The following is a 227,559-nucleotide window of genomic DNA, read 5'->3' as shown; positions in this document are numbered from 1 at the left end:
GTCCAAGCCATGTCGACCCCATTCCTAGCTAAGGCTCAGAATGGTGGTAGCACCCATAACCGGCAGGTTTCTGGTTCGAGTCCAGATGGGGGAGCATCTACCAGGGCAAACGTCATCGTTTGACCCTGGTTTTCTGCTTTTGGGGGCACCGCGTCACGGAAACGTCACGCTTTCATCGTTTCAGCTGCTCCAAAGTCTCCGTGAAGTCGGGGGCTTGAGTCGGTTGATCGATGTAGTGGCGGCGGGTTACCGCGTCGCCTGCGTGGCCGAGTTGTCGGGCCGCGTCCTCAGGGCTGTGCGCCGACGCGATCATCGTGGCTACGGTCTTGCGGAAAGTTTTGGCGGTGATCCACGCGAACTTCTCGCCTCGCGCCTGCTTCCACAGACGGTTGAAGTTGTTGGGGCTCCAGATGCCGCCGTCGCGGTTGGGGAAGACCAAGTCGAGATCGTTGGGAACCGCTTCGGATTGAACACGGCGCAGGGTGTCGACGACGAACGGTGGGATCAATACGGTCCGATAGCCCGAATCGGTCTTGGTTCGTGGCTGGCGGATCAGGCCCTTGCCTTTGAGGCGAACGATGGTGCCGGCGAAGGTGATTCGCGGAGGCTGTGATTCGAGGTCGACGTCGGACCAGCGGAGCGCCAGGGTTTCGCCTGGGCGTGGGCCGGTGCCGAGTTCGACGTCGACAACATCGAGGACTCGTTGGTTGCGCTTGGGGCCGTACGTATAGCCCGCCGATCCGTCGAGTGGAGCGCCATTGACCCAATCGGTGAGTTGAGCCCGCAACTGCGCAAGGGTCGCCATATCGGCAGAACGGGGCTTGCTGTGTTTGCGCGGCAGATCGGCGACCTCACGGACGGGGTTGCGATCTATCGCGTCATGACGAACGGCCATCCCCATCATTTCTGACAGGATGACTCGCTGACGACGCGCCTTCTCGCGGTGGCCGTTGAGCGCGATGCGCTTGATATGGGCGTCCAGGCGCGAGGTCGAGGCTTCCCAAATACACAGACCACCTAGCGATGATTTGATCTTGATCGCGGCAGGGCTGGCACGTTTGTCGGTCGAGACATCGATTTCTCGGCGGTAGAGATCCAGGGTCTGTGGCGTCACACCCTCCTGGAGGGCCTTCTCTGCGAGCCAGAGGTCGGCGAGTTCGGCGAGCTTCGTATCTCGGGTTATCAGCGTGCCGCGCGCGCCGGTGCGTTCTGCCAGCGCGCGGCGGAGCGCATCCTCGGCGAGGCCTTTCGTCGAGCCGAATCGGTGAACAACGCGAGTCGTCCCATCCTCATCGCGGTAGCGGGTCGCTGACCGCCAGCTGCCGTTGGGTTGCCGCTTGGAGCTGATCTTGCCGTATGTACCGATCGGCAGGGCGTGGCGAGGCATCGAGGTCTAAGCCTCCTGTTATTCGGGGCATGGGAAGGGGCGAGCGCTGACCAATTGCCGTGACAGCGCCCCTGACTGGGCATGCGTCACCCACAGACAGGCGCAACGGGGTTGTCGCCGACGTGGTGCGTGCAGTCAGTGGCCGACGCCGGGCGGTAACTCAGGCCGGTTAGTGTCGAGCTGCGCCTGCTCCCATCGCTGGACATCACGGAGTAGGTAGCGGCGGTACCGGCCGATCTTGGCGAACCGTGGTCCGCGATTGGCAGATGCCCATGTAGCCAACGTCTTTGGCGGAATCTTGAGTCTCGCGGCGACCTCGTCAGTGGTCAGCCATACCTCTTCGCTGGTCATTGGATCGCACCTCGCGCCTGTCCGTTCGGACTTACACAGCGCGGCCGGGATCGACACGGCCTATCAAGTGGGTAGCCCGCAGAGTACAGAGGGCGGGCAGGCTTGAGCGAGCCTTGCTGTTGATCGTTGTTCATCGGGCAACTTTCAGCTGGGCCCGATCAGCGGCTCTTCCACCTCCATGAAACCTCAAAAGGTGAGATTTCGCCACCCAAAGTGATGGCGTCAACTCTCCTCTCGATGTTCACCATGACCGAAAGAAGTAACCGCGAACGTGCTTTCAGCGGCTCTCCTCAGAACAACCCATTGACGATCCTCGATATGGTCCGGGCATCTCGAATTGTCAGTCGCTGGCATGCTGTCCGGCATCGAGGCCACCGGTCACCGGGTCGCGGTCGTCGAACTTAAATCCTGACCACGTGCGGCCAGCTTCCGGTCAAGTTGGCGAGCCCTGGCAATGGCTCAGTGTGCCGTTCCGACCGAGGCTGTGGTCCCTCGCATTTGGTCGTCTACTGTCCCTCGCGTTTGGGCGCCCCGGGCACAGGCAGGCAGAAAACTCCGCTTTGACATGCCGGTTCTGGGCTGTCGAAGGGCAGTGTCAGCGGTATGCCGCCACATGAGAGCAGCGTGCATCCGGCCGGGGCATATGGTCCTACGCCGAACGATGCCAGCAGGACATTGGGATCGAAGACACCGATCGGGTCGAGTTCCAGGTTCATGCTGGGGACGTAGGGGCCCGGGTCGGGCAGGTCGACGTCGGTGATCGCGCGGGCAAAGAGTCGAAGGAACTCCCGGTAGAGTTCACTGTTGGTGTTGACGGAAAGCAGCGTGCTCGGGTCTGGTGATACATCGCCGAGGACACCGTTCCAGGTGATCAGCAAGTTCAGACTCGGCACAACGAAATTTGTTTGGTGCAAGAAACCCACGGTTGCATAGGTATCGGGCGGCATCGGGTCGAACGCCGCAACATCGATCGTCTTTCGCGACGGCAATGTGACGCCCGTACAAGGAGTTTGATTGAGCCAGACAAGGAAGCCGTAGCAGGCGTTGGACTTCGACGGCTGCCGGTATTGGTCCAGGTAGGCGGCATCGACAACTCGCTTCCCGTTCCACTCACCGTTGTTGAGTAGAAGCAACCCGATCCGGGAGAAGTCGTTCGGCGGCAGGAACAGATACGCGAACCCGTAGGTATTGCCCGCACGGTCGCGCTTCCAGTAGTAGTCCTCGGCATCGATGCCCAGCGGGTCGAACAGGTACTGCTGTGCGAATCCCTGAAAATCTCGTCCGATCGCGTGCTGCACAACGTAGACAAGGAGGTCGGGTCCGCGCTGGGAGTACTCGAAAAATGTGCCCGGGGGGTGCTCAACCGGCAAGGCTAAAGCTTGTTGGGCGGTGTTCAGATCGGGAACCAGTCCGGTGAAAGCCTCGGCGAAAAGTGACTGCTTCAAACCCGATGATTGCGTCAACAAGTCGCGGATGGTGATCGCGCGATGCGCGGCGTCTCCTTCGCCTTCTGGTAGGTAGTCACCGATCGGTGCGTCCAGGCGTAGCAGGCCTTGTGTGACGGCGACACCGACGACCAACGCTGTCACCGCTTTGGTCGAACTCCACAGGTGCCATGCGACATTGCCGGTAGCAGAGTTCAGCGGTCCGGTACCTACGAGACAGTTGTTGCGGAAGATCTGGATGTTGGTCCGCATTCGCGACGATGCGAACGCGATCGCCTCGTCCATTGCTCGCTGGTCGATATCGACATCCGCAGGTGCGGCGGACTCGGCGGCGCCATCCCCTTCCGGCAGGGCGCATATTCGAGGCTCAGCGCTAGCTGGTGGGGTGTTGATCATTCCGAATCCCGCGAACAGCGTGACAATGCTCAGCAAGGTGATCGCGACATGGCGAAACCTCGATCGGCACCGTAAATCCATCTCGCACCACCTCGTTGTACTGCGATTTTGTTTACGTATCGATATAGGCCTACCACGATCGGTGCGGGTGATGGGGGAATTCGGGACGCGTAATCGCTGACCGGGACATCCCCCGGTCAGCGGTTAGCTCAGCTTCTTCGTGCCGATGGAAATCAGGCGGACGAGGCGACCTCGTGGGCCGAGGTGTGTGTGTTGCGGATTGCGACACGAGGTGTCGCGTCGAGCGTCGCGGTGAGATCGGTGCGCATCGTGGTCAGCCAGTCGAGAATGTAGTTCTGTCGGACTTTCCACGGCCGCCGGTCGCCCTGGCGGGGGAACTCGTTGATCGAGCGTTGGACGTAGCCTGCCGCCAAATCGAGCAGTGGGCGCTCATGAAGGCCGGGATCTGCCTTGGGTGCGATGGCGGCCAGCTCGTGCCGGTCCATGTGGTTGAGGACCTTGCAGACCAAGCGCGAGGTGAGGTCGCCACGCAGGGTCCACGAGGCGTTGGTGTAGCCGATGCACATGGCGAAGTTCGGCACTGCGCTGATCATCGCACCCTGCCATACGAATTGTGACTGCAGGTCAACAGCTCGGCCGTCGACTTTCAGCTGGACTCCGCCGAATGCCTTGAGCTGCAGACCTGTTGCGGTGACCACGATATCGGCCTCGAGCACACGGCCGGATCGAAGGCGGATACCTTCGGGAACGAAAGCATCGATGTGGTCGGTGACGACCTCGGCCGCTCCGCTCTTGATAGTTTTGAACAGGTCTGCGCTCGGGATGGCGCAAAGCCGTTGGTCCCACGGGTTATAGCTGGGAGTGAAGTGGTCCTCGACCAGCTGCGCATCGCCGAGAATGCGGGTGTTCATCTTGATGAGCAGTTCGCGTGCTCCCTCGGGCCGCCGACGGCAGTACTGATAGAAGGCGGTGCTGAAAAGGATGTTCTTGGTACGGATGATGCGATGCGCCATACCGGCGGGCAACATGGCGCGCAGTCGATCAGCGATCTTGTCCCGGCTGGGGACGGCGCTGATCCAGGTCGGTGAGCGCTGCAGCATCGTCACATGGGCGGCGTCTGTCGCCATGGATGGCACGAGGGTCACGGCCGTCGCGCCGCTGCCGATTACGACTACCCGCTTGCCGGTGTAGTCGAGGTGCTCGGGCCAGAACTGGGGGTGCACGATCGTGCCGGTGAAGGAATCGCAATCCGGAAATTGCGGGGCGTGGCCTCGGTCGTAGTCGTAGTAGCCCGCACACGAGTACAGGAAGGTGCAGGTCAGCGCAGAGGTGCTTGTTGTTCCATCCTCGCTGCGCCGTTCGACGGTCAATGTCCATAGGGCATCGGCGGTGGAGTAGTCCGCGGCGACGACCTTGGTGTTGTAGCGGACGTGTCGGTCGATGCCGAACTCGGTCGCGGTTTCCTCGATGTAGCGCAGGATATCGGGGCCGTCCGCGATGGACTTGGCCTCGCGCCAGGGCCGGAACGGGTATCCGAGGGTGAACATGTCCGAATCGGAGCGAATCCCGGGGTATCGGAACAGATCCCACGTTCCGCCCAGCGCACTACGGGCCTCGAGCACGGCATAGGACTTGGTCGGGCACTCGGTTTGCAGCCGGTATGCGGCACCCACACCGGACAAGCCTGCGCCGACGATCACCACATCGACATGCTCGGAGCTGGTGGCGGAACGCGGGTCGTCTGTCATAGCAACCAGTATTTGCCGTACACTGCTCGCAGTTCTTGATCTGAGACGACAAAAATTTGATACTGGGCGACATGCCGATGATTCGTTCCGCAGCGCTGCGCGGGTTCCGTGCCACCGTAGCCGAGCTCGGCGGCAACGCCGACGAGCTGGCCGAGCGGGCCGGGCTACCGCCGGTCGCACTCGATAGCGACGACATTCTCATCTCCGATCTCGTGGCCGCCCGGATACTCGAGTCGGCAGCACGCCTGCTGGACTGTCCAGATCTGGGATTGCGGGTTGCCGGCCGCCAGGACCTGGGAATGCTGGGACCGCTGTCTTTGGCGATCCGCAACGCCCCCACCGTCGCTGATGCGCTCGAATGTGCTTCTCGATACCTGTTTCTGCATGCCCAGGGAATGAGCATCGCGATGGAGGACGACCCGGACGGGGCGCGCGGTGTACTCGCCCTGAGATACGGGGTCTCGGCCGGCGGACGGGTCATCTCCGTGCAAGGCGTGGATCTTGGACTCGGCTTCCTCCACCGAACCATCGAGCTGCTGGTCGGCGGCCGGTACGGTCTGCGGTCGGTGGATCTGCCGTATCGACCCGTCGCCCCGATAGCCCGTTACGAGCGGTTCTTCGGAGCGCCGGTGCGCATTGCGCGTCCGGCCGCGAATTTGCGGGTACCGCGCAGCATCACAACCCTTCCCCTCTCCGGTGCGGACGAGAGTCTGATGCGGTTGGCAATGACCTTCCTGGCGGAACAGGCGCCGTCACACCCCGCGCTGCCGACCGGGACTCAGGTGCACGCGGCGTTGCAACAGTCGCTCGGCACCGCACCTGCGGAGATCGGCGTCGTCGCCAGGCTTCTCGCCGTGCATCCCCGCACGCTGCAACGCCGCCTCGCGGCTGAGGGCACGTCGTTTGCCGCCATTCTCGACGAAGTTCGTCGCAACCAAACCCACCGCTACCTGACCACCACCGACATGCCGATGAGTCAGATCGCGGCGCTGGTCGGGTTGAGCGAACAATCCACCCTGACCCGATGCTGCAGACGCTGGTGGGGTGCCACGCCGCGCGCAATCCGCCGCGGCGGTGCTGCGGCACCGTAACCGGGTGAAACTATCGGGCTGCTGATCAGAACCCAGCGCGGTGTCGCGCAAAGCGAAATTGTTGTCGTCTCACATCAAGTTCGCACGGATGTTGCCCAACAGACTGGCGGTCGAGCCAATTGTCGCGCCACTGTTGAAGGAGATCCGATGTCACTGTCCTCTTACAGGTTTACGGGGGCCACTGCGTTACTCACCGGTGCTGCGAGCGGTATGGGCGAGCAGATGGCATATGGGCTGGCTGCACGCGGCTGCAACCTGGTGCTGGTCGATAGGGACGCCGACCGCCTGGCTACAGTCGCCGAAGTGGTGCGGTTGGCCCGCCCCGACCTAGCGGTGGATACCTATGTCGTGGACCTCGCCGACCTCGACAGCCTGGAGGCAAAGGCCTCGGCGATCCTCGCCCGGCATCCGAGCATCACACTGTTGATCAACAATGCCGGTGTCGCCCTGGGCGGAAATTTCCGAGACCTCACGGCTGAGGAATTCCAGTGGGTTCAAGACATCAACTTCCGCGCCCCGGTCGCCTTGACACGCTTGCTGCTCCCGACCTTGCTCGCCACACCGGGAAGCCACATCGTCAATGTTTCGAGCCTGTTCGGCCTCATCGCACCGCCCGGCCAAACCGCCTACGCCGCCAGCAAATTCGCGCTGCGTGGCTTCAGTGAAGCGCTGCGCCACGAGCTCGCCGACCAAGGAGTCGGAGTCACCACGGTGCATCCCGGGGGGATCCGCACCAGGATCGCGGAGAGCGTCCGGATCGCCGACTCGGCTTCCGAAGAACAGACACGAGCGGGCAAAGCGGCATTCGCCAAACTCCTCACCTATCCCGCAGACAAGGCTGCTGAGCAGATCCTCGACGGCATCGCCCGCCGGAAACCACGCGTATTGATTGCATCGTCCGCCGTCACGGCCGATCTGATAGCCCGCCTATTTCCGACCTCGTACCTGACGGTGATGCAGCGACTGAGTCCCCGTGGTACGCGCAAACGCCGAGCGGCGGCTCTGCGATGAGTTGGCTCGCCGAACTTTACCGGAACGGGGAATCCACAAGGACGGACACGGAATGAAGATTCGGGGCGCGGTACTCGAACACAGTGGGCAGACTCGACCATACGCACGGTCCCGGCCACTCGTCATCGACGAACTCGACCTCGACCCACCCGGGCCGGGCGAGGTCCTTGTTCGTATCGAGGCCGCCGGTATCTGCCACTCCGACCTGTCAGTCGTCGACGGCAATCGTCGCCGCCCCCTTCCGATGCTGCTCGGGCACGAAGCCGCCGGGCGAGTCGAGCTCCTCGGATCCGACGTCGACGACATCGCGATCGGACAGCGGGTGGTCATGACCTTTCTCCCGCGATGTGGATATTGTCTCGCCTGTGGCACCAACGGGCGATTGCCCTGCTCCGCGGGTAGCGCAGCCAACAACGACGCCATCCTCCTCGGAGGTGGAGTACGCCTGCGTCGTGGCGGGAAGGCGATCAACCATCATCTCGGGATATCCGGATTCGCCACCCACACTGTGGTCGACCGACGCTCAGTAGTTCCCATCGGCGACGACATACCGCCTGACATCGCTGCGGTACTCGGTTGCGCGGTACTGACCGGCGGCGGCGCGGTGATCAATGCAGGCCGCCCGCAGCCGGGCGATGCAGTCATGGTCGTCGGGTTGGGTGGAGTGGGAATGGCGGCCCTGCTCACCGCAGTCGCGTTGGGCCACGGCGAGGTCATGGGTGTGGATCCGCTGCCCGACAAGCTCAGCCATGCACGCGCAGCCGGTGCCGCCGCTTGCACACCGCAAGAGGTGATCGAATCCGGGATCACCGCCGCCGTCGTCGTGGAGGCAGCAGGCAGTGCCCGCGCATTCGAGACCGCCGTGGCGGCGACCGCTCCAGGCGGGACGACCGTGACAGTCGGGCTGCCTGGACCCGAGATCCGCGCCACCATCGCGCCATTGGGTCTGGTCTCGGGAGCACGCACGATCACCGGAAGCTATCTCGGTTCGGCGGTGCCCGAACGTGACATCCCGATCTTCGCGCAGATGTGGCGCGACGGTGTACTCCCGGTCGAGCAGCTGATCACCTCACGTATTCGACTGTCCGAAATCAATTCAGCCATGGACGAGTTGGCCGACGGCAAAGCCGTTCGACAAATCATTGTCTTCGATCAAGATTGAGGCCCAGCAATTGAGCATCACAGCATCCACCATTCGTGACGTCGAGGCGCAGATGTACTACGGCGGGCAGTGGCGAGACGCACAGGGCGCCAGAACCTTTCAGGTCTTCGACCCTGCCACTGAGCTGCCCCTGGCCTCCGTGGCCGACGCAACGCCCGCCGACGCGCGCGCCGCTCTGAACTCCGCCGTCGTCGCCCAACGACACTGGGCTCGCACCGCACCTCGCACGCGATCAGAGATTCTGCGAAGAGCCTTCGAAGCCGTAACCGCCCGCGCGGAGGAATTCGCCTCACTCATCACTCTCGAGATGGGCAAACCGTTGGCCGAGGCGCGAGCCGAGGTCACCTACAGCGCAGAATTCCTGCGCTGGTTTGCCGAAGAAGCCGTGCGGGCCAATGGACGATTCGGCACCGCACCTGACGGCAAGACCCGACTGCTCGTCCACAAACACCCTGTCGGGCCAACGCTGTTGATCACCCCATGGAACTTCCCACTGGCGATGGCCACCCGCAAGATCGCACCCGCCGTCGCGTCCGGCTGCACCATGGTACTCAAACCCGCCGCGCTCACACCGCTGACTTCACTCCTGCTGACCAGAGTCCTCGCCGACGCCGGCCTTCCTCCAGGCGTGCTCAACGTGATTCCGACATCATCGGCGGCAGAGACTGTTTCGGCGATCATTACAGACCCTCGGCTGCGGAAACTGTCGTTCACGGGTTCCACTCAGGTCGGTCGCCGTCTTCTCTCCGACTCGGCGACACAAGTACTGCGGACCTCGATGGAGCTCGGCGGCAACGCACCGTTCCTTGTGTTCGACGACGCCGACATCGATGCCGCTGTCGAAGGCGCGATCGTCGCGAAACTACGCAACATGGGGCAGGCGTGCACCGCGGCCAACCGCTTTCTGGTGCACGATTCGGTGGCCGCGGAGTTCTCCGACAAACTCACCGAACGGATGGCTTCCCTTGTCGTCGGGCCGGGCTCCGACCCCACCACCCAGATCGGACCACTGATCGATGAGGGTTCTCGCCGCAAGGTGCACGACCTCGTGCTCGACGCTGTCGAGCGTGGTGCCGTCGTCCGAGTCGGCGGTGCGCCACTTCCTGGCCCCGGGCATTTCTATCCGCCGACCGTCCTAACCGACGTGGATCCCGGTTCCCGCCTGCTGCGCGAAGAAATTTTCGGACCCGTCGCACCGATCATCCGATTCGGTACCGAAGACGAGGCCATAGCAGCGGCGAACAGCACCGAGTACGGGCTGGCCGCCTACGCCTACACTCGCGACACTGCCCGTGGTCTTCGTCTGATGGAAGAGCTCGAGACCGGAATGCTCGGGCTCAACGTCGGTGTGGTGTCCAATCCCGCGGCACCGTTCGGAGGGGTTAAACAATCTGGTTTGGGCCGCGAGGGCGGATTCGAAGGCATCGAGGAATATCTGGAAATCAGGTACACCGCAGTGAGTGACCCTTACGCCTGAGAAAGATCCTTGACCGCGTGTACTTTTCACGCGGTCAAGGATCTGGCGTGCTGATGCGAGCCTGGCTTTCTACAGGGGTATCGCATCGTCACGTGACTGTAGGGTGATCGCGTGCGTGGTCCGTTGCACATGAACCAGCGCATCCCTGGCCGCGCCTATTCCTGTGCAGATGCCCGGCCGCGCGATGGCGCGACTGTCCGGCCACGCCGGACCGCTGGACTGCGCATTTCTGATCGTCAGATGTCGGTGACTGCCGTGTGGATGTCTTCGACTACCCGGATGATGTCTACGACCGCGATGATCTGTCCGAGTGTCGAGGAGGGCAGACCATCGACGGTTTGGACGAGACGGCGCAGTGAGCGATTGCTGAATTGCGCGACGATCTCAGCATCGCCGCGGTATCGAACCTTGTCGCCGTGAGGACCACGGCGTGCAGGTGGCATCTGAACTCCAATTCGCGCGCAGTGTTTCGAGCAGCCGGTCGTTCACCGCTGATGTCGAACATCACGGTTGCAGGCGAGCTGTTTCGGCCAGAAAGCGCATCCTCGGGAGCCGAGGCGAGGCGAGGCGAGCTCGGCTCCCGAGGATGTTGGAGGGCTGGTTGGAGATATAAGTCAGGGCAGCGAGGTGACGGTCAGGTCGCCGTCGGCGTACTGGGCGCGCAGCCGTTTCTTGTCGAACTTGCCGACGCTGGTCTTGGGTACCTCGGTGATGAAGGTCCAGCGTTCGGGCAGTTGCCATTTGGCGACTTTGTCGGCCAGGAAGTCGCGCAGCTCGGCTGCCTCGGCGGCGCCGGCCTCGGTCAGCACGATGGCGACCAGCGGCCGCTCGTCCCACTTCTCGTCCGGCACTCCGATGACTGCGGCCTCGGCGACGGCCGGGTGGCCCATCACCGCGTTCTCCAGATCCACCGAGGAGATCCACTCGCCACCGGACTTGATGACGTCCTTGGAACGGTCGACCAGGGTGAGATAGCCAGTGGGGCTGATCTTGCCGATGTCGCCGGTGCGCAGCCAGCCGTCGTCGAACTTGTCGGAGTCGATCGCGGCGCCATCGGGGGAATAGTAAGAGGCGGTGATCCACGGACCGCGAACTTCCAGCTCTCCTAGTGAATCGCCGTCGTTGGGCACGACGCTGCCATCGTCGCCGACCAGCCGTGCCTGCACACCGGCGGGGAATCGTCCTTGTGTATAACGAAATTCCCACTCCTGCTCGCCGGTGACACCCGCAGGCGGGTGCGCGACGCTGCCCAGCGGTGAGGTCTCGGTCATGCCCCATGCCTGCACTATTCGCAATCCGTGCTGCTCATGGAAGGCGCGCATCATCGAAGGCGGAACCGCCGACCCGCCCACCACCGCGGCGCGCAAGTGCGAGATGTCCTGCGGCCTGGCAGCCAGCCCGGCAAGTACCCCGCCCCAGATGGTTGGCACGGCCGCGGCGAAGGTCGGCTTCTGGTCTGCCATCATCTCCAGCAGCGGTCCCGGCTGCAAGAAGCGGTCGGGCATGAGCAGGTTCGTGCCCGCCATCAGCGCGGCATAGGGCAGGCCCCAGGCGTTCGCATGGAACAGGGGCACGATCGCCAGCACGTTGTCGGAACCGGTGCAGCCCATACCCATCGGCGAGGCGACCTGCATCGCGTGCAGCCAGTTGGAGCGGTGGGAGTACACCACGCCCTTCGGATCGCCGGTAGTGCCGGAGGTGTAACACATTGCGGCGGCGGACCGCTCATCGATCAGCGGGTAGTCGAAGATGTCGGGCTGGGTGGCGAGCAGTTCGGTATAGGAGTGCACCTGCACGCCGGCAGGTGCCTGCAACGCCTCGGCGTCGCCGTTGGCAACGATGACATGGCGAACCGTCTTCAGGTTCGGCAGATACTGGGCGAACATCGGCACCAACGAGCCGTCAACGATGACGACCTGGTCTTGGGCATGATTGGCCACGTATACCAGCTGCTCAGGAAACAAACGGATGTTGAGAGCATGGAGCACCGCGCCCATGGCAGGCACGGCGATGTAGCTGACCATGTGCTCGTTGTTGTTCCACATGAAGGTCGCGACCCGGTCGCCGATTCCGATTCCGAACCCGCGCAACGCGTTCGCCAGTTTTGCTGCCTCAGAACCCATCTCGCGGTACGTCATGGTGCGCACGCCGCTGCCGGTCCAAGTGGACACTGTGCTGTCGCCTTGGAAGGTCGAGGCGTACTTCAGTAGCGTCGCGAGTGAAAGTGGCTCGTCCTGCATGGTGCTCAACATCGGTGCGGTGTCTCCTCTAGCTATTGATCGCATTTCGTTGTCCTCGGTGCGGTGGGGTTGGTCAGCCGAATACCTGCGGTAGTTGATGGCTGGTTCGACTGGTGAACTGTGGTCGTCTCTTGCCGAGGAACGCGTCGACGCCTTCTTGGCCGTCGGCGATGCTGGTGTAGAACATCGCCAGCGAGTCGACCCGGTGGGCGTCGAGCGGATGCGGCTGTGCGCTGTTGCGGTACATCATGTGCCGGGCTAATGCGGTAGCGACCGGTGAGCGGTCAGTGGTGAACCTCTTGGCCAGCGCATACGCGGTATCCAACAGATCGGCCGCCGTGACGACCGTGCGAACCAGTCCGCTTTCGAAAGCGGTATCGGCGGTGAGGATTTCGGCCGCATAGGTCCATTCCAAGGCACGACTGATTCCGACGATGCGCGGCAGGAACCACGTGCTGCACGCTTCAGGAACGATGCCGAGCTTGCCGAAGACGAATCCGATGCGGGCATCATCGCTGGCTATTCGAATGTCCATGGGCAGGGTCATCGTCGCCCCGACTCCTATTGCGGCGCCGTTGATGGCTGCGATCACCGGTTTGGTGCACGCATAGATGGCTAGCGCCACGCGCCCGCCGGCATCACGCACACCCTGGTGGATCGGCGGATCGGTCAGCCGGTGGTGCATGTCTGTGGGTGTGGGCCGGGCTGTTTCATCCAGACCGAACACGTTGCCGCCGACCGACAGGTCCATGCCCGCGCAGAAGGCGCGTCCGGCGCCGGTCACCACGATCGCAGAGACTGCGTCGTCACGGCTGGCTTGCTCGAACGCGTCCACGAGCTCGTCGGCCATGCTCACGGTGAACGCGTTGAGTTGCTCGGGGCGGTCCAGCGTGATGGTCAAGATCGCGTCGTGTACCTGGTAGCGCAGGGTCTGGAAGGTCACCGGTTTGCTCCTGACTGGGCTGTGATCGGCCGACGTGGATATCGCGCGACCGGACCAGATCGTGTTCGCTATGCCATCCCCGTCTCACGAGACGGCGTCGATGGAGGAAGTCGGTCCTGCCGGGCATCTTTGCCAGCAGCACTCGACAAGCTGTAAGTCTGTGCAGCGTCGGCGGCCAGAACTTGCCTTTGCGCGACAACAATTTGATTTCATCCGACAGATTCGCTTCGTCCGCGACGCGCCCCTTCGCCTGCTGTGCGCACCAATTTGCAACATCTACTTGATTCGTTGCCACGTTTGCGAGTATGTTGCACTCATGAGTGGTCCGGGTCACAGCAAAGTGTCAGCCGAGCAGGCGGTCGCCGTCGCCAGGCGCAAGTTCCTCGAGGGCGACCGTTTGGATATGCAGAAACTCGCTGCTGAACTCGGGGTCGACCGAACAACACTGTTCCGTTGGGTCGGCAATCGCGACCATCTGCTCGCGACCGTGCTGTGGTCGCTCGCGGAGCCGACTCACCGCGCGGCGGTGGCAGCGACCACACGCACCGGTGCGGCCCGGATCGCAGACGCAACGGGCACGTTCGGTCAGGCACTTATCGACGCACCGTATTTCCGCAGGTTTCTCCGCAGCGAACCCGAACGCGCACTGCGCCTGCTCACGACCAAGGAAAGCCCGGTGTTGAACGAAATCGTCGACGCCGTCGAGCGCGTGGTGCAACAGGAGTTGGACCGTGGCCATCTCATTCACCCGATGTCGGCGCACGATCTGGCCTATCTCATCGCGCGGATCACCGAATCCTTCATCTACGCAGATCTCATCACCGGAGAAGACCCCGACGCAACGAAGGCAGCCATCGCGGTAGCAGCGTTGCTCGGCGACCCCACATATATCCCGAAGGGAACGTAGTCATGACCGTAAGCGGGCAATGTAGCCCCGAATTCGATGATCTCCGAACGGAGTTCGAGAAGAACATCGCCTCAGGTGAGGAGCTGGGTGCTTCAGTAGCCGTCGACATCGACGGCGAGGTCGTTGTCGACCTATGGGGAGGGTTCAGCGACAGCGAGCGGACCCGGCCATGGGAAGCCGACACCATCACCAACGTGTGGTCGTCGACGAAGACAGTTACGAGCCTGGCAGTACTGATGCTGGTAGACCGGCACCAGCTCGATGTCCGCGCCCCGGTCGCGGAGTACTGGCCCGAATTCGGCGCCAACGGCAAAGACCGTATCGAGCTTCGTCACCTTCTGTCCCATACTTCCGGTGTCGCCGGCTGGGAACCACCGTTCGCCCTGGACAATCTTTACGATTGGGATTCGGCGAGTTCGCACCTGGCAGCACAGAAGCCGTGGTGGGAGCCGGGGAGGTCCTCGGGCTACCACGCCCAGAACTACGGCCAACTGCTCGGCGAAGTTGTTCGCCGAGTCTCTGGGAAGTCCCTGGCACAGTTCGTCGCCGACGAAATCGCCGGGCCGCTGGACGCCGACTTCCAGATCGGTGCACACGAACTGGATTGGCCGCGCATCGCCGATGTGGTTCCGCCGCCGCCACTTCCGTTCGACCTCACCGCGCTTCCCGAGGGCAACCTCATGCGCAAGGCACTCGGGTCCCCACCACTTGATGCTGCCGCAGCGAACACCGCGTCCTGGCGGCGCGCAGATCTCGGCGCCTACAACGGCCACGGCAATGCACGCTCGCTCGCTCGCATCATGTCCGTGATCCCGTGCGGTGGGAGCGTTGACGGTGTCACGTTGCTGTCTCCGGCCACGATCGAGCTGATCTTCGAGGAACAGAGCAACGGCAGAGACCGCGTGCTCGGCGTCCCGCTACGCTTCGGCATCGGCTACGGCCTCCCCGAACCTCAAACCGTTCCCGCCATTCCCGACGGGCGAATCTGCTTCTGGGGTGGGTGGGGCGGATCGATGGTCGTCATGGACTTGGACCGCCGAATGACCATCACCTACATGATGAACAAGATGGGCCTCGGTCTCCTCGGTTCGCCGCGGAGCGAGGCGTACCTGCGCGCGGTCTATCAAGTAATCGACGCCTGATCAGCGCGCATACAACGCCCCGTTCAAAATCCGTGCGCGCCTTGCCATGGCTTGGTACGGCAACCGAACCGGCTGGCGCCCAGCGGTTCAGCGAGTTGCTGGTTGTTTCGTAGACGGCTCTGCAACTTTGATTCGATTCGACAGTGGGAGAAGACAATGCGAGATCTGGTCCAGGGACCGTTACGCTCCCTCGGCGAGTTCTTCTATCTGTCGCTCGACACCTTCCGCGGCATGGTGACATGGCCGTTTCAAGGCCGGGAATTTCTCGAACAGTGCTGGTTCATCGTGCGAGTGTCGTTGTTGCCGACGCTGTTCGTCGCGCTTCCCTTCACCGCATTGATCAGTTTCACGTTCAATATCCTTGCCGCGGAATTCGGGTCATCGGATATCGCAGGTGCCGGCGCCACGCTAGGGGCGGTGACCCAGGTCGGACCGGTCGTCACAGTGCTGGTCGTAGCCGGGGCAGGTGCGACCGCGATCTGTGCCGACCTCGGGTCGCGGACGATTCGCGAAGAAATCGACGCGCTCGAGGTGCTCGGCATCGACCCGGTTGTGCGGCTCGTTGCGCCGCGTGTGCTCGCCTCGACTGTGGTTGCGCTGCTGCTGAATGCGCTCGTGTGCGCGATCGGGATCGCGGGAAGCTTCTTCTTCTCGGTGTACTTCCAGAACGTCACACCCGGAGCGTTCGTCGATGGCATACCGCTGTTGACCGGACTGCCGGAGCTTGTGATCTCCGAAATCAAAGCCGGGATGTTCGGACTCATCGCCGCGCTCGTCGCGTGCTCACGCGGTCTCACCGTAAAGGGCGGCCCAAAGGGCGTCGGCCAGGCCGTGAACGAGACGGTTGTCTACGCGTTCATGGCCTTGTTCTTCGTAAATATCGCTCTCACGGCGATCGGTATCAAGATGACGGCGGGTAGCTGAATGACGTTGGCAGTACCTAGGTTCACGTCGCGACCGGCTCGCTTCGTGTTTCTCCGCGCGAAGTGGCTGAAACGGGCAGTCGACGAGATCGGCACGCAAGCGGTCTTCTATCGGAAAGCGATAGTCGAAATCCCACTCGCGCTGGTCCACTATCGCCGGGAAACACTACGGTTGATCGCCGAAGTCGCACTCGGTTCCGGCGCCTTGGCTGTGATCGGCGGCACCATCGTCATCGTCGGATTCTTGACGATGTCAGCCGGGGCTGTCGTTGCGCTGCAGGGCTATACAATACTGGGCGACATCGGTGTCGAGGCCTTGACCGGCTTCATCGCGGCGTATGTGAATGTGCGCGTCGCGGCACCGGTGATCGCCGGTGTCGGCCTCGCGGCGACTATCGGTGCCGGCGCTACAGCGCAGATCGGCGCAATGCGCATTTCGGAGGAGATCGACGCGCTGGAGGTGATCGGCGTGCGATCGGTTCCGTACCTGGCGTCCTCGCGGATTCTCGCCGGCATGGTGGCGATCGTCCCGGTGTACGGAGTGGCGCTCATCGCGTCGTTTCTGGCGAGCCGAACGGCGACGGTCGTCGTATACGGCCAATCGGGCGGGGTATACGACCACTACTTCTACACGTTCCTCGTACCCACGGACCTGCTGTGGTCCTTCTTGCAGGCGATTTTGATGGGGCTCGTCGTGATGCTCATTCACACCTATTTCGGCTACACCGCCAGCGGTGGGCCCGCGGGCGTGGGCGAGGCCGTCGGCCGAGCGGTTCGTTCGTCACTCGCTGCAGTGGTGTTCGTGACGCTGGCGGTGTCGCTGGCCGTGTACGGCACGTCCGGCAAGTTCAACTTCGCCGGATGATCAGGCGACTGCGGACGGGGCCGCGCGACCCCCACGTCACCACGGCAGGAATCCTCTTCACCGGCTGCGTCATTGTCGTCGCCGCGCTCGTCGTAGCCCAATTCCGCGGTGAGTTCATCGACAGCGTGAAGGTCGAGCTGCTTGCGCAACGATCCGGGTTGAACCTCGAAACGGGAGCCAGGGTGAAGCTCCTCGATGTACAGGTAGGCCGTGTCGGAAAGATCAGAGAAGAAGCGGGATACGTATCGATCGAGCTCGATCTCCTCCCCGAGCACGCGCATTCGATTCCGGTCAACGTCGGTGCCTCGATCGAAAGCACGACTGTCTTCGGTGCAAAGTACGTTTCACTGGATTTGCCGAAAAGACCAGCATCACAAGCGATTACGAGTGGTACGACGATCGACAACCGAGGTGTCACCCCTGAGATCAACACCCTGTTCGAACGGCTGACCACAGTATTGAAGGCCGTCGCGCCGGAAAACCTCAACGCGACGCTCACGGCGATCTCCGACGCCCTGCGCGGCCGAGGCAAGCAATTCGGTCACACCATCGATCAGGCTGACGCCTATCTCACCCAGTTGCGTCCGAGCTTGGACAATCTGCAGCGCGATCTGGCGGCAACGGCCGATGTAGCCACCGTCTACACAGACGCGGCACCGGACATTCTAGAGACTCTGCGGTCGTTGTCGACAACGGGAGACACTGTGGTGGACAACGCAGCTGGGCTCGACAGATTCTTCTTGGCAGCCATCGGAGTGGGACGGGCCGGCGGCGAGTTGCTCGAGGCGAACGGACAAGCCACCGAAGCGCTGTTGCGGTCGATCCGACCGACTACCGAACTGCTCGACGAGTACTCGCCGGGGCTGCCCTGCTTCTTCCAGGGGCTGGACAAAGCACGCGCCGACATCGAGTCCTTCGTCGGTGGCGCGGTTCCGGGAGTCAACATCAGTGCCACGCTGCTAGCCGGCGAAATGCCGTACCGCTACCCCCAGGACCTACCGAAGGTCGCTGCCAGCGGCGGTCCGCGGTGTGGCGAACTGCCCGTTCTCGACATCGCGAACGGACCGGCGAAATACCTCGCGACCGACACGGGAGTGAATCCGTACCTCCCCACGGATCGGCCGGCGCAGCTCAACGTCCTGGACTTCATGCTCTACGGCATCCCCGGGGGTACGCGATGAAGAACGCTGTGAAATTCGGCAGCTTCACGCTCGTCATGGTCATGGTTCTCGGGCTTCTCGTGTTGGTGCTCGGGCGAATTCGTCTCGACAGCAGGATCGACTATCGCGCCGAGTTCGCCGACGTGTCCGGGCTCGCCGAGGGCGATGTCGTCCGGGTAGCCGGTGTCGACGTAGGACGAGTGGGTGCCGTCGACTTGCGCGGGAGGGACGTGAACGTCGTGTTCGACATCGCTCGCGATATCCGGGTCACCCGTGATGCGCGCCTGACCGTGCGCTACTCGAACCTGCTCGGAGACCGCTATCTCGAGCTCGTCAACGGCGACCACCTCGACGAGCCGATGCAGGAGGGTGGCACCTTTCCGTTCGCCCAGACAAACCCTGCCCTCGATATCGATTCCCTGCTCGGTGGGCTGGCACCACTGACGCGTTCGCTGGAACCCGAACAGATCGATCGCTTGACCGGTGAGTTGATCCGTGTCCTGCAGGGACAAGGCGGGACGATCACCGGCATTCTGCAGGAGATCGCGATTCTCACCAGCACCCTCGCCGATCGTGACGCGCTGATCGGATCCGTTATCACCAACCTGGGTGCGGTACTCGGCACCGTCGGGAACGACAGCGGCGCGCTGTCCCGGGTGATCGACCATATGCAGCAACTGGTGTCGGCCCTGGCCGAACGGGGCACCCCGATCGCGGATGCGCTCGTGCACGTCGAGTCGGCTTCCACGACACTGGCCGATCTACTCATTGCCGACCGCCAGCCCATCCGAGATGACATTGCCCAGGCGAACCGCGCGGCAACACTTCTCGATGACGGCAGCGCACAGATCGAGGCCGTACTGACCGCCTTGCCGGAGGCTTACCAGCGGCTGACTCGGCTCGGCGCCTATGGCAGCTTTTTCAATTTCTATCTCTGCGCGGTGACGTTGAAGATCGACGGTCCTGCTGGCGCACCGATCGTCACGAAACTCGTGCAACAGAAACAAGGCAGGTGTGTGACACCGCAATGAGGCGATACGAGAACCGAAACGCAGCGCGGACAGGCGTCGTCGGCGGAATACTGATTCTGGCGACTGTCGCGACTGTCTCGAACTACGACCGACTACCTGTGCTCAACTCCGACAGCGAGATCCGGGCAATATTCGCCGATGCCGGCGGCCTGAAAACAGGCGATCGCGTCGAATTCTCCGGCGTGAACGTGGGCACCGTGCGCGACATCACGCTGCGCGGCACCGATGTCGAAGTGACGATGAGTGTCCGTCACGATCTCGCACTCGGCGCCACCCCCAGCGCGCAGGCAAGGACTCGGACTGCGCTCGGCAGCAAAGCTGTTGTGCTCACCCCCAGCTCTGACGATCGGCGATTCGACTACGCCTCAGCGATCCCGCTCGAGCGAACCCGGTCACCCTACGACCTGCCCACCGAACTCGGTAAGCTCGCCGACAACGTCGCCGGGATCGACACCGAGCAACTATCGGACGCTCTGCACACGACATCGGGTGTGCTCGAGCAATCCTCGCCAGAACTCGAGGCCGCACTCGACGGCGTCGCGCGTCTGTCGGAAAGCCTGGGCTCTCGGGATCAGGCACTGCGACACTTGTTCGCCGACGGGTCGAAAGTGACCGGCGTGCTGGCGGAGCGCAGCCGACAGATCAACACCCTCGTCGTCGACGGCAACCGCATCCTCGCCGAGCTCGATGCGCGGCGCACTGCGATCGGGAAGCTGTCGAACTCTCTGTCGGCGGTCGCACAGCAGATCAGTGGCCTCATCGCCGAGAACCGCGAACAACTCGCACCGACACTCACGCGGTTGAACAGCGTGCTCGACCTGCTCGAGCGGAACAAGAGTTCCATCGACGCCGCACTGCCCGGTCTCGTCAAATATATGGGGACACTCGGCGAATCTGTCGGCAGTGGACCGTTTTTCAGCGCCTATGTCGGAAATCTGATACCCGGCCAATTCATTCAGCCGTTCGTCGATGCCGCTCTGGGCGACGGTCGTGTGCCGCAACCGGAGGGGCCTCGATGAAGCAGAAGCGAAAGATGTTGGTGAGCAGTGCCATCACGGGAATTCTCGTCGCGCTGGCGGTTGTGAGCTATGTGATCGTACCGCGGATCACTGACAAGGCGATCGTCGCGTACTTTCCCGCGGCCGTCGGACTGTACCCGGGTGATGACGTACGCATACTCGGCGTGACGGTGGGTGTCGTGGACAGCATCGAACCTGAAGGTACCCGTGTCGCAGTGCATTTTATCCTGGACAAGCGGTGGAAGCTGCCAGCTGACGCGCAAGCCGTCGTCGTATCGCCGACACTTGTAACCGCCCGATTCGTGCAGCTCACACCGGCCTACGCCGGTGGACCCGAGCTGCCCGACGGCGGTTCGATTCCCGAAGAACGAACAGCCGTGCCGGTCGAGTGGGACAAGATCAAAGAACAGCTCACCCGCCTCGCGAAGCGATTGGGTCCACAGCCCGGTGAGCCGGGAAGTCTCGGTGAATTCGTCACCGACGCCGCGGGCACCATGCGCGGAAACGGTGCCACGTTCAATTCGACCCTGGCGAACCTCGCCCAGGCAACCACAACATTGTCCGACGGACGGACTGATCTCTTCGCCGCCGTAAGGAATCTGTCCGTGCTGGTGGACGCGCTCTCACAGAGTCACGCGCAAATCGTCGCATTCGGAGATCGGCTTGCGTCAGTATCAGAGCTCGTCGCGACAAGCGAGACGTCGTTGGGAGATGCCCTCGCCGACCTCGACCTCGCGGTCGCCGACCTACGGGCCTTCGTGGGGGAGAACAGAGCGGGAATCAGCGACACCGTCGACAAACTGGGCGGCGCCACGCAAGTACTCGTGGACCGGCGACGCGACCTCGAACAGGTCCTGCACGCGTCGCCGACCGTGCTCGCGAACCTCGAGAACATTTATCAACCCGCTCAGAACTCCCTGACAGGAGCGTTGGCGATGACGAACTTCGCCAACCCGGTCCAGTTCATCTGCTCGGCCATCGCTGCCGCCGGTGAGCAAGGCGCCGAGGAATCGACGAAGCTGTGCATCCACTACCTCGGACCATTGCTGAAGTCGCTCGCGTTCAACTATGCCCCGATCGGCGCCGTTGTCGGGGACTCGGTCGGCGCGCTTCCCGACCAGATCGAATACAGCGATCCGGCTCTCGAACAGGCTCCGCATTCGCCGGGCCCCTCCCCCGCGCCTGTCCAGGTTCCCGCACTGCCACCGTCGCTTCCCGGTTTGCCCGGCCTCATGCTGCCCACACTTCCGCTGCCAGGAGGACCACGATGAGCGCAGTTGCCCGCCTGGTGTGCGTCCTTTGTACGGCTTCGGTTCTCGCAGGGTGCGGGTGGACCGGGATCAACCAGTTTCCTCTACCTGGCTCTGTCGGCACCGGGGATGGTTCGTGGTCGATCGATATCGAGATGCCTGACGTTGCCACCCTCACCGAAAACGCGCGGGTACGCGTGAGTGATGTGACGGTGGGGACCGTCCGATCGATCAGAGTCGAAAACACACACGCTCTCGTGACGGTTTCCCTCGAGCCCGATGTCGAATTGTCCAATGGCACAACAGCCAAGATCGGTGCCACGAGTCTGCTCGGCTCGGCGCACCTGGAACTGCTGCCGCCCAAATCGAGTCCAGTCGCAGCGCTGTTGCATGACGGTGACCGCATCTCGATCGATAACGCCGACGCGTATCCCACGACCGAGCAAACACTGTCGACGCTGTCGTTCCTGCTCACCGGTGGCGGGGTCGGCAAACTCGCCGAGATCAACCGTGAAGTAGGCGAAGCCTTGTCCGGTCGCGAGGACACCGTGCGCAGCCTGCTCGACAATCTGCGCGATTTCACCGGTCGGCTCAACCAGCAGCGCGACGATATCGTGGCGGCGCTCGACGGACTCGACCGCTTCTCGACCATCGTCGCCAGCGATCGCGAAACCCTCGATCAGGCACTGCTGACGCTGGATCCCGCGTTGACCACGCTGGACGCGCAGCGTGAGGATCTCATCGGCGCAGTCGATGCCATCGGCCGATTCGCGCGTTCGGCCGACGCGCTCATCACCGCGAGCCGCGCGGACCTCGATGCCGACCTCCGGGCACTGGAACCGGCATTACGTGCGCTGGCAGACTCCGGACCGTCCTTGACGTCCTCGCTCTCATTGCTCGCGACCCTGCCGTTCCCGATGAACTCCTATCGCAACGCCGTGCAAGGCGACTTCGCGAATCTGTTCTTGAATCTGGATTTGACGACCGCCCGGCTCGACCGGGCGTTGCTGACCGGGACACCCGCGATGGGGCAGCTCGCCTCGCTCGGCGGCATCATCGGCCAGCTTCCGCCCCTCCCGCCGATCCAGGGCAATCCGCTCATCACGCCGCTGAACCTGGGGCAAACCCGTCCCACCGAACAAGGCGGTAATTGATGCTGCTCTCGCGACTCGTCAGATACCAGTTGATCGCCTTCGCTGTGATCACTGTCGTAGCCGTCGCCTGGATCGGAATGAAATACCTTCGTGTCCCAGCCATGCTCGGAATCGGCCGCCACACAGTAGAACTCGTGCTCCCTTCGGGCGGCGGACTATACGAGAAATCGAACGTCACCTACCGTGGCATCCAGGTCGGCGTCGTCGACAACCTCCGTGTCGACGACGGTTCCGTCGTCGTCACGATGTTCCTCGACGGTGCTGTCGACATCCCCAAGCACGACATCGTCGCCGAAGTGCACAGCCGATCGGCCATCGGCGAGCAGTACATCGAACTGCTGCCGCAAACCGACCCCGGCCCCTATCTACAGGACGGCGACACGATCGTCGGCGGCCGATTGCCCACCCCCACAGCGGAACTGATCGACACACTGGATCTCGCGCTGGCCGATGTTCCGCGTGATGATCTGCGTGCTCTCATCGACGAGAGCGGAACGGCGTTCCGCAACAGGGGCAACGATCTGCAGCAGATCATCGATGGGACAGGCGCATTCATCGATGAAGGATTGGCGAACATCGGCCCGACGCGGGCGCTGATCGACGGAGCGGGACCACTGCTCGACACCCAAGTAGCGAGCTCAGAGTCTATTCGCGCGTGGTCTGGCTACCTCGGTTCCATCACCCGAACGGTTGCCGACCGAGATGGCTCGTTACGCAGCCTGATCGACAACGGTGGCCCGGCGGGAGAGGCGGGCGCTGCCCTGTTCACCGAGATCGCGCCGACGCTTCCCAGGGCCCTCGCCAACCTCCATTCCATCGCCGATGTCCTGCGGATCTACAACCTCAGTGTCGAACAGATCCTCGTTATCTACCCGGCGGTCGCAGCAGCGATCCAGAGTGTGGCAGCCGGTTCGGAGCCGTCGATGGGCAACCTCGACTTCAACCTCAACCTCAACGTGCCGCCACCATGCACCACGGGTTTCCTTCCGCCCGATCAACGGCGTTCACCTGTGGACTCCGCCCCTATTCCGCTGCAAACACCCGCGTTCTGCGCTGTCCCGCAAGATGATCCAACGGTCGCTCGCGGCGCACGGAATCTGCCCTGCACCGAGAACCCAGGGCGGCGTGCACCGACAGTCGAGCAATGCAAAGACCCCGCCGGCTACGTCCCGCTCGGCGAGAACACCCCACTCGAGACGGGAGAGAAATGAGATGGCTGACCGTTTGACCGCCTTGCTGCATGCCTTGCGCCGCACCGACCGGCTGATTGCCGCGACCATCGGATTCGCGATCGTCGCGGCGGTATTCACCGGCCTCGCGGCGACGTCGCTGCGAGACCACCGCGCCATAGAGCGGGAGCGTATCGAGAACGCCGAGATTCTCGATGCCGCTAGGTCGGGAATACTCGCGATGATCTCGATCCGTGACGCCTCGGCGCCAGACGATGTCAAGAAGGTCCTCGACCAATCCACCGGCGCATTCAAAACGGACTTCGAGGCACGGTCGGCAGCATTCGTGTCGGTTGTGCAGCAAGCGAAAGTGGTCACTACCGGTGACGTAGTCGCTCAGGGCATCGAATCCAGGGACGACGAATCAGCGACCGTGCTGGTGTACGCGACCTCGTCGGTCACCAACGCCGCCGGCGCCGAGAACGAGACCAGAAGCTGGCGTCTCCGCGTGACGATGACCGACGATCACAACCGCTACAAGATGTCGAAAGTGGAGTTCGTGGCATGAAAATACCTGTGCTGAAACCTCTTCGAACACGGTCGCGAGCGTTACTCGTGCTGTGTGCGAGCGCTGCCCTCGTCGCGGTATCCGGCTGGGCCTATCTGGCGTTCGTGGTTACTCCGCGTGACGTGGCTACGGGATCGACGCAGCAGCAGTCTGCCGTCGACGCAGCCACCCATGCCGCGGTGGCGATTCTCAGCTACGGATCGGACACCGTCGACTCCGACCTCGAACACGCCAACGACCTGCTCACCGGAGCGTTCGCCGGGTACTACGGCACCTTCACACGCGACGTCGTTATCCCCGCGGCGAAGGAGAAAAAGATCGACACCTCGGCGACTGTGGTGGGGAAGGCGATCACCGAGTTCACCGAAGACCGCGCCGACGTCATGGTCTTCCTGAACCAGTCCACGACAACAGCCGACTCCGCAGAGCCGATCACTACGAGTACGACGGTCCGCATGGAGGTGGAACGCCACGGCAACGCGTGGCTGGTCTCGAAATTCGACCCGGCCTAAGTGGGAGTAGACGATGAATATCGATGTGGTAGATCCGATTCAACAGCTCGTGAAAGCGATCGCTTACCTGCTGATTCGAGGTCATCTGCCTGGCTGACCCTTGGCATTCGACCTCTGCCGACCTTCCTTCTCCCCTAATCCGAACAGGAGTGAACTGTTGACAACAACTCGCACCGCCATTGTCACGGGCGCGGCGCGCGGCATCGGGGCGGCAGTAGCCGTCAGGCTGGCCGGCGACGGCCACGCGGTTGCCATCGTCGATCTCGATGAGGCAGCCTGCAAACCCATCGTCGAAACGATCGAGCGAGCCGGAGGCACGGCAATCGCTGTCGGCGTCGACGTTTCCGATGAGCCCGGCGTCCAATCGGCTGTCGAGAGGGTTGCCGACGAACTGGGCCAGCCGACCATCTTGGTGAACAACGCCGGTGTCCTCCGAGACAACCTGCTGTACAAGATGACCACTGACGAATGGGACGTCGTGCTGAGCGTGCATCTGCGCGGCTCATTCCTCATGACACGTGCGGTACAGGCCTACATGACCACAGCACGCTGGGGTCGGATCGTGAACTTGTCCAGCACTTCTGCGCTTGGCAATCGAGGACAAGCGAACTACTCCGCAGCGAAGGCAGGCCTGCAGGGTTTCACCAAGACGCTTGCGCTGGAGCTGGGCAAGTTCGGTGTCACCGCAAACGCGATCGCACCGGGTTTCATCGAGACCGAGATGACCGCAGCGACCGCGGCACGCATTGGGATGTCGTTCGATGAGTTCAAACGCGCTGCCGCCGCGGAGATCCCAGTAGGCCGTACCGGCACGCCCGACGATATCGCGCACGCCGTTTCGTTCCTCACGAGCGAAGGCGCGGGATTCGTCTCGGGACAGGTGCTGTACGTGGCAGGAGGCCCACGGGGATGAGGTTTCTCGATGGCCTCAATGGGCTGCAGCAGGCCGAAGGTACCCATCTGGGGTATTCCGATTGGCATACCATCACCCAGGAGCAGATCGACAGTTTTGCTGACGCGACCGGCGACCACCAGTGGATTCACGTGGACGCTGACCGCGCGAAGGCCGGTCCGTTCGGCGGCACGATCGCACACGGCTACTTGACCCTGTCGCTTGTTCCGATGCTGACCTGGCAGGTCTACACCGTCGAGGGCATGCAGATGGGTGTCAACTACGGTGCCAACAAGATTCGGTTCCCGTCTCCGGTGCCGGTCGGTTCGGCAGTACGGGCAGGCATCGAGTTGGTCTCCGTATCTCAGGCAGATTCCGGATACCAGGTGGTCACACGGGTCACCGTCGAACGTGCGGGCAGCAGCAAGCCTGCCTGCGTAGTCGAAGCTGTCACCATGTTCGTGCCATAAGGGGCGGTGCGAAGAACGACGCGCGGACGCTGAGGATACCGCCTCGGCGGCGGCGACCACCTCCATCCACGAAAATGCCCAATAACTACTTCCATTGGCCACACCATGTTCGAGCATTTCACACCACAATTGACGGAGCCGGATGTCATCGTCCAGATCCACTGGTCAGATGTCGGGGGCGACTGCTTGGATCTGTTCTACGAGGCCTGCGTGAGCGCCGCGAGCCGGTTTGTGGCCGCTTTCAACGCCTCTCACACCAATGCCATCGCCACGATGTGCGCCGATACCGCCGCGCTGTTGCTGCCACGCCTTCCATGCGAACGAAACTGGGTGATTCCCTGACGACCGTGTCCGGTCCTGTCAATATCGACGGCATGGTCCGCGAGTGTCACGACGGCCCGCCTGCTCGCTGCTCACGGCGAGGGTATTCCAGACGAGCATCGATAGTTTCGATCCAAGAAAGGTGGTGGTCAACCGCCTGCCGGAACGGCGACCTCCCCCGACATCTGCGCCAGCCGATCCACGCCGGTCGCCTCGATTCGGAAACCACACAGAAAAGGCGAGCCACGTGGGTTTGAGCCACCCCGCAACGGGAACGATGAGAAGTCGACCATTTCACATCGGGGCCGAAGAGCAATTACGATTGCTAACAGGCATTCCCGAGCACAAACGAATAGGACCCATGATCATGGCGCGCAAGGTTGTTGTCACCCTTATCGACGATTTCGACGGCACCTCGGTCGCCGAAGATACCGTCAACTTCGAAATCGACGGCGCTGCTTACGAAATCGACCTGTCCGATACCAACGCGGCCAAGCTGCGCGATTCCTTCGACCAGTGGCTGCCCTACGCTCGCCGGGTCGGTCGCGCCAAGACCTCTAGCCGTCGATCGTCCGTGACGCCGACCACGGGCACGTCGGTTCGTCGCGACGATCTCGCCGCCATCCGGGCGTGGGCAGGCGAAAACGGCCACACCGTGTCCAGCCGCGGCAGGATCTCCGCCGAAGTCATCGCGGCCTATGACGCAGCATCTGCGTAAGCCAGACGAGCGATGGCCGGATACCCGGCGATCGCAATCAAGTCGGCGTCCGTCTGATGTGCAATGGAAGCGTCGGTCCCGTGAGGGTTTCGTGTTCGCCATCCCGCGCTGACGGGCAGTCTTCACCTGCGACCAATCTCGCTATCGTCGATACCCGCCCGCACCTGGCTTGTGTCCAGTCCATGCGGGCGGGTGAATACGGACATCCAACGCGGACCCCTGACGCACCAAACGAGTACAGCCATGCAGGGCGCAACAGGCAGGGCCAGCTCCCACATCAGCGCCTCACCGAGCCCGGAATCGGCACCTCGTACCGCGTCAAGGTCCCGCCACCCGAAGGGATTTCGCGGCGCACTCCGACTCCTGCGGCACAGATTCGCCGTAGCGTGGAGTCCAAGGGCGCGTCTCCGTGCTCACGAGTCTCGGCCACTTCGACAACCAACACGCGCGACTCCGCTGGTCGGATCAACCGCACCACCAACTGCTCACCGAGCATGTCGAGATTGCCGCTCCACCGTCGCTCGGCCGGGCCGACGATCGCCAGCATCAGCTCGTCGATCGTGTCTGCCAGAACGGCGAGCCCAGATCGGGTCAAGCACTCCTCGCAGTAGAAGCGCGCCATCTTCACGGCAGCACAGAACGGGCTGACCCGGAATTCACTGAGCACTCCAGTCGGTGAACCACCGGGACCAGGCCGACTCCCTATGCACGTCTGCCGCGCAGTCCCAACCGCAGGATCAATCCAGACCACTCGCGCATTCAGGTTCGCCGAAAAATGTTGCAGGATCACAGTTTCCGGTATCTCAAGGTCGGCGAGGTGATGCAGTGACGGGACCAACACGATTCCACCACCGGCTGCTTCGAGCGCTCCGATCAGTTGCCACAGCGCGGGCGCGGGGGTCGGGTAGGTATGCATTCGGTCGTACTCGTAGCCGTGCTCTCGCGCCAGGTCACGCACCTGTTCGGCAATATTCGCGTCGATCCGCTGGTCCAGGAACTCGCCCAGCGACCACAGCAGGCGAATCGGTGACTCGAACTCGACGAAGGTCCGACCGGCGAGGTCATCGCACCCATACCGCGACGCGATCTCGGCGATCCAGGTTTCGACAACCCGAATCCTGTTCCGCACCAATGGGCGTCGGTAATAGGCGAATACGGGTGCGTTCATCGTTTGGCTCCGAGGATCGCCCCGAGCACTGTCAACATCGGGGGCAGGGCCCCGCTGCGGGGTGGCGATTCCCATCGCCGGTAGCCGGACTGCTCGTCGCTCGGCGAGGGCAAGACCGCCCAGGTCGTATCGACGGCAATGTTGTTGAGCAGCAGCGTTCGACTGAGAGGTTCGATGTCGCAGTGACAGCCGGGCTTCGTCAGGAAAGTCGTTCTCGACGAACGAGGATGAGCGATGACCAGACCGTCGCCCAGCTGTGCGGTTGCGGACCTGCACATCGTCGCCGGGGCGATGACCGCCCCGATTCGACCGTCGAGACAGTGCACGATGATCCGATCGGTTCCGGGCGCGATCACCGCCGGGAGCCCTAGATCCTGCCGGTAGCGCAAGCAGCGGTCCACTGTTGTTTCGATCGCCGGGACCCGCAGTTGCGGCCCTCGACGTGATGCGAGCTGCATGCCCATCACCCCTGGTGTCGTCTACTGGACGTTTCGTCGAGCCACCCGTCCGACAGCCGGTTCGCGTCAGGCATGCGCGTTGCCACCTGACTCCTCTTCTCTCCCACCGACGTACGGAAAGATTGCACAACTGGACTATGCCACTAAATTACCTAGTGGCATAGTCCAGTTGCGCGAACAAGGAACATTTCCTGTAGAACAAGGAACATTTCCTGTAGAACAAGGAACATTTCCTGTAGATCGACCGAGAGTTAGACGGTGATCGGGTAGTCCTGACGGAACGCCCAACGGTCTTGCGGATAGACGGCCTCGTCGAACTCCACCGGAGTGCCGTCGGAGTCGAAGACGACGAGCCAATAGACCAGCACAGCAGACGGATTCGGCAGGCTGAGCGCCAGCCGCTCTTCGTCGTCCGCCAAACGCGCAGACACCTGGTCGCGAGCGAAGGCGCCGCGCAGGCCGAGCACCTCCACGAGATGGGGGACGGTGCCCCCTCGAAGCCGCTCGGCCACCAGCAGTTTCGGCGCAACCTCAGCCGTGGCTGCCGGGAACCAACTCGTCGAGAGCTCAGTCGGGCCGGTAGCTTCGTTGCTGATCACGCGTTGACGCTTCACAACGAGCTCACCCTCGCCGACACCCAATTGGGTGGCAACGTAGGCGGATGACTCAACTACGCCGACGAACGGGAACGCGACGCTCTCGGCATCGGAGTACATCGTCCCCATCGCCGCAGCCCGCTCATACCGCTCCCGCGCCCGCGGAGCCGCAGGATTCACATCTCGAACGAATGTGCCAGCACCCCGACGCGCCTCAACAAAACCCTGCTGCCGCAATGCCTGCAACGCTTTCGTCGCGGTCGGGCGAGCCACCCGCCACGTCGCAGCCAACTCGCGCTCGGAAGGAACCTCGGTCCCGGGCGGGAGGTCGCCACGTACGATCTGATCGCGCAGGTACCCAGCAATCTGCAGGTACTTAGGCAAGACCTCTTCGATTTCCGGCAACCCGCATCCTTCGTTGAGTACCATATGCCACTAGCCAGTGTACGGGTTACAGATAGGTCGACCACGCAACAATGACGACAATCGCGATCGCCGCAGGCGGAGGCGGCGACGCGGTCACCGCGGCCGTGCTCGCCCAGAAGATGCCGCACCTGCACATCGCGGCGATCATGAGCTACTCCTGGGACCGGCTAATCATCGATCCGACACCGGGCCCTCGAAGCTCCGCAGACTTCGACGGACTGGTCGATCACGGCGGAGTCTACGAAGTCACTCACACCGCAGGTCTACTCACGGGTGGGCAGTCCACGCTCCCCCGACTCACTCAACATATCGACCTGCCGATTCTGCTCATGGACATCAGCGCAGGCACGACAGGACTCGCCCTCCAAATCAGGAACGCTGCCGACGCACTCGATGCCACGGACCTGATCGTCGTCGACGTCGGCGGCGATATCGTGGCGCTCGGCCACGAGCGGGGCCTACGGAGTCCGTTGGCAGACTCGGTTGCCCTGGCCGCAGGGGTGATGTCTGGTCTCCCATCCCAGGTCCTGGTCGCCGGAGTCGGACTTGACGGTGAGCTTTCCATCAGCGAAGTCAGCGCCCGACTCACACACCTCGGCGCACAGGACGTGGCGGTCCTGACACCCACGGACGTCATTGGGTTCGAACCCATCTGGTCCTGGCACCCGTCAGAAGCGAACGGACTGCTCACCGCAGCCGTCCACGGCTGGCGCGGCACAGTAGAAACCCAACGGAACAGCGTCGTTCAACTCGTAGACGCCGTCACACACGTCTATCAGGTCAGCGCCGAAACTCTCGCGGAAAACTCGCTGGCAGCACTCGTCATGTCCTCAACCACACTGGTGGAGGTCGAGGAGTTGCTACGAAACCACCGCGGCTACAGCGACATAGACATCGAACGCAACCGTCTGACGAACCGATTCGCCGCGCGGACGCCCGGCCCAGAAGTGCTTGCCGAAATCGACCGATACGCAATAGATGCGGCCGATCGTGGCATCGATGCTCTGACCGTCCGCAGGGTACTCGAACTCGCTGAAGCGACCGACTTACCCGCGTCCGAGTCACTGCGCGAACTACTTTCGCGTGAGCGGCCTGACAGATTTCAGCCGCCGCTCTACGCGGTCCGCCTCGATGGCGATTGAGCAATTCTGTCGATATCGCCCCGGCGACCCCTCGCACGGTCAAATGCCAGAACAGTTATGGCATCGAACTACACACGCCAATCAGATCCGACCAGCTGACGAAGGCCGTCGGCGAACTGCTGATCACCACACGGATCGATGTAGATGTCATCGCCGCGGCGGGAGTAGAGATACCTGCCGTCGTCACGGACATCGAACCAGCTCACGAACCTCGGCGGCGATGGCCGCGAAGCCTGACAACCGTAGCTGATCTTGACATGCCCACTGCTGGTTCGGACCGCGGCCAACAACTCGCGCATACGGATCGATTCCCGACTCCGGCCCGAGGTCCAAGAGTCATTCGGATCCCGACCGTGCAGGCGCACCAAGCTTTCCACCATTCGACCAGCAGTGCCGGCCCCACAACTACCCGCCAAACGAGGCCACCATCCGAGCAACGATGTTGACCGAACCGACGTGAATCGACACATCACCTCCCCGCTCGGCAGTCGCGCCGGGATGCTGCACAACCGCGACCCCGATGTCGGACACGATCGCACCGTAAGCTCGGATCGGGGAACGACGGAGACCGATCACCTCAACTTTGGTGTCCGGTTCGAAGATCGTGCGCAGCACTGGGAATAGGTCCGCATCACCACGCACTGGTATCCGCGTCCGGAACGATGCCTCCAGCGCCTCCCACTCTGACTGATACTGGGTCGAGCTCAACACGCGCAGCGGCGCCGGGTACCTGTCAGCCCCGAATTCCTGTGCCACATAGATGAACTCATCTGCCGTAAAACGCCACTTCATCGAGGCTGCTCGCCCCGTTCTCTTGGTGTGGCACTCCAGTCATCTCGCGCGGGTCGGTCGGTAGCGAATGCTGCTGGACCAGACGACTCCTCCATCTCGTCGCGACGTACGGTTTCCCATTCGCCTTCCCGGGTCGGACCCTCATCGATGCCGAATACCGCTGGCGTTGCTGGCTCCCGCGGACCCAACAACTCATCAGTGTTGCGCTGGTTAATCATCCACTCCGGGACACCCTTGTGCTCACCGTCCTGATCGCCCTGCCGTCGACCGGCGCCTGCACCCCCCGGCATCCCGCCCATGCCCGGAGTTGCGCGCGCGCCCGCACCACCGGCAGACCCGCCGCCGACACCAACTGCACCGGGTACCGCTGGGCTGCCCGCAACGGCGCGGCCTGCAATCGGCACGCTGGCTCCCGATTGACCACCTGGTACTCCGGACCCCGACTGGCTGCCTGGAGCTCCGGAGCCGCCCGACGAGCCAGGATTTCCCGAACCTGGCACTCCCCCAGCACTGTTCGGCAAACCCGCACTGGGCGTGCCAGCCACCGCGCCGGTGTCAGCACCTGCCGCGGTCGTGCTGCCTTCGTCGGTGCTCGACGCGGACTCCTCCGTCCCATCGGTACCGCCACCGTTTGCGTCACCGTATGAAGAGCCTTCGCCGGCATTGACCCCCGCGTTCTCACCGCTCGGTTCATCAGCCTGATCCGCTTGTTCGGGTGCACCCACAGGCGACTGGTCTCCGGCGCTTTGCGGTGAACCCGAAGAAGATCCCGAATTCCCCAGGGTTCCTGGCACATTCGCGCTGTCGCCGGGTTCGGTGGGCGCGCCGAAGGTCGGTACGCCCTGCCCCGCTGGTTGGTAGTTCGGAACATAGTGATTCGTCATCGCCCAAACAGCTTCTTGGTGACTGTCACTGGCGGCCTGCTCCGATCCGACGAGGACCGCGGGATTCTCCAAGCCGGGAATAGTCGGCGAGGACGAGCTGGTGCCGGACGGCGGCACGGGCACCGATGCCTTCACCGCCTGCGCCGCGAGAGCGGCCGACTCTAGCCGCCACCCGACACCGTTCGCGATCTCCTGCATCCCCGTCATCTCCCCGACGTAGCGGTCGAGGGCCGTCAACATCGCATCGGCCGACGCGCCCTCCCACCCACTCGCCGCGGACTTACGGACCTTGCTGCTCAGGGCTATCGTTGCGAACTGCATCCCGGACCCGATCAGCTTCCACGTCTCTGCCGAAGCGTGTATCACGCCGGGCTGCATCTGCTGGGCGTGGTCGTAGATCTCTTGATGCGGACGGTTCTTGAAGTCCTCCATGTTGCGGATGTACTCGGGATCATGTGCGGCGTTCGCTGCTGATTGTGCGAGTTCCCCAGCCCGTTGCCTTGTGGTCGCTGCGCCTTGGTTCGCCGCGAGAACCTCCGGGGTCTGGCCTGTCAGGCCCGCGACAATGCCGTCGGTTGTCAGTCCTTCGCCCGTCACGTCAGTTCCCCGTACCTATGGATGGCTCCAATTCGGCAGCAACGTCAAGGATTCCGTCACACGGTCCTATACCCCGTGTGCGCCCGGAGGTGTTTACCCGCACGGTTATACCGAAGTATCCAACCGCAGTTTGGATATCGATCGAGCAGCCGTCTGGGTCGCCCTTTGTGGACTTGACGGCGGGGCGACCGTTGACGATCAAGTCCTCGATGTCACCGACGTACTTGGTGCGGACCTCATCCAGGGAGACGTTGCTGGACTCCAACACCAGCGTTGCGTCAGTTCCCTTCTTGAAGTTGCAAGCAAGGAAGGAATATTCCGCAATCATGTCTTTTCCGCGACGTCGCGATTGAGAATCGAATCCTGTCTTTTGAACTGCCGCATCGTCGACCCAGGTGCACGGATCGACCACAACCTTTGGTCGGTTGCTTGAACGAGTGTAGCTATTATCTTGCGATGGTGGCTGCAAGTTTGCCGCTGTCAGAGTTGGTCGCGGCGGGGCCGTGATCGTGGTTACCGGCGCAGATGCCGATGCCGACTTATCGACATCGGGCTCATTTTCACCAGCACATCCACTCAACGATGCTGCGATCAAGACCATCGAGACCGGAGCGAATCGCCGGATATCGAACATTCTCACTGTTCACCAACCTGTCGTGTGGACACGCGCAGCACAGCCGCGTTTGCGGCATCCACATCCTCCAGCAGGCCCGCAGCGCGATATACCGCCGCAGACATCTGGTGTGCGACTTGCTCCGCTCGGACAAGCGCTTCGTACCCCTGTAGCGCCTTGTTTTCGAAGCCTGACTGCAACTCCTTCGCCGATTCGAATCCCCCGAATCCCGATTGTCGCGCCTGATCCATTATTTGGTTTTGAAAATCAGTGAGCCGGCTTGCGTACCAGGCGAAGTGAGCAGCACATTCGCGCGCAGCTTCTTCGGTCAGGACGAATGTTCCCGATTCTGCGGCGGCGAAGAGTTGGTTGGCGTAAGCCGGGTCAGTGCTCATCTCAATTTCCAATCGCTGGGCTGGTCATGAGGTCGGTCGAACTGGCGAACCGACCTGCATGGCAGGCAGATGACACCCGAGGCTCGCCGAAATAGTGGTCACTGCAGCCTTTTCCGCCGTAGACTCCGAATTGAATACCGAAATCTTTGTGCCGTCATCCGGGTCAATCAGAGTTATTGCCGGAACATTCGGGTTGCGGTCCGATTGGGATGTCCGATCTGCAAAGTTCGATTCGAGGTGAAGCGGTTCCAATGCGGCACGGACTCGATCGTAGAACTCGGGCCATGCCTTCTCAGGCATAGGTGGCTGGCTGGTTGAATACGTCAACCCGCCGAGAACCCCATAGGTCCGATCAAACGGAGCGTCGCACTGCGAGGATGCGTGATAAACCGTGCGGGTTGTCCATACCGTCGATGGCGCCACGGTGGAGGCCACATCCTGGATTGTCTTCGAAATCACGATTACTTGTGCAGACCTCTCCTCGACTGTCGCGCGTTGCTGCAGAACGGTGGCCGCGGCAGCCGTATCGCCTTGGCTGGTTTGATCTGCACGGTAGGTGTCTTCGCCCCATGTCGCCCAGATCCACACACCGGATATCAGCGCGACGAAGAGTGCACAGGATCCTAGAACAACCCCTACCCCCAACAGAGCCTGTCGACCCATTCGGCTGTTTCGTTCCGGGCTCACCGTCCGCCCCCGTTCGGACTAATCGCATTCTGAGGCAGCCCAGCTACCACAGCGGCCAAGTTGTAACCGCTACGATGCAATTGCTTCGTGTCGCCGTCAACCCTGCCGTATTCCGAGTGGCCTTCGGCGCCCGTGTATGTGGTGCCGTTGATATTGATCTCTTCGGTGCTGAGGTGAGTTACCCATGGCATCTGATTCGGGCTTCGCCCAAAGGTGTTGAGGTTGCCCACCTTCTCGCCTCTTTCGGTCATCTCATACACGTGACCCGGCTTCACCCCAAGATCCTGCGCGGACTCCACCGCATCGTTCAACCCAGTCACGTTGGCAAGGCTGGGACCGTTGGCCAACTGCCAGTCACCTCCGAGGCCAGGTGAGCCGTAGAACACTACGTCATCGACAACACCAGCCTTTTCTTGCAAGGCAAGGCTCGTGGCCAATGATCCATATGAATGACCAAGTGCGGTGATGTGTGGGTCGGAGTTCTGGTTGGCTTCGTTCAGGCCCTCATAGAAGTTCGACAACGGCACCGCCGCCTCTTGCGCTCGATTCTGGAGCGCAACTTCCGGATAAGTTGAGTCCTTCTGCGGCGGGTCGTATCCCACCCAAGCGATCGTCGAGACCTTGGAACCGGGTTCACCCGCTCCGATGAGTTGCGACTGCGCTTGGTCCTGAAGTGCGCCCGCTTCGCCAACCATCGACCCCAGGGATTCACGCACATTGGAAGTCAGACCTGGAGTAGTCACCGAGATGTGGTCAGCTGTGTCCGGATCGCCGACGGCAACCGCCGCGCGAACCTGATCTCCGCTCGTGGTGTCGAGCATCAAGAGCTTGCGTGGTTGCTGTTCCGTGCCGCCGTCGAGCGTCTTCGTGACAGCCTTGACGTCGGCCAGCCTGTTTCTCGCTTCTTCGAGTTTCTGTCCGGTTGTGAACGATTCGGGTTTCGCGGCTGCCTGTGCGACCAGGCTTTGATACTCCCGCTCGAGGCGAACAGTTTCGGTAGCCAGGTAGTTCCGGTTGGCAGTATCGCGCGCAGCGGCTGGCAGTCCGTCCAGGCTGCCGATCGCCGAGGGCATGGTCTTGACCGCCTCCGTCTGCTGCTCGGGTGTCAGCGAGTCCCAGTACTTCCGATTCTCTTCGGCCGTGCCACCTTTCGGCGGTTGCGGAACGGAGACGGTAGCCTTCGGCGTGCTGCCGTTCTCGAACTTGGCATCGTCGGGCAGACCGGTGAACGCGGCCTTGATCGCGTTAGTCGCCACTGTGTCCACATCCGCAGCGTTCGCCAATGCCCGCTTCAACACCGCAGTACACGCATCCGCATCCGTCGTGAGCGCTGCGATAGCAGTGCTGTACCGGTCTGCGTCACCACCAACAGCGGAGTAGACCGCACGCTTGGTGATCTCGGTGATCTCGCAGGTGCCGTCAGGCTTAACCTCGAAATTTTTGGGCGCCGCCTCGGCATTGGTCTTCGCATTCGCTACCAGCGTCTTGGCGACCTGATAGTTCGAAGCGCTGAACGTGGCAGTCGTCTTACCCTTGTCCAGCGCGGTCAGCACGACCATCGACTGGGTGCGCACGGTCTCGAATCGGGTGCGCATCGCCTCGCCAGCGGCGCCCTTCCAGGACTCGCGCGAACTGTCGACCGCTCGCCACTGTTCGTCCATCTCGGTGCGGAGCTCGGTGGCTTGCCGGTTCCACTCGTTCGCAAGCGCGGTCAGCGACTCAGGTCGCCAGCTCAACACCTGCGCAACGGTCAAAGCCTTGGTCATTTGATCCCGCCGCCCACCTTGGTTATGCCGTCGGCGTTAGCTTGATCGCGTTGTTGGAAGGCGACTATCGCGGCAACCGTCAAACCACCCAACTCGGCCAACGCGGTGGCTGCGGACTGCATGGACTTATCGGCGGCACGCGCCGCGTTCTTGCACGCCTCAGCGATCTCGCCGCCAGGAAACGCATCCAGCACCCCGTCCGGCAGTGCACCGCCTTTGCCGATCACCTGACTGTCCTGGCCCGCGGTCCCCAACCCATCAGCCAGCACCCGCGCGGCAGCCGGGTCTAGGTCAAGATCATCGTAAGCGCCCACAGCAGTCCCCACCTCCTCGGCAAAACCCCTGGAAAGCGCCCCCCAGGTGCCGTCACTCAACCGTGATCATTCCGCCGCCACCTTATACTCTGGGTCAACGCGACGTCGAGGGGAGACACATCGTGAGCGACATCGATCCGCTGGCAGGAAACGTCAACCACCTGCACAATTCGCTGGCCACGCCATCGGCGTCAAGCCCCGACAGCCACCTCGTCCGACTTGAGGTGGGCCAGGACGGAACTATCCGCGACGTCCAACTGTCTGCCGCCGCCAAGGCCCTAGCGCCCGATGCACTCGTTACCGAGATCATCCGAGTTCACACAGCGGCCATCGAAGCGTCCCAGAAGGCGATCTCGGCCGCCATCGCCGCACTGGAGGCCGACCCGCGCCTCGCCGCGCTCACCGAACGCAAGGCCGACGCGCTCAACCAACCCGTCCCCGAAGTCCGGTCAGTACCGTCCACACCGACTCACACCCCCGCACCGGCCGCTCCCCCAGCCCCGCCACGGCCCACCCCTGCACCATCTCGACCAGTCGTGCCACCGGCGCCATCGCCTTACGCCCGCCCCGTCGCCCCAAGGGCTTCCGCACCAACTGCCCGAGTCGATAGCGCTCCACCATCCCCTCCACGTGCCGCCGAACAGCCTCGGACCCGAAGTCGTCAGCCGACGCAGGAGGAAGAAGAAGAGATGGACCGGTACTACAACCGGAAGAGCTGGTTAGAGCACTGAACCTCGATCACGTGTTGTTGTGTTGAGCGGCAACGGGTCTGAGGGCTGCGCCCTGCAATGTACTGTTCGGGGCGTGAGTGCTCGGGTCTCGATCTCGGGTTCGAAGGGGTGGTCGGCGGTGGGATCTGGACGTGCTGTGGTGCGGGGGCGCGGTGGCTTGCCGATAAACGCACAGCAGGAACAGTTCAGCGTGGCGTTCGTGCGGATGGTCGCGGCTGCGGCCGGCTGCTCGATCAAGCCTCATGACACGGACTACGACGGAGTCGACATAACGATCGCTTCATCAGTGGAGTACCAGACGATGTACTGCCCACAGATCGAGATGCAGCTCAAATGCACCACTCAGCACACCAGGCTGGGCGCGCACCATCTGTCTTGGACCCTCGCGCGAGACCCTTTCCTGAAACTGGTGAACCGCAAGCGATACACGCCCGCCCTATTGGGTGTGCTGCTGATTCCAGCGGATCCCGATCGGATGCTCGACTTGTCGGAGGAGAGGTTGATCTCTGAGAGTCGGATGTACTGGCAGTTCGCAACGGAACTGGGAGACATCGCCAACGGGAAGGCCAGCAAGACAGTACATCTACCGCGCACAAATCTGTTCGATGTCGAGGGGCTGCTTGAGATCATGAGAACGATTGGTGATCGAACTCCATGAGGGACGCTTCTCTTGGGGACGCATTCGACGACCTCGCCGCGATGTTCACCCCGGCGGAGGTGTCGCAGTATCTGGCCACACGCAACTGGGAACTCGAATCCCAGCAGCCAGGCATTAGCGAAGTGTGGTCGTTACCAGGGGACGCGGGGCCGACAGGTCGAGTCATGGTGCCGTTGGCAACCGACTACATCGATTTTCCTCGGCGTTTCCGGGACTCGATTCGTACACTCGCGGCGGTATACGACCTACACCCTTCTCTGTTGGCCGAACGGTTCACCGCACTCCGTTCCGACGTGTTGCTCGTACGCTTGGATCAAGAGACCACGCACGGCGAGATCCCGTTAGGACAAGCGGAATCGACGTTGAAAGCACTGGTCAAGATGATCAGAGTAGCGAGCGGCGGCAGCGGGCGAGGCCGGCCCTCGGCGCCGGAAAGAAGGCTCATCGAACAACACTTTCGCTTCGGCCACACCAAACCAGGCAGTTTCGTATTCAGTATCGTCTCGCCCGTCGCTGAAGCCGGGACCTCGGATACCGAATCGAACGTTCTCGGTCGCCGGGTGATGTCCAGACTGGCCGGGAGCATATCCCTGACGAGTCGCTTGGCCGAAGACTGGGACGAAACCGCTCGCTACACCGCGGTCGAACGAGGGCTCAGCTCCGCCTTCCTGGGTTCTATTCATGACCTGATCGAGCCGAACCAGGTACGCGCGCTGGCGTTCTCATTCGATTGGGCGGTCACCGTGGCGCGCCCGCCGGAAGCCATTTCCCACGTGACATTCGACGGCGACCTGAAGCAGACCGTCGAGCACATGCGGGCTGACATGCGTCAATCTGAGCAGTTACCTGCGGACTCCTCACCTGACGCGCGTGACGTCTATGCGGACTTCTCGACCGACGCGCGTGAAGTCACAGCGCCAGGTCACAGTGATGTTGCTCCCGGACGAGCGATGCCACGAGGCCACGTGGTCTTGGTCGGGCACGTACTAGCACTCGATCGGACAACGCCCGCCGGGAACCGAAGCGCCGCAGGCAGTATCGAACTGGAGACAGAGGTGGGGGGAGAGAGTAACTTTGTGCACGTCCCGCTGAAGCGCGCCGACTACCTGCTGGCTATCGATGCACATCGATACGAATTCCCGATCACGGTGACCGGCATCCTCGAGTACAGGGCCAGTGCCCTCTGGTTGACCGGAGAGGTCACTCTGGTGCGAAGTCTGCCCGGTACAGATCCAATCGACTGAACCATTCCTCAAGAGACGTTGGCCAACACGGATGCTCGTCCGCCTCTCCACGGAAGGCGGCCGCGTCAGGATGCGGGCTGGTTTGGTGCTGCCTTCTCCGGGATGGGCGGCGCGGCGACTACCAGACCGCGAGAAGCGTCGAACCCGTTGCCCGCCAACCCCCCAAGCAGCCCACGGTGTGCGAATCAAGTGCAGCAGAAGCACAGTCACCCTCGCAATCACCGAATCCTCTGCATCCTTCACGCAGACTGTCGTCGATATCTCTGATGCATCTGCTCGTGACCGTGGCCCAGGATCGCCGCTGATACAGGGTTCGCGGTGACTACCCTGCGAGGTGAATTCCACGATCTGCAGCTGTCAGACGCGGGACTCCGAACCCGTTGCATCTAATCGACCCCATGGTCGCGCGGATCGCCTGCAAGATCGTGTCCGGCTCCAGTCGGCAACGCCGAATCCCGCGTGCCGAGCGGTTGCGATGTCGTTCGGCGCGCTAAGTCGGTCGTCATCGGTGATTGTCAGGCCAGGACGGCTTTGACTGGAAGTATTGTGTCGCCTCGGGGGAGTCGTTGTAGTCGAGGAGGTTGCCGATCTTTTTGGCGAGTACTCGTCGGACTTCCTCGGGCGTTGCGAAGAAGAATTCGCGCCTGAGGTTGGCGTGGTTGAGTCGCTTGGGTCCGAATTCTTTGTGCAGTTCGTTCTCGAGCGTTACCGCGTCGTCGGAGAAATACACAGCGTGTACGTCGAAGGGGAACGGAACCGAAGCGCCGCCGAGTTCGCGGACTCGGTCGAGGGGTTCGAGTCGACGTGTCAGCCCGATCTTGACGACGTTGGGCCCGAAGGCGCCGATGTTGGAGATCACGTAGACGTATCCGGCGCGGATATTTGCGGCGCGGAAATCGTTTTGGGCGATGGCATCGGCGATGCGGGACAACTGGTCCTCTATCTCGCGCGTGTCTTGCCCCGCCTCTGTGAGGCGTTGCAGGACTGAGCGGTAGTGGGCGTGTTCCTTGTCGAGTCGCTCGCGTTCGGCGGCGAGTTCTTGTTCGACTTTGCGTTCCTCGCGCAGACGTTCGCGTTCCTCGCGCGCGACTTCGCGTTCTTCCTGAACCTTGATCATGTAGTCGGCGGTGAGTTCGAGTTCCTTGGTCCGCAACGCGTGGTAGGCGGGCGATACATGCATTTGTATTGCAGCGCCGAGCTTTTCGATGTCCGTTGCTGCTTTGTCCAGGCGTCGTTTGGCTGTGTCGAGATTGCCGGCGCGGATGGTACGGACGCAGTTCTCGGCCTCAGCGTTATAGGCACGCAGCATCAGCTTCGACAGGTCCGAGGTCAGTCGTCGCCCTTCTGCGAGGGAGTTGTTGAAGCTGAATTTATTGGCGACTACGACGGCAACACTGGTCTTGACCGCTTCGCGGATAGCCAGCCGGAGGTCGGTCAAGACCTGCTTGTAACTGTCAGCATTTTCCAGCGGGTGGTGGTACTCGTAGATTCCTACTTCTTGGAGAACCAGCGCGTCGTCGACCGTGATGACCCTCGGATCGCTCAACGGTTGCTGTGCAGGGGGCACGAGGACGGGGCGAGTGTTGAGCTGCGCGGTAAGCTCCTGGACTTTGTCCTGCAGTTCGGCGGATTCTCGTTCCTTGACGACCAGCATTTTCCGCAGTCCGATGATCTGTTCTTGTGGGTCGCTCATCCGCGTACTCCGTGGTTTGCCAAGGGCGCCAGCCCGTATGGATTCTTAGACATGGCGCCGGCCAGATGCGCCAGGGTGTCAGCAGGTTCCACGCGAGACAGGTCGATCGGCAAGAAATCCGCACGATCGGTTGCCAACCTGACGAGGTCGACTCGGGTGTCGTGTCCGGTAGCGCTATCGATCGCGTCGACGGCGACCGTCAGTGCAATGCTGTCGATGATCTCCTCACGATCGGCTTCGAACACCTCGTGTGCTGTGCGCAATGCGAGCCGGGCGACCGCGGATGTGTAGCGGCGCTTGCACTCTGCCGCCGGGAGCGGGCTCGCGGAGATTTCGTCGTTGGCTTTGTTGTAGCGGAATGCTTTCGTAGTCGGGAAGGTATCGGGATGGGGTGCCAGGACCGTGATGCGGAGTTCTCGGTTCTCGGCGTCGAAGGAATGTTCATGGGATACCTCGAAGGCTTCCGGGTAGACCGAGTTCGCCAAGACGATACCGACGTATTCGTCCATCGCAGCAGGGTCCTGTTGTCGCAGTCCTAAGATCACACTGTCCAGGCGATCGTTCGACTCGGAGACCTCTCGGTGACGTTGCGCGACAGTTTGCTCGTGTTGTCGGCGAGCCTCGGCCAACGCGACAAGGCGAGCGGATTCTGTCTCCTGCCAGCGCGTACGGATCTGCGCGTTGAGTTCGAAGGTCTGACCGAGAGCATGCTGCCAGCGCTGAGTAATGCTTGCGAATTCTCGCTGTGCTGCTTCTACCTGAGCGGCATATTTGCGGTTCCCACCCAGGGCGCCGGAGATACCTGTCGGGGGCGGTGGTGCCACGAAGATCGGGCGATCCGGTAGATCGTGGTAGCCGGGTGTCGGCGATGGGGTGAGCAGTTCGGGCCGGTCGAAGGCGATCTCACCCGGCGATTCGCGTAGTGACTCCAGGTCGACCCAGTCATCGACCTCGAGGGTTGCCGCGAGCAAGCTGTCGATCTCATCGTAGGTCGCGTTCAGGTGCGCGTTCTTCTCTACAACCTCGGCCTCACGGGCGGCGACATGGGCGGCCTTCGCAGCGCGTTCCGCGGCCACACGGTCGGCGGCTGACGCACGTTGAAATGCAGCGGAAGCACGTTGTCGCTCACGAGCGAACCGCTCCGCCTCCCGCGCGGCCGAGTTGTGGGCGCGCATCGCCGCGCGCTGCTGTTGAACCTGGCGCTGTTGCGCCAGCCGATTTTGGTGTTGCAGTTCAGCCAATAACCCCCTGCGCCGTGCCACCGAACTCCCCTCTATCTCCAGATCGAACATCACTGACAGACCACGCGCTGCAGATACTGTCGCCACAGCACCGACACCGTTACACGCCCACTGCGCAAGCACTTCGAGCAGCCTGTTGCCGAATCACACAAGACACAGACATGACCCAGCGCAGCATGGCCGCAATCTATCCACGGTAGTCGCAGCCACTGCGCGACCATGTTTTACAGCCGAAACGCCGTCTCGGCAGTAGCGACTGCTCAATGCATCTAAGCCAGGCCACCACGGGTACCTGAACCGCAGGGCGACAACAACTCCCACCGTTCGCTGCGACTCCCCCGACACCTCTTGGTCACCGCAGGTCACCGGCGAACTCCGAGACCAGGGCAAGCAAATCTCGGCCAACACAGTAGCCAAGATAATGGCCGCGACCGGTGTGGAGAGGTCGGTGGGTGCCTTTCAGTTCTGCACGCGGCACCCGGAACGTACCGCGACACGGGCCCATCGCGACCGTGAACATGCGGTGGCGAGGGTCTGGCACGGACCGAATCCATACTGCTGACGCTATTTGGCGCTGGAAAGACGACGACGAAACGTGTCAGACCCCGGCGTTAGCCTCCCACGGAGGGGAATCGTCGCCTGCTGCTACTTGGGCTCTCAAAGGAAAGAAACCACCACGTGTCATCACTGACCGAGCTTTTGGATCAACTGGACCCCAACAGTAGCGCCCACAGAGGTACTCAGTTCGAACGGATCTGCCAATGGTTCCTGACCCATGACCCCGCATACGCCCATGAGATCCAGCAGGTTTGGCTATGGGACGACTGGCCGGACAAGTGGGGAAGCGACGCTGGGATCGATCTGGTCGCCAAAGACCGCCAAGGCAAGTTGTGGGCGATCCAAGCCAAGGCATATGCCACAACCACCTCGATCACCAAACACGATATAGACACGTTCATCTCCGAGTCTGCCCGCTCGATCTTCTCGTTCCGGCTGCTCATTACGACAACCAACAAGATCGGTAGCACCGCCAAACGCACGCTCGAAGCCCAGGAGAAGCAATCCGCCGTCCTGCTCCGAGGAGACCTGGAGGCATCGCAAGTCGACTGGCCGACATCTCCATCACATCTGCACGGTCGGCCGTTGGTGCGCAAGCAGCCGCGCCCACATCAACGGTCAGCAATCGACGCGGTGTTGAAGGGCTTCCAGAGCGGAAGTGCCCTTGGCCAGTTGATCATGGCATGCGGCACGGGCAAGACCCTCACCGGTCTGTTCATCAACGACGAACTCGGAGCCGAGCGCACACTGGTACTGGTGCCCTCGCTGGCGTTGCTGGCGCAAACACTTCGCGAGTGGACCGCCAACAGCTCGACGGGGTTCGAATTCCTGCCCGTGTGCTCGGATCCAACGGTCGTCGACCGGGACTCAACCGCGGCAACGACCAGTGACCTCGGGTTCCCAGTCACGACCTCCCCCGCAGAGATCGCAGAGTTCCTAAGTGGTTCGGGGCGTCGGGTCGTCTTCGCCACCTACCAGTCGTCGGCGCAGATATCGACCGCGTTCGACCTCGAAGGTGTGCCAGCCTTCGACCTTGTTATCGCTGATGAAGCCCATCGCTGTGCTGGACGGACTTCCTCGGAGTTCGGCGCGATCCTCAATGCCGGGTTCATCGAAACGCGCCGCCGGTTGTTCATGACTGCCACTCCGCGCTTCTTCACCGGCAGCGTCGTCAAGGAAGCAACGGAAGCCGACTTCGAAATCGCTTCCATGGATGATCATTCCGCGTTCGGGCCGGTTTTCCACAGACTCGGGTTTGCCGAGGCCATTGCAAACGAGATGTTGACCGACTATCGAGTTGTCATCGTGGGTGTCGACGACGCGACCTACCGTGACTGGGCCGAACAGGGCCGCCTCGTGACGACCAACGGGAACGAGGTCACTGATGCCCGCACCTTGGCCGGCCAAATCGGTCTAGCGAAGGCGATGCACCGCTACGACTTGCGCCGAACGATCAGCTTCCACTCCCGAGTCAGTCGAGCGCGAGAGTTCGCGGCCGAGCTGCCTACGGTGGTCGACTGGATGCCTTCGGACCAGCGACCGCAGGGAAGGCTATGGGCTGAGCACGCCTCTGGCACGATGTCTACTGGCAAGCGCCATGCTCTGCTTCAACACGTGGCCAGCCTTCACGACTGCGACCGGGCACTGCTGGCGAACGCACGCTGCCTCACTGAAGGTATCGATGTTCCGGCCCTCGACGGTGTCGCGTTCATCGATCCCCGGCGATCTGAGGTCGACATCGTGCAGGCAGTCGGGCGCGCAATCCGACTCGCCACCGACAAGACCATCGGCACCATCGTCATTCCAGTGTTCGTTGACACCGGCCTCAGCCCGGAAACCGCCCTCAACGACTCCAGCTTCAAACCAGTCTGGGACGTTATCCAAGCACTCCGCTCCCACGACGACACTCTCGGCGAAACCCTCGATCAACTCCGACACAAACTCGGCCGAAGTGGCAACAGCGCCGTGCGGCTTCCCGGCAAGATCGTGCTCGATCTACCCGCGACTGTTGGCCACGATTTTGTGGACGCGTTCGACGTACGTCTCGTCGAACAAACAACCGCCACATGGGAGTTCTGGGTCGGTCTGCTCGAACGATTCATCGACCAGGAGGGACACGCGCTCGTTCCGGCGAACCACAAGATCGATGGCTTTGCCATCGGCTCCTGGGTCGCCGGCCAGCGACACAAACATGCCCGCGGTCGCCTGGATTCCGCACGCAAACAACAGCTCGATGCCGTCCCCGGCTGGGTCTGGGATGCCCTCACCGCGCAGTGGGAGGAGGGCTTTGCCCGACTGGTCGCCTATGTCGACGGGCACGGCCATGCTCGGGTGCCGCAGTCCTTCAGAGTGGATGGATACCGACTCGGATCTTGGGTGACGATCCAACGCGCTAGTCACGCCGAAGGCCGGAGCCAACCCGATCGGGAGGCGCGACTCGAAACCCTGCCAGAATGGTCGTGGGATCCTCGTTCTGACCGGTGGGAAGCGAGCTTCCGGCACATGGTGACCTACGTCGACGAGCACGGGCACGCCCGTGTTCCGAAGGATTACACCCTCGACGGATGCCGACTTGGTGGTTGGGCCCAAATCCAGCGCAGCAGGTACGCCACGTCCGCGCTCGCCCCAGCTCGAATCGAACGACTCCAAGCGTTGCCGGGTTGGTCTTGGAGCCCTGATGCGGATCAATGGGACAAGTTCTTCGGTTTGCTCGTGGCCTATGTCGAGGAGCATGGGAATGCGCGCGTCCCACAGGCTTACACGGTCGATGGCCATCGGCTCGGAAGTTGGCTCAGTAATCAGCGGCACCAACTCGCCAAGGGAACCCTCGCTGCAGGAAGGGCCGAACGGCTCCAAGCTCTCTCCGGCTGGACCGTGGTCGACCCTTGGGAGGAGTGGTTCGCCATGCTCGTGGCATACGCCGAGAAGCACGGGCACACTCGCGTCCCGAAGAATCACTCCGAACAGGACCTCCGCCTCGGCAACTGGGTCGCCAAGCAACGCGATAAGTACGCCGCCGCCGCTTTGTCAGCAGACAAGATCGAACGGTTGGAAGGCATGCCGGGCTGGGCCTGGGATCCCCACGCCGATCAGTGGGAGCAGAACTTCCTTGTACTCGAAGCGTATTCCCAGGAGAATGGGCACGCTCGCGTTCCGAAGTCGTTCGTCATCGACGGACATCGGTTGGGTCAATGGGTCGGGATACAGCGGGCAAGCTTCAGCAAAAGAACCCTTGCGCGTGACCGAGTGCAGCGGCTTCAAGCTCTTCCGTTGTGGTCTTGGGATCCGATCGCGGATCAGTGGGAGACAAGCTTCGCGCGGCTGACCGCCTATGTCCAGGAACACGGCCATGCCCGCGTCCTCAAATCGTATGCTGACCAATCAGGCTCCAATCTCGGGAGCTGGGTTGGAACCCAGCGCAGTCGATATGCCAAAGGCGCCATGGATGCCGAGCAGCAACGGCGGCTGGAGGCATTGCCCGGCTGGTGCTGGAATCAACTCGATGTCCAATGGGAGGCGGGCCACGCGCAGCTGGCTGCCTTTGTCGAGCACCACGGACACGCCCGCGTGCCCGTATCGTATGTTGACCCGACAGGCCACCGCCTCGGGCAGTGGTGCAAAGTTCAGCGCCGCGCGAAAACCAACGGAGGTCTCGACGCCGACCGGCAACAACGGTTGGAAGCCCTGCGCGGCTGGAGCTGGGATCTGGTCGCAGACCAGTGGGAGGCGGGTTTCGCGCAGCTCATTACCTTTGTCGAGGAGAACGGCCATGCCCGCGTGCCGGATGCGTTCAAGTCGGTCGACAGCTTCAGGCTCGGTCAATGGGTCGGAGTACAGCGCCGTGCGCAAACGACGGGAACACTAACTGCCGCCCGACAGTTTCGGTTGACCGCGTTGCCCGACTGGACGTGGAATCCAGTCGGTGACCAGTGGGAAAGCGGGTTCGCCCGGCTCGCTGGCTTTGTCGAGCAGCACGGCCACGCCCGCGTACCAGCGGACTGGAGCGTCGGCACGTTCCGGCTGGGGCAATGGGTTCTCACTCAACGTAGCAGGTACGCAAAGGGGCGCATCGCCGATCACCAAGTAAAGCGGCTCGAGGACTTGCTGGGATGGAGCTGGGACACACTCAATGACCAATGGGAGACAGGTCTCGCCCACCTCACCGATTTCGCCGCCCAGTACGGCCACGCCCTCGTCCCGCAAAACCATGTCGATGAGACCGGCTTCCACCTCGGGTCCTGGGTGGCAACGCAACGTAGTCGATACGCCAAAAGCGCCCTGGATCCTGAGCGGGCGACAAAGATCGAACAAGCTGCGCCTGATTGGAGCTGGCAACCCCACACCGATAGGTGGGAACAGGAATTCACTCGCCTCCTCGCGTATGTCGAGAAGAATGGCCACGCGCGCGTGCCCCGGGACTACGAAGTTGACGGTCACCGACTCGGAGAATGGTGCAAGAGGCAGCGCGACAGCCAATCCAGCGGCAACCTCACGAGTGATCGACTCGAACGGCTCAATGCTCTTGAGTGCTGGAGCTGGGATCCCAACGCTGACAGTTGGGAAGAAGGGTTCGTCAGACTACTCACCTTCGTCGAACAGCATGGCCATGCCCTCGTACCCAGGGATCTCGTCGTTGATGGCTACCGACTCGGATATTGGGCATCCAACCAACGTGCAGCCCGTTCCCGCGGCACCCTCTCCTCTGACCGGGTGAGTCGTATCGAGAAAGCCGTACCTCAGTGGAGTTGGATGGCACTCGACGATAGATGGGGTGCGAGCCTCACCAGCCTCCTCACCTATACAGCGGAGCATGGTCACGCGCGCGTACCTCAGTCGTATATCGACCAGACAGGTTTCCGCCTCGGCACCTGGGTGGCAACGCAGCGGGCGAGATTCTCTAAAGGTGCTCTCACTACCGACAGAGCAGAACGCCTCGAAGCCGTCACCGGCTGGGCATGGGACCCCCACGCTCACCAGTGGGAAACAAGCTTCGTCCGCCTCCTCGCCTACGTCGAGCAACACGGCCACGCCCTTGTCCCACAAAAGTATGTCGACCAGACAGGCTTCCGGCTCGGCGGTTGGGTCCTCACTCAACGCCGACGAAAGATCAAACGCGCAATTTCTGACGACCAGGCAGAACGGCTCGAAGCCCTGCCGGAGTGGACCTGGGATGCGGGACGGTGACATCCTTCGAACACCGAAGGCTGCTAGCAGAACGCGGTGCAAGTGGCCAGATGTCGGACGGCCAACGCCGAAATCCCGGCCCTCGCCCGCTACGGATTTCCGTCGCCGGGCAGCTGATGAAAATACTTGCGATCGGATGTCACCACGGGCGCTTGTGAGGAGACCTTCACCACGATGTTGACCCCGAGGTCGTAGAACTCCGTCCGTCGAGGGATGGCGCCGAGCGTCACGACGTCTTCCCTCGCGGCGAGTGTGACCGGTCCACCGGCCCTCGACCACGACCTTGCAGACGCAGGCGAGCCTGCAATCTCCTCAACAAACACGCCTGAATAGACTGTGAACAAAGTCAATGGCTAGACTTCGCCAGATGTGGGGATCTATGGCCACATGGTCTCTTCTCCGCCGAACCGGGCCGCAGGCCCTTACCCGATCCGGAGGATGTAGTGCGGCAGCCGAATGCGGTTCCTGTCACGCTGGCGGAAATAGCCCGGCTGGCTGGTGTCGGGCGAGCAGCTGTCAGCAATTGGCGACGCCGCCACGCGTCGTTTCCCACGCCAATCGGCGGATCCGACGTCAGTCCCCAATTCTCCCTAGTGGAGGTCGAGAGGTGGCTGCGCCAGCAGGGCAAGCTGGACGATATCGGCGAAGTCGAACGCTTGTGGCCCTATCTGGACAGTCTGGGCGATCGCGGTCAAGCGGGTCTTACCATCGCGGCGATGGCATTACGCCGCTCGAACCCGAGCATCCGCATGGCATCGGTGCCCGATTTCGAGCTTGGGCCCGATGCTGAACCACTTGTCCTGCAAGCGATGTCGGCAGCAGATTCCGAACAGTCCCCCGGCGAGACCTTCGACTACCTTCTCGGCCGCTGGCTCGACGTCCACGTCCGGCAGATCACCACGACACCGCGTCCCTTCGCCGAGCTGATCACGACCCTCGCCCTCGAGTGCCGGACAGAGAAGGCACCTACGAACTGGACCGTTCTGGATCCGGCTTGCGGCTCGGGCACCCTACTCGCGACCGCCGGCGCAGCTCTGAGCACCTCCGGCCCGCGTCTGGCCGGAACTGACATCGACCCCGTGCTCGCAGCAGTCGCAGCAGCCAGGCTCACAACCGAATTGACCGCCGTCGGGAACCTTGTCATAGATATCGCCGCCGGTGACAGCCTTCTCAGAGACCCACACCAGCAACTCTTTGCCGATCTAGTGCTGTGCTATCCGCCCTTCGGTACCCGCGACTGGGGGCACGACGTCCTCGCAACCGATCCGAAGTGGCGATTCGGGCTGCCACCGCGCGGTGAGTCGGAGCTGGCCTGGGTGCAGCACGTTCTCTCACGGCTCGCACCCGGCGGCACTGCGGTGGTCGTCATGCCACCATCTGTCGCCTCACGTAAGACCGGACGTCACATCCGAGGTTCCCTGATCCGATCGGGGGCGCTGCATGCCGTGGTCGCGTTACCTGCCGGTATAGCACCACCCCACAGTGTGGCGCTCCATGTGTGGGTGCTACGACAGCCGGACTCTGTCGCCAACGGCCACCATCAGGTACACCTCGTTGACGCGACGACGACAACACGTCCGGTCAATAGCGGCGACTGGGCTACGTTGACGACCTCCATCGTCGCCGGCATCACCAACTGGCCACGTCTGCCTGACTCGGCAGAGGGCGGTGTCGCTTGTCGAACCGTCTCCGCGGCCGACCTCATGTCGGACGATGTCGACCTGACACCGGCCCGCCATATTCCTTCACCACCCAGTAGTACTCTGTCGCATACGATTACAGCGTCCTGGTCGGAGGTCGCCGAGATGCTGTCAGGTCTGGAAGACTCACGACGAGCCCTGTCGTCCATAGATTGGCATCCGTCGTCCATGGTCGGGACTACGACGATCGGCGAGCTGATCCGGGCCGGTGTTCTCGACTTGCACACCGGGCAGGCATTTGACCTTGATGCTGTGCGGATCGGGGCCCGAGGCAAGGCAGATTTTCCGGTATTGACGGTGCCCGATCTGATGGCCAGCGGCGTCCCCTCGCGCTGGATTGCCGGTCACGATGCACGATCAGCCCAGCTAGTAGTGACGGAGCCGCACGACGTAGTGGTGGCGGGAGTGACCCGCGCCTTCTCCGCCTGGGTCGAAGAAGGGGAACCGACGGTGCTGGGACCGCAGCTATACGTGCTGCGCGTCGATCCGGAGGTACTCGACCCGTGGTTCCTCGCAGGGTGTCTGCGTGCACCGTCGAACGGGCGACAAGCTGGTACGCATACGTCGAGCTCAGCTCGGATCGACGTACGAAAGCTCCGTGTTCTGCAACTTTCCATCGGAGAACAACGGCGTTATGGTGCGATCTGCCGCCGTGTCGCCGACTTCGAGCGGTCTCTGGATAACTTAGCCGGACTCGGTACCTCCCTGATCGCCGAGATGAGTGACCGGCTGGCCGCCGGACTGCGCGATCAGTGAATCCCGAGCTCCCGCAGCACATCGTCGACTTGCGATCCGTAACGCAGCTCGCGCAGGTAGGTAACCAATTCCAACCACACCGCCCGCACCTCGCGTGCTTCCACAGCGGGCAACGCGACAATCGTCGGGTTCAGCTCAGCGATCAGGCGCAACGCCGGGCCGCCTTCCCCGAAGGCCAGGCCGCATTCCGCAGCCCTCAGCCGACAGATCGCAACGGTGATCCCGTCCCCGACGGTGGCGCTGCCAACTAGATCGTCCGCGATCTGCAGGTACAACTGCCATGCCCGCCCGCACTCACCGAGGATGCGAAGGCCTTCTGCCGCCAGGAACCGGGCACGGCGTGCTTCTTCCCGCCGCGGCCCCCATTCCTTCCGTATGGCCTCGGCCAGATCGGCCAACGATTCCAGCGCAGGTCCGGGATCTCCGATCGCGATTTCCTGCTCTGCGGCGTCACACACTTTGCGAACCTCGCTCCGCTTCAACCATGAGCTCACAGCTCTTGGTCGGAACGTAGCCGCCGTGCCCGAAACAGCGGAGCCACCGATCGGAAAGCGGAAGGGCAGAGTGGGGTCCGGATTCGGACGGGGCGCGGGTACCGGTGCCGACCCCGGCGTGGGCAGGAGCGGGGCCAGCACCTCGCGGATTTCCCCCATATCGGGTCGCTGGTCCGGCTGCTTCGCCAGCATCCGATGCACCAGGTCGTCGAGTTCGACCGGCACGTGCGGCACGTACTCCGTGAGCGATGGGGGTGCGCAATCGAGATGCTGGCCCGCCAGGCCCTGGCTGTCGCGGGCGAGAAAGGGCGTCCGCCCTGTGATCATCTCGAACACGATGCAACCGAGCGGGTAGCTGTCGGTGCGCGGCTCGACCGGATCTCCCCGGATCTGCTCAGGCGCCTGATAACCCGGACTGCCGAGGGTGCCACCCTGCACGGTGTAGCGGGTCGTACCGGAAGTCAGCGGCAGTGCGATGCCGAAGTCCAGGAGGAACACCCGTCCATCCTGGGAGATAACGATGTTCTGGGGCTTCAGATCCCGATGCACAACCGGTTTCTGGTGAGCCGAGTCGAGCGCCGCAGCCACTTCGGCCGCGATCGCGACTGCGTACCCCATCGGCAGCGGACGCCACCGGCCGAGGTAGTCGTGCAGCGAGCAACCATCGATGAACTGCATGACCAGATACGGAGTGCCACGGAAGCTTCCGTGATGCACGAGTTCCGGGATCGCCCGATGATGCATCGCCGCCAGGAGCTTGGCCTCGCGCTCGAATCGTGCGTAGACAACGTCGAGTTCATCGTCACGCCATTGCGTGTCCACCGCGTCGACGATCTCCTCGGAGGGGCGTAGGAATTTCACCGCGACAACGTGATCCGACTCCACGTCGGATGCACGCCAAACCTCAGCAACTCCGCCCTTGCCGATCGGCAATTCCAGCCGAAACCGATCTCCGACCAGCGCACCACGGCGTATCTCCCGCTCGTTCACCTCCCGAAACCTTTCGGCTTGCCATCCGAGAGCCGCGGCACCACAACCACTTTCGGCACTGAACCCTTCCCGATCGAGACGGCACAACACCGTCGACGTGAAGCACTCTATCAGCAAATCAGGTATTGACTATGTTCACAGTGCATGCCATCGTGGTCCTCGGCAACCGGGCGACCGTACGGGCGTTCGAAACCACGACTCAGTCCGGGAGGCACTGTGGGCACATGGATTCGACCGCCGGGAACCAAAGGGTCGATCGGGCTCGTCCGGGTCAGCAGCGTGATCGCCCGCGAAGCACCACACGATTGCCCGGTACATGTCGCAATTCGCGTGCGGCCACAGATGCAAGCCAGTACACGCCGAAGCCGCACCACCCCGGCTTTCATCGACTTCGTCTTCGCCCCTTTGATGAACGCACTGGACCATCTCGAGTTCGGGCCGAGCACGTTGAACAATACTATCGCCGAATTGCGGCGTACCGAAGGACGATTCGAAGATACCGGGCCGCCCGCCCATCCCGGTTTGCTCTCCTGGACAGAGGAGGTGCTGGACCGGTACGTCGCGGCACGGCGTGAGCGCCACGGCGCTATCGACGGTTCAGGAGGCGACCTCGTACCTGTCAGCGCGGACTGGGTCGCCTGTTTCGGCGACATCAATGGCAGACCAGACGAACGCGGGATTCGACGATTCGAGCGCACGGCATGGGGACGCCGATACGCCTCGCCTGACGGTCGCGTACGCGAATTGTGGCTACCGTCCATCGGTTCCGTCCGCGAAGACCGGCCAGATGCCGAGATCGCCGCAGCCGCATCGGTTGTCGCGCACGGTATCGAGTGCTCCCTGCCGAAGTGGTGGACACCATACGACGAACTCGACAACCGCTCGCCGATACCTGAGACGGTTCGGATCATCGGCTTCGGCAGCCTGAACGGACGAACCGAGCCGCTCTTCGATGGCGGTCAGGACACAGTCCGCGACGCCTACAGAACCCATGCTGCACCAACTTTCGCGCGCGCAGTCGCCGGTGGAAGTCCCGCGCCCGGTGCAAGCTGTGTCAAGTGCAAAGCCATAGTCCAGTGCAGCGCCCTTCCGCGCACGCCCGGGTTGTGGGGCGCCGGCCGAGATGCGTCGGGACCGCGACGGAGCCTGTCGGTCTGGGACCTGCGCGTGCACGCCGAATGTCCAACCCGCTACCACCTGACCAGGCAGCTCAAGCTCCGCGCTGACCACGTCGAATCGTCGGCGGCGCACCGCGGCCGCGCGGTCGACGGCTGGCTGAATGAACGTCACCGGGAACCTTCACCCGATGGCTGCCGTGGCGAAGCGCTGCCCGCGGACCCAGCTGACTGGTCTGCCGAAGGACACCAGCTGACCGGGCAGGACGCGCTTGACGGAGCCGCGATGCTCGCTCGACACCAGGTGCTATGTCCCGTCGGCCGCGGAGAATCGTTCACGGACTTCCAGGTTCAACGCCAAGTCACCGCCTACGACGAGAACCTGGATGTCGTCGTGATCGCGACCCCAGATCTGCTCTACACCGATGGTGGGGGTTGGGTCTGGCGCGAGACCAAAACCTCGAAGTCCCCGCTGTGGGATCGCGACCCGTTGATGCGCACCTACCCGCAGCTCGCAATGGCCACGCTGATCTTGGCCGCCGGTGCATTGAACGGTGCTCCCCGCCGTTCACGTGTGGAGCTCGAATTGCTGACGCCCGATCGCTGCAATCTCGAGACTCTGGACCCGTCACAGCCGAAGGTCGTCGACGAGGCACGCACGATCATCGCCAGCTTGGCTGCTCCGCTGCTCGGCGACAGCACCTTTGCGCCGCGGCCCGGACGACATTGTCACAGCTGCGAGGTCCGCCGCTGGTGCGACGTCGGCCGCAATCACCTGAACCGATCGAAGGACGACACGACCACGGCGGGAGTCCGATGAACAACGTGCCCACCGACCGCCGTGACGGCAGCGACATCGAACTGTTGCGCACCATCGCCACCGCGGTCATCCGGCTGGCCGATGCGTCCGGTCCGCAGGCGTTGTCGGTGCCCTACGACGCCGAAGCCGCCCGGGCGCTCAACGGCACCGTGCTGGCTTGCCTGACACTGGGCGCCGAGCCGCCGTCGAGTTTGCCTGATCTACTGCTGTGGTGCCGGACACGGCCGCTCGAGGACTGGCCGCTCGACCTGCCCGAAGATGCGTTCGGTCCTGATGACCGACTGATCGACGAAGACTCCGGGGAACCGACCCAGTTGTGTCACGAATGGTGGGTCGAGGGACGTGACAGCGCAGCCGCAGAATTCGACCGGGTGATCATCCGTTCAGCCATGAAACGATGCCAGGAGGCCTCGTCGCCAGAGTCCTACAGCGCATTTCGCCGCCTGCTTGTCACCAAACCGGTGCTGACCAGCGAGATGGATCTAGAGATCGCCACCGACCTCTATCTCGAGCCGGTGCGCGAACTACTGGCGCGGGCATACATTCCGGCGTCGGCTGGGTACCTTCGCGATGGAAAGTTCGCGACCTGCGGCCGGTGCGGAACTCTCCTCACACCCACGCTCGACGGCGGCTGGTGGTGCGAACGTGATCAGTGCCGAAGCCGTGGACCGGCGCCGCTGGGTAGAGAATTGGTTGTCGACGAGGTGGGTGAGCTGCTTCATTTGGTGCGGCCGTTGCGTCACTTCGTCACAGGCCCCGGGCTTGCTGAAATCGAGTTGGAACGCCGATTGAAGTCGATGCGGGGTCTTCAGGTCGAGATGTGGCCTGGCTACGATGCCTACGACATCCGGATCACCTTCCCGGATAACCACGTCTGGGCAATTGACGTCAAGGACTGGGCGCACCCGGGGTTGCTCGGGAAGGCTGCACGTCCGGTCCCGACAGAGCCGCCCTACGACAAAGCATTCTGGGTGGTGCCCCAGTTCCGGGTCGACACCAGGCCGGACTATCTCGGCATTTTCGCGCGCAATCGCGCAACACCGGCTAAAAACCTCGAACTGCTAACCGACCGAGCGCTCGTCGCCGCTGTGTCGGCGCGGCTACGCAGGTTCGCCCGAACTGATTCCGCAGAAATCGACGGCCAACCAAGCAAGGGAGAAGGCGATGCGTGACCGCGCGAGCTGGTACAGCTCCGTCACGGACGCACTGCGACCGTGGCCAGAAGAGTTCAGCGAGGTGCGACCGGCCCTATTGTGCCAAGTCGAACTCGGGTTGCGGCTACTGGAGCGCCTGGATCCGGCCGCGCCCGCGTCAAGCGTGTGGCCCTTGCTCGGCGGCTACCCGTTCGGCGCCGCCGCAGGCCTGGTGACCAGGCAGCAGGAGCAGCAGCTGGTAACCAACGCCCGCCACCTGCTGTGGACGTTGCGGCGCAACCGAATGTGGCAGCAGAGCCTCGATACCTACCGATCCCTCCCGGATCGGATTCGGGGATATCGCTTACACGACAACGACGAACCGGCACGCCGCGTCGAGCCCTTCTTGGCCCGCGACCGTTTCGAGATTTACGACCGTGCACTCCAGTCCCTTCCGTCTTTCGACCGGTCGGCTCTGCCACCGGCACCTGCCGGAAGTGCCCGGTTCATCGTCGAGCGACGGTTCCGTACATCGGTCACCATTCCTGACGAACTCGTGTTCGAGCCGAGACCCGGACACGACCTCACCTATGCCCGCCAGCCCGGACCGCTCAGTATCCCCCTGGCGGAACTTGCAGCGACGGCGACGTGGATGGATACGGCCGAAACAGCAGCCAACATCCCGACCCGTAGCTGGGCTCGTCGCTTTGAAGAACTCGAACTCGATACGAGGACCGCAGACGGGACCGGTTTCGAGCAGGCCACTGAGCTCCGGCTCGACCGGTTGACCCATTTGGTCGGCATGGTCGGCGCGGGCAAAAGCACACTGATGACGTTGATCGCGGCCTGGGCAGCGCGGCAGGGCATGCGCACCACACTGGTGGTCGGTGATGTCGCTGAACAGCTCGCACTAACCGAAACCTTTGTGGCGCTGAAACTCTCAGCGGCTCCCGTACTGGGAACCAGCACCCGCGAACGCCACGCCCAACGCCTGCACCGACGCATCGCATCCCGCACCGGGCGGCCACTGCTGCTGCACGAGGATCACGGCTTCGCCTACCTGAGCACCGTGTGTGCCCTGGACGCGCAACGTGGTCTCGAAGCGGCGAATCCGTTGCGCTACTCCGACGCGCCATGCACGACGTTGTACCCGTCGCCGCCGAAGTCGACCCCGGATCCCTCCTCGCTTCCGGGGCGGTACCGAGAGACTGAAGCCGTCCCACCGGATACCGAAGATGATCGCCTCGGCCAACCCCACGGCTGCCCGATGTGGAGTCGGTGTCCGCGGCACCGGTCCGCACATGACATGGTCGACGCCGACATCTGGGTGGCGAACCCGGCCAGCCTCGTACAGAGCGCTGTCCCCCGTCATCTCAACCCGGAACGGTTGCGGCACCTGGAACTAGCGTGCCTGCGCAGCGATATCGTCATCGTCGACGAGGCCGACCGGGTCCAGATGCACCTCGACGATACCTTCGCCCCGGCCTCGACCCTGGTCACCAGGGGGCCAGAATCCTGGCTGGATCGCCTCGGCACCCACAAGATTGCCGAGCTCGCCCGCAAGGGCAGAATCCAACTCGCCGAACGCGACGTCGAGCGGTGGACAGCGGCTCTCGACGTCGTCAGTGCTACCACCAACCGGCTCTATGCACTGCTCATCGACGACTACGAGCTTCGGTCCTGGGTGGAGATCGACTATTTCAGCGCCTGGACCCTGCAGGAGAAGCTGCTAGAGGACTGGTTTCCCGGCAACGCGGGATCAACCGATGATCTAGTGGAACGCGAAGAGGACGTCTTCGACACCGAGGATGCACCGGCACCTCGAGCCGACCGCTCCCGTGGGCAGACAACCATGTGGGCGCAACGGCGTGCAGAAGTCACCGCTCAGATGGACGCCTTCCGCGACGATCCGCTGGGCGACCGAGGTTCACGCAATGCGGACGCAGATCGTCTCGTTCGCACCACCCAGGATCTGCTGCACACCCAGGACGAAGCCCGTACGCGGATCAGAGTTCGTTCCCTGCTCGAAAAGTTGCTCCGTGGGGCACCCGGACTCGATCCCGCTTCCGAGTCCAGTCCGATGCTTTCTGGCGATCGCCAGGTAGCTGCGGAGCAGTCGAACTCGTCGACTCGGCGGCGACGCAAGCCCGACCCGGCCGACATCCGTGGCAGCGAGGCCTGGCTCGAACGGACTTCGCGCCGTCTGGAATTCACCCTGCAGCTGGCGGTCTTGCATCAACGGCTGAGCCGGATCACCTACCTGTGGCCACACGTTGAATCGGCCCTCCACCTGGACAACGCCGACAACGAACTCGCCCGGCGCCCGCCCCTGGATTACGCCCCGATCGTCCCCGAGGCCCCGATGGGCAATGTCCTCGGTTTCCAGTACCTGCCCGACGACCCGGACCTCACCCATAGCCGCGCCGGGCACTGCACGGGAACACTGCGCTTCTTCCGATGCGCCGGTGTTGGCAGGGAGCTGCTGCATGCGCTGCCGGACCTGGGCGCCGACCCCGCGGCGGGCAGGCCAGGGCCGCACGTATTGCTCATGTCTGCGACCAGTTGGGCCGGAACCTCCACCCGCGCACACGTCCTCGCACCGGTGCAAGCGGTACTAAAACCACACCCAAAAGCAGTGGCCGCGGTGCAATCCACCACCTTCCGCACGAAATTCCTCTACGACAAGGACAACCGGCCGATCACACTGTCCGGGCAGGACCAAAGTGTCCGCACCGATGTATTGCGACAGCTGGTCAGCCAACTCGGCCGGACACCCGGCAACGGTGACAACAGCCCGATCCAAGAAGAGCTGGCAATGATCGGCGACGAACGAAGGCGCCGGGCGCTGCTGCTGGTCGGAAGTTACTCGGACGCATCGATCGCCTTCGAGGTCCTCAACCAATTCCCTCGCTGGCGGGGACAGATCCGGGTCCTCACACGCGACGACGCGGACGTCGACGACGGCGATCTCGGCCACCGCCGTACTTCGACCGTTCGCCGTGGCGATCTCGCATCCTTCGCTGACGACGAATCGGCCGAGATCCTGATCGCACCTTTGATGGCCATCGAGCGCGGTCACAACATTCTCAGTCCCGCGCGTACTCCCAGCGGTGAGCGGGTGGCTGCGTTCGGAACGGTCTTTTTTCTGGTTCGACCACACCCCCGGCCCGACGACCTCTCGCTTGCGGTGTTCGCCATTAACGACTGGGTGTCCCGGTTCACCCGCGATCTGATCCCCCACCCGAAGTACGGCACCTTTTCCGAACTCGTCACGCAGGCAGCGGATCTCGGGCAGGCGGGACGTGCGTTCCGTCGGATCGCCCGTGGCGAATGGCGCCGCCTGCTCACAAGACGCTATATCTACTCCCGTCTGGGTCCGCTCGAACAGGAATCGTTCGCCTGGGACCAACTGGTCAGTATCTGGCAAGTCATCGGCCGACTTGTGCGCGGCGGTGTCCCAGCCCGGGTGGTGTTCGTCGACGCCGCATTCGCGCCGGCAGCAGCATGGAAAAGCGCACCGGGCGAACCTGTGCCGACGACCAGCCGTGAACCCGACGTTGGTCTGCTCGTGCGTCTTCGCGACGTTCTGGCGCCGTATTTCGCTTCGATCGCCGTCACCGACCCGGCTGAGTCCGCACTTGTCCAAACACTGTACGCACCGCTGTACAACGCCTTGCGAAAAATGGACCTCGATACGCGGCCGGACCCCCTTCCCTGAATCGAAAGAAGACCGTGGGACTCACCTACCGATCCATCAGCCGGGCCGCCTACGTCCCCGCGAACAATGCCGAACCCTGGACCATCCGATACCGGGCACTGCCGTTTCCCGACCGCGCCCGCGAAAACCTGCTCCGCCTGCGGAACTACGGGCGCTCCCCTGACCGCGAGCGACTCCCGACGTTGCCCACCGGTCGGCTCGACAGCGTACTTCAATGTCTCGCCCCAGATCTCGTCGTCCGGCCACGGCGCCAGAGCGATCCCGACTACTGGATGTACGTACCCGAGACGACCACGGACCCCTTGCCTGGCCGTACCTTGTCCCAACTGCTCGGTGCCTGGCTGCATGATATCGGCCCTACCGATGTGACATCGACTGCGGAATATCGCGCCGTGCTGCGAGACGCACTGGCCGAGCTGGAAACCGAGCCGATCGACTGGGACGAGTTCGTCGTGGACCTCCTCGACTGCCCGATCACAGAGGGCGGCACGGCAGCCCCTGCCGGACGCCTCTATCAACTAACGCCAGATGCCTTGGCACGACGCATCGCCGCATTGGAACCCTACGACTTCGGTGCCGGCAAACTCCGGTTCCGCGCCGTTGCCAGGAGCTCTCGACAGAGCGGCGCCGAACTGATGTCGCAACCCATCCCCCGTGAGATCAGAGGGCGCCGCTGGTGGTTTTCGATCACCATCAACATCACGCTACATACCACCCCTTTCGACCCGCGGCCCCGTATACACGTCCATACCGGCGTCCGACGTTGGGCGACGCATCCCCGGAAGACAACCGGTTCGGTCTTCCTGCCGCACGGCCGTGCGACGTCGGTATATCTCCGCCCGCCGATCCCGTGGCTGCCCGGAGCGCCCGATAGCGACCGATTCGCCGTCGCCAAACTGGCGTTCGATCGCCGCACGCGCGAGATCGCATGGGTCGAGAACGGTCCGACCGGCCTGCTGCGCAGGCTCACGCTGCGCCAGTCTTTTCCCGAGCCTTCCGATCTGCTTCGCGCACCCGAGGACTGGCTCGGCGACGAAGCCGGACTCCGAGCGGCCGTAGTGCACAGCAATCACATGGGCGAGCACGAGATCGGCACCGGTCTGATGTCCAACCAGCGCTCCCAAATCATGCAGTGGATCGAGCAGGCCTTGCCGCGCTGCCTTACCCAATCGGCGCCGTTGCAACGCAGCACCGCAGGAACCAACAAGCCGGACAATCCCCGATCCACCGCGACCGGTGTCGAAAAGGATGCAGCTCAGGAATGCGCTACCCGCGCACGACGGGTCGCTCTTGCCGCTGCCACCCGAGCGCTCCCCGAAGCGGCCACGCCAGTTCTCGATTGCCGACTGCTGTGGCAAACGGTCACCGTCCGCGATGCGGCTGTCACCGAGCTCGCCGATGCCCTTGGTCTCGGTGCAGCAACCGATATTCCCAGCGATGACGAATTCCACAGTGCCACACCGGGTTCCCCGGCCATCATCCACTGGCACACTCCCGAGCTCGACGTGCGGCTACGGTGCCTGCCGCTGACAGGCGGGCTCGGAGTTGGGCTGTCACTGGCCCGCGGCAAGCACTCCCGCGCCGCGGTCCTCGGAGACGCCATCGCACACCGCAGACAGATGGTTGCCGAATTCCTCACGCGGGACGGGGCGCACCGGGGCCAGCCCACTCTCGCGCTCGTCGAAATCGATCACCGCGCGAACTTCCGCCCAGCCGACACCGACCCCAAGTTCTCCCTCCGACTCGGATGCGCCGACGCCGGGGTCCTCACCCAATTCGTCGCTGTCCCGTCGACGGCGCCTGGGATCAGGAATGCCGGCAATGTCGATCATCGAGTGCGGTCGGCATGGCTGGACGGGTTGCGCCAGCTCGGCGTGCGTGTGCTGCCCGAGCATACGCTCGGCGAGGGGCTGCCTGCTGGGCTGCGCTATGCCGCACTCTGGATGGTCAAGCGCCGCAAGGACGGACCAACTCGTTTGCCGCTGCACGTAGCCGTGGCCGTGCTCGTTACTCCGATCCCCGGTGCACCTGGTCACGCAAAGGTAGAAGGCTGGGACGACACAACCTTCACCTGGGAGCCCTACCCACACTTCCTTCTCGGACTCGTAGAGCAAGCCACCCTCACCAACGATGCGGAACCAGACGACAACGATCCGACTCGGTACGTCTCCTCCCGCGCCTGGCACCGCAATCTGCACGAACAACGCCGCGATACCCAGGAATTCGTCCAACGCCTGACCGCCAGCCTGTACGGCTCACCGACTGTCCTGATCACCCACTCACAGAACAGCAGACAGCACTGGTCATGGCTTCAGGACGGCACACTAGTCCGTGATCTCATCCGTACCGGCTCAGCACCCCCGTCCGGGCTACAGCACAATCTGCGGTTGGTGCGGATTCGCGGCGGCAACGGCCGGGAAGCCGCCCAGTGGTGGGGCATTGGGGCCGCAAACAGTGCAAACGGGCTGCCGTCAGGCCTATGGGTACCGCAAGACGACACTTCGCCAGCCCCGCGCGTGTTCTACAGCACGACCGAGAAGGCCAGCCAGTTCAAAGCCTCGGCAGTTGCAGCCGACCGGCTCGCGCCCCGCACCGTGACTCGCGGCCCCAGCAAAGGCAACACGATCACCGATGTCGATAAACCTGCTTGGAATCCGACCCTCGTTGAAATCACCATCGCCGGGTGCCATCCAGACGACAACCCCGAAGCCTTTGCCCTCGCGATGCATCAGCTCCGCCAGGCACCCGACTATATGGACGCATTGTCGCTACCACTGCCGCTCCACTTGGCAGGCCTCGCCCAAGAATACGTACTCCCGACCGTATCCGAGGATGACGATGAGACCGATCCAGACCAGATCGAGGCACCCGGGCTTGCGCAGGAGCCCACGAATGGCGAGCAGATGACACTGTTCTCTGAGGAAGACGAAGAAGGCCTCGCTCGTGTTTGACACTCCATACGATCCCTGCAGGCCGCCAGCTCGGCGACACTACTGAACATCAGGTGCCGTAGCGATCTCATCTGCCGTGGTGTGGCTCGTACAGCGGGAGGCAGCCGGCAAGGGCTGCTTGGTAAAGGCAAGGGGATCTCGGCCGGTTGGCTAACGTGGCATGTAAGAGAGAAGGCCTGGCTGTCAAGACGCAGCGCCCAACACAGGAGCCGAGCAGGAGTACGAGCCCGATACGCCAGGCTATGACGCTCCAGGCTCGATACTCAGCGCTTCCGCAGGTCGACCACTGTGGATAGCGAACGTATACCCTTGCGGTTTTCGGCACACACGAATGTCAATAGGTCCGGTCCTGTCAGATCGGTCGCCTATAGACCCAGGTCTGTTCGGCGAACCTGCTGGTTTATCTCCAGATCGAGATACGACTCGGGGCCGAAATCCTCGGCCGTCAGTGTGAATTCGAGGCGTGCATGCTCCTCCTGATGCCGTTGCAAGGACGTCAGTGCTTGTCGTCTCTGGTGTTCTGCACGGTGGTCGGCGAGCTCGGAGCTGATGGTCTGTTGTAGTGCTACGACAGCTGCGTCACGTACTGCATCGTCGTGGTCGGTGGCTCGGGCCTGATCGGCGAGGCGGCGGTGTTCGTCTTCGATTGCGATGTGTTCGGCACGGGCTGCCAGTTCGTTGGCGGTGAGGTTGGCTGCGCGTGCGGCGGCACGGGCGTGTTGGTGTGCTTCGGTGTGCTGGCGATATTCACCGGTCAAGGTGTTGATGTGTTCTTGCAGAGTCTTGCGCTGGCGGCGCCGTGTCACCGACAGCGCATCGATTTCCTCGCGCGCGCTGTCGCGCGCGACCGAAGTGGCGTGAAGTCGACGGATGGCAGTGTCGAGTTCATCGGCGTACTGCCGGGCGGTTAGTTGTGCGCGTTCGGCGGCGCGCTGGTGCTCGGCTACGGCCGGATCGGGTTGGACGTCGACTTCATCGTGTCGGGTGGGTGCGAAGAAGTCGGCCTCGGTGGCGATGTTCCCGAGTCGTTGATGCAGGCCTTCGATGGCCTGGGTGAGTTCGTGATCGGTGAGTCGCTGCAGCGAATTGAGCACTGGTGGTGGTTGTTCGGTGAGCGGGTTGTCGCGAAGCCACTGCTCGATGATGGCGCGTCGGGTCGGGTCGAGGGCCCGCCAGTCTCGGCGCAGCATTTCTAATGCGGTGGGTGCAGAGCGTGTTTCGGTGATGTGGGTGCATCGTGCCGTGATGTGGTCGGCGGGGTCGTGGTCGGGAATTCCCGGTCGGTCGTTGTCGCGGCAGGAGTGGCACAGGCCGTCATCGGAATGTCGCGGCGGCACAGGGATACTCGCGTTGCGGGAGCGTTCGATGCTGCAGTCGACACACGCAAGTCCCGCGACGGTGGGCATCGCGGCCAGGTCGTAGTCGATCGGGAACCCGACGTCCGCTGTTCGAAGTCGGTCGGCCGTCCCTCCTGCAGGGCTGTCGGGCGATTCCGCGTCAGCGAGATAGGTGTCGAAGGCGTCGTTGCCGGCGGCCTGGATCGGGTCGAACACCGTTGGTGTGAGGGTGGGGTCGGTGTTCTCTCGATGGTCGTAGACGGGGCGGGATCGTTCACGACCCGGGCCGGTGTCGCGGTGGAAGGTGTGTGGATCGGTCGTTGGTGTGCACGCTCGGATCAGCCCACGATGGTGCGGTAATTGGTCTGCGGCCCAGTGAAGTCGAGCCTGTGCCACCGGGAAGCTGTACCGGTACAAGGTGTCCGCGACAGCAGTCAATACGCCGCGCTCTTCCTCGGACAATGCGCCACTGAAGCGGCGGAAGGTATCGACTGCTTCGGTGACCCGCCCCGCTGCGAACAGTCGTGCAATGTCCTCGATCTCGGACGTCGTGTCGCCCCGGGTGGGTTTGTCGGTGTGGTCCGACCCGGTGGGCTCGTCCGTGCTGGGAGGCTGGCGCTTCTCGGCGGCGTCAGTCGCCGGTGGCTGTTCGTAATCGGCAGTAGTTGTGCCTGTTTCGGAGACGGTTGGTGTGGCCGGCTGGGGTGTTGCAGCGTGGTGGTGGAGGGCGTCGATGCGCCAGGCCAGCGCGGCGGCGAGCTGGTCGGGACGCAGCGGTGCAGCGTCGTCGGGTTGGGCGCCTTGCAGGAGTTCGTAGGCGGCACTGAGCAGATCGTGTGAGGACCAGGTGCTGGTAGCGCGTTCGACAGCGGCGACGACGCGTGGCCATGCCGGTTCGGTGGTGAGCTGTTCGGCTATGGCCGTGCCGAGGACTGCTTCGAGGTCGGGTAGCCACTCGGGCCGGAGGAGGTCGGTTCCGGTGGTGTCGAGAGCGGACGGCTCGAGTTCCAGGCACGTCCACAGTGCCGCGGCGGGCATCTCATCGGGCAGCGGGTGGTGTGCGGCGGCATCGGTGAGCAGGGTGGCGATGTCGAGCCCGGCGCGGTCTGCGAGGTCGATCTTGTCGGCCACCGTTGGCCAGTAGGAGTCGGTGGTGATACGGGGATCGATGCGGTCGACGACCTCGGCCCACCTGTTGCGTGGAAGCGTTGGATCGCCGTAGGCGTCGATGACGCGGTGCTCGAGGCGCTGTTGGTGGTGGCGTTCGAGGTCGGTGTCGCGGGGTGGTCCGGTGGGTCGGGTATCGGTGTCGGGGACGTGCAGTCCGGCTCGCCACACCGCAAGCTCGCCGAGCAACGCTGGGTCGGTGCCCAGAAGCGGTCGTGCCCACGCGGGTGCGGTGCCCGGTGTCCAGCGTTGTGCGGTATCGCGGATCTGTGCGGCGAGATCGACCACGATCTTTTCGCGTGCCCGAACGGGTTCGGCGACAACACGATCAACTATCTGGTCAGGAAGTCCAGGAGTCCACGCCAACGGACCGGTGCCTGCGGAATGAGCACCGGTCGGGTCCAGGCGCCAGTCCAGAACCGCGGCAAGATCATCAGCAGTATCGAGTTCCCGTGTGCCCGCTGCGGCACGGAGCGCGGCGACGGGATCGGCGCCAGTGAGCGCGATCAGAGCGAGGTGCTGGCGCAGGATCGGGTAGGCGGGACTGTCGGTCAGGTTCAGGTGGACGGTGTCGGCGGCGTGGTCGAGGGCTTCGAGTCGGGCAGGGCCGAGTGCGTGTTCGGCGGTCAGGCCGAGGGTGTCGAGGTAGATATCGACCGCTCGCCCGATCCGCAAGGCGGGGTCGAGGGCATCGCGCAGAGTGGTGTGCGCGGACTTCTGCGCTCCATCGCGAGCCATCACACGGTGCAGGACCTCGACTGCGGTGCGCGGGTAGGTGGCGGGTTCGGTGTAGATCGCGCCCTCGGCACCGTCGAGCGCGGTGACGATGTAGGCATGGTTGGCGTGGATCCCGCGGGTCATCGCGACATACAACTGTTGTCGGGATTCGCGTCCGGACAACGCGACATGGCAGGCATCGGCGGTGATTCCCTGCGCGGAATCGATCGTCGACGCGTACCCGAGACGCACATGTGCGCGCACATACTCGACCGGAAGCCGCACCGTTTGGTCGCTGTCGGTGCCACGGTGGCGGTGCGAAACGGTCAGCGAACCGTCGTTGTGGACGTCGTTGACGGTCCAGGAATAGCCGTTGCGAACCCAGTCGCGCTCGCCGAAACGCAGCTTCGGGTTGTTTCGTCGCGTGCGCACTATGTCACCGACCGAGGCGAGAAGACCGTCGGCAAGCACCACTTCTGGACCCGGTTGGGCGCCGGTTCGAGCGAGTCGGTCCGCGCGGGCGCGGGCATTGAGTGCCGTCACCACCTCGTGCTTGGGCGCCAACATGACCGCGTCGCGACCCGCGAGATCGTCGGCGGACCATGCTTGGTAGGTGTCGTCGTAAACCGATCCGGTGTGCCCGGCGTGGATGCGGTCGTTGTCCAGATACCACGCCAGCGCGGCGGGGTCGCCCTCGCGCAGTCCGATCGAGGCGGTCGCCTCGGCGGTGGAGGAGAACCGGACGACGTGGGACAGGGTGAGCGTTTGTTCGGGCGAGACGGCGTTCATGTCGGCGTCGGCGCCCCCGGCTTCGATCGCCGGCAGCTGCTTGTCGTCGCCGATGCAGCGCACCGTCGCTCCACGTCCGGACAGGAACTGCAGCAGTTGTAGGCGTTTGGTGTTGCCGAGTTTGACGTGCTCGTCGACGATCACCAACGTTCGGTCGTCGATGTCGAGGACCCATTGCGGTAACGACGGCGGATAATCACCTGCGATGATCGGACCGTTCGGGCTCGGGGCGTGGCGGTTGATGACGTCGAGGAGTTTGTCGACGGTCTCAGCGCGGGTGCCGATCGACTCCCCGAGGACAGCGGCCGCAGCTGCGGTGGGGGCCATACCGAGCACGGTTCCGCCATCGGAATGCCATGCGGTGGTGAGGACTTGCATCGCTGTGGTCTTGCCGGTCCCGGCGGGGGCGTTGGCGGTGTGGACACGCAGCCCGGAGGTGGCGAAGGAGGAGATGACACCGATCTGGCCGGCGTTGAGCGGACGATCCGGGTGCTCGGTGTTGTAGTGGGCGACCGCTTTGCCCACCAGCTCCGCGTTCAGGACGCGGGCGCCGAGTTCGACCGACAGCTCGATCAACGCTGCTTCGACTTCCAAGGTGGATTCGGTGGTGTAGATCTGGGAGTTCGCACGAACATGGACAGCGGTGGTGTCGCTGCGACGCAACCACATCGGTACAGCCCGCAATGCCGGTTGTTCAGTGAGGTCGGGGTCACCGCGTGCAACTGCAGACGGCGGTGACAGTGCCTCGGCCACAACCCTGTCGGGAATCCAGTTCCAGTCGGCGGACGCGATTCGGCCGCGGAGTTGTCGTTCGACCTCGGCGCGGAGGTTGAAGATCCCCCAGGTCGAACGCCGGGCCGATACGCCGACCAGTGCACGTTCGGCAGCCGCGGTGATGAACGCGGCATCGGGATCCGGGCGTGGTGTCGCAGGGACCGACATCGTCCGGGCCACGATGTCTTCGACGCCGTCACGGCCTCCGAATAGTTGATGGGCATGTGCTGACCAGGTGGCGCGTTGCTCGGCGAGTGAGGTCGAGAGGTGTTTGGTCGGGCGGGTTTCCAGCGTCGCGCGGTCGGAGAGGTCGTAGATCTCTTTCGGGGATGGTTCACGCCCGAAGGTTGTCTGGAATGCTGCGGTGAGCTTGTCGAGGCGGGCGACGATCGCGGCGCCTCGCTGTGACCATGCTTCGATGAGTTCCAGGGGTATGCCGACGATTTCACGGATCGGGACTTGTTCGGAAGTGCGGCCGGGCCGGGCTTCGAACTGCAGATCGAGGTCGGTTTCGAGGTGGTGCTCGATACGGGAGTCGAAGATTTCCGACGCGGTGACGACGGCTTCGTAGAGGGTTTTGGAGTCGATGGTGCGCCATTTGCCGTCGAGGGCGCGGACGCGGTTGGCGATCAGGATGTGAGTGTGGAGGTCGGGATCGCCTGCGCGGCTGTCACGGTGGGTGAATCCGGCGGCGACGATCCCGTCGACGTCGACCTGCCGGATCCCGTTGCGGCCCAAGCGAGTGAACATCGCGTTGTTCTCCAACCAGCTCAATGCATCCTCGATCGCGTGCCGGTGCGCGGCCTCGATCCGGTGCGAAATCTCGGGTGAAGCGAGCGCCCACAGGACTGAGACGCTCTTGACGGGGCTGAAGGTGATGTCGAAACCGGCGACGGCGGAGTGTTTCGGGCGTGAGTTCTTCGCGACCCATCCCGACAATTCGCGGGCATTCAACGGTGAGCGGTTGTACTCGGCCGTGAACATTTCTGTCGCGACTTGTGTGCGGATTCGTGCGCGTTCGTCGTCGGGGATTGCGGTAGTGGGTGGGAGGTTCTGTTCGGAATTGTGTGCACGAAAGGCATCGGAGCACTGTTGCCGGTACTGGGACTGAGCTTCGTAGACGGCGAATTTGTTGCCCAGTTTCGATGCTTTCTCCGCGGCTCGGGTGGCTTCGCGGTCGTTGGCACCGAGGGCGATCTGGTGCGCGTAGACCCGGTCTTCGATCTGTTCGGCGTTCGGGTGGATGCCCAGACCGAACAGCGATTTCATCTGCGACTCAGTCACTTCCGCACCCGGTTCGATGCCGAGCGCGGTCAGGCCGCTGCCCTGCCATCGTCCGGGTGCTTCGCCGTGGGCGGAGTAGTAGTCGGCTAGTGAAGAGCGGCCACGTGCTGTGGTGTCGTTGGCGGCGATATTGCGTACGTAATAGTGGTATCCGTTGCCTGCGGTGACTCGGTGAATTGTTGCGACCATGCCTCCAGTTGTCGCCGAGAAAATAAGCTCTGGCAAGGGTGGAGTTTCGCTGTGGGAAGTATTGGGAAATGTTGAGAATCGTTGGGGGGCAGCGTAATCAGATTGTTACTCCGCGATGTCAGACGTTTGCATTGAAATTGGGGCGATGAGAAAGGAAGTTGTGGGAGGTTGCGGAGGCGAAGGTGCGTCGAGGGATTTCGTGAGAGCGGAGCGAGTAAGAGCGCAGGGAACGGCACAGTGAGGTTGCGGGCGATGGTGAGATCGGCTGGAGAGGTTGCGCGGCTGGGGCGCCAAACGGTATCCCAGCCGCGCGCCGAACAACGACGGGCCGGTCAGGCGGGAACGCGACGCTCCCGGGGTGCGGGGACCTCGAGTTCGAGCCAGACACGGCACACGGTGCAGAATCCGTCGTCGTGGATGGGCTTGTATTCGGTGCACCCTTCGCACCGGGCCTGACGCAGGCCGGGCGGCAGGACACGCTCGCGACGGCGGCGCGGAGGCACTGGCGCTGTCGCGGTATCGGACTGTTGTTCGGCGGCGGCCGGTTCCGGAGCACCGGGCAACTCTGGGTGTTCGAGCAGGAACCCATCGATGGTGGCGGTGAGCCACTCGGGTGCGCGACGCCGAACTTCAGCAAGGAGCCCGCACGCAGCGTCCGGGTAGTGCTCGGCGAAGAACCGGCAGTACGCCGTCGCCAAATCTGTGAACGTGAACCCGGCCGCCAGTGCGGGTAGCCCGGGACGGTTGTCGCTGCGGCAGTAGTCGCACAGTCCGTCGTCGCTGCGGAAGGTGTTTTCGCGGGTATGAATCGGATGGCGGTCGGTGTGGGAGCGTTCGACGAAGCAGGACACACACCGCCACCCCAAGGTGGGCGCCATGGCGTTGTGGAAGTCGTCGAGACCGTTGCCTTGGAACAGGAAAGTGTCGCGGCGGTCGGCCCGGCCGTGTAGTCCGGTGCGCTGCGCTGCCCAGGCGATGGAGTCTTCCTGTGATGTAGTCGCTTTCCCTGCGACGGCGTGGGCGTGGTCGCGTTGATCGGCAACGTAGAGGCAGTATTCGTGATCCCAGATCGCGGCGGCGAGGTCGGCAGGGCGTGGCGGCAACTCGCCGGGGCGGCGCGGTGTCCAACCTCGGGGAGCGCGGTTACCGATGACGATGCCGCGGGCAGCGAGTTCGGCGAGTCGACGACGCAGACGGCCTTGGTCGTCGACTTCGGTGTCGACGAACAGGTTCTCGCGGACGTAGTCAGCTACCTGCGACGGTTCGATTTCAGCCGGGCGCCGCTTCCCGCGGGCGAGGACGCGTGCGCGCACTTGGGTCGGGGTGAGGCGGGAAGCATCAATGCGGCGGGTTGCAGGTACAACCAGGCGCGAGGATGGGTTGCGCCACAGTCGGATCGACTGGCGTGGCATCTCGGCGGTCTGGAGCTGGGCGTGCAGTTTGGCGAACTCGTCGGCGACGATGGAGTTGTTGCGGCGCGCTCGGGCTTCGAGGATTCCAGCCAGGTCGGCGGCTTCGTGGCTGTGTAGGCCGGGGTCGGTGTCGGGCACCAACTCGAGCATCCGGAGCCGCTCGAGGTCGTCGGCGGTCTTGAACCGAGAGGTGAGCCGGCTCAGTGCGGCGTCGAGTGGAAAGAGGGTGAAGACCTCGACCATGTAGTCGAGAAGCTTCCAGTCCTGCTCGGTCGCCAACGCCAGCGCGGCGGGCAGCGCTTCGAGCGCTGCCACGGTGGTCGCGGTCGAGGGTGAGGAACGTAGCTCTGATCTCGGCGATCGCATCGATGAACAGATTCGTATCGGGCACGTCGATGGGTTCGGCATCGGGCACGTCGTTGATCAGGCGCAGACCCGCGGCGTCGAGTCGGTCGGCGGGCAGGAAGTAATCGGCCTGCCAGCGATCGTGTTGGGTGACTTCGCGAGCGTGGCGCAAACCGTCGGCGGGCTCGCGGTCGGGATCATGCTCGGTGTTCCAGTCGACAGTGGCCGCATCGACGATCGCACCGGTATCGCGCTCGACGGTCAACGGAGTGCTCGCCTGTTCGATCCACACCAACCAGCCCGCATCCGCCGCGAGGTGATCGACGTCGATCGTGTCACCGTTGACGTCGACCAGATCGTTCGCGTGGACCAGTACCGGGTCGGAACCACCGCAGTCCGGATAGTCATGCAGTACGCCGAATCCCGCCTCGGCCCAACGCAACACCGCGGTGAAGTAGGTCCGCCGTTCGGCGCGATCGTTGGCGATCAGTCGCGCTTCGTAGCTGAAGTACCCGCGGTCGATATCGAGCAGCTGCCGCACCGCGTCGGTGTCGCCCACATTTTCGTACTCGGCCAGGATCGCGGCCTGTTCGAAGTCGAGCTGGCCATCATCAACAGCTTTGCGGGCAGTAGCCGAGGCACCGATCTTGCCGGCCTGCTTGATCTCGTCGCGTTTGGTCTGCAGTGCTTTGCCGACGCGGGTAACCGACGCTCCGAGTTCAAGTGCGAGTGCGATTCCGGCAGCACGGTCACCGTCGGTAAGCGCGATCCGGCGATCGTTGACCGTGATCTGGGTCAGGATCCTTGAGATCTCGGCATCTTTCGCGGCGAGAGCCTCGTCGGGTTCGATCAACCAGACCGGGACCTGCTCGATCCCGACAGCCATCGCGGTCAAGGTACGGAGCTGCCCGTCACGGACTATCGCGGTGAGGTCTTCGGGGCGACCGTAGGCGGTGATCGGTGTCAGTACCCCGTGTTCGGCGATCGAGTCGGCGAGCTCGGGAAAGTCGTCGAGGTTGAACGTTTCGCGCACGTTGTTGTCGGTGATGAGAGTGTGCGGATCACGGAATACCGCGACTGCGTTCATGGGGCGGGCACCGTGCGCTGCGTTGTTGTCGGGTTCGAGACTTGTGAGATCGGTGGTGGTGTCGGGGGTCATCGAAAATCCTCCTGAATGGCGAGGAAGGCTGGCACCGACCGATTGCGCGGTGTCGGTGCCTGCCTTCGATGGCGAGCATGGTCTCGGTGCGGGACCGGTCGACGGTGTCAGTCCGCAGTCATGGCACGAGTGGTGACGTTGAGCGGGCGCAACCTGCGGGCGCCGTAGTGGTCGAGGTCGGAGTAGGCCCAGTGCTTGGCCTTCCAACCCGGATCGCTCCCGCGCCACTGCGCGACCGTGGTGGCTGTCAGGTCGGTCGCGGGGCCGGCGATACCGTGATGGACGGCCAGATCGAATTCGGGACGGGTCACCGAGTCGGTCATGGGAGAAACCTCCGAAAGGTCTTGAGCGTGGACAGATTCTGTGAGGTGCCCGCGGACGGATAGGAGACGAGCATTCGATTGGTCGGTGAAGAAGCGCGCCGGTGCGTTCACACGAGGGTCATGGCCCTGAGAGCGAGGTCATCGAGTGCGTCCGCGCGGTCGGGGTCGGGAATCGTCTGGGAGAAGCTGGTGACCGCATTGGCGATCCCCGCCGCGCTGAGCTGCCCGGCAGCGATGAAATGCGACAAGATCCCGGCGCGTTCGTCCTCGCTGAAACCCAACTTCCCCGCCAAGACCTCGATCGCCTTGTCCGGCTGACCCACCGGGGTTCCGGCGTGGCGTTCGAGTTCACCGACTTGCGCGGTGAGGAACTCCGGCGAGAGCCATTCGGTGACCTTGTCGCGGGTTTCGGCAGTGATCACCGCCAACCGCTTGCGGTAGGTGTCGTGCGACCAGGTGTCGACGGCGCCGATGTCGAGGCGGTCGCCGAGGTGGCGTTTGGTGTAAGCGAGCAACGGGATCGTCAGCCCGTTGCCGCAAATCTTCACTACTAGTTCGGGTTTCAACGTCACCGCGTGATGACCGACCTCGGAATTGGAGAAACGGAACCCCGCAAACACCACCGGCTCCCGCCCGGACCGATAGCCCTGACCATCACGAGCCGCCATCCGTCGTCCCCGGTCTAGATCGCCTGCGACTCTCCGCCGTTCGGCCTCGAGCTCAGGGTGGGCGAACGGGTTCCGATAGTTGCGCAGAAACGTCGGCGCCAACGCGGAGACCTTCGGCGAATACACCTTGCAGTGCATCGAGGACTCGCTCAAGTCCGCCGACCGCACCACGACCTCGGCATCGGCGGCTTTGATGCCGTCGAGGACCGCGGTCAGCACGTCGAGGTTGTCGATGATGCCGTACCGGTCTGACAGGAATGCCCGCAGTATTCCAGCTTCCCCGACCTTGCCGGAAGTGAACAGCCGCAGCAGAAACGACCGATCGTGACCCTCGGCCCGCAAGCGTGGATCGTCGTGGCCGTGCAACAGTCCGTTGACGTTCGCGTCGTAGAGATCGGTGCGTTGCTGCTCTCGCAGCCACTTCAGATAGCCGACCGGGATCTTGAGCTTGGTCGCCAACTGCGTGTCAGCGACCGCCGTGGGCAGGTAGGCCCCGTCGGCCAGGGTGACGCCACGCTCGTCGATCACCGGTGCGACACCGGACAACTCCAGAAAACCATCGCGTGCCCGCAACGATGAGCCGGGTACGACGACGTCGACCTTGGCGGCTTGCTGACGATTCAGCAATGTGACCAGCTCACCCAACTCGGCATGACGAACAGAGGAAGCCAACGACACGACAAACTCCTTCGGATTGACATGATTGGGGTCAGCGGCCGACCGGGCATCACCGACGCGGAATTCGTTGGTAGACAAAGAATGTGAGATTCGCGCCAGCTCGCATCCGCCGGGAGCGGCCAAAGGGCTGCGCGTGGCCGTAGCGGCGTGAGGAGCTGTCGACGACGTCGACCGCACCTAGGTCGCTGGTGGCGCGGGAAGTGAGGTCAGTCCCCGGGCGAGGAGGTCAACCAACGCGTCAGGGTCCGCAACTGCTGCCAGATATGGCCACGCTGGGTTTCACCACTGCCCTCGTATTCGCTGTTCCACAGATAACTCACCAAGATCTGGGCGGCGCTGACAACGTCATCGCCAGCAGCCAAGGGCATTTGCACCTCCGGCTCTGCGCCGATTTCAGAGTCAGCGGGAGTCAGCGCAGTAGCGCATAGATCCAGATCCGAAACAGCGGCGGTATCAGCCAGTTCAGGTGCACCGGCGTCCGTCATCGAGTTCCCTCCGAACTGCGACCTCGGTCTTTTCGAACCCGCGCATCGTCGCTGACCACCGAGCGCACTGAATCCAGCTAGCGCCGTGCCGGTCTGCGATTCAATGACGTCGTCATCGGTAAGACCAACCGTTGCCGTGGGGTTTCAGAATTCGCCGATTGCCACGTTCCCACGCAGCGGCGTTGGGGTCGTCAGCGAAGCGATGACCGTCTGCGTAGACGGTCACTGACAGTTGATGGGCGCGCACAAGCGCCTTGATCGCACTATTGAGACCAGCTCGATCGAGGATGTGGAACGCCACCGGCCCAATGGTCAACGCGACGAAGCTGATCGTGCGCCGCATCCCCAGGTGATACATCCGCTCCACCGACGCAGCCCCGGTCGGCGTATGCGTCCAGGTGATCGCGGCCAGAACCGCGACATCGGAGATCGGATCCTCCACCACCGGCATCGGCACCCGCTCGACCACACCGACCATCGCCTGACGCGCCAACCCGAACAACCCCAACATTCGTTGAACCTGCTCGGCCGCAGTGAAAGTCATCGCGACCCTCCCCCACCGCACCACAATCCGCGCATCAGCAGTACCAGCCCCGACGACATCGAGCGCGATCTGCTGTTCCCCGGCCAATACCGCAGTCACGATGGTCACCACACCGGCTTGCCGGTCCAACGGCGGCCGACGAACCTGAACAGCTGGAGTGATGACGGGCGATTTGGTGATGGCCATGGCCGGGTTCCGCTCTGGTCGGTGGACTCTGAAAAGTACGAGCACGCGCTGTTCGATTGGTTTGGTAGCGCACTTTGGCCGACCCGGCTGCGCCTGCCGCTCTGAGCTGAACAAGAGTGCAGAAGCTCATCCGATCTAGCCGACCGTCGACGCGTCGTGCCCGAGGCTGCCTGAGCCGGGACCGACTCACTGGCGCAGGTCCCGGGCCTCCAGCCCAACTGGACTCCCCAAGCTCACTGGAGAACTTGGGAGGTTCTGGCGCGAGGTCAAGCCGGTGATCTCGACCTGGACCTCGCACGGCGTTGCCGTCGCGTCATGGATCGATCAGGGCCAGAGATCTCAACGGCTGCAAGAGCTTCCACTCCGAAGGCCAGTGCCTTGACAGTGATATAGCATGCTCAAGTGCACTACGGGGACGCTGCAGGCAGCGGACAGTTCGGACTCCTTGACCTCAGTGTCGATCTCTCGGTGCCGGAGGTCTACTCAGGTACCGATTTCACTCTCTACCTACACGTCAAAAATCCATTCGCGTCCCGCATTTGGATTCGCTCGGTGGAACTGAGCCTCCCGACGCAACTAAAGTGGCGTCCCACTGCAAAGTTCAACGAGCAGGTCACCACCCAGAAGCGATGGTGGCGGCGGAGGCCGCTGACTAACGACGAGCGGCGGATCCGCGCGATCGAGCAGCGCATCGTCGATCTGATGTCGGAACGCAGCAAGCTCGGTTCGGGTAACGGCCGGAGAGAACGACGCATCAGTCGCGATCTTTCGGAGCAGTACGGGATGCTGCAGCGTCTGCAGCTCAAGGGTGCATCATGGATTGAGGCAAACGCGAACGCAGCGGTTCATATCGAGAACGCAGAGACCAGAGGTGGCGTAATCCTCAAAGCTGATCCTGGCTCGACGATCTACATTGGCAAGCTTAATGCTGGAAGCGATGTGCCAGAGCGTGTTCCGCTACAGGGTTCGCTGCCGTCGGGTGCGGCGCTTGAACCCGGGTGCACGGATGTCTGGACGATCAGACTAGGTAGCGGCTGGAGCCCGTTCTTCATACCGGCTCAGTATAAGTTGCAGATGACCGTTGTTTACAGTGCGACTCCGCCAAGATCCGAGATTTCAGGCAGTGGCCATACTGTCAATACCGACTCATCGAAATCCCAAGAGACCGACGATGTGGAAGGTCGTACAGGTCAACGGGGTGTGGAGGCCGGACACGGAAGTCTCTACTCCAACACGACCTCCTCCACTGTGCAGGTAAAGGCTGCACTGTGGGCCGTCATCGCGGGCGGGGTACTTGGCGGAGTTATTGGGTCGGCAGGGAGGTCGCTCCAAGACGCAACCTCCTTCGACGTTCTTTTCGGTGCGAGGCTCGGTGCGGCACTTGGCGCGCTGGTGCTTGCCGTGATCCTCAGCGGAGCTGGAATCGTCTTCGCCGCCCGAAAATCGAACGCGCAGGCGTTCATTTCAGTGGAGGACTTCTGGGGCGGGCTCCTTGTCGGCTTCCTCATCGGATATTCAGGGACAGCGGCCTTCAGCAATATCACCGGTGTTCCCACGTGACCGGGTTGATCACCGGACGCGCGCTCGCCGGTGGTGAGGGCATATCCAATCCTTGAGCTCCTGGGAGCGCGCCGGTCATGGGTGCGCAACAGCGTGCTCCCGATATTGCCCGCCACTACGCACTATTACGCGCTGAACTTTCCCTTTCGGCGCCCGGAGGCACCGCGAGCGAGGCACCTCGGTATGACATAAAACCAGAAGGCGCTGCCGCGAAAGCATATGCTCTACCAGAGTCTTTTCATTCTGCTAGGTAACGGAAAGGCGTCCTCGACTAGCGCCGCTGCCGCATTGATTGCGTTTTCGGAATCAGCAAGCGTTAGAGGGGTACCGCTTTGGTGCGTTGCGGCGTTCCTCACACTGATCAGGTCAGATTTCACGTCCACTTGTCGCGAATAACCGCTGGCAATCAACTTCTCCCACAATCGCCCGAGGGTTCCGTCTGTCAGATGCTTCCTGAGCTTTGGATTCAGCGTGACCGGGAGTAGATTATCGATTAAAATGGGCATCGCTATTTCTGCTGCTGCGCCCGCGTCAATCACAGCCCGCCGATGCTGACCGACAAAGGCTAGAGCTCTTGCATCTCGAATAAGTCGCCACGCAAAAGGTATGTCGGTGGACGCGGAGGCCAGTTCAAGGCATGAACGCATGATGTCGAGCGTAGCTGGCGGCGCCGGATCATAGTCCGAGATCTGCGTACGTTTGAACGAAACCAATGGTGAGGCATCCCAGGTCGGTGGCGCATGCAATATGAACTTCATTCCCTCGGGCGTCTCGGACGGTGCGAGCCACAACGTCGTCGTATTTGCTCGCCGCGCAGGATATCCGATCGGAGTCAACTTCTGGCCAGTCACGATCTCGACCCACGACCGAGCAAGGTCCAACCACCGATCGGCCTCGCCGTCAATCGCCCGAACCACTGACTCGAAGTCCGGGTCTGAAGTATCAATTTCCGCAGACACGACGACCCGATTCAGCCAAATCTCCAACGGCTGACCAGAATCGCCTGTCGCGGACAGGATCCCCCACTCATCCGGATTCTCCGTGCCGGTGATCGACTGTCCGTCGAGGGCAGCCACTCCAGCGGGAGCGGCGAGGACTGCCCCTGCATCAGCGCTTGTCAAAATCGGGAAGTGCACTGCCACTGGACAGCCCGAGATCACCGCTGGCTCTACCTGCTCAAGAACGTCAGCACCGCAGGTGATCCTCGGCTGCAAGTCGTTCCACCACTCGTACCGACGTGTCATGCCCCAAAACTACCCGAGGCGGCACCGGCGCCCATGCGCCGACGGCCGACTTCCACCATGCGCGGACCACTCGTCAGTAGTGACTATAGGTTCGGCGCTGAGTAGATCGGCGGGTCGCCCCGGTGATCGTGGCCAGCGCCGGTGCGCAACCACACCAGTCACCCCGGCCGAGAGTTTGATCCAATCATGTTGCGCGGCAACATCGACTTCGATCGCGCCGAAGAAGTTGCTGTTCGCGAGGTACGCCAGCTAGCGCGGGAAGAACCCGTAACGCCTTCTCTGGGCGTTCTTGGTGAACCTGATGTCAGCGGTTTGGTCATCCAACCCATCAGGCGGGTCAGTGTTTTCAAAGATGATCACCTGCCCGGTGCAGTGGTGTCCGAGATCTTCGTAGAACGCCCTGGCGATGTCATCCGACACTTCATCATCAGTGCCCGATGCGTTGCCGAAAGAGGGATAGTTGCGTTGCCCTTCGCGCAACTATCTCAGATAGCCGACCGAATTCTTGAGCTTGGTCGCCAATTGCGTGTCAGCGACCGCCGTAGGTAGATAATCACCCGGCGGTGAGGGCCTACCTCACCGGTGCGAGACCGGGCAGCTCTAGAAGACCATCGCGTGCCGGCAACGCCAAGCCGGGCACAACGATGTCGAGCTTGGCGGCTTGCTGACGATTCAGCTAGGCGACAAGATCACCCAACTCCGCATGACGAACAGAGGGAAGTCAACGTCTCCTTCGGATTGGCATGAAGGCGGACGAAGACCTGGCGTCGCCGACGCGAAATTCATTGGTGAACAGGGAATACTCTTCACGCCGCGACGGCCACGCGTAGCACCCGGACCGCTTCCGGCCGATGCGATCTGGCGTGAATCTTATAGTTGCGGCGCGTGTAGGTGCCGCGGTCGAATCGGGCGGGCGCCCGCCCTGAACTCCTTGCCGTTTGCGTTTGAAGATCTAATCAGCCCGTTCGGGGATGACGTCAGGGGACGATGGCGCCGCAGCAACTCCCGATTCGCCACCGAGGAGCAGGTACGCGTAGATCTCGGACTCGAAAACGTGCTCGTCGTGCTCCTGCACATTATCTCCTCGATCTATGCTGAGACCCGTAGGCGGTTCATCGTGTGCTGTTCCGTCATCCAGTGCTGTTCGATGTGTTGTACGAAATCCGGACGGACCAGCTTGGCACGCCGCTGCTGCTCGTCGGAAGTCTCCGAGCGAGCGACAATACCTTCCATCTGCTCGTGCCCCACGCGGCTCTGCCGCATCAGCCCCGTTAACTCGTCCAAGGTGAAGTTTCCGGCACCGAGGAAAGGGACGGTGTACAGGCCGACGTCGTCGGCGAGGGCGTTGCGCGTGTCCGGGTCCCAGAATCGTGCGGCCGACTTCTCGTAGACGTCGAACACCAGAAACCAGTCGGGCAGTAGGTCGTAGCTGACGGTGTGCGTGACTGCGCACCACTCTCCGAAGAGGATAAGCTCGTCACCGAGCGCGCTCGCGAGTCGCCGTCGGCGAGGTCCGATCCATGTGGACAGTCCGCGGAAGTGGCGGCCGCCGGGTTGGACGTAGCTGCCGCGTGCTTGAAACCGCAACCCGTCCACACCGACCGAGATACCGAGGTTCTGCCCGTCGACTTTCTCTTCCACATGCAACGGTCTTGCCACGAACTCAGCTCGTTCGCTTTCTTCCAGTACCTTGTCGTCGCGTACCTGGACGCTCCTTGGAGGGACAAGGTATGGGGTCGATGGGAAACGGACAAACTCGGTCACGGCGCGTCGTACCCGAATTTCGCACGATAGGCGGCCCGGATCGACGGCTCGTGGACGTACTCGACGATCACGCCGTGGCGGCGCAGCACCTCACCCCAATTGAGCCATTTGGTGTCGGCGGCCTGGAGGACTGGAGCGAGGGCGACCTTTGCTGTGGCGACGAACTTACGGTCCGATGGGTCGATTTCGTCGTCGTCAGCAGCCAGAACTGCGTAGCTGTTCTCCGTCGAGGTATGGGGTTCGATGTCGGGACGCATCGCTTCGTCCCACCCGTACCGATTATCGAAGACGTACCTAGCGAAAGCATCGCCCAGGGTGGGCTGTCCGCTGCGGCTGAGCTTGTGAAAATACTCCTCGACCATCTCACCCGCGTCATCGGTGACGACGGGAATCCCATTCTCGATGATATTTTCCAATATCTTTGCGCACTCATCAACGAGTTCGGTGGGATGGCCGTCAGGTAACTTGGTGATGAGCGGCACGTTGGTGTCGACTACTTTCGTCATGCGCGCAGACCTTGACGTCGGATTCGAGCGCTGCGCGACTGGGCGATCAGATCTTCCGCTGGATCTCCGAAGAAATCCTTCGGCCAGTTCTTCACCGTCCCGTACTCGTCAACGTCGAGCGCTTCAATGGTCGATCCCCGCTTGCCCGGGTTCACTGTGTAGCACCGCACATCAGCGGGATCTACCTGTTCCTCCGCGATTCGACGCAAGAGACGCCGCAGCAGATGTTCGGAATGGGACTCAATGATGAACTGTGTGTTGCGTGGTTTGCTGCCTTCGCGCGCCGAGATCGCGGCGAGAAACAGGTCTGCGAGCCCTGCCTGCACCGATGGGTGCAGGTGAATCTCCGGTTGTTCGACGACCACCGTCGATCCTGGGGCGGAGTAGAAAGCCTCCACGATCACCGGGAGTACCTGCGAGACGCCGAACCCGACATCGGTAAGCAGGACCTCTCTACTGCCACCCGGTGTGGTTACTCGGACTTCGTACTCGTCGCGGCCTTCCCCGATCGGGCTCACGGTGAACCTCTCGATGACCCCGAGTGTTCTCAACCATTCGGCGACCAGCACTTGCAGCGGCTTCGTCTTCTGCTTAGAGGCGAAATTGAACTTACGTGCTTGGCCCGCCAGAAGAGCGTCGATGGTGTGTTCTCCACTCCAACCGACATGGCTAACCTCTTCTCCGGACCACCGATATGTCCGACTGGGTTGCTCCCGGAGCGGCCCAAGGTAGTTAACAGCCAACAGTTGCTCCTCGAGGGCCAGGGTGAGATCCGCGGCAAAGTCGAGGAACTGATAGCGAGTCGGCAGATCTTCGGGAAACGCGTGGAACTGTGATGGAGCTGATACCGGCCACTTTCGCCCCATAGTTCTGATGAGTTCAATGCCTTCAGCCAGGACGGTGTAGCCTCCTCGGCTGGCAACCTCACTTCCCAACCGCAGTGTGTCGCCGGAGTCGCTGGAGGTGAGGCTGTACTCGTAGTGATCGACGCGCAGGCGTGGCGGTGAGTCGGCAGTCGCACTGACTGCTGCTCGGAATCCCATGTCGGTGCCGCGGAAGCTTGTGCCGGTCCGCCCATAGTCGACACTCAGCGGCCGGTTGCGACTCCAGTCGAGTTCAAAGGACAGGGGTTCATGGATGTTCCCGTTGCGCAGTAGGCTCGCGTACCCGCCGAGATCAACGGGTGTCCGGTCCCCTCCGGTGTGGAGGACCCGTCGACGGTCCGGCGACTCGATGGTCTGCCGAAGCATGAGCAGAAATTGATGCAGGCTCGACTTTCCCGATGAGTTGGCTCCGAACAGGATGGTCAGTGGAGCCAGTTCGACGTCGCCTGTGTCTTTCCATGCCTTGAAGTTCTTCAGCCGTAATCGGGTGAACACACCATTCCCTCCGTGTGCAAACATTTACATCCAGTGCCAGTCACCGAACTGGCATCCTGTCCATCGAGGCCCGCGCACACCGAACGGCAGGCCGTCGCTGCGGTGAGTGCCGAACCGCGCTCCCGGTGAGTTCGGTGAACCTCTCAGTCGCGGTAAGCAGACTACCAATTCTGGGTTGTCCGTCCGTAGAGGTAGACGGCTATGACCCGCTGTTTCGACGAGAGCCGGGGAGTTCACCTGTGATCTCAGCGAGCTGGAGGCTGACCATCGAACGCACTGGAATCTACTAGGACCTGGCTGGTAGGAGGCTCAATGGCGCCGTAATCGGTGGGTCCAACACAGTGCCGTCTGAGTCGGTCGTGACGATCTCTAGGAAAATTTGCCTGCTCCTCCATGGTGAGGTCGGTGAAGCCGCAGGTGATGGTGAACACTGTGCCACCAGGACCGACGTGAAAGTCGTCTTGGCTGACCCGGTAGTAGTCTGCCGCAGTGGTTAGCAGGCAGATTCGATGATCGCAGACTTCCCGCTGTCATTCTCGCCGACCAGGACGTTCGTGCCCCGATCGAGCTCTAGCTCCAAGCGATCGTCTTCGCCATCACGTTCTCCTGGGCCCGATCAGAAGATACGGAAGATTTCAGCACGCACGCACGACAAGTACAACGGCGCTCCCCTGTGACCGTCCCTGCGCGCTGATGTGCGTAGGTATCCGCAACCGCCCCACCTACATGCGGCTGCCAAAGATGTTACGAGCCACCGGGTGTCGCCCTGCAGGGGATCAGCCCATGGAGTTGACGGAGTCAATCCGGTGTCGAATGATCCGCAGGTCGCCCCGGATTAGACTCGGGTCGCGGCCTACGAGCTCCGCGACTACGGACGTCGGCGCGGCGAGATCAATCAGCCGCTCGACCTGGACACGTCGCTTCAAGATCTCCGTGTGCTTCACCCACTTGGCTGCGCGCTCCTGTGCCGTGATCCCGGCCAAGAAACTGTAGTGATCGCGGCTCATGTCCGCGTACTGCCCACACATTTCGAGGATTGGGCAGCACTGGCAAAGGGCCCGGGCGGTGGCGTAGTCGCCTTCGTCGTAGGCTTCCCCGTCGAAAGCGGCCTGCTGGCGCCGCCGAGAATCGAACCTCTCAGGGTGGTAGTCCGCGCAGGCGCCGAAGCCTGGTGGCGGAGCGATCGGTTCGAGCGCCCAAATCAGGTCGCTGGGCGCGGTTACGTCGAGGAACTCACTCGTATCCATCTCACTCCTCATAGCCGCACTGGCGTGCGGAATTGGAGCGAGGGGGTCACGCCCACGCCGAATACTGTGCGTTGATGGACTTTCCCGGATCTCAGGCCACGCGAAACGGTCGCTTCGGGACTGTGCCCTTCGCGCCGCGTGGCTGCGCCGTCGGCGCTCGCGGGCTTTCAGAGTGACCTCCAGTGAAAGTCTCTGTCGCACAACGTACTCGCGCGATCCGCTCAGGCGGGAAAACCTGGTAGACATTGGGCGACACCATTTTTCCCGTTCTCGGCCTACCGGGTGCTGTACTGGGCCCTGCGGTCGATAACACGACGATCCGACGCCGCAAGGCGTCGGCCAGAGGCTGCCGAACGAATCCCGGTGGCTGGAGTCCTCGTCGGTGTCATCTCGGGCGCGTTACGACACGCGTCCCTTCGGACGCCGACCGTGACGTGGTGGGGCGCTGCGGCTCCCGTACCGATCGTAGTGATGGGACGGTGAGCAGTGTGTGCTGCTCACGGATCGTGCGAAGGGCGGCCTGATGGACAAGTCGAATACAATGAATACCTCTGAGCTCGTTGTCGAGAAGGTGGAGGACGATCCGTCGGAGGCGGCGAGGCGCGCGGTTGACACGCTGGACGACGTCGAACCAACCGAGGAATTTGTTTGGTCCCGTTTCGGCGATGGGCCGCTGCCTTCGCTGCCGAAGGCAGCGGCAATTCACCGAGCGTTCAAGGCCGCGACCGAATTCGGGCTGCCGGAGACGTTCGCCTCCGCATTGGCCAACAGTGTCGTGGATCCCCCAGCCTTGCGAATCGCGTTGAACAACCCGACCAAGATAAACGTGTCCGGCGGAACGATCGAGGTCATCGATATCGACATGTTCACGCCGGGACTGGTGCCGTTACCCACCAATACCCGGACGATGGACGTGCGGGTCTACCCCGCCGGCGGCGCCACTGGACACCTCGGGCCGTTGATCGGCCCGCGATCCGAACAAGGGATCTCACACGGGTTGTGGATCCAGGCAGACAGTGTCGAGCATGCCCTGGAACAGGCTAAGCGCGCCTACGACTACGTGCTGGTTAAGAACCCACTGAAAGACTCCGTAGCTGCTCGCGGGATCGTCATGCCAGTCACGGTCGTGTACTTCGAGATGCGGCACCGTGACAACCAGCCGGCGATGCCGCTGCTAGGTACTGCGGATGGTTCGAGCCGCGTCACCGGCGCACACGCGGCCCTGGGCCTGAATGACCCCAAGACGACCTGTTACGACTTCCCGACGAATCGGGACTCCTTCCGCCGGTTCGTGAACGGAATAGTTTCCTCGCACCCGGCCTCCCTAGGCGCCACCGCGGCACGCAAGCTCCGTGCCCAGCGGAACGCCCTGATTACTCCGACACGGGTCTTCCTACGATTCACACCGCAACCCGGCGGCGCTCACGGATTCGGACGCGCCGTCGCGGCATATGTCGGCATGCTGCATGTAGACCCGCCGCGGCCGTGGACGCCGACAGGGAAGCTAGAGGCAATGGCGGAGGCCGTCCTGGAGGTGCTTCGCTCGGCCGCGGTGCTCGATGACGTACACCACGACTACCTCGCCGGGCTTCTCACGCCACAGGCCGCCGAAGAAGCCGGTCTGCCAACCGAACCCGACGCGCAAGCCGCCTACGTCCTCGCAAGTCTCCTCAGGTCCGATCGGCGCAAGCTAGTGGACCAGGGGATCATGGAGGTCACCGCAAAGCGATCCGTGTCGGCACCCCGCCGCCACGACGTCATCGCCGAACTGGCGCTGAGGCCGACACGCAGCGCTGCAAACACACTTATGCCCGGCGCGGTGGGACGTGAGCGGGCCGCAGCGATGCGCGCGGCCTATCTACGTGCCACACATCTTCCCGAATACGCCTCGCGGCGATGGGATGTGACTGGTCGTGAACCCGACGAGATCTTCGAGTGCGCTCGAGCCGAACTCCGACGTCCGGACGCCGAACAAGCGAACCCCGAAGCGTGGCGCCATCGCCTGGAGCTCGCCGCGCTCGCCCAGTACCACATGACCGCATACGAAGCGCTCAAGCGCGACGCGATGGGTAACAAAGGAGGCGACACCCGCGGCCCGCACGAACTTCTGAAGCTCATGCTCGAAGACGAACGCGGACTCCTGCTGATGCGGCAGGCGATCATCGATGGCCGCGCTGGCAATCCACCCCGCATCGTGGACATCAGCGGCACTCTGGTTCACAGCACCTTGGGCGATAAAGGCGGAATCCAAGAGGGCTCCAACGGGACAGCCGTCGCGGTCACGGATCATTGGCTGCGCATAGAAGGGTTCCCGAGCGGCGGTCCGATCAATCGACCGGTGGCCCTTCCCACTGACACACCCTCGATGAGGGCGACCAAATTGCAGGATGCTGTCCGCAACACTATTGATCACATCGCGAAGCTGATGGAAGACCTGGACGACGTCGAGGCTGCCAGCGGAGGACGACTCATGGATCAGCGCGGCTGGCCGTTGACCGAGACTTCCGACATCGTAAAATCGTTGACGCTGGTTCAGTCCAAACTCGGCTATTGGGGCGTGGTCGCGGATAAGCAAGCCGCCCAGATCGACGAGGACGCTGAGGGCGACGATGAAGATCCCGAGGACGACTCTCACACGGAGGAAGCTTCTCGGGGTTGGGACGACGAGTCATGAGGTCGAGCGCGGCTCGCTTTTTGACAGAGGCGCACGGATCATCAGGCGGTCCACCCGTTCACGAGGTTGTCGGCAACCACATCACCTAAGTGTTGGCGGTAGGGGTCGGACTGGCGTGTGGTCCCCCACTACTTGTGGCGAAAAGGGTCGCGCTCTGCTCACGGTCGCAGTCGCAGGACCTGACTCGACCCACAACACGGAAACAACACGGAATCAGCGGGAACCAACGGGATCGATCGGGATCCAACGGGAACACCTTGAACGCCAAATCCGCAGGTGATGGGCTGTTTCGAATAGCATTGAGCAGCATCGGGAAGCGCAGCATCTAGAGCGGCAGGTTTCTGGTTCGAGTCCAGATGGGGGAGCATAAAAAATCCCCTGACCAGGTGAAATGGTCAGGGGATTTCTTCGTTTATCCCGTATTTTCGGGCCATCACCAAGAAAACACCAAGAATTCGCCACCAAGAACGTCGTTGTCAGCCCGACGTACCGAACCCCAGCTCCAGCGCGGCCGATGAGTCCGGGGCCTGCTCCGGTGACGCGATGTAGTGCCGTTCGGTGATCGCCTCGCGGGAGTGCTCCAGCTGCTTGGCGGCGGTCTTCGAATCCGACGTCTCGGCGATCAGCGTCGCGACCGCCTTCCGGAACGTGTACTGCGTGACATCCCGATACAACGTGCCCCGGGCATTCCGCCATGTCCGATTGAAGTTGTTCGGATCACGCAGCACTCCGCCCCGACCGGGAAAGACGAGCGCGACCTTATCTTCGACCTGTACCACGCTGGCACCCACCTCGCGCAGTGCCTTCACCGCGCACATCCGTCCGCAGGTCGGGCTGTCGCGTAGCCGCTTCAACATCTGGATCGTGAACCCGGGCAGTGCCACTGTTCGATGCCCGGCATCGGACTTCGCCCACTCTTGCCGGAACAACCCCTTCCCGTCGAGCCTGACAACGGTCGCCGACACGGTGAACGTCGCCGGTTCCGCCTCGAGATCGAACTGGTCCCAAGACGCTGCCAGCGCTTCGCCTGGCCGCACTCCTGAGCCAAGGATCAAATCGGCCACATCGAGTATCGCCCGATCCCTTTTCGGGCCGTGCGTGTAGGCAGGCGCTCCCAGAAACCCCTTCCCCGCCAACCACTCCCGAAGTTGGGCACGCAAACCTGCCAGGCGATCCCGCTCGATCGTCTGAGGTTTGATCTTGCGGCTGCGCAGGCGGGACGTGTCTCGCACCGGGTTCTCCGGCAGGGCTCCGTATCGGACGGCGACCCCCATGATGCCGGTCAGAATCACCTTGTGCAGCCGCGCCTTCGACCTCATTCCGGCAGCGACAATCTGCTGGATGTGTTCGTCGAGTCGGCCTGTATCCGCTTCCCAGACACGAAGATTGCCGATCGCGGGACGCAGCTTGACCGTAGCCTTGTCGGCGCGCTTGTGATCGCTCGCGTCGATCTCACCCTTGTACAGGTCATACGACTGCGGGCCTACGCCTTCATCTCGTGCCACTTCGTCGAGCCAGATATCCATCAGGACCGTGAGGCGCGTATCGCGGGTGACTTTGCCGCGGGTACGGCCTTTGTACTGCTTCTGCCGAGCTGTGAGCTTCTTCCGCAACGCCGCCTTGGCGTTGCTCTTAGTTGTTCCGAGTGCATCCACGACGCGGCCCGTGCCGTCGTAGTCACGAAACGTGACCCAGGCTCTCCACTTCCGGTCCTTCTGCTCCTTGGTGCCGATATCGCCGTAACTGCCGAGTTCGGTGGCTGGTCTTGGCACTGCTGTTCCCTTCGTTCGGGTTGCTCACGCCGCTTCGGGCTGCTCGTCGGTGTGCACCAGATGGGCCTCGAGGTAGGCATCCAGGTCCGCGCGCCGATACATGCACGAGTTGCCGGACGGCTTCGAGTAGCGAGGCCCATGCCCTTTGGCGGCCCAGTTCGCGAGGGTGCGGGGATGAACACCCAGGTATTCGCCCGCCTGCTCACGAGTGAGCCACCGTTTGTCCCTGCTGGGGTCGGTCTGACTCACACCGCCAGACTGCGGTGTGCCCGTGTCACGGGGCGTCCAGGCTCCTGGTGCTGTCACATTTGGGCGCGGCGAAAGCGACTCCAGCGACCGGGTCGAGAAGTCGAGTTCTTTTGGGGTGTCGGTCATTTCGTCCCTCCATGTCGGTGCCATGTCCGGCGCGGCAGGGTGCGCGGTGTTGTGGCTGGTCACCGACCTGAAATACGACACCCCGCTCGAGGGTGTCACCGTGCACGATGTGAGCGACCCCGCCACCACGGTCCGCGCGATCGCCCGTGCAGCCACCACGGCAGTGCGCGCTGCCTAGCACATCACCGGCCGATCGCATCGGCCACAACATCGGCTCCCACCCATGTCACCGGGTGGGAGCCGATGCTGCGGCCGATGCGGATACGGCACCGACTACGGCCCGCGCAGACAGCGGCACCGCCGCACACCCACCGCCGCACACCCGAGACGACGGCCAACGTTGCCGTTGGCCCGTCGTTTCGGGTTCATTTCTGTCGGATGGACGGATTCAATTCGTTTGTGTAGCTGAACTTTTCAGCGCTCTCCCTCGTGCGGAATGTTCGCGACCGCACGCCGCTGCTGCGGCCGTACCGCCTCCGGCGGCGATCCGCCTACCGACTGCTCGCAATCTGATCGGAGAGCCAATCACCGACCAAGTCGAGAGCACCGTCGGTATAGCCGTTCACGTGGACACCCGAGGTCGCAAATTGCGCAGCCTCGGCGGCCTGGCTCGCGAGATCGGCCAGAGCCGTCGTGGTCGCCGCATCGGTGCTACCGGTGAACTCTTGTGCGAGCGTAGCGATCTCGCTGCTGTTGCCGGTCAACGCCGATGCGGCGGTGGCCGCGAGGTCAGCGGCGACCGGAATCAGACCGGTGAGTTCAGTGGCCGCCCCGATCAGATCGACAACGGCGAGCTTCTCGAAGGCACGCCAGGCGATCTCCTGTGCGGTGCCGATGTCAGTCGCGATCCGGCTGATGTCGAGGTCGGCCAGAATATCCACGATCTGGGCGGCGATCCCGGTCCACCCCGAGGCATCGAATGCTGACGCCAGCGACAGTGCGTCGGCGACGAGGTGGAAATCGACCTTGTCGGCAAGGCTCACCAGCGGGTTGAACAGCGTATTGAGCTCTCCGGCAACCCGATGCACTCCGGCGACGTCCCCAACCGCAAGCAACGAGGGCAATTGAGCGATGTCGGTGCCGATCTGCGGAATGTTCGCCGCGAAGCTGGCCAGGCCACCGAGCACGATCACGACCTGCTGTGTCACCGACGAGGCATCCAAGCCACTGCTGGAGTCATCCTCGGTGTTCGTCGAGTTCGAGTTGTCGGTGTCGAGAGTCGATTCGCCGGTGAACGCGCGCCCGACCGCGGACAACGCCGGGGAGGCTTCCGGGGAGGTGGAGCAGTAGATATCGCCAGAAGCGCAGCTCGTGACCACGCGGCCTTCCAATTCCGCGAAACTGTCACGAGTTCCCGCGATCCCTTGGCCGGAAACTGCTTGTCCGAGTTGAGGAGTGCTCGGGTCTCGGTTGGGATCGGACAGCAATCCCACGCCAAGTACCCGCGAGGCGGGAATCGGGCCCTTTCCGTTGCCGATCTGCGAGGCCAGGTCGCCGGCTACGTCGGCGCCTTGCGAGTACCCGGCCATCACCACCTGAGTCGAGTCGCACAGTCCACCCAGCATCGACGACAGAGCTTGTACCCCACCGGATTCCGATGCCGAATATGGCAACGGAGCGGCCGAGTACGGAAGACTCCGCACGTCGATATCGTCACCGAACCGCGCGCGCAGCCCTTCACCTATCGGAGCGAGGAGACCTACGAGCTGGCTCGGGTCGGCCGTCATAGAGGTCTCGGTCGTACCCGGCACCATCACTGCTGTCCACCGTGGACACCCTGGTCCAATCGCTGGCTCAGCAACGGCCGTCGCTATGCCCACCGTCGCCGCGAACGCGGTGATGCAGGCGACGACGCCGACCGTGCGGCAATGATGTGTTCGAGTCTTACCGAGTGGTGCAGCGGGCGAGTGTGTGTCAGTCGAAATCGTGTGTGTTGGGGTGGTGAACATCTGCCCTCCGGAATGTCCGATGGAATCCTGGCGGGTACGCGCCCGCACCACAGGACTCCGAACATCGCGGACTGATTCGACATGTCAGAGGCGCTCGGCCTCTACACGAGGAACAGCGGTTCCGGCGTCAAGAAGTCCGATGGTCCGCCACACGCTCGGCATGCTGCCGCACGTTGCGCGTCCGCACAGATCGGCTGGGCTAATCGCCGCCCCGACCAGCGAGTGCGCACCTCGTGGTACCGTCCAGTGGTTTCATCTAGAGGGGGATATATGGCCACAGAATCGAGCGGATCAGTCGGCGACTTCTCGTTAGTGCCAGACGAAGTCGCAGACGCCGGGACGTTCGTGCAGCAGGTTGCCGAATCCCTGATCAACGGGCTGACGTCCTTGGATACCGACATCGCCACTCTTCTGAGCTCTTGGCGTGGCACCTCAGCGGACTCCTTCTCCGCAGGGTGGATCGAGACGAAGTACGGTGCCGACACCATTCTCGACGCCCTGTCCGACATGGCCGAACTTCTCGGTGTCACCAGCAAGACGCTGGACAATCAAGACCAGATTTGGGCGAGTAACACCATTACGTTGTCCGGGTCTCTCGACCTACCGGAGTTCTGATGGTCGACAATTCTCAGCCCTTCCGCGCCGACCTCGCCGACCTCGAGCAGATCGTCACCCGCGTGTCAGGTTTTGTAGGATTCCTAACCGACAGTCTCGATGGACTTCAGCAGCGCATCAACGCGGTCCAGCAGAACTGGAGCGGTGCAGCAGCCGATGCGCAAGCGGAGGCCTACCGTGAATGGCATTCCGGCGCAACAGATGTCGCCGAGGGAATTGAAACTATGCGCCAAGCAGCACAAGCAGCCCATGACCGCTACTCCGCCGCTCTCGCCGCGAATTTAGGAATGCTAGGGCGATCGTAAGCCCCGGCGATATACAGCGTTCTCAGCTCACGCACCGTTCGCGCTTCCGAGATTTTGACAGCCGAATTGAGAATTGCTGCCATAAATAGCAACCTACTATCTACTTGCCGCTTCGATGTTTAGAGCCTTACCGAGGATATATTTCGCGTGACTACCTTAAATGTCGACCCAATCGTATACGCCACCTCCGCATCCAATCTCCATAGCGCCGCCGTGGACTTCCACGCCGACTTTCAAGCCCAAATGGCGGCACTGAGCAATTCCCGGGAGATGGGGGGCAGTGTCGGGGAGTGTAAGGAATGGGCAGCCTCATACGACGAGCTGTCCACTGAAGCATACAATCTCGCAAGTTCAATGATTCGGGCGCTCGACAATTACGCAGGTATCTTGCAGCAAGCCGGATACAACTATGCGCTCGCCGACTACGCCAAAGGCACCGGTCGACCCGAACCAATCCAACCGTCACCTTTCCCGCCAGCCTGGAGTACATGCCCAGTACCGCCACCGTCGGCCGGAGGTCCAGGAAACGGCCTCATTGACGACGGTTTCGACCTCGCCAAGGAGGCTGGAGTTACCATCCCAGATGGCGACCCCGACAAATTGCTAGCGGCCGCAACAACATGGGAAACCCTCGCAGCCAAGGGTAAAGCGTCGAACCTACCAACCAGGATCGAAGCCCAGGCCAAATGTTTCGAAGCTATTACCGCACAGGATGCTTCGTTCATTGACGAGGACTTGCGGGAAATGAAAACCGCAGCCGAGGACATCCTTGGACTGTTCGCGGAAATAGCACAATCGTGTCGCGATCAAAAGACCGCTATCGACGATATGCGCAAGCAGATAACGAAACTCCTTCAGGACCTCGCCGCTGACATCGCCGAATATGTTGTCGAGGGTGTAATCATATCGGTGGTTGCTGGCGCATTGTCTGCAGGGTACGGCGCTGTCGCCGTTGCGGCATATCGAGCAAAAAAGATATACGACAAAGTAAAGGCCTACGCCGAGAAACTAAAGGGAATTTACGCCACCTTCAAGCTGCTGCGAGCAATTAAGGTAAAGAACCCACCAACAACTATTCGTGGTAAACTGCAACGTATTATCGACCTCGCCAAGCGCGCAGTCAAGCTAGGCACCCCCAAGCGCCCGAGTCATGTTCCTGACGACTGGGAGGCGCGGCTTGCAGATAACGGGAAAGGTTGGGTGTGGCAGAAGCCGGGATCGAGTTTCAATCAAAATACATTCCGCGACGCTCTGCCGACTACAGACTACCCAAACGGATATGTACGGTTTTACAACGAGCATGGTCAACCTTTGAAGCTGGACGGAAAGCCCGGTAGCAACGCAGATACACATATACCCAAGAATCCCGATGGCACATACCCGAAACCTCCAGGCTGGTGATTATGGAACTGCAATTGGAAATCATTGGACAGTCAATCTCAGAAGTCGAGTTAGGCTTCACAGCAACAATTAGAATCGGTTCGCCGATTGAATTTGAACTACAGGTAGAGGGTGAACTCTCCATCCACACAGCAGATGGGAGACTGGTGAGTGCACCATCCAATAACTACGCCGACATATGCAATGAACTAGAATCCACTGTTGGGTCGAAAATCACACGAGCCATCGCCAGCGAAGTAGACGGTTTAAGTATTGAATTGAGTTCTGGTGCAGTGCTCAAAGTTCCTGTTGACGAACACTATGAAGCTTGGGGAATCGTGGGACTGAGCGGATATCGCGTTATTTGCCTGCCAGGCGGAGAGCTTGCCATCTGGTCCGCAAAATAAGAAAGTGGAAGTCGACCTTGTCGGCGCAACTCACCAACGGGTTGAACAGCGTATTGGGTTCACAGGCAATCCGATGCGCTCCGGCGACGTCCCCGACCGCGAGCAGCGAGGGCAATTGAGCGATGTCGTTGCCGAATCGGGCCTTGCGCGCTGCCGATCTGCGAGGCCAGGTCGCCAGCGAAATCGGCGCCTGCCGAGTACTTTCGGTGTCGTGAACAACGAGATGCGCCACCTCGCAGAAGTTGGTTGGGCGCGGAGTTTCCGCGTCCACGGCGAGCCCGAATTTGAGTTCAGACGGGTCAAGAAGCTGTGAAATATCTTCACGGAGAGACGGTCGCTCTGTATATCGCAGCCTGCGCAATTGCTACCGGGATCGGGGGATGCTCCACCGACCAGGAATACAAGCTGAGCCACCTGTCGGCGTGTGCAAACCTATCGTTCCCGGAGGGCGCGGATGTCGTGTGGTACCAGCATGACTCCCAATTCAGAGAGTCGACCTCCGTAGCCGTGGTCGACATTCCCATCGAATCAGTGAGCGAGTTCAAGCACCGATCCGGATTCGCGGAGTTCGCTCCCGGCGTACCCTCGTCGTGGAAGTCCGACTGGACTGCAACGGGAATGAACGACCTGCTGATGACCGCCGCCGCAAACGAGCAATCGGTCGAGGGTTACCGGGATCCGAGACGATACGTAGTCATCCACGACAGCGGCGACAAGGCGAGACGGATATTCGTTCATACCGACTGCTGATACGTGTTGCGCCCAAGGGTCTCGCGGGAGTAGCACATTGAGCACGTCACTGACGGGAAGCAAAACACCTGGTCTGTAGCGACTTAGGGTATTGAGCCATCAAATCGAGTCGATGATTCCACGATTCACGACACGTATGAAGTGCTCTATTCGCTCCCCTGAAGCCGGCAGATACGGCCGATACTCGGCAACCGCGAGGACATAGGTCCAGGCCAACAGTCGATTCGGCGTCAGCAGGGGGTGTTTGGCCAGATCGTCGAGCCGCTCAGCAATCGTGCGCGGTCCATCCTGAATAGCCACCCACAGTGCAGCTTCGGCGTTGACATCGCCGACAGCACCCAGGGGGTCGATCGTGTACCAAAGGTCAGGTCCTTGCAAAATATTCTTGGCCTGCAGATCCGCGTGGAGGACTCGGGGCCGTTCGGTGGTGCTCAGGAGTTTGTCGGTCACCACCTGTGAGTCCGTGAGGTGTCGGTTGGCGTCGATGCGCTGAATTGCGTCCGTGAACCGCGGATCGTCGAAACGTTCTCTGGCCCAGCCCATTCGCATCTCGATCACGTCGGCGAGGTCTTTCAGAGCGGGCGGTTCCGGCAAGTCCGGGGAGTTGAGACGACTGAGAAGTGTCGCGAAGTGCCCACCAATGGCCTCGGAGCCCAATGGAGTTGGTATCGGGGCCTGTTCCCACCAGTATTTCTATATCCCAGCTCCGGAGGATTCATATCCTTGACGGCGGCGACGACGGAACCGGTGGGCACGCTCCCGGCACCAGGATGCCAGGTAAGACTGAATTCCCAGACATCCCGCTATGGACCGATGACCACATCATCAACAGCATCCAGGACGTCGCTAAGAATCCCGATCAACCTCCGGTGCTCCAGGATCATGGAACCTGGAAAGTCACCGGCACGCGGGATGGTGTTCTAATTACGGCCATCGTGGACTCATCCGGTAATATTGTGACGGGCCATCCGGTAAGCGGTCCCGGCGTCTATAGGAACTACGCAAATGGCGTCCCGATCAAATAAGAGTTAGGTGACACAGATGGATTCTGATGACCGGCCCAGCGCTAAGCGCAAGAGGCGACAGTTCACTCCGGAACAGTTGGCCAGATTCGCGAAGCTGAGCAATGGCTCCCGGGAACTTCTTGAACGGTTCGCGGACCGCCTTGAGCCCGAAGTGCTGGCTGATTACCGATCTTTCAGCGACGTCGGCGAGTGGACCTTGTTGGTCGACAATCTGTGTGCCACTCTTGTGAAGCGTAAAATTTTGGTCAGCCCGGCCGAACGTGACGCCTTGGCCGAGCTGCTGGCATTGTTCGGGGACCCAAAAGACAATATGAATATGTTTTATATAGATGATTATCAGCGGGTACTGGAGGAGCTGAACGTATTACCAAAGATTGACGTTGATGGTGAACACCTATGAGTCAGTCGGCAAGTTTTTGTGTGACTGGTCAGGCATTGCGGTCGGTGATTCGGCCTTCTCGTTAGGTCGCCCCTCGATGAGGTCTCTCCGACGGTCCACATCGTGGTGCCGGTACGACGCACGCGGTCACGGTCGATCGACCGGCTGGCCGCAGGCAGCGGACTACACCTTGGCCCGCTCTGGCCGGTGATCTGCTGGCAGTGCTCGACGAGGTCGATGCCGAAGGTCCCGTCGACTGCATCGGCGGCTCGATGGGGTTGCGCCACGATACTGCACGCCGCCGTCATCGCGCCCGAGCGCTTCGAGCGCTTCCCCGCGGAACAGCCTCTGCGCCACGTGAGTGTGGAGACGTAGGTCCGATCGCGCCCCGGCGTCGGCCCGCATTTGCTGAGTGCCGGTGGATTCACCTCACCCTGACACGCAGGGGCGGCGGAGGGTGCCCCCGGCGGTTGCAGCGGCGCTACCCCCGACTTGACCCCACAACACGGAAACAACACGGATTCAGCGGGAAGTAGCGGGATCGGTTGGGGTGCAACAGAATTCAAACGGCAGGTTTCTGGTTCGAGTCCAGATGGGGGAGCAGTAAAAAAGAGGTTCTGACCTGCGAATATTCGCACGTGTTGGGATCTCTTTTTGTGCTGCATTAAGGGCGCAAGGCTCTCACCTGGCCTTTTGCTGGACTCTACCCCAAGTAGCATCGTGTTTCGGGGTCGAGTCCGGCGCCGCCGAAGAAGCCATGCCTGACCTGGTAGTTTGTTGCCATTCGAAGCTCCCGCCAGAAGGGCAACACGGAAACACCACGTTTTCGATGAGCACCATCCTTCGCGACGCTGTGCGACGCGTTCTGTCAGCTCGGCGAGCCGTGCCCGCTCAAGGCGGGACTTCGACGGCGGCGACTTCAAGGGAGCCGACCGGCGGTCAATCTGCGACATCCTCGTGCAGTAGTTCCTCCTCGTGGCCCGATTGCCTGGCCTCACTCGCTCGTCGTTTCAAGGAAAGAACGACCTTGACACGACCTTCTAAGCTCAGGATGACCAGCACGAGGAAGCTGGCGAGGGAAACCGCTAGGCCCATCGACCGCGGTAGGCAAATTTCGCGACGTTCCGCTTCGTTCTTTTGGTCTCCGCGAACAAGCGGCAGCTTGGAGCCAAAGACCTTGAATGGATGACTCTCTCGACACTGCGATCATTCGTTACCGGAGACAACTTGCCTAAGGGTGTAAGTGACGCCATGGTGCGCGAACACATCACAAAATTCGCGACAGCCCTCTTCAGAGACTTCGCGGACCCCTTCTCCAACCGAGTCCAGACCGTTATCGGGTCGCCTGCAGTGCTCGCGACGATCGGCGCTGTGGCCCACCGCAGTATGCCGTGGAGTCCCGAACCTCAACGGACGACTGACCAACTTTTGGCCATGCTCCTCCGTTCGATGGGAGCGAGATCCGCCGGGACGGCATCGCAGGGAAAGACGACGCTGGGAAAGCGGACGATCAAAGACCCTAATCCGCCAATGCAGCTCTCGCTTGCGGGCGGGATCAACGAAAACAGCTCTAAGGTCACTACCGCCCTTGAGGACGCCACCGCGGATACATATCGCAGGGTGCGGATTCAGTTGCAATAACTTATGAATCGGCGGGGATACACGCGCCGACGATACAGGTGGCAACAATGACGACAATGGTCGCACGTCTGATTGACGGGAACCCCCCGGGCAGTCGGTCCCCGGGGGGTGAGACCGGTCATCGGTGATACAGGTTGAAGGGGTGTGCTGACCGACGATGGAGACGAGCTTGAGTAGTTAGGCTGCGTCGGTATGGTGGCTGGTGAAGCTGACTTGGGTGTCGTCGGCGTCGAGGGCGATGTTGAGGGTGGCATCGAGGGCGTCGGCGAGTTTCGCGAGCAGGGGCAGGGTGGGGACGGTGTCGGAGCCCTCGATGCGCGAGATCTTCGCTTGAGTCAAACCAGCGCGTTCGCCGAGTTCGGTTTGGGTGAGGCCGAGTTCGGTGCGGCGGTCGTAGACGGCCTGGGCAAGCGCCATGGAGAGTCGGATTTCGCGGCGGGCCTCGGCGACGTCGACAGGTTCGGTGTAGCCCTCGGTGAGTTGACGTTCTCGGAGGGACTTCCAGCGGGTGTGGCTCATCGGTCCAGTTCTCCTCTCTCGATCGTGCGGACGAATTCTTGATGGGCGGGTTCGTGTTCGGCCTGACAGGTTTGTTGTGCCAGTTTCGCTCGTTTGACTTCGATGTCTTCGCGCATCTTGGTCTTGCGGAACACGGTCAACAGGACGACCCGACGTCCTGGTGCGAGCCAGTAGGTGATGCGGATCGCGGCGCCGTCCAACGTTGGACGTAACTCGCGAACTCCGTCGCCGAGGTATCGAGCGAAGGGTTCGCCGAGGGTCTCTGCGCGTTCGGCGAGGAGGCCAACGTATTCGTCGACCTTGAGGAAGTGCTTGGCTGGTAGTGCTTGTAGCCAGTCGCGCACTTCGGGCTCGATCTCGATGGTGAACAGTTCACCCATGACCTCATGCTATATGTCGTCAACAGCATATGACAAGCGGGTGGTAAGGCCGACGCCAACTCGGCGCATCAGGGACTGCTGCACGCGTAGATGGCAAGTTGGCCTGCACGAGTCCAAGCCTGCAGTGACCTGCGGCGGCTCTCGCGGTCCGGATTGCGGGTAGCCGACTACGCGTGACGAACCCTCGCTCGCGGGCGCAGGCTGACGAGTGCCCAACACATTGGAGGTGCACTCATGACATCGACAACGCCCCGGGCTCCCCGCACGGAACCCCCCGCGTCACAGATCCGCTACTCGGAGGGGTTCCCCGCCGAGCACCGCCCTTTCGTCGAGAAATCTATCGAGAGCATGATCGAACGTTCTTCCGCGGCGACCGCGCACCGGCGCGCCGGCGCCGCCGAACGGACCGCGATCTCGCAGGCGCTCTACGCCCCGCTGATCCGCCTGGCACAACAGGATCCCGACACGGCGGACACGCTGCGAAGCGCGGAGGAAACCCCTGTACCACTCGACGAGGATCTGGCGCACCTGCGGCGCACCGACTCGCACGGGACCCCTGAAACAATGGCAAAGCTCGATATCCGGGCCGGCACCGAGATCTTCGGGATCCCGTACCACTTCGAATGGGCGTGGCACGACCCGGCAGGCGGCGCACCGTTCGAGATCGTTGTCGATCGCGACAACGGCCGGGTGGCCATCGACGGCCGAGCAGGTCCGAAGATCGGCGGCGCCGACGACTTCGTGAGCGCGCGCGCCGGATTCGGGGTCTCGCTGCAGACCACCCACGAGGTCTCCGCGATGGGCCGCGCGTACCGGACAACCGACGACCACTACTCGGTCGGGGCCGGGTTCGGCGGAGACGCCACCACGGAGGGCGGTACCGATCTCACGGTGTTCGAGAACGGCAACTTCATCGCCTCCGCCACCGACAAACGCTGGCGCAAGCGGGTCAGCCAGAATGAGGTCGACGTCTACAGCAGCGACGGATTCGGCCCCGGGGCGACCATCGACGTCTTCTGGACGATGCGCCCGGGCAACACGTACACATTCAACGTCGGAGCGTGGGTCTTTGCCGAACGGCACGACGGCCTCGGCAACACCTGGAGCCAATCCAGCATTGTCGCGAACCTCATCTTCATGAGCCTCTTCCGATAGCGGCGTGACGTTCGGGAATCTCCAGGTGTGAGAAGTTGATCTGCCCCTGCCCGTGGCGAGAGGCCGCGCCTCGCAGGCGGTTACCGTGGCGCGTCCCGACTCGACCCACAACACGGAAACAACACGGATTCAGCGGGAAGTAGCGGGAACGGTTGGGATGTAACGGGAACACCTTCAACGGCAAATCTGCGAGTGATAGGTCACATTGGGAGGCGTTGAATTATGTTGGTTTGCAACGGAATTCAAACGGCAGGTTTCTGGTTCGAGTCCAGATGGGGGAGCATCTACCAGGGCAGACGTACGCGTTTGACCTGGTTTTCTGCTTTCTACAGTCGTCCACACGCTTTGACGTGCGGAAGCCACACGTTTTCACGAATCCAAGCGGTCGAGCGCGGTGGTGAAGTCGGGGGCTTGGGTCGGTAGGTCGACGTAGTGGCGGCGGGTGACCGACTCGTTGGCGTGGCCGAGTTGGCGCGCGGCGGCTTGCAGGCCGAACTCGTCCGCGATGAGGGTGGCGACTGTCTTGTGAAAGGTCTTCGGGGTGACCCACGCGAACTTCTCGCCGCGTGCTCGGCGCCAGAGGCGGTTGAAGTTGAAGGGCCCCAGATTCCGCCGTCGCGGTTGGGGAAGACCAAGTCCAGCTTTGTTGGGAGTGGCTTCTGATTGGACGCGGCGAAGGGTGTTGGCCACGAACGCGGGGATCATGACCGTGCGGTATCCGGCGCCGGTTTTGGTGCGGGATTGGCGTATGAGCCTGTGTCCTCGAGCCGGACGATAGTGCCAGCGAAGGTGATCCGGGGGGAGTCAAGGTCGGCATCGCTCCACCGCAGCGGAACAGCGTGGACCGGTAGCCTCAACTGCGTCCTCGCCGCCGATATGGCCTGCGCTATATGAGAACTCAACGTCCTCTTCTGCTGATTGCCGGATGTTCTGTCGGTACCAGTTCGCGGGGTTGTTGCCGATGTCAGTTGACACCGCCATTCACCGGCAGCCAGCCCGCAGCGGGAACACGGACGTTGTTTTATGGAAATCACCCAAGGCGCCTCGAGTCACGGGATGCGGTCGGACCTCGGGATGTTTCTCGCTGGCGTCGTCTTTTGTGGCCGCATCGGATCCCCCAGGCAGATCGGCGCCACGCTGCTCGGCGCAGGTGTGCCGGTCAGGCGATGATAGGCGCGGGCCAGCGGGCGGCGGCGAGTACCGGGCGCGCCGGCCGTCTGGTCTCGACCTGCGACACGAATGGTGAGGTCATCGCCCGGAGCAGGGCGCCGTATCCGAGCCCGAACGCCAGTTCGTCGCCGACGGACACGGCGTGGTCGCCGACGTCGACCACCAGGTGATCGCTGCTCGTCCCGAGGATGGCGATTCCCGGCGGCGGGATCAGGCCGTCCACGTCGACATCCTGACAGCCCAGCGCGAGGATCGCCTGCCGGATGGTTCGGTCTCGTGTCGGTGCCAGCTGGCGCACGACCGCGGCCTGGTGGCCGAACGCTGTCTGGGCCCGATCACCCCACGGCCGTGCCGGTTTGACGGCGACCTCGATCACCTCGGCGACGAGACTGAACGCGTCGGGGTGCAGGCCAGGGAGCAGGGTCCGGTGCAGCGGCTCGGTCCCCAACAGGATTGCTTCGCCGATCCGGAGCTCGTTGACCCGACCGACATCGGACGTCGACAGCGCCCACGGCAGGTTGGCCGAGTTGCCACCGGACACGACGTCGAGCACGCCATGGCCACCGGATTCGACTTGGTCGACCAGCCTGCTCAGCTCTCCCATATTCCGGTCGTCCGGGACAACGCCGTTGCGGCAGGCGAGGTTCGTGCCGAGCCCCGACAGGCGCAACCGGCCGCGTTTGCGGGTGACCGCGGCCATAGCTGCGACGTCCTCGATCGCGATCCCCTCGCGGAGGTCGCCGAGCTCGACCATCAGGACGACGTCGTGGGTCCGCCGCTGACGACGGGCAGCGGCATCGAGCGCGTCGAGAACGGCCGTTCCGGTGTTCAGACTCGACGTCGCGGTACGCACGACCTGGTCGACCTGACTGAGCATCGGGGACCGAATCAACGTGCGTGACGCGCTCCGATCCCGAGCGCCTAGCCGGGCCAGATTCTGGATCCGGGAGTCGCCCAGCCCGGACGCGCCGCCGCGCACCATCGCCGCACCCACGGCCGGGGATCCGAGAGTCGCCTTGGTGATTCCGACGACGCGGATGCCGCGCGGCGCGAGCTGGTCCACCAGGTGCCGGGTGTTCGCTTCGATCTTGCCGAGGTCGACGTCGATCCGCGGCGAGGTCATTCGGCGATCGGCACCGGTCGCTTCGCGAGATGTGGCAGGGCTCGCAACACCATGTCGACCAGCTCGGAGGCCGGGCGGGTGAGCGGATCGGTGACGGGCAGCCCGAGCTCGGACTGGTGCTCGGTAATGGCGACGCCGATCTCGTCCGGCTCCATCCGCTCGTGGTTGATCGTCACGCCGATGACTGTCGTGTCGGCGAATGCCTCGATCAGGGCGATTTCGCTTGCCACCGTCGGCATCGGCATCATCGGGAAGTCGCCGAGCACTGTTCGCTTCGGCGCGTGCTGCACGATCACGGCGACCGGTCGGCTGCCCCGCAGGATGTGTCCCGACGTCAGATACGCCGGGTGACTCAACGCGCCCTGGCCCTCGACGACGATGACATCCGGGGCCTCACCCTCGAAAGCGGCCACGACCTGATGCTCGACCTCTCCGGAACAGAACTGCGGGACGAGCGCGTCGAGCGCGACGCCGTATTTGCCGCCCTGGATCAGCGTGGTCTGGCCGGTGCCGACCAGGACAGCCCTGATCCCGTAGGCGTTCAGCGCCTGTACGACCAGGGTGGCGGTGGTGCGCTTGCCGATCGCGCCGTCGGTGCCCAGGACGGCGATCCTGGGGCACGTCACATCGAAGATCCGGCCAGAGAACAGGTGGAGGTCCCGGGCGGGCTTGGGCCGCCGGACATCGGTGATGGTGACCCCGGCCAGCTCGGCTGCGGCTGAGAACTCGGCATCGTCGGCGAGGAACTCGTGCAACCCGTTGATCACATGCATCCCGCGGGCGATACCTTCGAGCAGCACGACGCGCTGGGCCGCGGAGAGCAGGCCGTCGGCGGGGGCAACGCCGCAGATCAGGTAGTCCGGGACCCGCCCGGCATGCGCGATCGCCTCCGGCAGACTGGTCAGGATCGGGATGCCGCTCGGAGTGCCGTCCAGGAATTCACCGGCGTCGAGCCCGGCGCGACTGCTGTCGATCACGCTCAGGATCTCGTACTTCTCCGAGTGCCGGACCAGGCCGTTCGCGGTCTTCCCGTCCTGTTCACCGAACTGGTTCTCGCAGTACACGATCGCGGTCGAACCGATGGGGAGCGCGACGAAAGACGGGGAATTGCTACCTGGCGAAAGCATGGAAATCCTCTGGGAAGTCTCAGAGGAGGCGACGGGCTCCGTGGTCGGGCGCGGGCCCGGCGATCGACAAGACGTCTGCCCTGAGTAGCGGCAAGATTGCCGACTGAGCCAGGATAGTCGCAGCACCCCCGCTCCCCGGCATTGGGGCCGAATGCAGCCATACGCTGCCGCAGATCCGCCGGCGAAGCCGGTGACGGTGCACCGGACCGACGTTCAGACGGTGTTCACCGCGACTCCCTGCCCGCCCCCGCGACTCCGACCGTGTGAACCGGCCACTGATCCTCGCTTGCAACGAATCCGGCTCCGCTGCAACAGTATCCAAGACCAAGCAGGCGTGATACTCGAACCGAGCTGTTTCTGTCCGCCCTCGAGCACATCAGCGACGTGTCGCCAACGGTACGTGGGAACTCACCAAGGTCGCGGTGCCGACCGGGTTGCCGAATTTCGCTGTATAGAGTCGAGAGCGGTGCCGCTCCGCCGCGAATCCCGGTGAAGGACAGGAAATAATGCCCGACAGTGACGAACCCGCTGTGCGCTACTTCGCGTTGATCGATGACGAGCGAGGCTGGCCTGAGGGCTGGCGCGCGCGTCGGATCACCGGGCTTGTGCGCCGGACCGACACCCGACCTGTGCCGACCGACGAAGCGTTCGGCAGGGACTTCACATGGGGTCCTACCGACTACCTCCAGCGCTACAAACCCGGAAGAGACGAGCCTCACGAGGAGATCTCCGCCGAGGTAGCCGAGCGGTTCATAGCGAGTTGGCGCGCCTCGAGGGCGAGCAGCGAGTCCGAACGCACGCACCCCGCGTCAAACCCACCCATCGATGACGCACAAGCCTGATCGGTTCCGCGCGGCGAGCAGGTCGTCAGGTTTCGGTGCTTCGACCGGCTCGCGACCTCTTGTTTCGTGCTGAAAGTTGGGATCGGTAGGCGGGGGTCGTGGCATGTACTTGCCGCATGACATCTTCTCAGCTTCCCTCGAACCAACCGCAGTCTGCCGGCCTGGACAAGAAGACCAGTGCGATCCTGTCCTACGCGCTGGGCTGGCTCACCGGAATCATCTTCCTCTTCGTGGGAAAGAACGATCCCGATGTGAAATTCCATGCTGCGCAGTCGATCATCTTCTTCGCCGGGGTCTCGGTGCTCAATATTGTTCTGAGCATCGTCGGCTCGCTCCTCGGCGCCCTGGGGATCATCTTCAGCCTCGCCGGACTCGCCCTCGGGATCTTCGCGGTCGTCGTCTGGATCATGGCCATGGTCCAGGCGAACAACAGCGGCGGTGTCCGCGCGGAGCTTCCCCTTGTCGGAAAGTTCGTTGCCCCGTTCGCCGATCAGCTGGCCGGTTCGGTCAAGTAGCGACGTACCCGAAATCCCCGCACGGCGACCACGCCCAATACTCCGAAGATCAACGGCCCGAGACTGTCTCGGGCCGTTGACGCACGCCCGGATCGTCGAGCCCGCAGGCTTCCTGACCAGTCTTGACGAATGGGCTTCGGTTCATGCTGTGAGTAGCGCTACTACGGGCAGTGCGGTGAGAACTACCAGCAGTGTCGCCACGATCTTGGCCAGTCGAATTCGGCTCGAGCCGGGTTCGACGACAAACGGCGCTGCGGCCGCGACGACCGCCGCGGCGGGTAGGGCGAGCACGGTGCCTATGAGGAGTTCGTAGCCATGGGGATCTGTCAGCGGATCGGCTGACAGTCGGGAATGGAGCACGATGTACACGCACCGCAGCCAGAAAAGTCCTGCCGCACAGGCGATGAGAAGGGCCGATGCGGCGACCGGTTTGCGCCATCGGGTGCCCGTCGCCCCCTCGGGTCTCATCAGTGCTCTCCGTTACTTCGGTGGCCGACCTGGGGGTCCGCCTCCGATCAGCATGCCTGGGCGGTCTGGTCGGGGTCACCGCCGGCGGCTAACTCTTTCTCACCCGCGCCGGTCATCCGGGCTACGAGCGCGGAACGCAGGCGCCAGATCCCGTCCGGCTGCGTCGGGTCGAGGCCGGTGATTTCGGCGATCTTGTTCAGTCGGTAGTCGACAGTGTTGGGGTGTACGTGCAGCACACGCGCGGTGCGAAGACGAGTGGAGTGGGTCGCGAGGTGCGCTGTCAATGTCTCCAGCAGAACTGGATGATCCTCGAGCGGGTCCAGTAGCGCGGCCAGATGCCTTCCTGCTGTGCCCGGCCGGGACAGCTGATACTCCAGCGACAGGTCGTCGAAGCGCTCGAGCCCGACTCGGCGCAGGCGGCGCATGATGTCGAGCACCGCGTGCGCGCGCTGGACCCCTTCGGGAATGCCACCTGCCCCCACCGCCACGAACGCGGCGCGAACCTGCGTCTGCGCCGCGCCGGCGATCTGCTCGACGAACCGTTCGGCGGCGGCGGGATCGAAATGGTCTTGCGGAATCAGCAGGGTAGCCGTGTCGGTGCCCATCTGCATCAGCGCGTTGTCCTCGCAGTGGTGCAGCACCTCGGCTCTGATTCGACGAATTGTCGGGTGCGCGAGGGTATGTCGATCCTGGCGCGGCTCGTCCGCTCCACGGCGTGGCACGAACCCGACCGCGAAGACGTAATAGCTCTCGGCCAACCGGACCCCGCAGGCGCGCGCCATGGCCGGTGTCGCGTTCCCGGCGATCAGCGCGGCGGCCACGGCATCCGCTGCGTCGCTGCCCGCCACCCGCCGTTCACGCAGGTACGCCTGTGAGATCGCTATGGCGAGCTCGCGGGAGAGGTGGACGAACATGTGCGCTGTTTCGATCAGTGCCGCGTGATCCTCGTCGGCTCTCGCCCGTGCGGTGAGGTGGTCGAACACCGCCTGCGTGCCTACCCGCACGGCCTTGTGCATCGCGTCGATCGTGACGCCCTCGCGTGCCCATTCCATGACGTCGGCGCGCACCTCGGCCAGCGGTTCCGCAGTGTCGCCGCCGGTCAGCATTCTGGCGGTGAGCTCGAGGCACGCGTTCACCAGCGCGGCGACATCGCGACGCAGGGCCGCCATGGGGACTCGGTCGGGTAGTTCACTGCCGACGATGAACAGACTCATGATCTTGCCCGAAATCGTTGACGCTGCGGGGAGCCGGTCGAGAATCGGCCGACCTACCGTCGTCGCGGTCCGGGCCGACAGGATGCTGTCGGGCATGCGCACATTTCCTACTTTCCGCTGTTTGCGCTTCATCGTGCGGCCTCACCACCCCGCGTTCCAATGGTGCTTCGCACCCAGATGAAACCATCGTTGTGCACTATGCACCACAGGGCAGACACAGAGCGCATCACCCGTACACCGAAACAGGGTCAGGAAGCACGATTCACAGCTGCGGTCGGCGCGGTTCCGCCCGGCGATTGCACGGTCTCCGCGCTTGGCAAATGTCGAAAAGGGCCATCTCAGCTGTATAAATACTACCCTTGCCCGCAATGACGGCGAGTGAGCCGACCCGGTGCGGAGCGCGATGGTCCCAGGATTCATCGCCGGCAGGCATCCGCTACGCCGGTCGAATTCGAGTGAACGCATGTGTACTATTTTGCCGTGAACAGCTCGGGCGCACAGCCGCTACAGGGTTCGACCAGCCACGCTACTCCGCCAGGGTTCCTCCGATGACCACAGTCGTGATCACCGTGCTCGCGATCGTCGCCGCCGGTGAAGCCGTCGGCATACTCATCCTGTCGATCCTGCTGGTCCGGAGTCGGCGCAAGCGCCGGGCACCGCGTCGGTCGACGACGGGACAGCGGTTGGTGGTGAGCGGTCGCGAAGCGGTACGGACCGCCTGGCAGGCCGCTGATCTGGTGCGGGCCAAAGGTTTTCGTGCCGCCGTGCTCACCTCGATCGAAGACCTCGCTGGCTGGGCACGGGTCGAACGTCCCGACCTGGCCAGACTGGCGCCGGACGGCAACGTCGTCATCATGTTCTCCGACATCGAGCAATCGACCGCTCTCAACGAACAACTGGGCGACCGGGCCTGGGTCAAGCTGCTCGACCGCCACCACCGCCTGGTGGATCGGTGCGTGCAGAACCACGGCGGCCATGTGGTCAAGAACCAAGGCGACGGGTACATGATCGCCTTCGCCGCTGCCGACCGGGCGGTCCGATGCGGCCTGGCCATTCAGGCGGCGCTGAGCAAGGACGCCGAAGCATCCCGGGGCGAGGCCGATTTCCGGGTCCGGATCGGTATCCACATGGGAAGTTCCGTCCGCCGGGGTGACGATTTGTTCGGACGCAATGTCGCCATGGCCGCGCGGGTCACCGCGCAGGCCGAGGGTGGCGAAGTGCTCCTCAGCGAGCCGGTGCTGGAGGCGATCGGAAGCAGTACCGATCTCACGATCGGAACCGGACGTGAAGCGACCCTCAAGGGCCTGCGGGGCACGCACCGCCTCACTCCGGTCTGCGCGCAGCGGTAATCAGAATTGGCTCAGCTGGGCCGGGGAGTGTTCTGCCGCCAGTACAACGCGTCCAATGCGACCGCGACATGCACGCCGTTCTCCGCCAGTGGACGTGGCAGCAACTCGTCCGCGCGGGCGATCCTGCGCAAGATCGTGTTCCGGTGGGTGAACAGACGCGCCGCAGCGCGCGTGGCATTGCATTGCTCGTTGATGTAGACCAGGACTGATTCGCGCAGTTCGCTGTCGGCGTGTTCCAGATCGCCGAGGGTGTACTTGATGAATCGGTCTGCCTGAGCGCCGTTTTCAGTGATCAGCGAGGTCAGTTGCACCTCGCCGAAGGTGACCAGCCGTCGGGTGCTGTGCGGGCGGGCGAGGATTCGGTGCGCGGCCTGAGCGTCGAGGTGACTGGTCCGGAACCCGGCGAGGTCTCGGCCGGTCGAGCCGATGGCGATCCGCACGCCGGGGATATGGTCCAGCGCTTCGGTCAGTGCCGCGGTGTCGGGAGGAGTGGGGCCGGGCACCCACACCCACAAGGTGGCCGCGCTGGCGAGCACGCTCAGCGCCGTGGCCGCCCCGGCGGCTTGTGTGAGGGCCCTGGTCACCCGATGCGGTTCGTCGAGTTCGGCACCGGGAATGTCACTCCAGGCGATGGCCGCGGTGTGGGTGGCGTCGAGCCGGTAGCCGAGGCGGGTCGACGCGCGTTCGATATTGGTCGGCTCCCCCTCGAGAATGAGCGAAATGACCTCGCGCCGTTCGGCATACGAGCCGCGGGCGAGTTCGTCGCGCTCCTGACCGATGACTTCGGTGATCGCCTCGATGGTGCCGTCCACGAATTCGGCGATCGAGGCGGCGGTGACCTCCAAGACCTCCTGCAGCTCGAACGGGTCCGGCGTGAGAATGAAGATGATGGTCATCCACCGTCGCCAGACGACATTTTGCCCCACGCGGTAGGCCTGCAAAGCGGCCTCGTTCATGCCACGCCTCACCAGGTCGCGAACAATGGCGATCTGGTCCGCACCGAGTTTTATCGGCACCGGCATTCCCGGATCGGCCACGTTGGCCGAGGCCCAGTGCAGCAGGTTGCCGCGATTGACGCGCCGGACAGCCTCGGCCAGCAGCGGATCCCCCGCGACAGCACGCAGGCTGGTTGTGAGGAGAGTGGCGTCATAGAGTTCGTCGAGCCATTCCTCCGGCGCGTTCAGCGCGATCTCGGCACCTTGGCGGATCACTTCTCGCGCGCGGTCGGACAGGCGTCGATCGAACAGACCATCACCGGAGTGCACCGCCTCATTATGCAACCTCCGATCCGAGTTCATCTGCGTCGAATTGCCCGTCGCCGGTGCCGCGCTCGGCGCCGGATCGGTTGTGCGTAGGCACCGCGCCGTACGCGGTGGGCGCAATACAGTAGGCGCATGATTCGAATCCTGTTGTCAGCGGCCGCGACAGCCGTGGCAGCACTGACTCTGCCCACCCTCCCCACGGCGGTCGCCGACTCGGCCACTCCCCCCGACGGCTGCGCGGAGGTCCGGGTCATCACCGTTCGCGGCACCCTGGAGCCACAGTTCGGCAGTCTGCTGCTCACCCCCCTCGCCTGGCGGATCGCCCAGGAATCCGGTCGCCACACCACAGTGACCGAGCTCGACTATCCGGCCTCGAGGGAATCGGACAGCGCCGTGCGCGGAACGGCGAACTTGACCGCCCTGCTGAACACGACCGCCGCCACGTGCCCCGACCAGCAGCTCGTGCTGCTCGGCTACTCACAAGGCGCGAGCGTCATCGGCGCCACCTTGCGGGAACGAACCGCGTTGACAGCGCAGGCGGCCGCGCGCATCGATGCGATCGCACTGTTCGGCAGCCCACTGTTCAACGGCGCGGAGCCCTACAACCGCGGCAGCTACGATCCCGCACTGTCGGGCACCCGTCCACTACGCACCGGCGCGCTGGCGGAATTCGCCGACCGCCTGCGCGACTACTGCAATACCGGAGACCGCGTCTGCCAGGGCGGCGACCCGGCCGCCGGTTTCGGAAACGCCCTGACCTATGGCCATGTCGCGTACTTCGTCAACGACACCCGCGACCAGGCCGCGGCGTTCGTCCGCGAACAGCTCAGCCGGTAGCCGCGAAACTCGGAGGTGTCGCCGGGCGGTCGCTGGCATAGTGATTTCGCATGGGACGGACGTTCGAGGATTTGGTCGCCGAAGCGGCATCGGCGCCGGTGGAAGGATGGGATTTCTCCTGGCTCGACGGGCGGGCCAGTGAAGCGCGTCCGTCGTGGGGTTATCAGCGGCTGATGAGCGATCGGCTGAAGACCGCTTCCGCTGCGCTGGATATTCAGACCGGTGGTGGCGAGGTTCTGGCCGAGGCGCAGGTGTTCCCGCAGACCATGGTCGCCACCGAGTCGTGGCCGCCGAACGTCGCCAAGGCGACCGCGTTGCTGCATCCTCGCGGCGTCGTTGTCGTCGCCGCACCCGACGAGCCGCCGTTGCCGTTCGCCGATGCGGCGTTCGATCTGGTCACCAGCCGACATCCGGCGACGATCTGGTGGGCCGAGATCGCGCGCGTTCTGCGTTCGGGGGGAACGTATTTCGCACAGCACGTCGGACCGGCCAGCGTGTTCGAGCTGGTCGAGTATTTCCTCGGTCCGCAACCGGAAGCCCGTCGAGGGCGCCATCCCGACGATGAGGCCGCCGCCGCGCGGGCCGCCGGACTGACGATCACCGACCAGCGGACCGAGCGACTGCGCATCGAGTTCCACGACATCGGTGCCGTCGTGTACTTCCTGCGCAAGGCGATCTGGATGGTGCCCGGGTTCACCGTCGAGGCCTACCTCGACCAGCTGCGTCGGCTCCACGATCGAATCCGGCAGGAGGGGCCGTTCGTGGCGTACTCCACCCGCACTCTCACCGAAGCCACCAAACCGTGACTCACAGGTGGTGTCAGGCGCCGGCCGCGTAGCCCTCGTTGCCCATCGCCTGGGCCGCGAGGCTCTTGCGGTACTGCTCCAGCGCCACCAGGTCGCCGAACAGCGTCATATAGGTGTCGGGCTCCTCGCTGGCGGACAGCCGCTGTAGCCGCGATTTGAGCTCGGCGATCTGGCGGCCCACCCAGGCTTCCTGGACGCGGGCCAGGATGCCGGTGATGAAGCGGGGGGTGTCGTTCTGGGTGCGCACCGGAAGCTGCTCGTTGGCCAGTTCGGAGACCAGCGCGCGGATCATCAGGTCGTCGGTGTGGTCGGCCACGGCGGCGACCCATTCCGCACCGCTGAGCCCGGCAGCCGTGCCGCCGGCCTGGGCGATCATGATGCGCACGGCCACGTAGGCGGGGTGGGTGAAGGCGGCGGCGTCGATGGCGTCGAAGGACACGCCCGCGATGCCCGGGTATTGCAGTGCGGCGCTGAGGGTTTGGCGCTGCGCGTACAGCACCGGGTCGTTCGGTGCGGGCCGCACCGAGGAGCTCTCCTCGACGCGAGGCGCGGGGATCGCCGCGGCGCCGGACTTCAGATCGGGCGTGGTGCCGCCCATCCGGTTCTTCTTCGCCTCTTCACCGACCCGGCGCACGACGAGCTGGATGTCGTCCCAGCCCACCCAGCCTGCCAGCTTGGTGGCGTACCCCTTGCGGGTGGCGTTGTCCTTGATCTGGGCCACCACGGGCACCGTACGGCGCAACGCCTCGACACGGCCCTCGACATCGTCGAGATTGTGTTCGGCGAGCAGTCCGCGAATCACGAACTCGTACAGCGGGGTTCGCCGCGCCACCAGATCACGCACGGCGCTGTCGCCGGAGTGCTGACGCAACTCGCACGGGTCCTGCCCGTCGGGCGCGACAGCGATGTAGGTCTGTCCCGCCAGCCGCTGATCACCGCTGAACGCCTTCAACGCCGCAGCCTGGCCGGCCGCGTCACCGTCGAAGGTGTAGATGATCTCGCCGCGCCAGAAGTTGTCGTCCATCAGCAGCCTGCGCAGTACCTGCAGGTGTTCTTCGCCGAACGCGGTGCCGCAGGACGCGACCGCGGTTTTCACCCCGGCCAGATGCATGGCCATGACATCGGTGTAGCCCTCGACGACCACGGCCTGATGACCCTTGGAGATGTCGCGCTTGGCGTGGTCGAGACCGAACAGCACCTGAGACTTCTTGTACAGCAACGTTTCCGGCGTGTTCACGTACTTGCCGGGCATGGTGTCGTCGTCGAACAGCTTGCGCGCGCCGAAACCGATCACCTCGCCGCCGAGATTGCGGATCGGCCACAGCAGGCGGCGATGGAACCGGTCGATCGGACCGCGCTTGCCCTGCTTGGACAGTCCGGCCGCTTCCAGCTCCTTGAACTCGAAACCCAAGCGCTGTAGGTGCTTCGTCAGCCCGTCCCAGCCCGCGGGGGCGTACCCGCAGCCGAACTGCGCCCAGGATGCCTTGTCGAAGTTGCGGTCGGTCAGATACTTGCGCGCAGCCTCGGCCTCGGGTTCGTGCAGCAGGCCCACGTAGTACTCGTGCGCGGCGGCATTGGCGGCGACCAGGCGCGAGCGGGTGCCGCGGTCGCGCTGCACCGAGGTGCCGCCACCCTCGTAGTTGATCTGGTAGCCGATGCGATCGGCCATCTGCTCGACGGCCTCGACGAAACCGATGTGTTCCATCTGCTGCAGGAACTTGTAGACATCGCCGCCCTCACCACAGCCGAAGCAGTGGAACAGCCCGTGGTTGGGGCGCACATGGAACGACGGCGACTTCTCGTCGTGGAACGGGCACAGACCTTTGATCGAGTCGGCGCCCGCGCGCTTGAGCGCCACGTACTCACCGACTACATCTTCGATCCGGACACGTTCACGGATCGCCGCGATATCGCGATCTGGGATTCGTCCGGCCACGATGAGCGAGTCTAGTCGGGTCTGCTCAGCGGCAGTCCAGCGAGGCGGCGACGCGTTCGAAGCGGCTCTCGGTGTAGGACGCGATCTGGTCGATCACCACGCGCACGCGGGCGGCCTCGGTGGTGGCGGCGTTGAACCAGGGCAGCATCTGATCGTCGAGGTGGGCGGGCGCGGTGGTGAGCAGCCGGTCGGCGACGGCCTGCACGCGGTCGCGCTGGGTCTGCTGGCGGGCGAGGTGGCCGGGGTCGGAACGCACGTAGCGCAGCGCCATGGTCTTGAGCACGGCCACCTCGGCGGCCACGATCGGTGGCACGATCAGATCGGCCTCGTAGCGGCTGAGCGGGCCTTCGCCGTAGCGCTCGTGGGTGGCCGAGATCGCGGCGGTGGCGAAGCGGCCGACCAGTTCGCTGGTGAGCCGTTTCAGGGCCACCGAGGCGCCGAAGCTGCCGTCGTAGTCCGCGGCGTCGGCCACGATGTCGAGTTCGGAGAGCCGTTGCGCGGCGGCGGCGAGTGCCTCGATCGACTGGTCGGGGTGCTGGCCGTGACCCTGTTCGGCCAGCGCCGCCTGCTCGGCCGGGTCGGCCAGCGCGCGCAGGTCGATGCGGCCGACGATCACGCCGTCCTCCACGTCGTGCACCGAGTAGGCGACGTCGTCGGACCAGTCCATGATCTGGCATTCCAGGCTCTGCTTGCGGTCGGGCGCGTCTTTGCGCACCCAGGCCAGGCGCTCGAGATCGTCGTCGTAGGCGCCGAACTTGGTGCCGGAACCGCTTCTGCCCCACGGGTATTTGAGGGTCGCGTCCAGGGCCGCCCGAGTGAGGTTGAGCCCGAAGCTCTCTCCGTCGGCGTCGAGGACCTTGGGTTCGAGGCGGGTCAGGATGCGCAGGTTCTGCGCGTTGCCTTCGAAACCGCCGTAGCGGTCGGCGAATTCGTCGAGCGCGCGTTCACCGTTGTGGCCGTAGGGCGGGTGGCCGATGTCGTGGGCCAGGCCGGCCAGGTCGACCAGGTCGGGGTCGGCGCCGACACCGTCGGCGATGCTGCGCCCGATCTGGGCCACTTCGAGCGAGTGGGTCAGCCGGGTGCGCGGGGTGTCGCCCTCGCGCGGGCCCATGACCTGGGTCTTGTCGGCGAGGCGACGCAGCGCGGCGGAGTGCAGCACGCGGGCACGATCGCGGGAGAACTCACTGCGATGTCCCTTGCCCGCGGCGCCGGGCCATGCGGTCTTACCGGGCTCGTGGACCATGCGTTCCTGGTCGTGCGGGATATAGGTCCCTGTCATCTCACTGTCCCGCCTCGTAAGGAAAATCTGCCGAGAAATGAGTGAGCTGATACCAGAGCAGCGCGCCGGTTTCGCGGGCGATGCCGTGGAATTGCGACTCCCTCGTGTAGACGGCGGGCCCGGTGCGTGTGGGTGCGGTCCACGCTTCCAGGCCTGCGTCGCGAGCCATCGTCCTGGTTCGCAGTGAATGCCACGGATCGCTCACGAGTACGGCCGATGACATATCGCGCTCCCCCATCGCCGACGCCACCGCCTCGATGCTGCGCAGTGTGTCGGAACCGGTTTCGACGGCGACGATGTTCTCGCTGGGGACGCCCTTGTCCTCCAGATACCGTTTGCCCGAGGCGGCTTCGGTATACAGGTCGCCCTCCTGCTTGCCGCCGACGGTGATCACGGTGGGCGCCACCCCGGCTTCGTAGAGTCGCCACGCCTGATATAGCCGCGCCTCGAAAACCGACGACGGCGTTCCCGAATACTGGGCCGCGCCGAGCACCACGATCGCGTTCGCGGGGGTGTAGTCGTCGATCCGCGCGACCTGCCAGACCCGGACCGCTGTCCCGGCGACCAGCACCAACCCCATCAGCACCGCTCCGGCGATCAACCGGACGAACCACACCGAGACCGTCGACACCAGCCCGCGCGGATGCCTGACATCCGGGGCGGGCGTGACCGTTCGCGAGAAACCCGATTTCACCTTCGTCAGTCTGCCAGGTCGGTCCGACGCGCCGTGGGGTCAGCGGTCACCACCGGATTCCGTTCCGGTGAACGGACGACCGCCGCTCCCGCAGACTCCCAGGCGATCGCTGCGGCGACGTCGACGAACGAGCGGATCAGCGGGCTGTGTGCCGCGCTGATCCAGGCCAGCACGAGGCTGCTCGGCGGCTTGTCGGCGAGTGGGACCACCACGAGACCGTCCGGGACCGGGTGGCCCAGCGGCGTGAGGCCGACGGTGCCGTTCCACAGGACGGTTTGCTGACATTCGTGGACGGTGCGCACCACCGGGCCGGTGTCCGGATCGGTCGGGTGCGACCAGTAGCTCCGCCAGATCGGATCGGTGTCGGCGGGCAGCTGGAACCACTGTCGATCGGCCAGCTCGCGCAGGTGCACAGTCGCGCGATCGGCCAGGCGATCGTCGGCGCGAAGGACGACACCCACCGGGTCGGTGCGCAAAACCTGTGTGGTGATGCCGGTTTCGTCGAAGGGCGTGCGGGTGAGGGCGATGTCGACGCGTCCGGCGCGCAACCCGGCCGTCGGGTCGGCGAAGTCGCCTTCCCTGATGTGCACCTGTACGTCGGGATGCACGGCCCGGTACGCCGCGGCCAGCCGGCTGCCTGCCTCTTCGGCGAACGTGCCGATCGTGACGGCGGATGCCCCGGCGGCGACCGCGACCCTGGTGCGCACCCGATCGGCCTGGGCCAGCAGGTCGAGTGCCTCGTTGTAGAGCGCGGCCCCGGCGGGCGTGAGGGTGACGCCGGTCGGTGAACGACGCAGTAGTTCGTAGCCGAGGTCGTCTTCGAGCTGTTTGATCGCCCTGCTCAGGGGCGGCTGGGTCATGTACAGCCGGGCGGCAGCGCGACCGAAGTGGAGTTCCTCGGCCACCGCCGTGAAGTATCGCAGCAGACGGAGGTCCATGAGCTGCGACGATACCCGCTCGGTATCGGGTCCGCGGAGATCGGTCTTGGACGCGAACGGTCCCGCGATGATCAGGTGGACGTCATGAGCGTCATTGTCCTGATCGGACGAATCCTGTTCTCCGCGTTGTTCATCGGCGCCGCGATCGGCCATCTGAGCGCGGCGGAGGACACCGCGCGCTATGCCGCGAGCCGTGCAGTGCCGTCACCGCTGCTCGCGGTATACGCCTCGGGCGTCGCGATGCTCGCCGCGGGAACGAGCGTGCTACTCGGAGCCTGGGGCGATCTCGGATCGCTTGTCCTGGTGGTATTCCTGGTGCCGACGGCCTTCCTGATGCACTCCTTCTGGAAGGAGACCGACGCCGAGACCAAGCAACACGAGATGGTCCACTTCAACAAGGACCTCGCCCTGGCCGGCGCGGCACTGGTGTTCTTCGCGGTCTTCGCCTACACCGCCGACCTGGGGCTCACCCTCACCGCACCGGCCTTCAGGCTGCGCTGACCGGACCGGAGGTCACCAACCCCGCGCACGCCATTCGGGCAGATTCGCGCGGTCGGCGCCGAGGGTGGTGTCGTCGCCGTGACCCGGGTAGACGACGGTGTCGTCGGGGTAGCGGTCGAAGAGTTTGGTGGTGACGTCGGTGAGAAGCGTGTCGAAGTCGGCGGGAGTGTGCGTTTTGCCCACTCCACCTGGGAAAAGGGAGTCGCCGGTGAAGAGGTGGGTGTGGCCTGCGTTGTCGGTGAGGGCGAGGGCGATCGAGCCGGGGGTGTGGCCGCGCAGGTGGATGACGTGGAGGGCGAGGTCGCCGACTTCGATGGTGTCGCCGTCTTCGAGCAGGCGGTCGGGGCGGACCGGGAGGTGGTCGGCGTCGAGGGTGTGGGCGGCGGTGGGGACGTCGAGGGACTTGGTGACCTCGGTCAGTGCCTGCCAGTGATCGGGGTGGCGGTGGGTGGTGACGAGCTGTTCGATCTGGCCGGGCGTCTCGAGCGCGGTCAGTTCGATGATGCGCTCGGCGTCGTTGGCGGCGTCGATCAGCACGGCGGCGCCGGTGGTGGCGCTCTGGATCAGGTAGGTGTTGTTGTCCATCGGACCGACGGACATCTTCACGATGCGGGCGCCGGGGACGTCGCGCTGCTGGGCGTCCTCGCCCGCGGTGACGTGACCTGTGTACTGGCGAGCGACTGTGACCATGCACCCGATCGTAGAAGCCACGCGCCGCGCTGTCGTGCCGGTGTCGGTATCGACCGTTAGATTCGACACATGCCGCTGTCGAGTTCGGCCCCACGATCGGTTTCCGTGCTCTGCGCGGTGTTCGCCGTATTGAGCCTGCTGTGCGCGCCGAGTGCGGTCGCCGAACCGCCCGCGCGCATGGGTCCGCAGGTGGTCGATACCGCGAACGTGCTCAGTGCGGGCGACGAAGCACGCGTGCTCGACGCGGTCGATACCCTCTACCGCGATCACCAGGTGAAGCTGTGGGTGAACTATGTGCGCACCTTCGGGTCGATGGCGCCGCGCGACTGGGCTGCCCGCACGTCCGACCTGTCCGGCTTCAGCGATCACGATCTGCTGCTGGCGGTGGCCGTCGACGACCGCGGCTACTGGCTCGACGGCACCCTCCCCGAAGGGGTGAGCGACGCCGAACTGGACTCGCTGCTCGCGGGTTCGGTGGAACCCGATCTGCGCGACCAGAAGTGGGCACAGGCCGCGATCGACACCGCCGAGGGAATCGGTTCGGCGATGCGGGGCGGCGGGGCGCCGTGGGGTGTGCTGATCCTCATCGGGCTGGCCGTGATCGTGGTGGCCGGCGGTTTGATGCTGTTCTCGCGCAAGCGCCGTGGCGACCGGGATCGTGCCGAGCTGACCACCGCGCGCGAGGTGGATCCGACCGATTCCGCGGCGCTGGCGCGATTGTCGCTGCCGACCTTGCACGCGCTCTCCCGCGAGCGACTGGTCGAGATCGACGATGCCGTGCGGACCAGCGCCGAGGAATTGACCCTGGCCACCAGCGAATTCGGTGATACCGCGGTGACGCCGTTCCGCTCCGCGCTCGATGCCGCCCGCGCCGCCACCGCGAAGGCGTTCACGATTCGTCAGCAACTCGACGACGCGATTCCGGAGACGCCGGATCAGCAGCGCGCCATGCTCATCGAGCTGATCGCCACGGCGGGCAAGGCCGATCGCGAACTCGACTCGCAGGTCGCCGATTTCGACGCCATGCGCGATCTGCTGATCGACGCGCCCGCTCGGCTGGACACGCTCACCCGCGACATCGTCGAGCTGACCGCGCGTATGCCGGGCTCCGAAGCCGAACTCGGCCGCCTGGGCTCGACCTATCCGTCCTCGGTCATCGCGCCGATCCACGACAACGTGCGGATGGCGCAGGAGCGGATCACGTTCGCCGAGAACAACATCGATTCCGCTCGCACTGCCCTCACTCAGCCTGTCGGGCAGCAGGGTGGTGCGGTCGCGGCGATCCGAGCGGCCGAAGGCGCGATCGGGCAGGCAAGGACGCTGCTCGATGCCGTCGACCAGGCCGCGACGAACATCCAGCAGGCGCGCGATGGTCTTCCGGCCGCCCTCGACGAACTGCGCGCCGACCTGAGCTCGGCCAAGAACCTCGCCGAGTTCGGCGGCGCCGACCTGGCCGCCGCGGTCTCGTCCGCCACCGCTGCCCTCAACACCCCGAACGCCGACAGCGATCCCCTCGGTACCTTCCACACCGCGGTTACCGCTGATGCCGAACTGGACCGTGCGATCGCGGCGGCCTCGGATCGCAAACTGGCCGTGGAGGATCTACGACGCCGACTCGATCGCACCCTCACCGACGCGTCCGCCCGCATCGATGCGGCGTCGTCGTTCATCACCACCCGGCGTGGCGGCGTCGACGCGGAGGCGCGTACCCGGCTCTCCGAAGCGCAACGCCACCTCGCCGAGGCACGCGGACTCGCGGGCAGTGACCCCGAACGCGCACTCGTCAGCGCGCAGACCGCCGCCGACCTCGGCGGCCGGGCCATGCAGCAAGCGCAGGCCAGCGTGCAGGCGTGGGAGACGCGTCAGCCGATGTCGGGCGGTGGCTCCCAGACCGGTGCGGTGCTGGGCGGAATCCTCCTGAACGAACTACTCCGCGGCGCGATGAGCGGCGGTTCGCACCGTGGTGGCTACGGCGGAGGCGGAGGTGGTTACCGTCCGGGCTCCTACGGCGGCTCGTCGGGATCACGACGGGTCAGCCGGGGCGGCAGATTCTGAGCCGGGCGCGGGAGGTCTGACGGCGCCGAGCCGAGGTCGTCAGGTAGCGCTTGACTCTCCCACTGTGTGAGGCCGTACACCGGAAGGCGTCATGTTCAGTATCGGAGATTTCGCCAGGCACGGTCAGGTGTCAGTGCGCATGCTGCGCCACTACGACGCGGTGGGTTTGCTGCCGCCCGCCAGGGTCGACGCGGCCACCGGATACCGCTTCTATACGGCGGCGCAGCTGGCCCGGCTCAACCGGCTCATCGCATTGAAAGAGCTCGGGTTCACGCTGGAACAGGTGGGCAGAATGCTCGAGCCGGGGCCCGACGCGGCAGAACTGCGCGGCATGCTCACCTTGCGCCGCGCCGAGCTGGAACAGCGGATCGCTGCGGACCGTTCGCGGTTGACCGAAGTCGAAGCGAGACTCCGAATCATCGAAAAGGAGGGCGTTATGCCCGATCAGGATGTGGTGATCAAGTCGGTGCCCGCGGTGCGGGTGGCCGAATCGTCCAGCTGGGCTTCGGGATTCGAACCGCAGGCGATCAGCCCGGTGATCGGGCCACTGTTCAGCGAACTGTCCGACAGGCTGGCCAAGGCCGGGATCACGATCGCCGGTCCCGCGATCGCCTACTACGACGCGCGCGACGACGGAACGGTCGGCGTGCACGCCTGCGTGCCGGTGAATGTAGAACCCGCTGCGGCACCGGACTTCTCGATCGTCGATCTGCCCGCGCTCGAACTCGCGGCGACCACCGTCTATCGCGGGAATGTGAGCGGGATCGGTGCGGCGTGGCAGGCGCTCGGTCGCTGGGTGGAGGACAACGGGCATCGCACCGGCGCACCCGTCCGCGAAGTCACCCTGGAATGGACCCCCGATCCCGATGGCTGGGTCACCGAACTACAGGAGCCTCTCGCCCCGCGGTGATGCAAGGTCGACGGTCGGCACGTGCTCGCCTGACTTCAAGCGGTCGCGGCTTCCTGATCGGTGGACGCCCAGGACAGCTCGGATGCCACGGCATCCAGCAGTTCGGCGGCGAGCGCGCCGCCGCCCAACCGGCCGATGGTCAACCTGCCGAGGTAGGTGTAGACGAGGAAGGTGACCGCCGCGGACGCCCCCGTCGACGGGCGGGGGTGCGCGGAGAGGTAGACGATCTCGTAGTCGTCGAGGATCAGCCCGGCGGGGGCGCGGAACGTGGGCACCGTCCCGGTGTTGGTGAGCGCGATATGCCCTGCGGTGGAGTGGATTCGATCGGGACCGAAGAAGTCGGGGAAGTGCAGAACGGACTGTTCGATCACCCCGTCGGCCAGGTCGTCGTGCAGGCTGGTGCCGATCCGGCGAGCGAGCACGATGAGGTCCGCGGTGCCGGCGGCATCGGTGGCGAACGCGGCCAGGCCGGACAGGTTGGTGCCCGCTTCCGCGGCGACCGCCGGGTCGAGGCGCCTGCGCAGGTCGACCGGATACACACACGACACGCGGTCCGCGCCCGAGAGATCGCTGTACGCCCGCAACGCCGCGGCGGTGACCAACCCGTTGACGCTCACCGCGTGCGCGCGAGCCGTCTCGAGCACCCGAGCGGTCGCGACGGTATCCAGCTGAATCCGCGCGGGCCGGGCCAACGTGGCCGGTGCGGCTTCCGACCACTCGGCCCCGCTCATCGAATCGGCGACGACGAGCGGACGCGCCACCGTCTCGAGTCCCGATCGCCGCCCACGCCGGATCCCCCGCTGCGCCAGCAGCACCTCGAGTGACGCCGGATACTCCCGCGTCCCCTCGACTGCGGTCTCCGACTCGGCGACCGTGGCTGCCGAGTCCGCGATCTTCCCGGTCTCCACAAAGTCGGTGTAGTAGCCCCACAGCCGCGCGAACAGTTCGACACAATGCCCCGCGTCGGCCACGCTGTGGTGCACGAACAACGTGACCCGAGCCCGATCCTCTTCGGCGAGAACCACATCCAGATAGGCCAATTGGGCCCCGGGATCCATGGACTCGGCCGGAATCCGCACCTCGTCGGGATCGCCGAAACTCACCCACGCGCCGACGGCCTCGATATGCCCGGGACGCAACAGGATTCCGTTCTCGTCGGCATCCTCGACGATCCGGCACACCAGAATCGGAAACCGCCGCTGCAATGCCGCGAAGGCCGCGCCGAGCCCGGCCGCGTCCAGTTCCCCGAGCACGGTGACCGACCGTCCGGTGAAAGTCGCGTGCCGCACGAATCGTTGTTCCGACGGGTCGAGCGCCCGCACCACGTCTTCCGGTTCCCACAGCACAACGAAGATCGTGAGGCAAGCGCCCACCCAACGCAAACCGTCAGCTACGCAGTGTGATCAACCGCCCAGCGCGCGGACGCGAAAGAACCCGCACCGACTTGCCGGTGCGGGCTCCCTCGACCTGACGTGTCAGGCGCCGATCAGTCGTGCTGCCAGGTAGGACTCGACCTTGTCCAGGGCGATGCGCTCCTGGGCCATCGAGTCGCGCTCGCGGATCGTCACCGCGTGGTCGTCGATGGTGTCGAAGTCGACCGTGATGCAGAACGGGGTACCGATCTCGTCCTGACGACGGTAACGACGGCCGATGGCACCCGCGTCGTCGAAGTCGACGTTCCAGTTGCGGCGCAGCTGGGCGGCGAGGTCCTTGGCCTTCGGGGTCAGGTCGGCGTTGCGCGAGAGCGGCAGCACCGCGGCCTTGACCGGCGCGAGGCGCGGATCCAGACGCAGGCTGATCCGCTCTTCGGTCGTGCCCTTCGCGGTCGGCACCTGGTCGACGGTGTAGGCGTCGACCAGGAAGGCCATCAGCGAACGGGTCAGGCCGGCGGCCGGCTCGATGACGTACGGCGTGTAGCGCTCACCGCTCGCCTGATCGCGGTAGCTCAGGTCGACGTTCGAGTGCTCCGAGTGCGTCTTGAGGTCGTAGTCGGTGCGGTTGGCGATGCCCTCGAGCTCGCCCCATTCGCTGCCCTGGAAGCGGAAGCGGTACTCGATGTCGGTGGTGCCCGCCGAGTAGTGCGACAGCTTTTCCTTGGGGTGCTCGAACAGGCGCAGGTTCTCTGGGTCGATGCCGAGGTCGGTGTACCAGGACAGACGGGTGTCGATCCAGTACTTGTGCCACTCCACGTCCTCGCCCGGCTTGACGAAGAACTCCATCTCCATCTGCTCGAACTCACGCGTGCGGAAGATGAAGTTGCCCGGCGTGATCTCGTTGCGGAAGCTCTTGCCGATCTGGGCGATGCCGAACGGCGGCTTCTTACGCGCGGTCTCCTGCACGTTCTTGAAGTTGACGAAGATGCCCTGTGCCGTCTCCGGACGCAGGTAGTGCATGCCCTCTTCGTCGTCGACCGGGCCGAGGAAGGTCTTGAGCAGGCCGGAGAAGTTACGCGGCTCGGTCCACTTGCCGGGCTGACCGGTGTCGGGATCGTTGATGTCGGCCAGGCCGTTGGCGGGCGGGTGGCCGTGCTTGGCCTCGTAGGCCTCGATGAGATGGTCGGCGCGGTAACGCTTGTGCGTGTGCAGCGACTCGACCAGCGGATCGGAGAAGGTGGCCACGTGGCCCGAGGCCTCCCAGACCTGGCGCGGCAGGATCACCGAGGAGTCGAGACCGACGACATCGTCGCGGCTGGTGACCATGGTCCGCCACCACTGCCGCTTGATGTTGTCCTTCAGTTCGACGCCGAGCGGACCGTAGTCCCACGCCGACTTGGTGCCTCCGTAGATCTCACCGCACGGGTAGACCAGACCCCGGCGCTTGGCGAGGTTGGCAACGGTGTCCACCTTCGACTTGGGTGCCACGCGAGATTTCTCCATCCACTGCGAGTCGGAATTGTTCGGCATGCCGTACCGGTGTTCGATGCGGCCTACCGTACGTAAGTGGGTCCAGCGTATCGGGACGCGTCCAGTGGGTTTGCAGCAGCCGAGGTGTCCGCGCGGCGCGTCATTTGACATGCGCAATTATGCATATCAAAATGGAATCTGTTTCCATTAAGGAGTTGGTTGATGACCACCGAGGCCGCGCCCGCGCACCCACACAACCCGTACCACTCCCCCGCCCCCGCCGCCGTGCCGTCGCGCACGGTACTCGAGGACGCGGGCGAGCTGCTGCGGGCACTGGCCGCGCCGGTACGCATCGCCATCGTGCTGCAGTTGCGTGAGTCGCCGCGCTGCGTGCACGAGCTGGTCGACGCGCTCGGCGTCACCCAGCCGCTGGTCAGCCAGCATCTGCGCATTCTCAAATCGGCGGGTGTCGTACACGGCGAACGCTCGGGCCGCGAGGTGCTCTACGAACTCGTCGACGACCATCTGGCGCATATCGTAGTCGATGCCGTCGCGCATGCCGAGGAAGGGTAATCCGTTGGCAGACAACACCTCCGCGAAGCAGGTCGGGGTCCGCAGCACTCGTCAGCGCAGTGCCATCTCGGCCTTGCTCAACAATATCGACGAGTTCCGTTCGGCGCAGGAATTGCACGACGAGCTCCGTAAACGCGGCGAGGGCATCGGCCTGACCACCGTCTACCGGACCCTCCAGTCCCTGGCCGACGCCGGCATGGTCGACGTGCTGCGCACCGACACCGGCGAATCCGTCTACCGCCAGTGTTCGAGCGGCCACCATCACCACCTGGTGTGCCGCCATTGCGGGCGCACCGTCGAGGTCGAGGGCCCGACGGTCGAGGCATGGGCCGAGACCATCGCGAGCGAACACGGCTTCACCGAGGTGAGCCACACCCTCGAGATCTTCGGCGCCTGCCGCGAGTGCGTGCACAGCCGGGCCGATGCGGACGAGGACGAGCCCGCTTCCGTGTGACTCACATCACATAATGGAACCTTCGCATCGCGAGCCCCGTCCAACCTTCACGAAGGGACCGGTCCGCACGGGCGCGTAGTCCTCTCGGCATCGAAGGAGGGGGCATCGTGAGTGGGACCCTGGGCGTCGAGCCCGATCAGTTGAGGACCATGGCGACGACCTGGCGTCGGGAGGCAGCCGAAGTCGACGCACTGAGCTGGGCGGCCGCGAGCGAGGCCACCGGCGACGGCAGTGAGGTGCTCTCCGCCGTGCGTGGACTGTCCGACCCGGCTTCGCAGGCGATGGACTCGATCGCGACCCGATACACGACGCTGGCCGACCTCGTCGACAAGTTCTCCGCCGATATCCAAGCCAAAGATGCCGAGACCGCGGGCGAGATCGGGAAGCTCGGTACCCGCTGATGCGGCCGACCATCCCCCAACTCGACACCTGGAATCTCGAAGGCCTGCACCGCGCCGGGGAAGCCGCCCGTGCCAACGCCGACACCCTCTCGACCTCGGTCGACGACTGCTCGCGCGCGGTCTCGGCGGCGGGTGGCTGGTACGGGCAGACCAAAGACGCGGCCTCGCGGCGCATCGACGAGGAAGTCGATCACGGCTACGAGGTCCGCACCGTGCTGCTCCGCGTGGCAGACGATGCCGACGACGCCTATCAGGGCTTGAAGCACGCCAAAACCTATGTGCTGGAACAGAAGAACCTCGCCGTCGGGCAAGGTTTCGTGGTCGCGCCCGACGGCCGGGTGACCCATTCCGATCCGGAAGAGGAAGGCGCCGCAGGAGTTTTCCAGCTCAACCTGCTCAGCGGGCTGGACGAGCTCGAACGCCTCGACAACCTGTTCGGCGCCAGGCTGCGGGAATCGATGGGCGACCTCGGGGCGATGCGCGACGGGCAGCCCGACATCATCCTCGCCGACGGTTCGATGCGGGATCCGGACGCGGTCGCGATCCAGCTGGCGTCGATGTCGCCGGACGATCGCGCGGCCTTCCTGGCCGGGTTGAGTCCCGAAGCGCAACGTCAGCTGGTGATCGCGGCGCCGGAGAAGCTGGGCAATCTGAACGGAGTGCCGTTCGTCATGCGGATCGAGGCCAACGAGATCAATGTCCGCAATGCGCTGACGTCGGAGAAAGCCAAGCCGAATCGGGACGAATCGCGGGTGAAGCAGCTGGAAGCGATGCTCGCGCCCATCCCGAATCCCGAAGGTGCGGGCACGCTCGACACCACCGCCGCCGCGACCGGCGAGACAGCGACACCGCAGCTGGGCATGGTCGACCGCAAGTTCGTCATGTTCAGCACCGAGGGCAACGGGCGGATGATCGAGATGGTCGGCGAGATGACGTCGGGTGCGCCTGGTGTGGGGGTGTATGTGCCCGGCACCAGCACGAATCTCAACGGCTCGGGGTCCAATCACGTGGCCGCATGGAATCTCGCCGATCAGACGGGCGGCCCCATCTTCCTGTACATGGAGGGCGACTTCCCGCAGAGTCTGACCAGCCTTTCCGACGGGGCGCCCAGCCCGAAATTCGCGGCCGACATGGCGCCGAAGCTGGTCGACTTCGGACGGGAAGTCGACCGGGAGGTCGCCGGCGGCGCACCGGGCACACCTGTGTCCTATGTGGGGCATTCCTATGGTGGTTCGGTCGTCGGCTCCGCCGAGCAATTGGGTCTGCGGGCCGACCGGGTCCTCCATGCTTCGTCGGCGGGAACCGGTGTGTTCGACGGTGGTTGGAACAACCCGAACCCGGATGTCCAGCGCTACTCGATGACCGCGCCCGGCGATCTGATCGGTGTCGTGCAGTCCTATCCGGACAGCGGGCTGACCCTGCCCGGTGGGCTCCACCTTCCCGGCAATCCGCATGCGTCGGAAGTTCTCGGCGGCGATCCCGATGAGGTTCCCGGCGTGACCCGGCTCGACACCGGGTTCTATGGCGGCAACACCGGCGAGCACAGCGCCAACGAGGTCGTCTTCGGCAGCGACGGACACGGCAAATACTGGGACGACCCCAAATCGACCGCGTTCCAGAACATCGTCGGCGTCATCGCCGGAACGGATGCGACCGCATACGTCGAACGCGGGATCGAAACCCGTTGGGTGGACGTGGGTCTCGGCGACAACGGCAACGGCGGTAAGGAAGCGTTCGACGCGGGCCGCGCCGCGACAGTGAAAGAACTGTTCGGGGTCGAGCACCCCTACTCGAACCCTCGCGTCACCGACAACCCGCAACGGGGCGAACGGATAGATATCCCATGAGAAGGTTCGTCACAATCTGCGCGATCCTCGTGATGCCTGCCTGCTCGGCGTTCGTCGACGAGGGTACGTCGACCGATGAGGTCCTGAACTCCACTGGTCTGCGCGTTCCGGAAGCATCACAGATCGTCGCCGACAACTTCGAGCTGATCTCACCGAGAACGCGCTCGGTCGACGCGGGCTCGGTGAAATTGGGCAACGGATGCCGCACCGACCCGAACACGCTGAAGACCTACGGTCCGCCGTGGGCACCGAGTTACCAAGAGGCTGAACGGAATCCGTCACAGGAGCACATCGACAAGGCGCTGGCGAACCTCGAGGCGATGACCGCACGTGGTTTCACGCGACAGGAAGGCATCCCCGGCGACGACCCGGCGAGCCGGGTGTATCGCGATTCACGAGGGTTCGCCGTGTACAGCATCCGAGACAAGACCGTTCGCGGCGAGGTCGAGTTCACCTTGTTCTCCTCCTCCCCCTGTGCAGCGGAGTAGGCGTGACCTTTCGCGATGCGCATCAGCGTGACTACGATCTTCGGAGCGGGGACGTCATGAACGAGCACCGGTTCTGTGGGAGGGACGAAGACATGGCAGTTCGAGGTGCGGCGGCGAGGGTGTTCGGCGTTGTCGCGGTGGCGGGGTTGGCTGTCGTAGGGTGCGGGGAGCAGGGGACGGCTACTCCGCAGACAAGCAGTGTGAGTGTGGCGGCGAGTCCTACTTCGGTGGATGCCGAGGCGAAGGTGTGGGATCCGTGTTCGCTGCCGGATTCAGCTGTCAGCGGGGCCGGCCTGAACGTCAGCAGCCGGAAGAACGAGGTTGCCGGGGTCGACTTCACAGGATGGAAGACATGCAGCTGGCAGGACTCCGCGAAGCAGTACACGTTCTCGGTCCTGTCGTCGGAACACGCGCTCGCCGAATCCCGAGCACGAAAAGACTTCACGGACTTCACCGAGACAACCGTGGGATCACACAAGGCAATTCAGCTTCGAACGACAGGGTCGACACATGACCTGGGTTGTACTGTCGCCGTTGAGATCCCGAACGGGTCGGTCCTCTTCAGGCTCTTGAACCGCGTCAGCGCGTCCTCGCCGCCTGCGCCATGCCCGGAGGTACGCCGACTCACCGACAGCTTCGCTCAGTACCTTCCCCAGAGCTAGTGGGTGACCAATGCTTTTGAGCATCGACCCCGGCGAGTGGAGTCAACTCTTGGTCCAGGCAGAAGCCGGTCAACTCTCACTCGACCCCGAAGTCGGCAAGGATCTGGACAGGGTTTGCGACGACCACTTGGATCGGCTGGAAGAGGTTTATGCCCAGGTCGACCAGGTCCGCAATATCTCCGGCTTCGGATCGTTCAACTCGAGCCAGACGCTGGAGCGGAAATTCTCATTGACCGCATCCGGAGGTGACCGCCCACTGGACGAAGTCCTCAAGAAGCACATCGAGGCCGTGCAGACCGCCAAAGAGGTTGTGGCCAAAGCGATTGCGAACTTCGTCGCCCAGGACGAAGCGACCGGTGCCGAGATCTCCGCGACAGGAGAACACCTGTGACCTACGAGGACTACAAGAGCAAGGTGATCGCAGCTCAGGAGCAGTGGAATACCGAGCGGGCCAAGATCTACGACCGCCAGCTCGCCGGCAATTACGCCACGATCTTCGGCGGCGACATCCAACCCCCGCACATCACCACCCCTGACAACTACGACAGCATGACGCTCGAGCAGATGCAGGCGGCGGTCGCGGCGATGAAACCACAGCTGGTCGATGACGCGGTCACCGCGTGGGCGAATATCGGTGGTGCGCTGATGGGCACCTTCACCGGGTTCAACCAGCAGTTCGCCCGCACCGTCACCGGCGCCGGCGGCCACAGCGGATGGACGGGGGCGGCAGCTTCCGCCGCCGTCGCGGCCGTGAACAACTATGCGCAGCAATCGATTCCGCTCTCCCAGGCCGCGACTGCGATCAGCCTCAAACTGACCGAGATGCGCACCGGGATCGAGCAGACCCAAGCGTTGATGCCCGGCCTCACCGAGCGCACCAACGTCACCGGCAAGTCGCTGCCCGCCGACGGTGTGATGAAGGTCGACGATCACAACCGCGACGAAGCCACCCAGGAGGGCAGGCGGATCCTGCGTTCGGTGTACAGCCAGGTCGCCGGCCAAACCGACAACGGCGTTCCCTTCTTGCCGACCGCGCCGACCATCGCCGACGGCGGAGGACCGGGCAGCAACAGCGATACGACTGCCATTGACAATCAGGGTGATTCGACCGCAGCCGACAACGAAACCGAAAACACGGCAGCGGGAACGCCCGGCGACAGCGCGACACTCGAGGGGTCCGGTACCGGACCGTCCTCCACCACAACCTCTTCGACAGACGCGAGCTCGACCACGCCCCAGAGCACTACCACCACACCGCAATCCACCACCCCCACCACAACAGCTCCGAACATCACTGCGCCGACCAGCGCTGGTGCCACAGCACCAGGCACCGGCACACCCGGCGCCGGCACCCCGGGCACCGGCGCTCCCGGCTCCGGCAGACCCACCGGTAGCGGGCCCGGTGGGACGGGCACCCAGCGCGGCAGCGGCACCCCGACCAGTTCCACCCCCGGCCGAAGCACCCCTGGCACCCCGTCTCCCGCTGCCGCGACCGCGACCGGAACCCGCGCGGGCACCTCCGCCGCCGCCGGTCGCGGCGCAGCGGGCGTGGGCGGCATGGGCGCGCCGGGCGCAGGTCGCGGTAACTCCGACGACGAACGAACCAAGGGCATCCCCGACTACCTGATCACCCAGGAAAACGGTGACCTCCTGCTCGGCGCGGACCAGATCAGGACCGTGCCCCCGGTGATCGGCGGAGACGACGACAGTGCACCGCGCTGAATTCACCGGCATCGAATTCGAGATCCTGTGGTCCGGCTACGGCCGCGACCGCCTTCCTTATCCTCTCCAATACCGCACCGACATCGCCGAATTCGACGAACTGAAGCAGCACCGGGAAGCCGCGGTGGACGCCCTCCTCCGCAAATACGACCCGGCGGTGGAACGCGCTCTCGCTGTCCTGCTCGATCCCGAGGCCAGGGTCGAATCCAAAGGCTATGTGGGACAGGACAACGCGAACATCATCCGCTTCCACGGCGCGATCCGCGGCGCGGTCGGCGCCACCCTGCAACAGGCGCCGGGCACCGCGGAGGACACCGGCGCCGACGTCACCCTCACCTACTGCACGCCCAGCCAGGTAGCAGCCCTGACAGTCGCTGCCCTCCCCCGCACGAAGCCGGGCAAGAAAGCGCCGGTCGAGGTCCGCCGAGACCAGCTGTCCGCCGAAGAAGACCACTTCGAATACCGCGCGGGCCGCCTCAGCTCGGCCGACCAGCTCAACCGCATGTTCCACCGCCCCCGCCGAGCCTTCGGCGAGATCTCGGCCCTCTCCGGCCCCGCCCTCGACTCGCGCCCCACCCCCGCCCGCACCTTCTGGTGGATGGACTACCCCGACGGCCGCTACTACGTGAAAACCGGCGACCCCATCGTCGCCGAGCCCCTGCCCACCGACCGCATGATCGCCGGCATCTACCGCATGCTCACCCGAGCCCAGCGCTACCACCAGGAATTCGGCACCGACGACTACCGCACCGGGTAACCGAACAGCGCCCGACGCGGCGATTATCCACTTATTCGCTTCAAATTTTGCAGTGAATAAGCGGTAATATCGCTGCATGGCGAACCGTAGGTACATCTGGGAGGCGACGAACTGGCCTCGCTTCACCTACGACGCCGTTCTGCTCGCCAAACCGACGGCAGAGGTCGCGCTCGCGCAGGGGCGCCTACACGGTCGACTCACCGACGCCGACGACGCCACACAGGAACGCGCGGGTTTGGAAGCGCTTACCACTGACGTCGTGCAATCGAGCGCCATCGAAGGCGAGTTACTCGATGCGGCGTCGGTCCGGTCGTCCATCGCTCGCAGGCTCGGTGTCGATATCGGCGCGACAACACCCACCGACCGCCGGGTCGACGGTGTCGTCGGTATGGTCCTCGACGCCACCCGCCATCACGACCAACCGGTGACCGCGGAGCGTCTGTTCGGCTGGCACGCCGGACTCTTTCCCACGGGCTACTCCGGCATCTCACGAATCCGGGTGGGCGGCTGGCGAACCGATGAGACCGGACCGATGGAGGTGATCTCGGGACCATACGGTCGGCAGCGAGTCCACTTCGAGGCCCCACCCGCCTCGCGCCTCGATGACGACATGCACCGCTTCCTGATGTGGCTCGACGCGGAAACCCCCGAACCCGCGGTGCTGAAAGCCGGCCTGGCACACCTATGGTTCGTGACGATTCATCCCTTCGATGACGGAAACGGCCGAATCGCACGCGCGATAGGCGATCTCGCCCTGGCCCGTTCCGAACACAGCCCTCGCCGGTTCTACAGCCTGTCCGCCCAGATCCAGCGCGACCGCAAAAACTACTACGCGATCCTCGAAAGCACCCAACGCGGCGACCTCGATGTCACAGCCTGGCTGCTCTGGTTCCTCGATGCGCTACTCCAGTCCATCCACAACGCCGACCGAACCATCGACGCAGCGCTCGCGAAAGCCCGCTTCTGGCGCACGTGGCATACCACGGCGATGAACCCCCGTCAGATCGAAATGCTCAACCGAATTCTGGACGGTTTCAACGGCAACCTGACAACCCGCAAATGGGCGATCATCACCAAAACGTCCCAGGCCTCCGCCCTCCGCGACATCAACGAACTCATCGAGCTCGGCGCCTTGCGACGCTCCGATTCGAGCGGCCGAAGCACATCCTACGAACTGACGGAAATCGCCGAGCTGAACAAGGAGTAGCTGCCGAATCTCCGCAGCCACAAGCTCCGCTCGACATCAGAGCCAAAACGCTCCGCACGAGAGTTGGTCGTGCGGAGCGTTTTCGCGGGGAGGGTCACGCGGGTACTGCCACCGGTTCGGGAGATGCGGTAGGCGTGGTCAGCTGGCGGGAGCGGAGGGCGCCGAGGCCGAGGAGGGCGACTCCGCCTGCGGCCCAGGCGAGTAGGACAGCGAGGGGGGCGAGGGCGCCGGCACCGTCGAAGTAGGCGACCGAGCGGAGCAGGGAGGCGGCGGCGCCCGGGGGGAGCAACTGGCCGATGGTGCCCCAGGGCTGGGGCAGGAGTTCGGGGGCCGAGGTGGCGGCGGAGAACGGGTTGCCGACCAGCAGCATGGTGAGGGCGCCCAGGCCGATGCCGGGGCGGCCGATGGCGGCGGCCAGTCCGACGATGACGGCGGCGACGGTGAAGGAGGCCAAGCCCGCGATGGCGGCCAGTTCGAGATAGGAGCCGGGCAGGATCGAGAGCCAGGTGTGGAAGATCAGGGTGCTCAGAAGCCCGCCCGCGATACCGAAGGCGGCCAGTCCGGCGAGCCGGGACCCGAAGGCGGGGACCAACAGGGTGAGCAGGATGCCCGCGGCCATGCCGGACATGACCAGCGGCAGGACCATCGAGCCGAAGCCCGCGCCGCGCTGGTCGTCGGGATCGATGGCGATCACGTCCTCGACGGGAGCGACGGGGATACCGCTGAGTTGTTGCGCCACGGCGGTGAGCTGCTGGGCGACGGCGGGCGAGGCGGCGGAGGCGACCAGGACCTGCGGTGCGCCGTTGCCGGTGATGATGGCGCCGTAGATCTCGTTGTCGGCCATCGCGTTTCGCGCCTGCTGCGCGTCGGCGACGGTGGTGATCTCGAAGGCCTCGGGATCGCGCTGCCGCAGTTGCTGGGCGACCTGGACCGAGGCAGGACCCGCGACGGCGACCGGCAGATCACGCGGGCCGATATTGACGGCGGGCCAGGCGAAGGCGATGAGCATCAGGGCCTGGATCGCGGTGGCCGCGAGGCCGAGAGCTACTGCTCGGCGGGTGATCGTCATGCGGTTTCTCCCCTTAAAGCGAATGTTCGTTCTTTTTGATGTTCCTACCGTGACACCGCCCACCTCGCTTGTCAAGAACGGACATTCGTTTTACTTTTGACTCATGCCCAGAGTCAGCGAAGAACACCTGGAACGCCGCAGGCAGCAGATCCTCGACGCCGCGCAGCTGTGCTTCGCCAGGAAGGGCTTCCACGAGACCTCGATGCAGGACGTCTTCGCCGAGTCGCAGATGTCGGCGGGTGCGGTCTACCGGTACTTCACCAGCAAGAACGAGATCATCGCCGCGCTCGTGAACCGCACGATGGGGCCGCTGCGCGAGCGGCTCGCCGAGATCATCCGCACCGAGACCCCGCCTCCCCCGGCGGAGGTCATCCGGCTGCTGACCACCGAGATCGTCAAACGCAGTGGGCCCGAGGGACCGCTGCGGCTCGCCCCACAGGCGTGGGCGCTCGCGCTGGTCTCGGACGAGGCGGCCGTCCCGGTACGCGCGGCCATCGCGTCGATGCGCGCGCTGTGGTTCGAATACGCGGACCGGTTGTGCGAGTCCGGCTGGCTGCCGCCGGGCACCGATTCCGACGCGATCGCCAAAACGCTCATCGGGCTGCTGCCCGGCTTCATCCTGCAGCACCTCCTGCTCGCCGACGTCGCCCCGGAGGATTTCGCCCGCGGTCTCGAGGTCATGCTGCCGGGACCTCCGCACCATCCCAGGTGAGCAAGGCCACTGTTGCCACCGCCGCCGAACGGGTAGGTTCGGGTGCGGCACCGGAGGGGGTCCCGAGCGCCGGACATCGTTGAATACCGATCCGACCAGGGAGTTTCCTGTGACTTTGCACCGTCGAACCCTTCGATCACGCGGCCTGACCGCACTGGCAGCCGTGACCGTCGTGGCCGCGCTGCCCGCGGCGATGGCAGGCACCGCGCAGGCCAGGATGATCGGCGGATTCGAGGTGGGCGGCGCGATCGAGACCGAATACGACCAGGCGGGCGGCCCGGCGCTGGGCGAGCCCACCTCCCCGGAAGCCGACGCGGCGGCCGGCGGCAAGTACCAGACCTTCGCCAACAACGCGGCCATCTACTGGCATCCCGACACCAACGCCAACACCGTCGCGGGTCAGATCCGGGACAAGTTCGCCGAGACGGGCAACGAGTCGGGCAAGCTCGGCTACCCGACTACCCGCGAGCAGTCCACCCCGTCGGGCAGCGGCCGGTACAACCACTTCCAGAAGGGCTCGATCTACTGGTCCGTCGGCACCGGCGCACACCAGATCAGCGGTCCGATCCGCGACAAGTGGGCGGCGTTGGGCTGGGAATCGAGCCCGCTGGGCTTCCCGCTCACCGATGTGTCCGCGGCGGGCAAGGGCGACGGACAGTTCACCATGTTCCCGACCGGCGCCATCTACTGGACGTCGAAGACCGGCGCGCACGCGGTGTGGGGCAGCATCCAGGCCGACTGGATCCGCGCGGGCGGCGAAAACGGCCGCTACGGCTACCCCACCAGCGACGAGTACGACTATCAGGGCGGCAAGGCCCAGGATTTCACGGGCGGCAAGATCACCTGGAAGCCCGAGCGCTGAGCTACAACCAGCCCTGACGCTGCGCCGCCAGGATCGCCTCCGCGCGGTTGCGGGTGCCGGTCTTGCCGATCGCGGCCGAAAGATGGTTGCGCACAGTCCCTTCTGACAGGTGTAAGCGCTCGGCGATGGCCCCGGCCGCCGAACCGTCGGCGGCCGCGGCGAGCACTTGACGTTCCCTGGCCGTGAGCGGAGACGTTCCGGCAGTGAGGGTCTCGGTCGCCAGCGCCGGGTCCACGACGCGTAGTCCCAGATGTACCCGGCGGACCGCGTCGGCCAATTCCCGTGCGGGAGTGTCCTTCACGACGAACCCACTCGCGCCCGCATCGATGGCGCGGCGTAGGTAGCCGGGTCGACCGAACGTGGTGACCATGAGGATTCGCACGCGAGGGTGTGCGGCGTGCAGGCGGGCGGCGACCTCGATGCCGTCCAGGCCGGGCATGTCGATGTCGAGCAGTGCCACGTCGGGGCTGGTGCGGGTCACCGCGGCCAGGACTTCGTCGCCACGGCCGACTTCGGCGACCACCTCGAGGTCGGATTCCAGACCGAGCAGGGCGACAAGCGCGCCGCGCACCAGTGCCTGGTCGTCGGCGAGCAGCAGCCGGATCATCGGACACTCCCTTCCGCGGGGACCGTCGCCAGCAGGCCGACGCCACCGCCCGTCGGCGTGGACATGGTCAGCGTGCCACCGGCCGCGCGCAGTCGCTCGGCCAGCCCGCGCAAACCCGAGCCGGACGATGCGGTGACGTCGCAGCCACGGCCGTCGTCGGTGATCTCGATGCTGTTCTCGGTGACGACCACGGTGCAGTGTTCGGCCGCACTGTGACGCACGACGTTGGTCACCGCCTCGCGCAGCACCCAGCCGAACAGCTCACTGTGCCGAGTGTCCACCATCGTCGAATCGGGCAGTACAGCAACGATCTCGGCCGCGGTCAGCGCGGTGTGCGCGGTGGCGAGTTCTCGGCGCAAACTCACCTCACGCAGACCACCCACGGTGTCGCGCACCCCGGCGAGCGCCTCGCGGGCCAAGCGTTCCACATCGGCGAGTTCGGTCTTGGCGCGCGCCACGTCGACATCGATAAGGCGTTGCGCGAGTTCGGTTTTGATGGTGATCACCGTGAGGGAATGACCGAGGATGTCGTGCACATCGCGGGCGACCCGATTGCGCTCGGCCTCGATCGCCAGGTCGGCGCGCTGACTACGGGTAATCGCCTGTAGTCGCCTGCCGCGCAGGCCGATCTCCCTGGCGAGCCAGATCACCGGTGGAATCACCGCGAGCACCAGCGCCGTGCCACCGAGCCACCGGCCCGGCGCGAACACGGGCATCGCCACCATCGTCGCCGATACCGCCACCACCACGACCAACGAGAGCCGGGTGGGCAGCGAGAATATCGCGACCGCGGCGATGTAGAGCACGGTCGGGAGCGCGGCCGCGCCGAGCAGCGCCATCATCACCACCGACAACGCGGCCATGCCTACGAGCAGCGGCCAGATCCGCGGATCGACAGACCGCGGATCGTCCTGCTCGTCCCAGTCGAGCCGGCGGAAGACGACGAACGCCGTCACGATCAGCCCGCCGAACGCCAGCACGGCTACCGTCGCACCGACCGCCCGCACCGTGCCGTGCTCGACCCAGCTGTCGTGGATCTGCGGTACCAGGTACAGCAACCATCCCGCCGCGAGCGCGGCACCGAACCACCCGCGGCGCATGCCGCTGGTATCGGTCGCCCCGGTGCCGAACACCCGGTCGACGAAGTCACCCGAACTCACGAGCATTCCCTTCTCACAGCACTTGCGCAGCCACGCGGGCCGACCCGGCGAGTACCGACGGTACCCACGAATCGGCCCGCGTGATCGTTCGTTCAACGGGCGGTGTCCCGGCGGAACAGCGCGGCCGCGCCCACCACGAACACCGCGGTCCACGCGACGACATTCACCACGGCCAGCGCGATGGTGCCCGCACCGGTATCACCGAACGGGGTACGCACCAGGGTGGCGACCCCGTAGGTCGGCAATACCTTCGACACAGCGGCGAACCACCCGTGGATCGGGAAGAACAGCCCGCCCGCGAACGACAGCATCGCCAGTCCCGGGCCGAGCAGTTGCATGACGTTCTCCGAGGGCAACAGGTAGCCCATGAGCAGACCGAAGGCCGCGAACACCAGCGAGCAGATCCAGGCGAGCAGGAAGCAGGCCACCCAGGCCACCGGTGTCAGAGCGGCACCGCAGAACGCGCCGACGGCGAACACCGTCGCCACCGCCACCAGCCCCAGCGACATCGCGACCGCGACCTTCGTCGCCACGTAGGCCACCGGCCGCAGCGGTGTCAGCCGTAGCTGGCGGGTCCAGCCGTGGGCACGTTCGACCGCTACCATCGCGCCGCCGCTGGTAGTCGCGAGCAGGGCCCCGTAGAGCGCCATCGACACCATGATGTAGCCGGTGATGTTGCCCGAACCGAAGGACTCGTCCCGGTTTCCACCCTGTAGACCGAAGATCACGAAGAACACCGGCGGCATGATCAGGGTGAAGATCAGGGTGCGCCGGTTGCGGAGCATGCGGCGAAGTTCGAGCGAGAGAAAGGCCGCGCTGAAGCCGCCGAGGCGAGGTGTGCGCACCGGTTTCGTCGCGGTGCGGGTTGTCTCGATCATGTCAGCGCTCGCCTTCGGGTGCGGAGGTCAGCGCGAGGAACGCCGATTCCAGGTTGTGGGTGGTGATTTCGATGTCGTGGGCCGCGGTGTGGGTGAGCAGATAACGGGCGATGTCATCGGAGTCTCTGGCCTGCATCAGGATTCGATCGCCGCGCAGCTCCACCTGCTCGACGCCGGGCAGCGCGGACAGGTGGGCCGGGTCGGCACCGGGCAGGGTGGCCGCCACGGTCCGGCCGACGGTCAGGTTCTTGATCTGGGCGGCGCTGCCGTCGGCGACGATACGACCGGCACGCACCAGCACGATCCGGTCGGCGTAGGCGTCGGCTTCGTCGAGGTAGTGGGTGGCGAACAGCACGGTGCGGCCACTCACCGCGTCCTCGCGCATGGCCGCCCAGAAATCGCGCCTACCCGACACGTCCATGCCGGTGGTGGGTTCGTCCAGCACGATCAGGTCCGGGTCGGGCAGCAGTGCCAGCGCGAACCGCAGCCGCTGCTGCTGGCCACCCGAGCACTTTCCGACGAGGCGGTCGGCGATATCGGCGATGCCTGCCCGCTCGAGGACTTCCGGCGCCGGCCGCGGCCGGGCGTGCAGGGCGGCGACCAAGCGAACGGTTTCGCCGACGGTGAGGTCGGGCAGCAGCCCACCCGACTGCAGCACCGCGGCCACCCGGCCGGCCCGCACGGCATCCTCCGGCGCTTCGCCGAAGACCGCGACCGTGCCCGAATCGGGAGCGGTCAGGCCGAGCAGCAGGTCGATCGTGGTCGACTTACCCGCGCCGTTGGGGCCGAGGAAGGCGACGATCTCTCCCGGCGCCACGGTCAGGTCGAGACCGTCGACGGCGCGGACCGGACCCGTGGTTCCGGGAAAGGATTTACGCAGGTCGCGCAGCTCGATGGCCGCGCGGGTGGTTCGTGGTGAAGGCATGGTTCAAGATTCGCGCGGACGAGGCCGCGAAACCTGAGCCGACTGTCACCATTCGCCCATGACAGGTGTCACGGGTTACGGCGCGAGCAACCCCTGCCGGGCTCGGCTCGCACCGGACAGCGCGAGCAGCAGCATGGTGGTGAGGGCCCCGTCGTCCAGGCCTTCGGCGGGGAAGGTGTAGCGCAGAATGACGTCGCCCAGCTGGCCACGGGCGATCAGCGTGACCGAACCGAACTGGATCTCGTTGTTGCGTTCGGCGACGCGCTTGTGCAGCGCCGTCTTGAGCGGGCGATCCCACGCCAGCACGCTGGTCAGCGACAGCACGGTGAGGCCGGGCGCGAGGGTGACGGCGCGGATCGAGCACAGGGCACCGTCGTATTCGAAGCCCAGCGACCCGTCCGAGTCCACCCGGACATCGACGTCCTGCATCTGCAGGCACGCGCCGGTGCGCGCCTGCAGGTCGATTTCGGGTGAGACCGTCGTATCCATCTCGGCTCCGTCGTCACTCATTTGGCGCCACCGAAGCGGCGATCGCGCTTGGCGTATTCCAGGCACGCGTCCCACAGGTTACGCCGGTCGAAGTCGGGGAAAAGCGTGTCCTGGTAAACGAATTCGGCGTAGGCCGCCTGCCAGATCAAGAAGTTCGAGCTGCGGAACTCGCCGGAGGGGCGAAGGAACAGGTCGACATCGGGCATATCGGGTTCGTCGAGATACTTCGCGACGGTGGCCTCGTCGACCTTCTCCGGGTCGATCTCACCCGCGGCCACCCGGCGAGCGATTTCCCTTGCGGCGTCGGCGATTTCGGCACGGCCACCGTAGTTGACGCACATGGTCAGCGTCATCACGTCGTTGTCCTTGGTGAGCTCTTCGGCCACCTCGAGTTCCTTGATCACGCTGCGCCACAGGCGAGGCCGGCGCCCGGCCCAGCGCACCCGCACACCCATCTCGTGCATCTCGTCGCGGCGGCGGCGGATCACGTCGCGGTTGAAGCCCATCAGGAAGCGCACCTCATCGGGGCTGCGCCGCCAGTTCTCGGTGGAGAAGGCGTAGGCCGAGAGCCACTTCACGCCGATCTCGATGCAACCTTCGACGGAGTCCATCAGCACGGCCTCGCCGCGTTCGTGTCCGGCGGTGCGTGGCAGGCCACGCTCCTGGGCCCAGCGCCCGTTGCCGTCCATCACCAGCGCGACGTGGTTGGGGACGAGCTCGGGCGGGATCGCGGGCGGACGCGCGCCGGAAGGATGCTGGGACGGCGGCCGCACGGTGCGGGTGCCGTCCTTGCTCGCGGGAGAGGAGTCACGACGCAGGATCACGGCGTCCATCCTGCCTGATCGCCGGGTGCGGGCTGCACGGGCTCCGGCTTCGCGTCGTTTGCTCAGCCGACCCGGCCGACGACAGCGGCGTCGGGCCGGTCCGCGGGTTCGATGCGGGATCGCTCGATCAGCGGGAGCGTGCGCAGCTGGCGCTCCAGATGCCACTGCAGGTGGGCGGCGACGAGACCGCTGGCCTGGCGGCGGACGTTGTCGGGAACGCTGTCGATGTAGGCCCACTCCCCCTTCAACAGGGCGACGAGCAGATCGAGCACCCCGGTGATGGGCGTGCTCGCGCCCGGCGGACGGCAGTGCACACAGACCGCACCGCCCGCGGCCACATGGAAAGCGCGGTGCGGGCCGGGGGTCGCGCAGCGGGCACATTCGTCGAGCGCGGGCGCCCAGCCGGCGAAACCCATGGCGCGCAACAGGTACGCGTCCAGGATCAGTTCGTGGGGTCGCTGTTTGGCGGCGATCGCGCGCAGGGCACCCGCGGTGAGTACGTGCAGCTTCGGGGCGGGTGCGCGTTCTTCGCCCGCGAGACGCTCGGCGGTTTCGAGGATCGCGCACGCGGTGGTGTAGCGGCCGTAGTCGTCGATGATGTCGGCGGCGAACGCCTCCACGGTGATGACCTGGGTGACGATGTCGAGCGTGCGCCCTGGGTGCAACTGCACATCGATATAGGAGAACGGCTCGAGCCGCGCCCCGAACTTCGATTTGGTGCGCCGCACCCCCTTCGCCACCGCCCGGACGAGCCCGTGTTGCCTGGTCAGGAGCGTGACGATGCGATCGGCCTCGCCCAGCTTGTGCTGGCGAACCACTACCGCCTCATCCCGATACAACCGCACGCGCCCAGTCTTGCATGTGCGCCCGACACCGCGGTCACGGACACGGATCAGGACTGGAGCAGACCGGCGATGAGTAGCAGCAGCGATTGCTGGGTGTCGATGCGAGCACGGTCGGGGTCATCGGCGTGGGCGACGATGAGCGAGGCTTCGGTGATGGCGCTGAGCAGTAGTTGCGCGAGTACCGGAACGGGGGCGACCGGGATCAGGCCCGCGTCGGTGGCACGTTGCAGTTCGTCGGTGATGAGGCCGAGTCCGTGGCGAGCTTCGAATTCGCGGAAAGCGGGCCAGCCGAGGACGGTCGGGGCGTCCATCAACACGATGCGCAGCATTTCCGGGCGGGCGCAGATGTCGAGAAAACGCGCCAGACCCGCGGTCATGCCGCCGATGATGTCGGCACGGTCGACTGCGGCGACGGCGCTCGCGATCTCCTCGGTGGCCTCGGTCTCGACCTGTTCGAGAACCGCGAGGAACAGTCCGCGTTTGTCGCCGTAGTGATGGTGCAGAGCGCCACGGGTGACACCGGCTGCGGCCACCAACTGCTCGGCCGATGTACCGGCGAAGCCGCGCTCGGCGAACAGGCGACGGCCTGCCTGCTCGAGCGCGGCTCGGGTGACGCGGGAGCGATCCTCCTGACTACGGCGCTGCATGCAGCCGAGTGAACTCCACGATCAGTTCGGTGAGCAACTCCGGCCGGTCCTCGGGGATGAAAGTGTAGGAATTGTCGAGGGTGCGCAGGCTCGCCCGCGGTAGATCGGCGACCAGCCGTTCGGCCAGCGCCATCGGGAACAGTTTGTCCTCGGTCGACCAGACCACCAGCACCGGGACATCGACCGTGCCGAAGTGTTCGGCGGCGGCCACGGTGCATCGCTTGTCGACACCGGCGGCGAAGCGGCGCAGGTCGTCGCGGATGGCGGCGTTGCGCCGGGCAGACCCCAAATAGGACTGCGCGATCTCTTGCGGCAGTTCATGTTTGGTGACCAGCCCGAATCCGAGTGGCAGGCGCTGCATGAACCCGAAGCGCATCGGCGCCAGCAGCGGGCGGATCATGCCGGGAATCTTCGCCACCTTCAGCAAGCCCGCGAAAGGCTGCGGCGGGAACACTTCGTAGCAGTCGACGGCGGCCAGGACGACGCGGCCGATCCGTTCCGGTCGGCGGGTCATCAGGATCTGGGTGAGCGCACCGCCGGTGTCGTTGGCGACGATCGTGACGTCGGTGAGGTCGAGCGCGTCGAGGAACTCGGCGATCAGGTCCGCGATGCCGGTGGGGCTGAGGTCGGCGTCGGGCATCGGGATGGTGTGGGATCCGAGCGGCCAGTCGGGCGTGAGGCAGCGGTGGCCGGCGGCCGCGAGACCGGGCACGACCCCGCGCCAGATATCGGCGTTGACGAGTAGTCCGTGGACGAAGACGACCGGCGATCCGGAGCCGGTGTCGTGGTAGCGGATGCGGCCGGACGACAGGGCGATCTCGCGTGCCGGGCCGAGTGCTGAGCTGATTCCCATGGGGTCCTCCCCTGGTCGAATGCTGGGCACGTCCACTGTTACATACATCCTGTATGTATGTCTATACCCACCCTAGGGGATGTGGACGGGTGACCAGGTTCGCGTTACGGTCGAGCCACGCACCTGCAGAGACGGAGCTCACATGTCCGCGCCCGACCACCTCGCGCCGAATTCCTCGGCCGATCTCGGCCTCACCGAGCTGTCCTCGGCCGTGGCCGACGGCAGTATTTCCTCGGTCGTCGCCGTCGCCGACGCGCTCGACCGGATCGAGGCGTCGCAGCCGACGCTCAACGCGTTCCGGGTCGTCCGTCGCGACGCCGCGCTGCGGGAGGCGGCCGAGGCGGACGCGCGGTTGGCGGCGGGTGTGCGGCTGCCGCTGCTGGGTGTGCCGATCGCGGTCAAGGACGACACCGACATCAGCGGCGAGGTCACCGCGTTCGGGTGTGGCGGGGAGTTCACGCCGAAATCCGCGGACGCCGAATCGGTGCGCCGGTTGCGCGCGGCGGGTGCGGTGATCGTCGGCAAGGCCAATACCTGCGAGCTGGGACAGCTGCCGTTCACCAGCGGTGACGCGTTCGGCCACACCCGCAATCCGTGGGATCGCACGCGCACGCCGGGTGGGTCATCGGGTGGATCCGCGGCGGCGGTCGCGGCCGGATTGGTCCCCGCCGCGCTGGGTTCCGACGGCGCGGGGTCGGTGCGTATCCCGGCCTCGTGGACCAACCTGATCGGGATCAAGCCGCAGCGGGGGCGCATCTCCACCTGGCCGCTGGCGGAGGCGTTCAACGGGCTCACCGTCAACGGACCGCTCGCGCGCACTGTGCGGGACGCGGCGCTGCTGCTCGACATCGCCGCCGGACCGCACGACGGTGACCGGCACAAGCCCGCGCCCATCGAGGCGAGCGCGGCCGTCGGGCGCGATCCCGGCACGCTCAGAATCGCGCTCTCCCTGAGCATTCCGTACACCGCGACCACAACCGCGCTCGATCCGCAGATCGCGGCCGCCGTGCACGCACTGGCCGCCACCCTGCGCACGCTCGGCCATACCGTCACGGTGACAGACCTGCACTACGGGTTGATGATCGGCGCGTCCTTCCTGCCGCGCTCGCTGGCGGGGATCAGCCGGGTGCACCGGGATATGCCGGGCGCGGTCGTCGACCCGAGGACCACCACCAATTCGCGCATCGGCCGCGTGCTCAGCGGACCCGCACTCACCGCCGCGCGGCTCGCGGAACCCTTGCTGCACAAGCGCATCGGCTCGTTCTTCGACGACTACGACTTGGTGCTGGCGCCGACCACCGCGACCCCTCCCCCACAGGTGGAAGAGATCGATGGCATCGGCTTCGGTGCGACGAACAATCTGATCACCGCCGCGTGCCCGTACACCTGGCCGTGGAACGTACTCGGCTGGCCGAGCGTGAACGTGCCTGCCGGATTCACCGACGCCGGACTGCCGATCGGAGCGCAACTGATGGGCACCGCCGGCAGCGAACCACTGCTGATCTCGCTGGCGGCCCAGCTGGAATCGGAACTGCACTGGGAACGGCACCGCCCCACGCAGTGGTGGTGACAGTTCCTATCGGCCCGGTTCCGTCCACCCTTCGAGGTCGCTCTTCGTACCCGACGGACAGCCGTCCTGGCCGGTCTGCCGGGGAAACATCATCAGGCAGCGCTGGGGTCCCGCGCCGCCGACCGCGGTGGTGACCAGGACGGCGATCGACGAGCCGTCGGCGACGCGGCTGGTCGAGAAGCCGAGAGTGCCGGTGACGCCGCGATAGTCGGACTCGCGCAGCTGGACCGCGATGGCGGTTCGGTTCGGCGGGAGGTCGGCCAGTACGCCACGGCTGTTGCGCACCGCCTGAACGAACAGGCCGCTCACGTCGAAGGCCAGACCGGTACGGTCACCCGCCCAGGTGGGCCGGTAGTCGGTGAGGTCGGGATAGCCACGAAGGTCTCCGATCAACCCCGCCAGTTCGGTACACAGCTGCTCGTGTTCGAACGGCACCGGCTGGTCGCCGAGCTTGCCGATGCCGCTGACGCAATCGGCGCCGCCCAGCATGACCGGCGATGCCTTGGACACGTAGCGCACGGTGAGGTTGGCCGGGAGCGCGGCGGTGGCTTTCGGATCGGTGATCAGCCTGGTCACCGCGTCGTTGCCGAGGATCGCCGGGCCCGCGCCACTGAGGCAGCCGCGACTCACCGATTTGGCGAAGGTCGGGAAGTCGTCGTTGCGGCCGGCGAAGAACAGCAGGGTGCGGCGGTCGAATCCGGCGGTCTCGCACGGTGCGGGAAAGCGGTAGAGCTGCTGCTGTTCGCGCCAGCTCATGCTCTGTTGCGCCACACCGCGTTTGGCGAGCTCCTTCTGCAGATCCTCGACCAGGGTGGTCACGTACAGATCACCGGCGGCCTCGGGGTGATAGATCGCCACCTTGTCGTAGCGGGGTGTGCCGTTGAGGTCACGAGCGCCCTGCACATAGTCGGCGACCAGACGCGCCTGGACGGTATTGCTCGGTGCCGCTTGGAAATACAGCGGCGATGCCTGCTCCAGACCATCGGCGGACAGGGTCGTGGCCACCGCGGGCACACCGAGTTCACCGAGACGCGTGATGGCCTTGCGGGTCTCGTCGTTGCTGCGATCGATTCCCACCACGCCGAGCACGCTGGGATCGTCGGCCACGAGCTCGCGCAGCGGATTGTCGACCACCCACCCGGCCTGGCGCATATCGGAGCCGCCGTTGGCGATGATGATGCGCAGCAACGGTTCCGATTCATCGGAGGCCAGCAACGCGCGACGCTGCTGCACCGCCAGTCCGGCCAGCTCCTCGACCTGGGCGTGCGGGTAGCGCACATTGGTGTCGACGTAGCTGAGGCCGGCGAAGTACACCAGCGAGATCAGAGGTCTGTTCGGATTGTTCTCGCGCGCGTCGGCCGCGGCGACATTGAGCCGGAACACTTCTCGCTGCATCGCTGACAGCTCGGGGTCATCGGCGAAGGTCTGGCGGGGGTTGTCGCTGTAACCGACGCATTCACCGTCGCGCAAACTCACCGAGACACCGTCGGTCCACGGCCAGTGCGAACATTCGGCGCCGCGCAGCGGTGGGAAGTAGACCAGCGTCGCGGCCACGGCCAGCACGATCGGGATCAGCACGCACAGACCGACGAACCAGCTGCGCGCGGCGAGTGGCGGCGCGGGCGGCAGTGCGAGACCGCGGAATCGGGCATCGCTGACGCGCGGGGTCGTGTCGGGCGGCAGGATCGCGCGCAACGGGAGGAACCAGGCGTCGGCCTGACGATGGGTGCGGCGGTTGTCGATCTCGCGCACCCACTCCTGCAGCGGATCGGGCGGCTGCGGGGTCGGCGCGTCGGCGAGACTTTCCAGGGTGCGCAGCGGGCGGAGGTCGCTGATGTGCGAGAGCTCGCCGACCTCACGACTCGGCCCTTCGTCGCGCAGCGCCACCACGACCAGCGGATCGAAAAGGCCGGTCTCGTTCCGGATTTCGTTGATCCAGGTGAGGATGCGCGCGCCGTCGCTGCCCTCGGCCAGACCACCGAGCAACGCCACCGGATAGGCGGTGCGCCGCCAGCTCGACGGGCGCCAGATGCGGCGCCGGTAAGCGTCGCGCAGGTCCTCGAGAAACGCGTGTACGAGGAGCTTGGCAACCTGCTCCTCGTTCTCGTCGACCCGATGTGACGCGGTGAGCCGGGAGGCGAAACCGAGAAAGCTGCCCGACAATTCAGGCGCCAGGTAGCGCTGGTGCAGAAACCACCGCGTCACCTTCGACATGCCGGGAATGCGCCCCGACACCCACAGCCACAACCGCAGCACCGGCCATAGCGCCAGCACACCGAAGACCACGCGCGAAATCGTGTCGCCCGCAACACCTTCGGCGGTGTCGGAACGGCTCGTCGGCGAACCGCTACGCAGCAGTTTGGGCAGTCTGCGACGCAGCTCGTCGGGTGCCTCGGATTCGTCGGAGGTCACCCGCTGGCGAGTCAGCCAGTCGGCGGTGCGGTAGCGCGGGAACTTGATCGCGCCCATCGCGGTGTCGTCGGCGGCGAAACCCGCCACCAGCTGCTGGACGATCGGCAGGCAGTGGCCGGGGATCTCCTGATCATTGGCGTGCGGGCCCGCGTCGATCGCGTTGAGGTCGGGGGTGAGCAACGTACGCGGCAAGTCGGGCGCGTGCAGGTCGATCTTGGCGCGCGGCGTAGCCCGCCTGCCCCCGGATTCGCTGAGCCAACTGTAGATTTCGCCGACCAGCGCGGTGTGCCCGGCAACGCCGACGACTTCGATGATCGGGCGGGGCAGCGCGCGCCGCCCGTGGACCAATGTGCGCAGCACGCGCGGGCGGGCATCGGGAATCTCGAGCGCCCGCAGCAGCTCCAGCAGCTTGCCGACATCATTGGCATCGGGCACTTCCACGGCCTCCCCGGACGATCAGCGAAGCACGCCGAACGAACCGGCGTGTTCGCCGAACGATACCCCGAACCGCCGACAGTCAAACGGTCAAAAGCCCAGCTTCCCCAGCTGTTTCGGATCGCGCTGCCAATCCTTGGCGACCTTCACGTGCAGGTTCAGGTAGATGCGGGTGCCCAGAATGTGCTCGATCTGCTTGCGGGCATTGGTGCCGACCTCCTTGAGGCGGGCGCCGTTCTTACCGATGATGATCGCCTTCTGACTCGGCCGTTCGACGTACAGCAGGGCATGCACTTCGAGCATGTCCTCATTCGCCTCGTACGGCTCGATGTCCTCGATCACCACGGCCAGCGAGTGCGGCAGTTCGTCGCGCACGCCTTCCAGGGCGGCCTCGCGGATCAGCTCGGCCATGAGGGTTTCCTCCGGCTCGTCGGTGATCTCACCGTCGGGATAGAACGCCGGGCCCTCTTGCATCTGCGAGGCGATCACGTCGACGAGCACCTCGACCTGCTCTCCCTTCACGGCCGAGACCGGAACGACCTCGGCTTCGGGGCCGAGCAGCTTCGACAGCGCCATCAGCTGGTGGGCGATCTCGTCGCGACCCACCTTGTCGATCTTGGTGACCACGCCGAGGATCTTGGTCTTGGGCGCCATCATCCTGATCTGCTCGACGATCCAGCGGTCACCGGGGCCGATCTTCTCGTCGGCCGGGATGCACAACGCGATCAGGTCGACCTCGGAATAGGTATCGCGGACCAGATCGTTGAGACGCTGGCCGAGCAGGGTGCGCGGACGGTGCAGGCCGGGGGTGTCGACCAGGATCAGCTGGGCGTTCTCGCGGTGCACGATGCCGCGGATGGTGTGGCGGGTGGTCTGCGGGCGCGAGGACGTGATCGCGATCTTGGTGCCGACCAGTGCGTTGGTGAGCGTCGACTTGCCGGTGTTGGGGCGGCCGACGAAACAGACGAAGCCGGAACGGAATTCCTTGCCGGACTCAGCCACCGTGCACCTCGCTCAGCACGGCGCCGGTGCGATCGGTGCGGATGACCGCAGCCGACGGCGAGACCTCGCGCACGGCGTCGATGCCCGCGTCCTCGGCGTCACCCCCGACGACGACCGCCGCCTCGAAGCCCTCGGCGCCGCTCGAGATCGCGGCGGCCACGGCGGCCTGCAGCGCGGTCAGGCGCAGCGCGGTCAGCCCGACCTCGCCCGCGGCGTAGGTGCGGCCGTCGGTGTCGCGCACCGCGGCGCCGCTCGCACCCCCGGTGCGGCCCAGCGCGCCACGCGCCAGTACCAGCAGTTTGTTGTCCTCTGCGTTCAGTTCACTCATGGTGTTCTCCGTTGTCGTCGGGCACGCGCACCGGATCGGTGTCGGCGGTTGCCTCGTCGGTCGTGCCCTTGCGGGGCTTGTCGGTCTTCTTCTCCGGCTTGTCGGCCTTGTCCGCGGCCCGGCGCACCAGCACGGTGTTGACCCGCATCCGCCCGCGCGCGTCGGCACCACCCTCGCCGCGCAGCACGAGCCCGTAAACGGTCACCTTGGAGCCGGGCAGCGGGACGCGGCCCAGCTCGTGAGCGAGCAGCCCGCCCACCGTGTCCACGTCGTCGTCCTCGATGTCGAGGCCGTACAGCTCCCCCAGGTCTTCCACCGACAGCCGCGACGAGACGCGGTAGCGCCCGTCGCCGAGGTCCTCCACGGGCGGGGTCTCGTCGGTGTCGTATTCGTCGGCGATCTCACCAACGATCTCCTCGAGCACGTCCTCGATGGTCACCAGTCCCGCGATACCGCCGTACTCGTCGACCAGCAGCGCCATGTGATTGCGGCGTCGCTGCATCTCGTCGAGCAGTTCGTCGAGCGGCTTGGAATCGGGGACGAAGTTCGCGGGCCGCATGACATCGCCCACCGACACCTTGCGGGCGCGATCGGCGTAGGGCACAAGGTCTTTCAGGTAGACCACGCCGCGGATATCGTCGACGTTCTCGCCGATCACCGGAATCCGGGAATGGCCCGATCGCACCGCCAGTGACATCGCCTGGGCGGCGGTCTTGTCGTCCTCGATCCACACCATCTCGGTGCGCGGCACCATCACCGCGCGAGCCGGAGTGTCGCCGAGTTCGAAGACCGACTGGATCATCCGGCGTTCGTCGTCGGCCACCACGCCGCGCTCGCGGGCCATGTCGACCACCTCGCGCAGCTCGATCTCGGAAGCGAAGGGGCCGTTGCGAAATCCCTTACCGGGGGTGATCGCGTTGCCGAGCAGAATCAGCAGGCGGCTGACCGGGCTGAGCACCGCGCCGATGATCTGCAGCGGCACGGCGGCGGCCAACGCGATCGAATAGGCGTGCTGGCGGCCGAGAGTACGCGGGCCGACGCCGATCACGACGTAGGAGACAACGACCATCAGCGCGGCGGTGACCAGCAGCGCCGTACTCTCGTTCCACAGGTCGAGCGTCGCCGCCGCCAGCAGCACCGTGGCAGTGATCTCGCACAGAATACGCAGCAGGACAACGAGATTCACATAGCGCGGACGGTCGTCGACGATCTTGCGCAGTCGCGCGGCGCCGGGGCGCTCCTCGCGGACCATGTCGTCGAGCCTGGCCCGTGACACCGTGTTCAGTGCCGAGTCCACGCCCGCGAACACCCCGCCGATACCGATCAACACGATCGCCAGCGGGATCAGGGTCAGTGCTGTCACGCGGGGCCTTCACCGGGTGCGGTGAAACCTGCCTTGCCGAGTAGACGGTCGTCACGCTCGGCCAGCTCGGCGCGGCGCTGTTCCTCGCGCAGGCTCACGTACCACTCCTCGAGCAGCTGGGCCTGCAACGCGAACATCTCCTTCTCCTCCTCCGGCTCGGCATGGTCGTAGCCGAGCAGGTGGAGCACGCCGTGCACGGTGAGCAGGGCCAGCTCGTGATCGAGCGAATGGTCTGCCTTCTGCGCCTGACCCATCGCGAACTCCGGGCACAGCACGATGTCACCGAGCATGGACGGGCCGGGCTCCGGGCTGTCGGGACGACCGCCGGGCTCGAGCTCGTCCATCGGGAACGACATCACGTCGGTGGGACCGGGCAGGTCCATCCAGCGCACGTGCAGGTCGGCCATGGTGTCGAGATCGACGAGCACCATCGACAGTTCGGCGGCAGGATGGACGTCCATCCGGCCGATCACGAAGCGTGCGACGCTGACCAGGTCTTCTTCGGGAACGTCCATGCCCGATTCGTTGGCGATCTCGATGCTCACCTGTTCAGGGTACGGTGCTGGCCCGACGCCGCCGGGAGCGGCATCGGGCCAGCTCGATCGTGTCCCGCCCCGATTCTGGACTGACCAGAGGGTGCGACCCCGGTCGGCACATGGGCCCTGAGCACGTCAGCGCCGGTCGCTGCGACCTGCGGCCCTGCGCTGGGCGCGATTGCCCGGGTAGTGCGGGCCCGGCACCGCGCGGGTCTCGGATTCGAAGCGGTCGTAGGCGTCGACGATGTCGGAGACCAGCCGGTGACGGACCACGTCGGCGCTGGTGAGCTCCGAGAAGTGGATGTCATCGATATCGGTGAGGATCTCCGCGGCCGCTCGCAGGCCCGAGCGCTGCCCGTTGGGCAGGTCGACCTGCGAGATGTCACCGGTGACCACCATCCGCGAACCGAAGCCGAGGCGGGTGAGGAACATCTTCATCTGCTCGGCCGTGGTGTTCTGCGCCTCGTCGAGAATGATGAACGAATCGTTGAGGCTGCGACCACGCATGTACGCCAGCGGCGCGACCTCGATGACACCGGACGCCATCAGCTTGGGAATGGCTTCGGGGTCCATCATGTCGTGCAGGGCGTCGTAGAGCGGGCGCAGGTACGGGTCGATCTTGTCGTTGAGGGTGCCCGGCAGGAAGCCGAGCCGCTCGCCCGCCTCGACCGCGGGCCTGGTCAGGATGATGCGGGTGACCTGCTTGGACTGCAGGGCCTGCACCGCCTTGGCCATGGCCAGGTAGGTCTTGCCGGTGCCCGCGGGGCCGATGCCGAACACGATGGTGTTGTCATCGATCGCGTCGACATAGCGCTTCTGGTTCAGCGTCTTGGGGCGGATGATCTTGCCCCGCCGCGACAGGATGTCCAGGCTCAGCACCTCGGCGGGCGATTCGGACACGCCCTCGTCGGTGAGCATCGAGATGGTGTGGCGAACCGCCTCGGGCGTGATCACCCGGTTGCGGCCGGTCAGCGCCACGAGCTGCTCGATGACCCGCTCGGCCAGCGCCACATCGCCCGCCTTGCCGGTGATGGTGACGGTGTTGCCGCGGACATGGATGTCGGCCGGGAGGAGTTTCTCCAGCTGCCGCAGGTTCTGGTCGGCCGAGCCGAGGAAACCGAAAACCGACTCCGGGGCGAGCTCGATGCTGGAACGCACGGTCCGCGCGGCGGGACCAGCATTGTTACCGCCTGCGCCGATGTCTGATACGGGATTGCCGATCTCGCCTGAGTTCTTCAAAAGTGGCTACAGCCTGCTTCCGGTTTCGACCTGGTGTTCGATGAGATCAGTTTACCGCCGGGCACTGACACCGCACAGTGGTTAAAAATGTGCCCGTGGTATGCCGTTCGCGACCACGTCGGAATACCCGATTCCGGACGGCCCACTCCTGCCTCACCAGCGTGAGGTCAGCGCCCCCAGCGCACCGAGCGCGACGGCCGCCGCGGTGGAGGTGCGCAGGACGGTCGGGCCGAGGAGCACGATGTCGGCTCCCGCCTCCGCGAGCGCGGCCAGCTCGGCATCGTCGAGGCCGCCTTCGGGGCCGACGATCAGCACCACTTCGCTCGCCTCGGCCAGCGGCAGTTCGGTGAATCTGCCCGCGCCGGATTCGTGCAGGGCCGCGACGATCGCGCCGTCCGCCTTGGCTTTTCGCACCAGTTCCACCAGGTCGCGGGTGCGGTGCAGGCCGGCGATCTCGGGAATGTAGGCGCGACGGGATTGGCGGGCCGCGGATTTCGCCGCCGCACGCCACTTCTCGATGCCCTTGGCGGCCTTGGCTTCCCAGTTCGCGACGCAGCGTGCGGCCTGCCACGGGACGATCAGGTCCGCGCCGGCCTCGGTCATCAATTCGACGGCCAGCTCGGAGCGATCCGACTTGGGCAGCGCCTGCACCACGGTCACCGCCGGGGTGGGCGGCGCGGCGATCCGACGGTCACGGACCGCCAGTTCGAGCCGGTCCTTCTGGGCCGCAACGACTTCCGAGTCGGCCAGCACACCGTGCCCATCGGACAGGGTGATCGGTTCGCCGACCTTGATCCGGCGCACGGTCGCGGCATGGCGGCCTTCGGGGCCGTCCAGCACCGCGACAGCGCCCGGCTCGGGGACCTCGTCGAGATAGAAGACCGTCGCGGCCACGGGCTCAGCGCCCGCTGAACGACGCGCGCAGCCGGGCGAACAGACCGCTGTTGTGCTCGGACTGGGTCGACATCACCTCGGCGCGATCCTTGTCCCGCATGCCCTTGAACTTGCGCAGCAGATCGGTCTGCCTGCCGTCGAGCTTGTTCGGCACGACGATGTCGAGGTGGGCGAGCAGGTCACCGCGCGCACCCGAACGCAGGCGCGGCATGCCGTGCGCCCGCAGCTGGATGACCTCGCCGGGCTGGGTGCCCGCCGCGATGGTGAGTTCGGTGGGGCCGTCGAGGATGGTGTCGACGACCACGGTGGTCCCGAGGATCGCGTCGACCATCGGCACCCGGACGGTGCAGTGCAGGTCGTCGCCGTCGCGCACGAAGGTGTCGTGCGGCTGCTCGACGACCTCGACGTAGAGGTCACCGGCATGGCCGCCACCGGGGCCCACCTCGCCCTGCGCCGCCAGGCGAACCCGCATGCCGCTGGCGACACCGGCCGGGATGGGCGCGGCGATCTCGCGACGGGCGCGCACGCGGCCGTCGCCACCGCACTTGTTGCAGGGGTCGGGGATGGTCTCGCCCGCGCCACGGCAGGTGGGGCAGGGCCGCGAGGTGAGCACCTGGCCGAGGAACGAGCGCTGCACCGACTGCACCTCGCCCGCGCCGTCGCAGGTCTCACAGCGCACCGGCTTGGAGTTGCCGTTGGTGCCCGAGCCCACGCAGACATCGCAAAGGATCGCGGTGTCGACGGTCAGATGCTTGGTGACGCCGACCGCGCATTCGGCCAGGCTCAGCCGGGTGCGGATCAGCGAGTCGGCGCCGGGCTGCACGCGGCCGCGCGGCTTGCGCTGGCCACCGCCCTGGCCGCTCATCCCGCCGAAGAACGCCTCGAAGACGTCGCCGAGGCCGCCGAAGCCCGCACCGTTGAATCCTGCTCCGCCGCCGCCGTTTTCGAGCGGGTCACCGCCGAGGTCGACGATCCGGCGCTTCTCGGGGTCGGTCAGCACCTCGTAGGCGGTGGAGACTTCCTTGAAGCGGGCCTGCGCGCCCTCGTCTGGGTTCACATCGGGGTGCAGTTCGCGGGCCAGCTTGCGGTAAGCGCGCTTGAGCTCCTGGTCGGTGGCGTTCTTGCCGACGCCGAGCAGTCCGTAGTAATCCCGTGCCACGTGAGTTCTCTAGTCCTTGGTCGGTGTGGGCCGGCCGAGCGCCGGGCGCATCCTTTAGTCGAATCCACTCAACTTTACCGGCCGAAGTATCGACCCTAACAGTCCGGTTGTCGTGGATCCCGAGCTGGCTTCACCTTTCGGCGAGCACCTCGCCGATGTAGCGGGCAACCGTCGCGACGGATGCCATGGTGCCGGGGTAGTCCATGCGGGTCGGGCCGAGCACACCCATACCGCCCAGCACGGCGCCCGCCGCACCGTAGCCGGTGGAGACGACGGAGGTGCCGCGCATCTGCTCGACCTGGGTCTCCTCGCCGATCTGCACCATCACCTGGCCCGGCTGCTGGGCCGCGGCGAGCAATTTGAGCACGATGACCTGTTCTTCCAGGGCTTCCAGCACAGTGCGCAGGGAGCCGGGGAAGCCGAAATCGGCGACATTGCGGGTGAGATTGGCCGTGCCGCCGAGGACCAGGCGTTCTTCGGGGTGCTCGACCAGCGTCTCCACCAGGACGGTCGAGACCCGGACCAGCACGTCGCGGATCTTGGCCGGTGCGCGCTCCGGCACACCGGCCACCGACGCGCTGGCCACCGACAGCAGCTTGCCGTCCATGGCCCCGCCGAGCAGGCCGCGCACGGCGGCCAGGTCCTCGTCGGAGATCACCGCGCCCAGGTCGACGATGCGCTGGTCGACGCGGCCGGTGTCGGTGATCACCACGAGTAACAGCCGGGCCGGGTTGAGCGCGACGACCTCGATGTGGCGCACGATCGAGGCCGAGACGGTGGGGTACTGCACCACAGCGACCTGGCGCGTGAGCTGGGCCAGCAGGCGCACGCCGCGACGCAAGACGTCGTCGAGGTCGACCCCGGATTCGAGGAATTCCATGATCGCCCGGCGTTCGGCGCCCGAGAGCGGTTTCACCTCGGCGATCCGGTCGACGAACTCGCGGTAGCCCTTGTCGGTGGGAATACGGCCCGAGCTCGTGTGCGGCTGGGTGATGTAACCCTCGGCCTCCAGCACCGCCATGTCGTTGCGGATGGTGGCGCTGGAAACGCCGAGGTGGTGCCGTTCCACGAGGGACTTTGAACCGATCGGTTCCTTGGTGGCGACGTAGTCCGCGACGATCGCTCGCAGGACCTCGAAACGTCGATCCTCGGTACTCGACGCCATCGACCCCACCTTCCTCGCTCGTGCCTGGTACATCACGCCTACCCGTGCTGCGTTCGCACAGGGTCGCACGCCGACGCTCGCAGCGTCTTGTTGTCCAGTCTAATTGTCTTGTCGCCGATCCCTGGATCGCACGGCGGTCCGGCATCGAACCGTCATGCGGGAATCTCCGGCTTCGGGGGCGGTGTTCGCCCTGTCGGCTCGGTCGAGCCCCGCGCCAGGGTTGTCCACAGGCCCGAGTTATCCACAGTTGCGGTTTCGAGGGTTGTCGGGCTCGAGCGCCGGGCGTAGATTTCGGGACTGAATCAGGGGGTCTACCAGCTGTTTTCAGCTGACTACAGAGTGCACGGGAGGGGAACTGTGGTGTATCCGGGTGGGGTCGGCGAAGCGGGGCAAGTCGGTTCGAGCGCGGTCGCGGTGCGGCCGGCGGAGTTCGCCCGGATCGACGGTGCGTGTGTGGAATTTCTGCGGGCAATCGCACGGATACGGGCACTTGCCGTGGAAATCGGCGATCAGGAGCGCTGGGGGCTGGGCGAGGGAGACGCGCGGTTGGTGTCCGGGCGCACATTGGTCGCGCGATTGCGTTCCGTCGCGGCGGCGAACGAGAACAGCGTCACTGCCGTATTGGACGCGCATTCACAGATCGTGGACGACATTCGGCAATCTTTCCGGGCTGCGCGCGATCTGATGGTAGTTGCCGACGAAGAGTGGGCTGATCGACTTCGGTTGTCGGAAACCTCTGCGGGACAACATATTTCTTCGGTGTCAGCGTGACAGGCCCCGAGCCGAGCGGCATTCGTAGCGAGAACACATATCCGGACTATTCGAGCGACGCCACGAAATCGGGTGTTCCCGGCGGCGGGGAGAACACGCATTCTTGGCGACATCGGGAGATCGTCGCGGCATTCGGGGCGCTCGAGGTGACCGACGCGTTGGCGCAAGCCGACAGGTTCGAGCAGATCGCGCGGTGGTGGGACGAGGGTCTACGCGCATTCCGGCACGCAGTGGATGGGTCGCTGGCGTCGGCTTGGTCGGGCGCGGGTGCCGCCGCGGCCGGATCCGCGATCGACGACTACGTCGCACGAGCGCACGACCTGACTGCCGCGCTGGAGGATTTGCCGGGCGTGATTCGAGCGGCTGCCGAGGCGATCGTGGCGACCAAGTACGCGGTCGGGTCACCGGTTGCCGAGGAAATCGGCGCCACGGCGTGGTCGGCGAGTGGGGCCGTACACGCCATGGGCTCAGCATCGGCGCACGGTGCGGCTTCGGCCGCGGAGGAGGATGCGCGAGCGGCGATGCGGCAGCGATACGTGTTGCCGTTCGCGGAGTTGGTCGCTCGCATTCCGGTGCTGCCCATGCCACTTCGGTCGTTCGACTCCGGCGAGCCGAGCGATCGGCAATTACTGATCGGCACCGTGGGGCAATCGCGAGACGAGCGGCGCGCGCTGTCGCCGGTCGAGGTTTCCGCCGGTAGCGGCCAGAACTTGTCCGCCGCGTCCGAGGAGAGTTCAGCCGTGCACGCAGCGATCGGCGACTCGGAGAAGGTGGGGCGCGATGGTCGCGGCACGGGAGTTCCGATCGACGGTCAAGACCTGCTCGACGGCAGATCGGTGGAATCCGGTGACCGCACGGCACGCCCAGGCAGCGCTACGGCGGTGACCTCGGCTTCGTCTGGTGCCACCGGCGCGGCAGCGCCGAGCGGTACGGCTGCGTTGACGACACCTGTCGGCGCGGGGTTGCGCACAGCGCCCGCGGGGGCTTCTGCGGCGGCTGTCGACCCCGGGGTGATCTCCGCGGGCCGCACTCCCGCTGCCGGCCCAGCGGCTGGGCGCATGGGGCCGAGCGGCAGCACGAGCGGAGGCGGTGACCGGATATGGGGTGGGGCACCGCGGTACCGACCGCCCGGCCGGCACGACGCGTCGAGGGCGGGTATCGGGCAGAGCGTTCCAGGATCGACGGGCCCGGCCATCGGCGTCGACCCGCCGTCGGGGCACGCCACAGCCAGGTCGGTCGATCGCTACTTCCATTGCGGAGGAGGACCGCCGGCGGCGCCCGCGCCGGGCATCGACGCCGTGCGCGGACTGCCGGAGTACTTGATCACGCTCGCGAACACCGCGGAACTACTCGGTGCGCCACGACCGGCGATAGCCGGTGGGGTGATCGGTGGTGGCGATGACTACTCGCCGGTCGAGCAGCGCTCGACGACGACTCGGGGCTGACGGCGATGTCAGCGCGTCGACGAAGGCGTCGGCAGTGGCCGCCCGAGCCGGGCGGCCGGTGCCGGATCAGACTCGGGCAGCAGCGCCGCAGCGAGCGGCGGAGTCGGGGGCGCCGACCTGCTTGCCCGCGAGGGCGTCGAGACCCAACATCGCCAGCAGCGACGTGCAATCTTCGGCGTCGTTCGAGTGCGAAGCGACCGTCCGCGCGGCGACCGCGCATTGACGAGCGTTCTCCGCCTTCTCAGCGGAGCGCGCTTCAGCGAATTCGCTCTGCTCGTGGACGAGGGTGATGTGCCGTTCGGTGGACATATAACTCCCTAGGATCGAGCCGAAGCCTACGCCCCTAATCGTTATCTTCCACCCCGAACCCACCGAACATACTCTTAGAGCACCCCGCTGTTCCGGGCCTCTCACCAGGTGTGCATTGGTGGATTACACCAGGATGACCGGGCAATCTTTGGATGCGATCCCAAGCCCGGGAAATCTCGAAATTCAGATCACGATGACATCACCACTCGCGCGATTCTCCGACTGGTTCAGCAGCCCGTCGATCAGCCGAGAATGGCTCCCGCGACCCCTGAAGTGGTCAGGTGAGGAGGTCGCGGACGATGCCGTCGGCGAGGAGGCGGCCACGGTCGGTGAGGACCAGGTTGTCGCCGGTGACGCGGGCCAGGCCGTCGGCCAGGATGCGGTCGAGGGCCGAGCTTGCCGAGGGGGCTAGATCCGCGAGCGGCAGGCCGGTGCGGAGGCGGACGGTGAGCATGAGGTGTTCGGTGTAGCGCTCGTCGTCGGTGAGGGCCTCCCAGCCTGCGGCGGGGAGACCGCCGAGGGCCACGCGGTCGGCGTAGCGGGCGGGGTGCTTGACGTTCCACCAGCGAACGCCGCCGACATGGCTGTGCGCGCCGGGGCCGGCGCCGAGCCAGTCACCACCGTCCCAGTAGCCCAGGTTGTGCTGACAGCGGGCGGCATCGCTCGCGGCCCAATTGGAGACCTCGTACCAGGTCAGACCGGCGTCGGCGAGGCGGGCATCGATGCGTTCGTAGCGGGCGGCGAGGACATCGTCGTCGGGTGCGGGCAGTTCACCACGGCGGACCTTGCGTGCCAGCGCGGTTCCGTCCTCGACGATCAGGGAGTAGGCGGAGACATGATCGACACCGGCGGCCAGCACCGCGTCCAGACTCAGATCCAGATCGGCATCGGTCTCGCCCGGGGTGCCGTAGATCAGATCGAGGTTCACGTGATCGAACCCGGCCGCGCGCGCCTCTTTCGCCGCGGCGACCGCGCGGCCCGGCGTGTGCGTGCGGTCGAGCACTTTCAGCACGTGCTGTGCGGCGGACTGCATGCCGAGCGAGATCCGGGTGTAGCCCGCCGCGCGGAGCCGATCGAAGAACTCGGGCGAGGTGGATTCCGGGTTGGATTCGGTGGTCACCTCGGCGTCGGCGGCCAGGGTGAAGTTGGCCCGCACGGCATCGAGAACCGATGCCAGCCCGTCACCACCGAGCAGCGACGGTGTCCCGCCGCCGACGAAGATCGTCGACACCGCGGGCGTCGCGCTCGGCAGGGCACCGAACTCGGCCGCGGCGGTCGCGAGCTCGCCGCGCAACGCCTCCAGCCACGACTGCGGCGACGCCGAAGTACCGAGCTCCCCCGCCGTATAGGTGTTGAAGTCGCAGTACCCGCAACGCGTGGCACAGAACGGCACGTGCACGTACACCCCGAACGCGCCGCTTCCGAAATCGCGCAGCACCGGCCGATCGGCATCGGCCGGTGTCACGCCGGGAACCCCGGAAGCAGCGCTGGTAGTCACCCCTCCAGTCTGCCGGGCCCTGGTAGCGCGCCCCGCCCGGCCCCTCGCACGTCAGTCCGTCACGACGGGCGTGTTCTGGTTGGCGGTGAGCACCCAGGCGCCGTCTTCCTTGGTCATCACGTACATCGGCGTGCCCTGCCCGGACAACTCGCCGTCGAGAGTGAAGTAGCTCTGGCGGATCTTGACGGCGGCGACATCGGGCCGCAGGAACAGCACGTGCTCGACCTCGTAGGTCGCGGTGCCGTGGGTCGTGGCCCCTGGCAGCACCTGCGCCGTGAACTCGGCGATGGCCGGGCGCCCGAACAGCCGCTTGCCGTGACCGGTGGTCCAGATGGCGTCCTCCCTGAAGACAGCGACGAACTCCTCGGCCAGTTCGTTGGCCTGGGCGTGCGCGATGGTGTCGACGACGGCGCGGATGGCAGCGAGTTCGGTAGCGAGATCGGCAGGGGTCTGACCGGCGGCGGTGGCGTCATTGCTCATGGCACTACTGTGCAACCTCGAGTGCGATCCAGGTCAACCGCGCTGTGCGGCACCGCACACCTGCCCGCGCGGGCGTATCACAGGCCGGTTCCGGACGGCGGGCTATGACCCCCGTCACAGAACAGGACGGCCGTCCAGGGAATTTCCCCCAAAAGTGCGGGAAATATCTCCTTGCGGTCGGAACGACCAGGCTGACGTGGCACAATAGGCACATGCACGCAACTGGAGTACGACTCGTGGCCCGTCGCCACGTCGACTTCCAGCGTGTCTGCAGCGCCTGTTGTCGGCCCGGTTTCCACCGGTAGCGCAGCGGCGTCCACGCCCGGGTATCCCCCGGTGCCTTCGACTTTCATCGGCCCGCTGACTCCCCTGACGCGAGCCAGCCCCTCGCGCCTTCAGCACGGATGTCCCAACACCCCCGCAGGAGCGACCACCCATGACGTCGAGCACCGACGCCGGTTCGACCGAACAGTCGACGGCGCAGGCCCGCACTGAGCGTTCAGCTGCCCAGCGCCCGGCCCGCCCGAGCACCGATGCCCCGGTCGCACCGCGCGCCCGCACCGGCAAGCCGGTCCGCCGCCGGTCCGAAGGCCAGTGGGCCCTCGGCTACCGCGAGCCGCTGAACCCGAACGAGCAGTCCAAGAAGGACGACAACCCGCTCAACGTGCGTTCGCGCATCGAGAACATCTACGCCAAGGGCGGCTTCGACTCGATCGACAAAGCCGACCTGCGTGGCCGTTTCCGCTGGTGGGGTCTCTACACCCAGCGTGAAGAGGGCTACGACGGCACCTTCACCGACGACGACAACATCGACCTGCTCGAAGCCAAGTACTTCATGATGCGGGTGCGGTGCGACGGCGGTGCGCTCTCCGCCGCCCAGCTGCGCACGGTCGGCCAGATCTCCACCGAGTTCGGCCGCGACACCGCCGACCTGTCCGACCGCGAGAACGTCCAGTACCACTGGATCGAGGTCGAGAACGTCCCGGAGATCTGGCGCCGGCTCGAGTCGGTCGGGCTGCACACCACCGAGGCGTGCGGCGACTGCCCGCGCGTGGTGCTCGGTTCGCCGCTCGCCGGCGAGTCGCTCGACGAGATCATCGACCCCACCTGGGCGATCGACGAGATCGTCAAGCGCTACATCGGGAAGAAGGAGTACTCGAACCTTCCCCGCAAGTTCAAGACCGCGATCTCGGGCCAGCAGGACGTGGTGCACGAGATCAACGACATCGCCTTCGTCGGTGTGAACCACCCCGAGCACGGCCCCGGCCTCGATCTCTGGGTCGGCGGCGGCCTGTCCACCAACCCGATGCTGGCTCAGCGCGTCGGCGCTTTCGTGCCCCTCGAAGAGGTCCCCGATGTGTGGGAAGCGGTCGTCTCGCTCTACCGCGACTACGGCTACCGCCGCCTGCGCACCAAGGCCCGCCTGAAGTTCCTGATCAAGGACTGGGGCATCGAGAAGTTCCGTCAGGTGCTCGAGGACGAGTACCTCAAGCGCAAGCTCATCGACGGTCCCGCACCCGCGCAGCCGGCCAAGCCCATCGACCACGTCGGTGTCCAGAAGCTGCGCAACGGCCTGAACTCCGTCGGCTTCTCCCCCATCGCCGGTCGCGTCTCGGGCACCATCCTGAGCAAGGTCGCCGACGCCGCCGAGAAGTACGGCTCGGATCGCATCCGCTTCACCCCGTACCAGAAGCTGATCGTCCTCGACATCCCCGACGACCAGGTCGACGCGCTGATCGACGAACTCGAACCGCTCGGCCTGCAGGCCCGCCCCTCGGTCTGGCGTCGAAACCTCCTCGCCTGCAGTGGCATCGAGTTCTGCAAGCTGTCCTTCGTCGAGACCCGCAAGCGCTCGCAGGTGCTCGCACCCGAACTCGAGCAGCGCCTGGCCGACATCAACGCCGAACTCGACGTGCCGATCACCATCAACATCAACGGCTGCCCGAACTCGTGCGGCCGGTCCCAGATCGCCGACATCGGCTTCAAGGGCCAGCTCGTCGACGACGGCACCGGGAATCAGGTGGAGGGTTTCCAGGTTCATCTCGGTGGCAGCCTCGGCCTGGACAGCGCGTTCGGCCGGAAGTTGCGTCAGCACAAGGTGACCAGCGTCGAGCTCGGTGACTACATCGATCGCGTCGTCCGCAACTTCGTCAAGAACCGGGAATCCGGGGAACGCTTCGCGGTGTGGGCTGTGCGCGCCGACGAGGCCGACCTCCGATAGTCGATGAGGAGATCCCCACTGTGACCACGAATCTCGCGGCCAAACTGTCCGAGGCCGAATTGCGCGCGCTCGCCGAGCAGGGTGCGGCCGAGCTGGGCCCCGATGCCTCGCCCGCCGACCTGATCGCCTGGACCGACAAGGTCTTCGGCAACGGCTACATCGTCGCCTCGAACATGCAGGACGGTGTGCTGGTCCACCTGGCCGCGCAGACCCGTCCCGGTGTGGACGTGCTGTTCCTCGACACCGGCTACCACTTCGCCGAGACCATCGGCACCCGCGACGCGGTCGAGGCCGTGTACGGGGTGAACGTGGTGAACGTGCGCCCCGAGGCGAGCGTCGCAGAGCAGGACGAACTGCTCGGCAAGGATCTGTTCGCCCGTGACGCCGCCGAATGCTGCCGGCTGCGCAAGGTGGTCCCGCTGAAGAAGTCGCTGAGCGGCTACAACGCGTGGATCACCGGCATCCGCCGCGTCGAGGCGCCCACCCGCGCCAACGCGCCGCTGATCTCGTTCGACGAAGCCTTCGGCCTGGTGAAGATCAACCCGATCGCACCGTGGTCCGACGACGAGATGCAGGCCTACATCGAGGCCAACGGCATTCTCGTCAATCCCCTGGTGGAGGAGGGTTACCCGTCCATCGGCTGCGCGCCGTGCACGCGCAAGCCCGAGCCGGGGTCCGATCCGCGCAGCGGCCGCTGGGCCGGTATCGCCAAGACCGAATGCGGATTGCACCAATCATGACCATCACCACCACCGGGAGTGAGCCTGTGAGTACCAACACCACCGAACGCGAACTCGGCCTCACCGAGTTCGACACCCTCGCGGCGCTGGAATCCGAGGCGATCCACATCTTCCGTGAGGTCGCGGGCGAGTTCGAGCGTCCCGTGATCCTGTTCTCCGGCGGCAAGGACTCCACCGTCCTGCTGCACCTGGCGCTCAAGGCCTTCTGGCCCGCGCCGCTGCCGTTCACACTGCTGCACGTGGACACCGGCCACAACCTCGACGAGGTGCTCGAATTCCGCGACAAGGTGGTCGAGCGCTACGGTCTGCGCCTGCACGTGGCCTCGGTCGAGGAGTACCTGGCCGACGGCCGCCTGACCGAGCGTCCCGACGGCATCCGTAACCCGCTGCAGACCGTGCCGCTGCTCGACGCCATCACCGAGCACCGCTTCGACGCGGTCTTCGGCGGCGGTCGTCGCGACGAGGAGCGCTCGCGCGCCAAGGAGCGGATCTTCTCGCTGCGCAACGCCTTCGGGCAGTGGGATCCGAAGCGTCAGCGCCCCGAGCTGTGGAACCTCTACAACGGCAAGCACGCGCCGGGTGAGCACGTGCGGGTGTTCCCGCTGAGCAACTGGACCGAGCTCGACATCTGGCGCTACATCGCCCGCGAGGACATCGACCTGGCGTCGATCTACTACGCGCACGAACGTCCGGTGTACTCCCGCGACGGCATGTGGATGACCCCCGGCGTGTGGGGCGGCCCGAACGAGAACGAGGTCCTCGAGACCCGTTCGGTGCGCTACCGCACCGTCGGCGACGGTTCCACCACCGGCGCCATCATCTCCGACGCCGCCGACAACCAGGCCATCCTGGCCGAGGTCGCGGCGTCACGACTTACTGAGCGTGGCGCCACTCGCGGCGACGACCGTGTCTCGGAAGCCGCCATGGAAGACCGCAAGCGAGAGGGTTATTTCTGATGTCCGACCTATTGAGGCTGGCCACCGCCGGTTCTGTCGACGATGGCAAGTCCACGCTGGTCGGACGGCTGCTCTACGACACGAAGTCCGTGCTGGCCGATCAGATCGACGCGGTCACCCGCGCATCGGTCGACCGTGGACTGTCCACGCCGGACCTGTCGCTGCTCGTCGACGGCTTGCGCGCCGAGCGTGAGCAGGGCATCACCATCGACGTGGCGTACCGCTACTTCGCCACGCCCAAGCGGTCTTTCGTGCTGGCCGATACGCCGGGGCACGTGCAGTACACCCGCAACACGGTGTCGGGCGCGTCCACCGCGCAGCTGGTGATCCTGCTGACCGACGCGCGCAAGGGCGTCATCGAGCAGACCCGTCGCCATGCGGCCGTGCTGGCACTGCTCGGTGTGCCGCGTCTGGTGCTCGCGGTGAACAAGATCGACCTCGTCGACAATCCGGCCGAGGTGTTCGCCGAGATCTCCGCCGAGTTCAACGAGCTCACCTCGAAGCTGGGCTGGGCTTCCGAGGACGTCATCGAGATCCCGGTCTCGGCGCTGCACGGCGACAATATCGCCAGCCGCTCCGAGAACACCCCGTACTACAACGGCCCGTCGCTGATCGAGCACCTCGAGTCCGTTCCGGTGGACGCTGATTCGACCGGCACGCACGCGCTGGGTCTGCGTTTCCCGGTGCAGTACGTGATCCGTCCGCGCACCGCCGAATACCCCGACTACCGGGGTTACGCGGGTCAGATCGCGGCCGGTTCGGTGTCGCCCGGCGACGAGATCGTGGTGCTGCCCTCGGGTAAGAAGACCACCGTCGAGCGCATCGACACCCCGGACGGCGAACTGGCCGTCGCGCAGGTCGGGCGCAGCGTGACGCTGATCCTGGCCGACGAGGTCGACATCTCGCGCGGCGACATCATCGCCTCGGTGCACGACGCGCCGGAGTCGATCGACACCTTCGACGCGACTGTGTGCTGGCTCGGTGACAAGGGTCTGCGTCCCGGCGCCCGGCTGCTGCTCAAGCACGGCGCCAAGACCACCCAGGCCATCGTCGGCGCGCTTGTGGAGCGGTTCGACGAGCAGACGCTCACCGCACAGCCCAGCCCGGAGTCGCTGGAGCTCAACGACATCGGTCGCGTCTCGCTGCGCTTGGCCGAGCCGATCCCGGCCGACGACTACCGCACCAACCGGCACACCGGGTCGTTCCTGCTGATCGACCCCGCCGGTGGCAACACGCTCGCGGCCGGCCTGGTCGGCGACGTGCTGACCTCGGTCGAGGTCGGTACCGCGGTCTGATGTATCGCCTGCCCGCTCCGCCGCGTGGTGCCGTTCCGGTGCCGCGCGGCGCAGGCGGGCCCGCGTTGATCGCGGTTGCCCACGGCAGCCGCGATCCGCGTTCGGCGGCGACCATGGCGGCCGTGGTCGCCGACGTTGCCGCTGCCCGGCCCGACATCCCGGTCCGGCTGGCTTTTCTGGATCTCAGCACGCCCACGGTGGACGAGGTGGTCGACGACCTCGCCGCCCAGGGCCACACCGACGTGATCGTCGTTCCGCTCCTGCTGGGCAACGCTTTTCACGCGCGCGTCGACCTTCCGGCGCTACTGGCCGAGGCCGGCCGCCGTCATTCCCGGCTGCAACTCACCCAAACAGCGGTACTCGGCCCCGATCCACTGCTCATCGCGGCGGTGGCCGACCGAGTCGCACTCTCGTGCCGTCTTCCCCTGTTCCCCGCCCTGGTCACACCGTTGGTCCCCGCTGTTCCCGGTGCGTTCGCTGCCGCAACCGATCCGTTGCGTGATACTCCGGTCGGAATCGCCGTCGCCGCTGTCGGTTCGCGCGATGCCGCGGCCAATCGGCGGACCGCGGTGGTGGCTCGACGACTGGCCGCCGTGACCGGCTGCCCTACTGAAATGTGCTTCGCGACAGTCGAACCCGGTATCGAGCGTGCCGTGGATCAGCTGCGGGCGCGCGGAGCCGAACGCATCGTCGTCGCGCCGTGGTTTCTGGCGCCGGGGCTGCTCACCGACCGGCTGGTCGCGGCCGCGCCCGAGGTCGTGCATGCCGATGTCATCGGAGCGCACTCCGCGCTGGTCGACGTGATCTGGGCTCGATACGACACTGCCGTCGCCACCGAGCTCGTACTCTCCGCCTGAGCCCAGCGGATCCGGGCCGCTTGGTCGCGCCCCCGAACGGGTAGCCCGTCGCACTGCCCTCGATTCAGCGCGAGCCCACTCCGCCCGGTTCGGGACGTGAACGCGAGGTTCGCGCTGCCCACATCCGCACCCGCGACAATCCTCGCCTTCACCCCGCCACCACCTACACGGCCAGAAGTTCGCCTGTATCGCGTCTCTCGACACAACCGGATTCGGCATCCACGGTGGCACAGCTCACAGGGCTTCCACTCTTTACCCTATACCCCCCAGGGGTATATGTTCCTATCAACGCACAGCGAACTGAGAGAGGCGAAACGATGACCACCAACGCCCACGCCGGACACACCACACACGTCGACCCCGCAGCCCAGCCCGGTCACGTCGAACAGGGCACCACGCACGGCGGACATGCGGAACACGGCGGCGGTGCGCACGCCCTGCACAGCGGTCACGCGCCGCAGGGTGGCGCCCATGAAGGACACGAGGCCCACACCGAACACGGCGGTGGCGCACACGCCGGACACGGCACACACACAGCTGGGCACGATGCGGGTCTGCCCGGGGGCCTGCGGATTACGCAGGACGGGTACACCCTCGACCTCGAGACCACGATCGCCGAGCCCGGCAAGATCGACTTCCGATTCCGGATTCTCGGCCCGGACGGGTCGGCAGTGACCGAGTTCGACGCGATTCACGATCGCGAACTGCACCTGATCGTGGCGCGTCGCGAGCTGACGGGGTTCTGGCACGTACACCCGCGGCGGGAAGCAGACGGCACGTGGGCGATTCAGCTGGACCTCCCCGAAGCCGGGGCCTATCGGGTGTTCACCGATATCGCACCGCGCGCACTCGGCCGCACCATCACCCTCGGCGCCGATCTGGCGATCGCGGGACACTATGCGCCACAGCCGGTTCCGGCGGTGAACCGCGCCATCGACGTCGACGGCTATCAGGTGACCGTGGCCGGTGAGTTGCGTGCCGAGGGCGATCTGCTGACGCTCACCGTGCGCAAGAACGGCGAGGCCGTGACGGATCTGCAGCCGTACCTGGCGGCTTTCGGCCACCTCGTCATCCTGCGCGCGGGAGACCTCGCGTACGTCCACGTCCACCCCAACGGCGAACCCGGCGACGGCACCACGCCCTCGGGCCCCGAAGTCACCTTCCACACGGCGGTTCCGGGCCCCGGGACCTACCGCCTGTTCCTGGACTTCAAGCACGCCGATGTCGTCCGTACCGCCGCATTCACCCTCACCACGACACCCCAGCCGAAGAAGGAACACCAGCACTGATCCGAGGCCGCGACCTCCTAGCCAACGACCTCGACTCACCGGACACCAGCGCCACTACCAACACCGGTAGCGGCGCTGTCCGCGTATTCAGGCCAGACCCGGATGACACACCGGACCGCAGCGGCCCTGGCCGGAGCGCTGGGATCTCGTCGCATCAGACGTGAGTACGCGCCCGGCAGGCCGCCCGACTAGAGCCGACCAGGCTGAATTTCGCTCGGCGCTTCCGACAACAAGCGGGTCGCGATGGTACGGGCCGCTTCGACACGGGCCGAATCACCGGTCTGGCGAGCGACATTGGCGGCGCTCACGATCGCGTCCAGTTCGAAGACCAGCAGATCGGGGTCGGCGTCGGCGAGTTCGCCCATGGCCTGAGCCTTCCGGACCTCGTCGGCCAGGAAGGACAGCCAGTAGTCGTGATCGGCTACGACGGCGTCGCGCACGGGGCCGGGCTTGCTGCTGAATTCGGTGAGGGTGGCCACCCGGAAACAGCCGCCGGGGAAGGGCGGATTCTCGATGTGCGCGAACCAGCCGTCGATCATCGCGCGCACCCGGGTTCCACCGCGTGGCACGCGCAGGCCGGGCGCGATGACTCGTTCGATGAAGATGTCACGCCCCGCCTGGACGGCGGCGAGTTGGAGCGCCTCCTTGGTGCCGAAGAGGGTGGCGATGCCGCTCTTGCTGATGCCGAGGTCGGTGGCGAGCCTGCCGATACTGAGGCCGTCGAGACCCTCGACGGAGGCGAGTTCGGCGGCGCGCCGGGCGATGGTGGCGCGCGCACGGGCGCCCTTGGCCAACCGCTGATCGCTCGGTTCCGTCAACTGGGTCATGCGCATCATTGTTCCACCGCGGGGTTGCGAAGGCGAACGATCGGTCGTACTTTTATTTACGAACGATCGTACGTTCTTATTTCTCCCCTCGAAGGACTCCGCATGACCGACGTGTCAGCTCGGCCCGAAGATCCGCTCAGCACAGCTACTCCCGACAGCAGCGCCGCGGGCCGCACCCTCGTCGTCGCCTCTGGCGCGGCATTCATCGCCTTCCTCGACCTCTCCGTCGTCAACATCGCGTTCCCGACGATCGCCCTGAGCTACCCCGGCACCCCCACCGGGACGTTGACCTGGATCGTCAGCGGCTACGCGATCGCGTTCGCGGCGCTGCTCACCCCGGCCGGGCGCATCGCCGACGCGCTGGGTCGCCGTCGCCTGTTCGCGCTGGCACTGGCCGGATTCGCCATCACCTCGCTGCTGTGCGGGCTGGCGCCCGGCGCGGGCTGGCTCATCGCCGGTCGGGTCCTGCAGGGCATCGCGGCGGCGTTCATGGTGCCCGCGGCACTCGGGCTGGTGCTGGAGGCCACGCCACGAGCGAAGATCGGCGCCGCCATCGGCGCCTGGTCGGCCGCCGGTGGTTTCGCGGCGGTGGTCGGCCCGGCGCTGGGTGGCGCGTTGGTCGAGGCGTTCGGCTGGCGTGCGGTGTTTCTGATCAATGTGCCGATCGCGTTGGCGCTGATCGCGCCGGGACTGCGGCTGCCCGGCGGCGACCAGGGCTCCCGCGAGACGACGCTGCCCGATCCGCTCGGCACGCTCGCCGTCGCGATCGGGCTCGGTGCGATCGTCGCGGCCGTCACCGAAGGCCAGTCGTGGGGTTGGACCGCACCCGGCACGCTCGTCGCATTGCTCGGTGGTCTCGCGCTGACCGTGTTCGCGCTGATTCGCTCCCGTCGGCACGTCAATCCCGCTGTCGCCGTAGCACTGTGGCGTGATCGGCAATTCGCCATGGCGAATGCGGGTTCGTTCTTGTTCGGCGCCTCGATGTTCGCGTGGCTGCTGGCCGGTCCGCTGTTCCTCGATGCCGTCTGGGGCTATTCCGTCCTCGAATCGGCGGCGGCGCTGACCGTCGGCGCGGTGGCCTCGATGGTGACCGCCGTTGTCACCGGGCGGATTACGACACCGGCAGGCCAGCGGTGGGTAGGTGTGCTCGGTGCGCTGATGTCGACCGCGGCGCTGGTCTGGATGAGCACCGATGCCTTCGGGCCCGAACCCGCGCTGTGGACTGCGTGGATTCCGGCCGGCGTGCTCGGCGGCGGCGGAATCGGCATCGTCGTCACGGTGTTCGGCACCGCGGCAGCGAGTTCTGTTCCACCGCAACAGTTCGCGGCCGGGATCGGGATGAACGTCACCGCCCGGCAGGTGGGCGGAGCACTCGGCATCGCCGTACTGGCGGCCATCTTCTCGTCGACCTCCGACGACCCGCTTCGCTGCTTCCACCTGCTGTTCGCCGTGTGCGCGGCCATCAACCTCGCTGTCGCACTGCTGCTCGCCGCGCCGTCGCGCGCTCGTTCGACCGACTGAACCAGAGGAGATCGACATGCCTTCCAGTCCACCACTCTCCGTGCAGTTCTCCGCCGAGGCCGATGATCCGCTGGTACTGGCGCCGGAGCAGGCCGCCGCGTTGCTCGCGGGGGCACCGTGGCAGCGTTTCGCGGTACTCGGCGATTCGATCGCCGCGGGGACGGGTGACCCCAGTCCCGGGTACGCTCCCACCGGCTGGGCCGATCGGGTCGCAGCACACCTCACTTCGGTGAATCCCACACTGGCCTATCGCAATACGGGCCGGATCGGCGCGACCAGCGGTCAGGTCATCGACCGCCAGCTCGCCGAAATCCTGGAGTTTGCACCGGATCTCGTGCACCTCAGCTGCGGCGGCAACGACCTGTTCACCGCAGGCGGTGACGTCGATCAGCTGCGCACGAATCTGTCGACGATCCTCACCGCGCTGGCCGCCACCGGGGCACAGCTGTCGATTTTCACCGTGGCCGACGTGTGGTCCGTCGAGCGGATGGCCCCGATGCGAGCCATGCGGCCGCAGATGATCGCGTTCAACGAGGTGGTGCGGGCGGTGGCCGCCGAATTCGATGCGGTGCTCACCGAATTCTGGAACCATCCGCTGCGGTCGAGACCCGAGCTGATGAGCGAGGACCTCATCCACTTCACCACGAGTGGGCACGCGGTGGTGGCCGGTGAGGTGGTCAGGTCGCTGGCCTCGCTCATCGACAGGTCGTAGTGGGGGCGGGGCGGTCGAAGCAGGACCGCCCCGCACAGACCCCGTTGCTCAGTCGGCAACGACCTGTCCTCCGATGCGGCTCTCACCTGTTGTCGTGCACCAATCGAGTGCCGAGTGCGACCAGTTCGGATCTCACCTCGGCAGGACCGACCACCTCCACGTCGCCGCCCCAGCCCGCCAGCTGCCGGGCGACCATCTTCGCGGTATCGGCGGTGATCTGTGCTCGCACCCGGCCGTCGGGTGCCGGGCCGAGCAGAGTGCAGTTGCGGCCCTGCTGATCGGCCAGGATGGGGGCGAGCTCGGTGGAGACGAGAACCGTCGCGGAAACGGCGGCGCGCCGGCCCTCCATCTGCTCGACGATCTGAGCCCATTCCGCGTGTAGATCGAAATCCGCTGGTCGCTCAGCTGTTTCGTCGAGAGTGATGGCCCCGGCGATACGGTCGAGGCGGAAGGTTCGCTGCCCGCGGTCGGTGCCCGCGATGAGATACCAGACCGTCTCCTTCTCGACCATGCCCCACGGATCGATCGTGCGGACCGTGCGTTCCCCCTTGCGCAGGTATTCGATGCGCACGCGGCGGCGATCCACCACCGCACGCCGCAGCGTGTCGAGTACCGCGGGTGCTTGCGGATCGGGACGACCCCACCGCGCCGGATCGACCACCACCGCGTCGGCCGCGGCGGCCGCATCGGCGCGGAAAGTGTGCGGTAGGGCGCGGACCAGTTTGCGAAGGGCCGACTTCAGTTCGGGGGCGGCCTGGGCCGCCGGACCCGCGAGCAAGAACAGCGCCCTGGTCTCCCCCGCCGTCAGTCCGGACAGGTCGGTGCGGGCGCCGCCGATCAGCGACCACCCGCCCCCGCGACCCGATTGCGGATAGACCGGGATGCCCGCGGCCGACAAGGCCTCCAGGTCACGGCGGGCCGTCGCCACCGAGACTTCGAGCTCGGCCGCGACCTCGGCGGCCGTCACCCGCCCGCGCGCCTGCATCAACAACAGGGTGGCTACCAATCTGTCCGCTCGCATACTCGGTAATTCTGCCGAACAAAGTGCTCATTCGGTGAGCACTTTGGCTGGCAAGGTCGTTGTCACACCGAAGCGACAACCGAATGGAGCAGACATGCTGCGCGGAATGGCCACCACCACCTATTACGCCGACGACCTCACCGCCGCCAAGGACTGGTACAGCGAATTCCTCGGCATCGCACCGTATTACGAGGTTCCCGGCGGGTACTACGAGTTCCGGCTCGGACCGTTGCAGGCCGAGCTGGGAATCATCAACCGCGCGTATGCCCCGGCAGGCGCGCGCAATGCCCCGGGCGGGGGCGGAGTGGTGTTCTGGCAGGTCGACGACCTCGCGGCCACCTTCGCCCGGTTGCTCGAGCTCGGCGCCACCGAGTACGAGCCGATCACCGAACGCGGCGAAGGCGCCGGGTTCGCGACCGCGGCGGTGCTGGATCCGTTCGGCAATGTGCTCGGCATCATGGCGAACCCCCACTTTGTGGCGATGACCGCGTCGGTGTCGACCTAGGGCCCACGTTCAGGCTGTGGCACCGGTGGCGACAACCGCACTCAGGCGAACCAGCGCTCGAGGACGGTGGCCACGCCGTCCTCGCTGACGTCACCGGTCACCTCGTCGGCGAGGGCGAGCACCGCGTCGGGCGATCCTGCCATCGCTACCGAATGTGCCGCCCAGCGCAACATCTCCCGGTCGTTGAAGCCGTCGCCGATGGCCAGAGTCGCGTCGGCCTCGACGCCGAGGAGGAGCCGAAGTTGTTCCAGTGCCCAGCCTTTGGACACACCACGCCGCGAAACCGTGAGCCAAGGACCGTACTCGCCGTGTACCCAGGACGCCTCGGGCACATCGAACGTTTCCAGTAGGCGCAGCATCTCGTCGGGGCTGCCGTCTGGCCACCAGCCGTTGAGGCGCGGGGTCGGCACACTGCTCAGCGTGCGGTGGTCGACCAATTGGAAGTCGCCGATCGAGAACTCCCCCGGCCCGTGCCCCGTCGCCCAGGTACCGACGCCCACCTGTTCCGCGGCGAAGATCATAGCTGGGAACAGCGTGCGCAGCGCGAGCACGGCAGGTCCCGGATCGAACGACTGAACCGCGACCGGCTCGCCACGCGCCACATCGATGTGCACAGCACCGTTGGAACACAACGCATGCCCCTCGGCGAGCCCGAGCTCGCTCAGCACCGGACGCGTGGTGAGCACCGTTCGCCCGGTGGTCACCACCACATGCGCGCCCGCCGACACCGCCGCCCGCACCGCCGCTCCCACCCGCGCGCTGATATCGACCCCCTTCGCCAGCAGGGTCCCATCCACATCGAGCGCAATCAGCTTCGGCGCTCCCCCAGCTAAACCCACCGCCCCATTGTGCCCGCACCCACCGACACCCACCCCGGTTTCAGTACCAGTGCTCCGGCCGCCCCGAACCGCAAAGAACCCACCGCGGTGGCAGCGAACCGCGCCACCGACTCTCGTGGCAAGTCCTGCTCGAGTCGCGGCGAGACCGCGACATGGGCTGTGCGGGTGGCAAGATGCGCGAGTTCTTCGATCGCCGGCACCGTCGCGGTATGCGCCTCACGCGTGAGCTGCGCTCAGTGACTTTTCGGTGTCACCGTCGGCCGCGTGAACGAAGCTGTGAGCTTCCAGTTCTCGCGGCGGACGTCGCTCGCCTATCCGATGTATATCCCACGGGCGAGGCGGGGCCGACCCGTCAGCAGCAAGGCCCGCTGATGTCGCGGCGGAGCCACAACGGGCGTGGCCGATGGTCAGCGGCGTGAGCCGCCACCCCCGCCACCGCCACCGCCGCCGCCACCCCCGCCACCGGTAGAGCCACCTGCTGATGCACCACCTTTGGAGCCGCCCGAGGAAGCACCAGCGGAGGACGCACCACCAGCGGATGACGCACCCCCGGATGACGCACCCCCGGCGGACGCACCACCAGATGACGCACCACCAGATGACGCACCGCTGTCGGATCCGCCACCGGAGGACGCACCACCAGATGCACCACCACCGGACGCACCGCCACCCGACGCACCACCGCTCGACGCACCACTGTCAGATCCACCACCCGACGCACCGCCACCGGACGCGCCGCCACCCGACGCACCACCACCGGAAGCACCGCCACCCGACGCACCACCACCGGAAGCACCGCTGTCAGATCCACCGCCAGACGTACCACCACCGCCGGCACTGCCGCCGTTCGATGCACCGCCATCGGACGCGCCACCGCCGGTTGCACCGCCGGAAGTGTTTGTGCCGCCAGATGTTTCACCACCAGTCGAGCCGCCTGTGACACCTCCGTCAGTCGTACCGCCGGTCTGCGTTCCGACCGAGGTGCCGCCGGCCCCGCCGGTCGAAGTGCCGGGACTGGAAGGCGTTGTGCCGGTGCCGGTTCCACCGGTCGAGGCCGATCCTCCGACGTCGATCGTGACGCCGCCCGTGCTCGGCGTGGATGCGCCACCGGTCGGCGTGGAGGTGCCGTCCGTCGGTGCCGTACCCGGCGACGGCGCGGTGCCTACCGCGGGAACAGTGCCGGGCGAGGTCGGAGTGCCCGGTACTTCAGGGGTGCCGGGGCTCGAGATCGGGCCGCCGTGGGGAAGTTCGGGAGCACCGGGGCTGGTCGGTGTGTTCTGGGGTTGGGCGGCCTGTTGGCCGAAGGGTAAGGGATTGATGAAGCGGGCCGGGTCGCCGTAGGTGGTGCGGGCGAGGATCGGCGACTTGCAGTCGTTGCCGACGTCCAGGCGGCCGGGGGCGCCGCGGTCGGCGCTCCCGCCGGGGCGTGAAGTGCCGCCGGGCGCGGTCGCGGGGGCGATGAAGTTCTCGTAGGCACTGCGGGCCGCGGCTATGCTCGCCACCCGGATGCGACCGTTGAGCGGGTCGACATCACTGACCAGACCTGCGGTTCGGGCGGCGAGGAGGTCGGCGCTCATGTCGTAGAGCAACGCGTCGGCGGGAGCGCCAAGGACCGGGAACCGGTCGAGGACCGGCATCAGGCCGGGGTCGAAGGGGCTGCCGAACACGGTCATCGCCGACATGGCGAGCGCGGAAACGACTGCCGCGCTGGAGAACACCGCGACGTGCGGCACCGGGCCACCGGTTTGCTGCTCCGGCGCGAAGGTGCGAGCCGCCAAACCCGCAGCGCCCGAGGCGATCACCTGGCCGGGGTCGGCGACGGTGACGAGCGGAACGCCGAGTTCGGCGAGGGTGCGGGCGACTTCGGGCGGGCGTGAGGCACCGCCGACCACGAGAATGCGCGACAGGTCCGCGAGCCGCAGCCCCGCCGCGGACACGCTCTTGCTGACCAGCGGGAAGGTGTCGCGGATGTGTTCGGCGCGCAGCGCGTCGATGTTCACCATGGAGGTGAGGGTCTGGGTCGCGCGGCCCGGACCCGGGTCGCCCGCGTAGCGAGCGACCATCTCACCGAGCGGCTTACCGCCGAAATCGGAGGACCGCGTGGGAGTTCCGACCATCGGGTGGTGCGGCCAGTCGGGACCGACGCGCAGCACGGTGAGATCGAGGCTGGTGGCGCCCAGGTCGTAGACGAGCACGAAGCCCGGTTCCAGTGGGCCGCGATCGACCTCGAGCCATTCCGCGGCGGCGACCGGCTCCGGCACCAACAGGACCTCACCGGCGCCCGCGAGATGCAGCGCCTGGCCGAGTAACGAGACCTGTTTGTCGGTATAGACCGCCGGATAGGTCAACACGATCCCGGCGGGCGGTTCGGCCAGCTCGATCAGACCGGTGACCACCGCGGCGATCAGGTTGGTCGCCGAGTAGAACCGTCCGCCCATCACCATCGGCTCCGGCTCGCGGGTCAGATCCGCGAAATCCGTGATCGCCGAGGCGAATTCGTTGATCGCGCCGATACGGGGCCTACCCGCGTCGTCGAATGTCAGTGCGGTGCGTCGTGTGCGCACCGTCGGCTTGGCCGGATCGTCGGCGACTACCGCCGAAATCGCATTGACCGCACCGATACTCAAGCCCAGACCTCTGGTCATGTTTTTGCTATCCCGTCAACGCACCGTGACCACGTCCAGCACGCGAGCGCACCATGTGGCCGCGGTCGTCTTCCAAACAGCTCGCCTAGATTAACTGGCACGTCCGCGAATTGCTGCCGGATTGATACGGAAACCGCAACCATGCGTCACCACAAGGCGATTCGCGCAGGTGAGGTCGTTGAAGCCTAAATATCCACCCCCCTGAACACCCACTCCGCGATTCGCAGACTCCGAGAAGCAGCTACCTGCGAGTAATCGGACAGAGCGCCCACTGAATACATTCTTCGAGTTTGTTATCACGGACATTCAGCGCACTTACCGGCTGGTAACCAATTCATTTACTACCAACACGATTTCACTGGTGGCGAATTACATTCCCCCATTTCGAAGTTGGCCCGCTTTCACTGACACGTCAACGCAGCGACCGAATCCCGCCCGCGCGACCCCTGCGCACGCCGGTTGACCGAAAGGACGGAGAGACACCGACCGGATGTTCGAAAAACCAAGGGAAAGAAGGCACTACGCATGCCCACTCGATGCGCCGACCAGGTCGTACTCGTCAACGGCGCCGGCTCCGGCATCGCCAAGGTGGCCGCGCGCTGTTCGTCGCGACCGATGTCACCGTCGACGCCGATCTGCGCACGTGGCGCCGTATGTGGTCGCCGAGCACGCCGTCGTCGGACTCAGCCGGTCGCGCAGTAGGCACACGAAAGGCCCGCAACGTCTCCCAGTGACGTTGCGGGCCTTTCGCTTTTCGATCAGCTGCGAGCGAACAGCCGCTTCACCGAACGTTCCCTCTGCACCGCGGCGCCGCGGGCGACCGCCTGCGGGCGACGGGCGCGGACGAGACGGTCGAACTCGGCCGCGTCGCGGGTGGGCTCACGCAGCTTGCCGCCGTTGAAATCGTCGGCGAGCTGCTGCACGGTCTCCTGCGCACACGACTTGTTGGTCCCGATGAAACCGGTCGGGCCGCGCTTGATCCAGCCGGTCACATAAGTGCCGGGGAAGACCTCGCCACCGGGCGCGGTGAGTACCCGGCCCGCGTCGTTCGGGATCACCGCGCGGGCGTCGTCGAACGGCAGATCCACGGTCGGGACCCCTCGGTAGCCGACCGAGGTGAGCACGACACCCGCCTCGAGCAGTGTCGTATCACCGGTCGGCGTGGCGGCCACGCGACCTTCGGCATCGGCGACGAGCTCGTTGCGCTCCACCCGTACCCCGGTCACCGTGTCGGTGCCGACGATCTCCACCGGCGAGGACAGGTAGCGGAACACGATGCGCTTGCGCTCGCCGAACGGGCGATTCGCGACGCTGTGCAGCAGGCGCAGCTTCTGCTCGACCTTGTAGGGCAGATCCGGCGTGATCGCGGGCAGCTCGCCGTCGATCGCGATGTCGATATCGGCGGCCAGCAGGCCGACGAACTCGGGCACCGTGAACGCCGACTCGGCCGGACCACGACGGCCCAGGATCACGACCTCTTCGATCTTGCTCTCGCGCAATGCCTTCAGCGCGTACGGCGCGATATCGGTGTCGGCGAGCAGCGCCGGATTCACGGTCAGGATGCGCGCGACGTCGAGCGCGACGTTGCCGTTGCCGACAATCACGACCCGCTTCTGGTTCAGGTCGAACCGATCCTCGGCGTGGTCGGGATGGCCGTTGTACCAGGCGACGAAATCGGTGGCCGACACATTGCCCGCCAAGCCTTCGCCGGGAATGTCCAGCTTGCGATCCGAGGACGCGCCGACGGCGTAGATCACGCCGTGGAAGTGCTCGAGCAGCTCGGCATGGCTGATGTGCTTGCCGATCTCGACATCGAGGTAGGTACCGAAGTCGTCCTGCTTGGACATGATGTCGAACAGGTCGGCGACCTTACGCGTGTGCTTGTGATCGGGCGCGACGCCGAGGCGGGCCAGACCGTAGGCCTGCGGCAGGCGGTCGAACATCGTGACCGCGACACCGGGCTGGGTGAGCAGCTCGTCGGCGGCGTACATCGCCGAGGGACCCGATCCCACGATGGCGACGCGCAGCGGGGAGCGCTGCGTGTCGATCGCGGGCGGCATCACCGGCGCGGCCAACGTCGGCCGATCCCGCTGCACGCGGTAGAAGTCGGCGTTGATCTCGATGAACGGCTTCTGCTCGTCGGTCAGCTTCTTCGACGAGGTGATGGCATCGACGGGGCATGCGGTGGCACAGGCACCACAGTCCACGCAGGCCGCCGGATCGACGTAGAGCATCTCTGCGGTACGGAAATCCGGCTCATCCGGGGTGGGATGAATGCAGTTGACCGGGCACGCGTAGACGCACGAGGCGTCACTACAGCATGACTGGGTGACAACGTATGGCATATTGCTATCGTCTCAGGCAGCGTGCTTCGCGGAGCGCTTGGGCTCCGAGCGGTACCGGCTGGACGGGCCGTCGATACCGAGCAGCTTCCACACCTTGCGGGCGACCGGGTTCATCAGACCGATCTCCTCGGCCAGCGCGCGCACGTCGACGTAGTAGTCGGCGAAGGTCCGCTTCGATTCCTTGGAACCGTAGAACAGGTCCTTGCGGACCTCGGCGGGCATGTCGAACTGCTTGAAGAAGGTCTTCGGCGGCGTCGCGATGGCGCGGCCGAGGATGAACATCACGATCGGCATGGCGATCGAGAGCACAGCCTTGTTGAGCGCGGGCTGGGCCGGAACGTTCTTCTTCAGGAACTCGTGGGCGAAGGAGATGTGGCGAGCTTCCTCGGCCACGTGGATCGCCATCACGCCGCGCATGATCGGGTGGATGTCGTCACCCGAGCGCAGGATGTCCTTCTGGATGTGGTCGATCGGCTCTTCGCCGGCGAGCACGGCCATGAAGAAGAAGTTCGGGAACAGCGCACCGGCCGGGGCGGCCAGGTGACGCAGCTGACGCACGAGCGGGTTCATGCCCGGCACGTCGGCGACGCGGTTCACCATCTCCTGGAACATCAGAGTGTGGTTGTGCTCTTCGATCATCTCGTGCGAGCAGTACCGGAACTCCGGGTCGTTGTTCTTCAGGTTGAAGATGTGCTGCATCATGCCGATGATCAGGATCGCCTCGAACTGCAGGCCGACCTTGGCCACATTGGCCTGGCGGACCTTGCCGATCTCGATCTTCTTGTCCAGCGGCAGCGCCTGGTACCAGGGGTGGCGACCGATGGGGTCGGCCGAGGTGACCAGGACCCAGCGCTCGGGCTTGCAGTTCGGATCGAAGTCGGGGGCGTCCCAGTCGATGTCCTCGAACGGGTCGAAGTGGCGATCGACCGATGCCTCGGACAGCATCAGCAACTTCTCGGCGTACGCCTGAGCCTCTGCGACTACAGGATCGACGTCAGGGGTGGTGGGCGCAGACATCGTCGTCACTGCCTCTCCTCTAGGGACGTTTACTGTTTCCAATGGTTACACCTACACCGAGTCACGTCAACTCCATGCCATGCCGAATTTCTCGTGTCCGGCGTGGCGAAAGCCCTGTTGAGGAAGCTACTCGCCAGTAAAAATGCCTCTACCTGTGACACTGCGTCATGCACAGTCTTCGAGGGTCCGCGGCGAGACACGAAAAATAGTTGTCCGGCGAGCGCGTCGAACCGGCCTACGGACCGCCGGTACCGGTTAACCTGCGCCGATCCACATCAGTCGAACCGCGCACGGACCGCTGGCGAACCCCTCGACAACGCACCGGGGCCCCGCGACAGATGTCGCGGGGCCCGGTTGTCGCTGGAGGATCAGGCCAGGGGAAGGTCCGGGATCCGGGTGGCACGGGCGTACACGGTCTCGCCCTCGGTCAGGTGCAGCGCCGCGGCATCACCGCGAGTGACCTGGGCGGCGAACTGGTCGCCGGTCGCGGCATTGCGCAGTTCCAGGCGCACCTCGAAACCGAGGCGCACGATCCGCTCCACCGTGGCCCTGGTGACGCCCGCCGATTCGGCGGTGCCCTCGTGTTCGGCCATCGCCATGCTCGGATCACGCCCGACGCGGATGTCGTGCGGGCGGACCAGATGGCCGTTGAGCCGGGCGACCGCGCCGAGGAACGACATCACGAACTCGTTGGCGGGCCGGTCGTAGACCTCCTCGGGCGAACCGACCTGCTCGATGCGGCCCTTGTTCATCACCGCGATACGGTCGGCCACATCCAGTGCCTCCTCCTGGTCGTGGGTGACCAGGACGGTGGTCACGTGGACCTCGTCGTGCAGCCTGCGCAGCCACTGCCGCAGATCGGTGCGCACCTTCGCGTCGAGCGCGCCGAACGGCTCGTCCAGGAGCAGCACCTGCGGGTCGACGGCCAGCGCGCGGGCCAGTGCCATGCGCTGACGCTGACCGCCGGAGAGCTGCGCGGGATAACGGTGCTGGAAACCGTCGAGTCCGACGATGCCGAGCAGCTCGTCGACGCGCTTGTCGATCTCCTTCTTCGGCCGCTTGCGGATGGTCAGGCCGAAAGCGACGTTGTCGCGCACGGTCATGTGCTTGAACGCGGCGTAGTGCTGGAACACGAAGCCGATATCGCGCTTCTGCGGCGCCACGTGGGTGACGTCGTTACCCGCGATCACCACCACACCCGAGTCGAGCGATTCCAGCCCGGCGATCGAGCGCAGCAGCGTCGACTTGCCCGAACCGGACGGGCCCAGCAGAGCGGTGAGTTCGCCCGAGGGGATATCGATGCTGACATCGTCGAGGGCGGCGAAGGAACCGTAGTTCTTGCGCGCGTTGGTCACGGTGATCATTCGGTGCCCCGCTTGCGTTCGAGGAGAGTCATCAGGAGAAGGACGATCAGCGCCATACCCATCAGCAGGGTGGCCGCGCTGTAGGCGCCGAAGGTGTTGTGGTCGTTGATATAGCGGCCGTGCACCAGCAGGGTGAGCGTCTGGGACTTGCCGGGCAGCGCCGTGGAGACCATGATCACCGCACCGAATTCGCCCAGCGCGCGGGCCACGGTGAGCACGACGCCGTAGGTCAGGCCCCAGCGGATGGCGGGCAGGGTGATGCGCCAGAAGGTCTGCCAGCGCGAGGCGCCGAGGGTGGCCGCGGCCTGCTCCTGATCGTCACCGATCTCGTGCAGCACCGGCTCCACCTCACGCACCACGAACGGCAGCGTGACGAAGATGGTCGCGATCACCATGCCGGGCAGGCTGAAGATCACCTTGAAGCCGAGTGATTCCAGCCCACCGAACCAGCCGCCCGCGCCCCACAGCAGGATCAGCGACACACCGACGACCACCGGCGACACCGCGAACGGCAGGTCGACGATGCCCTGCATCAGACTGCGGCCCGGGAACTTGCTCCGGACCAGCGCCAGCGCCGTGACCACACCGAACACCACGTTCAGCGGCACCACGATGATCACGATGATCATCGACAGCTGGAACGCCGAGATGGCCGCGGGCGTGGTGATCGAGTCGATGAACGCGCCGATCCCCCGCTCGAACGTGCGCAGCAGGATGATCACCAGCGGCAGCACCAGCAAGATCAGCAGGTAGCCCAGCGCGATGGTGCGCAGCGAGATCCTGGTGAACGCGGACAGTTTCATCGGGCCGCCTCTTCTTTGCGCGAGGTGCGTTCGGCGAGAATCCGCAGCACGAGCAGGCTGACGAACGAGATCACCAGCAGCGCCACCGACACCGCGGCCGCGTTGACCGGCCGGTCGACCTCGATCTGCTGCTGGATGTACTGCGAGGTCATCTGCGTCTCGCGCGGGATATTGCCGCCGATCAGCACCACCGACCCGTACTCACCGATCGCCCTGGCGAAGGCGAGGCCGCCGCCGGAGATGATCGCCGGCGCCAGGGTGGGCAGCACGATGCGCCGGAAGGTGATCCAGTTGCTCGCGCCCAGCGACAGCGACGCCTGCTCCACTTCCTTGTCGACCTCGATCAGCACCGGCTGCACCGAGCGCACCACGAACGGCAGCGTGACGAAGGCCAGCGCCACCACCAGACCGGGCTGGGTGGCGTTGAGGTGGATGTCGACCGGGCTGTTCGGGCCGTAGAGCGAGAGCAACACGATCGAGGCGACGATCGTGGGCAGCGCGAACGGAAGGTCGATCAGCGCGTTGACGATGCCCTTGCCCGGGAACTCGTCACGAACCAGCACCCAGGCGATCAGCGTGCCCATCACGACATTGATCACGGCGACGATCACCGAGACGCCGATCGTCACCTTCAGCGAGTCGAGCGCCGAGGGCGCGGTGACCGCGTCCCAGAAGCCGGACCAGCCGTCTTCGAAGGAGCTGACGGTGAGCGCCGCCAGCGGCAGCAGCACGATGAGGCTGAGCCACAGCACGGCGACACCGATGCCGAACGGGCCCACCGACCCGGTGACGCGCAGCCAGGCCCAGCGAGGTCCGCGCGAGGTCGGCGGCTTCTTGTCCAGTTTCACGGCGCCGCCGGGATCGGAGGTATCCCCGGTCCCGGCGGGCCCACTGCTGTCAGTCACAGTTGTCCAGTATCGCGTGTGAGCCGGGTCACGGCCTACTTGGTGGCCTTGTCGTAGATGACGGCGACCTTGCCGGTGCCCTGCGCGAACAGATCCTTGTCGACAGCCTTCCAGCCACCGAGGTCGTCGATGGTCCACAGCTTGGCCGGGGTCGGGAAGTCCTTGGCGAACTCGGCCGCGACCTTCGGGTCGACCGGGCGGAAGCCGGCCTGCGCCCAGGCCTTCTGGCCCTCGGCGGTGAACAGGAAGTCGCGGAACGCGGTGGCCTTGGCCAGGTTCTTCGAGTTCTTCAGCACCGCGACCGGGTTCTCGATCTTGAAGGTGGTGGGCGGGTTGATGTGCTCGATCGGGTCGCCGTTGCGCTCGGAGAAGATGGCCTCGTTCTCGTAGCTCAGCAGCACGTCGCCGGTGCCCTGCAGGAAGGTCTCGGTGGCTTCACGGCCCGACTTGGGCTGCACCTTCACGTGCTCGGGCGAGACCAGCTGCGACAGGTAGTCCAGACCGGCCTGCTGGTTCTTGCCGCCGTCGCTCTTGGCGGCGTAGGGCGCGAGCAGGTTCCACTTGGCCGAGCCCGAGCTGAACGGGTTCGGGGTGACGACCTCGACACCCGGCTTCAGCAGATCGTCCCAGTCCTTGATGCCCTTGGGGTTGCCCTTACGCACCACCAGGGTGACGACCGAACCGAAGGGGATGCCCTTGGTGGCGTCGGCGTTCCAGGTGGACTCGACCAGACCGGCGTCGACCAGGCGGGTGATGTCGGGTTCGACAGAGAAGTTCACGACGTCGGCCTCGGCGCCGTCCTTGACCTTGCGCGACTGATCGCCCGAGGCGCCGTAGGAGGCCTGGACCTGCACACCCTTGCCCGCGTCGGTCTTGTTGAACTCGGGCACGACCTTGTCGAATCCCGGCTTCGGGACCGCGTAGGCGTAGAGGTTGAGGGTGCCCCCGCTGCCGTCGGCCACGGTAGCGCCGCCGTCGGTCGAGTCGCTGGCGCCACCGCCGCAGGCGGTCAGGGCGACCGCGGCGACAGCAGTGAGAGCGATGGCGGCGGCGCGGCGGCGCGAGCCGATCCAGGTGTTGCGAGACATCGGGGTGTACCTTTCGGGAAAGGACCTGCGGCGCAACGATTTTCGTGGCGGCAGGGAAGATCGTGTCGATCGGTAGACCTGTCGTACGTGGATATACGGCAGTTGGCGCGACTCGGGCCCAACGGCCCCCGGAGTGACGGACTACGACTGCGAAAGGAAAGCGCGCGCCAGTCTACTGGGCAAGAACGCGCAGCCGAGTCCGGTGGCCGATCATCGACAGAGAATGTCTGCGACCGCGAGGTTGCCGACAGCGATCAACGCCAACTCATGGCGGATCTGCGGGGCGACACTCGACGACACAGGCAGACTGTAGCAGATTGCGCCATGATGATCGCAATCGACGAGAGTTCTCTAACCAGGGGGGATTTCATCCTATGACCATGGCTCCAGACCGGGTTCGCACGCGTTTTCCGGAGATCAGCACGCGCGCTTGGGAACACCCGGCCGACCGCACCGCGCTCGTGGCGCTGCGCTCGCTGAGCGGCTTCGACACGGTGCTGCGGGCGCTGTCGGGATTGTTGCGGGAGCGCCAGCACCGGTTGATGTACCTGGCGACCGCCGTGCGGGTCGACGATCGGCAGTTCCGCACCCTGCACCAGTTACGCGCGGACTGCGTCGGCGTGCTCGACGCGCAATCCACCCCGGAGATGTTCGTGCTCCAGGACCCTTCGGTGAACGCGTTCACCATCGGGATGGACAAGCCGTTCATCGTGCTCACCACCGGCCTGCTCGAACTGATGGACACCGAGGAACTGCGGTTCGTGGTCGGCCACGAACTCGGCCACGCGCTGTCCGGGCACGCGGTGTATCGCACGATGCTCATGCACCTGATGCGGCTGTCGGCCTCGGTCGGCTGGATGCCGGTGGGCGGCTGGGCGTTGCGCGCGATCGTGGCAGCGCTGATGGAATGGAGCCGCAAGTCGGAGCTGTCCGGCGACCGGGCGGGGCTGCTGTGCTGCCAGGACGTGGAGGCTTCGGTGCGCGTGCACATGAAGACCGCGGGCGGCGCGTGGCTGCACGAGATGAACCACGGCGCGTTCCTCGACCAGGCCGACGACTACATGCGCTCGGGCGACCTGCGCGACGGCGTGCTCAAGCTGCTCAACCTGGAGCTGCAGTCGCACCCGTTCTCGGTGCTGCGCGCGGCCGAGCTGCGCCGCTGGATCCAGTCCGGCGAGTACGAGCGGGTGCTCGGCGGCAGCTATCCGCGTCGCGAGCAGGACAAGAACGCGCGGATCAGCGACGAGGTCAAGGAGGCGACCCGGCACTACCGCGAGTCGTTCGACCAGTCCGAGGACCTGCTGGTCCGCACGGTGCGCGACCTGGGCCGCGACGTGGGCTCGGCGGTGAACACGGTGGGTCAGGAAGTCGGCCGCACGGTATCCGACCTGGGCAAACGTTTCGACGACTGGCGCAAGAACTAGCCGCCGGGTCGGCGCGGGCTGGTGCTCGCGCCGACTAGCGCGTGAAGAACCACGCGATGACGACCAGGACCAAGAGGGCGATGAGCGCGAGCTGGACGCGAGAACGTGGCATCAGCGGGCACCGCTGCCGACAGTCGGGCGTTCGGCGAGGGTGACCGGCATCGGCGGTTCGGTGCGATCGTCGCGGCGCAGCAGGCGGAAGGCCATGCGCAGGCTGCGGTCGAGCAGGAAGGCGATGGCGAAGCTGATCGGGACCATACCGACCAGCACCACGAGAAACTGCGGAATGAAGGGCAGCCCGGCTACCCAGAGTTCGAACCCGTCCCACCAACCTGCGATGCGTTGCACGCCGTCCAGCCTAGTCGGTCGGCGTGAACGCCCTCGCCGTCCGCACGGCTGCGGGCGAATTCCCGGCCGCGACCGGCCGATACGCCGAGATCGCCGCCCCCAGCGGTGGACGCGCGCCCACACCGCCGTGATGATGGGGTATGGAGTCTTCCAGCGCTGACAGCCTGCCGATTCTGAGTCCGGTGTCCTCCAGCGGCCGTCGCGGCGCGTTTCCCCCGATCGACGACTACGCCTTCCTGTCCGACTGTGAAACCAGCTGCCTGATCGCCAGCAGCGGTTCGGTGGAGTGGATGTGCGTGCCACGCCCGGACTCCCCCAGCATTTTCGGCGCGATCCTCGACCGCAGCGCCGGGCATTTCCGGATCGGCCCCTACGGAACGAACGTGCCCGCGGCGCGGCGCTACCTGCCGGGCGGGATGATCCTGGAAACCACCTGGCAGACCGAAACCGGCTGGCTGATCGTGCGCGACACACTGGTACTCGGCCCGTGGCACAACAACAACGCCCGGTCCAAGACCCACCGGCGCACCCCGATGGACTGGGACGCCGAACACATCCTGTTGCGCACGGTCAAGTGTGTGAGCGGCACCGTCGAGCTCGAAATGAGCTGCCAGCCCTCGTTCGACTATCACCAGAGCGGGGCCAAGTGGGAGTACACCGGCAAGGTCTACGAGCAGGCGACCGCGCGGGCGTCGAGCGATCCCGACAGTGGGCCGTCGCTGATTCTCACCACCGATCTGCGCCTCGGCCTGGAAGGTAGGGAGGCACGCGCCCGCACCAGGATGGCCGAGGGCGACCAGGTGTTCGTCGCGCTCACCTGGTCGGAGCTACCCGCGCCCGCCACCTACGACGAGGCCGCGCAGAAGATGTGGGCGACCACCGAGTGCTGGCGGCGCTGGATCACCCAGGGTGATTTCCCCGACCATCCGTGGCGCAGCTATCTGCAGCGCAGCGCACTCACGCTCAAGGGGCTCACCTACGCGCCGACGGGCGCGCTCCTCGCCGCGGCTACCACCTCACTTCCGGAAACCCCTGGCGGAGAACGTAACTGGGACTACCGCTACACCTGGGTGCGCGACGCGAGTTTCGCGCTGTGGGGCTTGTACACCCTCGGCCTCGACCGCGAGGCCAACGACTTCTTCGCCTTCCTCGACGACGTCACCACCGGCGAGAACGGGGACGCGGTCCCCCTGCAGGTGCTCTACGGAATCGGCGGCGAACGGCAGATCACCGAATACGAGCTGCCGAATCTGTCCGGCTACGACGGCGCGCGCCCGGTCCGCGTCGGCAACGCCGCCTTCGACCAGGACCAGCACGACATCTGGGGCACCATGCTCGACGCGGTGTACCTGCATGTGAAATCGCGCGGGCAGGTGCCGGAATCGCTGTGGCCGCTGCTCGAACGCACCGTGCACGCGGCGATCGCGAACTGGCGCAAACCCGATCGCGGGATCTGGGAGGTCCGCGGCGAACCGCAGGACTTCACCTCGTCGAAGGTGATGTGCTGGGTGGCACTGGATCGCGGTGCCCGGCTGGCGGAGGTGCACGGCCAGCACGAGCGCGCGGCCGAGTGGTTCGAGATCGCCGAGGAGATCCGCGACGACGTCCTCGAATTCGGTGTCAGCCCGGAGGGCATCTTCACCCAGACCTATGGTGGCAACACGCTCGACGCGTCGCTGCTGCTGGTGGTGCTGACCCGTTTCCTGCCGCCCGACGATCCGCGCATCCGCGCGACGGTGCTCGCCATCGCCGACCGCCTCACCGTCAACGGACTGGTGCTGCGCTACCGCACCGAGACCACCGACGACGGTCTGGAAGGTGAGGAGGGCACCTTCACGATCTGTTCGTTCTGGCTGGTCTCGGCGCTGGTGGAGATCGGCGAACTCGAACGGGCCACCAATCTGTGTGAGCGGCTGCTCGGACTGGCCAGCCCGCTGCGCCTCTACGCCGAGGAGATCGACTCACGCACCGGGCGTCACCTGGGCAACTTCCCGCAGGCCTTCACCCACTTGGCGCTGATCAACGCCGTGACCCACGTGATCCGGGCCGAGGACCAGCGCAACGCGGGTCAGTTCCAGCCCGCGCACTCGCCTTCGCACCGATCATGAGACCGGAGCCGCCGACGTCTTCGCCCGGTGCCGGACACAGTGTTTCGGCCCACCCGGCGCCCGCTCAGTAGGCGAGGCGTTCGGCGCGGGCGCGTATCCCCGCCACCGTGCGCAGGCCCGCGTCGATCTCGGTGATACGCAGTTCCCGATGGTCGCCGTAGCGCAGGCCCGTCTCCTCGGCGGCGCGCAGGGCCTCGTCGGCGGTGCGGCCCACCTCGGCGGCGATCTCGGTGTAGTGGTCGCGCAGCACACGTTGCAGGGAGCGAAGGCGGTTGCGCGATTCCTTGCCCACCTGGAAGATCACGTCGTCGGCCAGCCGGGCGACGGCCACCTTGGCCTCGGCCTGCCTGCGATGCTTGCGGTTCTTGCGGTCGTCCCACAGCGCGTTCACACCGAGCAGCACACCCGCGCCGGCGGAATACCAGTTCACCAGCGACATCCCGAGCAGGCTGGTGGCCAGACCGACCATCAGGATGCCGCCGTAGGAGCCACGCAGCGCGGTGAGCAGCTGCTGTCCCACACCGGCTTTGGCACTTTCGAGGGGTTCCAGCGGCTGCACCGGCTCGAGGACCTCGCCGGGGTTGGTCAGCCGCAGTTCGGGCAGCGGCGGGGTTCGGTTGTCGGGCGGGAACTTCGAGGCCACCTGCTCGGTGAGCTCGACGGCGCGGTAGTGCGCCATCACGAAGTTCTCCTCGACCGCCTCGCAGATCCGCGCGTCCAGTTCGGAGGCGAAATCGGACCACTTGCGGGCAGGGTCGGTGCGGGTGATCTCGGCCTCTGCCTCGCGGACCAAGGTGCGCAACCGGTGCCGCAGATCGTGTTCGATGTCGGCGCTGAGCTCGGAGCTGCCGTCGACGAGGGTGACCTGCCAGGTGGCGGTGCGCTGTCGCAGCTGATCGGCGGTCGTGCGCGCGGCGGCGAGGCGCTGGGTGATCTCGGCACGCCTGCGCGGGTCGCGCAGCGTGTCCGACTCGGCCTGCAGGGTGACGGTGAGCTGGTCGGTGATCAGCGCGATATCGCGCACCGCGGCCGCCACGGCCACCGAATCGGCCTGGGCGACAACATATTCCCGTAGGTGATCGATGAGCTGGGGCACGCCTGACTCGGCATCACGCTGCTGGTCGCCGCGCTCGGCGGCCTCTCGATGCAGCAGACCCGAGACGGGAGCCACCGCGAAGTTCAGCCCGGCACCGTCGAGGAGCGCGCGATTGCGTCGCTGGGTGAGCGACCAGTGCGGGTTGCGGTCGATCTTGGTGAGTACGCAGACCACCGACGGGCACACCTGCTCGACCCGGCGCAGGTAGTCCAGCTGCGCCTCGGTGAGCTCGGCGGCGGAGTCGGCGGCGTAGAGCACGACATCGGCGGCGGCGATCATCGACCAGGCGGCCGCCTCGTGCGCGGTCGAGCCGGGCGCGTCCATCACGACGAGACCGTCGGCCAGCAGCCCACTCGGCTCGGCGAACTCGGCGCGCAACACACCGAGTGCGGTCAGGGCGGGAAGCGGATTCAGTGGGTCGACCGGCACCCGTTCGACCCGGCCACCCGGCGCCGACTTCACCAGCGTCGCCTTCGGCGCCTGGCCGTATTCGACGATCACCGGAACACTCGGTTTGCCCTCGGTGGCACTGACCGGCGACCCGACCATGCTGTTGACCAGCGTGCTCATCCCCGCCTGCGGTTCGCCGACGACGACGATCCGGACCCGCGGATCGCTGAGCCTGGCCCGCACCATGCCGAGACGGGCATCGAGGTCGTTACGGCCGCCCGAGCGGACCAGTTCCCGCAGTTCGTCGACCAGCGCGACAACGGGAGCCATCACATCCGGATGCTTCACCGTCGCGGTCTGCAGTCCGGCTGCGGCAGACACCTGTTCCTCACTCTCGTCGCATCGACACGGCCGAAATCGTCGTGTCAGACCACGAAGTCATACCCGTGGTGCTCGATGGGAAACGCGGCTGCGTGCAAATCACCGCCACCCAAGCCCGTATCGAACAATCCGGCCGAAACGCCATGGTAGCCGCTGTCGTGCTGGTCGAACTCGGCGGCGATCGGCTTGGTCTCGATGACCGGGGGTTTTACCGGCGCGACGGTCGGCTGCACGGTGACCGGCGGCGGGGTGACCACCGTCGGCGGGTCGATGTCGACGGTCGGCTGCTTGGTCGGCGGATCGATGGTCGGCTGCTTCGTCGGCGCCGTCGGCTGCTGGGTGGGCACCGACGCACTCGTGTGCGGGGTGGTCTGGCTGGGCACATCGACGGTCGGCGTACTCCCCCCGGTCGAGGGGGTCGTCACGCCGCCGGTGCTGGTCCCCGGCTTGGTGGTGAGGTCGTCGTCGGGAGTGGTCGGCTTGGTCGGAGCGGTCGAGCCGGTGTGGCCGGTCGGCGGCACGGTGATCGGCACCGTGGTGACGTCGGGCGCGGTCGGCGCCGTGACCGTGGGCACCTTCACCGTCGTCGGGGTGTCGAGGTCGACCGTCGGGACCTTGGAGGGAACCGTCACCGGCACGCTCGTCGGGGTGTGGCCGCCACCGGAGACTTCGGGCAGCACAACGGGTTTCGTCGGAGTGGGTGGGGTGAACAGCGCGGGCACCGAGGCCGCGGGCGCGGTCAGCGGCGACACGGCTTGATGACCGAACACATTCGCGATCGGGGTGGAGGCCGCGTCGGGCTGAATGGTGGTCTGCAACGGCGTGCTGACCACGGGGTTGACCGCCACCGGCGCGGGCGCGGCGGGGGCGACAGGCGCGGGGGCGATCGGGGCAGGCGCGTGCGCGGGAGCCGCGGCGAACGGTGTCGCCGGGGCGGGTGCGGGAGCCGCGACGGCGGGTGCGGGAGTCGCGAGCGCCGGGGCGGGCGCCGTCGTGCCGGGCAGACCGACACCCGTCGAGGACGAGCCGGGCAGGCCGGGAGCGCCCGACGACGAGTTGCCCAGACCGGTTCCGCCGGACGAGGAAGTGCCCAGGCCGGACCCGCCGGGCGTGGTGCCTGCCGTGTCACCGGGGACCTTCAGCCCGTCACCGAGCCACTGGCCGTAGTCGTCGAGCTGATCGCCGACCTGGCCGACCTGCACGTCGACCTTCATCTGCGAGGTGGCCCACACGCCGTCGAGCCCGACGTGGACGTCGACCTGCCAGTCGGTGGTGACCATCGCGCCGACGCCGTCGAACATGCCACCGATACCGTCGAACGCCCCGCCGAGGTTGCCGATCCCGTCGAATATGCCGCCGGGCGCGCCGGCGCCGGCTGAATCGCCACTGGGCAACCCGACGCTGTCGTAGCCGGGGATGCCGAACCCGTTGCCGGGCAGACCGTCGTAGCCCGGAATGCCGATACCGCCGCCGGGCAGACCGTCGAAACCGGGCAGACCGTGGCCGGTGCCGGGTAGCTCGAAACCGGGCAGATTGCCGTGGCCCGGCAGACCTTCGAAACCGGGCAGATCGAAGCCGGGATCCGGGGTGGTGCCGGGCAGCGGGTTCGGGGTGTCGTGGTACCCCGGTCCGGCGGGCGTGTGCCCGTAGCCCGGTATGCCGATACCGCTGGACGGCTCGTCGCTGCCGGGGATCCGGAATTCACGATCACCGTCGGATCCGGGAATCTCTGGGCGCCGGGCGGATTCGTCCGTCGCCGCGACCATCGACACGTCGGGCTTGGGCGGCGCGGCGAATGCCGTGTGCGGCACCACGGGGGCAGGCGGGGGCTCGACGGCCAGGTCGGGAAAGGTCACGATCGGGCTCGGTGCGTCCGGGCTCGGATCGGTGGAGACGGTCTGCTGCGACCAGCCCGCGTACCTGCTGTCGGCATTGCTGGTGCCGGGCTCGCGTGTGGTCCCGTTGGCCGCGACCAACGCGCCACCGGTGACATAGGCGCCGGCCCTGGCCACCCGGGCTACGCCGTTGGCGATCCGGTAGGCCGTGTCCGACCCCTCCGACCCCTCTGCGCGCGCGGCACCGTCATCGAAAGGCAGATCACGCGTCATCAAAGCTCCAACACTCGCATCGCTGTGGTTCCCCACCACAAACAGCGGCGAAGTGAGGCCCATCCAACACTATTTCCCGGACATCGGCCTGTCATTTCGTGCAGGCCGGTTGGTACCCCGCTCACCTTATGGCGAGCAACATCTTTCGGCGAGCCCGGGGAATCAGGGGCGCGCACGATCCCAAGAGAACTCTAACGAATGCTCAACGGAGCGTGAAGATCGGAACCCTAGCGTCGGTGCGGTCGACCGAGAAGGTCGGTGAAACGCACAGTCAGGAGCCCGATCATGACCGAACTCTCCACCCGTTACCGCGTCAAGGCCGCCGCACTACTCGGCGGTGCCGCCGCGATCACCGCCACTGTGGCGGGCGTCGCGTCCGCCGATCCGGGCGAGCGCCCCGACGACGGCCGGGCAACCACGATCATCTGCACCGCGCCGGGCGGCGGAAACGTGCCCGGTCTACCCCCGCTGCCCGCCGAGCCCGGAATCCGTCTCGAACGCACCGTTCCCGGCGCGCCCGGCCAGGAAACGGGGCGGATCCACATCGAGCGCGCGGCCCCGGGCAGGCCCGCACCGCCGATGGACGGTCCCGTGGATTGTCAGAGGATCCACCCCGATGGTGAGCGCACCATCGTCCCCGCGCCCGGCGGCTTCGCCGACGTCGTCCCGGCCCCGGCGACCGGTTCTGCCGATACCCAGCCCGCGCAACCATTCTGACCAGCATAAACAACGGAAAACACTAGGGTGAGTGCATGACGGGACAGCAGATCTTGGTCGTCGACGACGAGGTCCGCGTGCTCGCGTCGCTGCGGCGCGGCCTCGAGCTCTCGGGCTTCGAGGTGATCACCGCGCCCGACGGCGCTCGCGCACTCTCCCTGGTGGGAACCGCTGCTCCCGACGCCATGGTGCTCGACGTGAACATGCCCGAACTCGACGGCGTCGGGGTGGTCACCGCCCTGCGCGCGATGGGCAACGACATCCCCATCTGCGTACTCAGCGCGCGCAGCGCGGTCACCGACCGGATCGCCGCGCTCGAGCGTGGTGCCGACGACTATCTGACCAAGCCGTTCGATCTGGGCGAGCTGGTCGCGCGGCTGCGCGCGCTGTTGCGGCGCAGACCGGTCACCGCCGCCTCGTCGGCCGACACGATCCAGGTCGGCGAGGTGATGATCGATCTGACCGGACATCGGGTGCACGCGGGTTCGGCACCGGTCGAGCTCACCAAACGCGAGTTCGAGCTGCTCGCGATGCTGGCGCGCAATGCCGGAATCGTGCTCGGGCGCGAGCAGATCCTGTCGACCGTCTGGGGTTACGACTTCAGCACCGACACCAATGTGGTCGATGTGTTCGTCTCGTATCTGCGCCGCAAGCTGGAGGCCGACGGTGTCGCGCGGGTGGTGCACACCGTGCGCGGGGTCGGGTTCGTGCTGCGGGATCAGCCGTGAAGGCCTCGTGGTCGTTGCGGGTCCGGGTCGCGTTGGTGTCGGCGGCGGTGGCCGCACTGGTCGCGGTCACCCTCGGACTGACCTACGCCGCGCTGCTGAAGGTGACGGGTACGAGCCAGCTCGATCAAACCGTGTCCAGCATGCGGGTACAGATCGCGCAGCGCTACGACGGCGCGCCCGCGGAGCCACCCGGACTTCAGGAACCCTGGACCCCGGTTCCGTTGCCCGCCACCGGGATACCACGTGAGCGCACCCTCGTGGTCCCCGGCGCCCCACCCGATGGCGCGCTCGCCCAGGTCCAGGGCGCCCCGGGAATGCTGGTCCGGCTCGATCCCGACCGCGACCTCGTCGACGCCGCCATCACCCGCAGCCAGCTGATCGGTCTCGGCATCGGGGTGGCCGGGGTGATCGTCGCCGCCGTATTGGGTTGGGTGCTGGCCGGATTCGCCGCCCGCCCGCTGCGCAGACTCGCCACCGCCACCCACGAGATCGACACACTCGACGAGTTGCCGCCGCTGTCGGGGCGCGGCGCCAAGGAGGCCGAGGAACTCTCCGACGCGATCAACCGGATGCTGGCACGCCTCAAGACCGCACACGGCGAGACCCGCCAGGCACTGGCCAGTGCCCGCGACTTCGCTGCCGTCTGCGCCCACGAGCTCCGCACTCCGCTCACCGCCATGCGCACCGACCTGCAGGTGCTGTCCGGCACCGAACTGCCCGCCGACCAGCGCGGCGCCGTCCTCGCCGATGTGCTGGCCGCCGAGGGCCAGATCGAGCGCACCCTCACCGATCTGGAACGCCTCGCCGTCGGCGATCTCACCGATCACGGCGCGTTCGAACCGTTCGAACTGTGCGAGACCCTCGACCGCGCGGTGCAGAACGCCCGCCGCGCGAATCCCGGCGTCGACGTCACCCTCACCGCCTGCGATCCGGTCCCGGTACACGGGCTGCCCGGCGGGATCATGCTGATCGTGACCAACGCGGTCGCCAACGCGGTGCTGCACGGCCAGGCCACCGAGGTCGCCGTCGCCGCACGGACTACCGGCAACGGCGCCGAGATCACCATCGACGACAACGGCACGGGCATACCGGCACACCTGTCCCCCACCGCTTTCGACCGCTTCGCCAAACGCCCCGGCTCTCCCGGCTCCGGTCTCGGCCTGGCACTGGTTCGCCAGCAGGCCGAGTTGCATTCCGGTACCGCCGAACTCGCCCACAGCCCGCTCGGCGGCGTCCGCCTGCGGGTGGAAATAGCTCAGGCGCCGGTGAGCACCGGCGCCTGAGCGGTCGTTCTGGGGCTTGCCTACTTCTTGGGCTTGTCCGAATCCGAGGACAGCGCCGCCACGAAGGCTTCCTGGGGGACCTCCACGCGACCGATGGTCTTCATGCGCTTCTTGCCCTCCTTCTGCTTCTCGAGGAGCTTGCGCTTGCGGCTGATGTCGCCGCCGTAGCACTTGGCGAGGACGTCCTTGCGGATCGCCCGAATGTTCTCGCGGGCAATGATCTTCGCGCCGATCGCGGCCTGGATCGGCACCTCGAACTGCTGACGCGGGATCAGTTCGCGCAGCTTGGTCGTCATCTTGTGCCCGTAGCCCTGCGCGGCGTCGCGGTGCACGATCGCGCTGAACGCGTCGACAGCCTCACCCTGGAGCAGGATGTCGACCTTCACCAGATCGGCTTCCTGCTCGCCCGCCTCTTCGTAGTCGAGGCTGGCGTAGCCGCGGGTGCGCGACTTCAGCAGGTCGAAGAAGTCGAAGATGATCTCGGCCATCGGCATGGTGTAGCGCAGCTCGACGCGGGTCTCGGACAGGTAGTCCATGCCGCCCAGCTCGCCGCGACGCTGCTGGCACAGCTCCATGATCGAGCCGATGAACTCGCTCGGCGAGATGACGGTGCACTTCACGATGGGTTCGTACACGTGCCGCGACTTGCCCTCCGGCCAGTACGACGGGTTGGTGACGACGTGTTCGGTGCCGTCCTCCATCTCCACCCGGTACACCACGTTGGGTGCGGTGGAGATGAGCTCGAGCCCGAACTCTCGCTGCAACCGCTCGCGCGTGATCTCCATGTGCAGCAGACCGAGGAAGCCACAGCGGAAGCCGAAGCCCAGCGCCACCGAGGTCTCCGGCTCGTAGGTGAGCGCGGCGTCGTTGAGCTGCAGCTTGTCCAGCGCGTCACGCAGATCCGGATAGTCGGAGCCGTCCACCGGGTACAGACCGGAGTAGACCATCGGTCGCGGCTCGCGGTAGCCGGTGAGGGCTTCGGTGGCGCCGTTGCGGGCGCTGGTGACGGTATCGCCGACCTTCGACTGGCGCACGTCCTTCACGCCGGTGATCAGATAGCCGACCTCGCCGACGCCCAGCCCCTGGGTGGGCTTGGGTTCGGGCGAGACGATGCCGACTTCCAGCAGCTCGTGGGTCGCGCCGGTCGACATCATCTTGATCTTCTCGCGCGGGGAGATCTTGCCGTCGACCACGCGGATGTAGGTGACCACGCCCCGGTAGGTGTCGTAGACCGAGTCGAAGATCATCGCGCGGGCCGGTGCGTCGGCGTCGCCCACGGGGGCGGGCACGGCTTCGATCACCTTGTCCAGCAGTTCGGTCACGCCGACGCCGGTCTTACCCGAGACCCGCAGCACGTCGCCCGGCTCGCAGCCGACGATGTGGGCCAGCTCGGCGGCGTAGCGATCGGGATCCGCGGCGGGCAGGTCGATCTTGTTGAGCACGGGAATGATCGTGAGATCCTTCTCCAGCGCCAGATACAGGTTCGCGAGAGTCTGCGCCTCGATGCCCTGGGCGGCGTCGACCAGCAGGATCGCGCCCTCACAGGCCTCGAGCGCGCGGGAGACCTCGTAGGTGAAGTCGACGTGGCCCGGGGTGTCGATCAGGTGCAGGACGTACTCGGTGCCGTCGACCTGCCACGGCAACCGCACGTTCTGCGCCTTGATCGTGATGCCGCGCTCACGCTCGATGTCCATCCTGTCCAGGTACTGGGCACGCATGGCCCGCTCCTCGACCACACCGGTCAGCTGCAACATCCGATCGGCCAGGGTCGACTTGCCATGGTCGATGTGGGCGATGATGCAGAAGTTCCGGATCCGGGACGGATCGGTGAACGTCGTATCGGCAAAACTGGAAGCCACTCCACTCCTCGCGGGGTATAGGCGAACTGCGCCCATCGTCCCATGCGCCCAGCTACACCACTCGCACCGGTGCACCCGACCGTGAGTAGACCTTGTCATTCCGCCGAACCCGGGCCCTGTCACCGGTGCACCGAAGTGCGAGTCGGCGTTATATTTCACAGATGGCCAGCAGTTGGAACAGTCTCGGCAAGCAGCTCGGCGTCATCGCCAAGGAGCAGGGGCCCAAAATCGTGCGCAAGCAGGGGCCACGACTGCTCGAGAAGCTGGTGGACGCACTGGCGACCAAGCCGGGACCCGCCGTCGCGGTACGCCCGACGGCCTCGACCCCCGTGCCGACGGCGCATCGCGCCCGCCAGATCGTCTACTGCCCGCAGCTCGACGGACGCGCCGACCCCGGGGAGATCGTGTGGACCTGGGTGCCGTTCGAGGAAGACCCGACCAATGGCAAGGACCGGCCGGTGCTGGTGGTCGGGCGCGACCGCAAGACTCTGCTCGGACTGATGCTGTCGTCGAAGGCCGACCGAGCCCACGACCGCAACTGGGTGGGCATCGGCACCGGGCCGTGGGATCACGACGGCAGGCCGAGCTGGGTACGGCTGGACCGGGTACTCGACGTGCCGGAGGACGGCATCCGGCGCGAGGGCGCGATCGTCGAGCGCAAGACCTTCGACCTGGTCGCGCACCGGTTGGTAGCCGAATACAGCTGGAGCTGAACACCATCGAACCCCGATCCGGTCATCCGGATCGGGGTTCGATGGTGTTCGTAGCTAGGAGTGCACGTTCTTGGACCGGCCGAAGATCAGGCCGTAGAGCAGTGCGCCCAGTGCCCCGCCGATCAGCGGGAAGACGATGAACGCCCATATCTGCCCCATCGCCCCGTCCTGATACGGCGCGACGCCCAGGCTGCGCGCCGGGTTCACCGAGGTGTTGTCGATCGGCAGCGAGACCAGGTAGATCACCGTGAGCGTCACGCCGATCGAGAGCCCGGCCAGCGGCACGTCGGAGATCTGATCGGTCGAGGCCAGCACCACGAACACCAGCAGCGCGGTGAGCATCACCTCGATGATGATGGTGGCCGCCAAGCCGTACCCGTTCTGCACCACCACCTCACCGAGCGGACCGGTCACCGCCGACGGACTGTGCGCACCCCAGCCGTTGGCGCCGAGACCGTCGACCGGGCGGTCGTAGGCGGGCAGGTTGTTCGCCAACGCGAACAACACGAGACCGGCGAGGAACGCGCCGACCAGCTGGGCGATCACATAGCCGACCGCACCGATCGCGCTGATCCGCCCGAGCAACATGTGCCCGAGCGTCACAGCCGGGTTGACGTGGCAGCCCGAGATCGGCCCGATCGCGTAGACCAGGAACATCAGCGACAGTCCGAAGGCGAAGGCGACCCCGAGCGGGCCCACCCGATCGCCCGTCAGCACCATCGTGCCGACGCCACAGATCACGAGGATGAAAGTGCCGAGCCCCTCGGCCGCCCACTTCTTCGGCTCCGGGACGACTTCGATTTCGACGAGTTCCTGTGCAGTGGGAGACATCGGCCGCCACCTCTCCGGGAGGAATCAACCCCGCGGCGAGCGGGGTCCGCACGAGCCTCTCGGACACTACGCGAGCCGGGTGACCTCCACAACGACCTCCAGGTCTGTCGAGCCGCCGCCGGAGAACACGCCTTTCAACGGCGGCACATCGGCGTAGTCACGACCCACGCCGACCGACACGTGCTGCTCGTTGACGGCGAGATTGTTGGTCGGGTCGTAGCCCCACCACTGCCCGGTCCACGCCTCGATCCACGCGTGCGACTGGCCCGCCACCGTTTCGCCGATCGCCGCACCCGGCTTCGGATGCAGGTAGCCGGACACGTAGCGACTGGGAATTCCCATGCTGCGCAACAACACCAGCGTCAGGTGGGCGTAGTCCTGGCACACGCCGCGACGTTCGGCGAAGGCCTGCAGCGCCGAGGTGTGCACCGAGGTCGTGCCCGCGATGTAGTCCATCTCCTTGTGCACCCACTCGGCCGCGCGCACCACCGCCTTGGCCGGCTCCTCACCGCGCGAGAGCTGACGCGCCACCGTCGACAGTTTGCGATCGCGCGGCACATAGGCGGTGGGACTGAGCATTTCGTCGAACCGGTCGACGACCCGCCCACCCTGCAGTTCGTCCCAGCTCAGTTCCTCGGTGGGCTCGGCGAACGGTTCGGTCTCGACCACCGAGGACCCGGTCACCTCGAGTTCGGTGTGCGGTGCGTGCAGGTCGAAGGCCGTGACCGCGGTGCCCCAGTAGTCGGTGTAGCGATAAGCCCTTGTGGCGGGCACGGTTTCGACGCGATTGAGGATCACGTTCTGCCTGCTGTCGGCGCGCGGGGTGAGCCTGGCCTCGTTGAACGAGCGCGTCACAGGCGCGTCGTAGACATAACCGGTGGTGTGCACCACCCTGATCCGCCAACTCATAGCTCTCCCTCTACCTGCACGCGGCTGTCCTGCTTGCTGCGCACGTCGGTCCACGCCACCCACGGGGCGGCATGGAAGTACTGGCGTGACACGGCTTCACTGAGCTCACGGCACGATTTCTGCAGGGCGAGCAGGCGGCTCTGCAGATCTTCCAACAACACTCCCGGCGGCAGGAACTCGAGTTCACTGCGCGCGCGTCCGAGCACTCGTTGCGCCTCGTGCCGCGCGCCGACGCGACTGCCCGGCCGCTGATCGAGCTCGGTCAGGCAGGCCTCGGCGACGCGCAGCGTGTGGAACACCGAACGCGGGAACAGGCGGTCTATCAGGATGAACTCGGCGACTCTGGCGGCGTCGAGGGCGCCGCGATGGGTGCGCAGGTAGGTGTCGTGCGCGCCCGCCGAGCGCAGCACTGTCACCCAGGCGGGCGAGGAGGTCTTGTCACCGGCGCGCGAGAGCAGCAGGCGCACCATCATGTCCACGCGTTCGATGGATCGCCCGAGCAGCAGGAAGCGGTAGCCGTCGTCACGACTCAGGGTCGAGTCGGTCAGTCCGGTGAACATCGCCGCCCTTCCCTTGATGTAGGAGAAGAACTCGTGTGGACCGAGGCCACGCGCCGCCCGCTCCGCCGCGGCCATGCCGTTGTAGGTGGCATTGAGGCACTCCCACATCTCACTCGAGGTGACTTCGCGTGCGCCGCGGGCGTTCTCGCGGGCTTTGGTGATGGAGTCACTGATCGAGACGCCGTGGTCGTGGCTGTAGGCGACGAGATCGGTGACCGACCACACGTCGAGGCGAAGGCCCTCGGGCGGTTCGATCCCGAGCACCTTCAGCAGCACGCGAGACGTGCGGTCCGCGTCGACGGTGGCGTCTTCGAGCAGTTGGTGCACCGCCACGTCCAGGATGCGCGCTGTGTCGTCGGCGCGCTCGACGTATCGGCCGATCCAGTAGAGGGATTCGGCGTTTCGAGCAAGCATGTCTCTATTCCCCGATCAACCGCTGTGTCTGCTGCTGTTGCTGCTGTTGCTGATTGGCCTGCGGCGTGCTGAGTTCGCGCCCGAGCTCGAACGAATCCGCTTGCGGCGGTTCACTGACCAGTTCGGGTCCGGCCAGTTCCCGGTCGACCGACCCCGCGCGCCCGGCCAGCACCCAGGTGTCCTTGCTGCCGCCGCCCTGACTCGAGTTCACCACCAGCGAGCCCTCCGGCAGCGCGACCCGGGTGAGACCGCCGGGCAGCACCCAGATGTCGTCTCCGTCGTTGACCGCGAACGGGCGCAGGTCCACGTGGCGGGGCGCGAGATCGTCACCGATCTTGGTCGGCACCGTCGAGAGCTGCACCACCGGCTGGGCGATCCAGCCGCGCGGGTCGGCCTTGATCTTGCGCTTGATCGCCTCCAGCTCGCGCGGCGAGGCGTCGGGCCCGATCACGATGCCGTAGCCACCGGAACCCTCGACCGGTTTGACCACCAGTTCACCCACCCGGTCGAGCACCTCCTCGCGTTCGTCGTCCAGCCAGCAGCGGAAGGTGTCGACATTGGGCAGGATCGGCTTCTCGCCGAGGTAGTACTCGATGATCTTGGGCACGTAGGTGTAGATGAGCTTGTCGTCGCCGACACCGTTGCCGACCGCGCTCGAGATCACCACATTGCCCGCGCGGGCGGCGTTGAGCACGCCGGCGACGCCGAGCACGGAATCGGGGCGGAAGTGCATCGGGTCGAGGAAGGTGTCGTCGATGCGCCGGTAGATCACGTCGACCTGACGCTCTCCCGCCGTCGTGCGCATATAGACGACGTTGTCGCGGCAGAACAGGTCGCGACCCTCCACCAGCTCGACACCCATCTGCCGGGCCAGCAGCGAATGCTCGAAGTAGGCGGAGTTGTGCACGCCCGGCGTGAGCACCACCACGGTCGGGTCGACCTCGTTGGGCGCCGCGGAGGCCCGCAGCGCGCGCAGCAGGTGGCCCGGATAGTCGCCCACCGCGCGCACCCGATGCGAGGAGAACAGATCGGGGAAGACCCGGGCCATCGTGCGCCGGTTCTCCATCACATAGGACACCCCCGACGGCGACCGCAGGTTGTCCTCCAGCACCCGGAAGTCGCCCTTCTCGTCGCGGACCAGGTCGATGCCCGAGACGTGGATGCGCACGCCGTTGGGCGGGACCAGCCCGGCGGCCTCGCGGTGGAAGTGCTCGCACGAGGTGACCAGACGCTTCGGGATCACCTGATCACGCAGGATGTTCTGCTCGCCGTAGACGTCGGCCAGGAACAGCTCCATCGCGGTGACCCGCTGTTTGATGCCGCGTTCGAGCTTGGCCCACTCCGCGGCGGCGATCACCCGCGGCACCAGATCCAGCGGGAACGGGCGCTCCTGGCCCGACAGGGAGAAGGTGATGCCCTGGTCGATGAACGCGCGGTCCAGCGCGTCCGATCGTTTGGCCAGGTCATCGACGTCATTGGCCGCCATCGCGGCGTGGATGCCCTTGTAGGGCGCCCGGACCTTTCCCGACGCGTCGAACATCTCGTCGAACGCGTCGGCGAAGCGGCCGGGGCCATATCCCTCGAACAATCCGGTGTGGGTGGCTGCCGGATGGCCGTTCGTTCTCACCATCGCCGGTGATGCAGATCGAGCCGTACTCGGCGCAGTGGTGGAGGTCATGACAAAAACTGTGCATCACCCGGCAGCAGGGTCGTGTGTGACACAGGTAAATTCTTTGCATCACCTGAAACGGGTGAAATCGGCGTCGTCTCCCCGGTCGACCGGATGAGGGCCGATTTCGCCGGGGGGTGGCGAGCTGGTAACCTCGATCTTCGGCGCGGTGTTACCCGTAGTTCAGCACCATCTGCTGCATCGTGGGCGCGCGCCCGACGAGCTTTCAAGGAATACCACCCAGCGACAGGAAACCAGAGGATACAGGCGTGGCCAACATCAAGTCCCAGATGAAGCGGATCCGTACCAACGAGGAAGCGCGCAAGCGCAACCAGTCGGTCAAGTCCGCGCTGCGCACCGCGATCCGCAACTTCCGTGAAGCTGCCTCCAGCGGCGACAAGGAAAAGGCTGCTGAGCAGCTGCAGTTCGCGAGCCGCAAGCTCGACAAGGCCGCGTCCAAGGGCGTCATCCACGCCAACCAGGCGGCCAACAAGAAGTCCGCGCTCGCGCTGGCTCTGAACAAGATCTGATCGACGGCGAGCCTGGCGCTCGCTGGCATACTTCGCAAGACGCAGCCGCCGTGGCCTCGATGACCACGGCGGCTTTTGTCGTTCCCTTCCACCGGCTACCATTCGCGCCATGTTGACGGTGTACGCGAATCAGACGGTGGTACGAGGCGATGACCTGGCCGAGGTGATCCGCGCGGCGGAGATCCTGGGTATCGGTCTCAAGGTCGAAAATGTGATGGTGCCCGACGAGGACGGTGGCTACGGCGCCGCGTGGATCGTCACCCGCGAGGACGAGGTTCCCCTCTACGACGAGTGGGAGGGACGCTACGACGACCTCGACGACGACGAGGATGTCGACGTCTCGCTGGTCGTCGCCGGCGAGTAGTCAGTTCACGCAGGGCACCTGACCCGAGGTGATGTCGCTGCGGACCGGCCTGCCCGCGTCGGGAGTCTGTGGCTCTGACGCGGTCGTGCTGGTCTGCCAAGCGCCCGCTGTCGACTCCGACGACCAGGCGGCAGGCGGTTCCGTGCGTTGTCCGGTGCGTCTGGCCGTAGTGGAGGCCGGGACCGGCATACCGAAGGCCGCGGCCATCTCGCGGCGGATCGCCGACCGGTCGACGATGTTCACGTCCTGGCCGTTGATCACGTCGTAGCGCAGCACCGGCAAGGTGCGGAACTCGACCTCGGGATCGTCGGCGGCGCCCAGGGTACGGACGAATTCGGTCATGTTCCAGCCGTCCGACAGCACGATATTGCGATGCGCCACATCCATCAGTGCCGAGAGCTTGCCCGGGTCGGTGAGGGTGCCCGCGCTGCGAAGCTGGCGGGCCACCGAGGTCAGGAACGCCTGCTGACGGTGGGTTCGATCCAGGTCGCCGTTCTCCAGCCCGTGGCGCTGCCGGACAAAGGCCAGCGCCTGCGCGGGATTCAGCTGCTGGCGCCCGGCGGGAAAATCGGCGCCGGAGAACTCGGAGTCCTGGACCGGCTTGTTCAGACACACTTCCACGCTGCCCAGCGCAGCGGCCAGATCGTAAAAGCCCGCCAGGGTCACCTCGGCGAACCTGTCGATCGGCACGCCTGTCAGATCCCGGACCGCGGCCACGGTAGAGGCCCGCCCCGCCTCCCTGCCCGCCTGTTCCAGTTTCCGCTGATCGGTGACGCCTCGCGCGATCAGCTGGTCCTGTACGGCCGCCTTCTTCAACCCGTACGCCTCCTTGATCTTGGCGTGGGTGTAGCCCGGGATCCCGGTGACCGGCACATAGTCGTCGCGCGGTATCGACACCGCGACGATCTTGTCCATCGAGGCCGGAATATGCACCAGGATCAGGGTATTGGCGTTGTATCCGCCTTCGTCACCGTCGCCGGCGTGCAGTTGCTCGAGGACCTCGGCCGGGAGCTCGTTGCCGTTCTGATCGCGCCGGGTATCCAACCCGATCAGCAGGATGTTGAGGTCGCCCCCGAGTGAGTGCGGGGCGTCGTCCCCGATCGCCCGCGACCGCAGGAACCCCGCATCGAAACTCCCCGCCGTCGACCACCCATATGCCGTGACCACCACCACCGCGGCCGACAACACCGCCGCGACCACCTGCACCACCCGCCGAGCTACCCGCCCCGCCGATCCCCGACCGCGTCGACCGCGCCCGCCTCGTCCATCCCGGCTACCACTCGGCTCAACCATCTCATGATCAACTGTGCCAGCCGTGAGAGCGACCGGACATCGCGATTGGATCCCGATTGGATGGCGGTGCGGCGCGCCTGCTCAGTGGGAGCGAGTACCGACGGCCGGCGAAAATGCGCACCGGGGAGCCGGTGGGTCAGCCGGTGGCGCGGAGGTCGAGGATGCGGGCGAGGGCGTGTTCTACGGCGTAGGTGGCGTCGGCGGCGCCGCCTTTGACGTCGGCGTTGAGGGTGGCTACCACCTGTAAGGCGGTGCCGATGGTGGCGGGGTTCCAGCCGCGGGCTTGGGCTTGGGCCTTCTTGATCTTCCAGGGGGGCATGCCGAGCTTCTGGGCGAGGGCGAACGGGTCGCCGCGGCCTGCCGAGCCGACTTTGGCGATGGTATGGACCGAGTCGGCGAGCGCGTCGGCGAGCAGGACGTGGGGAACGCCGCGGTCGGTGGCCCAGCGCAGGGCTTCCATCGCGCCGGAGCGGTCGCCGGCGACAGCGAGGTCGGCGACGTCGAAGCCGGTGACCTCGGCTCGGCCGGAGTAGTAGCGACGGACCGCGTTCGCGTCGACCTTGCCACCGGTGTCGGACACCAATTGTGAACAGGCGGCGGCCAATTCACGCAGCTCCGAGCCGACGGATTCGAGCAGGGCCTGCACGACCTCGGTCGACACCTTGACCCCGAGGGCCCGGAACTCGCCCCGCACGAACTCCACGCGCTCAGCGCCCTTGTTGAGTTTGGTGCACTCGTGGACAGTCGCGCCCTTCTTCTGCAGTGCGGGTGCCAGCGCCTTGGCCCGTCCGCCGCCCGAGTGCAGAACCATGAGCACCACACCGTCGGGCGGATCGGCCGCGGCCTCGGTGATCACCGCGACCGCGTCCTTGCCCGCTTCCGCGGCCGACTCGAGCACGATCACCCTGTCTTCGGCGAACAGTGAGGGGCTGAGCAACTCGGCCAGTTCAGCGGTGCTGGCGTCACCGGCGCGCAATCGGTCGACGGGTACCGAATCCGGATCGGGCGCACAGGCCCGCACCTGCGCGGTCACCATCGCAACCGCACGTTCGACCAGCAGTTCCTCGTCGCCGAGGACCAGATGCACCGAGGCAGGGCGTTCGCTCACCAGGCGATCCTACGTACGCCCACCGACACCCCGGGGCGCCGACCTCGTGCATGTCGCCGAGCACCGTCGCTCTGCTGCGCCTGGCCCCAGATCGAGTTCCTCGATGCCATCGAGGCGTGGGTCGGTGCCGCGCCTGCCATGCACGTCGTCGAGACGTGACGGTCCGCAGATCGGCGGCCGTTCCCACGACCACGACGTCGCCGTCGAGGTCGGACCGCGCGACGGTGGTGCCGAGCGCGGCCAGGGTCGTGGTCACCGTGGGGTGCGGATGACCGAAGGTGTTGTCCGACCCGGCACTGACCAACGCCAGGCGTGGGCCGACGGCACGCAGGAATTCCGGTGTGGTGGTGCGTGATCCGTGATGAGGCACCTTGAGAATGTCGGCCCGGACATCACCACCGCGCATGATCCGGGCCTGCGCCTCGGCCTCGATGTCACCGGTGAACAGGATCGTTCCGGCTGGAGTGCGTGCTCGCATCACCAGTGACCGATCGTTGGCCTCGTCGGCCGCCAGTGACGTCGGTATGTCCCGGCTCGGTGCCAGCACGCGTAATTCGACTGAGCCAAAGGTTATTTCGTGCCCCGCGTGCAGTTCCATCAACGGGATACCAGCCGCACCAGCCAGTTCCGTCACCCGCTCGACTCCCTCGGTGTCGTCACTGTGGCTATGCGATTCTCGTTGGAAAACAGTCTGTTCCGTGGACCGGCCATCACTTTTCGCCAGCCTCTCCTCCGGCGTCCCACGCGGGCACACGACATGATCATCTCCCGTCAGCCGCACCTCAGCGCGCACCGTCGACGATCGCTCCAGCGGATGTGAGGTTGCCGTCGGCTGCGGTCCCCCTGGCACTGTCGGTGTCGCCGAGCGAGACGGTGTTCCGCCCGAGTCGTCCGGATGCAACGGCGGGACAGCCGAATCCACAGAGGGCACCTGCACGGCGACTACACCCGGTGGTGACGATTCCACTGGTTGCGATGGGTATCCCGCGACTTCTGTCGGATGCGAAGGAATTCCGTTCGACGGGCTGAGGCTGGGCGGGGTCGGCACTGTGGGCGGCGTCGGTCCCGCGGTGCGGTCTGCGGCGGCACAGGTTTCGGCGATCGCTGAGCGGAGTTCACCCGGAGCGGTGGCTATGGCATCGACAGTGCGGTCTCGCAGAGCGCCGGCGAGTCCGTTGATGTGATCGGCATGGGGGTGAGTGAGGACCAGTAGCGGGATGTGGGTGATCTTCAGGCGGTCCAGGCAGGCCCGGATCGGGCGTGGGTCCGGGCCGACGTCTACGACGACCGCGGCACCGGGAGCAACAGACAGAGCCAGACCGTCGCCTTGCCCAACGTCACACATCGCGAGCACCCAGCCCGACGGTGGCCATCCTGGCTGCAAGAAGCGCACCGGGAGCAGCACGATCGACACCCCCAGCACCACCACCGCCAGGAGTCGGCGGGTGTGCGACCAGCGCAGTGCCGCCACGACCACGACGACGATCACTGCCGCGACCGATCCTGCGACCACGCCGCCAGGCACCGTGATCGTGGCGCCCGGCACCGCAGCCGCACGATCGGCGACGCCGAGCAACCACCACATCGGTGGCCGCGCGCACCACAGCACCCATACCGCGGCATCACCCCAGACGCAGGCCACGACCGCGCCCACCGCGCCGATCACCGTGATCAGCCCGACCACCGGTGCGACGAGCGCGTTCGCCACGATCGCCACCAGGCTCACCCGCCCCGACAGGGCAACCATCAGCGGCACGGTGACCACGAACGCGGCCGCCGACACCGCGACGATCTCCGCGGGTGCGCGCCACCAACCGTGCGCCCGCAACCAGTCCGCCCAGCTGGGCGCGAGCAAGATCAGCCCCGCGGTCGCGAGCACCGACAGTGCGAATCCCGCGCTCACCGCCAATTGCGGTGCCACGGCCAGCAATCCGATCACCGCCGCACACAGCGCCGGCAGCGCCTGCTTGCGTCTGCCGGTGAGCAGGGCGAGCACTGTCACCGAGCCCATCGCCGCCGCACGCAGCACGCTCGGGTCGGGGCGGGCGATCACGACGAACAGCGCGACAGCCCCCGCCGCCGCAGCAGCACTGGTTTGCGGGCCGGCCGTGAGCAGGCGGGTGAGCGCCAACAGGGCCGTCAACAGGATTGTGAAATTGGCTCCGCTGACCACACAGAGGTGCTGCAACCCGGCAATTTCGAATGCGTCACGCACTTGTTCCGGCAGCGCGACGGTGTCACCGACAACGAGCGCGGGCAGCAACCCGGCCGCAGCAGGTGGCAGTGCCCTGGCGGACGCGTCCACCAGATCCGTTCGCACGCTCGCCGCGACCCGCTGCCACCACGGCGGCTCACCGATCCGCTTCGGCGCGTCGGCGGCGTGCAGGGTGGCGACGGTCAGATCGGCCCGGTTCGGCTCGCTGACCTCGGCCCGGAATCGCACCCATTGCCCGGGCGACAGCTCGGCCCACTCACTACCCTGCGCGAGCACCACAATCGAACCGCCGGCCTGCGTCCATGCCGGGCCATGACCGAACTCCCGCAGACCCGCACGAACAATCCACCGCCGCTCACCGCCGAACCCACCGGCGCGCAGGGGTTTCGCGTCATCGGTGACCACCGCGAGCACGTTCACCGACCGACCGAACGACTCTCGCAGCGGATGTGCCTGAACATGGTGCTCCTGCCACGCTCCGGCCGCCGCGAACCCCGCACCGAGCAGCATCGTCGCCAACCCGGTCACCGCGACAACCCGCCACCGCTCCCGCCGATGCGCCATCGCCCACAGCAGCAAAACCCACAACCCGATCGCGACCACGACCGACGCAACAGCCAGCACCAACCCCGCGACCCACCCCGCGGTCACCGCGACAATCGTCGCCACCCAGCACCCGAACGCCGCAGGAACCAACCGCATATCGAGTACCTGCAGCTCTGGTTCCCCCTCGCCCGTCACTCCTTGTCGCCCCACGCCAACCCGGCGTCCCGGTCCCCGCACCACCCACTCCCAGAGCTCTGCTGCTCGCGTCCTCCGACGCCGACCCGACCGCTCCTGCGAAGCGCTGTCGCGTTCAGCCGTTCCCGGCCACCCACGTCGGTTCGAATCTCCCGGCATCTTCCCTACGTGCTGAACGGCTGTCGTTCGCCGACGCTGCTCCTCCCGAACCGCTCCCTCGCCCGGCGCGTGGCTCATCCGCCTGCCGTGTCGTCAGGTCGGGGCGTACCGCTGCCCAGGTCAACCACATCGTCCGCAGAACAAAGGTTTTCGCCCGATCCGAGTGGACATGTCAGACGACGGAGATCGCCTGATCCCGGCGCGCGGTCATTCACCGTTTCGGTGGGCTGATCTGTGGCGGGCCTGGTTCCGAGCCGTGCGCACGGCCACACCGGGCAGGTCATGCGATCACCGCCACGCAGGGCGTCTTCGCGTGGGTCATGCCGTCACCAGGTCGCGGAGTCGAGCCAGCCGGGCGGGGCCGATGCCGTCTACCTCGCCGAGTTGAGCGACATCGGTGAAGCGTCCGTTGGTGGTGCGCCACGCGAGAATTGCCTTGGCGGTGACCGGTCCTACGCCGGGCAGTGCGTCCAGCTCGGCTTCGGTTGCGGTGTTCAGATCGATGCGCGAATTGCCGGACGAGACAGCGCCACTGAGGCCGGCGGTGCTCGAGCCTCCTTGCTTCGAGCTCGCGGTGTTCGAGCCGCCGAGGCCGGGCGGGGTCACAGGCGCGCGACCAGCGCCGATCATGATGCTGCCGAGGCGTGGTTGACCGGATTGAGGATCCGTGGCTCCGACTATGACCTGGTCCCCGTCCGCCAGCCGTTGTGCCAGGTTCAGACCTGCCAGGTCGGCACCGTCACGAATTCCTCCTGCCTTCTCCAAGGCGTCGGCGATCCGAGAACCGTCCGGCAATCGGTGCAGCCCGGCTCGTTCGACCAAACCGACCACGCTGACGACGACATCGGCACCCGAGGCCGGGGCCGAACCGGACACGGCAGCGACGGCGGTGGTCGGGCCGGGCTGTACGGCAACGCTTTCCGCCCGCAGGACAGGCACCGGCGGAACCGCCCGCGCCACCGGCTGATCTCGCAGCACCATCACACCGGTGAGCACCACAGCGATGACCCCGACCAGCCCGAGTACCAGCGCGCCGCGACGACCCGGATCCAGCCGTGCGTCCCGGAAGCGCGCTGGCACCAGGCGGTTTCGCCGACCCGATCCACCATCGTCGAGCCACCCGGGTGGCCCCACTGGACCTGCCGGTCCGGCCTGCGGCGCGAGTTCGTCATCGTCCCACTGTCCTTCGCCGTCGTCAGAGAGCGCAGCACTGTCCCCTGCCTCCATCCCGGACGCGCGCAGCGGCTGACTACTCGGTCGTGCTCGCTCGTGGACCGCGAGCCCGCCCAGCCGCTGCCGTACTCGCTCGTGCTCTTCGTGTCGTGACATGGCAGCGACGCTAGGCCGACACCGACCTGGCAAACCCCCGCCGACCTGGGCTTCGAAGAACCCTGTGGATAACTCCGAACCTGTGGACAACTCACCGGTCATCGAGGCTTCGCACCCGGAATCTCGTCTGCCCGAATGGATACCGTGCGCTCATGGCCGATTCGAAGTACTCAGGAACCCATGGAACTCGCACAACGATTCCGCGACTTCGCGCTCCTCGAAGCGCGCGGAAACTCCCCGCTCTATCACCGACGAGCGCTGGATATCAGCGTGGACGCGGAGGTGCTGGCGCTGATCGCTCAATTGCCCACGGACAAACAGCAACCCAACCTGATCCTGGCCGCCGCGCGAGTGCACGGCGCGACCGCGGATCCCTATCACGAGTTCCGCGACCAGCTGCGCGAGAACTGGCCGGCGATCTCCGCGACCGCACTGCGCAGACGTACACAGACGAACGAGGCGGGCCGGGCGGCAACCCTGCTGCCGGTGCTGGCCCGCCTGCCCGGCCCCCTGTCGCTCATCGAGGTCGGAGCATCGGCCGGACTGTGCCTGTACCCGGACCGTTTCAGTTATCGCTACAACACCGCCGCGCTGGATCCGGCCGACGGTCCGTCATCGGTTGTTTTGACCTGCAAGACAACCGGAGCGGTACCGATCCCGGACCGGCTCCCCCGGGTCGTCCACCGCGCAGGAGTAGATCTGAACCCGCTCGACGCCGGCAACAGCGACGACCGGCGGTGGCTGTCCGCGCTGGTCTGGCCGGGTCAGGACGAGCGGCTGTCGCGCTTGCGTTCGGCCTGCGCGATCGCGGCAGCGGAACCACCGACGATCGTCACCGGCGACCTGAACGAGCAGGTCACCGAGCTCGTGCTCGCGGCACCACGCGCCAGCACCGTGGTGGTTTTCCACAGTGCTGTGCTGAACTACCTCTCGCCTCAGGCGCGGACGGACTTCCGGGCGACGGTGCGGGACCTGCCCTGCCACTGGGTTTCGCAAGAGGGCACCGGGGTTCTCAGCACGCTGGCCGACCGGTTGCCCCCACGCGAGAGCACGGCGGCCCGGTTGGTGCTCGCCCTCGACGACGAGCCATTGGCTTTCGCCGGGCCGCACGGCCAGTCACTGGACTGGTTCGGCCCGGCGTAGCGACCTCACAGTCGGCGCATCACCGACACGACGCGGCCCAGGATGACGGCTTCGTCACCGTCGATCACGGAGTAGGCGGGGTTGCGCGGTTCGAGCTGGACGTGCCCGTTGCGGTGGCGGTACACCTTGACCGTGGCTTCCTCCCCGATCATCGCCGCGACGATATCGCCGGAGTTGGCCTCGCGCTGACTGCGGACCACCACGAGGTCGCCGTCGCAGATCGCGGCATCGATCATGGAGTCGCCACGCACCCGCAAGCCGAAAACCTCACCACGGCCGACCAGTTCACGCGGGAGGGTCATGACGTCGTCGGGGTTGTGCTCGGCCAGGATCGGAGTGCCGGCCGCGATGTCGCCGACGACGGGCACCGACACCGAGGCGTCGGAGTCGGCGGCGGACGCGCCACGCAGGAACAGGCGCACGTCGATGGGGCGGCTCATGGTGGCGGCACGGCGCAGGAACCCGTCCTCCTCCAACGCCTTCAGGTGTTGGGAGACCGTGGATGTGGAGCGCAGGCCCACCGCGTCGGCGATCTCCCGCGTGCTCGGCGCGTAGCCGTGGGCGAGCACCGAATCCCTGATCACGGCCAGGATGTGTTGTCTGCGGGGAGGCAGGCTCGCGGCGTCGAGGTGGTCGAAGTCGTCGTATCCGGTCATCGGGGAATCGTAGATCCCCCCGCGATCACCACTTCAGTCCAGGTTCCTCGCGAAACAGTTCGACTGCGGCAGGACGTGATATGGCGCGAACAGCGGAATCCGGTAATAGCCATTGCGCTCGTAGAAGCGCACCGCTTCCGGCTGCAGGTGCCCGGTCTGCAGGATCATCCGCGGCCGGCCGGCCGCGCGCACGGATGCTTCGGCGGCGTGCAACAGCGCGGTCGCGGTTCCGGTGCCACGGTAGGCGGGACGCACGAACATCCGCTTGAGTTCGAGGTCACCGGCGTTCCAGCGCACCGCGGCGTGCCCGACAGGCTCCGCGCCCACGTACGCGACGAACGTCTGGTGCACGGTCGCGTGGTCGACCGCGATCGGCGAAGGACCGCGCAGGGCGAGCTCGAGGTGAGCGTAGCGGGGACGGATCTCGGCCGACATCTCCGCACGCAGCGACTCGGCATCCGGGTCGTCCCACTCGACCACGAGCACTCGTGGCGAAACGTCGGTCTGTGGGGAAGTGTTGCCAACCATGACAACCACGGTAGGCACCGGATCATCGTCACCGGACTGTTTGCCCTCAGCGAGATTCTGAACCGGCAGCGATCAGACGCATCCGCCGGGCAACACCGCGACGCCGAGTGCGCCGACACCGAGGTGCACGCCGAGTGCGGGGCCGAACTCGGCGACGTAGAGCTCTTGCACCTCCGGCAGCTGCTCACGCAGTTGCGCCGCGATATTTTCGGCGGCATCGGGGGCACCGAGATGCTGGATGCCGAGGGCCGCACCATCGGACGCGGCCGCCTCCACCGCGGCAGCCACCAGCTTGGCGTAGGCGCGCGATCTGGTTCGCACCTTCTCGCGCATTTCGAGCTTGCCCTCTACCAGTTGCAGCAGTGGTTTCGTCACCAGTTCACTGCCGAAGAACGCCGCGGCGCTGCTCAGCCTGCCACCCTTGCGGAGTTGCTCGGTGCGGTTGACCAGAATGAACGTACGCGAACGGGTCGCGGCCGACACCGCGCGCTCGTAGACATCGTTCAATGCCTCGCCTGCCCTCGCCTTACGCGCGGCGGCCAGCACGGGCAGACCGGTCGCCAGGCCGGCCCCGAGCGAATCGACAACGCGCACACGATCTTCGGCGCCCATGTCACGCACCGCCTGGCGGCCCGACTCCCACGTCGCCGACAATCGGCGCGACAGATGGACGGCCACGACACCGTCTCCGTCGCTCTGGCTCAGCGCTCGTTCGTAGGCTTCGCGCAGTTCTCCGGGCGAGGCGGCCGACGTGGTGACCGAGTCGGCGGTGTAGTCGATCTCGATCGGGTCGACGCCTTCCCGGATCTCGTGCTCACCGACGAGCACGTGCAACGGCACCACTTCGATACCGAGCTCGGCGACGAGATCGGCGGACAACCCCGCCGCCGAATCGGTGACCACCACAACGGCCACGGCCTACCGGACCTCCTGCAGCGCCTTCGTCATCGCCGTCGCCACCGCCGCGTGCCCCGCCCAGCCCCAGTGGATGCCATCCGGGTTCGCCGATCCCGACTCGATGTCGTCGCGCACGGCCTCGCCGAGGTCGACGAGCGGCACCGACGTGCGACCCGACCATGCCTGCAATGCCTTGACCGCCCGCGCCCGGCCCCGGTGGACCCGCCCGTAGGCGTCGCACTTGTGGACCGACGGCAGCACCGCCACGACAGGCAGCTCCGGACGCAGATGGTTCAGCGCGGTCCGCGACTGCTCCAGGTAGTCCACACTCACCCTCGGCGGAAGGGCAACCGGGCGACCGAGTTTCGACAGCTTCGGCTGCAACCAGTTGTAGGACGCCCGCACGCCACGACGCAGACGCGGCGGACGGATGTAGCGAATCATCTCCCGCAGCGCGGTGGGCAGCGGGGACGGCAGCGTGTCCATGCCGCCGACGGCGAACACGACCGCCCCGGCGCGCGGCACCGCGGCCCACACGCGAGGGTCTCCGATCAGCGCCCAGTAGGCATCGCGACAGGTCCAGCCGATCCGGGCGATCAGCTCGACATCCCAATCCAGTTCCGCGGCAACCATATTCGGCCAGATCCGTGGGTCATCGGCGGGCAGCCCGCCCTTCGGCCCGTAGTAGGCGAGCGAGTCCGCGATCACGAGCAGCACTGGACGCGGTGCGGCCGACTCGACCGGTCTGGGCGACACGGCTTCCTCGACGAGCAGCGAACCGACCGTCTCCGCAACGACCGATCCACCGTGCGAGACAGCAGGATTCGCGGACGCCTCGACTGCGGGATCCGCGACAGGGGTTGCCGAAGATGTCAGCAGGCTGTCCGAGGTATCGAGGTCCACGTCCGGAAGTGCGGCGGGAGGATCGACCTGCGCGTCAGCAGAACCGGTTTCGACGGCGGCCGTCACCTCAGCCGAAGAAACTTCGGGCGAGGTAGTGGCGTCGACCTGAACCGGATCAGTCGCCTCCGGTCGGAGTGGTTGCGGCGCAGCCGTATCCGTAGATCCGGCGGCATCCACGATCGACTCGGCGACTGCCGGGTCATCGACGGACCGCTCCGTGGACTTCTCGCTGCCTGCATCCGAGACCGCATCCGCAGCAGCCGTGGCGATATCCGCAGTGGACTCGGCGATATCGGTCTGTGCAGCACCGGAATCCGCATCGCCGAGTTCGTCTGTCGAACCGTCATCTGCGACAACGTCCACCGATGCCGTAGCACCGGTAGTCTCACTGTCTGCTTCCTGCACAGCGGAACTGGATGCGACGTCGACAGCGCCGCCGGCGACCTCGGCATCGTCACCGATCGAGGTCACCGCACTAACACTGCCGTCTGGGGAAACATCGGCGGCCGGGGACCCGGAATCCGCTGTCCCCGAGCCGGACTCGACGGCGTCCGCCGCCGAGTCGTCCGGCTCGGGTTCTGCGACGACCGGCGGGGGCACCGGGCCGAACAGGGCATCGGGCAGCGATCGTGCGCTGCGCGCGGTGACCTGCTTGAAGAGCTCGTCCGGTACCGAACGGATCGGCTCCTCGCGCTCTGCGCGCGCGGGCCGAGCGGGTGGCGGACCGAATAGCGCGTCCGGCAATTGCCGTCCGGCTTTGGCCGTCACCTGCTGGAACATCTCATCAGGTACTGATCGGTCGGGCTCTTCATTGGACATCGGGAGCTACCTTCGCCGCTGCGTTCCACACATCGAGGCGCCAGCCGGGTCGATCGATGTCCGGGCCGTGGCTGGAAAGCTGCACCCAGCTGGTATTGGCCAGCCCACCCAGGGCAGGCCAGTTCTCCGGTGGCAGCTCCAGCAACGCGGCCGTCAGAGCAGCGATCAGCCCGCCGTGCGCAACCAGGATGATAGTCCGACCGGGCCAATCCTGCCGCTCGTTGTACAGTTCGCGCACCACAGGCAGGGACCGGGCACCCACCTCGAGCTTGCTCTCGCCGCCGGGCGGTGTGTAGGTGGCATCGAGACGCCACTGCACACGCGCGCCGGGGTAATCGGCGTCGACTTCGAGGTGGGTCAGGCCTTCCCAGTCGCCCAGGTTGGTTTCGCGCAGCCGCGGATCGGTGATGACAGGCAGATCGCTGATGTCACCGAGTGCCTGCGCGGTTTCCTTGGCGCGACGCAGATCGGAGGCGTGGATCGCGATGGCGTTGCGTGAACCCAGTTCGCGCGCGGCCTCTTTGGCCTGCTGGCGACCGAGTTCGGTGAGATCGGTATCGATCTGACCCTGCATCCGGTCGGCCGCGTTCCATTCGGTCTGCCCGTGCCGCAACAGGATCAGGTTGCGCACATGGGCGTACTTGCTCACTCGTTGATTCCCTCTACCTGCGCGTCGTCGTCCGCGGCCGGAGTCGGGAGTGCGGCGATGCCTTCGACGGGAACCGCCGGGCAGTCACGCCACAGGCGCTCGAGTGCGTAGAAGTTGCGCTCGTCGTTGTGCTGGACGTGCACGACGATATCGACGTAGTCGAGCAGCGCCCAGCGACCCTCACGGGTGCCTTCGCGACGGACCGGCTTGTGGCCGGCTTCGCGCAGCTTGTCCTCGATATTGTCGACGATCGCGTTGACCTGGCGCTCGTTGGGCGCCGACGCGATGACGAAGCAGTCGGTGATCACCAGCTGCTCGGAGACGTCGAGGACGACGACATCGGTGGCCAGCTTGTCGTCGGCGGCGAGTGCGGCGACCGTGGCCATCTCGATCGCTTCGGTAGAGGCACTCATACGGTCTCCTCCTGCGGGGTCAGACCCTCGCTCATGTGGCTCAACGTCAGCTACCTTCCGTTCCTGCGGGCACGTAGAGGTGCCGCTTCGATATGTACTGCACCACGCCGTCGGGGACGAGGTACCAGACCGGCCGACCCTCCGCGGCGCGGCGGCGGCATTCGCTCGACGAGATGGCCAGCGCGGGAATCTCGACCATCGTCACGGCGTCGGCGGGAAGGTCCCGCAAATGCTCCTCGAGATGATCGGTGTTCAGTTCGTAACCCGGTCGGCTCACCCCGACGAACTTCGCCAGTTCGAACAGTTCGGTCCAATCCTGCCATGTCAGGATGTTGGCCAGCGCGTCCGCACCGGTGATGAAGTACAGCTCCGCGTCGGGATGCGCGTTTTGCATCTCGCGCAGGGTGTCCACCGTGTAGGTGACCTTGTTGCGTTCGATGTCGGCCCGGCTGACGGAAAACCTCGGGTTGGACGCGGTGGCGATGACGGTCATCAGATAGCGATCCTCGGCGGGGCTGACCTGCTTGTTGACCTTCTGCCACGGCTGGCCGGTCGGCACGAAGATCACTTCGTCGAGCTCGAACCGGTTCGCGACCTCGCTCGCAGCGACCAGGTGGCCGTGGTGGATCGGGTCGAAGGTGCCGCCCATGACGCCGAGCTTGCGGCGCGGCCGAGCTGTTTCGTGCATGAGGTCTGAGCTTAATCCGGCCCGTGGGATCGGGGCGGACCGGACTACTCCGCGCCATCGCGGCGCTCGCGAGGTCCCGACGCCTGCGCGCACATCTGCGCGAACTGGGCACGGGTGCGTTTCAGCTCTTCGACGAGGTGCGCCGCGGGCTCGGCGGCTACCCGGCGGTCCAGCTCGGTCAACAACACATCGATCGTTACCCACCAAGGCCCACGCACACGCCCCTGCGGTCCGCGCAGTTGCAACCAGGCGGCGGCACGCAGGCAGCGGGCCCGCGGCACGATCTTGTCCTGTTCGCCCCACAGCCCCGCGGCGCGCAGGTAGCCGCCGAGCGCCTCGGTCTCCTGCCCACAGCACTCCCGGGCGACCGCGGCCGACCAGACCAGATCGGCATGGCGGCGGCGCAACGAGGGCGTACCGGCGATCAGCCGTGCCGCCTCGGTGAACTGCCAGGCGGCCTGGCGGTAGCGACCGACGTGGTTCAGCGATTCGGCGAACTGGGCGCGTACCAGCGCGAGCTCGGCAGGTGGGTAGCCGACGGGGCCGGTGAGCAGTGGTCGGTCGAAGGCGACCACCGCTTCGCCGTGCCGCCCCGCACGATGCCAGGCTCGGCCCGCGACCAGCCACAGGTGGACCCAGTCCGCACACGAGATCGGCTGCCAGCAGGCAGCGGCCGAGGCGGCGGCGCGGGCCACGTCGCGGTCACGGCCCGGCTGGGCGGCGACCGCGGTCACCAGCTGCGTGCGCATCGCGGCGAGTTCGCGCCCGGCCAGCTCACCCGCGCCGACAACCAGGGCCCGGCGCAGTTGCTCCTCCGCTGCCGCGGGAGCGTCCGTCAGCCGAGCGGCGGCGATGCCGGCCAGCCGCCGCGCCGCCCGCGCCCCTGAACCCGGCGCGAGAGGACGGGCATCCGCACCGAACGAACCTGCCGCGAGCGCCGTGGCCTGTCCTGCTCTGGCCGAACCCACCTCGAGGCCACCGGCAGGCGGAAGGTGAGGTTCTTCTTCTCCGAGCGCATCGTTCTCGTTCGCGAACGCATCGTTCACCGGACGGAGCTCGCCGACCGCGCGAGCGCACAGCCCGGCAGAACCATCACTGCATCCGATATCCGTCGATCGGATCGCTCGTCGTCGCGCGACGCCCCTGCCAGCATGGGCGTGATCTTGGTAGCCGTGCCATGTGAGCCGCTTAACGTCGGCTGAAGTACTCAGGCAGTGGGGCGCTTCGACTTCGGGAGCTTGGCGACGACCGCGTCGTAGGAGGCGTCGATCAATTCGCATAGTTCGTCGTCCGGCACCGCGCCGCCGACGCGGATGCTGTTCCAGCCGTAGCGGCCGATGTAGGCCGACACGGTGACGTCGTCGGGGTAGATGTCGACCAGCTCGTCGGCTTCGGTGCGGTCCCGCCCGCACTTGAGCCCGATCGACGTGCCCGCGCCGAGGAACGCGAAGACTTTGTCACCGACCTTGGCGACAGTGTCGCCCTCCCACGGCTCGTCTTCCCAGGCGCCCGGTTTGGCCAGGCAGTAAGCCAAGACGTCGACACTCATCGTCAGCTCCTTCAGACGGGCAACAATCGGGAGACCACCTCGGTGAGCTGCCGAGCTGATCGGCATTCGTGCATCTCGATCACCGAACCGTAGTCGCGCGCCGCTGAATCGCCTGTCCCCCACAGGTTCTTCGGTTCCGGATTCAGCCAGTGCGCGTGCCGGGCGGTGCCCACCAGTTCGCGCAGGGTGTCCAGCTGCGGGTTGCGGTAGTTGGTGCGGCCGTCGCCGAGAACCAGCAGTGAGCTGCGGCTGGTGACGGCCTCACCGAAGTTCTCGGCGAAGCTGGTCAGCGCGTAGCCGTAGTCGGAGTGCCCGTCGGCGTCGATGATGCGCGACTCGGTGAAGATCCGGGTCATCACATCGTCGAGACCCGCGTACGGCTCGAAAAAGCTCGTCACCTCGTCGGTGCGGTCGACGAACGCGAAGATCCGCACCCGGGAGAACTGCTCCCGCAGTGCGCTCACCAGCAACAGTGTGAAGTTGCTGAACCCGGCCACCGAGCCCGAGATATCGCACAGCAGCACCAGTTCCGGTCGACCGGGGCGCGGCTTGCGGTTCACCAGGTCGATCGGCACCCCACCGGTGGACATCGAGGCACGCAGAGTTTTGCGCAGATCGATTTCGCCGCGCCGCGCTCGTTTGCGCCGCACCGCCAGCCGGGAGGCCAGGATCCGGGCCAGCCGCTGGGTGCCGCGCCGCAGTTCGGTGAGCTCGCGTTCGGAAGCGCGCAGGAAGTCGGCGTCCTCGGCTTGGCGCGCGACACCGTAGGTCGCGACGCGTTCGCGGCCGATCTGCTCTGCCACGCGCCGATTGGTCTCGGCTTCCACGCTGGCCCGGAACCCCGCGATGCGTTCCCGCGCAACGCGGCGGGCAACCTCGGTGTCACGGTCGCTCGCGTCCGGTGGGAGGGACAGACCCGCGAGCACCTTGGCCAGCAAGGACTGGGGCGCCAGATCTTTGAGAGCCTGGTACGCGGAGAACGATGGTCCGCGCGCGGACTGGTACTGCCCGAGCTGCTCGACCACCTGTCCGGCCAGCATTTGTAACCGCTCGCCACCGTCCTCGGCGGCGAGCATTTCGGCGAGCTGCTCACGGAGGGCGGCCAGGTCGATCTGGCCGTCGGGGGTGCGTGGCAGGTCCGGGGTCTCGGCGGTGCGATCACCCACGGCAACGGGGAACCACAGATCGAACAAGCCGTCGAAGGTGGCGCGATGGGTGGGCCTGCGCAACAGCGCACAGGCCAGCCCCTCACGCACCGCTTCGCGATCGAGCAGATCCAGCACGGTGAGTACCCGGCCCGCGTCGACGGTTTCCGAGGGTCCCACCGGCACGCCACGGGCGCGGAGCGCACCGACGAAACCGGCGACGTGGCCGCCGATTCCGTGGGGTGCTGGCGCGGTCACGATCAGGCCAGTTTCAGCTCGGCCAGCGCGCGCTGGTGATCGCTGCGGTGCTTGAGCACCACGCCGAGCGTGGCGCGCACGGTCGCGTCGTCGAGGTCGGCGGCGCCCAGCGCGAGCAAGGTGTTGCCCCAGTCGATCGTTTCGGCGACCGAGGGCAGCTTCTTGAGTTGCATGCCGCGCAATACGTGCACGACCCGCACCAGTTGCTCGGCCACGGTGCTCGGAAGTTCCGGCACGCGGCTGGCCAGGATGCGGCGCTCGAGATCTTCGTCGGGGAAGTCCAAGTGCAGGTACAGGCAGCGGCGTTTGAGCGCCTCCGACAGTTCCCTGGTGGCGTTCGAGGTGAGCACCACGAACGGCTTGCGGGTGGCGGTGATGGTGCCCAGTTCGGGGACGGTCACCGCGAAATCGCTGAGCACTTCGAGCAGCAGACCCTCGATCTCGACGTCGGCCTTGTCGGTCTCGTCGATCAGCAGCACCGTCGGCTCGGTGCGGCGGATGGCAGTGAGCAACGGGCGCGAGAGCAGGAACTCCTCGGTGAAGACGTCGGCTTTGGTTTCGGCCCAATCGTTTTCACTCGACGCCTGGATCCGCAGGATCTGCTTGGCGTGATTCCACTCGTAGAGCGCGCGAGCCTCGTCGACGCCTTCGTAGCACTGCAGGCGGACCAGTTCGGCATCGGCGACCTGGGCTACCGCCCGCGAGAGTTCGGTCTTGCCGACACCGGCCGGGCCCTCGATGAGCAGCGGTTTGCCCAGCCGATCGGCAAGGAAGACCGAGGTGGCCGTTGCCTTGTCGGCCAGGTATCCGGTGGTGGCGAGCCGGGAGATGACATCGTCTACCGACGTGAAGATCGGTTCCTGTACGAGAGTCACGATCACACCGGCCGAGTCTGGCCGTCGCCCCACACGATCCACTTCGTGGAGGTGAGTTCGGGCAGTGCCATCGGGCCGCGGGCGTGCAGTTTCTGGGTGGAGATGCCGATCTCGGCGCCGAAACCGAACTGCTCACCATCGGTGAACGCGGTGGACGCGTTCACCATCACCGCTGCGGCGTCCACGCGGGCCGTGAACTCGCGAGCGGCGGCCAGATCGGCGGTGACGATGGCCTCGGTGTGGCCGGTCCCCCAGGTGTTGATGTGGTCGACGGCGGCATCGAGGTCGCCGACCACCTTCAGCGCGATATCGAGGGTGAGGTACTCCTCACCCCAGTCGGCATCGGTGGCCGGGACCTGACCGGGCAGGTCGCCGTGGATGGTGACGCCCGCGTCCTCGAGCGCCTTGCTGAGCCGCGGCAGCGCGGTCTCGGCGACGGCGGCGTCGATGAGTACGGTCTCGGCGGCGTTGCAGACGCTGGGTCGGCGGGTCTTGGCATTGAGCACGATGGCCTCGGCCATGTCCAGATCGGCGGCCGAGTGCACGTAGACGTGGCAGTTGCCGGTGCCGGTCTCGATCGTGGGCACCTGTGCGTCGCGGACCACGGCGTTGATCAGGCCCGCACCGCCGCGCGGGATCACCACGTCGACGAGACCGCGCGCCTGGATCAGGTGGGTGACGCTGGAGCGGTCGTTGCTGGGCAGCAGTTGCACGGCGTCGGCCGGAACGTCCTGGGCGACAAGGGCTTCGCGCAAGACCTCGACCAGTGCGGCGTTGGAGTTCGCCGCCGAGGACGACCCGCGCAGCAGCGCCGCGTTGCCCGATTTGAGAGCGAGACCGAACGCGTCGACGGTGACATTGGGCCGCGCCTCGTAGACCATGCCGACCACACCGAGCGGGACCCGGGTCTGGCGGATCTCGAGGCCGTTGGGCAGCGTGGAACCGCGCACGATGACACCCACCGGGTCGGGCAGGGTGGCGACCTGCCGCAGACCCGAGGCGATGCCGTCGATGCGGGCCTTGGTGAGCCGCAGCCGGTCGAGCAGATTCTCCTCGGTACCGGCGGCCTGCGCGGTCGCGATGTCCTCGGCGTTGGCCGCGAGTACGCGATCGGCGGCGGCGAGCAGGGCGTCGGCCGCCGCGTGCAGGGCGTCGTTCTTCTGCGCCGTGGTCAGCTGAGCCAGCACACGGGACGCGACGCGAGCCCTGCGGGCGGCGTCGTGCACCGCTGCGCGGATGTCCAGCTCGGGGGTCACTTCTACCGTCATGGATATCAGCCTACGCAGGCCGCCTCGCGCGCTCGACGCCACCCGGGACCCGGAATAGCCCTCCGACCGGCACCGGGACCGAGTTGTGCACAGGTTCGGCGACGCCGTCGACAAAGTTGTCCACAGCAACCCCGTCGCCGCTAGATTCGGCGTCATGGATCGCACCGGTTCGCCGACCGTCGTCGTGCTCGGCAGCGTCAACATGGACCTGGTCACGACGGTCCCGCGCAGGCCCGCGCCGGGTGAGACGGTGCTCGGGAGCGACTTCGCGACCGTGCCCGGCGGTAAGGGGGCGAACCAGGCGATCGCGGCCGCACGATCCGGGGCGCAGGTGCGATTTCTCGGGGCGATCGGCGACGACGCGTTCGGGACGGACCTGGCTGCCACACTGTCGGAGGCAGGCGTCGACATCACTTTGCTACGCAGGGTCGATGGCGCCAGCGGGATCGCCTCGATCGTTGTCGACGAGGCAGGCGAGAACAGCATCATCGTGGTGGCGGGGGCCAACGGGCGGGTGACCGATCTGACGGCAGCCGAACTCGCCGCGATCGCGCAAGCCGACATCCTGTTGTGCCAGTTGGAGATTCCGATCCACACGGTGCTCGCCGCAGCACAGCACGCCCGCGCGTCGGGCACCGTCGTCGCGCTCAACCCGTCCCCGTTTCAGCCCCTACCCGAGGAACTATGGGCGGCCGTCGACGTCGCGATCGTGAATTCCCTGGAGTCCGAGCAGTATTCGGACAAGCTGACGCACGTCGCGCATCTCGTGCGCACGCTCGGTGGGGACGGCGCGGTTTATCGCGACACCGACGGAAACGGGCGATCCGTAGGCGGTCGCACCGTCGAGGTCATCGACACGACGGGCGCGGGCGACGCGTTCACCGGCGCGCTGGTCGCAACCTGGGATCGGGGCGTGCCTACCGCGCTGAGCTGGGCCAATACCGCCGGAGCTCTGGCGACCACCCGATTCGGAGCGAGCTCGGCGATCCCCAATCGCGAAGAGATCGCGGCAGCGCTGCACGCCCAGTGACCGAACAAGCCCACCGCGATCAAGCTGCACCATTCCGCAATCGCCAGCGCCGCGCCGAAACACTGGAAACCGTGCGGCCCAGCAGTTCGGCCGCTTCCGCCGACCCATACTCCAATACGACGCTGTCGTCAGCTGCTGTCCACCGTTTCCGCAGGGCGCCGTAACGCCCAGCTCTCTCCGGCGGCGGGGACCAACAAGCAACGCGAGCTGCGGCGATGCGCTTACGCTCGACTCCTATGACATCAGGCGAGTACCACGTCCATGCCGCGAGCCGCGCGGCAGCGTGATTGAGGACCATCACGTTGGCAACGCCATCCCGCCGATTCGGACGACAGCTCCGCTCCACCCCGCAGACTTTTCGCACGGCGCGGCAGAAGAATTCCGCAGCTGAAGGGCTGGCGGTTACAAAGCTTACGAATGGCTCGCCCTTCCGGGTGAATCCGATGGAACCGTCACCATCCAAGAGTCCACGCAGGTAGTCGGCCTCCGAATATGGCGTCAGCGGCGGGCGAATCTCCGTAGCCTTGCGACCGACTGCAACCCCGAGCTCCGCGAACGCTCGCCTTGTGGCACGGTCATAAAACCGCAGCGTGGCGGTTTCCGAGTGAGCCGCGAAATTCGTCGCCCTGGTTCGATGACCAATCGATGAATAGCACGGAAGCGCTGCCGCTAGATGCGTCAGAACGCTCTCATCTCGGACAGCAAGCTCGAGCGAGATGCGCCCCTTCCCATTCAGATCTCCCTCGTGCGATCCATCGGTTTGGAGCAGGCCTATCGCATACGCGACTGCGGGTATTTCCGGGTTGAGTACTACTTCAACGACACCGGTACGGCTTGCCATACAAAATCCCCCGTTCGTTCCCCAACGCCCCTCGGATCAGATGCGGCAATGCTGCCATGCCAACGATGTTCCTTGGCGTGGAATGAAACTCGCGTTGATTCCGGGTCGATCGGGACACGGTCGTGTGTTGATTCATCGTCGGCAGAGGGTGCCCGCCACATCCGCGCCGACTAGCAGCAGCCCGACGACGAAGGCGTAGCCATGCGTTGATGCGAACCCGGCCGGCGCGCTGACCAGTAGGAGCGATAGCGCGACACGACCCTGCCGCGCCCCATCGTCTGTGTTGCCCATCGAACCTGTCGGAGGTGTACGGCACGATAGGCGCATGACCTCACCCGCAGGCAACGATGTGCTCGACCTGACGGCTCCTGACCTGCGCGAACGAGCCGAACAGCTGCTTCGCGAGCTCGCCGGACCCGACGCGCGGTTGCGGGAGGATCAGTGGATCGCGATCGAAGCGCTGGTGGTGCAGCGCAGGCGGGCGCTGGTCGTGCAGCGGACCGGGTGGGGTAAGTCGGCGGTGTACTTCATCGCGGCCAAGTTGCTGCGCGGGGCGGGGCGTGGGCCCACGGTGATCGTGTCGCCGTTGCTGGCGTTGATGCGCAACCAGGTGGCGGCCGCCGAGCGGGCCGGGGTGGTGGCGGCCACGATCAACTCGGGCAACGTCACCGAGTGGGACGAGATCCATCAGCAGGTGGCCGATGGTGCGGTCGACGTGCTGCTGGTGAGCCCGGAACGGTTGAACAACCCCGACTTTCGCGATCAGGTGCTGCCGCGCCTTGCTGCCGACGCCGGGCTCGTTGTCATCGATGAAGCGCACTGCGTGTCGGACTGGGGCCACGATTTCCGGCCCGACTACCGCCGCATCCGCACGCTGATCGCCGACCTCGGGTCGGAGGTGCCGGTCCTGGCGACCACCGCGACCGCCAACGACCGGGTGGTCACCGACGTGGCCGGACAGATCGGCACCGATACGTTGGTGCTGCGCGGCACGTTGGATCGTGAATCACTGCACCTGTCGGTGGTGCGGTTCGACGACGCGGTGCAGCGCACAGCGTGGCTGGGCGAACAGCTGCATCGGATGCCGGGCTCGGGCATCATCTACTGCCTCACGGTCGCGGCGGCCAACGATCTGGCCGACCTGCTGAATTCACACGGCCACACCGTCGCCGCCTATACCGGCCAGACCGACCCGGCCGAACGCGAGGTGCTCGAGGCCGCGCTGCTGAACAACGAGGTGAAGGCGTTGATCGCGACGTCGGCGCTGGGCATGGGTTTCGACAAACCGGATCTCGGATTCGTCGTGCACGTCGGTGCGCCGTCCTCGCCGATCGCCTACTACCAGCAGGTCGGTCGTGCGGGGCGCGGTACCGAACGAGCCGAGGTCGTTCTGCTGCCCGGCCCCGAGGACGCGCGGATCTGGAGCTACTTCGCCTCCGTCGCCTTCCCGCGTGAACACATCGTGCGCTCGGTGCTCGCCGCGCTGGACACCGACCGGGCGATGTCGACGGTGGCGCTCGAACCGCTCGTCGAGCTGAACCGATCGCGTCTCGAGATGGTGCTGAAGGTGCTCGACGTCGACGGCGCCGTGCGCCGGGTGCGCGGCGGCTGGCTCTCGACCGGCCAGGACTGGACCTACGACACCGAGCGCTACGAGGGCCTGGCCGCGGCACGCGACGCCGAACAACAGGCGATGATCGATTATCAGTCGACGGCGTCGTGCCGGATGACCTTCCTGCGCCGCCAGCTCGACGACCCCGGCCTGGACGGGCTCGCGACCGCGGATCTCGATTGCGGACGCTGCGACAACTGCACCGGCACCCGTGCCGACACCACCGTCGACGACGCCGCGATCGCCGCCACCCGAGCCCGTCTCGACCGTCCGGGCCTCGACCTGGCCCCCCGCAAACAGTGGCCGAGCGGCATGGCGAAATTGGGAATCCCGTTGTCGGGCAAGATCTCCGGCGGTGCCGAGACCGGCCGCGTGCTCGGCCGACTCACCGACCTGGGCTGGGGCATGCGGCTGCGCGCCCTGCTCGACGCCCCCGACGCACCGGTCCCCGACGCGGTCTTCGACGCCTGCGTCGCGGTACTGCGCGACTGGACCTGGACCACCCGTCCCACCTCGGTGCTGGCTCTCGAATCCCCCCGATACCCCCAGCTCACCACCAGTCTCGCCGAACGCCTGGCCCAGATCGGCCGACTCGACAACCTCGGCACCCTCCGCACCAGACCCGACCGTCCCCCGGTCTCGGCGGCGAACTCCGCCCATCGGGTCGCCGGGCTGTTCGACTCCTGGGAGATCCCCGACCTCTCCGGGGTCGACGGACCGATCCTGCTCGTCGACACCCTCACCGACACCGGCTGGACCATGACCGTCGCCGCCCACGCCCTGCGCACCAGCGGCGCCGACGCGGTCCTCCCCTTCGCCCTGGCCACCCCGACCTGACCCGGCCCGAGCGACCCGACGCCGAGGATGGGCGGCCGGGTCGCCGCTCGGGGCCGCGAACACGCGCGCCCGGCGCGCCGAAAACACCGCCCAACACGCCGCCCAGATTGTGGGCACCCATCACCACCAGTGCTTGAATGCGCCTATGACCAGGACCACATTTGCTCGAACCCTGATGGCCGTTGCCGCGGGCTGTGCGGCCGGATTCACCCTCTTGACCGTTCCCGCCCAGGCGTCGAACGAGAACCCGCTCGACTGCGCCGGCGTCCCCGGCGCCCAGGCCGCCGCCGACCGCGAGAGCGCGATCCGCGGCATCGCCATCACTCCGCTGTGCTTCAGCGGCGGCCTCTACAGCGGCGTCCACGCCGGCATCCCCCTGGCGGTGCTCAATCCGTTGACGATGCCGGGCACCGCGAGCGTGTGCGTCGCCGAACGCGAAACCGTCGAGGCGGCAGCGAGATTCGAATGGACCGACCGGGTTCACGTGATGCCGATGTGCATCCAGAATCGGGCGTTCGGCGTCTACGAGCTGTAGTTCCGCCCCGCACGCAGCGGTCCGCACGGAGTCGATCCGTGCGGACTTTTTTTGCCTCTTGCTCTATACGTATACATCTACTTATAGTGAGTCGGACGGAACGAGTACTGCTACCGCACAACTGAACACAGACCCACAACGACGGCCCGGAACACAGGGCACGCCGCTCGTATACCCATGCCCACATGCGCACTGCCTTATCGAATCGGAGCAATCGATGACCATCGAACCCGCGTACGACACCGCCGTAGACACCACCGAGCCGAACACCGACAGCGACGGCTTCGCCCCGGTCCTCGTCAAGGTCGGTCCAGGAGGCGGCCGCACCCAGCGCTTCACCGGCCGACAGGTCGGCCAGTCACGCCGGGTAACCCGCAAGGCCATCGAAACGGTCCGCGTCTACCTGACCCGCAAGGGCAACTTCCTGGTGCACAAGCAGACCTCCGCATGGTCGGACTACAACGAGCTCGGCGACTGGACCGTGGACTGGAAGAACTGGCGCTCGATCCTCGGCAAGGGCGAGCAGAGCTGGGGCGACTACACCACCGAGGTGGTCGATTCGGTCGACGCGCTGCGCCCACTGGTCTCCCCGAAGGTGCACCTGATGATCGTCGACCGCGTCCAGCACCCGCGCAACCACGACCTCGACATCTGACCGGCCGGGCCGGGAAAGGACCTACCAACATGTTCGCCAGACTGGGACGCGTCGTCGTCCACCATCCCTGGAAAGTGATCGGGCTGTGGGTGCTCGCGATCGTCGCCGTGTTGTCGACGGCGCCGACGCTCACCGCGACGACCGACCAATCCGAGTTCCTGCCTTCGCATTACGAGTCGATCCAGGCGATGAAGTTGCAGGAGCAAGCATTTCCGCAGTATTCCGCCCCCGCCGCGCTCATCGTGATGGTCCGCGCGGACGGCGCGGCACTCACCGATGACGACTCGACTACGGTCAACGCGGCAGCGGCAGCGCTCACCGCACGCAATATCAAGGGGGTCACCGGCATTCAGGTGACACCACCGTCGGAGAATCGCCTGGTTCAGGTCGTCGCGGTGCAGATGACCAAGCTCACCGACGCCGCCGACAAGACGCAGGGCGAGGCGGTGAAGAGCCTGCGCGAACAGCTGAAGGAACAGGTGCGTGACACCGGGTTGAAGGCAGGCATCACCGGCACGGCGGCACAGACTCTCGATCAGACCGAGGAGGGCGAAAAGGGCATGGCGATCATCGGCATCGCCACGATCGTGCTGATCCTGGTGCTGCTGCTGATCATCTTCCGCAGCCCGGTCATCGCCCTGCTGCCGGTGCTCACCATCGGCGCGATCTCGAGCACCGTCAGCGGCCTGATCGCCATGGCGGCCAAGGCATTCGACCTCGACATCGACACCTCGATCAGCGCCATCCTGCTGGTCGTACTGTTCGGCGTCGGCACCGACTACATCCTGTTCCTGATGTTCCGCTACCGGGAACGGCTGCGAGCGGGCGACGATCCCAAGACCGCGATGATCAACGCTGTGGCCCGCGTCGGTGAGGCCATCACCTCGGCGGCAGCCGCCGTGATCATCGCGTTCATGGCGCTGACCCTGTCGAGCCTCGGCATGTTCCGGGCGATGGGCCCCGCGCTGGCGATCGCCGTCGCGGTGGCGCTGCTGGCCGGTCTCACGCTGGTACCCGCGATCGTCTCCCTGCTGGGCACCAAGGTGTTCTGGCCGTCGAAGGCGTGGCAGGTCGAGCCGAGAGGCGCACGGTTCGGCGCGATCGGCGCGGCGATGGGCAGGCGGCCCGGCGTGTTCGCCGTCGCCTCCGGCGCAGTGCTGGTGGCGCTCGGGGTGTTCGCGGTCGGCTTCAACCCGACCTTCGATCTGAGCTCGGGTTCCACCTCCGACGCCTCCGAGTCGGTGGTCTTCACCACCGAGCTGCTCAAGGGGATGCCCGCGGGCGCCACGCAGCCCTCCGACGTGCTGCTGCACTCGCCCGGCGGACCGCTGGGCGAGGACCAGCTCACGGCCTACCGAACGGCGTTGACCCAGGTCGAGGGCGTCGGGCAGGTCGGGCAGGCGCAATTGTCACCGGACCGCACGATCGCGAACTTCCAGGTGACGCTGGCCAACGCACCGGAATCCGATGCCGCGCTCGACACGGTGGCCGGTCCGCTGCGTACGGTCGCCCACCAAGCGGCGCCCGCGGGGGCCACGGCGGCGGTCGGCGGCATGACCGCGGTGTTCGTGGACTTCAAGGACGCGATGAACCACGACTACGCGATCGTTTTCCCGGTGGCCGCGATCCTGATCATGCTCGTGCTGGCGCTGCTGCTGCGCAGTCTCGTCGCACCGTGGTACCTGATGGCCTCGGTGTTCCTCGGCTTCGCCGCGACCTTGGGCGCGACGGTGCTGGTGTTCCAGCAGATCCAGGGCGAGAACGGCCTGATCTTCACGCTGCCGGTGATCATGTACCTGTTCGTCGTCGCGCTGGGCACCGACTACAACATCCTGATGGTCGCCCGGTTGCGAGAGGAAGCCCGCGAGGGGCACACGCCACGCGAAGCGGCGGCGCTGGCCGTGCGGCACACCGGGCCGACCGTCGCGGCGGCCGGACTGATCCTGGCGGGCACCTTCGCCTCGATGATGCTGGCGGGCAACAGCACTCTGTCGCAGATGGGCTTCGCCATCTCGGTGGGCATCGCGATCGCCGCGTTCGTGATGGCGCTGTTCTTCACTCCCGCGGTGACCGCGCTGCTCGGGCGGCGCGCGTGGTGGCCCGGCCACGGTGGTGACAGCGACGCGGACGCGAAGTCCCGCTGGGCAGAGCACTCCTACGCCGAGAGCTACTACACCCCACCGACGGAGCACAGCCGCTGGTAACGGCCACACCGACGCAGGCTCGCTCCCCAGTGGGGGCGGGCCTGCTCGTCTATCGTTGGGCGGGTGGCCAAGTCTGCGGCGCCTGCGGTCGAACTACCGGTGGGTGAGCACACGGTGCGGGTCAGCAATCCCGACCGGGTGTATTTCCCCGAGCTCGGCGTGACCAAGCTCGACCTCGCGCAGTACTACCTGAGCGTCGGGGACGGGATCGTCAACGCCCTGCGGGATCGGCCCTGCATGCTGCACCGATTCCCCAAGGGACTGCCGGGCGGAAAGGTGCACCAGAAGCGGGTGCCCGCGGGCGCGCCGGACTGGCTCCCGACCGTGCGCGTGTATTTTCCGCGCTACGGCAGGCATGCCGACGAGCTCTGCGTGCACGAGCTCGCCGATGTGATCTGGGCTGTGCAGATGTCCACCGTGGAGTTCCATCCCTGGAATTCGCGGGCCTCCGATACCGAGTCGCCCGACGAATGGCGCATCGACCTCGATCCGATGCCCGACTGCCCGTGGTCGCGGGTGCAGCGGGTGGCCGGGGTGGTGCACGAGGTGCTCGACGAGCTCGGCGCGGTCGGCTGGCCGAAGACCTCCGGTGGGTCCGGACTGCACGTGTACGTGCGGATCGCGCCGGAGTACGGGTTTCAGGAGGTTCGCCGGGCCGCGCTCGCGTTCGCGCAGGAGATCGAACGGCGTGCGCCCGAGGATGTCACCACGGCCTGGTGGCGCAAGGACCGCGATCCCGCGCAGCTGTTCGTCGACTACAACCAGAACGCACGCGACCACACCATCGCCGCCGCCTACTCCGTGCGCGGCGTGCCGGAGGCCACCGTGTCGACCCCGGTTCGCTGGACCGAGATCGACGACATCGTGCCCCGCGACTTCACCATCCAGACCGTGCCTGCCCGCTATGCCGAACTCGGCGACCTACAGGCCGACATGGACAACGCCGTCTTCGATATCGCGCCCCTGCTGGAACTGGCCGACCGGCACGGCGTCGAGGAACTCGTCGACCTCGACGAATAGTGAGCAGTCCCGGACCACTTCGCGAGACCGGGAGGGTGCGGGGGCGCCGTCGACAGCGACGAGGAAGAATCAGAGTCCGGTACCGCGTGCGGTGCCCAGGACAGCGCTCGAGCCGCAGTGCGGCACCGGCAGCCGATCGACCCAGGAGGTCTCTGTGCAGGAATCCGCGACCACGATCGCGATCGCCCCGGATCAGCCGGCGCCGCGCTTGCTCGAGAAAGCGGTCGTCGGAGCGGGCGCTCGGGTCGGTGAGCTGGCGGAGGCCGACGCACTGATCTGGACCGGCAAACCCAGCGATTTTCCGGCGACCCTGCCGTCGTCGGTGCGCTGGGCGCAGTTGCCCGCCGCGGGGATCGAGGACTTCTTCGACGCGGGCGTGTTCACCGCGCATCCGGAGGTGGTGTTCACCTCCGCGGCAGGGGCGTTCTCGCACAGTGTCGCCGAACACGCGCTGATGCTGTTGCTGGCCGGTGTGCGGTACCTGCCCGAACAGTTGCGGGCGACGTCGTGGCAGCAGCGGGAGTTCTTCCCGCACGTCGGATCGTTGCGAGGCAAGACCGTGACGATCGTCGGCGCCGGCGGGATCGGTCGCGCGCTGATCCCGATGCTGGCGCCGCTGGGCGCCCATGTGATCGCGGTGAACCGGTCGGGACGTCCGGTGACCGGGCCCGGCATTCCCGCCGATGTCGAGACGGTGCCGACCGATCAGCTCGCACGGGTGTGGTCGCACACCGATCATGTGGTGGTCGCGGCACCGGCGACGGCACAGACCCGCCACCTCATCGGCGCCGACGAACTGTCCAGGCTCAAGCCGTCGTCGTGGGTGATCAATGTGGCCCGTGGCAGCCTGATCGACACCGATGCGCTGGTGGACGCGCTGACCGGTGGGGTGATCGGAGGCGCCGGACTCGACGTCACCGACCCGGAACCGCTGCCCGACGGGCACCCGCTGTGGACACTGCCGAACGCGATCATCACCCCGCACGATTCGAACCCACCGCAGTTGCGGTTGGCGGCGTTCGCCGATCATGTCGGCGCGAATGTGGCGCGGTTCGTCGCGGGCGAGCCGCTGGACGCGATCATCGACACCGCGCGCGGTTACTGAGAGGTCCGACCGCCCATGCCGCGATCGTAGAAGGGTTCTGCCGACCTCGACGTCCACCGAAATATTCATCCGTGGTACGCGGAGCGGGAAAAGATTCCGTTCGGAGGTATGAGGCTCGATCGGCACGCCGGAATCGGACAGCGCGGGTTAGGCTGTCCTCGTCCTGGTTCGGTAAGGATGGGATCGGCAATGGGATGGACCTTCACCGCTGACGAATTCGCGCACGTCTGGCGGGAATCGGGTCAGGATCGCATGCCGTTTCCGCTGCGCGTGCTCGAGTCGCCGCGCACCGAGAACGACGCGGCCCGATTGCGCGCGGGACTCGACGATCGACTACGCGGGGGCGACCCCGACCTCGCCGCCTGTCTGCGGATCATCGCCGAACCGCACGCCAGGATCGTGCTGGTCGGCGGCGCCCATACTCCCGGCAGCGAAATCCGGCTACTGGCCTGCGCGGTCTACGACCACGCGGTCCTGGTAGTGCAGGAACCCAGTACCCGGCCCGATTACGGTGGCAGCGTACGTGTTTCGATCGGGCACACCGCGGGAATCGGCGCACGCGTCACCGCCTGCCTGCCCGATACCCCACCCGGACGCGAACCCGCGCGCGAGGCCGCGACCGACGCGGTGCGCGACGAGGAAACCGTGCTCGCGACCCATCCCGCCGTGCCGCGCATCCAGCGATTATTGCGCAGACCGCACACCGCCGAGGGCCACATCCGCATCGAAACCGGGCTCGACCGTCCGGTGCCGAACCCGCCGGTGCACTACAGCTGGATCGACGTGGCCAACGACGGCCGCTACCTGCTGCGAGCGGGCGAAACCGTGCACGTCGTGCCCGCATCCACTGGGCAACTGGCCGCGCAATTGCAGCGCAGATTGGTGCCGGCGCACAGTTCGCACAGCAGAAGGTCCGGCTAACCTGGACTCCACCGCATCATCTGGAGGGGAGACGCGATGACGATCGAGAGCAGCAGAGCCGAGATCTCCCGGTTCCGCAGCGCCGCCGTGGCGGGGACACTGACATTCGACCCCGATGCCGCGCGCCGGTGCGCCGACCTCTACGAACAGCAGGCCGAGCATCTCGCCCAGCTGCGACAGGGGCTCGAGAACGCTGCCGAGGCAGAGGGATTCGGCGGCTTCGTCTCCGCCCAGCAGTTGCAGGCGGGCTTCGCGCACAAGGCACGCGACGCCGCCGAACTGCTCGATCGCTACATCGAGGCGGCCTACCGGATGAAAGAGGCGTTCCTGCTCAGCGCGGGCCTCTACGAGGAAGCCGATGCCGCCGCGGCCGCCGCCCTGCGCGCCGTCGATACGAGGGTGCGCGGATGAGCACCGACCCCACCTACATCAGTGCGATGGAACATTTCGAATCCATGCCGCACGAACAGATCTACACGCGCGCCCAGCAGATCGACGCCGGTGCCATCCTCGGCGCATCGATGACCTGGCTGGAGACCGCCACCACCCTCACCACCTCGATGCCGCTGACCAAATCCGGCGCCGACCGGGTGATCAACGACACCGGCTGGTCCGGCGCCGCCGCCGATGCCGCCGCCGCGAGCACCCGCAGCTTCGCCGCCTCCATCGACGAACTGGCCGCGGTGATGGCCGAGGTCGGCGCCCGCCTCGGCGGTGTAGCCGCGGCCGCCGAAGCCGTGAAGCTGGCCGTCGTGGCGCCGGGCGGTTCAGGCCCGATCGGGGCGATCGCCCGCCTGCTGGAGAGCGCGCAGGTGATCGACGCGCAGATGGCGGCCGAGGCGCTACGCCAAGAAGCTGTCCTGGCGATGAACATGATCTACAAGCCGGCGTATTCGCTTGCCGGAACGGGTGTCCCAGCACTGCCCCTCGCACCAGGGGAGACCGAATCGCCTTCGGGCCGAGGCGGTTCACCCTCGCCGGGCAACGGGTCGACCCCCAGCCCCGGTACGAGCCCCTCCGCGCCACAAGGCAATTCGCCGGAATCGCCCCAGGAATCGGAATCTGGCGCGGAGCCCGGTGATGCACCGGCACCCGGCGCCACCGTGACACCAGGCGAAGACCCCGCACCATCGGAAAGCCCTGCGCCCCAAGGCCAGAGCCCCACTCCACAGCCTCCGTCGCCTGAAACCCCCGCCCCCAGTTCCGAAGCGCCGGCGCCTTCGACCGAGGCGCCCGCACCCACCACCGAGCCGCCAGCGCCGTCTACCGAAGCACCCGCGCCGCCCACCGCCGAAGCGCCCGCTCCCACGACCGAGCCCCCAGCGCTGCCTGCCGAAACACCTACGCCCACTTCCGAAGCGCCCGCACCGCCAACCGAGGCACCAGCGCCGTCTACCGAAGCCGCACCCACTTCAGAAGCGCCGGCGCCGCCAACCGAACAGCCGGCTCCGCAAACTCAGGGCCCGACAATTCCGCCGACGAGTTCCCCCAACGAGGCACCCGCACCGTCTACCGGAGCGCCCGCTCCCACGACCGAGCCGCCTGCACCCACCACCGAAGCGCCAGCGCCATCGACCGAACAACCCGCTCCACAGAGCCAAGGCCCGACCGTTCCGCCGACGAGTGCGCCCAGCGAGGCACCCGCTCCCCTGCCCACTCAGCCGAATCAGCTACCGACACAGCAGGATTCGAATCCACCGGCGCCGAAGCCCCCCACCGTGGAAACCCCGCGGCCGACCGAAGCCCCCGCACCGACCTCGGAACAACCAGCCTCACCGGCACCACCCGGTCGCCAAGCGCCACAACCACTTCCGCTGCCAGGTATGCCCGACATGTCCGACCCAGGCGGTCAGCCCGGCGTCACCGGCCCGGTTCCCGGATCCGACGTGTCACCGTCACAGCCCGCCACACCCAAGTCGCCGCCCCCCGAAACCGATCAGCCAGGAGTAGTCCCGCCGCGGTAGATCACCGTCACCGGTACGTCAGCGAGCCCCCTCCCCGGAGTACCCAGGACCTCCCAGCCACCCACAAACCCCAGGCCAGCCATCCCCGCTGACCACCGACGCCCAGGGCCGGCCACCCGCATCACCAGCCATCCCCACATATTTTGACCGACCACCGCGCTACCAGCCACACCCGCCACCATGCGCCGACCACCAGCCACACCCTCACACCTCGGGACGACCACCCGCCCCACCAGCCACACCGTGGTCAAACTCCGAATCCGCCATGACCGCACTCCCACCCCCGCACCCGCGACCCTTAGGGAGCGGCGGCCACGAAGTGGCCGGTCCGCGGCCGGGCCGCCGGTCAGGCGCCGGTGCGTAGGCGACGAAGGAGCAAGCACCGGTGCC

At 65.6% G+C, this 227,559-nt stretch carries 203 protein-coding genes and 2 pseudogenes; 93 read left to right on the top strand and 112 right to left on the bottom strand.

What is annotated here, in order from left to right; translation table 11 throughout:
- Window positions 1-172: 172 nt before the first annotated feature.
- The 4 genes from ACFULV_RS16895 to ACFULV_RS16880 form a co-directional block, all read right to left on the bottom strand.
- Complete coding sequence (locus ACFULV_RS16895; RefSeq protein WP_378657535.1) at window positions 173-1,387, bottom strand: tyrosine-type recombinase/integrase; 1,215 nt, start codon at window positions 1,385-1,387, stop codon at window positions 173-175.
- Between the two features lie 135 nt (window positions 1,388-1,522).
- Window positions 1,523-1,738, bottom strand: a complete 216-nt coding sequence (locus ACFULV_RS16890; protein WP_378657532.1) for a helix-turn-helix domain-containing protein — start codon at window positions 1,736-1,738, stop codon at window positions 1,523-1,525.
- 506 nt (window positions 1,739-2,244) lie between these two features.
- Window positions 2,245-3,579 carry a serine hydrolase domain-containing protein gene (locus tag ACFULV_RS16885; protein ID WP_378657529.1) on the bottom strand — a complete coding sequence of 445 codons (1,335 nt, stop codon included), beginning with the start codon at window positions 3,577-3,579 and terminating at the stop codon, window positions 2,245-2,247.
- Between the two features lie 233 nt (window positions 3,580-3,812).
- A complete protein-coding gene (locus tag ACFULV_RS16880) occupies window positions 3,813-5,348 on the bottom strand; it encodes a flavin-containing monooxygenase (protein WP_378657526.1) in 1,536 nt (511 codons plus the stop codon).
- 71 nt (window positions 5,349-5,419) lie between these two features.
- Here ACFULV_RS16880 and ACFULV_RS16875 point away from each other — a divergent pair, with 71 nt between their 5' ends.
- The 4 genes from ACFULV_RS16875 to ACFULV_RS16860 all read left to right on the top strand — a co-directional run bounded on the left by ACFULV_RS16875 (window position 5,420) and on the right by ACFULV_RS16860 (window position 10,089).
- Window positions 5,420-6,439, top strand: coding sequence for an AraC family transcriptional regulator (locus tag ACFULV_RS16875; RefSeq protein WP_378657523.1), 1,020 nt, complete (start codon window positions 5,420-5,422; stop codon window positions 6,437-6,439).
- A 147-nt stretch (window positions 6,440-6,586) separates the two neighbouring features.
- Complete coding sequence (locus ACFULV_RS16870; RefSeq protein ID WP_378657520.1) at window positions 6,587-7,450, top strand: SDR family NAD(P)-dependent oxidoreductase; 864 nt, start codon at window positions 6,587-6,589, stop codon at window positions 7,448-7,450.
- Window positions 7,451-7,502: 52 nt separating this feature from the next.
- Window positions 7,503-8,612 (top strand): alcohol dehydrogenase catalytic domain-containing protein, encoded by a 1,110-nt coding sequence (locus ACFULV_RS16865; protein WP_378657518.1) that lies wholly within the window; start codon window positions 7,503-7,505, stop codon window positions 8,610-8,612.
- A 52-nt stretch (window positions 8,613-8,664) separates the two neighbouring features.
- Entirely contained in the window at window positions 8,665-10,089 is a 1,425-nt protein-coding gene (locus ACFULV_RS16860) for an NAD-dependent succinate-semialdehyde dehydrogenase (protein ID WP_378657548.1), read from the top strand.
- Window positions 10,090-10,325: 236 nt separating this feature from the next.
- Here ACFULV_RS16860 and ACFULV_RS16855 read toward each other — a convergent pair whose 3' ends face one another.
- From ACFULV_RS16855 to ACFULV_RS16845, 3 genes are all read right to left on the bottom strand, one after another.
- Window positions 10,326-10,532 (bottom strand): hypothetical protein, encoded by a 207-nt coding sequence (locus ACFULV_RS16855; protein WP_378657515.1) that lies wholly within the window; start codon window positions 10,530-10,532, stop codon window positions 10,326-10,328.
- A 171-nt stretch (window positions 10,533-10,703) separates the two neighbouring features.
- A complete protein-coding gene (locus ACFULV_RS16850; protein WP_378657513.1) occupies window positions 10,704-12,341 on the bottom strand; it encodes a long-chain fatty acid--CoA ligase in 1,638 nt (545 codons plus the stop codon).
- A gap of 61 nt (window positions 12,342-12,402) precedes the next feature.
- A complete protein-coding gene (locus ACFULV_RS16845) occupies window positions 12,403-13,272 on the bottom strand; it encodes a crotonase/enoyl-CoA hydratase family protein (RefSeq protein WP_378657511.1) in 870 nt (289 codons plus the stop codon).
- A gap of 34 nt (window positions 13,273-13,306) precedes the next feature.
- Between ACFULV_RS16845 and ACFULV_RS16840 the strand changes: the two genes are divergently transcribed.
- From ACFULV_RS16840 to ACFULV_RS16765, 16 genes are all read left to right on the top strand, one after another.
- Window positions 13,307-14,179, top strand: coding sequence for a QsdR family transcriptional regulator (locus tag ACFULV_RS16840; protein ID WP_378657508.1), 873 nt, complete (start codon window positions 13,307-13,309; stop codon window positions 14,177-14,179).
- 2 nt (window positions 14,180-14,181) lie between these two features.
- Window positions 14,182-15,321, top strand: a complete 1,140-nt coding sequence (locus ACFULV_RS16835) for a serine hydrolase domain-containing protein (RefSeq protein ID WP_378657506.1) — start codon at window positions 14,182-14,184, stop codon at window positions 15,319-15,321.
- Between the two features lie 156 nt (window positions 15,322-15,477).
- A complete protein-coding gene (locus ACFULV_RS16830) occupies window positions 15,478-16,245 on the top strand; it encodes an MlaE family ABC transporter permease (RefSeq protein ID WP_378657503.1) in 768 nt (255 codons plus the stop codon).
- 45 nt (window positions 16,246-16,290) lie between these two features.
- Complete coding sequence (locus ACFULV_RS16825; protein ID WP_378657500.1) at window positions 16,291-17,109, top strand: ABC transporter permease; 819 nt, start codon at window positions 16,291-16,293, stop codon at window positions 17,107-17,109.
- Window positions 17,106-18,290 carry an MCE family protein gene (locus tag ACFULV_RS16820; protein WP_378657498.1) on the top strand — a complete coding sequence of 395 codons (1,185 nt, stop codon included), beginning with the start codon at window positions 17,106-17,108 and terminating at the stop codon, window positions 18,288-18,290. Before ACFULV_RS16825 ends, ACFULV_RS16820 begins: the two co-directional genes overlap by 4 nt.
- Entirely contained in the window at window positions 18,287-19,300 is a 1,014-nt protein-coding gene (locus ACFULV_RS16815) for an MCE family protein (protein ID WP_378657495.1), read from the top strand. The genes ACFULV_RS16820 and ACFULV_RS16815 overlap by 4 nt, the downstream gene beginning before the upstream one ends.
- Window positions 19,297-20,319: an MCE family protein gene (locus tag ACFULV_RS16810; RefSeq protein WP_378657492.1), complete on the top strand. Its 1,023-nt coding sequence runs from the start codon at window positions 19,297-19,299 to the stop codon at window positions 20,317-20,319. The genes ACFULV_RS16815 and ACFULV_RS16810 overlap by 4 nt, the downstream gene beginning before the upstream one ends.
- A complete protein-coding gene (locus tag ACFULV_RS16805; protein ID WP_378657490.1) occupies window positions 20,316-21,590 on the top strand; it encodes an MCE family protein in 1,275 nt (424 codons plus the stop codon). The genes ACFULV_RS16810 and ACFULV_RS16805 overlap by 4 nt, the downstream gene beginning before the upstream one ends.
- Window positions 21,587-22,723: an MCE family protein gene (locus ACFULV_RS16800; RefSeq protein ID WP_378657488.1), complete on the top strand. Its 1,137-nt coding sequence runs from the start codon at window positions 21,587-21,589 to the stop codon at window positions 22,721-22,723. Before ACFULV_RS16805 ends, ACFULV_RS16800 begins: the two co-directional genes overlap by 4 nt.
- Window positions 22,723-23,934, top strand: coding sequence for an MCE family protein (locus ACFULV_RS16795; RefSeq protein ID WP_378657486.1), 1,212 nt, complete (start codon window positions 22,723-22,725; stop codon window positions 23,932-23,934). Before ACFULV_RS16800 ends, ACFULV_RS16795 begins: the two co-directional genes overlap by 1 nt.
- A 1-nt stretch (window position 23,935) precedes the next feature.
- Complete coding sequence (locus tag ACFULV_RS16790) at window positions 23,936-24,460, top strand: hypothetical protein (RefSeq protein ID WP_378657485.1); 525 nt, start codon at window positions 23,936-23,938, stop codon at window positions 24,458-24,460.
- 47 nt (window positions 24,461-24,507) lie between these two features.
- Window positions 24,508-24,972 (top strand): hypothetical protein, encoded by a 465-nt coding sequence (locus tag ACFULV_RS16785; RefSeq protein WP_378657484.1) that lies wholly within the window; start codon window positions 24,508-24,510, stop codon window positions 24,970-24,972.
- Window positions 24,973-25,126: 154 nt separating this feature from the next.
- On the top strand, window positions 25,127-25,885 hold the full coding sequence (gene fabG / locus ACFULV_RS16780) for a 3-oxoacyl-ACP reductase FabG (RefSeq protein ID WP_378657545.1): 759 nt from the start codon (window positions 25,127-25,129) through the stop codon (window positions 25,883-25,885).
- Window positions 25,882-26,334 (top strand): MaoC family dehydratase, encoded by a 453-nt coding sequence (locus tag ACFULV_RS16775; protein WP_378657481.1) that lies wholly within the window; start codon window positions 25,882-25,884, stop codon window positions 26,332-26,334. The genes fabG and ACFULV_RS16775 overlap by 4 nt, the downstream gene beginning before the upstream one ends.
- A 105-nt stretch (window positions 26,335-26,439) precedes the next feature.
- Window positions 26,440-26,676, top strand: a complete 237-nt coding sequence (locus ACFULV_RS16770) for a hypothetical protein (protein WP_378657478.1) — start codon at window positions 26,440-26,442, stop codon at window positions 26,674-26,676.
- Window positions 26,677-27,022: 346 nt separating this feature from the next.
- Entirely contained in the window at window positions 27,023-27,373 is a 351-nt protein-coding gene (locus ACFULV_RS16765) for an Lsr2 family protein (protein ID WP_378657475.1), read from the top strand.
- A gap of 277 nt (window positions 27,374-27,650) precedes the next feature.
- Here ACFULV_RS16765 and ACFULV_RS16760 read toward each other — a convergent pair whose 3' ends face one another.
- Window positions 27,651-28,541: a hypothetical protein gene (locus tag ACFULV_RS16760; protein WP_378657473.1), complete on the bottom strand. Its 891-nt coding sequence runs from the start codon at window positions 28,539-28,541 to the stop codon at window positions 27,651-27,653.
- 709 nt (window positions 28,542-29,250) lie between these two features.
- Complete coding sequence (locus ACFULV_RS16755; protein WP_378657470.1) at window positions 29,251-30,000, bottom strand: GntR family transcriptional regulator; 750 nt, start codon at window positions 29,998-30,000, stop codon at window positions 29,251-29,253.
- Between the two features lie 71 nt (window positions 30,001-30,071).
- Between ACFULV_RS16755 and ACFULV_RS16750 the strand changes: the two genes are divergently transcribed.
- Window positions 30,072-31,163, top strand: a complete 1,092-nt coding sequence (locus ACFULV_RS16750; protein ID WP_378657468.1) for a DUF1152 domain-containing protein — start codon at window positions 30,072-30,074, stop codon at window positions 31,161-31,163.
- Window positions 31,164-31,231: 68 nt separating this feature from the next.
- Here ACFULV_RS16750 and ACFULV_RS16745 read toward each other — a convergent pair whose 3' ends face one another.
- The 8 genes from ACFULV_RS16745 to ACFULV_RS16710 form a co-directional block, all read right to left on the bottom strand.
- Complete coding sequence (locus tag ACFULV_RS16745) at window positions 31,232-31,369, bottom strand: hypothetical protein (RefSeq protein ID WP_378657465.1); 138 nt, start codon at window positions 31,367-31,369, stop codon at window positions 31,232-31,234.
- A 199-nt stretch (window positions 31,370-31,568) separates the two neighbouring features.
- Window positions 31,569-31,955: an ESX secretion-associated protein EspG gene (locus ACFULV_RS16740; RefSeq protein ID WP_378657463.1), complete on the bottom strand. Its 387-nt coding sequence runs from the start codon at window positions 31,953-31,955 to the stop codon at window positions 31,569-31,571.
- Window positions 31,952-33,436: a hypothetical protein gene (locus ACFULV_RS16735; protein ID WP_378657461.1), complete on the bottom strand. Its 1,485-nt coding sequence runs from the start codon at window positions 33,434-33,436 to the stop codon at window positions 31,952-31,954. The genes ACFULV_RS16740 and ACFULV_RS16735 overlap by 4 nt, the downstream gene beginning before the upstream one ends.
- Window position 33,437: 1 nt before the next feature.
- Window positions 33,438-34,070, bottom strand: a complete 633-nt coding sequence (locus ACFULV_RS16730) for a DUF3558 domain-containing protein (RefSeq protein WP_378657543.1) — start codon at window positions 34,068-34,070, stop codon at window positions 33,438-33,440.
- 2 nt (window positions 34,071-34,072) lie between these two features.
- On the bottom strand, window positions 34,073-34,444 hold the full coding sequence (locus tag ACFULV_RS16725) for a hypothetical protein (RefSeq protein ID WP_378657460.1): 372 nt from the start codon (window positions 34,442-34,444) through the stop codon (window positions 34,073-34,075).
- A gap of 24 nt (window positions 34,445-34,468) precedes the next feature.
- The gene (locus ACFULV_RS16720; protein WP_378657459.1) at window positions 34,469-35,131 is read right to left on the bottom strand and encodes an LppA family lipoprotein; all 663 of its coding nucleotides are present in this window, start codon (window positions 35,129-35,131) and stop codon (window positions 34,469-34,471) included.
- Window positions 35,128-36,897, bottom strand: coding sequence for an alpha/beta hydrolase (locus ACFULV_RS16715; protein ID WP_378657457.1), 1,770 nt, complete (start codon window positions 36,895-36,897; stop codon window positions 35,128-35,130). The genes ACFULV_RS16720 and ACFULV_RS16715 overlap by 4 nt, the downstream gene beginning before the upstream one ends.
- Window positions 36,894-37,271 carry a hypothetical protein gene (locus ACFULV_RS16710; RefSeq protein ID WP_378657455.1) on the bottom strand — a complete coding sequence of 126 codons (378 nt, stop codon included), beginning with the start codon at window positions 37,269-37,271 and terminating at the stop codon, window positions 36,894-36,896. Before ACFULV_RS16710 ends, ACFULV_RS16715 begins: the two co-directional genes overlap by 4 nt.
- Before the next feature lie 744 nt (window positions 37,272-38,015).
- Between ACFULV_RS16710 and ACFULV_RS16705 the strand changes: the two genes are divergently transcribed.
- Both ACFULV_RS16705 and ACFULV_RS16700 read left to right on the top strand, forming a co-directional pair.
- Window positions 38,016-38,600, top strand: a complete 585-nt coding sequence (locus tag ACFULV_RS16705; RefSeq protein ID WP_378657453.1) for a DUF4365 domain-containing protein — start codon at window positions 38,016-38,018, stop codon at window positions 38,598-38,600.
- Window positions 38,597-39,844, top strand: coding sequence for a hypothetical protein (locus ACFULV_RS16700; protein WP_378657451.1), 1,248 nt, complete (start codon window positions 38,597-38,599; stop codon window positions 39,842-39,844). Before ACFULV_RS16705 ends, ACFULV_RS16700 begins: the two co-directional genes overlap by 4 nt.
- A 502-nt stretch (window positions 39,845-40,346) precedes the next feature.
- Here the strand turns inward: ACFULV_RS16700 and ACFULV_RS16695 are convergent.
- Together ACFULV_RS16695 and ACFULV_RS16690 are read right to left on the bottom strand one after the other, a co-directional pair.
- Window positions 40,347-41,537 carry a DUF4041 domain-containing protein gene (locus tag ACFULV_RS16695; protein WP_378657448.1) on the bottom strand — a complete coding sequence of 397 codons (1,191 nt, stop codon included), beginning with the start codon at window positions 41,535-41,537 and terminating at the stop codon, window positions 40,347-40,349.
- Window positions 41,534-42,829: a hypothetical protein gene (locus ACFULV_RS16690; RefSeq protein ID WP_378657445.1), complete on the bottom strand. Its 1,296-nt coding sequence runs from the start codon at window positions 42,827-42,829 to the stop codon at window positions 41,534-41,536. The genes ACFULV_RS16695 and ACFULV_RS16690 overlap by 4 nt, the downstream gene beginning before the upstream one ends.
- Before the next feature lie 627 nt (window positions 42,830-43,456).
- On the opposite strand from ACFULV_RS16690, the gene ACFULV_RS16685 reads away from it, so the two are divergent.
- A complete protein-coding gene (locus ACFULV_RS16685) occupies window positions 43,457-48,520 on the top strand; it encodes a Helicase associated domain protein (protein WP_378657442.1) in 5,064 nt (1,687 codons plus the stop codon).
- An 89-nt stretch (window positions 48,521-48,609) separates the two neighbouring features.
- On the opposite strand, the gene ACFULV_RS16680 is transcribed toward ACFULV_RS16685, so the two are convergent.
- The gene (locus ACFULV_RS16680) at window positions 48,610-48,750 is read right to left on the bottom strand and encodes a hypothetical protein (protein ID WP_378657439.1); all 141 of its coding nucleotides are present in this window, start codon (window positions 48,748-48,750) and stop codon (window positions 48,610-48,612) included.
- 213 nt (window positions 48,751-48,963) lie between these two features.
- Between ACFULV_RS16680 and ACFULV_RS16675 the strand changes: the two genes are divergently transcribed.
- A complete protein-coding gene (locus ACFULV_RS16675) occupies window positions 48,964-50,976 on the top strand; it encodes an N-6 DNA methylase (protein WP_378657436.1) in 2,013 nt (670 codons plus the stop codon).
- On the opposite strand, the gene ACFULV_RS16670 is transcribed toward ACFULV_RS16675, so the two are convergent.
- Window positions 50,970-52,460, bottom strand: a complete 1,491-nt coding sequence (locus tag ACFULV_RS16670; protein WP_378657433.1) for a serine/threonine-protein kinase — start codon at window positions 52,458-52,460, stop codon at window positions 50,970-50,972. The two genes, ACFULV_RS16675 and ACFULV_RS16670, sit on opposite strands and share 7 nt — an antisense overlap.
- 216 nt (window positions 52,461-52,676) lie before the next feature.
- Here ACFULV_RS16670 and ACFULV_RS16665 point away from each other — a divergent pair, with 216 nt between their 5' ends.
- From ACFULV_RS16665 to ACFULV_RS16650, 4 genes are read left to right on the top strand one after another with little or no spacing between them, the layout of a single operon-like run.
- Window positions 52,677-54,395 (top strand): PD-(D/E)XK nuclease family protein, encoded by a 1,719-nt coding sequence (locus ACFULV_RS16665; RefSeq protein WP_378657430.1) that lies wholly within the window; start codon window positions 52,677-52,679, stop codon window positions 54,393-54,395.
- The gene (locus ACFULV_RS16660; RefSeq protein WP_378657427.1) at window positions 54,392-55,567 is read left to right on the top strand and encodes a hypothetical protein; all 1,176 of its coding nucleotides are present in this window, start codon (window positions 54,392-54,394) and stop codon (window positions 55,565-55,567) included. The genes ACFULV_RS16665 and ACFULV_RS16660 overlap by 4 nt, the downstream gene beginning before the upstream one ends.
- A complete protein-coding gene (locus ACFULV_RS16655) occupies window positions 55,560-59,246 on the top strand; it encodes a hypothetical protein (protein WP_378657424.1) in 3,687 nt (1,228 codons plus the stop codon). The genes ACFULV_RS16660 and ACFULV_RS16655 overlap by 8 nt, the downstream gene beginning before the upstream one ends.
- Window positions 59,247-59,260: 14 nt before the next feature.
- The gene (locus tag ACFULV_RS16650; protein ID WP_378657421.1) at window positions 59,261-62,197 is read left to right on the top strand and encodes a pPIWI_RE module domain-containing protein; all 2,937 of its coding nucleotides are present in this window, start codon (window positions 59,261-59,263) and stop codon (window positions 62,195-62,197) included.
- Window positions 62,198-62,562: 365 nt separating this feature from the next.
- Here ACFULV_RS16650 and mobF read toward each other — a convergent pair whose 3' ends face one another.
- Both mobF and ACFULV_RS16640 read right to left on the bottom strand, forming a co-directional pair.
- Window positions 62,563-68,454, bottom strand: coding sequence for a MobF family relaxase (gene mobF / locus ACFULV_RS16645; RefSeq protein ID WP_378657418.1), 5,892 nt, complete (start codon window positions 68,452-68,454; stop codon window positions 62,563-62,565).
- Between the two features lie 332 nt (window positions 68,455-68,786).
- The gene (locus ACFULV_RS16640) at window positions 68,787-70,181 is read right to left on the bottom strand and encodes a hypothetical protein (RefSeq protein WP_378657555.1); all 1,395 of its coding nucleotides are present in this window, start codon (window positions 70,179-70,181) and stop codon (window positions 68,787-68,789) included.
- Between the two features lies 1 nt (window position 70,182).
- Here ACFULV_RS16640 and ACFULV_RS16635 point away from each other — a divergent pair, with 1 nt between their 5' ends.
- On the top strand, window positions 70,183-71,019 hold the full coding sequence (locus ACFULV_RS16635; protein ID WP_378657553.1) for a hypothetical protein: 837 nt from the start codon (window positions 70,183-70,185) through the stop codon (window positions 71,017-71,019).
- Window positions 71,020-71,043: 24 nt separating this feature from the next.
- Here the strand turns inward: ACFULV_RS16635 and ACFULV_RS16630 are convergent.
- From ACFULV_RS16630 to ACFULV_RS16610, 5 genes and pseudogenes are all read right to left on the bottom strand, one after another.
- A pseudogene (locus tag ACFULV_RS16630) lies at window positions 71,044-71,298 on the bottom strand (ParB/RepB/Spo0J family partition protein); the annotation flags it as partial.
- Between the two features lie 179 nt (window positions 71,299-71,477).
- Window positions 71,478-71,693, bottom strand: a complete 216-nt coding sequence (locus tag ACFULV_RS16625) for a hypothetical protein (protein WP_378657415.1) — start codon at window positions 71,691-71,693, stop codon at window positions 71,478-71,480.
- Between the two features lie 107 nt (window positions 71,694-71,800).
- On the bottom strand, window positions 71,801-73,039 hold the full coding sequence (locus ACFULV_RS16620; RefSeq protein WP_378657412.1) for a hypothetical protein: 1,239 nt from the start codon (window positions 73,037-73,039) through the stop codon (window positions 71,801-71,803).
- A 206-nt stretch (window positions 73,040-73,245) separates the two neighbouring features.
- A complete protein-coding gene (locus ACFULV_RS16615; protein ID WP_378657410.1) occupies window positions 73,246-73,524 on the bottom strand; it encodes a hypothetical protein in 279 nt (92 codons plus the stop codon).
- Between the two features lie 112 nt (window positions 73,525-73,636).
- Window positions 73,637-74,254, bottom strand: coding sequence for a hypothetical protein (locus tag ACFULV_RS16610; protein ID WP_378657407.1), 618 nt, complete (start codon window positions 74,252-74,254; stop codon window positions 73,637-73,639).
- Window positions 74,255-74,656: 402 nt separating this feature from the next.
- Here ACFULV_RS16610 and ACFULV_RS16605 point away from each other — a divergent pair, with 402 nt between their 5' ends.
- Window positions 74,657-75,814 (top strand): hypothetical protein, encoded by a 1,158-nt coding sequence (locus ACFULV_RS16605; RefSeq protein ID WP_378657404.1) that lies wholly within the window; start codon window positions 74,657-74,659, stop codon window positions 75,812-75,814.
- Between the two features lie 224 nt (window positions 75,815-76,038).
- Here ACFULV_RS16605 and ACFULV_RS16600 read toward each other — a convergent pair whose 3' ends face one another.
- The gene (locus ACFULV_RS16600) at window positions 76,039-77,058 is read right to left on the bottom strand and encodes a hypothetical protein (RefSeq protein ID WP_378657401.1); all 1,020 of its coding nucleotides are present in this window, start codon (window positions 77,056-77,058) and stop codon (window positions 76,039-76,041) included.
- A gap of 186 nt (window positions 77,059-77,244) precedes the next feature.
- On the opposite strand from ACFULV_RS16600, the gene ACFULV_RS16595 reads away from it, so the two are divergent.
- Window positions 77,245-77,607, top strand: coding sequence for a hypothetical protein (locus ACFULV_RS16595; RefSeq protein WP_378657399.1), 363 nt, complete (start codon window positions 77,245-77,247; stop codon window positions 77,605-77,607).
- Between the two features lie 403 nt (window positions 77,608-78,010).
- On the opposite strand, the gene ACFULV_RS16590 is transcribed toward ACFULV_RS16595, so the two are convergent.
- From ACFULV_RS16590 to ACFULV_RS16570, 5 genes are all read right to left on the bottom strand, one after another.
- Window positions 78,011-78,133 (bottom strand): hypothetical protein, encoded by a 123-nt coding sequence (locus ACFULV_RS16590; RefSeq protein ID WP_378657396.1) that lies wholly within the window; start codon window positions 78,131-78,133, stop codon window positions 78,011-78,013.
- A gap of 14 nt (window positions 78,134-78,147) precedes the next feature.
- Window positions 78,148-78,717 carry an RNA ligase family protein gene (locus tag ACFULV_RS16585; RefSeq protein ID WP_378657393.1) on the bottom strand — a complete coding sequence of 190 codons (570 nt, stop codon included), beginning with the start codon at window positions 78,715-78,717 and terminating at the stop codon, window positions 78,148-78,150.
- Window positions 78,718-78,818: 101 nt separating this feature from the next.
- Complete coding sequence (locus ACFULV_RS16580; protein ID WP_378657390.1) at window positions 78,819-79,328, bottom strand: hypothetical protein; 510 nt, start codon at window positions 79,326-79,328, stop codon at window positions 78,819-78,821.
- Window positions 79,325-80,707, bottom strand: a complete 1,383-nt coding sequence (locus tag ACFULV_RS16575) for a DUF3696 domain-containing protein (protein ID WP_378657387.1) — start codon at window positions 80,705-80,707, stop codon at window positions 79,325-79,327. Before ACFULV_RS16575 ends, ACFULV_RS16580 begins: the two co-directional genes overlap by 4 nt.
- 776 nt (window positions 80,708-81,483) lie before the next feature.
- Window positions 81,484-81,954, bottom strand: coding sequence for a WhiB family transcriptional regulator (locus tag ACFULV_RS16570; protein WP_378657384.1), 471 nt, complete (start codon window positions 81,952-81,954; stop codon window positions 81,484-81,486).
- 490 nt (window positions 81,955-82,444) lie between these two features.
- Here ACFULV_RS16570 and ACFULV_RS16565 point away from each other — a divergent pair, with 490 nt between their 5' ends.
- Window positions 82,445-84,628 carry a hypothetical protein gene (locus ACFULV_RS16565; protein WP_378657381.1) on the top strand — a complete coding sequence of 728 codons (2,184 nt, stop codon included), beginning with the start codon at window positions 82,445-82,447 and terminating at the stop codon, window positions 84,626-84,628.
- Window positions 84,629-85,104: 476 nt separating this feature from the next.
- Here the strand turns inward: ACFULV_RS16565 and xerC are convergent, their stop codons facing one another.
- Together xerC and ACFULV_RS16555 are read right to left on the bottom strand one after the other, a co-directional pair.
- Entirely contained in the window at window positions 85,105-86,400 is a 1,296-nt protein-coding gene (xerC, locus tag ACFULV_RS16560; protein WP_378657378.1) for a tyrosine recombinase XerC, read from the bottom strand.
- A 24-nt stretch (window positions 86,401-86,424) separates the two neighbouring features.
- Window positions 86,425-86,649 carry a helix-turn-helix transcriptional regulator gene (locus tag ACFULV_RS16555; protein WP_378657375.1) on the bottom strand — a complete coding sequence of 75 codons (225 nt, stop codon included), beginning with the start codon at window positions 86,647-86,649 and terminating at the stop codon, window positions 86,425-86,427.
- A 148-nt stretch (window positions 86,650-86,797) separates the two neighbouring features.
- Between ACFULV_RS16555 and ACFULV_RS16550 the strand changes: the two genes are divergently transcribed.
- Window positions 86,798-86,953, top strand: a complete 156-nt coding sequence (locus ACFULV_RS16550) for a hypothetical protein (RefSeq protein ID WP_378657372.1) — start codon at window positions 86,798-86,800, stop codon at window positions 86,951-86,953.
- A gap of 313 nt (window positions 86,954-87,266) precedes the next feature.
- On the opposite strand, the gene ACFULV_RS16545 is transcribed toward ACFULV_RS16550, so the two are convergent.
- Both ACFULV_RS16545 and ACFULV_RS16540 read right to left on the bottom strand, forming a co-directional pair.
- On the bottom strand, window positions 87,267-87,908 hold the full coding sequence (locus tag ACFULV_RS16545; protein WP_378657551.1) for a hypothetical protein: 642 nt from the start codon (window positions 87,906-87,908) through the stop codon (window positions 87,267-87,269).
- A 138-nt stretch (window positions 87,909-88,046) separates the two neighbouring features.
- Window positions 88,047-88,502: pseudogene (locus ACFULV_RS16540) on the bottom strand (cutinase family protein); the annotation flags it as partial.
- A gap of 492 nt (window positions 88,503-88,994) precedes the next feature.
- Between ACFULV_RS16540 and ACFULV_RS16535 the strand changes: the two are divergent.
- The 6 genes from ACFULV_RS16535 to ACFULV_RS16510 all read left to right on the top strand — a co-directional run bounded on the left by ACFULV_RS16535 (window position 88,995) and on the right by ACFULV_RS16510 (window position 92,181).
- On the top strand, window positions 88,995-89,339 hold the full coding sequence (locus tag ACFULV_RS16535) for a WXG100 family type VII secretion target (RefSeq protein ID WP_378657369.1): 345 nt from the start codon (window positions 88,995-88,997) through the stop codon (window positions 89,337-89,339).
- Entirely contained in the window at window positions 89,339-89,644 is a 306-nt protein-coding gene (locus tag ACFULV_RS16530) for a WXG100 family type VII secretion target (RefSeq protein WP_378657366.1), read from the top strand. Before ACFULV_RS16535 ends, ACFULV_RS16530 begins: the two co-directional genes overlap by 1 nt.
- Window positions 89,645-89,791: 147 nt before the next feature.
- On the top strand, window positions 89,792-91,045 hold the full coding sequence (locus ACFULV_RS16525) for a hypothetical protein (protein WP_378657363.1): 1,254 nt from the start codon (window positions 89,792-89,794) through the stop codon (window positions 91,043-91,045).
- A gap of 2 nt (window positions 91,046-91,047) precedes the next feature.
- Window positions 91,048-91,431, top strand: a complete 384-nt coding sequence (locus ACFULV_RS16520; RefSeq protein WP_378657360.1) for a DUF6188 family protein — start codon at window positions 91,048-91,050, stop codon at window positions 91,429-91,431.
- A 4-nt stretch (window positions 91,432-91,435) separates the two neighbouring features.
- Window positions 91,436-91,744, top strand: a complete 309-nt coding sequence (locus ACFULV_RS16515) for a hypothetical protein (protein ID WP_378657357.1) — start codon at window positions 91,436-91,438, stop codon at window positions 91,742-91,744.
- Window positions 91,741-92,181 (top strand): hypothetical protein, encoded by a 441-nt coding sequence (locus ACFULV_RS16510; protein WP_378657354.1) that lies wholly within the window; start codon window positions 91,741-91,743, stop codon window positions 92,179-92,181. Before ACFULV_RS16515 ends, ACFULV_RS16510 begins: the two co-directional genes overlap by 4 nt.
- 99 nt (window positions 92,182-92,280) lie before the next feature.
- On the opposite strand, the gene ACFULV_RS16505 is transcribed toward ACFULV_RS16510, so the two are convergent.
- Window positions 92,281-92,775 carry an aminoglycoside phosphotransferase family protein gene (locus ACFULV_RS16505; RefSeq protein ID WP_378657351.1) on the bottom strand — a complete coding sequence of 165 codons (495 nt, stop codon included), beginning with the start codon at window positions 92,773-92,775 and terminating at the stop codon, window positions 92,281-92,283.
- A gap of 62 nt (window positions 92,776-92,837) precedes the next feature.
- On the opposite strand from ACFULV_RS16505, the gene ACFULV_RS16500 reads away from it, so the two are divergent.
- Together ACFULV_RS16500 and ACFULV_RS16495 are read left to right on the top strand one after the other, a co-directional pair.
- Window positions 92,838-93,206, top strand: coding sequence for an EndoU domain-containing protein (locus tag ACFULV_RS16500; protein ID WP_378657348.1), 369 nt, complete (start codon window positions 92,838-92,840; stop codon window positions 93,204-93,206).
- Window positions 93,207-93,222: 16 nt separating this feature from the next.
- The gene (locus ACFULV_RS16495; RefSeq protein WP_378657345.1) at window positions 93,223-93,606 is read left to right on the top strand and encodes a MafI family immunity protein; all 384 of its coding nucleotides are present in this window, start codon (window positions 93,223-93,225) and stop codon (window positions 93,604-93,606) included.
- Window positions 93,607-95,403: 1,797 nt separating this feature from the next.
- Here the strand turns inward: ACFULV_RS16495 and ACFULV_RS16490 are convergent.
- Together ACFULV_RS16490 and ACFULV_RS16485 are read right to left on the bottom strand one after the other, a co-directional pair.
- Complete coding sequence (locus ACFULV_RS16490) at window positions 95,404-95,745, bottom strand: helix-turn-helix transcriptional regulator (RefSeq protein WP_357373159.1); 342 nt, start codon at window positions 95,743-95,745, stop codon at window positions 95,404-95,406.
- Window positions 95,742-96,125, bottom strand: a complete 384-nt coding sequence (locus tag ACFULV_RS16485; protein WP_266298712.1) for a type II toxin-antitoxin system RelE/ParE family toxin — start codon at window positions 96,123-96,125, stop codon at window positions 95,742-95,744. Before ACFULV_RS16485 ends, ACFULV_RS16490 begins: the two co-directional genes overlap by 4 nt.
- 348 nt (window positions 96,126-96,473) lie before the next feature.
- Here ACFULV_RS16485 and ACFULV_RS16480 point away from each other — a divergent pair, with 348 nt between their 5' ends.
- Entirely contained in the window at window positions 96,474-97,280 is an 807-nt protein-coding gene (locus ACFULV_RS16480) for a hypothetical protein (protein WP_378657340.1), read from the top strand.
- Between the two features lie 369 nt (window positions 97,281-97,649).
- Here the strand turns inward: ACFULV_RS16480 and ACFULV_RS16475 are convergent, their stop codons facing one another.
- The 3 genes from ACFULV_RS16475 to ACFULV_RS16465 all read right to left on the bottom strand — a co-directional run bounded on the left by ACFULV_RS16475 (window position 97,650) and on the right by ACFULV_RS16465 (window position 100,700).
- Window positions 97,650-97,985: a hypothetical protein gene (locus ACFULV_RS16475; protein WP_378637618.1), complete on the bottom strand. Its 336-nt coding sequence runs from the start codon at window positions 97,983-97,985 to the stop codon at window positions 97,650-97,652.
- Window positions 97,986-98,439: 454 nt separating this feature from the next.
- Window positions 98,440-99,573: an alanine/ornithine racemase family PLP-dependent enzyme gene (locus ACFULV_RS16470; protein WP_378657337.1), complete on the bottom strand. Its 1,134-nt coding sequence runs from the start codon at window positions 99,571-99,573 to the stop codon at window positions 98,440-98,442.
- On the bottom strand, window positions 99,570-100,700 hold the full coding sequence (locus ACFULV_RS16465; RefSeq protein ID WP_378657334.1) for a DUF1611 domain-containing protein: 1,131 nt from the start codon (window positions 100,698-100,700) through the stop codon (window positions 99,570-99,572). The genes ACFULV_RS16470 and ACFULV_RS16465 overlap by 4 nt, the downstream gene beginning before the upstream one ends.
- 958 nt (window positions 100,701-101,658) lie before the next feature.
- Between ACFULV_RS16465 and ACFULV_RS16460 the strand changes: the two genes are divergently transcribed.
- Window positions 101,659-102,057 (top strand): DUF4870 domain-containing protein, encoded by a 399-nt coding sequence (locus ACFULV_RS16460; protein WP_378637610.1) that lies wholly within the window; start codon window positions 101,659-101,661, stop codon window positions 102,055-102,057.
- Window positions 102,058-102,198: 141 nt separating this feature from the next.
- Here ACFULV_RS16460 and ACFULV_RS16455 read toward each other — a convergent pair whose 3' ends face one another.
- Together ACFULV_RS16455 and ACFULV_RS16450 are read right to left on the bottom strand one after the other, a co-directional pair.
- Entirely contained in the window at window positions 102,199-102,525 is a 327-nt protein-coding gene (locus ACFULV_RS16455) for a hypothetical protein (RefSeq protein ID WP_378657331.1), read from the bottom strand.
- A 47-nt stretch (window positions 102,526-102,572) separates the two neighbouring features.
- On the bottom strand, window positions 102,573-103,835 hold the full coding sequence (locus tag ACFULV_RS16450) for a PucR family transcriptional regulator (protein WP_378657328.1): 1,263 nt from the start codon (window positions 103,833-103,835) through the stop codon (window positions 102,573-102,575).
- A gap of 452 nt (window positions 103,836-104,287) precedes the next feature.
- Here ACFULV_RS16450 and ACFULV_RS16445 point away from each other — a divergent pair, with 452 nt between their 5' ends.
- Complete coding sequence (locus tag ACFULV_RS16445) at window positions 104,288-105,088, top strand: adenylate/guanylate cyclase domain-containing protein (protein WP_378657325.1); 801 nt, start codon at window positions 104,288-104,290, stop codon at window positions 105,086-105,088.
- Between the two features lie 11 nt (window positions 105,089-105,099).
- On the opposite strand, the gene ACFULV_RS16440 is transcribed toward ACFULV_RS16445, so the two are convergent.
- A complete protein-coding gene (locus ACFULV_RS16440; RefSeq protein ID WP_378657323.1) occupies window positions 105,100-106,353 on the bottom strand; it encodes a PucR family transcriptional regulator in 1,254 nt (417 codons plus the stop codon).
- A gap of 129 nt (window positions 106,354-106,482) precedes the next feature.
- Here ACFULV_RS16440 and ACFULV_RS16435 point away from each other — a divergent pair, with 129 nt between their 5' ends.
- Together ACFULV_RS16435 and ACFULV_RS16430 are read left to right on the top strand one after the other, a co-directional pair.
- Window positions 106,483-107,187 (top strand): cutinase family protein, encoded by a 705-nt coding sequence (locus tag ACFULV_RS16435; RefSeq protein WP_378657320.1) that lies wholly within the window; start codon window positions 106,483-106,485, stop codon window positions 107,185-107,187.
- 50 nt (window positions 107,188-107,237) lie between these two features.
- Window positions 107,238-107,993 carry a class I SAM-dependent methyltransferase gene (locus tag ACFULV_RS16430; RefSeq protein ID WP_378657318.1) on the top strand — a complete coding sequence of 252 codons (756 nt, stop codon included), beginning with the start codon at window positions 107,238-107,240 and terminating at the stop codon, window positions 107,991-107,993.
- A 13-nt stretch (window positions 107,994-108,006) separates the two neighbouring features.
- On the opposite strand, the gene dnaG is transcribed toward ACFULV_RS16430, so the two are convergent.
- The 4 genes from dnaG to ACFULV_RS16410 form a co-directional block, all read right to left on the bottom strand.
- Complete coding sequence (gene dnaG / locus ACFULV_RS16425) at window positions 108,007-109,929, bottom strand: DNA primase (protein WP_378657315.1); 1,923 nt, start codon at window positions 109,927-109,929, stop codon at window positions 108,007-108,009.
- Window positions 109,930-109,954: 25 nt separating this feature from the next.
- The gene (locus ACFULV_RS16420; RefSeq protein ID WP_378657312.1) at window positions 109,955-111,208 is read right to left on the bottom strand and encodes a deoxyguanosinetriphosphate triphosphohydrolase; all 1,254 of its coding nucleotides are present in this window, start codon (window positions 111,206-111,208) and stop codon (window positions 109,955-109,957) included.
- Between the two features lies 1 nt (window position 111,209).
- Window positions 111,210-111,788: a YdcF family protein gene (locus ACFULV_RS16415; protein ID WP_378637756.1), complete on the bottom strand. Its 579-nt coding sequence runs from the start codon at window positions 111,786-111,788 to the stop codon at window positions 111,210-111,212.
- A gap of 119 nt (window positions 111,789-111,907) precedes the next feature.
- Window positions 111,908-112,840: a LysR family transcriptional regulator gene (locus ACFULV_RS16410; RefSeq protein WP_378657309.1), complete on the bottom strand. Its 933-nt coding sequence runs from the start codon at window positions 112,838-112,840 to the stop codon at window positions 111,908-111,910.
- Between the two features lie 84 nt (window positions 112,841-112,924).
- On the opposite strand from ACFULV_RS16410, the gene ACFULV_RS16405 reads away from it, so the two are divergent.
- Window positions 112,925-113,341, top strand: a complete 417-nt coding sequence (locus tag ACFULV_RS16405) for a DoxX family protein (protein ID WP_378657306.1) — start codon at window positions 112,925-112,927, stop codon at window positions 113,339-113,341.
- Window positions 113,342-113,353: 12 nt separating this feature from the next.
- Here ACFULV_RS16405 and ACFULV_RS16400 read toward each other — a convergent pair whose 3' ends face one another.
- Window positions 113,354-114,031: an MBL fold metallo-hydrolase gene (locus ACFULV_RS16400; RefSeq protein WP_378657304.1), complete on the bottom strand. Its 678-nt coding sequence runs from the start codon at window positions 114,029-114,031 to the stop codon at window positions 113,354-113,356.
- 69 nt (window positions 114,032-114,100) lie between these two features.
- On the opposite strand from ACFULV_RS16400, the gene ACFULV_RS16395 reads away from it, so the two are divergent.
- Window positions 114,101-116,086, top strand: a complete 1,986-nt coding sequence (locus tag ACFULV_RS16395) for a TPM domain-containing protein (protein ID WP_378657301.1) — start codon at window positions 114,101-114,103, stop codon at window positions 116,084-116,086.
- Window positions 116,087-116,177: 91 nt separating this feature from the next.
- A complete protein-coding gene (locus ACFULV_RS16390) occupies window positions 116,178-116,996 on the top strand; it encodes a MerR family transcriptional regulator (protein ID WP_378657299.1) in 819 nt (272 codons plus the stop codon).
- A 35-nt stretch (window positions 116,997-117,031) separates the two neighbouring features.
- On the opposite strand, the gene ACFULV_RS16385 is transcribed toward ACFULV_RS16390, so the two are convergent.
- Window positions 117,032-118,342 carry an acyltransferase gene (locus ACFULV_RS16385; RefSeq protein ID WP_378657297.1) on the bottom strand — a complete coding sequence of 437 codons (1,311 nt, stop codon included), beginning with the start codon at window positions 118,340-118,342 and terminating at the stop codon, window positions 117,032-117,034.
- A gap of 129 nt (window positions 118,343-118,471) precedes the next feature.
- Window positions 118,472-119,872 carry a glycine--tRNA ligase gene (locus tag ACFULV_RS16380; RefSeq protein ID WP_378637754.1) on the bottom strand — a complete coding sequence of 467 codons (1,401 nt, stop codon included), beginning with the start codon at window positions 119,870-119,872 and terminating at the stop codon, window positions 118,472-118,474.
- Between the two features lie 189 nt (window positions 119,873-120,061).
- On the opposite strand from ACFULV_RS16380, the gene ACFULV_RS16375 reads away from it, so the two are divergent.
- From ACFULV_RS16375 to ACFULV_RS16330, 10 genes are all read left to right on the top strand, one after another.
- Window positions 120,062-120,412: a helix-turn-helix transcriptional regulator gene (locus ACFULV_RS16375; protein WP_067456316.1), complete on the top strand. Its 351-nt coding sequence runs from the start codon at window positions 120,062-120,064 to the stop codon at window positions 120,410-120,412.
- Window positions 120,413-120,416: 4 nt separating this feature from the next.
- A complete protein-coding gene (locus ACFULV_RS16370; RefSeq protein ID WP_378657294.1) occupies window positions 120,417-120,866 on the top strand; it encodes a Fur family transcriptional regulator in 450 nt (149 codons plus the stop codon).
- A gap of 107 nt (window positions 120,867-120,973) precedes the next feature.
- Entirely contained in the window at window positions 120,974-121,267 is a 294-nt protein-coding gene (locus ACFULV_RS16365; protein ID WP_378657291.1) for a type VII secretion target, read from the top strand.
- The gene (locus ACFULV_RS16360) at window positions 121,267-123,114 is read left to right on the top strand and encodes a hypothetical protein (protein ID WP_378657288.1); all 1,848 of its coding nucleotides are present in this window, start codon (window positions 121,267-121,269) and stop codon (window positions 123,112-123,114) included. The genes ACFULV_RS16365 and ACFULV_RS16360 overlap by 1 nt, the downstream gene beginning before the upstream one ends.
- The gene (locus ACFULV_RS16355) at window positions 123,111-123,602 is read left to right on the top strand and encodes a hypothetical protein (RefSeq protein ID WP_378657285.1); all 492 of its coding nucleotides are present in this window, start codon (window positions 123,111-123,113) and stop codon (window positions 123,600-123,602) included. Before ACFULV_RS16360 ends, ACFULV_RS16355 begins: the two co-directional genes overlap by 4 nt.
- 56 nt (window positions 123,603-123,658) lie before the next feature.
- A complete protein-coding gene (locus ACFULV_RS16350; RefSeq protein WP_378657283.1) occupies window positions 123,659-124,264 on the top strand; it encodes a DUF3558 domain-containing protein in 606 nt (201 codons plus the stop codon).
- A gap of 10 nt (window positions 124,265-124,274) precedes the next feature.
- Window positions 124,275-124,655 carry a hypothetical protein gene (locus ACFULV_RS16345; RefSeq protein WP_378637559.1) on the top strand — a complete coding sequence of 127 codons (381 nt, stop codon included), beginning with the start codon at window positions 124,275-124,277 and terminating at the stop codon, window positions 124,653-124,655.
- Window positions 124,652-125,986 (top strand): hypothetical protein, encoded by a 1,335-nt coding sequence (locus ACFULV_RS16340; protein ID WP_378657280.1) that lies wholly within the window; start codon window positions 124,652-124,654, stop codon window positions 125,984-125,986. The genes ACFULV_RS16345 and ACFULV_RS16340 overlap by 4 nt, the downstream gene beginning before the upstream one ends.
- Window positions 125,973-126,743 carry an ESX secretion-associated protein EspG gene (locus ACFULV_RS16335; RefSeq protein ID WP_378637555.1) on the top strand — a complete coding sequence of 257 codons (771 nt, stop codon included), beginning with the start codon at window positions 125,973-125,975 and terminating at the stop codon, window positions 126,741-126,743. Before ACFULV_RS16340 ends, ACFULV_RS16335 begins: the two co-directional genes overlap by 14 nt.
- Window positions 126,744-126,819: 76 nt before the next feature.
- A complete protein-coding gene (locus ACFULV_RS16330; protein ID WP_378657277.1) occupies window positions 126,820-127,950 on the top strand; it encodes a Fic family protein in 1,131 nt (376 codons plus the stop codon).
- A 94-nt stretch (window positions 127,951-128,044) separates the two neighbouring features.
- Here ACFULV_RS16330 and ACFULV_RS16325 read toward each other — a convergent pair whose 3' ends face one another.
- Complete coding sequence (locus tag ACFULV_RS16325) at window positions 128,045-129,019, bottom strand: hypothetical protein (protein WP_378657274.1); 975 nt, start codon at window positions 129,017-129,019, stop codon at window positions 128,045-128,047.
- Between the two features lie 103 nt (window positions 129,020-129,122).
- Here ACFULV_RS16325 and ACFULV_RS16320 point away from each other — a divergent pair, with 103 nt between their 5' ends.
- Window positions 129,123-129,731: a TetR/AcrR family transcriptional regulator gene (locus ACFULV_RS16320; protein WP_378637547.1), complete on the top strand. Its 609-nt coding sequence runs from the start codon at window positions 129,123-129,125 to the stop codon at window positions 129,729-129,731.
- A gap of 109 nt (window positions 129,732-129,840) precedes the next feature.
- Window positions 129,841-130,593, top strand: coding sequence for an LGFP repeat-containing protein (locus ACFULV_RS16315; RefSeq protein ID WP_378657272.1), 753 nt, complete (start codon window positions 129,841-129,843; stop codon window positions 130,591-130,593).
- A gap of 1 nt (window position 130,594) precedes the next feature.
- Here the strand turns inward: ACFULV_RS16315 and ACFULV_RS16310 are convergent, their stop codons facing one another.
- The 9 genes from ACFULV_RS16310 to ACFULV_RS16270 all read right to left on the bottom strand — a co-directional run bounded on the left by ACFULV_RS16310 (window position 130,595) and on the right by ACFULV_RS16270 (window position 137,821).
- Complete coding sequence (locus ACFULV_RS16310; protein ID WP_378637541.1) at window positions 130,595-131,200, bottom strand: response regulator; 606 nt, start codon at window positions 131,198-131,200, stop codon at window positions 130,595-130,597.
- Window positions 131,197-132,360, bottom strand: a complete 1,164-nt coding sequence (locus ACFULV_RS16305) for a sensor histidine kinase (protein WP_378637539.1) — start codon at window positions 132,358-132,360, stop codon at window positions 131,197-131,199. The genes ACFULV_RS16310 and ACFULV_RS16305 overlap by 4 nt, the downstream gene beginning before the upstream one ends.
- 92 nt (window positions 132,361-132,452) lie before the next feature.
- Window positions 132,453-133,238: an ABC transporter permease gene (locus ACFULV_RS16300; protein ID WP_378657270.1), complete on the bottom strand. Its 786-nt coding sequence runs from the start codon at window positions 133,236-133,238 to the stop codon at window positions 132,453-132,455.
- Window position 133,239: 1 nt separating this feature from the next.
- Window positions 133,240-134,163 (bottom strand): ABC transporter ATP-binding protein, encoded by a 924-nt coding sequence (locus ACFULV_RS16295; protein WP_378657267.1) that lies wholly within the window; start codon window positions 134,161-134,163, stop codon window positions 133,240-133,242.
- 75 nt (window positions 134,164-134,238) lie between these two features.
- Window positions 134,239-134,592, bottom strand: coding sequence for a YbjN domain-containing protein (locus ACFULV_RS16290; RefSeq protein WP_378637751.1), 354 nt, complete (start codon window positions 134,590-134,592; stop codon window positions 134,239-134,241).
- 77 nt (window positions 134,593-134,669) lie between these two features.
- A complete protein-coding gene (locus ACFULV_RS16285) occupies window positions 134,670-135,485 on the bottom strand; it encodes an isoprenyl transferase (protein WP_378637531.1) in 816 nt (271 codons plus the stop codon).
- Window positions 135,486-135,538: 53 nt separating this feature from the next.
- The gene (gene recO / locus ACFULV_RS16280; protein ID WP_101463905.1) at window positions 135,539-136,321 is read right to left on the bottom strand and encodes a DNA repair protein RecO; all 783 of its coding nucleotides are present in this window, start codon (window positions 136,319-136,321) and stop codon (window positions 135,539-135,541) included.
- Window positions 136,322-136,368: 47 nt separating this feature from the next.
- The gene (locus ACFULV_RS16275; RefSeq protein WP_378637525.1) at window positions 136,369-136,968 is read right to left on the bottom strand and encodes a TetR/AcrR family transcriptional regulator; all 600 of its coding nucleotides are present in this window, start codon (window positions 136,966-136,968) and stop codon (window positions 136,369-136,371) included.
- On the bottom strand, window positions 136,955-137,821 hold the full coding sequence (locus ACFULV_RS16270) for an alpha/beta fold hydrolase (protein WP_378657265.1): 867 nt from the start codon (window positions 137,819-137,821) through the stop codon (window positions 136,955-136,957). The genes ACFULV_RS16275 and ACFULV_RS16270 overlap by 14 nt, the downstream gene beginning before the upstream one ends.
- A gap of 142 nt (window positions 137,822-137,963) precedes the next feature.
- Here ACFULV_RS16270 and ACFULV_RS16265 point away from each other — a divergent pair, with 142 nt between their 5' ends.
- Window positions 137,964-139,391, top strand: coding sequence for an amidase (locus tag ACFULV_RS16265; RefSeq protein WP_378657262.1), 1,428 nt, complete (start codon window positions 137,964-137,966; stop codon window positions 139,389-139,391).
- Between the two features lie 6 nt (window positions 139,392-139,397).
- Here ACFULV_RS16265 and ACFULV_RS16260 read toward each other — a convergent pair whose 3' ends face one another.
- From ACFULV_RS16260 to hrcA, 9 genes are all read right to left on the bottom strand, one after another.
- On the bottom strand, window positions 139,398-142,238 hold the full coding sequence (locus ACFULV_RS16260; RefSeq protein ID WP_378657259.1) for an ABC transporter substrate-binding protein: 2,841 nt from the start codon (window positions 142,236-142,238) through the stop codon (window positions 139,398-139,400).
- Between the two features lie 90 nt (window positions 142,239-142,328).
- Complete coding sequence (era, locus tag ACFULV_RS16255; RefSeq protein WP_378637515.1) at window positions 142,329-143,240, bottom strand: GTPase Era; 912 nt, start codon at window positions 143,238-143,240, stop codon at window positions 142,329-142,331.
- A complete protein-coding gene (locus tag ACFULV_RS16250; protein ID WP_378637513.1) occupies window positions 143,233-143,568 on the bottom strand; it encodes a cytidine deaminase in 336 nt (111 codons plus the stop codon). Before ACFULV_RS16250 ends, era begins: the two co-directional genes overlap by 8 nt.
- Entirely contained in the window at window positions 143,561-144,931 is a 1,371-nt protein-coding gene (locus tag ACFULV_RS16245) for a hemolysin family protein (RefSeq protein ID WP_378657256.1), read from the bottom strand. The genes ACFULV_RS16250 and ACFULV_RS16245 overlap by 8 nt, the downstream gene beginning before the upstream one ends.
- A complete protein-coding gene (ybeY, locus tag ACFULV_RS16240; protein WP_364410399.1) occupies window positions 144,928-145,476 on the bottom strand; it encodes an rRNA maturation RNase YbeY in 549 nt (182 codons plus the stop codon). Before ybeY ends, ACFULV_RS16245 begins: the two co-directional genes overlap by 4 nt.
- Window positions 145,477-145,602: 126 nt before the next feature.
- Entirely contained in the window at window positions 145,603-146,667 is a 1,065-nt protein-coding gene (locus tag ACFULV_RS16235) for a PhoH family protein (protein WP_378637749.1), read from the bottom strand.
- A 192-nt stretch (window positions 146,668-146,859) separates the two neighbouring features.
- Window positions 146,860-147,600, bottom strand: a complete 741-nt coding sequence (locus ACFULV_RS16230; protein WP_378657253.1) for a 16S rRNA (uracil(1498)-N(3))-methyltransferase — start codon at window positions 147,598-147,600, stop codon at window positions 146,860-146,862.
- Window positions 147,601-147,604: 4 nt separating this feature from the next.
- Window positions 147,605-148,759 (bottom strand): molecular chaperone DnaJ, encoded by a 1,155-nt coding sequence (gene dnaJ, locus ACFULV_RS16225; RefSeq protein ID WP_378637506.1) that lies wholly within the window; start codon window positions 148,757-148,759, stop codon window positions 147,605-147,607.
- Between the two features lie 130 nt (window positions 148,760-148,889).
- Window positions 148,890-149,924 carry a heat-inducible transcriptional repressor HrcA gene (hrcA, locus tag ACFULV_RS16220; protein WP_378637503.1) on the bottom strand — a complete coding sequence of 345 codons (1,035 nt, stop codon included), beginning with the start codon at window positions 149,922-149,924 and terminating at the stop codon, window positions 148,890-148,892.
- Between the two features lie 357 nt (window positions 149,925-150,281).
- Here hrcA and ACFULV_RS16215 point away from each other — a divergent pair, with 357 nt between their 5' ends.
- Both ACFULV_RS16215 and ACFULV_RS16210 read left to right on the top strand, forming a co-directional pair.
- Window positions 150,282-150,695 (top strand): hypothetical protein, encoded by a 414-nt coding sequence (locus ACFULV_RS16215; RefSeq protein WP_378637500.1) that lies wholly within the window; start codon window positions 150,282-150,284, stop codon window positions 150,693-150,695.
- Window positions 150,692-152,140 (top strand): hypothetical protein, encoded by a 1,449-nt coding sequence (locus ACFULV_RS16210; RefSeq protein ID WP_378657250.1) that lies wholly within the window; start codon window positions 150,692-150,694, stop codon window positions 152,138-152,140. The genes ACFULV_RS16215 and ACFULV_RS16210 overlap by 4 nt, the downstream gene beginning before the upstream one ends.
- Window positions 152,141-152,206: 66 nt before the next feature.
- On the opposite strand, the gene ACFULV_RS16205 is transcribed toward ACFULV_RS16210, so the two are convergent.
- The 3 genes from ACFULV_RS16205 to ACFULV_RS16195 form a co-directional block, all read right to left on the bottom strand.
- Window positions 152,207-152,449 (bottom strand): hypothetical protein, encoded by a 243-nt coding sequence (locus ACFULV_RS16205; RefSeq protein WP_067456243.1) that lies wholly within the window; start codon window positions 152,447-152,449, stop codon window positions 152,207-152,209.
- A gap of 277 nt (window positions 152,450-152,726) precedes the next feature.
- Entirely contained in the window at window positions 152,727-153,947 is a 1,221-nt protein-coding gene (gene hemW / locus ACFULV_RS16200) for a radical SAM family heme chaperone HemW (protein WP_378637495.1), read from the bottom strand.
- A gap of 51 nt (window positions 153,948-153,998) precedes the next feature.
- Window positions 153,999-154,427 (bottom strand): SgcJ/EcaC family oxidoreductase, encoded by a 429-nt coding sequence (locus ACFULV_RS16195; protein ID WP_378657247.1) that lies wholly within the window; start codon window positions 154,425-154,427, stop codon window positions 153,999-154,001.
- A gap of 436 nt (window positions 154,428-154,863) precedes the next feature.
- Here ACFULV_RS16195 and ACFULV_RS16190 point away from each other — a divergent pair, with 436 nt between their 5' ends.
- From ACFULV_RS16190 to ACFULV_RS16165, 6 genes are all read left to right on the top strand, one after another.
- Window positions 154,864-156,648 carry a nitrite/sulfite reductase gene (locus tag ACFULV_RS16190; protein WP_378657245.1) on the top strand — a complete coding sequence of 595 codons (1,785 nt, stop codon included), beginning with the start codon at window positions 154,864-154,866 and terminating at the stop codon, window positions 156,646-156,648.
- A 20-nt stretch (window positions 156,649-156,668) separates the two neighbouring features.
- Window positions 156,669-157,388 (top strand): phosphoadenylyl-sulfate reductase, encoded by a 720-nt coding sequence (locus ACFULV_RS16185; RefSeq protein WP_378657243.1) that lies wholly within the window; start codon window positions 156,669-156,671, stop codon window positions 157,386-157,388.
- Window positions 157,367-158,344, top strand: coding sequence for a sulfate adenylyltransferase subunit CysD (gene cysD, locus ACFULV_RS16180; RefSeq protein WP_266298608.1), 978 nt, complete (start codon window positions 157,367-157,369; stop codon window positions 158,342-158,344). The genes ACFULV_RS16185 and cysD overlap by 22 nt, the downstream gene beginning before the upstream one ends.
- On the top strand, window positions 158,344-159,639 hold the full coding sequence (locus ACFULV_RS16175) for a sulfate adenylyltransferase subunit 1 (RefSeq protein WP_378657241.1): 1,296 nt from the start codon (window positions 158,344-158,346) through the stop codon (window positions 159,637-159,639). Before cysD ends, ACFULV_RS16175 begins: the two co-directional genes overlap by 1 nt.
- Window positions 159,639-160,496, top strand: a complete 858-nt coding sequence (locus ACFULV_RS16170) for a sirohydrochlorin chelatase (protein WP_378657238.1) — start codon at window positions 159,639-159,641, stop codon at window positions 160,494-160,496. The genes ACFULV_RS16175 and ACFULV_RS16170 overlap by 1 nt, the downstream gene beginning before the upstream one ends.
- A gap of 317 nt (window positions 160,497-160,813) precedes the next feature.
- Window positions 160,814-161,785: a hypothetical protein gene (locus ACFULV_RS16165; RefSeq protein ID WP_378657235.1), complete on the top strand. Its 972-nt coding sequence runs from the start codon at window positions 160,814-160,816 to the stop codon at window positions 161,783-161,785.
- A 188-nt stretch (window positions 161,786-161,973) separates the two neighbouring features.
- Here ACFULV_RS16165 and ACFULV_RS16160 read toward each other — a convergent pair whose 3' ends face one another.
- On the bottom strand, window positions 161,974-162,612 hold the full coding sequence (locus tag ACFULV_RS16160; protein WP_378637478.1) for a TetR/AcrR family transcriptional regulator: 639 nt from the start codon (window positions 162,610-162,612) through the stop codon (window positions 161,974-161,976).
- A 102-nt stretch (window positions 162,613-162,714) separates the two neighbouring features.
- On the opposite strand from ACFULV_RS16160, the gene ACFULV_RS16155 reads away from it, so the two are divergent.
- A complete protein-coding gene (locus ACFULV_RS16155) occupies window positions 162,715-164,133 on the top strand; it encodes an MFS transporter (protein WP_378657232.1) in 1,419 nt (472 codons plus the stop codon).
- A gap of 16 nt (window positions 164,134-164,149) precedes the next feature.
- Window positions 164,150-164,845: an SGNH/GDSL hydrolase family protein gene (locus ACFULV_RS16150; RefSeq protein WP_378657230.1), complete on the top strand. Its 696-nt coding sequence runs from the start codon at window positions 164,150-164,152 to the stop codon at window positions 164,843-164,845.
- Between the two features lie 82 nt (window positions 164,846-164,927).
- Here ACFULV_RS16150 and ACFULV_RS16145 read toward each other — a convergent pair whose 3' ends face one another.
- Window positions 164,928-165,866 (bottom strand): helix-turn-helix transcriptional regulator, encoded by a 939-nt coding sequence (locus tag ACFULV_RS16145; protein ID WP_378657227.1) that lies wholly within the window; start codon window positions 165,864-165,866, stop codon window positions 164,928-164,930.
- Between the two features lie 94 nt (window positions 165,867-165,960).
- Here ACFULV_RS16145 and ACFULV_RS16140 point away from each other — a divergent pair, with 94 nt between their 5' ends.
- Window positions 165,961-166,371, top strand: coding sequence for a VOC family protein (locus ACFULV_RS16140; RefSeq protein WP_378657225.1), 411 nt, complete (start codon window positions 165,961-165,963; stop codon window positions 166,369-166,371).
- A gap of 41 nt (window positions 166,372-166,412) precedes the next feature.
- Here the strand turns inward: ACFULV_RS16140 and ACFULV_RS16135 are convergent, their stop codons facing one another.
- The 9 genes from ACFULV_RS16135 to ACFULV_RS16095 form a co-directional block, all read right to left on the bottom strand.
- Window positions 166,413-167,210 carry an HAD family hydrolase gene (locus ACFULV_RS16135; RefSeq protein WP_378657222.1) on the bottom strand — a complete coding sequence of 266 codons (798 nt, stop codon included), beginning with the start codon at window positions 167,208-167,210 and terminating at the stop codon, window positions 166,413-166,415.
- Window positions 167,211-167,617: 407 nt separating this feature from the next.
- Window positions 167,618-169,855, bottom strand: coding sequence for an Hsp70 family protein (locus ACFULV_RS16130; RefSeq protein WP_378657220.1), 2,238 nt, complete (start codon window positions 169,853-169,855; stop codon window positions 167,618-167,620).
- Between the two features lie 758 nt (window positions 169,856-170,613).
- Window positions 170,614-172,200 (bottom strand): FAD-dependent oxidoreductase, encoded by a 1,587-nt coding sequence (locus ACFULV_RS16125; protein ID WP_378657217.1) that lies wholly within the window; start codon window positions 172,198-172,200, stop codon window positions 170,614-170,616.
- A 12-nt stretch (window positions 172,201-172,212) separates the two neighbouring features.
- Window positions 172,213-173,217, bottom strand: coding sequence for a diiron oxygenase (locus ACFULV_RS16120; protein WP_378637746.1), 1,005 nt, complete (start codon window positions 173,215-173,217; stop codon window positions 172,213-172,215).
- Window positions 173,218-173,585: 368 nt separating this feature from the next.
- Entirely contained in the window at window positions 173,586-174,581 is a 996-nt protein-coding gene (locus tag ACFULV_RS16115) for a sulfate/molybdate ABC transporter ATP-binding protein (protein WP_378657214.1), read from the bottom strand.
- Entirely contained in the window at window positions 174,578-175,384 is an 807-nt protein-coding gene (gene cysW, locus ACFULV_RS16110) for a sulfate ABC transporter permease subunit CysW (RefSeq protein WP_378637457.1), read from the bottom strand. Before cysW ends, ACFULV_RS16115 begins: the two co-directional genes overlap by 4 nt.
- Window positions 175,381-176,232, bottom strand: a complete 852-nt coding sequence (gene cysT / locus ACFULV_RS16105) for a sulfate ABC transporter permease subunit CysT (protein WP_378637744.1) — start codon at window positions 176,230-176,232, stop codon at window positions 175,381-175,383. Before cysT ends, cysW begins: the two co-directional genes overlap by 4 nt.
- 92 nt (window positions 176,233-176,324) lie before the next feature.
- Window positions 176,325-177,377 carry a sulfate ABC transporter substrate-binding protein gene (locus ACFULV_RS16100; RefSeq protein ID WP_378637454.1) on the bottom strand — a complete coding sequence of 351 codons (1,053 nt, stop codon included), beginning with the start codon at window positions 177,375-177,377 and terminating at the stop codon, window positions 176,325-176,327.
- 210 nt (window positions 177,378-177,587) lie between these two features.
- Window positions 177,588-177,677 carry an Ms4533A family Cys-rich leader peptide gene (locus ACFULV_RS16095; RefSeq protein ID WP_019045829.1) on the bottom strand — a complete coding sequence of 30 codons (90 nt, stop codon included), beginning with the start codon at window positions 177,675-177,677 and terminating at the stop codon, window positions 177,588-177,590.
- 74 nt (window positions 177,678-177,751) lie between these two features.
- On the opposite strand from ACFULV_RS16095, the gene ACFULV_RS16090 reads away from it, so the two are divergent.
- The gene (locus ACFULV_RS16090; protein ID WP_378637452.1) at window positions 177,752-178,801 is read left to right on the top strand and encodes a M48 family metallopeptidase; all 1,050 of its coding nucleotides are present in this window, start codon (window positions 177,752-177,754) and stop codon (window positions 178,799-178,801) included.
- A gap of 111 nt (window positions 178,802-178,912) precedes the next feature.
- Here the strand turns inward: ACFULV_RS16090 and ACFULV_RS16085 are convergent, their stop codons facing one another.
- Entirely contained in the window at window positions 178,913-179,149 is a 237-nt protein-coding gene (locus ACFULV_RS16085) for a hypothetical protein (RefSeq protein WP_378657211.1), read from the bottom strand.
- Between the two features lie 140 nt (window positions 179,150-179,289).
- Between ACFULV_RS16085 and ACFULV_RS16080 the strand changes: the two genes are divergently transcribed.
- Window positions 179,290-181,257 (top strand): glycoside hydrolase family 15 protein, encoded by a 1,968-nt coding sequence (locus tag ACFULV_RS16080; RefSeq protein ID WP_378657209.1) that lies wholly within the window; start codon window positions 179,290-179,292, stop codon window positions 181,255-181,257.
- Window positions 181,258-181,321: 64 nt separating this feature from the next.
- On the opposite strand, the gene ACFULV_RS16075 is transcribed toward ACFULV_RS16080, so the two are convergent.
- Together ACFULV_RS16075 and ACFULV_RS16070 are read right to left on the bottom strand one after the other, a co-directional pair.
- Window positions 181,322-183,124, bottom strand: coding sequence for a hypothetical protein (locus ACFULV_RS16075; protein WP_378657208.1), 1,803 nt, complete (start codon window positions 183,122-183,124; stop codon window positions 181,322-181,324).
- A 44-nt stretch (window positions 183,125-183,168) separates the two neighbouring features.
- The gene (locus ACFULV_RS16070) at window positions 183,169-185,232 is read right to left on the bottom strand and encodes a hypothetical protein (RefSeq protein ID WP_378657205.1); all 2,064 of its coding nucleotides are present in this window, start codon (window positions 185,230-185,232) and stop codon (window positions 183,169-183,171) included.
- Window positions 185,233-185,517: 285 nt separating this feature from the next.
- Between ACFULV_RS16070 and ACFULV_RS16065 the strand changes: the two genes are divergently transcribed.
- From ACFULV_RS16065 to ACFULV_RS16055, 3 genes are read left to right on the top strand one after another with little or no spacing between them, the layout of a single operon-like run.
- Complete coding sequence (locus ACFULV_RS16065; RefSeq protein WP_378657203.1) at window positions 185,518-185,949, top strand: hypothetical protein; 432 nt, start codon at window positions 185,518-185,520, stop codon at window positions 185,947-185,949.
- A 35-nt stretch (window positions 185,950-185,984) separates the two neighbouring features.
- A complete protein-coding gene (locus ACFULV_RS16060; protein ID WP_378657200.1) occupies window positions 185,985-186,677 on the top strand; it encodes a response regulator transcription factor in 693 nt (230 codons plus the stop codon).
- Window positions 186,674-187,960: an ATP-binding protein gene (locus ACFULV_RS16055; protein ID WP_378657198.1), complete on the top strand. Its 1,287-nt coding sequence runs from the start codon at window positions 186,674-186,676 to the stop codon at window positions 187,958-187,960. Before ACFULV_RS16060 ends, ACFULV_RS16055 begins: the two co-directional genes overlap by 4 nt.
- A 20-nt stretch (window positions 187,961-187,980) precedes the next feature.
- Here the strand turns inward: ACFULV_RS16055 and lepA are convergent, their stop codons facing one another.
- Window positions 187,981-189,855 (bottom strand): translation elongation factor 4, encoded by a 1,875-nt coding sequence (gene lepA / locus ACFULV_RS16050; RefSeq protein ID WP_378637433.1) that lies wholly within the window; start codon window positions 189,853-189,855, stop codon window positions 187,981-187,983.
- A 125-nt stretch (window positions 189,856-189,980) separates the two neighbouring features.
- Here lepA and ACFULV_RS16045 point away from each other — a divergent pair, with 125 nt between their 5' ends.
- Window positions 189,981-190,532 carry a type II toxin-antitoxin system PemK/MazF family toxin gene (locus ACFULV_RS16045; protein ID WP_358187042.1) on the top strand — a complete coding sequence of 184 codons (552 nt, stop codon included), beginning with the start codon at window positions 189,981-189,983 and terminating at the stop codon, window positions 190,530-190,532.
- A 54-nt stretch (window positions 190,533-190,586) separates the two neighbouring features.
- On the opposite strand, the gene ACFULV_RS16040 is transcribed toward ACFULV_RS16045, so the two are convergent.
- The 4 genes from ACFULV_RS16040 to ACFULV_RS16025 all read right to left on the bottom strand — a co-directional run bounded on the left by ACFULV_RS16040 (window position 190,587) and on the right by ACFULV_RS16025 (window position 194,876).
- On the bottom strand, window positions 190,587-191,363 hold the full coding sequence (locus ACFULV_RS16040; protein WP_378657195.1) for an aquaporin: 777 nt from the start codon (window positions 191,361-191,363) through the stop codon (window positions 190,587-190,589).
- 66 nt (window positions 191,364-191,429) lie between these two features.
- Window positions 191,430-192,272: a transglutaminase domain-containing protein gene (locus tag ACFULV_RS16035; protein WP_378637428.1), complete on the bottom strand. Its 843-nt coding sequence runs from the start codon at window positions 192,270-192,272 to the stop codon at window positions 191,430-191,432.
- Window positions 192,269-193,246: an alpha-E domain-containing protein gene (locus tag ACFULV_RS16030; protein ID WP_101463949.1), complete on the bottom strand. Its 978-nt coding sequence runs from the start codon at window positions 193,244-193,246 to the stop codon at window positions 192,269-192,271. Before ACFULV_RS16030 ends, ACFULV_RS16035 begins: the two co-directional genes overlap by 4 nt.
- 4 nt (window positions 193,247-193,250) lie before the next feature.
- Window positions 193,251-194,876, bottom strand: a complete 1,626-nt coding sequence (locus tag ACFULV_RS16025) for a circularly permuted type 2 ATP-grasp protein (protein WP_378637741.1) — start codon at window positions 194,874-194,876, stop codon at window positions 193,251-193,253.
- A 308-nt stretch (window positions 194,877-195,184) separates the two neighbouring features.
- Here ACFULV_RS16025 and rpsT point away from each other — a divergent pair, with 308 nt between their 5' ends.
- Both rpsT and ACFULV_RS16015 read left to right on the top strand, forming a co-directional pair.
- A complete protein-coding gene (gene rpsT, locus ACFULV_RS16020; RefSeq protein WP_056821462.1) occupies window positions 195,185-195,445 on the top strand; it encodes a 30S ribosomal protein S20 in 261 nt (86 codons plus the stop codon).
- A 109-nt stretch (window positions 195,446-195,554) separates the two neighbouring features.
- On the top strand, window positions 195,555-195,809 hold the full coding sequence (locus ACFULV_RS16015) for a hypothetical protein (protein ID WP_378637424.1): 255 nt from the start codon (window positions 195,555-195,557) through the stop codon (window positions 195,807-195,809).
- Here ACFULV_RS16015 and ACFULV_RS16010 read toward each other — a convergent pair whose 3' ends face one another.
- From ACFULV_RS16010 to ACFULV_RS15995, 4 genes are all read right to left on the bottom strand, one after another.
- The gene (locus ACFULV_RS16010) at window positions 195,810-197,018 is read right to left on the bottom strand and encodes an LCP family protein (RefSeq protein WP_378657193.1); all 1,209 of its coding nucleotides are present in this window, start codon (window positions 197,016-197,018) and stop codon (window positions 195,810-195,812) included.
- A 220-nt stretch (window positions 197,019-197,238) separates the two neighbouring features.
- The gene (gene holA / locus ACFULV_RS16005; protein ID WP_378657541.1) at window positions 197,239-198,183 is read right to left on the bottom strand and encodes a DNA polymerase III subunit delta; all 945 of its coding nucleotides are present in this window, start codon (window positions 198,181-198,183) and stop codon (window positions 197,239-197,241) included.
- Window positions 198,065-201,127, bottom strand: coding sequence for a ComEC/Rec2 family competence protein (locus ACFULV_RS16000; protein WP_378657191.1), 3,063 nt, complete (start codon window positions 201,125-201,127; stop codon window positions 198,065-198,067). Before ACFULV_RS16000 ends, holA begins: the two co-directional genes overlap by 119 nt.
- 516 nt (window positions 201,128-201,643) lie before the next feature.
- Window positions 201,644-202,654: a helix-hairpin-helix domain-containing protein gene (locus tag ACFULV_RS15995; RefSeq protein ID WP_378657188.1), complete on the bottom strand. Its 1,011-nt coding sequence runs from the start codon at window positions 202,652-202,654 to the stop codon at window positions 201,644-201,646.
- 180 nt (window positions 202,655-202,834) lie between these two features.
- Between ACFULV_RS15995 and ACFULV_RS15990 the strand changes: the two genes are divergently transcribed.
- Window positions 202,835-203,797 (top strand): DUF2332 domain-containing protein, encoded by a 963-nt coding sequence (locus tag ACFULV_RS15990; RefSeq protein ID WP_378657185.1) that lies wholly within the window; start codon window positions 202,835-202,837, stop codon window positions 203,795-203,797.
- 5 nt (window positions 203,798-203,802) lie between these two features.
- Here ACFULV_RS15990 and lexA read toward each other — a convergent pair whose 3' ends face one another.
- The 12 genes from lexA to ACFULV_RS15930 all read right to left on the bottom strand — a co-directional run bounded on the left by lexA (window position 203,803) and on the right by ACFULV_RS15930 (window position 214,445).
- Complete coding sequence (gene lexA, locus ACFULV_RS15985; RefSeq protein WP_378657183.1) at window positions 203,803-204,453, bottom strand: transcriptional repressor LexA; 651 nt, start codon at window positions 204,451-204,453, stop codon at window positions 203,803-203,805.
- Window positions 204,454-204,486: 33 nt separating this feature from the next.
- On the bottom strand, window positions 204,487-204,981 hold the full coding sequence (locus tag ACFULV_RS15980) for a GNAT family N-acetyltransferase (RefSeq protein WP_378657181.1): 495 nt from the start codon (window positions 204,979-204,981) through the stop codon (window positions 204,487-204,489).
- Between the two features lie 72 nt (window positions 204,982-205,053).
- Window positions 205,054-205,896 carry a DegV family protein gene (locus tag ACFULV_RS15975; RefSeq protein ID WP_378657178.1) on the bottom strand — a complete coding sequence of 281 codons (843 nt, stop codon included), beginning with the start codon at window positions 205,894-205,896 and terminating at the stop codon, window positions 205,054-205,056.
- A gap of 3 nt (window positions 205,897-205,899) precedes the next feature.
- Window positions 205,900-207,600, bottom strand: coding sequence for a diglucosylglycerate octanoyltransferase (gene octT / locus ACFULV_RS15970; RefSeq protein ID WP_378657175.1), 1,701 nt, complete (start codon window positions 207,598-207,600; stop codon window positions 205,900-205,902).
- Window positions 207,590-208,249, bottom strand: a complete 660-nt coding sequence (locus ACFULV_RS15965) for a histidine phosphatase family protein (protein WP_101463961.1) — start codon at window positions 208,247-208,249, stop codon at window positions 207,590-207,592. Before ACFULV_RS15965 ends, octT begins: the two co-directional genes overlap by 11 nt.
- On the bottom strand, window positions 208,246-208,662 hold the full coding sequence (gene rsfS / locus ACFULV_RS15960; protein WP_056821472.1) for a ribosome silencing factor: 417 nt from the start codon (window positions 208,660-208,662) through the stop codon (window positions 208,246-208,248). The genes ACFULV_RS15965 and rsfS overlap by 4 nt, the downstream gene beginning before the upstream one ends.
- Before the next feature lie 46 nt (window positions 208,663-208,708).
- On the bottom strand, window positions 208,709-209,350 hold the full coding sequence (gene nadD, locus ACFULV_RS15955) for a nicotinate-nucleotide adenylyltransferase (RefSeq protein ID WP_101463962.1): 642 nt from the start codon (window positions 209,348-209,350) through the stop codon (window positions 208,709-208,711).
- A gap of 44 nt (window positions 209,351-209,394) precedes the next feature.
- The gene (locus ACFULV_RS15950) at window positions 209,395-210,396 is read right to left on the bottom strand and encodes a hypothetical protein (RefSeq protein ID WP_378657172.1); all 1,002 of its coding nucleotides are present in this window, start codon (window positions 210,394-210,396) and stop codon (window positions 209,395-209,397) included.
- Window positions 210,397-210,557: 161 nt separating this feature from the next.
- Window positions 210,558-210,899 (bottom strand): MmcQ/YjbR family DNA-binding protein, encoded by a 342-nt coding sequence (locus ACFULV_RS15945; protein ID WP_378637400.1) that lies wholly within the window; start codon window positions 210,897-210,899, stop codon window positions 210,558-210,560.
- An 11-nt stretch (window positions 210,900-210,910) separates the two neighbouring features.
- On the bottom strand, window positions 210,911-212,308 hold the full coding sequence (locus ACFULV_RS15940) for a VWA domain-containing protein (protein ID WP_378657538.1): 1,398 nt from the start codon (window positions 212,306-212,308) through the stop codon (window positions 210,911-210,913).
- Entirely contained in the window at window positions 212,305-213,183 is an 879-nt protein-coding gene (locus ACFULV_RS15935; protein WP_358071885.1) for a MoxR family ATPase, read from the bottom strand. Before ACFULV_RS15935 ends, ACFULV_RS15940 begins: the two co-directional genes overlap by 4 nt.
- The gene (locus ACFULV_RS15930) at window positions 213,180-214,445 is read right to left on the bottom strand and encodes a glutamate-5-semialdehyde dehydrogenase (RefSeq protein WP_378657170.1); all 1,266 of its coding nucleotides are present in this window, start codon (window positions 214,443-214,445) and stop codon (window positions 213,180-213,182) included. Before ACFULV_RS15930 ends, ACFULV_RS15935 begins: the two co-directional genes overlap by 4 nt.
- Window positions 214,446-214,599: 154 nt before the next feature.
- Here ACFULV_RS15930 and ACFULV_RS15925 point away from each other — a divergent pair, with 154 nt between their 5' ends.
- A complete protein-coding gene (locus tag ACFULV_RS15925; protein ID WP_378657167.1) occupies window positions 214,600-215,475 on the top strand; it encodes a ribokinase in 876 nt (291 codons plus the stop codon).
- Between the two features lie 19 nt (window positions 215,476-215,494).
- Here the strand turns inward: ACFULV_RS15925 and ACFULV_RS15920 are convergent, their stop codons facing one another.
- Complete coding sequence (locus tag ACFULV_RS15920) at window positions 215,495-216,316, bottom strand: LAGLIDADG family homing endonuclease (protein WP_378657164.1); 822 nt, start codon at window positions 216,314-216,316, stop codon at window positions 215,495-215,497.
- Between the two features lie 325 nt (window positions 216,317-216,641).
- Here ACFULV_RS15920 and ACFULV_RS15915 point away from each other — a divergent pair, with 325 nt between their 5' ends.
- From ACFULV_RS15915 to ACFULV_RS15875, 9 genes are all read left to right on the top strand, one after another.
- On the top strand, window positions 216,642-218,765 hold the full coding sequence (locus ACFULV_RS15915) for a RecQ family ATP-dependent DNA helicase (protein ID WP_378657161.1): 2,124 nt from the start codon (window positions 216,642-216,644) through the stop codon (window positions 218,763-218,765).
- A gap of 145 nt (window positions 218,766-218,910) precedes the next feature.
- Complete coding sequence (locus tag ACFULV_RS15910; RefSeq protein ID WP_378637387.1) at window positions 218,911-219,300, top strand: hypothetical protein; 390 nt, start codon at window positions 218,911-218,913, stop codon at window positions 219,298-219,300.
- 217 nt (window positions 219,301-219,517) lie between these two features.
- Window positions 219,518-219,955 (top strand): EXLDI protein, encoded by a 438-nt coding sequence (locus ACFULV_RS15905; RefSeq protein ID WP_378657159.1) that lies wholly within the window; start codon window positions 219,518-219,520, stop codon window positions 219,953-219,955.
- A gap of 29 nt (window positions 219,956-219,984) precedes the next feature.
- Complete coding sequence (locus tag ACFULV_RS15900; protein WP_378657156.1) at window positions 219,985-222,159, top strand: MMPL family transporter; 2,175 nt, start codon at window positions 219,985-219,987, stop codon at window positions 222,157-222,159.
- Between the two features lie 63 nt (window positions 222,160-222,222).
- Window positions 222,223-223,179, top strand: a complete 957-nt coding sequence (ligD, locus tag ACFULV_RS15895) for a non-homologous end-joining DNA ligase (protein WP_378637380.1) — start codon at window positions 222,223-222,225, stop codon at window positions 223,177-223,179.
- A gap of 154 nt (window positions 223,180-223,333) precedes the next feature.
- Window positions 223,334-224,284: a D-isomer specific 2-hydroxyacid dehydrogenase family protein gene (locus tag ACFULV_RS15890; protein ID WP_378637378.1), complete on the top strand. Its 951-nt coding sequence runs from the start codon at window positions 223,334-223,336 to the stop codon at window positions 224,282-224,284.
- A 189-nt stretch (window positions 224,285-224,473) separates the two neighbouring features.
- On the top strand, window positions 224,474-225,205 hold the full coding sequence (locus tag ACFULV_RS15885; RefSeq protein ID WP_378637377.1) for an ESX secretion-associated protein EspG: 732 nt from the start codon (window positions 224,474-224,476) through the stop codon (window positions 225,203-225,205).
- Window positions 225,206-225,241: 36 nt separating this feature from the next.
- Entirely contained in the window at window positions 225,242-225,616 is a 375-nt protein-coding gene (locus ACFULV_RS15880; RefSeq protein ID WP_378637375.1) for a hypothetical protein, read from the top strand.
- Complete coding sequence (locus ACFULV_RS15875) at window positions 225,613-227,169, top strand: hypothetical protein (RefSeq protein ID WP_378657153.1); 1,557 nt, start codon at window positions 225,613-225,615, stop codon at window positions 227,167-227,169. The genes ACFULV_RS15880 and ACFULV_RS15875 overlap by 4 nt, the downstream gene beginning before the upstream one ends.
- The last annotated feature ends 390 nt before the right edge of the window (window positions 227,170-227,559 follow it).

This window comes from Nocardia sp. NPDC057272 (assembly GCF_042668615.1).
Taxonomy (GTDB): domain Bacteria; phylum Actinomycetota; class Actinomycetes; order Mycobacteriales; family Mycobacteriaceae; genus Nocardia.
This window is presented reverse-complemented; position numbering and strand designations above follow the sequence as displayed.

What these genes read in the sequence shown, in the direction of transcription:
- ACFULV_RS16895 (WP_378657535.1), bottom strand. Translation starts at nt 1,387, where the DNA reads ATGCCTCGCCACGCCCTGCCGATCGGTACATACGGCAAGATCAGCTCC.
- ACFULV_RS16890 (WP_378657532.1), bottom strand. Translation starts at nt 1,738, where the DNA reads ATGACCAGCGAAGAGGTATGGCTGACCACTGACGAGGTCGCCGCGAGA.
- ACFULV_RS16885 (WP_378657529.1), bottom strand. Translation starts at nt 3,579, where the DNA reads ATGATCAACACCCCACCAGCTAGCGCTGAGCCTCGAATATGCGCCCTG.
- ACFULV_RS16880 (WP_378657526.1), bottom strand. Translation starts at nt 5,348, where the DNA reads ATGACAGACGACCCGCGTTCCGCCACCAGCTCCGAGCATGTCGATGTG.
- ACFULV_RS16875 (WP_378657523.1), top strand. Translation starts at nt 5,420, where the DNA reads ATGCCGATGATTCGTTCCGCAGCGCTGCGCGGGTTCCGTGCCACCGTA.
- ACFULV_RS16870 (WP_378657520.1), top strand. Translation starts at nt 6,587, where the DNA reads ATGTCACTGTCCTCTTACAGGTTTACGGGGGCCACTGCGTTACTCACC.
- ACFULV_RS16865 (WP_378657518.1), top strand. Translation starts at nt 7,503, where the DNA reads ATGAAGATTCGGGGCGCGGTACTCGAACACAGTGGGCAGACTCGACCA.
- ACFULV_RS16860 (WP_378657548.1), top strand. Translation starts at nt 8,665, where the DNA reads ATGTACTACGGCGGGCAGTGGCGAGACGCACAGGGCGCCAGAACCTTT.
- ACFULV_RS16855 (WP_378657515.1), bottom strand. Translation starts at nt 10,532, where the DNA reads ATGCCACCTGCACGCCGTGGTCCTCACGGCGACAAGGTTCGATACCGC.
- ACFULV_RS16850 (WP_378657513.1), bottom strand. Translation starts at nt 12,341, where the DNA reads ATGTTGAGCACCATGCAGGACGAGCCACTTTCACTCGCGACGCTACTG.
- ACFULV_RS16835 (WP_378657506.1), top strand. Translation starts at nt 14,182, where the DNA reads ATGACCGTAAGCGGGCAATGTAGCCCCGAATTCGATGATCTCCGAACG.
- ACFULV_RS16830 (WP_378657503.1), top strand. Translation starts at nt 15,478, where the DNA reads ATGCGAGATCTGGTCCAGGGACCGTTACGCTCCCTCGGCGAGTTCTTC.
- ACFULV_RS16820 (WP_378657498.1), top strand. Translation starts at nt 17,106, where the DNA reads ATGATCAGGCGACTGCGGACGGGGCCGCGCGACCCCCACGTCACCACG.
- ACFULV_RS16815 (WP_378657495.1), top strand. Translation starts at nt 18,287, where the DNA reads ATGAAGAACGCTGTGAAATTCGGCAGCTTCACGCTCGTCATGGTCATG.
- ACFULV_RS16810 (WP_378657492.1), top strand. Translation starts at nt 19,297, where the DNA reads ATGAGGCGATACGAGAACCGAAACGCAGCGCGGACAGGCGTCGTCGGC.
- ACFULV_RS16805 (WP_378657490.1), top strand. Translation starts at nt 20,316, where the DNA reads ATGAAGCAGAAGCGAAAGATGTTGGTGAGCAGTGCCATCACGGGAATT.
- ACFULV_RS16800 (WP_378657488.1), top strand. Translation starts at nt 21,587, where the DNA reads ATGAGCGCAGTTGCCCGCCTGGTGTGCGTCCTTTGTACGGCTTCGGTT.
- ACFULV_RS16795 (WP_378657486.1), top strand. Translation starts at nt 22,723, where the DNA reads ATGCTGCTCTCGCGACTCGTCAGATACCAGTTGATCGCCTTCGCTGTG.
- ACFULV_RS16790 (WP_378657485.1), top strand. Translation starts at nt 23,936, where the DNA reads ATGGCTGACCGTTTGACCGCCTTGCTGCATGCCTTGCGCCGCACCGAC.
- ACFULV_RS16775 (WP_378657481.1), top strand. Translation starts at nt 25,882, where the DNA reads ATGAGGTTTCTCGATGGCCTCAATGGGCTGCAGCAGGCCGAAGGTACC.
- ACFULV_RS16770 (WP_378657478.1), top strand. Translation starts at nt 26,440, where the DNA reads ATGTTCGAGCATTTCACACCACAATTGACGGAGCCGGATGTCATCGTC.
- ACFULV_RS16765 (WP_378657475.1), top strand. Translation starts at nt 27,023, where the DNA reads ATGGCGCGCAAGGTTGTTGTCACCCTTATCGACGATTTCGACGGCACC.
- ACFULV_RS16760 (WP_378657473.1), bottom strand. Translation starts at nt 28,541, where the DNA reads ATGAACGCACCCGTATTCGCCTATTACCGACGCCCATTGGTGCGGAAC.
- ACFULV_RS16750 (WP_378657468.1), top strand. Translation starts at nt 30,072, where the DNA reads ATGACGACAATCGCGATCGCCGCAGGCGGAGGCGGCGACGCGGTCACC.
- ACFULV_RS16740 (WP_378657463.1), bottom strand. Translation starts at nt 31,955, where the DNA reads ATGAAGTGGCGTTTTACGGCAGATGAGTTCATCTATGTGGCACAGGAA.
- ACFULV_RS16730 (WP_378657543.1), bottom strand. Translation starts at nt 34,070, where the DNA reads ATGTTCGATATCCGGCGATTCGCTCCGGTCTCGATGGTCTTGATCGCA.
- ACFULV_RS16725 (WP_378657460.1), bottom strand. Translation starts at nt 34,444, where the DNA reads ATGAGCACTGACCCGGCTTACGCCAACCAACTCTTCGCCGCCGCAGAA.
- ACFULV_RS16715 (WP_378657457.1), bottom strand. Translation starts at nt 36,897, where the DNA reads ATGACCAAGGCTTTGACCGTTGCGCAGGTGTTGAGCTGGCGACCTGAG.
- ACFULV_RS16700 (WP_378657451.1), top strand. Translation starts at nt 38,597, where the DNA reads ATGAGGGACGCTTCTCTTGGGGACGCATTCGACGACCTCGCCGCGATG.
- ACFULV_RS16695 (WP_378657448.1), bottom strand. Translation starts at nt 41,537, where the DNA reads ATGAGCGACCCACAAGAACAGATCATCGGACTGCGGAAAATGCTGGTC.
- ACFULV_RS16690 (WP_378657445.1), bottom strand. Translation starts at nt 42,829, where the DNA reads ATGTTCGATCTGGAGATAGAGGGGAGTTCGGTGGCACGGCGCAGGGGG.
- ACFULV_RS16660 (WP_378657427.1), top strand. Translation starts at nt 54,392, where the DNA reads ATGAACAACGTGCCCACCGACCGCCGTGACGGCAGCGACATCGAACTG.
- ACFULV_RS16655 (WP_378657424.1), top strand. Translation starts at nt 55,560, where the DNA reads ATGCGTGACCGCGCGAGCTGGTACAGCTCCGTCACGGACGCACTGCGA.
- mobF (WP_378657418.1), bottom strand. Translation starts at nt 68,454, where the DNA reads ATGGTCGCAACAATTCACCGAGTCACCGCAGGCAACGGATACCACTAT.
- ACFULV_RS16625 (WP_378657415.1), bottom strand. Translation starts at nt 71,693, where the DNA reads ATGACCGACTCGGTGACCCGTCCCGAATTCGATCTGGCCGTCCATCAC.
- ACFULV_RS16615 (WP_378657410.1), bottom strand. Translation starts at nt 73,524, where the DNA reads ATGACGGACGCCGGTGCACCTGAACTGGCTGATACCGCCGCTGTTTCG.
- ACFULV_RS16610 (WP_378657407.1), bottom strand. Translation starts at nt 74,254, where the DNA reads ATGGCCATCACCAAATCGCCCGTCATCACTCCAGCTGTTCAGGTTCGT.
- ACFULV_RS16600 (WP_378657401.1), bottom strand. Translation starts at nt 77,058, where the DNA reads ATGACACGTCGGTACGAGTGGTGGAACGACTTGCAGCCGAGGATCACC.
- ACFULV_RS16595 (WP_378657399.1), top strand. Translation starts at nt 77,245, where the DNA reads ATGTTGCGCGGCAACATCGACTTCGATCGCGCCGAAGAAGTTGCTGTT.
- ACFULV_RS16580 (WP_378657390.1), bottom strand. Translation starts at nt 79,328, where the DNA reads ATGACGAAAGTAGTCGACACCAACGTGCCGCTCATCACCAAGTTACCT.
- ACFULV_RS16570 (WP_378657384.1), bottom strand. Translation starts at nt 81,954, where the DNA reads ATGGATACGAGTGAGTTCCTCGACGTAACCGCGCCCAGCGACCTGATT.
- ACFULV_RS16550 (WP_378657372.1), top strand. Translation starts at nt 86,798, where the DNA reads ATGTCCGGCGCGGCAGGGTGCGCGGTGTTGTGGCTGGTCACCGACCTG.
- ACFULV_RS16535 (WP_378657369.1), top strand. Translation starts at nt 88,995, where the DNA reads ATGGCCACAGAATCGAGCGGATCAGTCGGCGACTTCTCGTTAGTGCCA.
- ACFULV_RS16530 (WP_378657366.1), top strand. Translation starts at nt 89,339, where the DNA reads ATGGTCGACAATTCTCAGCCCTTCCGCGCCGACCTCGCCGACCTCGAG.
- ACFULV_RS16520 (WP_378657360.1), top strand. Translation starts at nt 91,048, where the DNA reads ATGGAACTGCAATTGGAAATCATTGGACAGTCAATCTCAGAAGTCGAG.
- ACFULV_RS16500 (WP_378657348.1), top strand. Translation starts at nt 92,838, where the DNA reads ATGGAGTTGGTATCGGGGCCTGTTCCCACCAGTATTTCTATATCCCAG.
- ACFULV_RS16495 (WP_378657345.1), top strand. Translation starts at nt 93,223, where the DNA reads ATGGATTCTGATGACCGGCCCAGCGCTAAGCGCAAGAGGCGACAGTTC.
- ACFULV_RS16490 (WP_357373159.1), bottom strand. Translation starts at nt 95,745, where the DNA reads ATGAGCCACACCCGCTGGAAGTCCCTCCGAGAACGTCAACTCACCGAG.
- ACFULV_RS16485 (WP_266298712.1), bottom strand. Translation starts at nt 96,125, where the DNA reads ATGGGTGAACTGTTCACCATCGAGATCGAGCCCGAAGTGCGCGACTGG.
- ACFULV_RS16480 (WP_378657340.1), top strand. Translation starts at nt 96,474, where the DNA reads ATGATCGAACGTTCTTCCGCGGCGACCGCGCACCGGCGCGCCGGCGCC.
- ACFULV_RS16475 (WP_378637618.1), bottom strand. Translation starts at nt 97,985, where the DNA reads ATGATCCCCGCGTTCGTGGCCAACACCCTTCGCCGCGTCCAATCAGAA.
- ACFULV_RS16470 (WP_378657337.1), bottom strand. Translation starts at nt 99,573, where the DNA reads ATGACCTCGCCGCGGATCGACGTCGACCTCGGCAAGATCGAAGCGAAC.
- ACFULV_RS16465 (WP_378657334.1), bottom strand. Translation starts at nt 100,700, where the DNA reads ATGCTTTCGCCAGGTAGCAATTCCCCGTCTTTCGTCGCGCTCCCCATC.
- ACFULV_RS16460 (WP_378637610.1), top strand. Translation starts at nt 101,659, where the DNA reads ATGACATCTTCTCAGCTTCCCTCGAACCAACCGCAGTCTGCCGGCCTG.
- ACFULV_RS16455 (WP_378657331.1), bottom strand. Translation starts at nt 102,525, where the DNA reads ATGAGACCCGAGGGGGCGACGGGCACCCGATGGCGCAAACCGGTCGCC.
- ACFULV_RS16450 (WP_378657328.1), bottom strand. Translation starts at nt 103,835, where the DNA reads ATGCCCGACAGCATCCTGTCGGCCCGGACCGCGACGACGGTAGGTCGG.
- ACFULV_RS16445 (WP_378657325.1), top strand. Translation starts at nt 104,288, where the DNA reads ATGACCACAGTCGTGATCACCGTGCTCGCGATCGTCGCCGCCGGTGAA.
- ACFULV_RS16435 (WP_378657320.1), top strand. Translation starts at nt 106,483, where the DNA reads ATGATTCGAATCCTGTTGTCAGCGGCCGCGACAGCCGTGGCAGCACTG.
- ACFULV_RS16430 (WP_378657318.1), top strand. Translation starts at nt 107,238, where the DNA reads ATGGGACGGACGTTCGAGGATTTGGTCGCCGAAGCGGCATCGGCGCCG.
- ACFULV_RS16420 (WP_378657312.1), bottom strand. Translation starts at nt 111,208, where the DNA reads ATGACAGGGACCTATATCCCGCACGACCAGGAACGCATGGTCCACGAG.
- ACFULV_RS16415 (WP_378637756.1), bottom strand. Translation starts at nt 111,788, where the DNA reads ATGGGGTTGGTGCTGGTCGCCGGGACAGCGGTCCGGGTCTGGCAGGTC.
- ACFULV_RS16410 (WP_378657309.1), bottom strand. Translation starts at nt 112,840, where the DNA reads ATGGACCTCCGTCTGCTGCGATACTTCACGGCGGTGGCCGAGGAACTC.
- ACFULV_RS16405 (WP_378657306.1), top strand. Translation starts at nt 112,925, where the DNA reads ATGAGCGTCATTGTCCTGATCGGACGAATCCTGTTCTCCGCGTTGTTC.
- ACFULV_RS16400 (WP_378657304.1), bottom strand. Translation starts at nt 114,031, where the DNA reads ATGGTCACAGTCGCTCGCCAGTACACAGGTCACGTCACCGCGGGCGAG.
- ACFULV_RS16395 (WP_378657301.1), top strand. Translation starts at nt 114,101, where the DNA reads ATGCCGCTGTCGAGTTCGGCCCCACGATCGGTTTCCGTGCTCTGCGCG.
- ACFULV_RS16390 (WP_378657299.1), top strand. Translation starts at nt 116,178, where the DNA reads ATGTTCAGTATCGGAGATTTCGCCAGGCACGGTCAGGTGTCAGTGCGC.
- ACFULV_RS16380 (WP_378637754.1), bottom strand. Translation starts at nt 119,872, where the DNA reads ATGGAGAAATCTCGCGTGGCACCCAAGTCGAAGGTGGACACCGTTGCC.
- ACFULV_RS16375 (WP_067456316.1), top strand. Translation starts at nt 120,062, where the DNA reads ATGACCACCGAGGCCGCGCCCGCGCACCCACACAACCCGTACCACTCC.
- ACFULV_RS16360 (WP_378657288.1), top strand. Translation starts at nt 121,267, where the DNA reads ATGCGGCCGACCATCCCCCAACTCGACACCTGGAATCTCGAAGGCCTG.
- ACFULV_RS16355 (WP_378657285.1), top strand. Translation starts at nt 123,111, where the DNA reads ATGAGAAGGTTCGTCACAATCTGCGCGATCCTCGTGATGCCTGCCTGC.
- ACFULV_RS16350 (WP_378657283.1), top strand. Translation starts at nt 123,659, where the DNA reads ATGAACGAGCACCGGTTCTGTGGGAGGGACGAAGACATGGCAGTTCGA.
- ACFULV_RS16345 (WP_378637559.1), top strand. Translation starts at nt 124,275, where the DNA reads ATGCTTTTGAGCATCGACCCCGGCGAGTGGAGTCAACTCTTGGTCCAG.
- ACFULV_RS16330 (WP_378657277.1), top strand. Translation starts at nt 126,820, where the DNA reads ATGGCGAACCGTAGGTACATCTGGGAGGCGACGAACTGGCCTCGCTTC.
- ACFULV_RS16325 (WP_378657274.1), bottom strand. Translation starts at nt 129,019, where the DNA reads ATGACGATCACCCGCCGAGCAGTAGCTCTCGGCCTCGCGGCCACCGCG.
- ACFULV_RS16320 (WP_378637547.1), top strand. Translation starts at nt 129,123, where the DNA reads ATGCCCAGAGTCAGCGAAGAACACCTGGAACGCCGCAGGCAGCAGATC.
- ACFULV_RS16310 (WP_378637541.1), bottom strand. Translation starts at nt 131,200, where the DNA reads ATGATCCGGCTGCTGCTCGCCGACGACCAGGCACTGGTGCGCGGCGCG.
- ACFULV_RS16300 (WP_378657270.1), bottom strand. Translation starts at nt 133,238, where the DNA reads ATGATCGAGACAACCCGCACCGCGACGAAACCGGTGCGCACACCTCGC.
- ACFULV_RS16295 (WP_378657267.1), bottom strand. Translation starts at nt 134,163, where the DNA reads ATGCCTTCACCACGAACCACCCGCGCGGCCATCGAGCTGCGCGACCTG.
- ACFULV_RS16290 (WP_378637751.1), bottom strand. Translation starts at nt 134,592, where the DNA reads ATGCAGGACGTCGATGTCCGGGTGGACTCGGACGGGTCGCTGGGCTTC.
- ACFULV_RS16285 (WP_378637531.1), bottom strand. Translation starts at nt 135,485, where the DNA reads ATGGACGCCGTGATCCTGCGTCGTGACTCCTCTCCCGCGAGCAAGGAC.
- ACFULV_RS16275 (WP_378637525.1), bottom strand. Translation starts at nt 136,968, where the DNA reads ATGCAGCGCCGTAGTCAGGAGGATCGCTCCCGCGTCACCCGAGCCGCG.
- ACFULV_RS16270 (WP_378657265.1), bottom strand. Translation starts at nt 137,821, where the DNA reads ATGGGAATCAGCTCAGCACTCGGCCCGGCACGCGAGATCGCCCTGTCG.
- ACFULV_RS16265 (WP_378657262.1), top strand. Translation starts at nt 137,964, where the DNA reads ATGTCCGCGCCCGACCACCTCGCGCCGAATTCCTCGGCCGATCTCGGC.
- ACFULV_RS16250 (WP_378637513.1), bottom strand. Translation starts at nt 143,568, where the DNA reads ATGAGTGAACTGAACGCAGAGGACAACAAACTGCTGGTACTGGCGCGT.
- hrcA (WP_378637503.1), bottom strand. Translation starts at nt 149,924, where the DNA reads ATGGCGTCGAGTACCGAGGATCGACGTTTCGAGGTCCTGCGAGCGATC.
- ACFULV_RS16205 (WP_067456243.1), bottom strand. Translation starts at nt 152,449, where the DNA reads ATGTCCACCGAACGGCACATCACCCTCGTCCACGAGCAGAGCGAATTC.
- ACFULV_RS16195 (WP_378657247.1), bottom strand. Translation starts at nt 154,427, where the DNA reads ATGAGCAATGACGCCACCGCCGCCGGTCAGACCCCTGCCGATCTCGCT.
- ACFULV_RS16190 (WP_378657245.1), top strand. Translation starts at nt 154,864, where the DNA reads ATGACGTCGAGCACCGACGCCGGTTCGACCGAACAGTCGACGGCGCAG.
- cysD (WP_266298608.1), top strand. Translation starts at nt 157,367, where the DNA reads ATGCGGATTGCACCAATCATGACCATCACCACCACCGGGAGTGAGCCT.
- ACFULV_RS16175 (WP_378657241.1), top strand. Translation starts at nt 158,344, where the DNA reads ATGTCCGACCTATTGAGGCTGGCCACCGCCGGTTCTGTCGACGATGGC.
- ACFULV_RS16170 (WP_378657238.1), top strand. Translation starts at nt 159,639, where the DNA reads ATGTATCGCCTGCCCGCTCCGCCGCGTGGTGCCGTTCCGGTGCCGCGC.
- ACFULV_RS16165 (WP_378657235.1), top strand. Translation starts at nt 160,814, where the DNA reads ATGACCACCAACGCCCACGCCGGACACACCACACACGTCGACCCCGCA.
- ACFULV_RS16160 (WP_378637478.1), bottom strand. Translation starts at nt 162,612, where the DNA reads ATGACCCAGTTGACGGAACCGAGCGATCAGCGGTTGGCCAAGGGCGCC.
- ACFULV_RS16155 (WP_378657232.1), top strand. Translation starts at nt 162,715, where the DNA reads ATGACCGACGTGTCAGCTCGGCCCGAAGATCCGCTCAGCACAGCTACT.
- ACFULV_RS16150 (WP_378657230.1), top strand. Translation starts at nt 164,150, where the DNA reads ATGCCTTCCAGTCCACCACTCTCCGTGCAGTTCTCCGCCGAGGCCGAT.
- ACFULV_RS16145 (WP_378657227.1), bottom strand. Translation starts at nt 165,866, where the DNA reads ATGCGAGCGGACAGATTGGTAGCCACCCTGTTGTTGATGCAGGCGCGC.
- ACFULV_RS16140 (WP_378657225.1), top strand. Translation starts at nt 165,961, where the DNA reads ATGCTGCGCGGAATGGCCACCACCACCTATTACGCCGACGACCTCACC.
- ACFULV_RS16130 (WP_378657220.1), bottom strand. Translation starts at nt 169,855, where the DNA reads ATGACCAGAGGTCTGGGCTTGAGTATCGGTGCGGTCAATGCGATTTCG.
- ACFULV_RS16125 (WP_378657217.1), bottom strand. Translation starts at nt 172,200, where the DNA reads ATGCCATACGTTGTCACCCAGTCATGCTGTAGTGACGCCTCGTGCGTC.
- ACFULV_RS16120 (WP_378637746.1), bottom strand. Translation starts at nt 173,217, where the DNA reads ATGTCTGCGCCCACCACCCCTGACGTCGATCCTGTAGTCGCAGAGGCT.
- ACFULV_RS16115 (WP_378657214.1), bottom strand. Translation starts at nt 174,581, where the DNA reads ATGATCACCGTGACCAACGCGCGCAAGAACTACGGTTCCTTCGCCGCC.
- cysW (WP_378637457.1), bottom strand. Translation starts at nt 175,384, where the DNA reads ATGAAACTGTCCGCGTTCACCAGGATCTCGCTGCGCACCATCGCGCTG.
- ACFULV_RS16100 (WP_378637454.1), bottom strand. Translation starts at nt 177,377, where the DNA reads ATGTCTCGCAACACCTGGATCGGCTCGCGCCGCCGCGCCGCCGCCATC.
- ACFULV_RS16090 (WP_378637452.1), top strand. Translation starts at nt 177,752, where the DNA reads ATGACCATGGCTCCAGACCGGGTTCGCACGCGTTTTCCGGAGATCAGC.
- ACFULV_RS16080 (WP_378657209.1), top strand. Translation starts at nt 179,290, where the DNA reads ATGGAGTCTTCCAGCGCTGACAGCCTGCCGATTCTGAGTCCGGTGTCC.
- ACFULV_RS16070 (WP_378657205.1), bottom strand. Translation starts at nt 185,232, where the DNA reads ATGACGCGTGATCTGCCTTTCGATGACGGTGCCGCGCGCGCAGAGGGG.
- ACFULV_RS16065 (WP_378657203.1), top strand. Translation starts at nt 185,518, where the DNA reads ATGACCGAACTCTCCACCCGTTACCGCGTCAAGGCCGCCGCACTACTC.
- ACFULV_RS16060 (WP_378657200.1), top strand. Translation starts at nt 185,985, where the DNA reads ATGACGGGACAGCAGATCTTGGTCGTCGACGACGAGGTCCGCGTGCTC.
- lepA (WP_378637433.1), bottom strand. Translation starts at nt 189,855, where the DNA reads ATGGGCGCAGTTCGCCTATACCCCGCGAGGAGTGGAGTGGCTTCCAGT.
- ACFULV_RS16045 (WP_358187042.1), top strand. Translation starts at nt 189,981, where the DNA reads ATGGCCAGCAGTTGGAACAGTCTCGGCAAGCAGCTCGGCGTCATCGCC.
- ACFULV_RS16040 (WP_378657195.1), bottom strand. Translation starts at nt 191,363, where the DNA reads ATGTCTCCCACTGCACAGGAACTCGTCGAAATCGAAGTCGTCCCGGAG.
- ACFULV_RS16035 (WP_378637428.1), bottom strand. Translation starts at nt 192,272, where the DNA reads ATGAGTTGGCGGATCAGGGTGGTGCACACCACCGGTTATGTCTACGAC.
- ACFULV_RS16030 (WP_101463949.1), bottom strand. Translation starts at nt 193,246, where the DNA reads ATGCTTGCTCGAAACGCCGAATCCCTCTACTGGATCGGCCGATACGTC.
- ACFULV_RS16025 (WP_378637741.1), bottom strand. Translation starts at nt 194,876, where the DNA reads ATGGTGAGAACGAACGGCCATCCGGCAGCCACCCACACCGGATTGTTC.
- ACFULV_RS16015 (WP_378637424.1), top strand. Translation starts at nt 195,555, where the DNA reads ATGTTGACGGTGTACGCGAATCAGACGGTGGTACGAGGCGATGACCTG.
- ACFULV_RS16000 (WP_378657191.1), bottom strand. Translation starts at nt 201,127, where the DNA reads ATGCGGTTGGTTCCTGCGGCGTTCGGGTGCTGGGTGGCGACGATTGTC.
- ACFULV_RS15995 (WP_378657188.1), bottom strand. Translation starts at nt 202,654, where the DNA reads ATGTCACGACACGAAGAGCACGAGCGAGTACGGCAGCGGCTGGGCGGG.
- ACFULV_RS15990 (WP_378657185.1), top strand. Translation starts at nt 202,835, where the DNA reads ATGGAACTCGCACAACGATTCCGCGACTTCGCGCTCCTCGAAGCGCGC.
- lexA (WP_378657183.1), bottom strand. Translation starts at nt 204,453, where the DNA reads ATGACCGGATACGACGACTTCGACCACCTCGACGCCGCGAGCCTGCCT.
- ACFULV_RS15980 (WP_378657181.1), bottom strand. Translation starts at nt 204,981, where the DNA reads ATGGTTGGCAACACTTCCCCACAGACCGACGTTTCGCCACGAGTGCTC.
- octT (WP_378657175.1), bottom strand. Translation starts at nt 207,600, where the DNA reads ATGTCCAATGAAGAGCCCGACCGATCAGTACCTGATGAGATGTTCCAG.
- rsfS (WP_056821472.1), bottom strand. Translation starts at nt 208,662, where the DNA reads ATGAGTGCCTCTACCGAAGCGATCGAGATGGCCACGGTCGCCGCACTC.
- nadD (WP_101463962.1), bottom strand. Translation starts at nt 209,350, where the DNA reads ATGCACGAAACAGCTCGGCCGCGCCGCAAGCTCGGCGTCATGGGCGGC.
- ACFULV_RS15945 (WP_378637400.1), bottom strand. Translation starts at nt 210,899, where the DNA reads ATGAGTGTCGACGTCTTGGCTTACTGCCTGGCCAAACCGGGCGCCTGG.
- ACFULV_RS15930 (WP_378657170.1), bottom strand. Translation starts at nt 214,445, where the DNA reads ATGACGGTAGAAGTGACCCCCGAGCTGGACATCCGCGCAGCGGTGCAC.
- ACFULV_RS15925 (WP_378657167.1), top strand. Translation starts at nt 214,600, where the DNA reads ATGGATCGCACCGGTTCGCCGACCGTCGTCGTGCTCGGCAGCGTCAAC.
- ACFULV_RS15920 (WP_378657164.1), bottom strand. Translation starts at nt 216,316, where the DNA reads ATGGCAAGCCGTACCGGTGTCGTTGAAGTAGTACTCAACCCGGAAATA.
- ACFULV_RS15915 (WP_378657161.1), top strand. Translation starts at nt 216,642, where the DNA reads ATGACCTCACCCGCAGGCAACGATGTGCTCGACCTGACGGCTCCTGAC.
- ACFULV_RS15910 (WP_378637387.1), top strand. Translation starts at nt 218,911, where the DNA reads ATGACCAGGACCACATTTGCTCGAACCCTGATGGCCGTTGCCGCGGGC.
- ACFULV_RS15905 (WP_378657159.1), top strand. Translation starts at nt 219,518, where the DNA reads ATGACCATCGAACCCGCGTACGACACCGCCGTAGACACCACCGAGCCG.
- ACFULV_RS15900 (WP_378657156.1), top strand. Translation starts at nt 219,985, where the DNA reads ATGTTCGCCAGACTGGGACGCGTCGTCGTCCACCATCCCTGGAAAGTG.
- ACFULV_RS15885 (WP_378637377.1), top strand. Translation starts at nt 224,474, where the DNA reads ATGGGATGGACCTTCACCGCTGACGAATTCGCGCACGTCTGGCGGGAA.
- ACFULV_RS15880 (WP_378637375.1), top strand. Translation starts at nt 225,242, where the DNA reads ATGACGATCGAGAGCAGCAGAGCCGAGATCTCCCGGTTCCGCAGCGCC.
- ACFULV_RS15875 (WP_378657153.1), top strand. Translation starts at nt 225,613, where the DNA reads ATGAGCACCGACCCCACCTACATCAGTGCGATGGAACATTTCGAATCC.